This window comes from Mycoplasmopsis edwardii (assembly GCF_900476105.1).
Taxonomy (GTDB): domain Bacteria; phylum Bacillota_I; class Bacilli_A; order Mycoplasmatales; family Metamycoplasmataceae; genus Mycoplasmopsis; species Mycoplasmopsis edwardii.
Map to the genome: position 1 here is coordinate 519,045 of NZ_LS991951.1, position 230,686 is coordinate 749,730.

Annotated in this window: 188 protein-coding genes, 3 tRNA genes, 1 rRNA gene, 1 other RNA gene, 3 pseudogenes and 1 riboswitch (2 of these 197 only partly in view); of the genes and pseudogenes, 60 read left to right on the top strand and 136 right to left on the bottom strand. The window is 28.2% G+C overall.

Going from position 1 to position 230,686, the window contains the following annotated elements; translation table 4 throughout:
• Window positions 1-301, top strand: partial view of a cytidine deaminase gene (gene cdd, locus D2846_RS02225; protein WP_117275423.1) — the 3' portion only. Its footprint begins 92 nt before the window's first position; the window shows 301 of its 393 coding nt (coding positions 93-393); its start codon lies beyond the left edge, outside the window; its stop codon occupies window positions 299-301.
• A pseudogene (gene era, locus D2846_RS02230) lies at window positions 301-1,178 on the top strand (GTPase Era). The gene cdd and the pseudogene era overlap by 1 nt, the downstream one beginning before the upstream one ends.
• A gap of 20 nt (window positions 1,179-1,198) precedes the next feature.
• On the opposite strand, the gene D2846_RS02235 reads toward era, so the two are convergent.
• The 7 genes from D2846_RS02235 to D2846_RS03540 all read right to left on the bottom strand — a co-directional run bounded on the left by D2846_RS02235 (window position 1,199) and on the right by D2846_RS03540 (window position 10,057).
• Window positions 1,199-3,529 carry a DEAD/DEAH box helicase family protein gene (locus D2846_RS02235; protein ID WP_117275424.1) on the bottom strand — a complete coding sequence of 777 codons (2,331 nt, stop codon included), beginning with the start codon at window positions 3,527-3,529 and terminating at the stop codon, window positions 1,199-1,201.
• A complete protein-coding gene (locus tag D2846_RS02240) occupies window positions 3,516-5,177 on the bottom strand; it encodes a site-specific DNA-methyltransferase (RefSeq protein WP_170128431.1) in 1,662 nt (553 codons plus the stop codon). Before D2846_RS02240 ends, D2846_RS02235 begins: the two co-directional genes overlap by 14 nt.
• A gap of 387 nt (window positions 5,178-5,564) precedes the next feature.
• Window positions 5,565-6,083: a hypothetical protein gene (locus tag D2846_RS02245; RefSeq protein WP_117275425.1), complete on the bottom strand. Its 519-nt coding sequence runs from the start codon at window positions 6,081-6,083 to the stop codon at window positions 5,565-5,567.
• 385 nt (window positions 6,084-6,468) lie between these two features.
• A complete protein-coding gene (locus tag D2846_RS02250; protein ID WP_117275426.1) occupies window positions 6,469-6,939 on the bottom strand; it encodes a hypothetical protein in 471 nt (156 codons plus the stop codon).
• Entirely contained in the window at window positions 6,939-8,684 is a 1,746-nt protein-coding gene (gene thrS, locus D2846_RS02255) for a threonine--tRNA ligase (protein ID WP_117275427.1), read from the bottom strand. Before thrS ends, D2846_RS02250 begins: the two co-directional genes overlap by 1 nt.
• Window positions 8,671-9,684: a tryptophan--tRNA ligase gene (gene trpS, locus D2846_RS02260; RefSeq protein WP_117275428.1), complete on the bottom strand. Its 1,014-nt coding sequence runs from the start codon at window positions 9,682-9,684 to the stop codon at window positions 8,671-8,673. Before trpS ends, thrS begins: the two co-directional genes overlap by 14 nt.
• 220 nt (window positions 9,685-9,904) lie before the next feature.
• Window positions 9,905-10,057 carry a hypothetical protein gene (locus D2846_RS03540; protein WP_170128423.1) on the bottom strand — a complete coding sequence of 51 codons (153 nt, stop codon included), beginning with the start codon at window positions 10,055-10,057 and terminating at the stop codon, window positions 9,905-9,907.
• A 223-nt stretch (window positions 10,058-10,280) separates the two neighbouring features.
• On the opposite strand from D2846_RS03540, the gene ffs reads away from it, so the two are divergent.
• Both ffs and D2846_RS02270 read left to right on the top strand, forming a co-directional pair.
• Window positions 10,281-10,377, top strand: an RNA gene (ffs, locus tag D2846_RS02265) — signal recognition particle sRNA small type.
• A 19-nt stretch (window positions 10,378-10,396) separates the two neighbouring features.
• Window positions 10,397-10,867, top strand: coding sequence for an NUDIX hydrolase (locus D2846_RS02270; RefSeq protein ID WP_117275430.1), 471 nt, complete (start codon window positions 10,397-10,399; stop codon window positions 10,865-10,867).
• Between the two features lie 33 nt (window positions 10,868-10,900).
• Here the strand turns inward: D2846_RS02270 and D2846_RS02275 are convergent, their stop codons facing one another.
• Both D2846_RS02275 and rpoB read right to left on the bottom strand, forming a co-directional pair.
• Complete coding sequence (locus D2846_RS02275; RefSeq protein WP_117275431.1) at window positions 10,901-15,334, bottom strand: DNA-directed RNA polymerase subunit beta'; 4,434 nt, start codon at window positions 15,332-15,334, stop codon at window positions 10,901-10,903.
• Complete coding sequence (gene rpoB / locus D2846_RS02280) at window positions 15,327-18,950, bottom strand: DNA-directed RNA polymerase subunit beta (protein ID WP_117275432.1); 3,624 nt, start codon at window positions 18,948-18,950, stop codon at window positions 15,327-15,329. The genes D2846_RS02275 and rpoB overlap by 8 nt, the downstream gene beginning before the upstream one ends.
• Window positions 18,951-19,167: 217 nt before the next feature.
• Here rpoB and D2846_RS02285 point away from each other — a divergent pair, with 217 nt between their 5' ends.
• The 4 genes from D2846_RS02285 (at window position 19,168) to D2846_RS02300 (ending at window position 23,790) form a co-directional block, all read left to right on the top strand.
• Window positions 19,168-20,688, top strand: a complete 1,521-nt coding sequence (locus tag D2846_RS02285) for an LppA-related lipoprotein (protein WP_117275433.1) — start codon at window positions 19,168-19,170, stop codon at window positions 20,686-20,688.
• Window positions 20,681-21,403 (top strand): class I SAM-dependent methyltransferase, encoded by a 723-nt coding sequence (locus tag D2846_RS02290; RefSeq protein ID WP_117275434.1) that lies wholly within the window; start codon window positions 20,681-20,683, stop codon window positions 21,401-21,403. The genes D2846_RS02285 and D2846_RS02290 overlap by 8 nt, the downstream gene beginning before the upstream one ends.
• 120 nt (window positions 21,404-21,523) lie before the next feature.
• Window positions 21,524-23,356 (top strand): tRNA uridine-5-carboxymethylaminomethyl(34) synthesis enzyme MnmG, encoded by a 1,833-nt coding sequence (gene mnmG / locus D2846_RS02295; RefSeq protein ID WP_117275435.1) that lies wholly within the window; start codon window positions 21,524-21,526, stop codon window positions 23,354-23,356.
• Complete coding sequence (locus tag D2846_RS02300) at window positions 23,356-23,790, top strand: 23S rRNA (pseudouridine(1915)-N(3))-methyltransferase RlmH (protein ID WP_117275437.1); 435 nt, start codon at window positions 23,356-23,358, stop codon at window positions 23,788-23,790. The genes mnmG and D2846_RS02300 overlap by 1 nt, the downstream gene beginning before the upstream one ends.
• A 43-nt stretch (window positions 23,791-23,833) precedes the next feature.
• On the opposite strand, the gene D2846_RS02305 is transcribed toward D2846_RS02300, so the two are convergent.
• The 5 genes from D2846_RS02305 to D2846_RS02325 form a co-directional block, all read right to left on the bottom strand.
• The gene (locus D2846_RS02305) at window positions 23,834-25,966 is read right to left on the bottom strand and encodes a helix-hairpin-helix domain-containing protein (protein WP_117275902.1); all 2,133 of its coding nucleotides are present in this window, start codon (window positions 25,964-25,966) and stop codon (window positions 23,834-23,836) included.
• Between the two features lie 12 nt (window positions 25,967-25,978).
• A complete protein-coding gene (locus tag D2846_RS02310; protein WP_117275438.1) occupies window positions 25,979-26,680 on the bottom strand; it encodes a nuclease-related domain-containing protein in 702 nt (233 codons plus the stop codon).
• A gap of 63 nt (window positions 26,681-26,743) precedes the next feature.
• Window positions 26,744-27,778 (bottom strand): aquaporin, encoded by a 1,035-nt coding sequence (locus D2846_RS02315; protein ID WP_117275439.1) that lies wholly within the window; start codon window positions 27,776-27,778, stop codon window positions 26,744-26,746.
• Window positions 27,771-28,808: an NAD(P)-dependent oxidoreductase gene (locus D2846_RS02320; protein ID WP_117275440.1), complete on the bottom strand. Its 1,038-nt coding sequence runs from the start codon at window positions 28,806-28,808 to the stop codon at window positions 27,771-27,773. The genes D2846_RS02315 and D2846_RS02320 overlap by 8 nt, the downstream gene beginning before the upstream one ends.
• 266 nt (window positions 28,809-29,074) lie before the next feature.
• On the bottom strand, window positions 29,075-30,997 hold the full coding sequence (locus tag D2846_RS02325) for a leucine-rich repeat protein (protein WP_170128424.1): 1,923 nt from the start codon (window positions 30,995-30,997) through the stop codon (window positions 29,075-29,077).
• A 272-nt stretch (window positions 30,998-31,269) separates the two neighbouring features.
• Here D2846_RS02325 and dcm_N point away from each other — a divergent pair, with 272 nt between their 5' ends.
• Both dcm_N and D2846_RS02335 read left to right on the top strand, forming a co-directional pair.
• A complete protein-coding gene (gene dcm_N / locus D2846_RS02330; protein WP_117275442.1) occupies window positions 31,270-32,472 on the top strand; it encodes a DNA (cytosine-5-)-methyltransferase N-terminal subunit in 1,203 nt (400 codons plus the stop codon).
• Entirely contained in the window at window positions 32,462-33,631 is a 1,170-nt protein-coding gene (locus tag D2846_RS02335) for an MAG4270 family putative restriction endonuclease (protein ID WP_117275444.1), read from the top strand. Before dcm_N ends, D2846_RS02335 begins: the two co-directional genes overlap by 11 nt.
• A gap of 354 nt (window positions 33,632-33,985) precedes the next feature.
• Here D2846_RS02335 and D2846_RS02340 read toward each other — a convergent pair whose 3' ends face one another.
• The 15 genes from D2846_RS02340 to deoD form a co-directional block, all read right to left on the bottom strand.
• Complete coding sequence (locus tag D2846_RS02340; RefSeq protein ID WP_223211504.1) at window positions 33,986-35,374, bottom strand: ATP-binding cassette domain-containing protein; 1,389 nt, start codon at window positions 35,372-35,374, stop codon at window positions 33,986-33,988.
• Between the two features lie 205 nt (window positions 35,375-35,579).
• On the bottom strand, window positions 35,580-36,923 hold the full coding sequence (locus tag D2846_RS02345) for an ATP-binding cassette domain-containing protein (RefSeq protein WP_223211505.1): 1,344 nt from the start codon (window positions 36,921-36,923) through the stop codon (window positions 35,580-35,582).
• Window positions 36,924-37,517: 594 nt separating this feature from the next.
• Complete coding sequence (locus D2846_RS03505) at window positions 37,518-37,703, bottom strand: hypothetical protein (protein WP_145960843.1); 186 nt, start codon at window positions 37,701-37,703, stop codon at window positions 37,518-37,520.
• Between the two features lie 103 nt (window positions 37,704-37,806).
• Window positions 37,807-40,338: an Ig-specific serine endopeptidase MIP gene (gene mip / locus D2846_RS02350; RefSeq protein WP_117275450.1), complete on the bottom strand. Its 2,532-nt coding sequence runs from the start codon at window positions 40,336-40,338 to the stop codon at window positions 37,807-37,809.
• A 1-nt stretch (window position 40,339) separates the two neighbouring features.
• Window positions 40,340-41,740 carry an MSC_0618 family F1-like ATPase beta subunit gene (locus tag D2846_RS02355; RefSeq protein ID WP_117275452.1) on the bottom strand — a complete coding sequence of 467 codons (1,401 nt, stop codon included), beginning with the start codon at window positions 41,738-41,740 and terminating at the stop codon, window positions 40,340-40,342.
• Window positions 41,740-43,269, bottom strand: coding sequence for an MSC_0619 family F1-like ATPase alpha subunit (locus D2846_RS02360; RefSeq protein WP_117275455.1), 1,530 nt, complete (start codon window positions 43,267-43,269; stop codon window positions 41,740-41,742). Before D2846_RS02360 ends, D2846_RS02355 begins: the two co-directional genes overlap by 1 nt.
• Before the next feature lies 1 nt (window position 43,270).
• Complete coding sequence (locus D2846_RS02365) at window positions 43,271-45,400, bottom strand: MSC_0620 family F1-like ATPase-associated subunit (RefSeq protein ID WP_117275457.1); 2,130 nt, start codon at window positions 45,398-45,400, stop codon at window positions 43,271-43,273.
• On the bottom strand, window positions 45,393-45,848 hold the full coding sequence (locus tag D2846_RS02370; protein WP_117275459.1) for an MSC_0621 family F1-like ATPase epsilon subunit: 456 nt from the start codon (window positions 45,846-45,848) through the stop codon (window positions 45,393-45,395). Before D2846_RS02370 ends, D2846_RS02365 begins: the two co-directional genes overlap by 8 nt.
• A complete protein-coding gene (locus tag D2846_RS02375; RefSeq protein ID WP_117275461.1) occupies window positions 45,848-46,738 on the bottom strand; it encodes an MSC_0622 family F1-like ATPase gamma subunit in 891 nt (296 codons plus the stop codon). Before D2846_RS02375 ends, D2846_RS02370 begins: the two co-directional genes overlap by 1 nt.
• Window positions 46,738-47,253 (bottom strand): MSC_0623 family F1-like ATPase-associated protein, encoded by a 516-nt coding sequence (locus tag D2846_RS02380; protein ID WP_117275463.1) that lies wholly within the window; start codon window positions 47,251-47,253, stop codon window positions 46,738-46,740. The genes D2846_RS02375 and D2846_RS02380 overlap by 1 nt, the downstream gene beginning before the upstream one ends.
• An 8-nt stretch (window positions 47,254-47,261) precedes the next feature.
• Window positions 47,262-48,734 (bottom strand): MSC_0624 family F1-like ATPase-associated membrane protein, encoded by a 1,473-nt coding sequence (locus D2846_RS02385; protein WP_117275465.1) that lies wholly within the window; start codon window positions 48,732-48,734, stop codon window positions 47,262-47,264.
• Window positions 48,735-48,769: 35 nt separating this feature from the next.
• Window positions 48,770-51,133, bottom strand: coding sequence for a putative immunoglobulin-blocking virulence protein (locus D2846_RS02390; RefSeq protein ID WP_117275467.1), 2,364 nt, complete (start codon window positions 51,131-51,133; stop codon window positions 48,770-48,772).
• Window positions 51,134-51,519: 386 nt separating this feature from the next.
• Window positions 51,520-52,113, bottom strand: a complete 594-nt coding sequence (gene deoC, locus D2846_RS02395) for a deoxyribose-phosphate aldolase (RefSeq protein WP_117275469.1) — start codon at window positions 52,111-52,113, stop codon at window positions 51,520-51,522.
• Between the two features lie 19 nt (window positions 52,114-52,132).
• Entirely contained in the window at window positions 52,133-53,428 is a 1,296-nt protein-coding gene (locus D2846_RS02400; RefSeq protein WP_117275471.1) for a pyrimidine-nucleoside phosphorylase, read from the bottom strand.
• A gap of 4 nt (window positions 53,429-53,432) precedes the next feature.
• A complete protein-coding gene (gene deoD / locus D2846_RS02405) occupies window positions 53,433-54,137 on the bottom strand; it encodes a purine-nucleoside phosphorylase (RefSeq protein ID WP_117275473.1) in 705 nt (234 codons plus the stop codon).
• A gap of 171 nt (window positions 54,138-54,308) precedes the next feature.
• On the opposite strand from deoD, the gene mutM reads away from it, so the two are divergent.
• From mutM to D2846_RS02420, 3 genes are read left to right on the top strand one after another with little or no spacing between them, the layout of a single operon-like run.
• The gene (mutM, locus tag D2846_RS02410; protein ID WP_117275475.1) at window positions 54,309-55,160 is read left to right on the top strand and encodes a DNA-formamidopyrimidine glycosylase; all 852 of its coding nucleotides are present in this window, start codon (window positions 54,309-54,311) and stop codon (window positions 55,158-55,160) included.
• Entirely contained in the window at window positions 55,160-55,714 is a 555-nt protein-coding gene (locus tag D2846_RS02415) for a cysteine hydrolase family protein (protein WP_117275477.1), read from the top strand. Before mutM ends, D2846_RS02415 begins: the two co-directional genes overlap by 1 nt.
• Window positions 55,714-56,052, top strand: coding sequence for a Smr/MutS family protein (locus D2846_RS02420; protein ID WP_117275479.1), 339 nt, complete (start codon window positions 55,714-55,716; stop codon window positions 56,050-56,052). Before D2846_RS02415 ends, D2846_RS02420 begins: the two co-directional genes overlap by 1 nt.
• 25 nt (window positions 56,053-56,077) lie before the next feature.
• Here the strand turns inward: D2846_RS02420 and secDF are convergent, their stop codons facing one another.
• The 4 genes from secDF to rpmF form a co-directional block, all read right to left on the bottom strand.
• A complete protein-coding gene (secDF, locus tag D2846_RS02425) occupies window positions 56,078-58,579 on the bottom strand; it encodes a protein translocase subunit SecDF (protein ID WP_223211506.1) in 2,502 nt (833 codons plus the stop codon).
• 113 nt (window positions 58,580-58,692) lie between these two features.
• Window positions 58,693-59,652: a Holliday junction branch migration DNA helicase RuvB gene (gene ruvB, locus D2846_RS02430; protein WP_197712769.1), complete on the bottom strand. Its 960-nt coding sequence runs from the start codon at window positions 59,650-59,652 to the stop codon at window positions 58,693-58,695.
• Window positions 59,633-60,226: a Holliday junction branch migration protein RuvA gene (gene ruvA / locus D2846_RS02435; RefSeq protein WP_117275486.1), complete on the bottom strand. Its 594-nt coding sequence runs from the start codon at window positions 60,224-60,226 to the stop codon at window positions 59,633-59,635. The genes ruvB and ruvA overlap by 20 nt, the downstream gene beginning before the upstream one ends.
• A 98-nt stretch (window positions 60,227-60,324) precedes the next feature.
• On the bottom strand, window positions 60,325-60,531 hold the full coding sequence (gene rpmF, locus D2846_RS02440) for a 50S ribosomal protein L32 (RefSeq protein WP_117275488.1): 207 nt from the start codon (window positions 60,529-60,531) through the stop codon (window positions 60,325-60,327).
• Window positions 60,532-60,689: 158 nt separating this feature from the next.
• On the opposite strand from rpmF, the gene D2846_RS02445 reads away from it, so the two are divergent.
• Window positions 60,690-61,607: a nucleotidyltransferase gene (locus D2846_RS02445; protein ID WP_117275490.1), complete on the top strand. Its 918-nt coding sequence runs from the start codon at window positions 60,690-60,692 to the stop codon at window positions 61,605-61,607.
• 3 nt (window positions 61,608-61,610) lie between these two features.
• Here D2846_RS02445 and D2846_RS02450 read toward each other — a convergent pair whose 3' ends face one another.
• The 17 genes from D2846_RS02450 to D2846_RS02535 all read right to left on the bottom strand — a co-directional run bounded on the left by D2846_RS02450 (window position 61,611) and on the right by D2846_RS02535 (window position 77,866).
• Window positions 61,611-62,837, bottom strand: coding sequence for a hypothetical protein (locus D2846_RS02450; RefSeq protein ID WP_117275492.1), 1,227 nt, complete (start codon window positions 62,835-62,837; stop codon window positions 61,611-61,613).
• On the bottom strand, window positions 62,797-63,732 hold the full coding sequence (gene holA / locus D2846_RS02455; protein WP_117275494.1) for a DNA polymerase III subunit delta: 936 nt from the start codon (window positions 63,730-63,732) through the stop codon (window positions 62,797-62,799). The genes D2846_RS02450 and holA overlap by 41 nt, the downstream gene beginning before the upstream one ends.
• Before the next feature lie 1,204 nt (window positions 63,733-64,936).
• Window positions 64,937-65,434: an MAG0490 family ComEA-like DNA-binding protein gene (locus tag D2846_RS02465; protein ID WP_117275498.1), complete on the bottom strand. Its 498-nt coding sequence runs from the start codon at window positions 65,432-65,434 to the stop codon at window positions 64,937-64,939.
• A 69-nt stretch (window positions 65,435-65,503) separates the two neighbouring features.
• The gene (locus tag D2846_RS02470; protein WP_117275500.1) at window positions 65,504-66,625 is read right to left on the bottom strand and encodes a YhjD/YihY/BrkB family envelope integrity protein; all 1,122 of its coding nucleotides are present in this window, start codon (window positions 66,623-66,625) and stop codon (window positions 65,504-65,506) included.
• Window positions 66,606-68,030, bottom strand: coding sequence for an Asp-tRNA(Asn)/Glu-tRNA(Gln) amidotransferase subunit GatB (gatB, locus tag D2846_RS02475; RefSeq protein ID WP_117275502.1), 1,425 nt, complete (start codon window positions 68,028-68,030; stop codon window positions 66,606-66,608). Before gatB ends, D2846_RS02470 begins: the two co-directional genes overlap by 20 nt.
• Window positions 68,023-69,339, bottom strand: a complete 1,317-nt coding sequence (locus D2846_RS02480) for an amidase family protein (RefSeq protein ID WP_117275504.1) — start codon at window positions 69,337-69,339, stop codon at window positions 68,023-68,025. Before D2846_RS02480 ends, gatB begins: the two co-directional genes overlap by 8 nt.
• Window positions 69,339-69,641 (bottom strand): Asp-tRNA(Asn)/Glu-tRNA(Gln) amidotransferase subunit GatC, encoded by a 303-nt coding sequence (locus D2846_RS02485; protein ID WP_117275506.1) that lies wholly within the window; start codon window positions 69,639-69,641, stop codon window positions 69,339-69,341. The genes D2846_RS02480 and D2846_RS02485 overlap by 1 nt, the downstream gene beginning before the upstream one ends.
• Before the next feature lie 9 nt (window positions 69,642-69,650).
• The gene (locus D2846_RS02490; RefSeq protein WP_117275508.1) at window positions 69,651-70,505 is read right to left on the bottom strand and encodes an RluA family pseudouridine synthase; all 855 of its coding nucleotides are present in this window, start codon (window positions 70,503-70,505) and stop codon (window positions 69,651-69,653) included.
• 198 nt (window positions 70,506-70,703) lie between these two features.
• Window positions 70,704-71,357 carry a LemA family protein gene (locus D2846_RS02495; RefSeq protein WP_117275510.1) on the bottom strand — a complete coding sequence of 218 codons (654 nt, stop codon included), beginning with the start codon at window positions 71,355-71,357 and terminating at the stop codon, window positions 70,704-70,706.
• A gap of 8 nt (window positions 71,358-71,365) precedes the next feature.
• On the bottom strand, window positions 71,366-71,788 hold the full coding sequence (gene atpC, locus D2846_RS02500; protein WP_117275512.1) for an ATP synthase F1 subunit epsilon: 423 nt from the start codon (window positions 71,786-71,788) through the stop codon (window positions 71,366-71,368).
• Window positions 71,789-71,790: 2 nt separating this feature from the next.
• On the bottom strand, window positions 71,791-73,197 hold the full coding sequence (gene atpD / locus D2846_RS02505; protein ID WP_117275514.1) for a F0F1 ATP synthase subunit beta: 1,407 nt from the start codon (window positions 73,195-73,197) through the stop codon (window positions 71,791-71,793).
• Between the two features lie 13 nt (window positions 73,198-73,210).
• The gene (gene atpG, locus D2846_RS02510) at window positions 73,211-74,065 is read right to left on the bottom strand and encodes an ATP synthase F1 subunit gamma (protein ID WP_117275516.1); all 855 of its coding nucleotides are present in this window, start codon (window positions 74,063-74,065) and stop codon (window positions 73,211-73,213) included.
• Window positions 74,058-75,641 (bottom strand): F0F1 ATP synthase subunit alpha, encoded by a 1,584-nt coding sequence (gene atpA, locus D2846_RS02515; RefSeq protein ID WP_117275518.1) that lies wholly within the window; start codon window positions 75,639-75,641, stop codon window positions 74,058-74,060. The genes atpG and atpA overlap by 8 nt, the downstream gene beginning before the upstream one ends.
• On the bottom strand, window positions 75,641-76,189 hold the full coding sequence (atpH, locus tag D2846_RS02520; RefSeq protein WP_117275520.1) for an ATP synthase F1 subunit delta: 549 nt from the start codon (window positions 76,187-76,189) through the stop codon (window positions 75,641-75,643). The genes atpA and atpH overlap by 1 nt, the downstream gene beginning before the upstream one ends.
• Entirely contained in the window at window positions 76,189-76,767 is a 579-nt protein-coding gene (gene atpF / locus D2846_RS02525; protein ID WP_223211507.1) for a F0F1 ATP synthase subunit B, read from the bottom strand. The genes atpH and atpF overlap by 1 nt, the downstream gene beginning before the upstream one ends.
• Before the next feature lie 14 nt (window positions 76,768-76,781).
• Window positions 76,782-77,081 (bottom strand): ATP synthase F0 subunit C, encoded by a 300-nt coding sequence (atpE, locus tag D2846_RS02530; RefSeq protein WP_117275522.1) that lies wholly within the window; start codon window positions 77,079-77,081, stop codon window positions 76,782-76,784.
• Window positions 77,082-77,092: 11 nt separating this feature from the next.
• Entirely contained in the window at window positions 77,093-77,866 is a 774-nt protein-coding gene (locus tag D2846_RS02535; RefSeq protein ID WP_117275524.1) for a F0F1 ATP synthase subunit A, read from the bottom strand.
• A gap of 550 nt (window positions 77,867-78,416) precedes the next feature.
• On the opposite strand from D2846_RS02535, the gene rbfA reads away from it, so the two are divergent.
• Together rbfA and D2846_RS02550 are read left to right on the top strand one after the other, a co-directional pair.
• A complete protein-coding gene (gene rbfA, locus D2846_RS02545) occupies window positions 78,417-78,755 on the top strand; it encodes a 30S ribosome-binding factor RbfA (protein WP_117275528.1) in 339 nt (112 codons plus the stop codon).
• Window positions 78,756-78,832: 77 nt separating this feature from the next.
• Window positions 78,833-79,384 carry an inorganic diphosphatase gene (locus D2846_RS02550; protein WP_117275530.1) on the top strand — a complete coding sequence of 184 codons (552 nt, stop codon included), beginning with the start codon at window positions 78,833-78,835 and terminating at the stop codon, window positions 79,382-79,384.
• Window positions 79,385-79,497: 113 nt separating this feature from the next.
• On the opposite strand, the gene D2846_RS02555 is transcribed toward D2846_RS02550, so the two are convergent.
• The 9 genes from D2846_RS02555 to D2846_RS02595 form a co-directional block, all read right to left on the bottom strand.
• Window positions 79,498-79,692 carry a hypothetical protein gene (locus tag D2846_RS02555; RefSeq protein WP_117275532.1) on the bottom strand — a complete coding sequence of 65 codons (195 nt, stop codon included), beginning with the start codon at window positions 79,690-79,692 and terminating at the stop codon, window positions 79,498-79,500.
• Window positions 79,693-79,830: 138 nt separating this feature from the next.
• Window positions 79,831-80,286 (bottom strand): hypothetical protein, encoded by a 456-nt coding sequence (locus D2846_RS02560; protein ID WP_117275534.1) that lies wholly within the window; start codon window positions 80,284-80,286, stop codon window positions 79,831-79,833.
• The gene (locus D2846_RS02565; protein ID WP_117275536.1) at window positions 80,279-82,717 is read right to left on the bottom strand and encodes an ATP-binding cassette domain-containing protein; all 2,439 of its coding nucleotides are present in this window, start codon (window positions 82,715-82,717) and stop codon (window positions 80,279-80,281) included. Before D2846_RS02565 ends, D2846_RS02560 begins: the two co-directional genes overlap by 8 nt.
• On the bottom strand, window positions 82,710-83,771 hold the full coding sequence (locus D2846_RS02570; RefSeq protein ID WP_117275538.1) for an ABC transporter ATP-binding protein: 1,062 nt from the start codon (window positions 83,769-83,771) through the stop codon (window positions 82,710-82,712). Before D2846_RS02570 ends, D2846_RS02565 begins: the two co-directional genes overlap by 8 nt.
• A gap of 9 nt (window positions 83,772-83,780) precedes the next feature.
• Window positions 83,781-85,088, bottom strand: coding sequence for an ABC transporter permease (locus D2846_RS02575; RefSeq protein ID WP_117275540.1), 1,308 nt, complete (start codon window positions 85,086-85,088; stop codon window positions 83,781-83,783).
• Complete coding sequence (locus tag D2846_RS02580) at window positions 85,069-86,250, bottom strand: ABC transporter permease (RefSeq protein ID WP_117275542.1); 1,182 nt, start codon at window positions 86,248-86,250, stop codon at window positions 85,069-85,071. The genes D2846_RS02575 and D2846_RS02580 overlap by 20 nt, the downstream gene beginning before the upstream one ends.
• Before the next feature lie 63 nt (window positions 86,251-86,313).
• The gene (locus D2846_RS02585; RefSeq protein ID WP_117275544.1) at window positions 86,314-89,088 is read right to left on the bottom strand and encodes an OppA family ABC transporter substrate-binding lipoprotein; all 2,775 of its coding nucleotides are present in this window, start codon (window positions 89,086-89,088) and stop codon (window positions 86,314-86,316) included.
• Window positions 89,089-89,102: 14 nt separating this feature from the next.
• Entirely contained in the window at window positions 89,103-90,944 is a 1,842-nt protein-coding gene (gene pepF, locus D2846_RS02590) for an oligoendopeptidase F (protein WP_117275547.1), read from the bottom strand.
• Between the two features lie 107 nt (window positions 90,945-91,051).
• A riboswitch (Lysine riboswitch) is annotated at window positions 91,052-91,217 on the bottom strand.
• 228 nt (window positions 91,218-91,445) lie between these two features.
• Window positions 91,446-91,694, bottom strand: coding sequence for a restriction endonuclease subunit S (locus tag D2846_RS02595; RefSeq protein ID WP_117275549.1), 249 nt, complete (start codon window positions 91,692-91,694; stop codon window positions 91,446-91,448).
• A 53-nt stretch (window positions 91,695-91,747) separates the two neighbouring features.
• Here D2846_RS02595 and D2846_RS03545 point away from each other — a divergent pair, with 53 nt between their 5' ends.
• The 6 genes from D2846_RS03545 to D2846_RS03655 all read left to right on the top strand — a co-directional run bounded on the left by D2846_RS03545 (window position 91,748) and on the right by D2846_RS03655 (window position 98,027).
• On the top strand, window positions 91,748-91,888 hold the full coding sequence (locus D2846_RS03545; protein WP_170128426.1) for a hypothetical protein: 141 nt from the start codon (window positions 91,748-91,750) through the stop codon (window positions 91,886-91,888).
• Between the two features lie 139 nt (window positions 91,889-92,027).
• A complete protein-coding gene (secA, locus tag D2846_RS02600) occupies window positions 92,028-94,592 on the top strand; it encodes a preprotein translocase subunit SecA (RefSeq protein ID WP_117275551.1) in 2,565 nt (854 codons plus the stop codon).
• A 63-nt stretch (window positions 94,593-94,655) separates the two neighbouring features.
• A complete protein-coding gene (locus tag D2846_RS02605; protein ID WP_117275553.1) occupies window positions 94,656-95,042 on the top strand; it encodes a hypothetical protein in 387 nt (128 codons plus the stop codon).
• An 89-nt stretch (window positions 95,043-95,131) separates the two neighbouring features.
• The gene (locus D2846_RS02610; RefSeq protein WP_117275555.1) at window positions 95,132-96,757 is read left to right on the top strand and encodes an ABC-F family ATP-binding cassette domain-containing protein; all 1,626 of its coding nucleotides are present in this window, start codon (window positions 95,132-95,134) and stop codon (window positions 96,755-96,757) included.
• The gene (locus tag D2846_RS02615) at window positions 96,750-97,427 is read left to right on the top strand and encodes a 16S rRNA (uracil(1498)-N(3))-methyltransferase (protein WP_117275557.1); all 678 of its coding nucleotides are present in this window, start codon (window positions 96,750-96,752) and stop codon (window positions 97,425-97,427) included. Before D2846_RS02610 ends, D2846_RS02615 begins: the two co-directional genes overlap by 8 nt.
• Window positions 97,428-97,892: 465 nt before the next feature.
• The gene (locus D2846_RS03655) at window positions 97,893-98,027 is read left to right on the top strand and encodes a hypothetical protein (RefSeq protein ID WP_268876952.1); all 135 of its coding nucleotides are present in this window, start codon (window positions 97,893-97,895) and stop codon (window positions 98,025-98,027) included.
• Between the two features lie 38 nt (window positions 98,028-98,065).
• On the opposite strand, the gene D2846_RS02620 is transcribed toward D2846_RS03655, so the two are convergent.
• Complete coding sequence (locus D2846_RS02620) at window positions 98,066-99,382, bottom strand: hypothetical protein (RefSeq protein WP_117275559.1); 1,317 nt, start codon at window positions 99,380-99,382, stop codon at window positions 98,066-98,068.
• 112 nt (window positions 99,383-99,494) lie between these two features.
• On the opposite strand from D2846_RS02620, the gene D2846_RS02625 reads away from it, so the two are divergent.
• Together D2846_RS02625 and D2846_RS02630 are read left to right on the top strand one after the other, a co-directional pair.
• On the top strand, window positions 99,495-100,124 hold the full coding sequence (locus D2846_RS02625) for an alpha/beta fold hydrolase (protein WP_117275561.1): 630 nt from the start codon (window positions 99,495-99,497) through the stop codon (window positions 100,122-100,124).
• Window positions 100,125-100,140: 16 nt separating this feature from the next.
• On the top strand, window positions 100,141-100,323 hold the full coding sequence (locus D2846_RS02630) for an alpha/beta fold hydrolase (RefSeq protein ID WP_145960845.1): 183 nt from the start codon (window positions 100,141-100,143) through the stop codon (window positions 100,321-100,323).
• Between the two features lie 32 nt (window positions 100,324-100,355).
• Here the strand turns inward: D2846_RS02630 and D2846_RS02635 are convergent, their stop codons facing one another.
• From D2846_RS02635 to D2846_RS02705, 15 genes are all read right to left on the bottom strand, one after another.
• Complete coding sequence (locus tag D2846_RS02635; RefSeq protein WP_117275565.1) at window positions 100,356-100,955, bottom strand: hypothetical protein; 600 nt, start codon at window positions 100,953-100,955, stop codon at window positions 100,356-100,358.
• A gap of 172 nt (window positions 100,956-101,127) precedes the next feature.
• The gene (locus tag D2846_RS02640) at window positions 101,128-102,504 is read right to left on the bottom strand and encodes a dihydrolipoyl dehydrogenase (RefSeq protein ID WP_117275567.1); all 1,377 of its coding nucleotides are present in this window, start codon (window positions 102,502-102,504) and stop codon (window positions 101,128-101,130) included.
• A gap of 110 nt (window positions 102,505-102,614) precedes the next feature.
• Window positions 102,615-103,706: a zinc-binding metallopeptidase family protein gene (locus D2846_RS02645; protein ID WP_117275569.1), complete on the bottom strand. Its 1,092-nt coding sequence runs from the start codon at window positions 103,704-103,706 to the stop codon at window positions 102,615-102,617.
• A gap of 85 nt (window positions 103,707-103,791) precedes the next feature.
• A tRNA-Leu gene (locus D2846_RS02650) sits at window positions 103,792-103,875 on the bottom strand.
• An 11-nt stretch (window positions 103,876-103,886) separates the two neighbouring features.
• Window positions 103,887-104,387, bottom strand: coding sequence for a dUTP diphosphatase (locus D2846_RS02655; RefSeq protein ID WP_117275571.1), 501 nt, complete (start codon window positions 104,385-104,387; stop codon window positions 103,887-103,889).
• A gap of 78 nt (window positions 104,388-104,465) precedes the next feature.
• The gene (dnaK, locus tag D2846_RS02660) at window positions 104,466-106,265 is read right to left on the bottom strand and encodes a molecular chaperone DnaK (RefSeq protein ID WP_117275573.1); all 1,800 of its coding nucleotides are present in this window, start codon (window positions 106,263-106,265) and stop codon (window positions 104,466-104,468) included.
• 108 nt (window positions 106,266-106,373) lie between these two features.
• The gene (grpE, locus tag D2846_RS02665; RefSeq protein WP_117275575.1) at window positions 106,374-107,195 is read right to left on the bottom strand and encodes a nucleotide exchange factor GrpE; all 822 of its coding nucleotides are present in this window, start codon (window positions 107,193-107,195) and stop codon (window positions 106,374-106,376) included.
• A 7-nt stretch (window positions 107,196-107,202) separates the two neighbouring features.
• Entirely contained in the window at window positions 107,203-108,213 is a 1,011-nt protein-coding gene (locus D2846_RS02670; protein WP_117275577.1) for a heat-inducible transcriptional repressor HrcA, read from the bottom strand.
• A gap of 89 nt (window positions 108,214-108,302) precedes the next feature.
• The gene (locus tag D2846_RS02675) at window positions 108,303-109,985 is read right to left on the bottom strand and encodes a hypothetical protein (protein WP_117275579.1); all 1,683 of its coding nucleotides are present in this window, start codon (window positions 109,983-109,985) and stop codon (window positions 108,303-108,305) included.
• Window positions 109,986-110,007: 22 nt separating this feature from the next.
• The gene (locus D2846_RS02680; RefSeq protein WP_117275581.1) at window positions 110,008-111,345 is read right to left on the bottom strand and encodes an ABC transporter ATP-binding protein; all 1,338 of its coding nucleotides are present in this window, start codon (window positions 111,343-111,345) and stop codon (window positions 110,008-110,010) included.
• Window positions 111,335-112,573: an ABC transporter ATP-binding protein gene (locus tag D2846_RS03710; protein ID WP_197712777.1), complete on the bottom strand. Its 1,239-nt coding sequence runs from the start codon at window positions 112,571-112,573 to the stop codon at window positions 111,335-111,337. The genes D2846_RS02680 and D2846_RS03710 overlap by 11 nt, the downstream gene beginning before the upstream one ends.
• Window positions 112,574-113,297: 724 nt before the next feature.
• Window positions 113,298-114,332, bottom strand: coding sequence for an ABC transporter permease (locus D2846_RS02690; protein WP_117275585.1), 1,035 nt, complete (start codon window positions 114,330-114,332; stop codon window positions 113,298-113,300).
• Window positions 114,332-115,363 carry an ABC transporter permease gene (locus D2846_RS02695; RefSeq protein WP_117275586.1) on the bottom strand — a complete coding sequence of 344 codons (1,032 nt, stop codon included), beginning with the start codon at window positions 115,361-115,363 and terminating at the stop codon, window positions 114,332-114,334. Before D2846_RS02695 ends, D2846_RS02690 begins: the two co-directional genes overlap by 1 nt.
• Entirely contained in the window at window positions 115,363-118,407 is a 3,045-nt protein-coding gene (locus tag D2846_RS02700) for an ABC transporter substrate-binding protein (protein WP_117275587.1), read from the bottom strand. The genes D2846_RS02695 and D2846_RS02700 overlap by 1 nt, the downstream gene beginning before the upstream one ends.
• A gap of 7 nt (window positions 118,408-118,414) precedes the next feature.
• Window positions 118,415-123,790: a PDxFFG protein gene (locus D2846_RS02705; RefSeq protein WP_117275589.1), complete on the bottom strand. Its 5,376-nt coding sequence runs from the start codon at window positions 123,788-123,790 to the stop codon at window positions 118,415-118,417.
• Window positions 123,791-123,945: 155 nt separating this feature from the next.
• Between D2846_RS02705 and D2846_RS02710 the strand changes: the two genes are divergently transcribed.
• The gene (locus D2846_RS02710; RefSeq protein WP_117275590.1) at window positions 123,946-125,130 is read left to right on the top strand and encodes a hypothetical protein; all 1,185 of its coding nucleotides are present in this window, start codon (window positions 123,946-123,948) and stop codon (window positions 125,128-125,130) included.
• Window positions 125,131-125,241: 111 nt separating this feature from the next.
• Entirely contained in the window at window positions 125,242-126,465 is a 1,224-nt protein-coding gene (locus tag D2846_RS02715; protein ID WP_117275591.1) for a coiled-coil domain-containing protein, read from the top strand.
• A gap of 96 nt (window positions 126,466-126,561) precedes the next feature.
• Here the strand turns inward: D2846_RS02715 and D2846_RS02720 are convergent, their stop codons facing one another.
• From D2846_RS02720 to rpsF, 9 genes are all read right to left on the bottom strand, one after another.
• Window positions 126,562-133,314 carry a coiled-coil domain-containing protein gene (locus D2846_RS02720; protein WP_117275592.1) on the bottom strand — a complete coding sequence of 2,251 codons (6,753 nt, stop codon included), beginning with the start codon at window positions 133,312-133,314 and terminating at the stop codon, window positions 126,562-126,564.
• Window positions 133,315-133,576: 262 nt separating this feature from the next.
• Window positions 133,577-135,667: a hypothetical protein gene (locus D2846_RS02725; RefSeq protein WP_117275593.1), complete on the bottom strand. Its 2,091-nt coding sequence runs from the start codon at window positions 135,665-135,667 to the stop codon at window positions 133,577-133,579.
• Window positions 135,667-136,452, bottom strand: a complete 786-nt coding sequence (locus D2846_RS02730; RefSeq protein ID WP_117275594.1) for an ABC transporter permease — start codon at window positions 136,450-136,452, stop codon at window positions 135,667-135,669. Before D2846_RS02730 ends, D2846_RS02725 begins: the two co-directional genes overlap by 1 nt.
• Window positions 136,445-137,278, bottom strand: coding sequence for an ABC transporter permease (locus D2846_RS02735; RefSeq protein WP_117275595.1), 834 nt, complete (start codon window positions 137,276-137,278; stop codon window positions 136,445-136,447). Before D2846_RS02735 ends, D2846_RS02730 begins: the two co-directional genes overlap by 8 nt.
• A complete protein-coding gene (locus D2846_RS02740; RefSeq protein ID WP_117275596.1) occupies window positions 137,262-138,638 on the bottom strand; it encodes an ABC transporter ATP-binding protein in 1,377 nt (458 codons plus the stop codon). The genes D2846_RS02735 and D2846_RS02740 overlap by 17 nt, the downstream gene beginning before the upstream one ends.
• 26 nt (window positions 138,639-138,664) lie before the next feature.
• Window positions 138,665-138,817, bottom strand: a complete 153-nt coding sequence (locus D2846_RS03550) for a hypothetical protein (RefSeq protein ID WP_170128427.1) — start codon at window positions 138,815-138,817, stop codon at window positions 138,665-138,667.
• A gap of 49 nt (window positions 138,818-138,866) precedes the next feature.
• Complete coding sequence (rpsR, locus tag D2846_RS02745) at window positions 138,867-139,127, bottom strand: 30S ribosomal protein S18 (protein ID WP_117275599.1); 261 nt, start codon at window positions 139,125-139,127, stop codon at window positions 138,867-138,869.
• A 60-nt stretch (window positions 139,128-139,187) separates the two neighbouring features.
• Window positions 139,188-139,658: a single-stranded DNA-binding protein gene (locus tag D2846_RS02750; RefSeq protein WP_117275601.1), complete on the bottom strand. Its 471-nt coding sequence runs from the start codon at window positions 139,656-139,658 to the stop codon at window positions 139,188-139,190.
• Between the two features lie 29 nt (window positions 139,659-139,687).
• Window positions 139,688-140,110, bottom strand: a complete 423-nt coding sequence (gene rpsF, locus D2846_RS02755) for a 30S ribosomal protein S6 (RefSeq protein WP_117275603.1) — start codon at window positions 140,108-140,110, stop codon at window positions 139,688-139,690.
• Window positions 140,111-140,342: 232 nt separating this feature from the next.
• On the opposite strand from rpsF, the gene topA reads away from it, so the two are divergent.
• A complete protein-coding gene (topA, locus tag D2846_RS02760) occupies window positions 140,343-142,172 on the top strand; it encodes a type I DNA topoisomerase (RefSeq protein WP_117275605.1) in 1,830 nt (609 codons plus the stop codon).
• Between the two features lie 77 nt (window positions 142,173-142,249).
• Here the strand turns inward: topA and D2846_RS02765 are convergent, their stop codons facing one another.
• A complete protein-coding gene (locus D2846_RS02765) occupies window positions 142,250-144,658 on the bottom strand; it encodes a PTS transporter subunit IIABC (protein ID WP_117275607.1) in 2,409 nt (802 codons plus the stop codon).
• Between the two features lie 220 nt (window positions 144,659-144,878).
• Here D2846_RS02765 and D2846_RS02770 point away from each other — a divergent pair, with 220 nt between their 5' ends.
• From D2846_RS02770 to D2846_RS02790, 5 genes and pseudogenes are all read left to right on the top strand, one after another.
• Window positions 144,879-146,213, top strand: a complete 1,335-nt coding sequence (locus tag D2846_RS02770) for a BMP family lipoprotein (protein WP_117275609.1) — start codon at window positions 144,879-144,881, stop codon at window positions 146,211-146,213.
• Between the two features lie 115 nt (window positions 146,214-146,328).
• Window positions 146,329-147,669: a BMP family ABC transporter substrate-binding protein gene (locus tag D2846_RS02775; RefSeq protein ID WP_117275611.1), complete on the top strand. Its 1,341-nt coding sequence runs from the start codon at window positions 146,329-146,331 to the stop codon at window positions 147,667-147,669.
• A gap of 115 nt (window positions 147,670-147,784) precedes the next feature.
• Window positions 147,785-150,034: pseudogene (locus D2846_RS02780) on the top strand (ATP-binding cassette domain-containing protein).
• On the top strand, window positions 150,034-151,638 hold the full coding sequence (locus tag D2846_RS02785; RefSeq protein ID WP_117275613.1) for an ABC transporter permease: 1,605 nt from the start codon (window positions 150,034-150,036) through the stop codon (window positions 151,636-151,638). The pseudogene D2846_RS02780 and the gene D2846_RS02785 overlap by 1 nt, the downstream one beginning before the upstream one ends.
• 1 nt (window position 151,639) lies before the next feature.
• Window positions 151,640-152,587 (top strand): ABC transporter permease, encoded by a 948-nt coding sequence (locus tag D2846_RS02790; RefSeq protein WP_117275615.1) that lies wholly within the window; start codon window positions 151,640-151,642, stop codon window positions 152,585-152,587.
• A gap of 120 nt (window positions 152,588-152,707) precedes the next feature.
• On the opposite strand, the gene D2846_RS02795 is transcribed toward D2846_RS02790, so the two are convergent.
• Genes D2846_RS02795 through hisS form a run of 3 tightly spaced genes read right to left on the bottom strand, consistent with a single transcriptional unit; the run spans window position 152,708 to window position 156,177 of the window.
• Window positions 152,708-153,124 (bottom strand): Dps family protein, encoded by a 417-nt coding sequence (locus tag D2846_RS02795; RefSeq protein WP_117275617.1) that lies wholly within the window; start codon window positions 153,122-153,124, stop codon window positions 152,708-152,710.
• 1 nt (window position 153,125) lies between these two features.
• Complete coding sequence (gene aspS / locus D2846_RS02800) at window positions 153,126-154,835, bottom strand: aspartate--tRNA ligase (protein WP_117275619.1); 1,710 nt, start codon at window positions 154,833-154,835, stop codon at window positions 153,126-153,128.
• Entirely contained in the window at window positions 154,828-156,177 is a 1,350-nt protein-coding gene (gene hisS, locus D2846_RS02805) for a histidine--tRNA ligase (protein ID WP_117275621.1), read from the bottom strand. Before hisS ends, aspS begins: the two co-directional genes overlap by 8 nt.
• Window positions 156,178-156,541: 364 nt before the next feature.
• Here hisS and infC point away from each other — a divergent pair, with 364 nt between their 5' ends.
• From infC to rplT, 3 genes are read left to right on the top strand one after another with little or no spacing between them, the layout of a single operon-like run.
• The gene (infC, locus tag D2846_RS02810; protein WP_117275623.1) at window positions 156,542-157,168 is read left to right on the top strand and encodes a translation initiation factor IF-3; all 627 of its coding nucleotides are present in this window, start codon (window positions 156,542-156,544) and stop codon (window positions 157,166-157,168) included.
• Between the two features lies 1 nt (window position 157,169).
• The gene (gene rpmI, locus D2846_RS02815) at window positions 157,170-157,358 is read left to right on the top strand and encodes a 50S ribosomal protein L35 (protein ID WP_117275625.1); all 189 of its coding nucleotides are present in this window, start codon (window positions 157,170-157,172) and stop codon (window positions 157,356-157,358) included.
• A 58-nt stretch (window positions 157,359-157,416) separates the two neighbouring features.
• Complete coding sequence (rplT, locus tag D2846_RS02820) at window positions 157,417-157,767, top strand: 50S ribosomal protein L20 (RefSeq protein ID WP_117275627.1); 351 nt, start codon at window positions 157,417-157,419, stop codon at window positions 157,765-157,767.
• Window positions 157,768-157,801: 34 nt separating this feature from the next.
• Here the strand turns inward: rplT and whiA are convergent, their stop codons facing one another.
• The gene (gene whiA / locus D2846_RS02825) at window positions 157,802-158,668 is read right to left on the bottom strand and encodes a DNA-binding protein WhiA (RefSeq protein WP_117275629.1); all 867 of its coding nucleotides are present in this window, start codon (window positions 158,666-158,668) and stop codon (window positions 157,802-157,804) included.
• A 118-nt stretch (window positions 158,669-158,786) separates the two neighbouring features.
• Window positions 158,787-160,220 carry a pyruvate kinase gene (gene pyk, locus D2846_RS02830; protein ID WP_117275631.1) on the bottom strand — a complete coding sequence of 478 codons (1,434 nt, stop codon included), beginning with the start codon at window positions 160,218-160,220 and terminating at the stop codon, window positions 158,787-158,789.
• Between the two features lie 170 nt (window positions 160,221-160,390).
• On the opposite strand from pyk, the gene D2846_RS02835 reads away from it, so the two are divergent.
• The 3 genes from D2846_RS02835 to rplL all read left to right on the top strand — a co-directional run bounded on the left by D2846_RS02835 (window position 160,391) and on the right by rplL (window position 161,902).
• Entirely contained in the window at window positions 160,391-160,750 is a 360-nt protein-coding gene (locus tag D2846_RS02835; protein ID WP_117275633.1) for a hypothetical protein, read from the top strand.
• Window positions 160,751-160,994: 244 nt separating this feature from the next.
• Window positions 160,995-161,492 (top strand): 50S ribosomal protein L10, encoded by a 498-nt coding sequence (gene rplJ / locus D2846_RS02840; protein ID WP_117275635.1) that lies wholly within the window; start codon window positions 160,995-160,997, stop codon window positions 161,490-161,492.
• 38 nt (window positions 161,493-161,530) lie between these two features.
• Window positions 161,531-161,902: a 50S ribosomal protein L7/L12 gene (gene rplL / locus D2846_RS02845; RefSeq protein ID WP_117275637.1), complete on the top strand. Its 372-nt coding sequence runs from the start codon at window positions 161,531-161,533 to the stop codon at window positions 161,900-161,902.
• 99 nt (window positions 161,903-162,001) lie between these two features.
• On the opposite strand, the gene D2846_RS02850 is transcribed toward rplL, so the two are convergent.
• The 5 genes from D2846_RS02850 to efp all read right to left on the bottom strand — a co-directional run bounded on the left by D2846_RS02850 (window position 162,002) and on the right by efp (window position 165,233).
• Window positions 162,002-163,009, bottom strand: coding sequence for a nicotinate phosphoribosyltransferase (locus tag D2846_RS02850; protein ID WP_117275639.1), 1,008 nt, complete (start codon window positions 163,007-163,009; stop codon window positions 162,002-162,004).
• Between the two features lie 12 nt (window positions 163,010-163,021).
• Window positions 163,022-163,933 carry an MAGa3780 family membrane protein gene (locus D2846_RS02855; protein WP_223211510.1) on the bottom strand — a complete coding sequence of 304 codons (912 nt, stop codon included), beginning with the start codon at window positions 163,931-163,933 and terminating at the stop codon, window positions 163,022-163,024.
• A 90-nt stretch (window positions 163,934-164,023) separates the two neighbouring features.
• A complete protein-coding gene (locus D2846_RS02860; protein WP_117275643.1) occupies window positions 164,024-164,353 on the bottom strand; it encodes a hypothetical protein in 330 nt (109 codons plus the stop codon).
• A gap of 5 nt (window positions 164,354-164,358) precedes the next feature.
• Window positions 164,359-164,670 (bottom strand): MMB_0454 family protein, encoded by a 312-nt coding sequence (locus tag D2846_RS02865; RefSeq protein ID WP_117275645.1) that lies wholly within the window; start codon window positions 164,668-164,670, stop codon window positions 164,359-164,361.
• Window positions 164,670-165,233 (bottom strand): elongation factor P, encoded by a 564-nt coding sequence (gene efp / locus D2846_RS02870; RefSeq protein WP_117275647.1) that lies wholly within the window; start codon window positions 165,231-165,233, stop codon window positions 164,670-164,672. Before efp ends, D2846_RS02865 begins: the two co-directional genes overlap by 1 nt.
• A gap of 305 nt (window positions 165,234-165,538) precedes the next feature.
• On the opposite strand from efp, the gene D2846_RS03555 reads away from it, so the two are divergent.
• From D2846_RS03555 to dnaJ, 3 genes are all read left to right on the top strand, one after another.
• On the top strand, window positions 165,539-165,706 hold the full coding sequence (locus D2846_RS03555; RefSeq protein WP_170128428.1) for a hypothetical protein: 168 nt from the start codon (window positions 165,539-165,541) through the stop codon (window positions 165,704-165,706).
• 196 nt (window positions 165,707-165,902) lie between these two features.
• Window positions 165,903-166,008 (top strand): 5S ribosomal RNA (rrf, locus tag D2846_RS02875).
• Window positions 166,009-166,061: 53 nt separating this feature from the next.
• Window positions 166,062-167,183, top strand: coding sequence for a molecular chaperone DnaJ (dnaJ, locus tag D2846_RS02880; protein WP_117275649.1), 1,122 nt, complete (start codon window positions 166,062-166,064; stop codon window positions 167,181-167,183).
• 83 nt (window positions 167,184-167,266) lie between these two features.
• Here dnaJ and D2846_RS02885 read toward each other — a convergent pair whose 3' ends face one another.
• The 10 genes from D2846_RS02885 to D2846_RS02930 all read right to left on the bottom strand — a co-directional run bounded on the left by D2846_RS02885 (window position 167,267) and on the right by D2846_RS02930 (window position 176,818).
• Window positions 167,267-167,686, bottom strand: coding sequence for a large conductance mechanosensitive channel protein MscL (locus D2846_RS02885; RefSeq protein WP_117275651.1), 420 nt, complete (start codon window positions 167,684-167,686; stop codon window positions 167,267-167,269).
• Window positions 167,687-167,902: 216 nt separating this feature from the next.
• Window positions 167,903-168,640, bottom strand: coding sequence for a pseudouridine synthase (locus D2846_RS02890; protein WP_117275653.1), 738 nt, complete (start codon window positions 168,638-168,640; stop codon window positions 167,903-167,905).
• On the bottom strand, window positions 168,640-169,716 hold the full coding sequence (locus tag D2846_RS02895) for a nicotinate-nucleotide adenylyltransferase (protein WP_117275656.1): 1,077 nt from the start codon (window positions 169,714-169,716) through the stop codon (window positions 168,640-168,642). Before D2846_RS02895 ends, D2846_RS02890 begins: the two co-directional genes overlap by 1 nt.
• Before the next feature lie 9 nt (window positions 169,717-169,725).
• Complete coding sequence (locus D2846_RS02900) at window positions 169,726-170,964, bottom strand: Y-family DNA polymerase (RefSeq protein ID WP_117275658.1); 1,239 nt, start codon at window positions 170,962-170,964, stop codon at window positions 169,726-169,728.
• A complete protein-coding gene (locus tag D2846_RS02905; RefSeq protein ID WP_117275660.1) occupies window positions 170,951-171,370 on the bottom strand; it encodes an iron-sulfur cluster assembly scaffold protein in 420 nt (139 codons plus the stop codon). Before D2846_RS02905 ends, D2846_RS02900 begins: the two co-directional genes overlap by 14 nt.
• Window positions 171,360-172,517, bottom strand: a complete 1,158-nt coding sequence (locus D2846_RS02910; RefSeq protein WP_117275662.1) for an aminotransferase class V-fold PLP-dependent enzyme — start codon at window positions 172,515-172,517, stop codon at window positions 171,360-171,362. Before D2846_RS02910 ends, D2846_RS02905 begins: the two co-directional genes overlap by 11 nt.
• Complete coding sequence (locus D2846_RS02915; protein WP_117275664.1) at window positions 172,517-172,942, bottom strand: hypothetical protein; 426 nt, start codon at window positions 172,940-172,942, stop codon at window positions 172,517-172,519. The genes D2846_RS02910 and D2846_RS02915 overlap by 1 nt, the downstream gene beginning before the upstream one ends.
• Window positions 172,942-173,400, bottom strand: coding sequence for a transcription antitermination factor NusB (locus D2846_RS02920; RefSeq protein WP_223211511.1), 459 nt, complete (start codon window positions 173,398-173,400; stop codon window positions 172,942-172,944). The genes D2846_RS02915 and D2846_RS02920 overlap by 1 nt, the downstream gene beginning before the upstream one ends.
• 93 nt (window positions 173,401-173,493) lie before the next feature.
• A complete protein-coding gene (locus D2846_RS02925; RefSeq protein WP_170128429.1) occupies window positions 173,494-176,079 on the bottom strand; it encodes a UU173 family protein in 2,586 nt (861 codons plus the stop codon).
• 274 nt (window positions 176,080-176,353) lie between these two features.
• Window positions 176,354-176,818, bottom strand: coding sequence for an L-threonylcarbamoyladenylate synthase (locus D2846_RS02930; protein WP_117275668.1), 465 nt, complete (start codon window positions 176,816-176,818; stop codon window positions 176,354-176,356).
• Window positions 176,819-176,895: 77 nt separating this feature from the next.
• On the opposite strand from D2846_RS02930, the gene D2846_RS02935 reads away from it, so the two are divergent.
• Genes D2846_RS02935 through D2846_RS02950 form a run of 4 tightly spaced genes read left to right on the top strand, consistent with a single transcriptional unit; the run spans window position 176,896 to window position 181,337 of the window.
• The gene (locus tag D2846_RS02935) at window positions 176,896-179,025 is read left to right on the top strand and encodes an MIP family Ig-specific serine endopeptidase (protein ID WP_117275670.1); all 2,130 of its coding nucleotides are present in this window, start codon (window positions 176,896-176,898) and stop codon (window positions 179,023-179,025) included.
• 6 nt (window positions 179,026-179,031) lie between these two features.
• A complete protein-coding gene (locus D2846_RS02940) occupies window positions 179,032-180,054 on the top strand; it encodes a DUF3137 domain-containing protein (protein ID WP_117275672.1) in 1,023 nt (340 codons plus the stop codon).
• A gap of 49 nt (window positions 180,055-180,103) precedes the next feature.
• Window positions 180,104-180,688: a chromate transporter gene (locus D2846_RS02945; RefSeq protein ID WP_117275674.1), complete on the top strand. Its 585-nt coding sequence runs from the start codon at window positions 180,104-180,106 to the stop codon at window positions 180,686-180,688.
• Window positions 180,681-181,337: a chromate transporter gene (locus tag D2846_RS02950; protein ID WP_117275676.1), complete on the top strand. Its 657-nt coding sequence runs from the start codon at window positions 180,681-180,683 to the stop codon at window positions 181,335-181,337. The genes D2846_RS02945 and D2846_RS02950 overlap by 8 nt, the downstream gene beginning before the upstream one ends.
• Before the next feature lie 29 nt (window positions 181,338-181,366).
• Here D2846_RS02950 and D2846_RS02955 read toward each other — a convergent pair whose 3' ends face one another.
• From D2846_RS02955 to mnmA, 7 genes are all read right to left on the bottom strand, one after another.
• Window positions 181,367-182,866 carry an APC family permease gene (locus tag D2846_RS02955; protein WP_117275678.1) on the bottom strand — a complete coding sequence of 500 codons (1,500 nt, stop codon included), beginning with the start codon at window positions 182,864-182,866 and terminating at the stop codon, window positions 181,367-181,369.
• Window positions 182,867-182,971: 105 nt separating this feature from the next.
• Entirely contained in the window at window positions 182,972-183,517 is a 546-nt protein-coding gene (gene hpt, locus D2846_RS02960) for a hypoxanthine phosphoribosyltransferase (protein ID WP_117275680.1), read from the bottom strand.
• A gap of 51 nt (window positions 183,518-183,568) precedes the next feature.
• A complete protein-coding gene (gene greA / locus D2846_RS02965; RefSeq protein WP_117275682.1) occupies window positions 183,569-184,057 on the bottom strand; it encodes a transcription elongation factor GreA in 489 nt (162 codons plus the stop codon).
• A 39-nt stretch (window positions 184,058-184,096) separates the two neighbouring features.
• Entirely contained in the window at window positions 184,097-184,750 is a 654-nt protein-coding gene (locus D2846_RS02970; RefSeq protein WP_117275684.1) for a BC85_0335 family putative methyltransferase, read from the bottom strand.
• Window positions 184,750-185,181, bottom strand: coding sequence for a Holliday junction resolvase RuvX (ruvX, locus tag D2846_RS02975; RefSeq protein ID WP_117275686.1), 432 nt, complete (start codon window positions 185,179-185,181; stop codon window positions 184,750-184,752). Before ruvX ends, D2846_RS02970 begins: the two co-directional genes overlap by 1 nt.
• Window positions 185,169-187,793 carry an alanine--tRNA ligase gene (alaS, locus tag D2846_RS02980; protein WP_117275688.1) on the bottom strand — a complete coding sequence of 875 codons (2,625 nt, stop codon included), beginning with the start codon at window positions 187,791-187,793 and terminating at the stop codon, window positions 185,169-185,171. Before alaS ends, ruvX begins: the two co-directional genes overlap by 13 nt.
• 7 nt (window positions 187,794-187,800) lie before the next feature.
• Complete coding sequence (mnmA, locus tag D2846_RS02985; RefSeq protein WP_117275690.1) at window positions 187,801-188,922, bottom strand: tRNA 2-thiouridine(34) synthase MnmA; 1,122 nt, start codon at window positions 188,920-188,922, stop codon at window positions 187,801-187,803.
• A 95-nt stretch (window positions 188,923-189,017) separates the two neighbouring features.
• Here mnmA and D2846_RS02990 point away from each other — a divergent pair.
• From D2846_RS02990 to D2846_RS03000, 3 genes are all read left to right on the top strand, one after another.
• A tRNA-Arg gene (locus D2846_RS02990) sits at window positions 189,018-189,094 on the top strand.
• A 154-nt stretch (window positions 189,095-189,248) separates the two neighbouring features.
• Window positions 189,249-191,039: an ABC transporter ATP-binding protein gene (locus D2846_RS02995; RefSeq protein ID WP_117275692.1), complete on the top strand. Its 1,791-nt coding sequence runs from the start codon at window positions 189,249-189,251 to the stop codon at window positions 191,037-191,039.
• Window positions 191,040-191,050: 11 nt separating this feature from the next.
• Complete coding sequence (locus D2846_RS03000; RefSeq protein WP_117275694.1) at window positions 191,051-192,994, top strand: ABC transporter ATP-binding protein; 1,944 nt, start codon at window positions 191,051-191,053, stop codon at window positions 192,992-192,994.
• A gap of 67 nt (window positions 192,995-193,061) precedes the next feature.
• Here D2846_RS03000 and D2846_RS03005 read toward each other — a convergent pair whose 3' ends face one another.
• Complete coding sequence (locus D2846_RS03005) at window positions 193,062-193,286, bottom strand: hypothetical protein (RefSeq protein WP_117275696.1); 225 nt, start codon at window positions 193,284-193,286, stop codon at window positions 193,062-193,064.
• Window positions 193,287-193,788: 502 nt separating this feature from the next.
• On the opposite strand from D2846_RS03005, the gene rpmG reads away from it, so the two are divergent.
• The 3 genes from rpmG to pip all read left to right on the top strand — a co-directional run bounded on the left by rpmG (window position 193,789) and on the right by pip (window position 195,999).
• Window positions 193,789-193,941 carry a 50S ribosomal protein L33 gene (gene rpmG / locus D2846_RS03010; protein WP_117275698.1) on the top strand — a complete coding sequence of 51 codons (153 nt, stop codon included), beginning with the start codon at window positions 193,789-193,791 and terminating at the stop codon, window positions 193,939-193,941.
• 74 nt (window positions 193,942-194,015) lie between these two features.
• Complete coding sequence (locus D2846_RS03015; protein WP_117275700.1) at window positions 194,016-195,074, top strand: aminopeptidase P family protein; 1,059 nt, start codon at window positions 194,016-194,018, stop codon at window positions 195,072-195,074.
• Window positions 195,049-195,999 (top strand): prolyl aminopeptidase, encoded by a 951-nt coding sequence (pip, locus tag D2846_RS03020; protein WP_223211512.1) that lies wholly within the window; start codon window positions 195,049-195,051, stop codon window positions 195,997-195,999. The genes D2846_RS03015 and pip overlap by 26 nt, the downstream gene beginning before the upstream one ends.
• A 31-nt stretch (window positions 196,000-196,030) precedes the next feature.
• Here pip and msrB read toward each other — a convergent pair whose 3' ends face one another.
• Window positions 196,031-196,468 carry a peptide-methionine (R)-S-oxide reductase MsrB gene (gene msrB / locus D2846_RS03025; protein ID WP_117275704.1) on the bottom strand — a complete coding sequence of 146 codons (438 nt, stop codon included), beginning with the start codon at window positions 196,466-196,468 and terminating at the stop codon, window positions 196,031-196,033.
• 59 nt (window positions 196,469-196,527) lie between these two features.
• Here msrB and D2846_RS03030 point away from each other — a divergent pair.
• Window positions 196,528-196,603, top strand: a tRNA-Thr gene (locus tag D2846_RS03030).
• A gap of 60 nt (window positions 196,604-196,663) precedes the next feature.
• Here the strand turns inward: D2846_RS03030 and D2846_RS03035 are convergent.
• The 9 genes from D2846_RS03035 to tuf form a co-directional block, all read right to left on the bottom strand.
• Window positions 196,664-196,978 carry a thioredoxin family protein gene (locus D2846_RS03035; protein ID WP_117275706.1) on the bottom strand — a complete coding sequence of 105 codons (315 nt, stop codon included), beginning with the start codon at window positions 196,976-196,978 and terminating at the stop codon, window positions 196,664-196,666.
• A gap of 100 nt (window positions 196,979-197,078) precedes the next feature.
• A complete protein-coding gene (locus D2846_RS03040) occupies window positions 197,079-198,458 on the bottom strand; it encodes a leucyl aminopeptidase family protein (protein WP_117275708.1) in 1,380 nt (459 codons plus the stop codon).
• 84 nt (window positions 198,459-198,542) lie between these two features.
• Window positions 198,543-199,910 carry a M17 family metallopeptidase gene (locus tag D2846_RS03045; RefSeq protein ID WP_117275710.1) on the bottom strand — a complete coding sequence of 456 codons (1,368 nt, stop codon included), beginning with the start codon at window positions 199,908-199,910 and terminating at the stop codon, window positions 198,543-198,545.
• Between the two features lie 9 nt (window positions 199,911-199,919).
• Complete coding sequence (locus D2846_RS03050; RefSeq protein ID WP_117275712.1) at window positions 199,920-200,291, bottom strand: IMPACT family protein; 372 nt, start codon at window positions 200,289-200,291, stop codon at window positions 199,920-199,922.
• Window positions 200,284-201,141 (bottom strand): ribosome biogenesis GTPase YlqF, encoded by an 858-nt coding sequence (ylqF, locus tag D2846_RS03055; RefSeq protein ID WP_117275714.1) that lies wholly within the window; start codon window positions 201,139-201,141, stop codon window positions 200,284-200,286. The genes D2846_RS03050 and ylqF overlap by 8 nt, the downstream gene beginning before the upstream one ends.
• Window positions 201,125-201,415 (bottom strand): MAG0865 family DivIVA-related protein, encoded by a 291-nt coding sequence (locus tag D2846_RS03060; RefSeq protein ID WP_117275716.1) that lies wholly within the window; start codon window positions 201,413-201,415, stop codon window positions 201,125-201,127. The genes ylqF and D2846_RS03060 overlap by 17 nt, the downstream gene beginning before the upstream one ends.
• 1 nt (window position 201,416) lies before the next feature.
• A complete protein-coding gene (locus D2846_RS03065; protein ID WP_117275718.1) occupies window positions 201,417-202,142 on the bottom strand; it encodes a TrmH family RNA methyltransferase in 726 nt (241 codons plus the stop codon).
• On the bottom strand, window positions 202,126-202,659 hold the full coding sequence (locus tag D2846_RS03070) for a tRNA (cytidine(34)-2'-O)-methyltransferase (RefSeq protein ID WP_117275720.1): 534 nt from the start codon (window positions 202,657-202,659) through the stop codon (window positions 202,126-202,128). Before D2846_RS03070 ends, D2846_RS03065 begins: the two co-directional genes overlap by 17 nt.
• 194 nt (window positions 202,660-202,853) lie before the next feature.
• On the bottom strand, window positions 202,854-204,041 hold the full coding sequence (gene tuf, locus D2846_RS03075; protein ID WP_117275722.1) for an elongation factor Tu: 1,188 nt from the start codon (window positions 204,039-204,041) through the stop codon (window positions 202,854-202,856).
• Window positions 204,042-204,417: 376 nt separating this feature from the next.
• Between tuf and D2846_RS03080 the strand changes: the two are divergent.
• A pseudogene (locus D2846_RS03080) lies at window positions 204,418-206,801 on the top strand (phosphoketolase family protein).
• Window positions 206,802-207,436: 635 nt separating this feature from the next.
• Window positions 207,437-208,576: a trigger factor-related chaperone gene (locus tag D2846_RS03085; RefSeq protein WP_117275724.1), complete on the top strand. Its 1,140-nt coding sequence runs from the start codon at window positions 207,437-207,439 to the stop codon at window positions 208,574-208,576.
• Between the two features lie 76 nt (window positions 208,577-208,652).
• On the opposite strand, the gene rsmI is transcribed toward D2846_RS03085, so the two are convergent.
• From rsmI to dnaX, 6 genes are read right to left on the bottom strand one after another with little or no spacing between them, the layout of a single operon-like run.
• Window positions 208,653-209,402, bottom strand: coding sequence for a 16S rRNA (cytidine(1402)-2'-O)-methyltransferase (rsmI, locus tag D2846_RS03090; protein WP_117275726.1), 750 nt, complete (start codon window positions 209,400-209,402; stop codon window positions 208,653-208,655).
• On the bottom strand, window positions 209,395-210,342 hold the full coding sequence (locus D2846_RS03095) for a DNA polymerase III subunit delta (RefSeq protein WP_117275728.1): 948 nt from the start codon (window positions 210,340-210,342) through the stop codon (window positions 209,395-209,397). The genes rsmI and D2846_RS03095 overlap by 8 nt, the downstream gene beginning before the upstream one ends.
• A complete protein-coding gene (gene tmk / locus D2846_RS03100) occupies window positions 210,342-210,989 on the bottom strand; it encodes a dTMP kinase (protein WP_117275730.1) in 648 nt (215 codons plus the stop codon). Before tmk ends, D2846_RS03095 begins: the two co-directional genes overlap by 1 nt.
• 10 nt (window positions 210,990-210,999) lie before the next feature.
• On the bottom strand, window positions 211,000-211,593 hold the full coding sequence (locus D2846_RS03105; protein WP_117275732.1) for a toprim domain-containing protein: 594 nt from the start codon (window positions 211,591-211,593) through the stop codon (window positions 211,000-211,002).
• 2 nt (window positions 211,594-211,595) lie between these two features.
• Window positions 211,596-211,886 (bottom strand): YbaB/EbfC family nucleoid-associated protein, encoded by a 291-nt coding sequence (locus tag D2846_RS03110; protein WP_117275734.1) that lies wholly within the window; start codon window positions 211,884-211,886, stop codon window positions 211,596-211,598.
• A gap of 12 nt (window positions 211,887-211,898) precedes the next feature.
• Complete coding sequence (dnaX, locus tag D2846_RS03115) at window positions 211,899-213,887, bottom strand: DNA polymerase III subunit gamma/tau (protein WP_117275736.1); 1,989 nt, start codon at window positions 213,885-213,887, stop codon at window positions 211,899-211,901.
• 560 nt (window positions 213,888-214,447) lie between these two features.
• On the opposite strand from dnaX, the gene D2846_RS03120 reads away from it, so the two are divergent.
• Window positions 214,448-216,571, top strand: coding sequence for a 5'-nucleotidase C-terminal domain-containing protein (locus D2846_RS03120; protein WP_117275738.1), 2,124 nt, complete (start codon window positions 214,448-214,450; stop codon window positions 216,569-216,571).
• A gap of 71 nt (window positions 216,572-216,642) precedes the next feature.
• Here D2846_RS03120 and D2846_RS03125 read toward each other — a convergent pair whose 3' ends face one another.
• The 5 genes from D2846_RS03125 to D2846_RS03145 form a co-directional block, all read right to left on the bottom strand.
• Complete coding sequence (locus D2846_RS03125; protein ID WP_117275740.1) at window positions 216,643-216,972, bottom strand: MazG nucleotide pyrophosphohydrolase domain-containing protein; 330 nt, start codon at window positions 216,970-216,972, stop codon at window positions 216,643-216,645.
• A gap of 1 nt (window position 216,973) precedes the next feature.
• Complete coding sequence (der, locus tag D2846_RS03130; protein ID WP_117275742.1) at window positions 216,974-218,281, bottom strand: ribosome biogenesis GTPase Der; 1,308 nt, start codon at window positions 218,279-218,281, stop codon at window positions 216,974-216,976.
• Window positions 218,281-218,946 (bottom strand): (d)CMP kinase, encoded by a 666-nt coding sequence (cmk, locus tag D2846_RS03135; RefSeq protein WP_117275744.1) that lies wholly within the window; start codon window positions 218,944-218,946, stop codon window positions 218,281-218,283. Before cmk ends, der begins: the two co-directional genes overlap by 1 nt.
• A 12-nt stretch (window positions 218,947-218,958) precedes the next feature.
• A complete protein-coding gene (locus D2846_RS03140; RefSeq protein WP_117275746.1) occupies window positions 218,959-219,303 on the bottom strand; it encodes a hypothetical protein in 345 nt (114 codons plus the stop codon).
• Between the two features lie 70 nt (window positions 219,304-219,373).
• Entirely contained in the window at window positions 219,374-220,147 is a 774-nt protein-coding gene (locus D2846_RS03145; RefSeq protein WP_223211513.1) for a hypothetical protein, read from the bottom strand.
• A gap of 159 nt (window positions 220,148-220,306) precedes the next feature.
• Between D2846_RS03145 and uvrA the strand changes: the two genes are divergently transcribed.
• From uvrA to D2846_RS03170, 5 genes are all read left to right on the top strand, one after another.
• Window positions 220,307-223,162 (top strand): excinuclease ABC subunit UvrA, encoded by a 2,856-nt coding sequence (uvrA, locus tag D2846_RS03150; RefSeq protein ID WP_117275748.1) that lies wholly within the window; start codon window positions 220,307-220,309, stop codon window positions 223,160-223,162.
• Between the two features lie 42 nt (window positions 223,163-223,204).
• Window positions 223,205-224,137 carry an HPr(Ser) kinase/phosphatase gene (hprK, locus tag D2846_RS03155; RefSeq protein ID WP_117275750.1) on the top strand — a complete coding sequence of 311 codons (933 nt, stop codon included), beginning with the start codon at window positions 223,205-223,207 and terminating at the stop codon, window positions 224,135-224,137.
• Entirely contained in the window at window positions 224,130-225,116 is a 987-nt protein-coding gene (lgt, locus tag D2846_RS03160; protein ID WP_117275752.1) for a prolipoprotein diacylglyceryl transferase, read from the top strand. The genes hprK and lgt overlap by 8 nt, the downstream gene beginning before the upstream one ends.
• 14 nt (window positions 225,117-225,130) lie before the next feature.
• Window positions 225,131-226,063: an NAD(P)/FAD-dependent oxidoreductase gene (locus tag D2846_RS03165; protein WP_117275754.1), complete on the top strand. Its 933-nt coding sequence runs from the start codon at window positions 225,131-225,133 to the stop codon at window positions 226,061-226,063.
• 130 nt (window positions 226,064-226,193) lie between these two features.
• A complete protein-coding gene (locus D2846_RS03170; RefSeq protein WP_117275755.1) occupies window positions 226,194-227,807 on the top strand; it encodes a hypothetical protein in 1,614 nt (537 codons plus the stop codon).
• Between the two features lie 570 nt (window positions 227,808-228,377).
• On the opposite strand, the gene lysS is transcribed toward D2846_RS03170, so the two are convergent.
• Both lysS and D2846_RS03180 read right to left on the bottom strand, forming a co-directional pair.
• The gene (lysS, locus tag D2846_RS03175; protein ID WP_117275757.1) at window positions 228,378-229,844 is read right to left on the bottom strand and encodes a lysine--tRNA ligase; all 1,467 of its coding nucleotides are present in this window, start codon (window positions 229,842-229,844) and stop codon (window positions 228,378-228,380) included.
• 8 nt (window positions 229,845-229,852) lie between these two features.
• A protein-coding gene (locus D2846_RS03180; RefSeq protein WP_117275759.1) for a DNA topoisomerase IV subunit A crosses the window boundary here: on the bottom strand, window positions 229,853-230,686 show its final stretch. Its footprint extends 1,728 nt past the window's final position; only the last 834 of its 2,562 coding nucleotides appear in the window; its start codon lies beyond the right edge, outside the window — the gene reads right to left on this strand; it ends in the stop codon at window positions 229,853-229,855.

Genomic DNA, 230,686 nt, shown 5'->3' on the forward strand with positions numbered 1-230,686 from the left:
TAAAGAGTACCACGGAGTTAACGTCGAAAACGCAGCTTACCCATCAGGATTATGTGCAGAAAGAAGTGCACTATTCGGTTCTGTAGCATATGGTGGAAAAGTAGGAACATTTAAAGAAATCCACATTATTGCTAAAAAAGAAGACGAAATTAGTCCATGCGCTGGATGTAGACAAGTTATGACTGAATTCATGCCTATGGATGCTTTAGTGTACCAATACTCAAACGATGGTAAAAGAGTAAGAATTAACAAACTTTCTGAACTTGTTCCTTATCCAGTTCACATGAAAGATATTCAATAATGAAAATTTGCTTTGCAAGTATTTTAGGAAGACCAAACGTTGGTAAAAGTAGTTTAGTTAATGCAATCATTGGTTACAATGTTGCGATAGTTACAGACACAGCCCAAACTACCAGAGATCAAATCACCGGAATTTATACCGAAGATGACTTCCAATTAATCTTCACTGATACCCTGGAATTCATAAACCAGAAAACAAACTTGGTGAGTCATTAAACAAGTCAGCTTATGATGCAACTAAAAACGTTGATGTTTTATTATTCTTAAGTCCAGCTGATGAAAAAATAGGACCTGGTGATAAAATGATTTTGGAAAAAATTTCTAATCATCCTCATAAAATTGCTGTTGTATCTAAAGTTTCGAAGATAAAGGGTAATCCTGAAGTAATGACAAGAAAAATACAAGAATTATCTGAATATAATTTTGAACATATTGTTTCAACTGATGTTAATAATTTAAATTCAATTTATTCTTTAATTGATTTAATAAAAGATAATTATTCATATGAAGGTGAAGCACAATATGATGAAGATTATGTAACAGATAAAACTGTTAGATTTTTAGCTAAGGAAATAATTAGAGAATCAGCAATTAACGCTCTTTATGATGAACTGCCACATTCAATTGCTGTAGAAATTTTAGAATTCAACGAAGATGATCCAGACCACACAATAATTGATGGTATTATTTATGTTAAAAAAGACTCTCAAAAAGGAATGGTTATCGGAAAAAATGCTTCTAAAATCAAAGAAATTGGTAAAATCGCAAGAATTAAAATTATGCAACAATTACAAACCAAAGTTACTTTAACACTTAAAGTCAAAGTTGCAAAAAAATGAAATGATGATCCCGAGTCATTATCGAAATTTGGTTATTAAAAAGCACTAAATTGTGCTTTTTATTTATTTCAACTCAATATTTCATTCAATGAAAAATAGTAATCACTTTTAATTTTATCGTGTAATTTTGCAGAAATACTTTTAGTTTCTTGTAACTTTTCATTTAGAGAAGTTATTGTACTTGCGCCTGCAAAATAGAAATTAGCTTCGTCATTTTTTTGTTCAACTAAACAAATACAAAGAGTTAATTTAATATTATTATTCTTGTTTTGTTTTATGTAATTTAAATACTCTTGATAAAGTTTTTTAGTTTTATCTTCGTCTATATCGTTATTATAAGTTTTGATTTCTAGATAGACAAAGTGATCATTACTTTTTATTAAAAAGTCCGGATATGAGTTAGCCACTTCTAGTTCACTAGTTATATATTGGAAATTGACTCCATTATTAACTGGATTTTTTGATCAAACTTTTACATTTTTGTTATTCCTGATGACGGTTTTCAGTTCTTTAACGAATAATTTTTCCGAATTTGAATCTAATCTAAATTCAATTTCTTCTGATAAATTATCTCTGTATGCAAATTCGTTATTTGAGTTTATTTTGCTTTCACTACTTCCATATTCATTCATGTAAGTTGGCAAAAGATTATTTTCATCTAGTTTATAAATAATTGAATTATCTAGTATTTCTTTTTCAAATTGATCATTATATGTTTTTTTCAATAGATCGCCGAATCTTTTAATGAAAATAAACCAAAATATATGTTTGTTGATTTCTTTTTTAAGATTCATTTCATAAAAGTTTCAAACAAATTCTAATATTCTATTAGTTAGGTATTTCTTAAATTGATAAAATAATTTTTTATTGTAAATTTCAAGTTCAAGTAGATTATAAATTTTACTACTTACAAATAAGCTTTTACCATATGCTTTAGATTCGCTTATGATAAATCCATTTTCATTAAATTCATTTTTAATTGAAAGACTTTTTTGAATAAAAACTTCGTTATTAAAATGATTTTTATTTTGGAGTTCTTTTATAATTTCATTACTATAAATTTCTTCGTCAATTAGTTTGTTTTTATATTTTAATTCAATACTTCCTGAAACAAATTCCTCAGAAATAAATTTATCTTTTAGAATAAAAGATTTTGAAGATTCTTCTTTAATATTCACATTGCTATATAAATAATAATTTTTTGCAACAGATGTTTCATGGAAATCAAATCCAGGAAATGGATTTCTTTTAATTCTTCCAATTGTTTGAATGCTTAAATTACTTGATGAAACATGTCTTAGTTGCACTAACATACATGCTCTAGGGATATTTCACCCTGTAGCTGGACCTACTTTAAAAATAATTACATCAACTGGTGATGAATCTTTGGAAATATCTCTTAGTGAATAATTTGCTTTATGTCTTAAATTACTATCTTTGTTACTTTGATCAAAATATTTTACTCATGATAAATTATTTTTTTCTAATGTTTTTATAATTAAATCAATGTTTTGGTCAAAAATTAAACTTTTTTCCTTATCAGAGCTATCATTATCAACTTGAATAAGCATAGCAGGGTTAATTCCAACTAATCCAGGTTCATTAATATTATCATTATATTTTTCTTTTATTATTTTAAATTCTTCACATGCTTTTTGTAAAATAACTTCATTATCTAATAAACTACCGTCTTTAATATTCTTGTTGTAATATTTCTTGTTTTTTAACAACTGAACTCTATCATTAAACAATTCATCTTCAGTTAATTCAATTAAATCATGGTCGGTTTTTGGTGTTGCAGTCATTTTAACAATAAAATGAGCAGAATTTTGCATTTTTTCTTCAAAATTCTTTTCATAATGATTAGTTTTTTTAACTTCGGCACCAATATGTGCTTCATCACGAATGTAAATTAGTTTATATCCGTTTAATCTAATTTCTCCTAAAAAAGATTCTATTGATCCTTGTTCTGATAAAATAGAGTGTTTTCTAAAGGAAGCTCCACCCATTATGTATAAATGATTTTCTTTAGCAAAAAATTGATAATTTTTTTCTATTTTAGAATTTTTGGCTACATTTGATGGACTTTCAATTCTTTCGATTTGAATATCCTTGTTCAAAAGATATTCTTTATAACTTTTAAAACTCTCTTCCATTTGTTTTGGTAATTCAGCACTTGATAAGGTAACTATTACAAAAACAAGTTTTTGGTCACTCTCTAATTTACTTCATTCAATTAATTGGTCAACATAATTAAGCATCATAAAAGTTTTACCAGAACCTGTTGGCGCCTTAAAATATGTTGCATCAGGAATATTTGATTCTATACTATTGAGTGTTTTATTAACCAAAGCATTAATTACACGAGATTGAGAATTAGTTAGATTCATTATTTTCCTTTAATTGTGGTTTTAATGATAATAATGAATTTAATAAATTAGTATAATCTTTTTCACTTTCTTCACTAAGTGAATTAACTCCAAAATCTTTTAATAATTTAATTAATTCTTTTACAATTTCTTTAACATCAATATTATTAAATAAACTAATATCATAATATTTTATGTTATAAACATTTAAATTAGATTTATATGGTTCGTTTTTGTTAGTTCACTCAAAAGTTTCTCCTTTTGATCCTATCCCATGATTTATTCTGTAAAGTCTTTCATAATTTACATCTATACCAATGTTGTTTTCGTTGTTTGTGACTAATGTGAAAGTTCTATTTCCACCATCTTCTTTGTTAAGTTCTAAAACAGCGTGACCCGTTGTTCCAGAACCAGCAAAGAAGTCTAAAACTTTAACGTTTTTATTATCTAACTTAAGTTTGATCAATGTTTTTATAAGTTCGTGAGGTTTAGGGTATGAAAAATTTATTCTAAACTCACTTAGTACTTTTGTTCCATTCACATTAGAAAAAGAATTATTATTAGAAAATTCTAATGTATTCATTATCATATTATAATTGTTGACTTGAATTAAACTATTACTTTTTTCTTCAAAAATATAGTTAAGATAATTTTGTTTTCTAACAGAATTTTTTTCTTTGTTAATTTTTAGTATTCCCAATTTAATTGCAGATTCAAATCTTTCTTTATTTCACAATCATCTTCATCTAGTACCATCTGATAAAATCGGTTTAAAAATATGGTTGTCTATCTTTATATCATAATCTAATGATTCAATATAACCTTGTCCTTTTGAGGCCAGTATAGATGACGTATCATTTTCGAAATATTCTCTACCATTAGAATCTTTAAGAATTTTTTTATTGAGCTCTTTCGAAACGATTTTGTTAAATTTACTTCTATTTTTATTTAAAACAAAAATCAAAATATAATCATGGTTTGTATTAACATATACTTCTTGCGCTGCTCTATGTGGTGTTGTTATTCTTGGAACACTAGCCACAAAATTCTCTTCACCAAAAATTTCATCCATTAAAACTTTTAAATAAGCTTGTTCCGCATCATCAATTGATACAAAAATTACTCCATCATCTTTGAGGAGTTCTTTAGCTAGTTTTAAACGTTCATTCATGAAATTTAATCAACCATTTCGAGAATATTTGTCTCTATAAACAAATTTCGTTGCTTGAACATTTTCTTTATCGTTTGCAATGGAATTTCCATCATTTTTTGTTGCTTCTGTATTGTAAGGAGGATCAATATAGATTAAATCGTACTTAGCTGGCGCGCCAGCTCTCTCTCTCTCTCTCTCTATGAGCAATAAGTTCTTTAGTGCATCATAGTTCTCTCCTATTATTAAAGTATTTTCTTTTGTTTTGTTTTCATCTAAAACAAAACTAAGACTGTCATCTTTTTCTAATAATGCAATAGTTTGAGAATTTGATTCAGGTGCTGAATCAAATCTAAATCCAGTTTTTATTCTTTGTGCTATAAATTGAAAAACATATTCTAAATCTTTATCTTCGAATTTTTCTAAAATTTTTATAGCTAAATCTTTTTGGTCTTGGTTTAATTCTTTTGATGAAATTTCATCAATTAAACCTTTAAACTTATCAAGTAAAGTCACTATTCCCCCTTATTTATTTACTTATTTAAATTGTACCATTTTATACAAATAGTTATTGATGCTAATTACGATTAAAAAATAACTTAATTCTTTATTTGTACTTTAATTACTAGTTTGTATACTTTATTTTTTGTTTCACGAACAAAAAATACGAATAATTATAATGACCTAGATTTTATTCAATACATAAATTGCTACTTTATTTCTTTTCACTGAATTACAAAGTCAAGTGCAGCAGTATAATAGTAAAATAATAATAAAATCCCTCCCATTCGAACCTTAAAAACGGTTAAGTTTTTTTGAATTCGGATCGGGGGATTTTTTAATTATATTGTTGCATTTGATTTTGCAATTCAGCAAAAATATCATGAAACCTTATATTTTTTATAATTATTTTCTTCTTAAGATATTAATAAATTTGAATCAACAATAAAAATATTGAATACCTATGACAATGAAAAATGAAAAATAAACAAAAAAAGCTAGAGGAACAAAATTAAATGAAATACTTAGTGAAATAGCTATAATAGACAAAGAAAAGATAATTAAAATAAGTATTAAATTGTTTCTTTCTTTTACTTTATCTTCATTGTGTAAAATAATATTATTCTTCTTTCAAAACAAGATAGGAAATAAACTTTTTAAAATTCCATTTTTATTTCTTAGAAGAATAAATACTTGTGTTATTCAAACAAGAAATAACGAAACATAAATTAATAAAAAAGAAATTAAATAAGATCAACTTGCACTTATTCTTGATTTTAATGCCTCAGGCGTGTTTTCAGTAAATTGCAAATTATAGTTATGCGCCCAATTAACATATAAAGGTATCATTATTAATAAACTTAACAAAATAGCTAAAAATGCTATATTAAAAAATATAAAAAAATCTTTTTCTTTTATTTTCATTTTCACCTCAAATATAATTATATATTATTTCTTTCGGATTACTTTTATAGATAACAAGCAAAAAAGTAACGACCAAAAAAGGTTGTTATCCCAAAATGCAAAGTCAAGTGCAACACTAATTTTAAATAAAAAAACATCAATCATTAGGTCTGGAAAAATCATTTGGAAGTGTTCGAATGATTTTTCCAGTCTAAAGCGGTTTGTTTTTTAAATGATTAATGTTTTTTATAAGTTTTTCATTTTTTTCTTTATCAATCATGATTCTCCTTTTTTTCTATATATTTAATATTGAATAAATTTAATAAAATCTTATACATTTTTTTACTAAAAATTAGTACTCTCACAGAATTCTGTGAGAGTAAAAAAATTCCGGAAACCACCGGAATTAAGACTTTTTGGAAATAAGTTTTCTTACTTTATTGATATAAATTTCTTTAGAAAAAGCTTTTGTTAGTGCATAAAAAATTAAATAAATAACAAAAACCGGAATAATATCATATTTATACCAAGTCCATTTTAATATTTCTTCATTTGAACTTGAATTTGAATCAATTACATAAGTTGGGATCCAAAAAATAGTAATAACAATAGCAATTATAAAGGCTACAATTTGTAAATAAATTAACCTTAAATTATTTGTTAAAACTAAAAACAAAGCTAATAAACTAAAAATAGTTGTGAATATAAAACTAGATATTATTCTCCATGTAATAGAAAGTTCTCAATTTGTGTCTAAAAAGAATTTTCATTGAATTACTTTATCACTTAACAAAAGCATTCCCAGAGAAGATAAACTAAGTAATATAAAAAAGATTTTTTCTAAAATATTTTTTTGGTAAACAGGTTTATTAAACATTATTCTTTTGATGATTTAAGCTTTGAAATAAAATCAATAAAACTTTCAACACTCAATGTAATAGTTTCTTCTTTACCATATTCACGGTATGAAATAGTTTTTGATAATCTTTCTTTTTCACCTAAAATTAATTGTATTTTTGATTTAGAAATTTGTGCTTCACGTATTTTCTTGCTTAATCTTTCTTCTCTTAAATCAACTTTTGATCTAAACTCTAATTCAAAAAGTTTTTGATTTATTTCCTTAGCATATTCAATATCGTCATCGTTATTTGTTGCAGGGATAACTGTAATTTGCTTTGGTGCTAATCAAAATGGTAAAACACCCTTAGTTTGTTCAATTAAAATAGCAACAAATCTTTCGTATGTTCCTACTAAACCTCTGTGAATTAAAACTGGTCTTTCGTCTTCATTGTTCTTATTAGTGAAAGTCATATTGAACTTTTGAGGTAATAAAAAGTCAAGTTGTAATGTTGAAACTGTTATTTCGTGACCTAAAGCTGTAAAAATTTGAATATCCATTTTAGGCCCGTAAAACGCAGCTTCACCTACTTTTTCTTCGTATTCTACCCCAAGTTCATTAAGAACTTTTCTCAACTCATCTTCGGCTTCATTTCACATTTTGTCATCATTATAGTATTTTTCTTTGTTTTCAGGATCACGCAATGATAATGAAACATAGCTTATTTTAATTTTGAATGCCTCTAGAGTTTCTTTTATAAGTTTATACATTGATTTAAACTCTTGAGCAATTTGGTCTTTTCTAACAAATAAGTGACCTTCTGTTAACAGCATACCTCTAACACGTTCTAAACCAGTTAAAGCACCTGATTTTTCATATCTATAAAGTTGTGATTGCTCTGAGTATCTAATTGGTAAATCACGGTATGAACGTTTTTCTGTGTTATAACATAAAATGTGGTGTGGACAAGTCATTGGGCGAGGGATTAGTCTTTCGTTTTCAACAACAATAGGTTTAAACATATCATCTTGATAGTGTGCTAAGTGTCCTGATGTTCTGTAAAGTTCTTCTTCTCCAAAGTGTGGAGTTAAAACTTCTGTAAACCCGTATTTACGGTCCATTTTTAAAACTAAGTTTTTAATTTCATTGTGAATATACATACCATCTTCTAATCAAAAAGGTAAACCTTGACCACCTAATTTATTGAAGGTAAATAATTTCATTTCTTTACCGATTTTTCTGTGATCTCTTTCTTTACGGTCTTTTAAAATAGCTAAAAATTCATTTAGTTCATCTGTTGTTTCTCAACTTGTTCCATAAATTCTTGTTAATTGGATATTATCTGAGTTTCCTCTTCAATATGCTCCTGCTAAATGTAAAAGTTTGAAGTTTTTAATATTTTTTGTGTCATGTACATGACCACCAGCACAAAGGTCTGTAAAGATAACTTCTTTACTTAATGGATCAATTAATGAATAGAAAGTAATTTCTTTACCTTGAGCTTTTAATTCATCATATAACTCTTTTTTGTATGGTTTGTTTTCAAATGAATATGTGTCTTCAGAAACTTGAGTCATAACTAAATTTCTTGAAGCAAGTTTTTTCATTAATTTTTCAATTTTTGATAATTCAGTATCACTTAACGGACTTTCAAATTCAAAGTCATAGTAAAAACCTTCATCTGTTGCAGGCCCAAATCCTAATTTAACATTTGGATATAATTTTTCAACTGCAGCACCTAAAAGGTGTGAAGTTGTATGATTAAGTAATTTATTTGCTTTCATGTTTTTCTTCTCCATATAATCCCATTTTTATTTGTAAATTATTTAAAATAGGTTTTGCTATTTGATTTGCTTTTTCAACACCAATCTTAACAATCTCGTTAACTTTGGTTAAAGCATCATTATATTTGCTTTGAATATCAATTAATAAGTTTTTAACTTCTAAGGCAACTGCTTCTTTGAATTCTTTATAATTTGCATCTTTAAATTTATCAGCTGCTTCTTCTAAAGTTAAATCAGTTAATGAAGCGTAAATATTTAATAAGTTCAAGATCCCTGGTTTTTCATCAGAAATATAAACTTTATTTTCTGAATCAGTTACTGCTTTTAAAATCTTATTGTATGCTTGTTGTGGGTCTTCTAAAAGGTAAATAGTTGACTTAGAACTTTTTTCGCTTTTAGACATTTTAACAGTTGGGTCAGTTAGCGATTTAATTTTTGAACCAACTTTAGCTACAAGCCCTTGAGGTATCTTAAAGTTTGCTTTATAGTTTTTGTTAAATCTTTCAGCAATGTTCCTTGCTAACTCTAAGTGTTGCGTTTGATCTTCTCCAACCGGTACAACATCTGGGTTATATAACAAGATATCTCCTGCCATTAAAGTAGGGTACATTAAAAGTCCTGTAGGAATTTTTTCTGTTCCATTTGATTGTTTTAATTTTGATGATTTATCTTTGAATTGCGTCATTCTTTTTAATTCACCAAGTGTGGTTTCTGATGTACAAAGTCATTGCATTACAGAGTGTTCAAAGATTTGTGACTGATAAAATATTGCACTTTTAGTATAATCAAGACCACATGATACATATAACGCAACAATTGATTCTCTTTGTTTTTTTAGTTCTTTAGGATCAACTGAACCAGTTGTTAAGGCATGTAAGTCTGCAACAAAAATATATGATTCATAATCATTTTGCATTTTAATAAAGTTTTTTATTGCACCAATATAATTACCAAGAGTTAATTCTCCTGTCGGTTTAATTCCGCTAACAAATCTTTTCATAATGACTCCTAAATATATAATATATTTATATATTATATAATAATTCATAATTTATATTATTCATTTCTTTTGAGTGTTAAAAAAAGGAACAAAAAAATCCTGATTAAAACATAAAGTTTAATAATCAAGATTTTTGTATTACCAAACTAACTTATTAAGAGAGTTTGGTTCAGATATATATATATATATATATATAGTTGTTATCAAAATTATTTAGAGACTATTTTTTATTATTTGGGTTCATTTGCGAACCTCGGTTTCCATGTACGTGTGAATATGCTTTGTTTTGACCGCTTGTGCCTTTGTTTGCATTGCTTTGGTTTGCCTTGTGGTTTGCGTTTGCATTGCCTTTATTTCCACTAGTATGTTTCATTCTGGCTCCTTTCTTTTTTAATAAATAAAAATTATGTTTATGCGTGTATAATAGCCATAAATAATATTAATAATATATATTGCTATAAATCAATTATACACATACATATATCAATATAATTATACAACGAAATGGATGTTTATTTTAGTTTTATGTTTTCTTACGGAAATTTCGTAAAATTAAATTACATAAATACTTTTTAAAATTTTAAAAAATATTATAATAAGAAAGCCATCAGAACAATAACCTACTAACTTGGTCAGGATAGAGATATAGCAGCCATATGAAGAAGTGTTGTGTCAGGTGGTCTTTTTTTATTATTTTAAGGTGGTAATAATAATGGATGTTTTTTTTACAAAGAATAATAATACTTTTAAGATGCGTGTTGGATGCATTATTAAAAATGGTGATAAAATACTAGTCGCTTATGATTCACCTGATTCATATCGCTACTTACCAGGTGGTAAAGTTGAATTCGGTGAATCTGTCTTTGATACGGTGAAAAGGGAAATTAAAGAAGAACTAAATATTGATGTATTAGATGTTAAAGAATTGTTTGTTGATGAAGTATTTTACTTTTCTAATTTTTCTAATACAAATGTTCATGAATTGTGTTTTTATTTTGAAATAAAAATTGCTTTAAGTCAAGAAATAAGTAAAGATAAATTTAGTATTTTTGAAAATAATCGTGAACTTTATTTTGAATGATTAACGCTTGATGAGATTAATAAAATTGACTTTAGACCTCATAGTGTTAAAAATGTTTTAAGCAATTTCCCTAAACAATTTGAAATCTTACGCAAAAAATAAAAAAGCACCATAAGGTGCTTTTTGTTTGAATTATTACATATCTTCTTCAAATTCATAGAAGTCTGAGTAATCATCTGTGTGATCAAATTGATCTTCTGTATATGTTTCTTCTATGATTTCTTCTGCTGAAAAGTCTTCATCATCAAATGAGTTTTCATCTAAAAGTTCTTCTTGACTTGGGTCAAATTTATCTGGGAAGTATGTTTTAAATCCACGAATATCGTATTTTCCTTTTTCTTCAAAATCTGAGTTTGTTCCTGCTGGAATTTTTTGACCTAAAATAATGTTTTCTTTTAACCCTTCTAATTGGTCAACTCTTTGACCAACAGATGAATTTACAAGAATTTTAGCTGTTTCTTGGAATGAAGCAGCAGCAAGGAATGAACTTGAAAGTAAAGGAATTTGTTTAGCTCCTGAGATCTTAACTTTTCCATAAGCTGGTTTTTTACCTGCTGCTAATAATTTAGCATTTTCTGTTTGGTAAACAAATGTATCAACTAAGGCTCCGCTGAAGAATTTAGAATCTCCTGGGTCAATAATTAAGATTTTTGAAAGCATTTGTGAAATAATAATTTCGATATATTTATCAGCGATTGTAATACCTTGTAAACGGTATAATCTTTGAATTTCTTTTAATAAGTAATTTTGTACTGTTCTTGCATCTGTTGCATTTAATAATTGATTTAATACAATTGGACCTTCAAAGATTTTTTGTCCAGGGATAACATTGTCTCCAACTTTAACACGTAATCTTTGTGAAGCTCTACCTGTTACAATTTCAACGACTTCAGCACCAAATTCATCTTTTGTTGCAATTGCTACATCGATAAAGTCTGTGAATTTACCTGTGTCTTTATTTACAACTTGATCGATTGATTTAATGATTCCATGTACTTTTGAAATTTCAGCTGGTTTACCTCAAGGGTTATCATAGGCATCGATAAGTTCGATTAATCTACCAAATCCACCTGTAATATCTTCAACACCAGCAACCCCTCCTGTATGGAATGTACGCATAGTAAGCTGAGTTCCAGGTTCTCCGATTGATTGAGCAGCAACAATACCAACAGCTTCACCGATGTTAACTACACGGTTTGAAGCAAGGTCTTTACCGTAGCAAATCTTACATACTCCATTTTTAGTATGACATGATAATACTGAACGAATTTCTACTTGTTCAAGTTTTAAATCGTTAACAATTTTGTTTGCAATTTCTGGAGTAATTAATTCATTTTCAGCAATAACTAATTCACCATTATTGTCATAAATTGCTTTATTTGTATATCTACCTTCAATTCTTTCGTATAAGGTTTCAATAATTGTATCTGTTTTAGTGTCTTTAATTGCTTTAACAACAAATCCAAAGTCTGATCCACAATCTGCTTCTCTAACAACAATACTTTGTGCAACGTCAACTAATCTACGTGTTAAGTATCCTGACTTAGCAGTGTTAAGAGCAGTATCTGTAAGTCCTTTACGAGCCCCGTGGGTTGATGAATAGAATTCGTATGAACTAAGTCCGCCAAGGAATGATGATTTAACTGGAATTTCAATAGTTGAACGTACCACACGGTCGTTTTCAGCGTCGGCCTTAAGAACCTTTGTGTTGTTACTCATTAATCCACGCATACCAGCTAACTGAGTAAAGTTAGATGCATTACCACGAGCACCTGATGTCATCATCATGAATAATGGGTTATCAAGGTCTGATTTAGTAACTTCTTTAAGTGATTTTTCGATTTTATCTTTAACTTTAGCTCATTTTTCAATTGTTAATTTATAACGTTCATCATCTGTTAAATATCCATATTCGAAGAATTCTTTTAATTGATTGATGTATTGTTCACCTTCTTGAATGTGTTCTTTTGTTGAATCAAGAGTTTTCACATCACTCATTGAGATTGTTGTTCCTGAAACTGTTGAATATTTAAATCCTAAGTCTTTAATTTTATCTAAGATTTCTGAAACATAGTTAGAATATTTGAATCAAACTCTTTCAAGTCCTTTTGTATATTCGTTTATTGTTCAATCTGCTGAATCTTTTTGTGATTCAAGCGGTTTATATGTGAAACTAATTTTTTCAAATTCATCAATAATGAATTGGTTAATTAATTTTGCATGTGAAGAAGGAATTTTATCACCTTTGTAATCAATTAATGCTTCAAGGTTTTCTAATTGTTCTTTATAGTTAAATTTATTTACATTGTTTAAGATGCTTGCAATATCTTCAATTGTGATAACTGCAACATAATCTTCGTAAATTTTTCTAATGATTCTTGCGATATCTTTTTTAGATAAAGCTAAGTTTAAATCAAGTTTTTGAATTTCTTCACGGAAGTTTTCTCCATATCCTAATGTATATCTATCTAAATCATTTCTAGATGTATGGATAACTTCTTTTTCTGTAACTTTTGTTTCTCCATTCGGTTTTTGTGAGTAGTGTTTTTCAACATATTTACCAAACACAAATTCAAACTCTGTTGGTAACATGCTATTTAATAAGAATTTACCAACTGTTGAGAAAATATATGGTTTATTAGTTTGTTCTAATAATTTTGGTTTATTAATTGCTTTAATAGGTAAAACAACTCTACTGTGTAATGAAACTTTTCCTCTTTCATAAGCTAAAAGTAATTCATCTAAGCTTGAGTAGTAGTTTCCTTCGCCAAGTGCTTTTTCACCTGTCTTTTCGATTGTTAAGTAGTAAAGTCCTAAGATAATATCTTGAGATGGGTTGATAATAGGTTCTCCATCTTTAGGACCTAAAATGTTTTTAGAAGCAAGCATTAATTCTTGTGCTTCACGAACTGCTTTTTCTGAAATTGGAACGTGGATAGCCATTTGGTCCCCATCGAAGTCAGCGTTAAATGCTGTTGTTACAAGTGGGTGTAATTTAATAGCTTTAGCACGAATTAAAACCGGTTGGAAAGCTTGAATTGATAAACGGTGTAATGTAGGAGCACGGTTTAATAGAACTGGACGTCCTTCAATAGCTTTTTCTACATACGGTCAGATTCTTGGATCTAAGTTTTCAATGAGCTTTTTAGCTGTTTTAATACTTGTAATACCTTCTTCATTTGCGATTAATTCTTTGATAATTCATGGTTCAAATAATTTAGCTGCAATATCACGAGGTACTCCAACTTCATACATTTTCAATGATGGACCACCAACAATAACACTACGTGCAGAGTAGTCAACACGTTTCCCTAAAAGGTTTTGACGGAAACGTCCTTTTTTACCTGTAAGTCCATCTGAAATACATTTAAGAGGATGATTATCTCTTGAAGAAACTGGTGTTGGTTTTTTTCTTGCATTATCAATTAATGCATCAACAGCTTCTTGAATCATACGATACTCATTTTGCTTAATAAGCATAGGAGCATCTGTTTCGTTTCATTTTGCTAAACGGTTGTTTCTGATAATAATACGACGGTATAACTCGTTAACGTCACTTGTTGAGTGTCTTCCACCATCAAGTTGTACAAGAGGTCTTAAATCAGCAGGAATAACTGGTAAGTCATAGATTAACATATCTGTCGGTTTTTGACCTGAACGAATGAATGATGAAATGATTGTTAAACGTTTGTAAAGTTTTTGCCTTGTTTGAATTTTTGAAGTTGAAACATCACGTTGTTTGTTAATTTCTGAGTTAATTTTATCGATTTGTTCTTGAACATGTTGTTGCTCTTTTTCTAAATCAATATTTTTTAATAAGTATTCAATAGCTTCAGAACCTGTCCCGATTCTAGCATCTGAATATTCTTTAATAATTTCATTGTATTGATAAAAGTCAATACCAAAGTCTTTACCATCTTGTGATTTAGCATATTCTCTTAATTCTCAAAGTGATTCAGAGATGTTTTCTGATGCTTCTTCATCATCAATGTTTAATGCTAGTAATTCTTCTAAGGCAGCTTCATAAATGTTTGCAGCTTCATTAATATCAATAATTGTATTCTTTTTAAGAGATTTTAAGTTACCACTTTCTAGAACTATGTGGGATTTATAGTAAATAAGTTTTTCTAAGTCTGATTTTGTTACTGATTGTTTTTCAGTTCCATCTTCAACTCTTAAACCTAAAAGGTTAGAAATAACTGAGTGATCAATTTTAAAGAACCAAAAGTGTACAACTGGTGTGTGTAATTCAATGTGACCCATTCTGCTTCTTCTTGTGATTTTTGGAAGAATTTCAGGGTTGTATTTTTTACATTGTTGTGTTTTTGAACAAATTGTGTTAACATCACTTTTTTTGTATTTTGTACCACAAATAGGACACTTGTAATCAATTACAGGTCCAAAAATTAATTCATCAAATAAACCATCTTTTTCTGGTTTATATGTTTTATAGTTAATTGTTTCAGGTTTTTTAACTTCACTATGAGATCAGCTTTTAACATCTTCTCTAGTTGCTAATGATAGCGTAATTCTTTTAACTTTATCTTTACGGTTGTTTGAATTATTCACCTTCACCCCCTGATTCAAATTGTAATACTTGATAATCTTCATTATCGTCATAACTTGCTTCTAATTTCATACCAAGTCCTTTTAATTCATAACTTAAAACGTTGAATGATTCTGGAGTACCTGGTGTAGGAATTTCTTTCCCTGACACTAAAGCACTATATAAAGCATTACGCCCAACAATATCATCTGATTTGTAAGTTAAGATTTCTTGTAATACATTTGTTGCTCCATATGATTCTAAAGCTCATGTTTCCATTTCCCCAAATCTTTGACCACCGTTTTGAGATTTACCTCCAAGTGGTTGTTGTGTAATTAATGAGTATGGACCAACTGAACGAGCATGCATCTTATCGTCAACCATGTGGTTAAGCTTAAGCATGTACATAACACCAACTGAAACTGGTTTATCAAACTTTCTACCTGTAATTGGGTCGATAAGAACTTGTTTTCCTGTTTTATCTAATCCAGCTTCCTCTAAAGCTGCTTCAATATCTGGCTTTTTAACACCATCAAATGAAGGAGATACGAATTTAACACCTAATTTTCTTGCAGCCATACCTAAGTGTAACTCAAGAATTTGTCCGATGTTCATACGTGAAGGAACCCCTTGAGGGTTTAACATAATGTCAAGTGGTGTTCCATCTTCTAAGTATGGCATATCTTCTTCTGGTAAAACGATTGAGATAACCCCTTTGTTTCCGTGACGACCAGCCATCTTATCACCAACTTTAATTTTACGCTTTTGAGCAATTGAAACTTTAACAATTTTTTCAATTCCTTCTTCTAAAACATCACCTTTTTCTCTTGAAAGAATTTCAACGTGGATAATTGTTCCACTGTGTCCGTTTTTAACTTTTAATGATGTATCTTTTGTTGAAGGTGATCTTTGTCCTAAAATTGCATAAAGCATTTTTTCTTCTTGTGAAGGGTTTTCTTCACCTTTAGGAGATACACGACCAACTAAAACATCACCTGGATAAACTTCTGAACCAACTTTTACAATACCAAATTCATCTAAGTTTCTTAATGAGTATTTTGAAGCATTTGGAATATCTTTAGTTAATTCGTCATTTCCGGCTCTTGAAGTTCTAAATTGAATTGTTTGTTCTTCGATGTGGATTGATGTATAAACGTCATTTTTAACTAATCTTTCGTTAATAATTACAGCATCCTCGAAGTTATATCCGTTTCATGTTGTGAATCCAACTAAAACGTTTTTACCTAATGATAATTCACCATCTTTGAATGATGAACCATCTGTTAAGATATCACCAACTTCAACTTTATCACCAATTCTTACTAATGGTCTTTGTTGAATTAATGTACCTTGGTTACTTCTTTCGAAGTTTCTTAATGTATATTTGTCTGTAACTGTACTTTCGTTTCTTGTAACATGAATTCTTGAACCATCTACATATGTAACTGTACCAGCATTTTTAGCAACTAAGTTGTATGATGAGTATTTAGCAATATCAGCTTCAATACCTGTTGCGATTAAAGGAGCTTCTGTTTGTAATAGTGGAACTGCTTGACGTTGCATGTTCGCACCCATAAGTGCACGGTTGGCATCATCGTTTTCTAAAAACGGAATACCAGCAGCAGCAACTGAAACAATTTGTTTTGATGAAACTTCAATAAAGTCTACATCTTCACTTCTACCGTTTTCATATGTGTAATTACGTCTAATTGTTAAAAATTCGTCTGTAATTTTGTTGTTTTCATCAACGTGTACTGATGATTGAGCAATTGAGTATCCAAATTCTTCAGAAGCTGTTAAGTATTGTACGTCATTGTAATCTACAACACCGTTATTAACTTTGTAATATGGAGTTTTTAAAAATCCTTTATCATCAACTTTTGCATATGTAGCAAAGTTAAGAATAAGACCGATATTTAATCCCTCTGGAGTTTCGATAGGACAGATTCTTCCATAGTGTGTTGAGTGAACGTCACGAACTTCGAATTGCGCTGTGTCACGGCTAAGACCACCAGGTCCTAAAGATGTAACACGACGTTTATTTGAAACTTCAGCTAATGGGTTAATTTGATCCATAAACTGTGAAAGTTTTGATGTGTTAAAGAATGACTTGAATTGGTTTGTAATTAATTTGTTGTTTGTTACGTTTTTAGCTGTAACTTTATCAGCGTCTTTAGCACCAATACGTTCTTTTGTTGTTTTTTCTAATTTTGTTAATGCTAACTGTAATTGACCTTCGATTAATTCTCCAACAGAAACGATACGTTTGTTAACTAATGAATCTGGGTCATCATCTTGTCCTACACCATCTGTAATGTTGAAGTAGTAACTAATCGCAGCAATAATATCAGAGATTAATAAATGATGTTCAACTGACTTTGGATCATTAGCAATAACGATAACAGGTTCTTTGGTTTCATCATTCATTCATTTTTTGTTTGGATAAACTTTAACTCTAATTACCTTAATTCTTTTTCTTAAATCAGGATTGTTGAATAAGTTTTGAGGGTTATTTTGAGTTAAATCAGCTCTATATAACTTGTAATAAACATGTTCTGGATCAATGTCTTCTAATTTTTCTGTAGCAACTAATCCTAAGTTGTAGCTTTCTTGAATTTTCTTAGCTAATTCAAAATCAATAAAAGTTCCTTTTTCAAAAATAACTTCATTTGATTTGTTTTTAATATCTTGCGCTAGGAAAGTATTTGTAATACGATCAACTAATGAAAGTTTATTGTTAAGCATGTAACGACCTGTTTCAGAAAGGTTGTATCTTCTTCTGTCGAATAACATACCTGGTAATAATGATTTTTTAGCATCAACTGTATCACGATCACCTTTTCTAATACTTCTAAAAATGTCTTCTTGTGCTTCGTTTACTAAATCATCTTTATCTTGATGATTCTTTTCTAAAATTTTATCTTTCTTAAGTGTTTCATCTAATAAAGCGTTTTTACCAAATAATTTTCTAATGTGTTTTTCAGTAAATCCAAATGAAGCTAAGAAAGTACCGAGTTGAATATTTTTGTTTTTGTCAACTTTAACTTTCACTGTATCTAATGTACTTGTTGTAACTTTATGCGAAACTTCAAGTCATGATCCAATTCTAGGTAAGATTTCTAATTTGTTGAAAAGATCGTCTGATTGTTTGTTACGTACACCAATCCCGTAGTATGCACCTGGTGAACGAACAAGCTGACTTACAATAACTTTTTCACTTCCGTTAATAATGAAACTTCCACCTGATGTCATGTATGGAATTTCACCTAATAACACTTTGTCAGTTTTACGTTCCCCTGTTAAAGTGTTTTCTTTTTGAAGTTGAATGTAAATTTTTGAACTAAAGTTAATTCCTTTAGCTTTACATTTATTAATTTCGTCAGTTTCACTTGTAATCTTTTTGAATGGGTATTCAATATCTACTGAGTTTTTAACATAGTCTAACTTTACGCTACCAGTAGAAATTGGGTAAACATCAAGTAAGATTTCTTGAATTCTTTTTTTCATGAAGTTATCAAAACTTTCTTTACTTGTGCTTAAAATATCAGTTAATTCTAATGATTTTTTAGTAACTGAGTAATCACGTCTTTCGGTTTTAGGACCAAATTTACGAATTACATATTTCTTTTTGTCACTCATATAAAACCCTCTTTCATATATCTAAAAAATAAAATAAAACTTTTATAAATATAAAAATACTAATAAAAGTATTTAAATTATAATCCAGAAGTGCTTTTTTCAAAATTAAATATGCATAATTTTGGAAATGTGAAAAAATACTTTTAAGCCTATATATTAGGTGTGTAAGTAATCTTAATTTTGACAAAAATAAAAAAGTGCTAAAATTTCAAACATTATGAAAATTAAATTAAGAAAAATTAACACTTTTTTACTTTTATCAAGTATTACATCAATAACAACTCTTACTGCTTGTTCAAGGCCACAAACAGTTCAAGAAAATGCTAATGATGAAAAAAATAATGGATCAAATGATGCTAACAAACAAGTTGTTCAAAATTCTGAAAATAATAAAAATCAAAAAGAACCAAAAGTTCCAATTCAAGAACAACCTACAAACCCAGACCCAGGTTCATCAAACAGTGAGCCATCAAAAAATCAAGTTTCAAATCAAGAAAATGATTTTGCTGACTTAGAAAACTTTCCGACAAGTTTCAGTTTAAGAAACGACAGTAAATATAAAACATATGATGCTAAAAAGGCATATGATGAATTCAAACAAATTGGTTTTAATAAGATGCTTGAGGAACTTAATATTAGTCAAGAACTTAAAGAAAAATATAATATTTCTATTACAAACTTTTACCACATGAAAATACACATTCAAGATGGCGAGTTATTTGAAGTAGAAGTTCACTTTGTTGATAAACAAACTCAAAAAACTAAATCAAAAATGACTAAATTAGTAGGATTTAGCACAAATAATCAATTACCACATAACGAAAAAGATGATCTTTTAACTAAAAAAGAAAATCTTGGCGAAATGGTTAAGTTATATCCATCATTAGTTGGTGCTATGCTTATGTATAATTCAAATATTACCGAATTTAATCAACTTGAAAGCCGCGAAGCTAATGCGGTTACATTTGAAAAATTAGCAAATACCACAACAGATTATTTCTCAGAATGAATTAATTTAAATCCATCTATTAATGGAGTATTCTTTGGTTTAAATCCTGAACTTGAAAGAAAATATTCATATAAAATAGTTAGAGTTAATCCGAATGATTTACAAGGTAAATTAGGAATTGAAGTTTTAATCAAAGATGCCGATGAAACTTCAGGCAGAAATGAAAGTTATACTAAAAAATTTGAGTTTTTTGGATTTAAAAAATTAAGTCAAGAAAATATTCAAAACACAATTGGTTTAACAATTACACCAGCTACTTTAGCTGATGAAATTAAGAGAAGACCTAACTTCAAAAACAAAATTAAGCAAGCACTTAATGAACATAATTCAAACGAAACTATTAGTATTAAAAATAAATTTAGTGAACTAGAATTAAATAGTTTTAAAAATACATTATTTAGAATTACAATGTTCAACATTTTTGGAGATGGTTTTTACAGAATCACAGCATCTGATTTAACTGTTAAAGACCTTATGGCTACAACCCATAAATTACAAGTTTATCCATTTGTTTCACATCTTTCAGAACAAATGATTAATGATATTGATATATTTATAGAATTTGATGCAACAAGAAATGAGAAAATCGTAAAATTTGTAAATACTTTTGGATTTAGCATTCTTGCTGGTAATTCGTATGTTGATTTTACAGAATCCAATGGATTTGATCAAACATTAAATGTTGTATCAAGACCATATATATTCACTAATAGTTTAAGAGATGAATAACAATAACAAAAAAGTATTTCATAATTGAGCAACCTTACTAAAATATGGTAATGCTACATTAAATATTAAATTATGAGCTTCTGAAAAACATTTATTAAAAAAGTACATTAAGCAATCTGCGACTATTTTAGATTTAGGATGCGGTTCTGGTAGAACAACATTTGCTTTATATGAAAATGGTTATCAAAATATCATAGCTGCCGATATTTCTGAGGCTATGATAGAGCAAGCAAACTGAATTAATCAAAAGTTAAATTATCCAATTGATTTTCAAGTACAAGATGCGACTAATTTAAAGTTTCAAGATAATCAATTTGACTTTGTATTCTTTTCATTTAATGGGTGACCAGGAATTCCTAGTCAAAAGGAAAGAATTAAAGCATTAAGCGAAATTTACAGAGTACTTAAAAAAGGTGGAATATTTATTTTTAGTGCTCATGAACGTGATGAAGAAAAATATTTAGCTAATTACAAAAAAGTTCTTAATGAATGCAATGAATTTAAATTCGAAACTTTTGGTGATTATATTTTCAAAAATGAAGAAAACTTTTGTGACTTTATGCACTTGTATTCACTTGAAGAACTGAAAAATCTAATCTTAAGTAATACTAAATTTAAAATTCTAGAAACATTAAATCGTGATCAAAACTTTAAAGAATCAAATGAAGTTTTAAAATTTTCAGACAATACAACATTTTGAATCTTACAAAAATAATTATTAAAATGCACGAATTCATTTAACTCAATTTCGTGCATTTTATTTTTAAGTACTTTTTTAGTTCCTATTAAAAAATTATGATATACAAAAAATTAAATTTGATAAAATTTAATAACTATGAATACAAATAAAAGAAATTTTGAAGCCATTGTTATTGGTGGTGGTCATGCAGGTGTTGAAGCAACATTTGCATTAGCAAATAAAGGACATAAAGTTGCTTTAATTTCATTTGACTTAAGCAAACTTGCTATGATGCCATGTAACCCATCAATTGGTGGTCCTGCTAAAGGAATTATTACTAGAGAAATTGATGCATTAGGAGGAGTTCAAGGATATTTCTCTGATTTAGCTATGATTCAAATTAAAATGTTAAATGAATCAAAAGGCCCAGCCGTTAGAGCTTTAAGAGCACAAATTGATAAAGAAAAATATTCAAAAATTATTAACGAAGCATTAGCCAAACACGAAAACATTACTTTAATTGAAGCTGTAGTTGAGGAGATTATTACTGATGAAAATAATGTTTTCCAAGGTGTAAAGCTTGAGGGTGGAGAAATTATCAATTCACAGGTTGTAGTTATTACAACAGGTACATACATGAACTCGAGAATTCTTAGAGGTAGTGATATTACAATCAGTGGGCCTGATAATCAAAAAACTACACCTAAATTAAGTGCTTCATTACAAGCTCACGGACTTGAACTTCAAAGACTTAAAACAGGTACTCCTGCTAGAGTTTATGCTGATTCAATTGACTTTTCTAAAGTTGAAAAAGAAGTTTTAGATGATACTGCATTAACATTCTCATCAAGATCTGGTGTAAAACTTGCAGAACAAATTTCTTGTTATTTAACATATACAAATGAAAAGACGCATGAAATAATCGAAAGAAACATTAACAAATCAGCCATGTATTCAGGTTTAATTGAAGGAATAGGTCCAAGATATTGTCCAAGTGTTGAAGATAAGGTTATGCGTTTTAGAGATAAAAATAGACACCAAATCTTCTTTGAACCAGAAACAGCTGATGGAAGCATTATTTATGTAAATGGTATGTCAACTTCTATGCCTACTGAAGTACAAGCAGAAATGCTTAAAACAATTCCTGGTTTAGAAAACGCAAGAATTCAAAAATGAGGATATGCAATTGAATATGACGCATTAAACCCATTACAAATTTCCGATACTTTAGAATCTAAAGTTATTAAAAACTTATTTACTGCTGGTCAAATTAATGGTACAAGTGGATATGAAGAAGCAGCTGCTCAAGGTTTGATTGCTGGTATTAATGCTGGTTTAAAAATTGAAAATAAAGAAGCTTTAGTACTTAAAAGAAGTGATGCATATATTGGTGTTTTAATTGATGACTTAGTAACAAAAGGAACTAAAGAACCTTATAGAATGTTAACATCTAGAGCTGAATATAGACTTTTATTAAGAAATGATAACCCTGATTTAAGACTTTCTAAATACGGTCATGAAGTTGGCTTAATTAGTGATAAAGATCACCAAAAAGTTCTTGATAAATACAAAATGATTCAAGATAAAATTGATGAATTGAACATTACTTATGTTTCTTCAAAAAGTGAACTTGCTAAAAAATATGGAATTGAAAATGGTGTTTCAATGTTAAAAGTTTTAGCACGTCCAGAAGTCGAAGCTAAAGATGTTGTTGGCGATTTTGAATTTAAAAATGAACTTACAACAATTGTACGTTTAGATGGATACATTAGAAAACAAGAAACTATGGCTCAAAAAATGGCTAAACTTGATAATTTCAAAATTCCTGAAGATTTAGATTATAACCTTGTTGCTAATATTGCAACTGAAGCAAAACAAAAACTCGAAAAAATTAGACCTAAAACAATTGGCCAAGCTTCTAGAATTTCAGGTATTAACCCAGCTGATATTCAAATGTTAATGTTCTATATTGCTTCAAATAGAAAATAATGAAGTTAAATATTGTTGCTGTTGGTTCCCTTTCAAAAGAATACAAAGTTCTTTTTGATGATTATGTTAAAAAGATTAATTTCTTTTGTAAAGTGAATGTTATAGAGATTAAAGAACAAAAGATTGATAATATTAATCTTAAAAAAGAAAAAGAGACATTAATGATCTTAGAAAAAATCCCTAAAAACTCAAATGTAATTTATTTATCATTACAAGGTAAACAAATTAGTTCAGAAGAATTTAGTGATAAGATTGTTGATATTGATAATTTAACGTTTGTTATTGGTGGCTCAAACGGTGTTATTGAAGAGTATTTTAAAGATAAAATAAATTTTTCTAAAATGACTTTCCCACACCAATTATTTAGAGTTATGTTAATTGAACAAATTTATCGTGCTTTCACTATTAAGCATGGTATTACATATCATAAGTAGCATTAAGCTACTTTTTTAATTAAAAAATAGCCTAATAGGCTATTTAAATGATTTTACCTGAAACTCTTTTACGATCAATATCAATGTTTGTAATAATCGCTTCGATACTTTGACCTGGATAATATAAATCAAATTGACTTTGATTATCACTTACCTTAAGGTCCTTGGTATGTATAAAAAGATTTTCTTTGATCCCAATGTAAGCAAAGATACCAAAGTCGGTAATATTTTCAATTGTACCAATTACTTTTGAGCCTTCTGCTAAGTCACTAAGCTCAATAACACTGCTTTGAAGTGCAAATCCACTTTTATCTTTTTTAATTCTTTTAACAGGTGAGGATAATGCTTTTAAAATAAGTTTTACATCATAAATATCTGCATTGTATTGCTCAGCAATTTTTTCAGCAGATAAATGTGATACATCAATACCATCCTCACTTGGTGATAAATCATATTCATCAATAATGCTGTTGGCTAACTTATAAGATTCTGGGTGGATATATGTTTTATCAAGGTATTTTGTAGTGTTAAAGATTCTTAAGAAACCAATTGCTTGTTCAAAAGTTTTAGCTCCAAGACCTTTAACTTTTTTGATTTCATTTCTATCTTTAAATTCACCATTTTCTTTTCGATATTGAACAATATTTTCAGCTAGTTTTTCACTTAAACCTGAGATATAAGTTAAGATAGATTTTGTAGCAGAGTTAATATCAACCCCAATTTCGTTAACTACTTTTTGAACTTTGAATGTTAAATAGTTTTCTAATTCTTTTTGGTTAACATCATGTTGGTATTGACCAACCCCAATTGATTTAGGATCAATTTTTACATATTCATTAAGTGGGTCTAAGAATTTTCTACCAATGTTTACCGCACTTCTTTCTTCAACTGAAAGGTCAGGGAATTCTTCAATAGCAATTTTAGATGCTGAGTAAATACTTGCTCCAACTTCAGAAACAATTGTATATTTAAGGTTTGCAAAGTTATATTTTTTAATTAAGTTTGCGACAAATCTTTCTGTTTCTCTTGAAGCTGTTCCATTACCGATAACTACAATATCAGTGTTATATTTAGTAATTAAATCTGCAATAATTTTGTTTGCTTCATCAACTTTCTTGATTGGTTCATGAGGATAAATTTTTTCAACTTTTAATAAATCACCATTTTTGTTTAAAACTGCAACCTTACATCCATTTTTAAAACCAGGGTCAATAGATAAAATATTAACATTATCAATTGCTGGTGCATTTAAAAGTTTTTCAACCGAGTTTGAGAAAATTTCAATTGCAGAAGCTTCTGCTTTAGCAAATAATTCTGCAAAAACTTCTCTTTCCACTGAAGGTAAAATTAGTCTTTTTAATGAGTCTAAAATAGGTTCTTTTAAGTTTTCGGAATTAATTTTTCTTTTGTCTACCATGTATAAAACATAAGAAACAAAATTCTCAATTTTATAATCAAATGATAAGTTTAAGATTCTTAGATTAACCCCTCTATTAATAGCTAAAACATTGTGGTTTTTAATGTATTTAACAGGAATAGAATAGTCATAGTATATTTTAAATTTTTCTTTTTCATCTTCTGCATTTTTCTTAACTTTGGTCTTAATAAGTGCAAAAGTATAAATACGGTTTTTGATTTCTTCTTTAATATTAATGTTTTGTGAGATTCATTGTGCAATAATGTAGTTTGCTTGTGTGATAGCAAATTCAATTGAGATTACTTTATCTGATAAGTATTTTTTAGCTTCTTCTTTGATATTAAATTTAGGATCCTTGTTTTCAAAAATACGTTTAGCAAGTGGCTCTAGTCCTAATTTAATAGCTTCTGAAGCTTTTGTGATTTTACCAACTTTGAATGGTTCATAAATTGATTCAAGTTCGCTTTTTGTTTTACTTGAATTAATTTTGTTTAATAATTCATCTGTTAATAATGATTTTTCTTTTAAGATTTCAATGATAGCTTCTTTTCTTTTGTTAAGTGCTTCATAGTATTTGAATAATTTATCAATTTGATAAATTTGTTCTTCATTTAGTCCACCTGTAGCACTTTGACGATATCTAGAAATAAAAGGAACTGTATCACCAGCACTAAGCATTTCAAGTACGATTGAAACTTGTTTGGTAGAGATGTTTAATTCTTTACTTGTTGTTAAAATTGCGTGTTTTTCAATGTTTAAGTTTTCCATAAATTATTTATTACCTTGTTTGCTTTTTATTTTGTTTCTGAATCTGATTTTTTCAGCTAATGTTCTGATTTTGAAAATCTCTATAATATTTAAAACTTCTTTAACATTAACTAACTCAGGATATCTTTTTGATTGAATAGAAAGTTCATTAATTAATGTTTCAAGTTCTTGCACTTTGAAGAATTTAACATGATCCGGAATGTTTGAAATTTGTACATCAAGTTCATTTGGAACTACGATAATTGAAACGTACATAATGTCTTTATTTAAAACCTTGTTAATGTTACTTATATGGTTTTCATTTTGTGAAATAGGGTTTTTGATTCTAAAAAGTTTTTTAGCAACTTTTTTGTCTTTACTACTACTTAATTGAATGTCTTTTGCGTTGGCATCACCTGACATAGTTCCACTTAAGTATTTGTATTCTAAAACAACAAGCATTGAAGGAGATACTAAAAGTGAATCGATTTCAAATTGTCTATTATTGTATGAGTAAACTCCACCTTCGATGAATTTTAGGCCAGTTCCTTTTATGTATTTTTTAATTTCGGCATTAACTTTTTCTTCAAAAAGAAAGCCGCTTTTTCTCTTTTTATATCCGTAAATGTAGTATCAAAGTAAGTATCTTACAATGATTGCTGCTAAGATTAAAAGAATTAGAACAATCATTGTAATTGTTACTGAAAAAAATATATCTTTGTTCATTTTTATCCTTTATGAATGTTTTATTTATTATATTAATAATTAAAAAAATCACAAAGTGATTTTTTATTTTTTATCATTATTATATGGTTTTTGCATGTTTTGTGATTTGAAGTTTTTAAATGCAATAACTTTTGTAACAAAAGGATTGAATACTTTTTCTGTAAATCCTTGAATGAATAAGTATACAAATGGAGCCATGAATCCTCCAAGTAGCATTGAAATTGTTCCTGAAACAACTCCGTTTCATACTTGAGAAACATTTGAAGCATCATTTGTAACTAATTGTGTGTAAGCTAAAAATCCTTCTGAAGATTTTGAACTTTCAAAAATTAAGATTGGTAATTGTTGAGCTAATCCACGAGCTGGGTTAATAGCTGCTGTACCACTTAAAACACCCATTCATACTGAGAAAGAAATAATAGCCATAATGAATGTATCACGGTATTTTCCTTCAATTCTTGGCGAGAAGATTGGCATTAATAAAATAACTGTCATTGAAATCTCAACAAAAACGATTCAGATTGAACCTGAAACAAATTTTGAATCAAATGTAGCTTGTTTGAAAGGTGGAAACACTTTATCTGCGGCTGAAATTGAGTTAATTGGTAAATTAGAAACAAATTCACCATTTGTTGCACCATTACCAACTGCATAAATAATTAAACCTGCAATTAAAGCTCCGATAAATTGAATTAAGATTTTGTATGATGTATATCAACCATCATTTGTACCGTTAAGGTATCTTGTTAAACTGACAGCTGGGTTCAAATCACAACTTCATCTTAAGAAAATGAATAATACTAAACCAACCGCAATAAATCCTGCATAAAGACCTACTAAAGATGGGTGAATTAGGTAATGTTCAATAATAATTGCTTTTCCGCCTTTTGCGCTAATAACTGTACTTAAACCAGCTAATAATAATGAAATTAAGATTGTACCAATTAATTCTGAAATTCCGTGAGCAACTCAAGTCATTAAGTTTTTAGGTTTTTCAGCATTAACTCTTGTTGATTTCTTTAAATTGAAGTAACTGAATAATGATTTAAAGAAATCAAGTCCATTTTTTAAATTATTTTTTTTCTGTTTATTAACCATTTTTAATCATTCCGTTTTCCATAATTGTTAAGGCATTGTCGAAGTTACCTTTTTGAGCATCATCGGCATGTCCAAGTATTACTTTAGCTATTTGTGTTAAAGCTAAATCTGTTAAAAAGGCTTGGTGTGATGTAATTAAAACATTTGGCATTTCAATTAATTCTTTTCATTGTGGATCCATCTCTTGAATATCAGCGATTCTAGCAGAAATATCTTCATAGAATCTTCCTTCTTCACGTTCAAGAACATCTGTTGATAAACCTTTAATTTTTCCTGATTTAAGTCCATTAATAACAGCATTAAGTTCTAATATTTCACCACGTGCTGTATTGACGATAATTACACCATCTTTCATTTTATTAACTGCTGCTTCATCAATTAAGTATTTAGTAGCAGGGAATAAAGGACAGTGAATTGAAATAAAGTCTGATTCTTCAAGTAATTTTGATAATGAAACAAACTCAATTCCAAGTTGATCAGCTAAGTCAGGGAAGTTTTCTTGAGCAAAAGCATCAAATACTAATACTCTCGCTCCTGTTGCTTTAGCAATTTTAATAAATGTTTGACCAATTTTTCCAGATCCAAGAACTCCAATAACTGAGTTACCAATACATTTTCCATCAAGCCCATTTAGTGAAAAGTTATATTTCTCAACTCTCCTATTTGCTTCTAAAAGATTTCTATTTAAAGCAGAAAGTCCTGCGAATGCGAATTCACCAATACTTTCGGCTGAATAGTTAAAAATTCTAAAAACTTGAATTCCTAATTCATTAGCAGCTGCAATATCAACTTTATTGTAACCCATTGATCTTTGAAATCAGTATTTAACACCTAAATTTGCTAATACACTTAAAATAACTCTATCTCCATATGTATTAACAAAACCACAAACAGCATCATAACCTTTAGCTAATTTAGCTGTGTTTAAGTTTAAATTTTCTTTGAAATATGTAATTTCGTGTCTTCCTTCATTATATTTTTCAAAGTATTTAATATCATAATCTTTTGCATCAAAAAATGCTATTTTCATTATAATCTCCTAAATTTTAAGAACGATTTTTAATATCTTTTAAAATCATTGTATATTATATTAGAAAATTTTTTTTTCAATAATTCGATTACAAAAATTAACTATGTGTATTCTAGAGTTAAAAATACTTTTGTTCTAAAATATTAAAATCAAGAATTTAAAAAAGTGCAAATTCTTCTCATTTACACTTTTTTAAATATAAGTTATAATTAATGTGAGCCGACATCGAGATTTTATCTTATGTCAAACTACCTTCATAATGAAGGTTATTTTTTATATCTTGATTTAATAGTATTTAATGTTTCGATAACTTTTGCATCTTTAATTTTTGATGTATCGAATTTTACTTTACTTAAGTTAATTTGGTTAAATGCATTATTTGAAACTGTTTTTAATGTAGATGGGAAAGTTATTTCTTTTAAGTTATCTAATTTATTAAAAGTAAACTCAGGGATATCTTTAGCGCCTTCTGAAATAATAATTGAATTAATATTTGGATTATGAGCAAAGTCATGTGAATCTAAAATAGCATTTTCTGGTGTGATAATTGTCTGCGCTAATTTAGGAATAACAACAATTTTTCTTAAACCATTGTTATATAAAACTCCTCCATAACTTGCAAATCAGAAGTTACCTGGTTCTACTTTAATTTTTCTTAAGTTATCAACATTGATTGAGAATTTGCTGTCTTCTATTTCTCTAACAGTGTTTGGTAATACTAATGTATCATTTTGATATTTTTCAGGAACAATTAAAAGTTTAGTGAAATCTTTGTTATATAAAACACCATCTTTTGAAGCATAGTATTGGTTATCTTTGTCAACTACAATTTCTTGAATGTCAAATGTTCCGCCTTCATATTCAATTCTGTCAATGTTAGCACCTACATATAAGGTTTTTGAATTTTTAAGAGCACTTTCAGAAATAGAAACAATGCTTAAATTATTTTCGATGTGTTCTGGATATTTATTTTCATTATTTGAACTAACTAATGAGACACCGAAATTATATTCATAACTAAATCCATTTGTTGAATAAACTGAATCAATAATTTTGTATGCTCTATGATCTCTAGCAAAATCTTCTACTGGTTTGTTTAAGTATCCTCATGTTGGATCTGAATGGTAATATGTATTTGTTTTTGAATCAAAAACTAAGTTTCATTGATGATCACCACCTCTTGATCAACCAATAACAATAGAGTTTTTAATATCTAATGAATCGAGCATTGCCTTATAAAGATTACTATATCCACCACATACAGCAACTTTTCTTAATAAAACATCATATGGTTCAATTGCTGGACGATCTTTCTCGCTGAATGCATATCTTAAGTTTCTTCTAATTCAATTAAACACTGTTTGCACTTTATCAAACTCATCATCTAAGTGTTTAACAAGTTCTCTTGTGAATTCACCGATTCTTTCCTTATTAGCTTCTGTATAACCTTGGTATTCAATATCTTTGACAAGGTTTTTATCAATTAAGTTCATAAAAGTGTTAGCATCTCTATTTGATTTAACATTCATGTTGTAATCATTATTTTTATGAATGCTTGAAAAGTTTTCTTTTAAATCTCTTTTATCTACTTCTTGAAGATCTTCTTCAGTTACAGAAACTTCTTCAGCATTTTTATATGATGCTTTTACATTATTATAAATTGCTTTTAATTCATTGATTTTTTGAGAATACTCATCATTTGATAAAGCTTTTTTAATAATGTTTTCATAACTAACTTCATTTATAAAGCTTCTTAAAAGGTCTCTATTAACTTCTTGTTTAAGTTCTTTAAGTTCACTTCCAATAAATTCATTAACTTCAGTTACTAATGAAGCATACTCACTACTATAATCTCTTTTTTGATCGTTTGAAACAGGTGCTGTTGGTTTTTGTTTTTCATCGCCAGCAGATGTTGTAGATTCTGATTGGTTTGATGATGAAGACTCAGTTTCATTTGTTTTATTGTTTGATTCGCCTTGCGTGTGTTTTGGTGATTCAGGTGTTTTTTCGTTAGATTTTGATGAAGAAGTACCACTATTAGTTTGAGAACCTTCGATAGGAGTTAAAATAATTGGTTTTTCTTCTCTGATTTCAACTTGTCTTTCTTCAGGTTTAGAACACGCAACAATTGGTAACAATATTGTTGACATTGATAAACCAATAATTAATTTTTTTGCTCTTTTAATCATAGTAAATAAATTATACATTATTTTTTATATAAATTTGGGTCCATTTTATTAAAAAAATTGGTTTTTTGAGTAAAAATGATTGAATAAACAACTTTTTAAATGTTTTGCATAAAAAACAAAAATCATAAATTAAAAAATTAGACCGGGAAAAATCACCTGGAAGTGTCCAAATGATTTTTCCCGGTCTATTTTTGCAAAATACTTCATTTTTTTTTTTTTTTTGTAAAATGAATTCAAAATAGAGTATTTACACAGTAATATTAGGAGCAAAAATGAAAGAAATAAAAATATTTGAATTTTTCTCAGGTATTTGGTCACAAATGAAAGCATTAAAAAATTTAGAAAAATCTTTAAATTTTACAACAAAGTCAGTTGGTGCATGTGATTTTTATATTGATGCAATTGTATCTTATATGTGTATTCATCATGGTAATCTAGAACCAGAAAATGATTTTACAAAGGAAGAAATGATTTCTATATTAGATAAATTTAAGTTTTCTAATAACTCTAAAGATATAGTTAGTGAAAATTATTTTAAAAAAATAAATGAGCAAAAACTAAGACAATTATTTCCATACTTGTTTGCTTTCATTAATAATGATTACTTTAATAAAAAATATGACAAAAATATTTTGCAATATGAAAGATTAAATGCGACCGATATTCGCGACTTTGACACATTACCAGATAACATTGATATTTTAACGTACTCATTTCCTTGCCAAGACTTAAGTCAACAAGGAAAACAAAAGGGAATAGAAAAAAATACAAGGTCGGGGCTTCTTTATGAAATTGAAAGAATTTTAAAATTAAACCTAAATAATTTACCTAAGGTTTTAATTTTAGAAAATGTAAAAGCTCTAGTATCAAAAAAGTTTATCAATCAATTCAATGCATGAATTAATGTTTTATCAGAATTAGGTTATAAATCTTCTTGAAAAATTATGAATGCTTCTGATTTTGGTAGTGCTCAAAACAGGGAAAGAGTTTTCATGGTGTCTGTACTTTCGGATGAAAATTTTGAATTCCCTAAAATTAATGAAAATAATAGTAAAAATGTTAGCAATATTTGAGAATATGATGGAGAACATAAAATAATCCAATTAGATTCAAATCAAAAAATGAATGATTTTAAAATAACAAAGAATAAAATACAAAAAGCATTTATTAATAACTATTCTAATTTTAATAGTGAAAATTATATTTACTCTATTAATTCTAAGGGAGCAACTTTAACTGCAAGCGGAGCTAATTCTAGATTAAAATTTTGAGTAAATAATGAAATTCAAATAATGAATTCCTTGGAAGCGCTTTTATATATGGGGTTCGAAAGGGATGACTATGAAAAAATAAAAAGTAGCAATCTTTTAAATGAAAACAAAATTATATTTACTGCAGGGAATTCCATTTCGGTAGAGGTTTTAGAGACCTTATTTAAAAAAATAATCAAAGAGGTGATTACTGATGAACAATAGTGAACAAATATTTAAATTTGTTTTTAAATTATCTTCAAAAGAGACTGCTAAAATGAAAATTAATGCTTCTCTTGATTGTTATTTTGATGAAAATGGTATTTTAATACATAATGAGATAAAACTATTAGAAGGCACTATGTTTGACTTCTTTGCTACAAAATCTTGATTTAGCAAAAAGAGTCACAAAACGTTTGAATTTAGAGAAAGAATAATAAAACTACTATGATGGAATGAACGAAAACAACAAAGTAGGCCAGATAAAAATTCTAAATTATTACACATTTTGACATCAAATGAACTCAAAAACCTTAACTCTTACTTAGAAAAAAGATATGATGGAACAATAAATAATATTATTGGTGTATTAAAAGGTAATAATCCTGCTGGATCCTATGAAAATCCAAATAGATCTGAATTAAAATCAGATTCAATATTTTTTGAAAATAATCTTGTTATGCTTCTTGATATGTTAAAAATAAAAAAGAAAAACATTGACAATAAATCATCCTGAAAAGTAACAGAAATGCAAAATAATGATTTTTTAGCCTTTATCAAGCAAAGCAATATTTGGCCATTGATCTCTGATTTTGTAAATGAATTAGAAAAATACAAAAAAAATAACCTAAATTCAAGCATTGAAAGAGAGAAAATAAATAATATTAAAAAACAGATTTGAAAATATAAAGAAAAATATTTTCGATTAACAAAGGAAATTAATAATATAGTTAAAAACAAAAGACAAAAAGTGTATAAATTAAAAGAAAAAATAAATTACTTTGAAGTGAATGCACTAACCAAAACTGAAATAGCTCATATTTATCCTGTAAAAGAAATACAAAAAGAAATACAAGAATTAGTTTTAAAGGAAAAAATTTTTGATATTCGGAATTTAGAAAAAAATAAATCTTATAAAGAACTAATTAATCAAGTCATTGATTATAACAATCTTTTAGTACTTCAACCTACAATCCATACTGAATATGATGCTCATAAATTTTACTGAGACCCTGAATCAGGTAGTGTAGTTATTGTTAAAGAAAGTAAAATGGACAAAGATATTATAGATAAAATCAAAGAATATAATATAGATTTAAATGGTAATAATAATATAAGAATTTATTTAGAGAAATATAAAAAATACTTTTTCAAAAAACTTTAAATAATTTTGGCTGTGAATTTGAAATAGTCATATGCGTGTTTAACTGGCGTATGACACCAAAATGCAAAGTCGAGTGCAACACTGATTTTGCATAAAAAACAACAATCATAAATTAAAAAATTAGACTGGTAAAAATCACCTAGAAGTGTCCGAATGATTTTTCCCAGTCTATTAATCTTATATTTTATTAAGAAAATAATAATAAAATCGCTCCCATCTGAACCTTAAAAACAGTTAAGTTTTTTTGAGTTTGGATAAGGGGATTTTTAATTATACTGATGCACTTGACTTTGCAATTCAGTAAATCTAGGTTAAATTAACCTGGATTTTTTTATTACTATTTGGCAAAAATAATTAATGCAATTTAATTCCTTTATCAGTAAATTCGAGCACTCTATCAAATTTCTTTACAAAGTCACTTTCTATATGATGAGAAATATAAATAATAGTTTTTTCTGTTTTTAGTAGTTTATCAAGAATTTTGTTAGCTGTTGTAGAATCTAAATTAGATAAAGATTCATCCAGTATTAAAATGTCTTTATTAGAAAACAATGTTCTTGCTAATGAAATTCTTTGTTTTTGACCCAAAGATAATTGGCTATCAGCATCAAAATCGCTATTATTTAGTTCATTTTCTACATCATTAAATAATTCAACAAATTTTAATAGTTCATTTACTTTCTTCATATTTACGTTTAATAAATTTATATTTTCATTAATGTTTTTACTAAAAATGAAAATGTCTGGTTCTAAGTAGTTAACTTTCTTAATAATTTCTCTAGAAGAAAGAGAAAAAGTTGAATCTGAATCTAAGAAGATCTCTCCAGATGAAATTAGTTTAGGATTTATAATACTTTTTACAAAGGAAGACTTACCAGAACCTGATCCTCCTACTATTAAGTACTTTTTTCCCTTTAAGAATTTAAATGAAAAATTTTGAATTAATGTTTTATTATCAATAGAAATAGATACATTTTTAAATTCAAGTTCATTAATATTGGTTAATAATTTATTATTTTTTTCGTTTTCAAGGTTTAAATTTAATAAATTATATAAATTGAGTGAAGCTAAAAATTTTTGCATATCCGTTACAAGAGAACTGAATTCAGATTTTAATTCTGATAATAATTTGATAAATAAATATATTAATCCTAGCGATATTGAAAACATGTTATTCAAATAAAATAACGAGAGCAATATTAATCCTAAGATTTTGAATATCTCCAAAATAGACGATGAAAGTTCTGAGTCATAAATATTGATATTAATTTGTTTATAATTTACTTGGCAATATTTATTGACAGCTTCTTCCAATAAAACTAATAAGTGTTTTTGTTTATTTGCAAAATACAAAACTGAATATCTATCTAATATGTAAGCGACTTCTTTTGTGAGCTTATTAAAACTTTTTTGGTTTTCTTCAGTATAAAATTTAACTTTTCTAAAAAATAATATTTTCGAAAAAGAACTTAAAATTAGAATACCAAGAATAATTAATCCGAGTGCTCAATTTCTATAGCTAAAGTAACTAAATATAAACACAAAATTAATAGCCGTTGATATTACGCTCACTAAAGGAACTAAAGACATTTCATAAATATTACTAGCGTTATTGATTATATTATTAAAGGAAGTTTCTGGATTGTAGTTTTCAATATTTTTATATGTAGCATTAAAATATTGTTGAAAAAAATTATTAGCAACTGATTTACTTGTATAAAGAATAAATTTATTATATAGCATGTAGTAAAAATAATTAATAACTAACGTTATGAGATATGAAATAAAAATGAAAATAACCAATATTGAAAAAGATAAAAAATAATTCTTATCGATTATAGAAAATGTTTGACTTACAGAATCTATTGCAATAGATTCTGTAATTGATATTAATGAATTAAATATTGATATCAAAGTAGATAATACTATAAATCAAATAAACTTACTTTTAATTTTCTTTAGAATTTTTAGCATAATTTTTTCTTTCTGATAAATTTATAATTTCATCATAGTAATTTAAATCATTTAAATGATGCGTAATATTGATAAATAGAATATTATCATTTAAGGCAATGTTATTAAAGATTTTTTTAACACTGTCTGAGTCAATATTAGAAAATGCTTCATCACATATCAAAACATTATTATTTCTATAAAAATGTCTAGCAATATTTATTTTTTGTCTTTGACCTGTCGACAATGAATTATTATCATTTATTATAAATTCTGGTTTTAAATTTTCTAAATCAGCTTTTTTTAAACAATTTTTAATAATCGATTTATTAACATCTTCTCATAAACTAATATTATTTGCTACTGTATCATTAAACAAATTTTCACTATTATCTAAAAAAGTTATTGAATTAAATAAAACATAATTTTCGATTTTATTTAAGTTTTCATGATTTATTAAAATAGTCCCTCCATAATCGGTTATTTGTTTCATTAATATTTTAGCAAAGGTTGATTTACCAAATCCAGATGGTGCTACTATTGCATATTTTTTACCTTTTATAAATTTGAAATTAAAATTACTAAAAATTTCAACATCATCATATTTAAAAGATAAGTTTTTAACTGTAATTTCATTTATAACAATGGAATTTGAATTAACTTCAAATTTATCATTTTTAAAAAATTCCTTAATATATTCTTTATATGAAACTAAATTTTGAATTAAAAAAATCATTTCTCTTAAGTTAGTACCAAACCCAATAAATAATCCTGGTATTACAAATATAATACCAATTGGCTCATTATAATAAAAGATGAAAATACCTATAATAAAGAAAAATATTACATTAGCGAATAATTGAAATGAACTACTTATTATTTCTAAAATAATAACTTTTGACTTTGTTTGATTTATTTTTCTAATTCAATCATCAATTTCTCTATCTATAAAGTTTATTATTTTTTCTTCTTCACTCAAGTAATATAACATTCTAAAACTTTTAAAAACATTAAATAATGATGACATAATCTTTTCTTGATTATAATTATATTTTTGATTTATCTTTCCTGCTAATATACTTAAAAATAAAGGTGTTAGAAAACTTATTACAAATATAAATAATCCTATTAAAGTAATTTTTCAACTTATAAATAATAGTGCAATAACTGTAAATATATTTATAAGGAAATTTAGAGATATCGAAAATAAAGAATTAAATATAAGTTGTCTAATTTCCGGAAGTCTATACTTAATTCAAGATAAATATTTACCTTCTTTATTTAATTTAATATCTAAAGCACTTTCTGTGGATATTTTATTAAAAATATCACTACTCAACTGTTTATTAATATAATAATTTCATTTATTCTTTAATAATTGACTTAATAATGTGGATAATAAAAAGGTTATCGTCAATAATGAGACTATAATGAAATAAATATTTATATTTGTTTTTTGGTTTTCGATTTTTGTTATTAATTCAGTTGTAAAAAAAACTAAAAATGTAGATGATAAGACTGAAACAATATAAAAAAACGAAATTCAAATAAGTAAAAATTTTTTAGAAAAGTATTTTTTCATTAATTACCCCTTTCTTTTCGTCGTTATTTATTTTAAATAATATAGATAGTCCCAAGGAACCATTTATCAAATCATCAAATAATTCTTTACCTTTGAAATCATAAAATTTATTCTTGTTAAAGCCTAATAAAAAATATAAAGTTTTTCATCATTTATTGAATTTAAACCATAAAATAATTTATAGTAAAATACTCTACTAAATAAATTCCTGACATCCCTAATCCAATAGTATTTTTCATGTATAAACATCTTTAATATGATTGAAATATTTATCTAAAAAATATTTAAATTTATTTGAAGCAAATCTCATGCTAAATAAAATTACTATATATAATATTCCAATTGTACCGTTTAATAAATAATATGAATAATTTTGTCCATTAAAATACGCCCATTTATATCTATTTTTTTATCATGAATATTTAATAATTCACGAATTAACTCTTCGCCGATACTCAAATCATTACATTTTAAAATCAATTCTAAAGTGTCGAAAAATAAAAAATTATTTTTATTTAAATCTTTTGATCAGATCATTTTGTGTATTTAAATTTTGAAGACATTTTAACTAATTTTGAATTCAAGTATTCAAAATTAGTAATCAGCTTAATTTTGTCTAATTTTATTTTTTTATCATTGTTTATTTATTAAACTTAAACTTATCCGGAATTTCATTCAATCCATTAGGGAATAAGTTTGTTTGAATATTTGGATATTTTGCTTTTAAAGCTTCGCGATATGAGTTCTTTTGGTTTTCTCCCCCACCATAAATTAAATCATATTCTGGTAGTTTATATTTATCACCAAATAACCCGTGGTAATCATGTCCTTCGGATCTGAATGCAGCCATTAGTCCTGTTCTTGCTGCGCCATTACCTGCATAAAATACGCCTACTATTTCATTGTTTTGGTTTCTAAATGATGAGCCTGATGAACCACCATATGGTACATAACCTTTAACTGAATAACTTAACCCATAACCAATTAATTTGTCATTTCCTGAAAGATAGTAATTATCACCTGTGTGAGTTGCTGTTAAAAACGAGTCAACAATACCTGGTTTATTTGTAAATGTTCGATATCCAATTTGATTTGATAAGTAGTTTCCTAAGTTTTTGTGAGCTTGAGAAAATTCATTTTTATGTCAATAAAATTCAGGATCAGAGTTAGTTCATAGTGAGTTAGTTTCTCTTCTGTTTGATCATCTATTATCACCTTGTTTACTTGAACCATCTTCATTTAATAAGAAGTAATCTTCAAATGAAGCAGGATATCCTACTGCATAAAGTTGATCACCTTTGTATGGTTTAGTTTCTTCAATTTTAATATTTCTATTATCGATTTCATCATAATTTTTTAAATATGAATTAGCTTTGAATTTAATGTGATCTTGAAGTTTGTTTGCATAATTATTTGTAATCAATTTAGCAAAGTTTTCAGGTTGATTCATAATTACATCATATTCATTATCAATATTATTTGTTGTATCTGCTGAATAAGCTCAAATGTCTTCTGAATTAATTTTACTGAAGTCAAATTCTAAAACTGCAAAATCTGAATATTCTTCATGATCTTTTAATTCTTCTTTTTGTTTGTCAAATAAATAATCTGCTGGTTTAGAGTTTAAGAAGTCTTTAGCTTCAAAGACTTTTGTGATAACACCATTATCGATAAGTTTTTTGTTAAAGTAAAATCTTTCAAAATCTGCATCATCATTAACTGTTGAGAACTCTTTATCTAAGTTTGCAGAGTTTTTAATTTTAGTTAAGATAACATTTGAAGTGTTATTTTTTAATGCATCTGCAACGTGTAAATTAGTTCCAAAATATCACTTAGTTGGATATTTTGTTGAATCACTTGGTTTTTGAAAGTCTAAAATTCAAATAGTTCCTGATGTCCCAAATGATTGTTTATCACCTACTGGGTTAGTAAACTCAATGCTATATGTTTGCATTGCAGCTCTTTTGTAGTGATCATTTACTAAACTTCTTGCTAATCCACTAAAACGTCATTGGTTTCTTCCGATTCAATCACTTCTTAATGGAGCTTTATCTACTTCTTTCCCTGTTGCTAAAGCTAGACCTAAAAAATTACCCTGTGCATCATACTTTGGTAAAGTAAATCCCTTTAAATATGAAGATTCATATGAGTCGATTCCTTGCTCTTTAGCCTTTTGGTCAAAATCAAATATTGCTTTTTTAGCATTAAAATCAATGTTCGGATGATAATCACTTGGATTAATACCATTAAAGTTTAAATATGACTTTAAAGCTTTTAAATAAGAAACATTTTCTCTTACAAACCTTTGATCATATGTTAGTTTTTCGTAAATTGTGTAATCTTGATCAAGCACTTCGTAAGGAGTCGGAATTACTATTTCTTGTATTGAGCCATCAAATGGGTTAAATTTAAATCCTTGGAAGATAACTTTTCTTGTTATTTTTTCTTTTTCATTAGTTTTGTTAGTAAATTCTATTTCTAATACCAAGGCACCTAATCAGTTTGAAACAACTTGATTTTTCTGGTTTGTATAATGTATGATATTTTTAATTTTGTGTGAATATGAATCTGAATTACCGCCTGTTACAAAGATTTCTAAATCCGCAATGTTGACTTCTGTCGGATAAACTTCATGTATTTGTTTATTTGTATTTGAAACCTTAGTTAAGGTTACTTCAATATCTCCAAGTTTATCACTTGTAATTTCGAAGTTTTTCGGTGATAATGGTGATTCAAGTTTTTCTGACCCATCATTATAAATAACTCTTGCATTTAATAATTGTGTGATGTTGCTAGGAGGTAAAAATAAACCTGTGTAAATACCGCTTTGTTCTTTTAGAGTCTTAATTGGGTATTCATTATCATTAATTAAAATGCTAAATTTAGTTAAATCATTTGTAGGGAGATCTTTTTTAGTCGAAAATCAAAAAGTTAAGTGACGATCATTTTCAACTAGTTGTGTGATTTCAAAGTTTTGGATTACGTAATCTTTTAAATATTCATTTTCAGGGATTATTGGCTGTGATATTACTAGGTTATTAGTTTCTGGTTCTTGTTTTGTAGGATTTTGTGTTTTTGCATCTTCATAATTACATGAAGATAATGCGCCTAATGAAAAAATAGCAGATGTTAAACTGCATATTTTTATTAAGTTGAAAATTTTCTTTTTCATATTATTCTGCTGAAGAATTGTTTAATTCAAGTTCTTCATCAGTTGGGATATTTAAGTTAGAACCAACATATTGGAAAATCTCAGGGCTTTGTTTTAAGTATTTACCTTCTAAGATTCTGATAACACTATCAACTGTGTCTTCCATTGAAACGAATACTCCTGGTGATTTTGTAAAGTGTTCTGTCATGAAGAAGTTTTGTGTGAAGAAGTTTTCAAGTTGTAAAGCTTTTTTAACTGTGTTCTTACTTTCTTCATCAAGTTCGTCAAATCCAAGGATTAAGATAACGTCTTCAAGGTCTTTATAAGCTTTTAAAACTCTTTTAGCTTCAATAATTGCCTCAAAGTGTTTTCTACCTAGGTATTCTTCGCTAACTGAGTTTGATTGACTAGCTAATGGATCAAAAGCAGGGAAAATATTTTTAGCTGATTGTGCTCTTGAAAGAACTAAACTTCCATCTAAGTGATTAAATACTGCAACGGCTGATGGATCTGATAAGTCATCCATTGGTAAGAACATTGTTTGGAATGATGTAATTGAACCATTGTCATTTTTGTATAAACGGTCTTCAATGTTAGCAACGTCACTTTCAAGTGTTGATTGGTAACCACCAACTGATGGTCTTTTTCCTAATGAAGCACTTGTTTCGTTTTCTGCTTGTAAGAAACGGTAAATGTTATCAATGAATAATAAAACATCTTGGTTTTCTTTGTCTCTTAAGTATTCGGCAGCTGTGACACCAATTGGAACAATCGACATACGAGCTCCAGGTGATTCGTTCATTTTTGAGATGTACATTGCTGATTTATTCATTAGATTTGATGAATTAAGCTCATTGTAAAGTTCAATTGCTTCTCTTGAACGTTCTCCTGACCCAATGAAAATGTTTGAAGTGTTTTCGCTTTGTTTGTTAATGTTGAAAATCATTTCTTTCATTAACACTGTTTTACCAACTCCAGCTCCCCCAAAGATACCTAATTTGTATCCTTTGATAATTGGGATAAAGAAGTCGATTGCTTTAATACCTGTTTCGATGAATTCAACTCTGTTTGATAAGAATCTTTCTTCATTGACTGTTGAGTTCATTTCAACTTTTTCTGTTCCATAGTAAGCATTTTCTGGTAATAATGCTTCACCTTTGAATGAGTAAATGTTGTTTAGTGAGTTTTTACCAACTGGAACCATGAAACTGTGCCCTAAGTTTGTTACTTCATCATTAATTGAGATTTCTTGTGAGTTGTAAATGATAATAGCTCTAACAGTAGTATCATTTAAAATTCTTTTTACAAGTAAGTAAGTTTTACCGTTGTGTAATGTTAATAAATAGTTAACTTTAGGTAAGTTATTCTTTGGAAATTCTATTTCAATAACATCTGATCATAAATTTATAATTTTACCGTTCATTATCTATCTCCTAACTTTGTAGCAACATCTAATAAGTATGATTCATCAAATTTTGCAAATTCGTGATCCACTTCGATTTCTCAGTTAAGACCAACAAATTCTGAGTATTGTTTAAGTGCTGAAGCAAAGAATGAACGTAATAAGTTGTCATCGTAGTTCTCTTCATCACTTGTTAATTTTTCAAATGCTAATTCAGCATCTTGGTGTGAATAAATAATTTCATCTAAGAATTGTAATGCTTTTTCTTGATCCTTAATTCCTTTTAATAAACCTCATGAAATTAATTTAGAAGTTAATAATACTGTTTGACTTGAGTAAATTGAGAAACCTTTTTGATTAAATAATTTTTCGATCATTTTACCTTTGTGTAATAAAGCTGTAGTTTCTTTGTTAAAGTCATAATCAAGCATCGCTAATTTTAAGTGACGTTTGTATTTTCTGAAGATTTTACCAATTTCGGCAGCAACTTTTGTTACTGATCTACTTTGTACACTTGAACCTGTACGTGAAACTGATAAGTTAATGTTAATAGCTGGCAAGATACCTTGTGAGAATAAATCTGCGCTTGTTACAATTTGACCATCAGTAATTGAAATAATGTTTGATGAAATTAATGATGTAATATCTCCGTCAACTGTTTGTAAAATAGGTAAAGCTGTAATTGTTTTTCTGTTAACAAATGAACCTGAACGTTCTAAAAGTTGTGAATGTGAGAAGAATGTATCTCCAGGCATGGCTTCTTTACCAACTGGTCTATCAGTTAAAAGAGCAATTTCACGAATAATGTTTGCGTGTTTTGTTAAATCATCAAATACAATTAAAGCATCATCTGTTTGTGAAATGTTTTCCGCATGTGCCATACCGATGTAAGGAGCTAAATATTGTTCAAAAGCACTTGTTGAAGGAGCATCAATAATAATTACATTGTGAATTACTCCATAGTCTTTAAGTGTGTTGTAAATTCTTGAGATCGCTTCACGTTTTTGACCAATGGCTACATAGATACATTTTGTACCTTCTTTAGCTTGGTTGATAATTGTGTTTAAAGCAATATGTGTTTTACCTGTTTGACGGTCACCAATAATTAATTCACGTTGCCCTTTTCCGATTGGAATTAATAAGTCAACTGCAACTAGACCTGTAAATAATTGAGTGTCTAATCTTTGCACTGACATAAGGTCATGAGCTAATTCAAATACTTTACTTCCAGTAGGTTCATGTGTTGCATCATTTTTTTCTTGGTAAGGTAAAATGATGTTTCCGAAAATGTCGATAACATTACCAAATAATTTGTATGGTGTATCAACTCTTGCATCATCGTTTTCTAAAATAATTTCTGAACCAATTTGAAGTTGGTTTTCTTTTGTGTTCGCAATTAAGAAAGCTTTGTTTTCTGTTGCATTAATTAACATTAATTTAACATCTTTGTTTTTTGCTAAATGATAGAATTGTTTTTGTTTATAAGGAAAAACACCTGAAACTTCAACAATGTAATCAAATATAGATGTAATTTTTGGATTTTTATACATATTAAATTCCTTTCACTCCTAGTATTAATAAGACTAGTCCAATAACTAAAATAGTTCCAAATACAATTGAAAGTAAGATTGTTAGTTTTTTGTATTGTTTTGATTTTTTCAACATAAATGAAGCAACTAATGAAACTGCATTTACGATAGAACCAATTGTTCCAATTACAAATAATCCAATTCCTAAGTTTCTATTAATATTGCTGTTTTGTTGTCTTGTTTGTCTATTAATCTCTTTTAATGAGTTGTATTTTTCTGCTTGATTTTGTTTTTTAGACTCTTCGGTATTTGGTTCATCTGGGTTTTCTTGAATGTTTTGATCTTCAATAACTTCCTGTAATAATAGAAGTTCATCTGATGATGTTTTTAAGTCATTAATAAACTTATCATATCATTTTGAAACATTGAAGGTTGATAAGTCTGTTGTTTTTCTTAACTTATAAATTTTTGTTTCTAGGTTTTGGTAAAATTCATCAATTTCTTTTGGATCAATTTCTCTTTCAGATAATTTACCTGGTAGTTTTTCATCTCTTTTCATTCTAATTCAAAGTTTTGACTTTTTACTGTTAATTCCATTAACTAATGAAAAGAAGTATGGTAAGTTGTTGATTGATGATGTTTTTAAAGCTGTTAGAAGAAGTTCTCTCATGTTAGCTTTAAAATCATTAATTAATTTAACGTTTGCAATGCTTCCGTTATTAATGTGAACATCTGGTTTATAAACATCAATTGCTTTATTAAATTCATTAACTATTTTTTCAGTATTGATTAATTTAACACCACTATCGATAATATGGAATAAAGCGTCTGAGACACTTTGGCTTGCTAATTTTTCATAATCAATTCTTGAATCAATGCCTAAGGCGCTATATAATGAACCATAAACGCTTTGAATTGATTCATATAAACTTTCTTTTAATAATGCTGTTTCAGGTGTATCTTTAACAACATTAATTTCGAAAGATCTTTTTGATTCTGTGTTAATTGAATCTTTTAATTCAACAGTTGCAACTAGGTTGTTTCCTTGTAATTCAGTTTTTGTAACTGTATAAATGTATCTTGTGTTGATTGGGTTTTTGAAGAAGAACACTTCACTACTATGTGTTCCTGATGAAATTAATTTTGAAATTTGATCGAGAGTTTTATCAGCATATTGGAATTTAACCTCTGGTGATAATGGTGGAATACCTTGAAATACTTCATCTTTTTTGGTTGGATCAAGCACTTTGTCTTCTGGGTTTTGATCTTCTGCTGGTAAATCTTCTTCCTCTTCTACTTTTTTTTCTTTTTCTTCTTCCTCATCTTGAGTCAATTTAATATTCATTTCTAAATCAAAATCAAGAACTCTTGGTTTAATTTTAGAAATAATGTAATCATCTCATGAGTTAAAGTTTTTAGGCGGATTAATAATATATCCGTTTTTATCGTTTAATTTTTCAAAGTTTAAGAAAACATCTTTATCAAGTTCAGGAACATCGGCATCATCATAAAATAATGAACCTGATTTTTCTGATAACTCTTTTCCATATTGTTCTAATGATTTTTTGAATCTTTCTTCATTAAAATCATTAACTCTGTTTCCTTCGATAACTTTGAACTCAGCTCCTTGACCTGCAGCTGTAACATAATCAGTTGGTGAACTTAATCCTGTTCAAACATTTGAATATGTTTTTTCACCAATTTTAATTTCGGAAACATTAACATTTCTGTTTGTTGAAATCATTTTAGGGAACAAGAAGTTAAGTCCTTTTCCAATTGGGTTTTCTTGAATTTCTTGTTTATGTTTTTTAATGTATGAATCAACAATTTTTAAATAAGTAATCTTACTTAATTGCTTTTTGTAATCATCTTCGAATTTTTCTGCTTTTCCTATTTCATCATTTACATAACTTTCGAACGCATTTAATGCGCCTGAAACCATTTCTTTTAATTTATCTGAGGCTTCAGAACTAAATGTATTGAAGTTTGGATCATTTGTAGGTTCTTTTGGTGCTTCAGGTTTAGTTGGTTTTTCAGGGTTAGTATTGTTTGATGCTGAAGCATTATTTTCAGCAGATAAAACTACTAATGGTAAAGATAAAGGAGTTGCTAACGATAATGTTCTGAAAATTCTTTTTCATTTTTTACTCATAGTTTTCAACCTCCTCTATGCTTAAAATTTTCTTCATTTTAGTTTTGAAGTATAAGTTATTTAAATCTTCAAGTTCTAAAACTTCTTCAATTGTTCAACCCAAGTATTGTTTTGAGTTAAGCTCATAAATTTTTCTTTTAATTTCAGCTAACTCCTTTTTAGAAGTTGTAGATTTTTTAGTTGTTTTATAAAAGTTAATGTTTGAGAATGTTTTGATTTCAATTGATTCTGTTCTAGCAATGAAGTTTGAACTTTCTAAGAAAGAATAAAATTCATTTTTAGTATTTGAATTTACAAATTTTAATAAAACATTTGAATATGAACCAATTGATTTTTTATCAATTAATACTCAATCATTTTCATCATTGTGATTTATGTAAACCGAATAGTCAGAAAGACTAATTTTCTTTCCATTTAAGAAGGTAATGTTGATATTTTTAAAATTCATTAGTTACCTCCATCAAAGATTGTTTTTTTCTTTTTGGTTAATAAGATAATTTCTTCAATTTGTTTTTCTTGTTTTGCTCTATTGACTCTCTTATTAACAATTAAAAGTTCTTCATCAATTTGCTTAATTTTTTTGTCGATTGTAACAAGGTTGTTTTTTGCATTATAGAATGAAGATTCAGTGATAAGTGAGTTAATAACATTTTCTAAGAAAACAAAGATTTGTGATTCAATAAAGTTTTCAATGTTAGGATAAATTTTGTATTCTTTTAATGAGTCAGTTTCACCAACATTTTCTTCAATTTGTAATAACTTGTGAACGTCGAAGTTTTCAAGCGGCAAGATTGTGAATGGATCTTTATAGTTTTTGTTTGAGTTGATAACAAAGTTTACTTTTGAATAGTTTGTTTCAACGAAAAGAATCTTAATAATCTTTGTAAGAATTTTTATTAAATTTTTGTATGAAGAATTTTCGAAATCTTTAATTAATTCTAATTTATTTGAAGTAACAAAGTTTTTCGCTCTTTCACCGATTGTAATGAAATCAATGTTAACTTTTTTACTTCTTTTTAAAATTTCTCTTTCATATCTTGAATATGAGTCAGTTCCGTATTTTTGTTCTTCTGTTAAGTAGATGTATAACTCTTTTGGTTTTTTAATTTTTTGTTTGAGTAATTCTATTTTGTTTGTCTGAATAAAATTATTTTTAATGTTATATTTTTCTTTTAACCCATCAAGCATTTGAGAGTTTAAAAGCGCATTGTCTACATAGAAAGATAATCTTCTTGTTAAGTTAAGAATATTGATTAACAAAATGTTTTTATCATTGTTAACTTTAATTTTAATATTCTCTAAATTATTTTTCTTTTGAATGAGATCTTTAATGTGCATTAGTTAACTTTAACTGTTAAGTCTTTTGAGAAAAATAATTTTAATGAGTCAGATTCGTAAAATAGAATGGTATTTGGAATTATTTCTAAGAAGTATCCCTTGTGTAAGAAGTTTCCTATTTCATCATTTAATCCACGTAGAAGTTTGTGAACTTCATAATCATCTGATGAACTAAAGTTTATTGAGTAATTATCAGATAATGATAATTCGTTTGCAATCATTGGGATCATAACGCTTTGGCTATATTTTAAATTTAAGTTAAATGTAATTGTGAATTCATCAAAAATTAAATTGTACTTATTATCAATAGCTTCACTTATTCTATTTTTTATTATGTTAAATTCATTAGAAGAAAATCCTAAGTTATTAACTAATAAAGGTTTACTCATTAATGTTTCAAATGAAATTAATTTATCTTTGTTTTCATTAATTAAGTTATTGTAATTTTTGTATAAGTCAAAAATTGGTTCTTTGTTTTCATTTTTTCTTTTAAAGAATGTAATTTTATCGATCATAATTTCTCCTAACTAGCTTTCTTTTTACCAAACATTTTAATACCTAATGTTACTTGTAAGCTTACTGATAAATATGCAAAGAATACAAGAATAACTGATACATATGTGATTGTAATAATTTTTACAATTGAAATTGGTGTTGGTACTGAAACAAGTACATGGTTTAAGTGTGTTAATAAAACGTGGTTTAATCCGAAGATCATCAATAATGCAATTTTTAATCCAAACATTAATACTAAGAAGAAAACACTTGCTTTTGTTAATGATTTGTTGCTAATTAAATAATGAATAAATGTCGCAAACGAGAACAGTGAAATAACAAATAAATTGATTAAGTTAATGTTTGAATTTTCAAGTGTAATGATTGAGAATAAAAATGGTGTTCAAAGAAGTAATTGAATAATTGTAAATCTGATTCCTAAGCCAATTGGGTTTTTAGTTGAAACAACTTTTGTATATGCTAAAACAAAGTATAAAGCTGTAAATATTGCACCTAAGATAATAATAACTGCATTTTTTACAGAGTAACTTACTTCACTTCCTAAAACAGCATATTTAACTTTTGAGCCAAATAATAAGATACATAATCAAATTAAGATCACAAAGATAAATACTAGTCCTAATAAGAATTTATCTTTTTCTTGAACTTGGTAAACTGTTTTTTCTGAAATCTTGTGTAGTTTCATTGCATTTGAACCGATGATTAAGAAAACAATTAATGTGAATACTAAGATAATCATAAAGAGGTTTTTAACACTTTTTTCATTAAATAATAATTCAACAAATGCTCAGTATTTTTGATCTGATCCTTTGAATAAATTATTTCTTGTTGCATAACTGATTCACACAAATACATTTATTAGCACAAATGCTAAAAGTAATAATTGTGATACTGTTTGTATAATGATTGGTACTAATGATTTATATACAACAGGGTCAGATTTTCTTTTTAAAATAAATTTGTAAATTTCAAAAGCTACGTTGATAACAACTAATGGAACTAATAATAATGATAGTTTTAAGTATTCTACTGCATTATATGGTAGTCCGTTTGGTTGTTTAATAAATGTGATAAATAAAATAAATGATGTTAAAGATAAAACTAAGTATAATCCGTAAAATACTGAATATTGTTTTATCCTTTCTTTTTGGTCATTAATATTGCTAAAGTTTTTAAATACACTAAATAAAAACACGAAATACAATATGCTGAACCTAATTAAAATAATTGCATTACTTTGTTGTTTGCCATATGTTTCAAAAGCTAAAAAGTTAAGTAGTAAGGGGCTTTTTTGCCCGCTTATTAATTCACCAGGGAATAATCATGAATCCATTTTAATGAATAAAATTAATGAACCAATTGCAAATAGTAAAACTAATGCAAGTTTATAACCAAGGATTCATTCATTACCTAACTTAGAACTTATTTGTGAATTATAGTTAACATAAATTCTTTTCTTTTCGAATAAGTCTTTGTTCATATTCTTCCTTTCTTATTAAGTTTAATATTACATAACTAAGGTATGTAAATATCATCTTCATCTTCTTGAGAAGGATTTATTTCTTGAACTCTATATCCAAGATTTCTTAATTGATTGATCAATTCAATATCTTGATATGGAACTTTAAAAGTTGTATTGCTATTAAATCTTCCATTTGAATAATTAATTAAAATACTTAAATTTGATAAACCACTTGAATTTAATTTTGATACTCCATTTTTTGAAGTTATCTTAAGATCTTTTGTTACAGATCCATTACTAAATGTAATGTAGCTTTTTGGGATAGACATCGGGTTTCTATCAAGAACTTCAAAATTTGCGTTGTTTAATTCATCTGTGTCTATTTCAAAACTTGATTTACTGTTGTGTAGAACCAAGCGCCTTAATTTTCTTGGCTTATTGCTTGGTTTTTCTATATCATGAAATTGGAGGTTTCTTAATGATTTCATTTTTGTTACCCTACTTAGATCTAGTCCAACTGGATAACTATTTTCGCCTTCATTTCTGTCTGGCTTAAGACCTGGTCCAAAACCGCCTTGGAAAACTCTTTCATTGTTTCTGACTCAATAAACCATTCTTATACCATTATTAATTCTTGAATAATCACTTCCATCAAAGTCAGTATCATCAAATGCAATGTCATCAAATGATAATCTTGTCGGAACTTTAAGTCCTGGTTTATAATCAAAACTGACGTTATAATCAATTGAATTTACTCAAGCAACATTTTTTAGGGCTCAAGGATTTATTGATCATCCTGCAGCATTTGAATTACCTGAAGTAAATAATGAAAGTTCATCAATTTCTATGTCTTCTAAGTTTAAAAGTGATTCTGTATTATGTGTTTCAAAGAAAAGTTCGAGTTGGGGAATTTTTCTTGGTAACTCTTTAAATATTTTCCCAAATTCTTGTGTGGCACTATGGACACCCATGTTTGTAATCCTAATGCTTGTAATCTCTTTATTATCTTCTTTAAGAGCCCTTAAGAAATTAATTGTTTTATTATATCCCTTAATGTTTGCGGCATCAATTGTGATGATTGTTCCTTCGTTTCGTTTTCCTTCTTCTCTTTTATCTCTTGTAATTTTTTCAATTTTAATTCCGTCAGAATTTCCTACATTATATTTTGCATATTCTTCTGAATTAGTAACATTCGTTTTTGTTCATCCTGGGTAAGTTCCGTCTTCGATACTTTTACCAGTTCTTCCGTAATATGAGTTATATCCAAAAGTTCTTAATGAACTATTATCTTTTATTAATCTATCTGCAGCAACATTTATTAATGGGCTTTCAGAATATGAATCTAATTTTCCATCAGCCGTAATATATATGTTGTCATTATCTTCTTTGAGAACATAACCTTTTTCAAGATTTTTGTTTATTCTATCAGAAGTTAAAACAAATTTAGAAGTATCGATATAAGAAATAATTCTAAGTTTTCTAACCTTTTCATGCTTTATTTTTTTTAATTCAGGATAAAGCTTTTTACCTTCATCTGTTAAATATTCATAAACTGCATCACCATTTTCTAAAAGTCTATCAAACTTATCAATTATCTTATTGAAGTAAAGTAAGTTAGATGGGCTTGATTCATAGTATCTTACAAAGTTATCTTCTTCTCAATGTGCTGGCGGTTTGAAGAAACCTTCAAATGCTGAAGCTCATACAGAATTTCTTAAAGCTTTGCCGGCTTGTTTTCTGTTTTCTCTCCTTAATTCTTCAGTCACTTCAACATATTTCAAATCAGATGAAACTTCGCTTATGTAAGGTTTTCTATTTGCGATACCTTTATTAATATCATTTTTGTTATATTCTCTTCTTGGAATTGGTTCAACATGAACTCTAACATTTATATCTCCAAACCTTATGATTGCTACATCAGTTTCTGGTAGAGAAGGAGGCGAAGAAGGTTGTGGTTCAGGTTCTGGCTCTGGAACAGGTTCGGGTTGAGGCTCAGGTTGAGGGATTGGCTCTGGTTCAACAATAATAGGATCTGGTTCAGGTTGAGGTTGAGGCTCTGGAATTGGTTCGGGTTTAGGAGGCTCGGGTATTGGCTCAGGTTTGGGTTCTACTACTATTGGATCTGGTGTTGGTTGTATTGTAATTTTTGGAGGTTCAGTGGTAGGGTCAGGAATAGGTAATGGCGTAGGTTTTTCCTTTACCTTAAGATTAATATCTGTTATGGTTGGTTGAATGTCTGTGAGATCTAAATTATCATTTGAAATAAAATTTGGTTTACTTAAGTTAGCGATAGTAAACCTTTGTGACTGAGATTTATCATTCACTAACTTGTAAGTTAAGGTTGAGGCTACCGCACTAACAATAATTCCCCCACTTAGAACTATTATTGCGCTCTTAGCCTTTCTATTTAAAAGCATATATTACCACCAATTCTAATAATATATATTTATTACATATATATATTTTACCACTTTAGAACTTCTAAATTTCCCATTCCAGTTTTTTTTTTTTTTTTAGAAGGCACTAAATTGTGAAATATAACTTTTTTGAGTTAATACTAGAGTTAAATGACTCATTTGACTATTTCTTATCGTTTGCATATGTTCATTTTTATTAGACAAAGTAGAATTAAATCATAAATTTTTTGTAAAAAATAAAGTTAAAATGGAATAAATTACTGTACTTTAATATAAACATTTTACATTGTTGAATTAGTCTTAAATTAATTCAACTTCGATTTTAAAAAAAAGTAAAAAACAAAATTGAACAAAGTCAATTTTGCTTATCTTTTTATGCTAGATAATTAGTATCCACCCTTAGCTTCTTGTCCTTCGACAATAGCAACTGAACGGCTTGTTCCAAATCTTGTTGCACCTGCCTCATACATAGCTTTAAGGTCATCCATGTTACTAATTCCACCAGCTGCTTTAATTAATAATGTGTCTCCACATACGCTTTTCATTGTTTTAACATCTTCTAAGTTTGCTCCTCTAAAGCTAAATCCTGTTGATGTTTTAATGAATTCTGCACCAGATTTCATAACAATTTCTGTTGCTTTTTTAACTTTTTTAATGTCATTAAGAACATATTCGTAATCACCTTGTTTGAAACGACCAATGTTAATAACCATATCGATTTCGTTTGCACCATGATCAATTGCAAGTTTTGTTTCATGTGCTTTAGCTTGAGTGATCATTGATCCTAAAGGAAATCCTACAACACTTGTGATTTCTACATCACTTCCTTTTAATTTCTCTGAAACGTATTTTACTCATGATGAGTTTACACATACAGTTTTAAAACCATATTTTTTAGCTTCATCAATTAATTTATTAATTTCTTTTTCTGTAGCTTCTGGTTTTAAGTATGTATGGTCAATCATTTTATTGTAATTCATTTTTCCTCAATTCCTTAATTTATTTTAATTTATCAATAATAATTTTATTTTCAACTTCTTTTGAATTAAATTTGTAAGCTTGTTCTAACTCTTTAACTAATTCTTCATTAATTGGGTTAGATGAATATAATGTGAATAATACATCACCTTTTTTAACATATTCATTTGTTTTCTTGTTTAATGTAATACCTGCTTCGAAGTCTAAAGAATCTTCTTTAGTTTGTCTTCCCGCACCTAATTTCATTGATACAAGTCCAAAAGTTAAACTATCAAAGATTTCTAAGAAACCTTCTTGTGTTGATTTAACTTCTAATTTGTGTTTTGGATTTCAGAAGTTATTTCCTTTAAGAATTTCGGCATCTCCACCTTGTAATGTAACAAATTCATAGAATTTTTCTAACGCTTTACCATTCTTAATAACTTCACTTACCATTTTTTCAGCTTCTTCATGTGTTTTAGCAATTTTAGCTTGTTCTAAAATTGTTGCACATGATGAGTATACAAGTTCATTGAAATCACTAGGACCTTCACCTTTTAAAGTCTTAATAGCTTCAATAACTTCGTTTTTGTTACCGATTTCTCTACCAATTGGTCTATTCATGTTTGTGATTTCTGCACGAACATCAACATTAAGTTCTTTACCAATGTTAATCATTGTTCTTGCTAAGTTTGTAGCACTTTCAACATCTTTCATGAAAGCACCATTTCCACATTTAACATCTAATAAAATAGCATTTGAACCTGTTGCTAATTTTTTAGACATAATTGATGAAGCAATAAGAGGGATTGAATCTACAGTAGCCGTAACATCTCTTAATGCATATAATTTTTTGTCAGCTGGTACTAATTGACCACTTTGTCCAATAACTGAAATACCATGCTTTTTAACTTGATCAATAAATTGTCTTTCTGTTAATTCAACATTAAATCCTGGGATTGATTCAAGTTTGTCAATTGTTCCACCAGTTTGAGCTAATCCACGTCCACTCATTTTCGCAACTGGTGCACCGCAAGCTGCTACAATAGGAGCAACTGCTAATGTTGTTTTATCTCCAACTCCACCTGTTGAGTGTTTATCAACTTTAATTCCAGGTATTTCTGAAAGATCAATTACATCTCCTGAATGCATCATGTATTTTGTCATTAAAGCAATTTCTTTTGATGTCATTGAGTTGAATAAAACTGTCATTAAGAATGCACTCATTTGGTAATCTGGAGTTTTTCCTTCAACATAAGAATTAATTAAGAATTTAATTTCTTGTTCTGTTAATTCTTGTTTATTTTTTTTCTTTTCAATAATATCGACTACACGCATAGTATTATTTTGCTAAGTTTAAAGCAATCTCCATCATTTTTGTAAATGCTGTTTGACGTTCTTCAGCTGTTGTTTCTTCTTGAGTAATTAAATTATCACTAATTGTTAATAAACAAGCTGCTTCTTTTCCTGTTGCTTCAGCGTTTGTGAATAAAGCATATGATTCCATTTCAACACAAACTGCACCTGTAGCAGCAATTCTTTCTTCTTTAGGCATTACTGAGTAGAATACATCTGAAGAGTGAACTCTACCAACTGTAAGTTTGTGACCTAAATCTTTTGCAATATCTTGGATTTCTTTGTTTAATTTAGCTGATGGAGAAGCAACATTTCCTTCTTTTCCTAAAGCTAATCTTCTGAATGCATCACTATCTGCAACTGCTTCAGAAGCTAAAACAACTTCATATAATCCTAACTCTTTTAAGTATGAACCTGCAGATCCAATTCTAATAATTCTATCTACATCATAGAATTTGAAAAGTTCGTATGAGTAAATACCGATTGATGGACATCCCATACCGCTCCCTGCAACTGTAACAGGTTTTCCTTTGTATGTACCTGTGAACATAAACATATTTCTAACTGAGTTTACTTGTTTATAACCAGGGTCTAAAAATGTTTCAGCAATATATTTTGCTCTAAGTGGGTCTCCTGGCATAATAACTGTTTTAGCGATTTCACCTTTTTTCGCATTAATGTGTGGTGTCATAATTTCCTCCGAATTTATAATTATTTTTTCTAATTAAAATGAGGTCATTTGTCTTGTAATAATTAAAAGCAAAAATAACCTATAAAAATTTTACCACTATTATTTTTTTATAGTTATTTTTTCACTATTTTCCACAATAAAAATATAATCAAATAAAGTATAATTAATTTTATGCCAGAATATCCAGAAGTTACCGTTGTACAACAATCATTAAATAACTTTGTGCAACAAAAAGAAATCACAAAAATTGAAGTAAAGGGAGCCAAATTGATCAAAAACACTGATGAAGATGGCTTTAAAAAATTTTTACTAAACAAAACGATTATCAATGTTGAAAACTTTGGTAAGTTTTTAGTCTTTAACCTAAGTGATGGTTCAAGATTAATTTCACACTTAAGAATGACTGGGAAATACTTTATTAGGGACCAAAAAGATAAAAACCTGTATGCTTACAAACATGACTATATTTACTTTTGACTAAATAATGGGAATGTTATGGTTTATAACGATTCAAGAATCTTTGGTTCTTTTGAAATAGTTGAAGCTAGTGATACTAGAACATTATATGAAATTAAAAATCTTGCCCAATTACCTGGTGATGTTGATAAAGAAGCATTATTCAAAAAGGTAAGTAAGAAAAATATTAGCATCAAGAAGATCTTGTTAGATCAATCGCTTGTTTTAGGAATTGGCAATATTTATGCTGATGAATCGCTTTTTGCAGCCAAAATTAATCCTATGACTAAAGCAAAAGATGTTTCATTTGAAAAATTTAGCGAGATCTTAGAACATGCTCAAAGAATAATGGATAATAGCATTAAACTTGGTGGAAGCAGTGTCCAAAGCTATAGTTCAGTGAATGGTATTACAGGTAAGTTTCAAAATAACTTAAAAGTCTATGGTCGTGATGGTCAAAAGTGTGAAGATTGTAATATTGGTTTTGTTAAAAAAGTGAAACTTGATTATACCGAAAATGGTAGAGGAACTTCATTTTGTGATTATTGTCAAAAGGAAAACTTATAATGAAAAAAAGTGTTATTTTTGTTATTGATTTAATTAATGGTTTTGCTAAAAGTGGTGCGTTATATGATAAGAGGATTAAAGATATTATTCCTGATGTAAAAGATATAATTGATAAATCTGATAGTGAAGTTCATTTTGTTTGTGATGCACACTCTAAGGATGATATTGAAATGGAGCAATATCCTCCACATTGCATTAAAGGCACTGAAGAATCAGAAGTAGTTGATGAGTTAAAGTTTCACATTAAAAGTGATGGGTCAAATGTTACTTTTAAGACTACTACAAATGGTTTTTTTGTTGTTAAGAAATCATATTTAAGACAATTTGATGAATTTATTTTAACTGGTTGTTGTACAGATATTTGTATTATGCAATTTGGTTTGTCTTTAAAAACTTGATTAAACAAAAATAGGCTAAATAAAGATGTAATTATTTATGAAGAAGGTGTACAGACATTTGATTCAAAAGATCATAATGGTGATTTAATGCATAAATTCGCTCTTGATGTTATGAAAAATGCAGGAATAAAAATTAGATCGTGAAAAGACAAGTAATGAGTTATGATGTAAAAGTTGACTTACATGGTTTAGAAACTCAAGATGCCTTAATTACTATTCAAAAATATGTATTCCAGATTCTAGATGGTAGTTTATTTGATGTAATCTTTATTACAGGAAACGGGTCTGGATACTTAAAAACAACACTTGAAAATTTTATTAAAGATCATAATGATCATAATAATGTTAAATTGTTTTATAAGTCAATTAATAGTGGTTCTTACTTAGTTTATGCAAGTGATAATGTTTTTAATTATTATGATGTTAATTTTGAAGATGAACCAACACTTAGTGATGATGAAATAGCTAAAATATTTGAAGAAGCAAAAAAATAAGCAGTCCAATTGGCTGCTTGTTTTTTTATAGATAATCATTGATTCCGTTAAATGTTTGTTCTTCAACTTTGTTAATGTTTCAGAATCCTGAATCAATTCTTTTTTGTTTGTTTCTTTGTGAAATAGCAAATACTTTTGCTCATAATCATGTGATTAAGTATGTTGTAACAAAAGTAGATAATGCTAATGATACAAACACTAAAATACTTGATAATTTATCTGGTGTAGGTGTCGCAAGAATTAATCCAATTGTAACAAAGATAAACCCAACTGAAATAATTATGTTACGTTTAATTTTCTTAGATATCGATGTGTTTGCAACAACCATAATTTCTTCTTTGTTTAAGATAACTTTATGGAACTTAAATTGAATATTTTCTCTAAGTTCACTAAAGATTGAAATTTTTTCATTAATTGATCAAACAAACAACACTGCAATAATAATTAAAATGTGACTTGTTGAATAGATTCTTGTTAATGCTACTGAAATGAATAAAATTGCTAAATCAACTAATATACCAACTCATAATGATAATGAGAATGTTCATCCAAATCTGAATAAAACATAAATTGATGCAACTAGCACTGAAATAGCTATACCAAGCAATGTTCATCATAAACTTGAAACTGATGTTGAGTTTGAAAGTTCATAATGATTAAATGATAAATTGTTATTAAATTCTTTAACTATTTCTGAAAGTTTATTAAATGTTGCTTCATCATAGTTTTTAACGTAAATTGAAAGTCCTTTGTAAGAATCAATTCCATTTATTGAATAAATTGATGAAGAAGAAACTAACTCTTTTAAGTTTGAATCTTTTTGAGAAATAAAATTAATTAAGTTTTGCGCCTTAGTTTCATCAAATAAATATTCTGAATTATTTAATGAGGCAATATTGATATTATATCCGCCAACAAAATCTCTCGATGAATTAAATGCACTTCAAAAACTCTTGTTAATTGCTCCTAGTGTGGCTACAACTATTGAAGCAACTAATAATAACGCTAAAAGGATTATTCAACCAAATTTTCCAAACTTTAAGTAGTCTTTTTGATTAGTGTTAATATAATTGTAGAATTTTTTGTCAACTTTTGTTAACCCGAAGAATCATTCTTTGTTTTCAATTAAACTTCATTTTGTTAATGAAATGGTTATTCATCTTAATAATACTTGTGAAACTATTAAAACAACGATAATTGCAAACACAGTGAATGAGGCGAATGATTTAACTTCATTTAATCCTAAATAAAATAAGATAAGCATCGAAACAAACATAATTAAATTTGAATCAAAAACTCTTCTTGTATTGTATCTTAAGGTGTTCATAAATGCTTTATTTATTGAATCACCTGTGGACATTCTTTCTTTGAATTTTTCAAACCATACTACGTTTGCATCAAATTGTACAAGCATACCAATGATAAGTGCACTAATTGTTGCTGGAGAATATTCTCCTCTTACTGATGTAAAGATAACAAATGTTAAGAATATATATAGTGCCATTAAGATTGTTGTTGCTATACCGATAACACCATAGTTAATAATTTGAATTAATGATAAGATCGCAAAAACAACAATTGTTCCTATCATTGCATATAAGAAAGCATAATTACTTCCGCCATTTGGATTTGAATAAGTTTCTGTAGATAATAACTCAAGTGAATAATCGCTTAGAGCATAATTAATTTTTGAAACTAAAGAAATGGCTTGTGAATTTGTTAATCCTTCACTACCAATGTAGATATCTTTTGAATCATTTACATATGAGATTTGTCTTCTGAAAATTAAGAAGTCTCTTTGAATTCCTAATTGATGATCTTTATAAGCATTTTCTGTTGCTCTTCCATCTTGTCCAGTTGTATATGCTTGGTTACCTACGTGAACAAAGTTTCAAAGATTTCTTCCTGAAGCTTCTCAATCTTCTGAATATTCATTAATTGCTTTTTCATAAAGCGAATCAATGTTTAATCAAAATAGAATTTCTTTATTATTTTGTTGATTATATAAATACTCAGTTGCTTTTGCATATTCTGTTTCGCCATCTAAACCATTAAGAGAAACTTTAATATTGTTATATCCATTTCTTTCAATGTGTTCAGCGCCATTCTTTTTAAATGGTATTTGGTAATCTTTTAATTTACTATAATCAATTTGATCACTTACGCTAAATTTTGATAAATTGAATAATGGTTTTAAATCTACTGTTGTAGCAATTAAAGTAGGTTTTTTAACTATTTCATTAACAAAGCTATTTAGTTCTTTTGGTGAAAGTTCTCCACTTTTAGAAACTAATAATTTGCCATCTGCTTGAGTTGTAACTTTAATACCACTTAAACCAGAACCATCTCTTAATCTACTTAAAAGTGATTCATTAACTTCTTTTGTAAATTGTGAGTCAATTTTTTGATCACTTTTAACTTGAACTAAAACTCTTGAACCACCGGCATAATCAATTGATTTGTTTGTATTATTACCTAAATAAAAGGCACTACCAAATGCAATAGATAAGATAGCGGCTATAATCATAAAAAAGCTAATTATTAACCTTTTTCATGAAGTGAGTTTAAATAATCTATTTAATAACTTCATATAATAAAATATACCACAAAAATGTGTTTTTTTTAGTGGTATATAAGATATTATTTAACGGTCACTTTTTGCCTAATTAAATAGTCAATTCCTTTTGAAGAAATCCTTCTTCCTCTTGAAGTTTTTTCAATTAAACCATAGTAAATAAGTATTGGTTCAATTTCCAAAAGTATAGTCTCTTTCGAAAAACTCACAAGCCCTGTAATCGTTAATAATGAAGCATACTTTTCATAAAAACTCTCTTTAAGAATATATAGATATTCAATGTGATCTTTAGTTAATCCAAATTCATATAAATCCATATACTTAAAAGTTTTTTTAATGATTTGCGGACTAATAATTCCGTGATTTAAACTAATAGCAAAGTCATTAACTCTTTGCAATAAATGGTTTGCTATTCTAGGAGTTTTTCTAGAATAACTAACAATTTGCCTTATACATGAATCATCTAATACAATTTTTAACCTTTTAGCTGTATTTGTTAGTATTTTTGCGATTTCATCTTCATTATAACCAATCAATCTAGCAATATATCCAAAACGATCTTTTAGTGGTTGTGCAATTTCATTTAACTTTGTTGTTGCACCAATTAAAGTAAACTCTTTAATTTTCATTCTCATAGCTCTAGAATTACCTTCTACACCTATAATTAAGTCAAAAACAAAATCTTCCATTGCTCCATAAAGGAATTCTATAACTCCTTTATTAATACTATGAATCTCGTCAATAAAAACAATATCGCCTTGATTGATAACTGATAAAACATTAATTAAATCACTCTTCTTTTCAATATTTGCACCTTGAATAAAATGTACTTTTTTGCCTAATTCATTTCCTATTAATGTTACTAAAGTTGTTTTTCCCATTCCAGGTGATCCATAAAATAATAAATGTGATAATGTTTTATTTTGTTGTGATGAACTTTGCATCATTGCTTTTAAGGTTTTGATTAAATTTTTTTGCCCTATAAAATCATTAAAATTAGAGGGTCTAAGTTCTGAATGTTGCATCTTTATTGTTTGCAATTAATGTAATACTTTCTTCAATCATTTTATCTAGGTCTTTTTGCTCTTTAATATTTTTAATAGCAAATTCAATTTGATTCTTTTTGAAGCCTAAAGTATCTAATGTAGATGAAAGCTCATTAATATTTTGAATTTCTTTAGTATCTTTTTTAATGCTTGGATCAAGTAATTTGCTTCACTTATTCTTAAGTTCAACGCAAATAAATTTTGCTGTTTTTTCTGAGACAAAATTTATTTTAGATAATTCTTGTCAATTATCATTTACGATTAAGTTTGCCACAAATTCTCATCCTTTTTCTAAAATATTCATCGCAACTTTTGGTCCAATTTTTTCAACTGTAATTAAGTCAGTGAATAATAATCTTTCCTTAAAGTCTTTGAATCCATAAATATTTCTATAAAACTCTGTGATATATTCATAAAGGTAAATTTTACATTTTGACCCGACTTCAAACCTATCAATATTGGCAACATTAACAATATATCCATCACCCTTATTTTCAAATATTAAGTTTGTTTTATTTTTATAAACTATTTCTCCAATTTTATATAAAATCATTTTTTTCTTCCTCCAATAAGTAAATAAGAGTTACTGAAGAATGAACAAAAAAAGGAATAAAAAAACAAAATGATAACTCATTTTGTTATTATTAATGATTAAGCATTTTTAATACGGTCGTTTAAAGCAACGAAGTTTTTAACTTTTGCGCCTTTATAAAAACCACATCACATACATGTAACGTGTTGTTCAATCATTTTTGAACAATTTGAACATTTAACTAAATTAGGTGTTTCTAAAGCGCTGTGAGTTTGTCTTTTATGTTTACGTTGTTTAGATGTTTTACGTTTTGGAACAATAGCCATGGTACCTCCTTGTGGTCTTATAAATCTAAAAGTTATTCTAACTATTTAATAGCATAAACAATTATAATACAAAAAGTGTTTTTGATAAATGTTTTTTTTATAACTTTTTAAAAAGTTTTTTTGTATTTATTTTGTGCTCTTATTTTATAATATTTTTAATGAAAAATAAAGAAAAAAAAGTAAGAGTTGGTGTTGTTGTTGAGTATAACCCATTTCATAATGGGCACATTCACCAGCTTAACCTAATAAAACAAAAGTTTCCAAACTCAAAAATAATTGTCGCTATGAGTCATAAGTTTTCTCAAAGAGGAGAATTCATTTGTGCTTCATGATGAAAAAGAAAAATGGTAGCTAGAAAATATGGTGTAAATAAGTTTGTAAAGCTTAAACACAATATCTCAGCACAAGCAGCTCATATTTTCGCAAATGAAGCAGTTAAATTATTAAATAAAGAAAAAATTGATTACCTAGTTTTTGGATCAGAAACTGGAGATATAAGCATATTTTTAAAAATTGCTTATATACTTAAGCAAAGAAAAACTGAGTATGATCAACTTGTTAAAAAGTACCTTAAAACAGGTGGTAATAGTTTTCCTAGAGCATCTAATTTAGCTTTGAATGAACTCACAAATGAAGATATTAGTACTCCAAATGATATTTTAGGTATTGAATATGTTAAAAGTATAGTAAACAACAATTTTAATATCAGGCCTATATGTTTTCAAAGAACTGTTGGATTTCATTCAAATGAAACTGTCAATAACTTTGCTTCGGCAACTAAAATTCGTCAAATGATAAAAAATGGTGAAGACATTTCAAGTTATTCGCCAATGAAAATTTCCAAATTAAAAGATATTTCTTCCACATACAAAAAGTTTCAAAGGTTTGTTAAAAAAACACCAGCTGAAAAACTTAAGAAATACAAAATGATGGATGAAGGCATGGAGAATCTATTTAAAAAACAAATAGATAAACCTACATATGAAGAATTCATTGAGGCTTGCATTAGTAAAAGATACACTCGTAATAGAATTAAAAGAGCATATTTATCATTATTATTAAAAGAAAGAAAGTAGTAATTACCTTCTTTCTTTTAATTCATAACTAAATGGTGAAAGTTTAGTTTCATCTAAGATAACTTCGTTTGAAATATTGATTTGTTCAACATATTCGAATGAGTCCAATTTAATAGTTTTAACTAAAATATTTTTAAAGTATTTGTAAAACTTATATTTTATTATTATGCTTTTTGCAAAAGGAAGTTTGAGTGTATTTCTTTTCTTGTTTAGCACAGAAATCAGCTCTTCATTAAGCATTTTTAGATAATCAAATTCATATAATGAGTCAACATTTTGCTCACATTTTAAAATAGTTAAAAAGTTAAAGGCAAATAAATCATTATTTAAAATAATTTCATTGATTAAAGTTTTAATTTGTTCTAGCTTAAAAATATGTTCATCACTTCTTAATATAAAGTAGTCTGCGAAATCATAGTACTTAATATAACCATCTTGTTTCATTGTATCTAAAACATTATTAATAAATGTATTATTGAAGTGAACTTTAATTATTCTTGAAGTAATTGCTTCAAATTTAGGTAGCTTAATTGTTTGTTTATATGAATCAAAATATGAATAAAGTTCAATTCTTGTTTCTTGTTTAAGAATTTTAAACACATTATCAATAAAGTTAACTTTTGAATTTAAGTCATGTCTATTGATTGTTTTGATGTATGAATCAATGTTATAGAAAACAAATCCATTAACATTGTATTTTGTAGAAAAGAATCAATGTAAGGTTTTTAAGTCTTTATAAAGTTCTGATTCTTTTTCGTTTTCATTTTCATTAATCTCAATATTTTGAGTGTAAATGAAATTATTTAATTCAAAGTTAAATGTAGTTGAAGTTGTGTGTCCTTGTTCACTTAGTTGAATCTTTTTATTAATGTCAAACGAAATTGATTTCACATTTTTGAAATCAACTAATTGAAAAATACTAGCTAACTCAAATTCTTTTACTTTTGTTGTAAATTTTTTAAGTGATGATCTTCTTTTTTCAATTTTATTAAAGTGTTCATCAGTTGAATTAATAGTAAATGAAAATGTATTTGGTAAAACTACTTTGAATCTTATGTATTTATCATTTAAATACTTAAAATAAGTATACATTGTGTGAAGATAATTATTGAACTCACTATCTGAATAAAGTTCAACTACTTTTTCATCAATGAAAAATATTAATTCTTCACTTCTATGCCCTTGAAACTTATGAGAAGTTTTTGATAAGAAACATTTCAAAAATTTCATTGATTTCTCCTCCCTTTGTTTTAAATTCAACATCCATATCAGCTAACTCTAAAATCATTTTCTTAAGTTTAGCAAATCCAAAACTTCTTAAAACTGAATTAATCTTTTTGATTTTTCATTCAGGCATTTTCATTTTTTTACTTATTTCTAATGTGTTCAATCCGATTTTGTTTAAGTGGTGAACATTGAGGCAATCACTAAATAATGAATTCATTTGACCAAGTAATAATGGCAATTCATCACCTTCCTCAATTCTTTCAAGGTATTTAGAATAAATAGCTCTAAGATTATTTGATTCTAATGAACTTAAAAATGCAAATACTTGATTTTTAGCGTATTTAGAAACTGTTGATTCGATAATATCGAAGGTAACTTCTTTATAATTTGAAATCAATAGCTCAAATTCATTCATAATAATTTCTAAATTATCAGGCATTTTTTCTAAGAAAACATTAATATTTGTGAACGAGAACTTAACACCTCTTTTTTGTGCAATTGAAGATAGTTGTTCAATTAAATCTTTTCTTTCGACTTTATTACATTGAACTAAGCCAGCATTATCTTTTAGATACTTCACTAAATCATTTTCTGCAAGTTTTGCTGAATTTACAACAAAGATAATTTCATCTTCAATTCCATTGGCAAATAATCTTAAAAGTTCGTGCACAAATTTAGTTTGTTCTTTAGTAAATTTAGAAGTAGTTAAAAAACTAAAATCATTAACTATAATAAGTTTCTTAGTGTCTATTAAACTTTTGTTTGCGACTAATGAAATAAGATCATAAATAGTGATGTTTTCATCTAAAACAATAATATCTTCTTCATTAAATTTTGCCCTTTCCTGAGCAATATTTTTATTTACAAAAAACTTCTCTACACCATATATTAATTTCATGTTATTTATTATATTTTATTTTGATTTTTCTTAAAGAAATGGGCAAAAAATATTAATGAACTTGTGATGCCTGTTGTACTCTGGATGAAATAATTATTTTGAATTATTATGCTAAAAGATGTAAACAAACTCAATATTAATTGATATAAATTAATAATTGCTTTAACTACAGCTGGAATAATTAATAAAAATGTTAATCCCAAATAGAAAAACTCAATTATAGGGCTTAAAACCATTGATATAATTCAACTTGAAACATAAATTTTGTCTTGCCATATTAATTGCAGCGAGACTGAAATTATCCATAAATTAAAATATTGCATTAGATAATAAATTCATTTTTTATCACTCTTTCAAAGCTTTAAATAAAAACTTAAGAGAAAACTTAATCAGAACCCTGAACTTAAAATTTTTAAATTTAGTGTAAATATAATTGTTAAATAAAATGTAATTAAAAAGTCGTTCGATATATTAAGTTTCTTTTTAACTAATTTGTTAATTATTAAGCTAATAAATGCTCTATTGACAGATATTGATTTGTAGCAAATTAACCAATAAATTATTACTAATAAATATGCAATTCAAGTAAATTTCTTTCTAAATACAAATACTAAAAAGGCAAACAAGATATTAAAATGCATACCACTAATAATTAAAAAATGAATAATGCCTAGATCTTTTGAAGTTTCAATAATTCCATAATTATAATTAACTCCAAATCCATATAAAATACTAATTACTGATTGTTTATAAACCCTATCAAATGATCATAAAAACTTAAAGTAGTAATAGCGAAAATCATATGAATTAAGTATTTTATAATCATATACTTTAACTATATGATTTTCATGAATTTCATGTTGGATTCACATCTTTGTTAATAAGTGATTATTCTCTAACTTAAAAACATTATTAGGTAAATAATATGAATTATTATTAATATCAATTAAAGTTGTTTTATATTCATCATTTGAGTAGATTCAAAAGACATTATGAAAGCTATGACTTAAGATATTTTGTATTCGAAACTTAAGTAAAATGACTCCTAAAACTAAAACTAAACATAAAGCTTGCTTTATAAAGTCAGTTTTAAATATAACTAAACTTAAGATAACTAAAACAGTAGGAAGAACTAAAAACAAGATTTGATTATTAAAATAAAAAACAGTTAAAAATGAACATATTAAAAATCAAAATAATTCATTTAATCTAATATCAAAATATTTTTCAGTTTTTCAATTGTTTTTTCACCAATCCCGGAAATATCTTGAATATTTGCTCATGTTGTTCTAATGTTTTCCCTTCTATGTTTTAATAAATTATTAAGGATATATTTCGAAATATTTAAGTGTGATAATTGTTTAATATTTTCAAATTCAATTCACTTAAGTTTAAACATTTTATAAGGTACAAATATCTCTTTGTTTTCTTGCGGATAAGTGTTCAATTTAAACCCTGATAAATCTGAACTATCTTTAACTTTGACGATGAAAAATAATTCTCTATATGTGAGCTTTTTTAGTGATTTATGAATCCCTGTATGTAAAACAGCGCCAGAAACTCTATATGAGTGAATTTCTTTTTCTTTTTTGGTTTCTATTCGTTTGTTTGTTGTCTTAAATTTGTCAATTAAAAGAATTGAGCCTATTACACCTGAAACAAAGACTAAAAATAAAACTATTTGCACAAATCTTCTTTTCACATTTTTAAGATAATTTTTATGACAAAATAAACTAAAAAAGGAAAAAATAAAGCGCCATAAAGGCGCTTATTAGACTCATGCATAAACTTTTTTAGGTATGGTTCTTGAACTAACATAATTTTTATAATATGCATTGTTAAAGATGATACCTAAAAACATAAAGTAAATATATCAGTTAATAAAGAAACCAACTGAGAAAAAGAATCCTACAGCTGAACCAAATTTATCATATGAAATAAGTTTATATAAATATGTATAAATAACAACTAAGATAAATGTTGGAATGCTTGAGATTAATGATCCTCTAAATGAGTCTTTAAATTTGATTTTAAATGATGGTGTAATTTTGAATAAAACTAAGAATAATACAAAGATAAACATGAATACAAATAATAAGTAAACTAAGTCTGAAAGTCATTTTACTGATTCTTTGTATTTTAATCATATACTTGTTTGTAAAAAGATATTAAGTGTACTAAATAATCACAATAGTAATGAAACTGTTATAACTATTCCTAATCCTTTTACTTTGTTACCTCAATATGATCCTGTTTTATTATGCGAGAAAATGTAATTGTAAGCTGAAATCAATTTACCATATCCCCCACTTGAAATATATAGTGAAGGAAGTGCAATAAATGAACCTGGAATTAATGCATATATTTTAAAAAATGAATTAATTGGTTGCTTATTTTCAGCAGCAAAGTATAAATTACCACCTGGAATAAATTTATCAAAAATGATAGTGTTAAAAAGTGTTTGGAAAATGTTGCTTGAAATATTTGGAACTTTTTCTTTTGCATAAGGCATTACATAATCTGTAAACTTTGGAATTGAATCGTTAATTGTAATGTTTAAAAAGCTTACAATGTAAATAACCGGTACAAATGAAATTAAGATGTAAAAAATTGTTGAAAGTCAAATAAAGTTAAATTCTTTTGAATCATAACTTCTATACACTTGATGTACAACTTTGTTTCTTTTAATTTTATCTGCAGGTGTAATTGCAAATATTAAAATTGAAGCAAAGAATGAAATGATTGACTTCATTAAATTTTCATAAATTTTAGTTATGAAAATAAACTTTTCAGGATAGATAATATTTGAATAATATTCTCTTAAGTATCCTTTTTTATTTTTTAATCTAACAAGTTTTTTGTAATTTCTTTTTCTAGTTTTTAAACTTATCATTTAAAACCTTAATTAAAATATCATTTGATAAAATTGGGTTTACTTGTCCGCCAGTTTCTTTCATTAATGAACCAAGAATGAACTTCATAACTTTTTCTTGTCTTTCAGGGTATTCAGCTACTAAGGCTTCGTTGTTTTTGATAATTGTTAAAACGTGTTCTTCAATTAATTTTGGATCTGAAATTTGTTTTAAGTTGTGTTCTTCTAGTAATGAATGAATATCTCCTTTAAATCCAATTAATAAAGGAATTAGTTTCTTTAGTGACTTACCTGAAATAATACCTTTATCAAGTAATTCAAGAGATTCTTGAATATATTTTGCATCAATATTTAATTCATAAGCTTTTTTAGATTGTAAGTTAGCTAATGAAACAACTTCAGCAAAGAATACCTTTGATAATTTATCTTTATCTTCATAATTAATTGAATCAAAATATTTTGAAAGATAAATATCATCAATCAAGCTTTGTACATAGATATTTTGAATATTTGCATCAATATATCTTTGCTCTTTTTCTAAAGGTAATTCTGCAACTTCAACTGAATCAATAAAACTTTTTGATAACTTAATAAACGGAATATTTGCTTCTGGGAAGTATTTATAATCAACAGTTCCTGTTTTTACCCTCATTGTAATGTTTTCGTTTTTTTGGTCATCAAATCTTTTTGTTTCTTGTAAGATTGCTTCACCTTTTAATATTTTCTTAGTTTGGATTTTAATCTCATTATCAATTGCTTTTTCAATGTTTGAAAGTGAGTTTAAGTTTTTGATTTCAACTTTTGTACCAAACCCATTGTAACCATATGGTCTTAATGAAATGTTGATATCAGCTCTTAAGCTACCTTGTTCTAATTTACCTTCTGAGATCTCTAAAGCTAAAACTGTTTTCTTGATCATATCAACATATGCAGATGCTTCTTTAGCAGATCTAATAACTGGATCAGTAACTATTTCTATTAATGGGATTCCTGCTCTATTGTAGTCTAACTTTGTAAATTCAGAATCATGATGTTGTCTTGCAGTATCTTCTTCTAAATGAATTCTTTCAATCGAAATTTCTTTTAAACCATTTGATGTTTTGATTTGCACTTTTCCATTTTTACCAATTGGTCTATAAAATTGAGTAATTTGGTAACCTTTAGGTAAATCTGGATAGAAGTAATTTTTTCTATCGAAGTGTAATTCATCATCAATTTCCATTTTTAATGCTTTAGCAAGCGCAATACCAAATTTAACAGCTTGTTTATTGACTAATGGTAAAGTTCCTGGATATGCTAAATCAATTTGGTTTGCTTTTGTATTAGGTTCTGCTGAATAATCAATTTCTGCAGATGAAAACATTTTGGTTTTTGTTTTTAATTCAACGTGAATTTCAATACCAATAATAACTTCAAAATTATTCATTAATGTCTCCTATAAGTTCTTCAATGTATTCACTAAAACCTAATAATTCTTTATCTTCATAAAGTCTTGCGTCAATTGCAATACTAAATGGCATATTATCTTTTTTGCCCATCGGGATAGTAATTGATGGATTACCAACTAAGTTTGAACCTGTTAAAACAAAATCAATAACACCGTTATCTTTATTTTCAGTAAATAATGGTGCAATTCCATGACTTGCTGGATAAATAGCCACATCATAACCTTCCATTATTTTATTAAAGTAGTTTTTAATTAATCTTCTTCCTTTTTGAGCTTTAATTAAAAGTTCTTTTTGATTTTCTTCATATAAGAAGTAACTTCCTAAAGCGAGTCTCTCTTGAACCATCTTCCCAAATTTCTCTGATCTAGTGTTTTTGATAATTTCTTGTCATGAATCACCTTCACTCCTTGATCCAAAAGCAACACCGTTTAAATTTGAAAGGTTTGAACTTGCTTCTGAGAATGAAATAATTCTATAAATAGGTTGAATTAATCTTAAAACCTTCAAATCAGGTTTAATTAAGTCAACTCGAATGCCGTCTGCTTGCATTTTTTTAATAATTGATTCATATTTAGTTTGTGAATATGAATCAACTTGGTCTGAAAAGTCAAAAGCAACTACCTTGCGCGGTTTTGCTTTTTGCACATCTTTAATATCAACTTCAACTGAAGTCATATCAAATTGATCTTTACCAAATAAAACTTGTGAAGCAATAATAATATCATTAACATTATGCGCAAAGTAAGCAACTGTGTCTAATGAAGATGCATAAGCATATAATCCATATCTACTAATTGCTCCGTATGATGGTTTAAAACCTACAACACCAACAAATGAAGCTGGTAGCCTAACACTATCTCCTGTATCACTTCCAATAGCAATAGAAATGTTTTTGTTTAATGTGGCAGCTGAGCCAGAAGATGAACCTCCTGCATATCTTTCTGGATCAATTGGGTTTTTAACTATTCCATATGCGCTATGTGTTCCAGTCCCACCTAACGCTAATTCATCAAGGTGAACTTTAGCAACAATATCAGCACCTGCATTAATTAATTTCTTTACAACTGTTGCATCATATCCTGGTGTAAATCCTTCTAAGATTCTACTTGATCCTTTTGTTTCGAATGATTTAGTTGCATAGTTATCTTTTAATGTAATAACTGCATTACTTAAAACACCTTTGTTTTGATTTTGAAAATCAGTCAGCATTGCAACTGCATTATTTTTATCACTTTTTAATTCATTGATAGCTAATTCTTTATTTCCTAAATTTTTTAAGTTTCTCATTATTTAACCACCTTACTTAAAATAACAAAGTTTTGATCTTTTTTAGGTGCATTTTTTAAAATTACAGCTTTATCAATCATGTCGTATGAACTTACTTCATCGTCTCTTAAAAAGTCTTCTTTGTATCTTTCGTCAATATGAGTCATTGGTGCTAAGTTTTCTAAATCAACTTCGTTAAAGTATTCTAAACTTTGTTGTAATTTATTTCAGTTTTCTAAAATATTATCTAATACTTGATCTGTTGGAGTCATCATTAATGAACTAACAATATCTTTTAATTTTTGTTTATCTACTACTTTCATATGAATCTCCTATCATTTTGGTTTTTTAGTTCAAAATTCTTTTTTGTTTAAATATTTTAAGTGCCCTTTAAGATTGTTAAATTGCAAGTAAAACGAATGAAGCATTAAACGTTCTGCTTTTTTACCGCCATATTTTCTATCACCATAAATTGGTTTTTGTAAATGTCTTAAAGTAACTCTAATTTGATGTTTTCTTCCTGTAACTAATTCAGCAACTTTATCATTTCCGTCTAAAAAGAAAATTGTGTGTGCTTCTTTAAAGTTTTCTTGCTCGCTTAAAGATGATCTCATTTTTTGGTTTTTCTCATCTTTACCTATATATAACTTCATATTAAATTTGGTATCTGGCTTTAAATCAATATCACTTTTAAAAATATATCTTTTTACAAAATTGTTGTTTGCTTCATTAAGCTCTACTAATGTTTGGTAGTTTTTTGCATAAACAATTAAACCACTTGTTTCTTTATCTAAACGACCGACATGACTAGGTTTAAAGCTATCAACCTTTTTGTGTTTTAAATATGATAAAACTTGATTATCTAATGAATTATCTTCACCATGAACAACTACACCATGCTTTTTATCGATTAATAAGATATTTTCATCCTCATAAATCACACTTATGTTATGTTGCACTTTAGGTAAATCTTCTTGTTTTTGTGCATCAAATATGCCATAAACAACAATCTTATCACCTTCAACAATCTTAAGCGATTTATCATTGGTTCTTTTATCATTTACTTTGACATCTTTTTTTCTGAAGATTTTTTCAATTCTTGATTTAGAAATATTGTTTAAGTATTTCTCGATAAGCTTGTATAAAGTTCTTCCTTCATCATTTTTTGTAGCTAAAATTTCAAACATATAACCTCTTTTTATTAATTATTTAATTATACAATATATTTTAAATATATTGTGGGTATTGATTTAGAGAGTCTTTAGTAAAAATAAAGTCAAATATAAGTAATAAATAATATTTCTTCATTGCAATTTATTGATAAGTTTTTTGAATATGTAAACTAAAAAGAAACAAAAAACTAGCCATAAGGCTAGTATTTTGGATTATAAACCTTTCATTGAAACATCTTCTCTTTGTTTGTTTGAAGCAGCAAATAATGGGTATGTTGCTAAAGACATTGATGAAGCAACAACGCTTGCTGGGAATAAGAAAATGTCTGAGTTAAATTCTGTAACTTTTGAGTTGTATAATCTACGAGCGGCACCAATTTCTCTTTCTAAGTAAACAACTTGTTCCATAAGTTGTGAGTATGATTGGTTAGCTTTTAATTCTGGGTAATTTTCTGAAACGGCGATTAATCTACCTAAAACATGATTGTTTAATGATTGTAATTCACTTCTTTCTTCGTTTGTAAATGATCCACTCATTTGCATGTTTCTTAATTTAGCAATTTCTGCAAATGTTTCTTTTTCAAATTCTTTGTGTGATTTAACAATGTCAAATAATTTGATTAATGTTTCTGATCTTTTTGTTAATTGAACATCGATTGTTGATGATGCTTCATTGATTTCGTTTTGTTTTTGTAAGTATTTGTTTCTTTTAACTACAAAGTAAATTGCTGAAAAGATAATTAATCCTAAAACTCAGAATAAAATAACTATAACAATATTGCTTTGAGGTTTTTTAACTGAGTTATCAACAAATGGATTAAAACCATTTTCATTGTGGTTTTCTCTGTTATTAAATAAATTTGCCATTTTATCTCCTATTTATTGTTCATAAAATTATATGATTCAATTCTATATAATGTCTTTTTGAGTTTTGTTTCTAGTTTTGTGATATCCACATTATCTTTGTTAGATTGTGAAATAATTTTTTCTAATTCTTCTTTTTCTTTTTGTGCTCTTAAAATATCAATTTCAGAAACTTTGATAATATCATCTGTAATGATATTGATTTTTTTATTTTCTGCGTATACTAAACCACCACCAATATAGTACTTTTCAGAATTATCTGAGTTGTTTCAACCTATTGTTAAGGTCCCGATTTCGATGCTTGAGAAAATTGGTGAAATGTTAGGTTGAATTCCCATATAACCAGTAGCAGTTTTTAAGGTAACAATTTCTACATCACCTTCATAGTAAATTCCGCTAGGAACAGTAATAATTAAATGAGTTGTATTTTTCATTATTAGTTTTTCTCTGCTTGAATTTTGTTATATCTTTCAATAACATCTTCAATACTTCCTGCGTATCTGAAAATTTCTTCTGGATACTCGTCAAAGTCACCTGATAAAATCATTTTAAAACTACGTATTGTATCTGAAAGTGGTACATAAGCACCTTTAATTCCAGAAAACTTTTCTGCAACTGTGAATGGTTGTGATAAAAAGTTTCTTATTCTACGTGCTCTTGCAACAATATGTTTGTCTTCTTCACTTAATTCACCCATACCTAAAATTGCAATAATATCTTGAAGTTCTTTAAATCTTTGTAAGATTGAAACAACTTGTTGTGCAACATCATAATGCTCATTTCCAACTACAAGTGGGTCAAGTAATCTAGAAGATGAGTTTAATGGGTCAATAGCAGGATAAATTCCTAATGAAGCAATTCCACGATCTAGAACTGTTTTAGCGTCTAAGTGTGTGAATGTTGTTGCTGGAGCTGGGTCTGTTAAGTCATCTGCAGGCACATAAACTGCTTGTACAGATGTAATTGAACCACGACGTGTTGAAGTAATTCTTTCTTGTAACGCACCCATCTCTGTTGCTAGTGTGGGTTGGTACCCTACAGCTGAAGGCATACGCCCTAATAAAGCAGAAACTTCTGATCCTGCTTGTGTGAAACGGAAGATGTTATCGATAAATAATAAAACATCTTGATTTTGTTTATCACGGAAATATTCAGCCATTGTTAAACCACTTAAAGCAACACGCATACGTGCACCAGGTGATTCATTCATTTGACCAAATACAAGTGCTGTTTTATCTAAAACACCTGCTGATTTCATCTCGTGATATAAGTCATTTCCTTCTCTTGTTCTTTCACCAACTCCGGCGAAAACAGAAAGACCATTATGTTGAGTAGCAATATTGTTGATTAATTCTTGAACAAGAACTGTTTTACCAACTCCAGCTCCTCCAAAAAGACCAATTTTCCCACCTTTTGCATATGGGATTAAAAGATCGATAACTTTAATACCTGTTTCAAGGATTTCTGATGATGTTTTTTGTTCTTCATATGATGGAGATGGTGCATGGATTGATGATCTTACAACATCTTTCGGAAGTGGCATTTCATCAATTGGGTTACCTAGAACATCAAACATTCTACCTAAAACAACTTCCCCAACCGGAACTGAAATTGGTGCTCCTGTATCTAATACTGTAAGTCCTCTTTCTAATCCATTAACATCACCCATTGCGATCGTTCTAGCTGTATCATCTCCAATGTGTTGAGCAACTTCAAAAGTATAAACTCTTCCGTTAACTTCAACTTTTAAGGCGTTTAATAATTTTGGTAATTTACCTTCTTGAAAACGCACATCAACAACAGGTCCTAAAATTTGAACTATTGTACCTTCGTTTTTTACCATAAGTTACTCCTTTTTATGTTGCATCAGCACCTGAAACAATTTCTGTAATTTCTTGTGTAATAATTCCTTGACGTTCTCTATTGAATTCTAGTTTAAGTTCTTTAATTAAATCTGATGCATTGTTGGTTGCATTTTCCATGGCATTTCTTCTTGAAGCCATTTCTGAGATTTTTGAACTAAAACTTAATGAATATAGTGTACTAGTCAAAAATAAAGGAACTGAATTTAATAAAATAGTTTCAGCATCTGGGTCAAATTCTAAAATTTGACTTGCTTTTCTTTTGTTATTTTTTGGTTTGATTTCAAAAGGGAAAATTTTATTACAAATTGCCTCTTGAGTTAAGTTATTAATAAATTCTGTGTAAATTAAATTAAATTCACAAATTTTGTTTTCTAAATATAAATTTAAAGCTGTTTTGATAATAATTGAACTTAAATCATATGATAACTTATCACCAATGTTTGAATAAGATTTGATAATTTGATCTTTGAACTTACTTGCTCTAATTTGACCAATTCCTTTTGTACCAATAACAATAATTTTGTCTTCTTTTTCAATTTTTGATTCTAATAATTTAAAGATATTGTGATTATATGAACCACACAAACCTAAATCACTTGTAATAACAATAAATAATTTACTTTTAGCGCTGTTTTTTGGAAATATTGAGTTAAACTTACTTACCTCAATATTTTGCATTAAATTATCAAAAATTTCAGATAATGAATCTTGATAAGAAACAATGCTTAAGTATTCGTTTCTTAATCTTCTTAATTTAGAAGTAGAAACAAGTTCCATTGCGTTAGTGATTTTTTCAGTGTTTGAAACAACATTAATTCTGTTTTTCAAACTGTTTAAATTAGGCATCTTGGTTTCCTAAGTATTTTTTAGGTAATGGTTTGTATAATCTTGCATCGTAATTTGGAATAATAGCAATAATACCTTTAACAAAATCAACTAAATGGTTTTCAATTGTTTGATAATCTTCTGGAGAGATATTTCCATTAGCTTTGATTCTGTTAACAATATTAACACCAATATCATCACGAGTAGCTCACTCAATAATTTGATCTCTAAATGTAATAATTTTGTCAATTGGTAAAGGATTAATAATTCTTTCCTTAACACCAATTAAAATAATAGCTTGTATTGCTTGTGCGATTGGGAAGTATTGCTCTTGTTTTAAAAGTCTGTAAACTTTTGAACCATGGTCCAAAATTGATTTTGTTGAATCATCAAGATCAGAACCGAATTGAGCAAATGCTTGCATTTCATTGTATTGTGCAAGTTCTAATTTTAATGAACCTACAACTTGTTTCATTGCTTTAGTTTGTGCAGCTGATCCAACACGAGAAACTGAGAAACCTATATCAACAGCAGGTCTTTGACCTGAGTTGAATAAACTTTCTTTTGTAAAGATTTGTCCATCTGTAATTGAAATAACATTTGTTGGAATGTAGGCACTAATATCACCTTGTTGAGTTTCAATGATTGGTAAAGCTGTAATTGAACCTCCACCATATTGCTCATTCATTCTTGCGGCACGCTCTAAAAGTTGTGAGTGTAAGTAAAATACATCTCCAGGGTAAGCTTCACGACCAGGTGGTCTACGTAATAACAATGAAAGTGTTCTATAAGCAATAGCATGTTTTGATAGGTCATCATAAATAACTAAAACATCTTGCCCTTTTTTCATTCATTCTTCAGCAATTGTAACACCTGTATATGGAGCAATATATTGTTGAGGAGCTAATTCACTAGCACCAGCAACTACAACTGTTGTATATTCTAAAGCTTGTGTGTCTGAAAGTTTTTTAACAATTTGAGCAACTGTTGAATTTTTTTGTCCAATTGCTACATAAACACATTTAACATTTTTACCTTTTTGGTTAATAATAGTATCTATAGCGATAGCTGTTTTACCAGTTTGTCTATCACCAATAATTAATTCACGTTGACCTTTTCCGATTGGAATCATTGTGTCGATTGCTAAAATACCAGTTTCAAGTGGTTGATTAACTTCTTTTCTAGACATAACACCTGAAGCTGTTTTGAAGATTTCAGAATGTGTTTTTGTTTTAATTGGTCCTTTACCATCTATCGCAACACCTAAAGCATCAACAACACGTCCAAGCATTTCGTCACCAACTGGTACTGAGATAACTTGTCCTGTTCTTGAAACAGTATCACCTTCAGAAACTGAGAAAGCATCACCTAATAAAGCAATACCAACTGTCTCTTCTTCAAGGTTAAGTGCAATACCAAAAACATCTGTTCCAAAACTAACAACTTCACTATATTTAACTTTTTCGAGTCCTGAAACAATAGCGATACCATCACCTACTGAAACAACACGACCAATTTCTGAACGATCTACTTTTGAACCAATGTTTTTAATACGTTCTTTGATAATTTCAGAAATATCATCTAGTTTAATAGACATTAGACCTCCTCTTTTTTATAAATAATTTGATTTTTGATTTTTTCTAATTCTTTATCGTAATTAAGTTCTAAAACTTCTGTTCTTGAAACAATTTTGAATCCACTGATAAGTTTTTTATCAATGTGGTTTGTTATTTTAATTGTTCTTCTTGTTGTTCTTTGAAGTTTATCTTTAATTTGTTCTAATTGCTCTTCACTTAATGGGAAGGCCGAAACAACATCAATATAACGAATCTTTAATTCTCTATTTGATAGTTTTAAATATTCAATGATGATTTTCTTTAAAAAAGTAACTGCTTTTCTTTGTACAATAACTTTTAAGGTATTAATGATAATTCAATCAAAATCTTTAAAAGCTAAATCAATAGTTTCTAAACGATCACTTTCTAAAATGGTGTCGTTTTTTAAATAATCAATAAACTCTGGATTTGTATTGATTAATTCTTTAAGTAACTCAAACTCTGCTTGTAGTTTTTCAAATTTTTGTTCTTCTTGAACTAAATCGAAAATAGCAACAGCATATGCAGAAGCATGACTTTTTTGATACATTATAATTCCTCTACTGATTTTTCACTATTTAGATATTCTAAAATTAGTTCATCTTGAGTTTCTTTGCTAATTTCTCTTTTTAAGATTTTCTTAGCCATTTCAGTAGCAATTTCTACAACATATTTTTTAGATTTAAAATCAAATTGTGTTTGTTGATTTTTAATATCAAGTGCAGTTTCTTCTAAAAGACGTTTAGATTCAGTTTTAGCGTTTTGAACATAAACTTCTGATACTTTTTCAGCTTTAATTTTAGCTTGAGTAATAATTTGATCTGCTTGAGAATGTGCATTTTTTAAACTTGCATTTGCATCATTCAATCTTAAAATACTTTCTTCTTTGTTTTTTATTGAGTCATCAATGTTACTTTGAACAAAATCATGACGCTCTTTCATCATCTTTTTAATTGGCTTATACACAAAGTAAAATAAAAGTGTAAAAACAATTATAAAAGCGATAACTGTAGCAATCATTAAAGGAATACTTGGGAAAAGTCCTTTAAAAAGCTCTTCGAATCTTCCTCCAAATTGTTCGCTAATTCCCGAAGAACTTGAAGTGTTTTCATTTAAATAAGTAATCATAAGAAAACTTCCAACTATTTAACGAATAAGATTAAGAAAGCAATAAGTAATGCGTAGATCGCTGTAGTTTCAGCAATACCAGCACCAACAATAAGCATTGTACGAATTTTTGATTCTGCTTCTGGGTTTCTTCCTACAGCTTCACAAGCTTTACCAGCAGCATAACCTTGACCAACACCGGCTCCTAAAACACCAATTGCAGCAATACCAGCACCAATTGCTAATAAACCTGCTTTAGTATCAGTTGAATTTGTACTTGCAGCTGTTGTACTTGTAGTTGTCTCTTGTAATAAATTTGTAATTTCTGTAAACATATTTTTCTCCTTTAGTAAATTGATTCTACTTTTTTCTTTGTTCAATTTTTAAATGAAATTTTCTTGGTTGTTGAATTTGTTTTCTTAGTTTCTTCAACATCAGCTTCTGATACTCAGTATACCGATGTTAATAATGCAAATATAAATGCTTGTAATACTGAACCAAATACATCAAAATAAAAGTGTAAAAATGGGGTTAGTATTAAGGCAAAGAAGTATCAAGTTTGATCTGCAGATACAGAAAATGCTAATTGTCAAGCAAATCCTGACGCAACATAAGTAGCAGCTAAAATTGCTGATCCACCTATAATATTTCCATAAATCCTAAAACTTAATGAAATAATAATTGAAAGCTTACCAATTAATTCTGTTGGAATTAAAAGTTTTGCATAAAATCTTCATTTTGAATAAATACTTCCGATAAGCATAACTCCAAATCAAGTAAATATTGCAATAGTAAATGGGACTGAATAAGATGTAACTATAGGTTCAAAACCTAATAGAACTACTGAATTACCGATTAATAAAAAAGTTCCTAAAGCTAAGATATAAAACTTTGTTACCTTAAGTTTTTCTGGCCCAGCTACACTTTCGAAGTTTTTTTCAAAAGAACCTACATAAGCTTCAGCAATCTGGACGATTCCTTTTGGTGCTTTATCAGCTTTGGTTTTCTTAACTTTAAAGTAAATCACAAGCGAAAGAATAAAGACAATTAAAACCGTTATGATTAATGAAACTAATTGTGGTTGTCTTCAATCTCAAAGTGATTCTTTTAACTTATCCATAAACCCTCCTAAAAATATTTAATCTTTTGAACTTGTTTACCAAATTATGTAGCAATAATGCTAGGGCACTTAATGATAATGAAAATGAAAAAACAATAATATTAATTCTTCCATAAACTCAAGAAGTGTTTTTATCTACTAAATGTGTAATGTTAATTGCTCTAATTACAAAAAGTAAACTTATTAGTAAAATAAAAAAAAGCATCATCTTAAGCATCACAAAAATGAAGTAAAGCTTCTTTTTTGTATGCAATAACTTAAAGTAACTGAGTGCAGTTATTTTAAATAGTACATAAGATGTTAGTGATCCAATCGCAAATCCAAGAAAGAGGTTTAAGTTTATAAAACTTAAAAAAGCAAAGATAATTCCTATTACTAGAAAAAGTGTTCAAAAAGTTATTTCAAATGATTTTAATCACTTTGACATAAACTTAACTCCTTATCATTAATTTGCTATTATTATTTTATTACTTTTTTAGCCTTATAATAAAAAATATTTTTATTATTTGACCTAAAAAGTTATTGCCTTAAAATACTGTATAATATAGGTATGAATCAAATTACTTTAAGAAAAAAAGAAACTCAAATTCAACAATTAATTGCAAGCATTCTTAGTTATGATTTAACTAATGTTAATGTGGTTGATCCTGTTATTATGGATGTTAAATTATCTTCTGATTTAGGAGTTGTGAAAGTATATGTAACACTTGGCGGAAATGAACAAAAAGGGATTATTGCTTTAAATAATTCTGCTTCATATGTGAGAAAAGTATTGGCTAAATCATTAGACTGAAGAAAAGTTCCAGAAGTGAGATTTTACATTGATACAGTTAGCGAAACTGGATCAAAAATTGACCAGATTCTACGTCAATTAAGTGAAGAAAAATAATATGATAAGAAATAAGATAAGGTAGACATTTGCTTTATCTTATTTTTATTAAGAACCTTTTATAATATAATTAGATTATGAAAAAAATAGATGTAAAAATTGAAATTCAAAAGAATTCAAGAATTAAATATGAGTACAACAGAAAAACTAAAGAAATTGAAGTTGACAGAATTTTAAGAGGTGACTTTGTTTACCCATGTAACTATGGATTTATTCCTGAAGCATTAGATTGAGATGGTGATGAATTAGATGTTTTATTATATTCAGAAGAAACATTCCACCCTGGTGTTAAATTAAGCGCTAGAATTATTGGTGCTATGAAAATGATTGATGATGGTGAAACTGATACTAAATTAATCGCAGTTCATGCTGATGATTACAGATTAGATCACATTCAAAAATTAGAAGATTTACCAGCTCCATTTTTAGATACAGTTAAAACATTCTTTAGCACATACAAAAACTGAAAACGTCCTGGAATTACAGTAGTTTCTGGTTTTGAAGGTGTTGAGTACGCTAAAAAAGAATACGAAGAATGTGTTCATTTAATGCAAGAATACGGACACATGGATAAAAAAGACTTTATTGCAAAAATGCAAAAAGAACACCCTGAAAAATATACAGCTTAAGCTTTAATTTATACTCATTAATTATTATAAAACCTACTTACAAGAACTTTTAAGACTTGTACAAGTAGGTTTTGTTTTTAATTAAAAAATTCAGAATGAATCTGAATCTTTTTTTACTGTAATTCAATTGGTTTATCTACTAATTTTTTAGCTCTATCATCTTTGATGTTAGAGTTTCTTACGTTGTTGATTTCATCGTAGTATTTTTTCATTAAAGCTTCAATTTGAGCTGGATCGTCAATACCTTTAGCAGCTAATTCATTTTTAGCTAAACGATAAAATGTTTCTTTTAAAAGTGTTTCATTCATGGATAACTCCTTGAATAAATTATATTTCATTTCCCAAAAAATAAAATGATTCACAAATAAAAACTATGAAAATATTGCTAGACAAATTTAACAAAAAACAAGCATATTAAATATGCTTGTTAGAAATAATTTTTAATACTATAAAGCAATGTAAATAATTATGAATAAAATGAATAAACTTCCAAAAATAAAGGAATTTAAATGAAATACTCAATTACTCATTCTTGGTTTTTTTAGTCTTTCTTCATTTCTTCTTTTTAAATCTTTACGATATACTCTCCGCTCAGCCTCAGTCATCTTAAGCATTTTTCTCTCTTCGCGATATGAACCAACTGATGTTTTTGATTCTTTATATGATTTTGAAATTGAATTTCAAAATCCATATTTAAGTAAGAAGATAATTGTAAAAAGTAATGCTGTTGCTATTGAAGCAACTGATAAAAGACTAAAAGCTTCTTTTGTACTTGCGTTTGGATACTTTATGAAGTATGCAATTATAATTGTTAAAAATATAATTATTCCTAGTAAAAGGAAAAGGTAAAAATGTTTGTTTTTTAATTCAATGCTAATTTGTGAAATTAACTTTTTAATCATTTTGTTTTTTTACTCATTTATCAAATTGTGCTTTTGTTCCATAGATAAAATGATTGTTTTCTTCTGAAACTGCTTGAGTAAATGGAATGTTTGGATAATTTTGTTCTTGCATGTAAGCTAATTCAAATTTAACATCTTTGAATTTCTCATTTGCATTAGAAATTTTAGGAATAGCTTTGAATAAGTTAATTGTATATGGATGTAATGGGTTTTTGTAAATTTGAGTTGTATCACCAGATTCAACAATTTTACCAAGGTGCATAATTTGCACTCTATCAGCAATATATTCAATCATTGAAAGGTCATGAGCAATAAACACCATACCAATATTTTTTTGTAAACATAAGTCTTTAAGCAAGTTAACAACTTGAGCTTGGATTGAAATATCAAGTGATGCAATTGGTTCATCGGCTACAATAACTTTAGGTTGTGTAATTAAAGCTCTAGCAATAACAATTCTTTGACGTTGCCCACCTGAGAATTCATGTGGATAACGGTAGGCAAATTGTTTTAATAAACCAACATCTTCAAGACTCTTGTAAATTGTTGTTTTAATAAATAAGTTTTTAAGTCTTCATAACTTAATTGGTTTGTATGCGAACTCTAAAATAGTTTTTAGGTATTTATTTTGCTTTCTTGCTCATAAATCAAATTTAGATGTACCTAATAAAATATATGTGTTGTTTAAGTCTTTATTTAAGTATTTAAGTTCAATATCAAATGATGCAATACCTGTTAATTTATCATTAATATTTGTGTTGTAAACTTTTAAATCAACTTTTGCTTGTTTAAGCTCTTGTTGAAGTTTTGCAACTTGAGCAGCATTTTCATTTTTAGATTTAAGTTCTTTAATTTTCTTTTCTAAAACATTAAGATATGTTGTTTTGTAGTATTCATTGAATTTTTTATTTGTAATACTAAATAATTCATTGTTTGACTTTGAAAGTGTTCTAAGTTTTTTTCAATTTTCTATTTCTTTTTCAATTTCTTTATTTAATAACTTAATTCTTTCAGTGTATGAAGCAACATATTTAGCAATTTCTTGATCATTAACTTCTTTAGTTTTAAGAAGTTTTTCTTTCGCAATAGCCAATTCAGCTTTATTATCAATTGGTTTTTGGAAAAATTCTTTAACTTCTTGTTTGAAAGTGGTAAATAAGTTTTTAAAGTTATTAAATGCAAGTGTTTTAAAGTTTGTTTCTTTTTGATCTGAAATTTGTTCATATGAACTAAAATCAAATTGGTATTTTTCGTCTACAATTTTACTTAAGGCTTTTTTGTAAGTTCCTAAACTTGGAAACTCATTTACATCAACACTTAAATCGTTTTCAAAAATCGGAATTGATAAAATTTCTAATTCTTTAATTAAAGATTGTAATTCTTCAAATGAAAGATAGTTAATTTTTCTTTTATTTGATTTAAAGATTTTTTCAACTTTCTTGTTTAATAAATACAGTTTTAGCTTAAAACAATATACATCAATGTCATAGCTATTGAATGCTTCGTTTCTGTTTAATTTAGATTCATTTTTAAGTTCAATAATTAAGTTTTTAATTGAGTTTCTTGAAATCATATATTCTTCAAATCAATCCATTAAACTGTGTTTTAAGTTTCTAAATGCTTCTTTTCTTTGTGTTTTTAACTCATAGTATTTAGCAGTTTTCTTACTTAACCTTTTTTGTTTTAAGTATTCTGCTTTTGCGTTATCATAGTCAATCTCATCAAAATCAATATCACCTTTTTCAAGTCTTAATTTATGATCTTCATATAGGTTAATTAATTTATCTGTATTTGAATATAAGTCATTAATAATTGTTGAATTGTTTTTATTTTTTTCTTCTAAAAATGAGAAATATGAATTGAACTTATCATCATATGATGTTTCTTCATCTTCAAATGAAATATTTGAAAGAATGTTTCTTCATTTATCGCTAAAAGGTTTTGATAAAGAATTAGCTATTTTTAAGTTTTGCAATTTAAATTTTAAAACTGTTTCTAAGAATGTGTAGTGGAAGTGATCTTGCACTGATTCTCAGTTTTTATTAATTTCTTTAACTTTATTTTTAATAATTTTATTAACAATAAGTGGTTCTTTTAAGATTGAGAAAATTGTGTTTTGACCATTTAAAGCAGCCATTGGATCTTGGAAAATCATCTGAATATTTTTTCTCATGAATTTTCTTGTTTTTCTTGATATTTTTTTACCAGAGATTAATTTTCCATCCAATCTAACAAACCCATTAAAGTCATCATATAACCTTAAAAGAGAACGCCCAATTGTTGTTTTACCTGAACCTGATTCTCCAATTAAACCTACAATTTCACCTTCTTTAACATCAAATGTAACATCATCTACAGCTTTATTAACATGTCCTTTGTTAACAAAGAACTTTTTTAAGTTAGTAATTTCTAAAATTGTTTTTTTACTCATTGTCTTTAAAAACCTTTCTGAAGCTTTCTAATCTTGCTTCTAATTCTAGAGATAATGTTGCTTTTGGTGAATCTGGGTGTAATAATCATGATGCAGCTGCATGTGTTTTAGACACTTCAAATAATGGGGCTTCTTTTACAAAGTCAATTTCAAGTGCATAATCATTTCTCGGAGCAAAAGCATCACCTAATGGTAAGTTATTCATATCTGGTGGAGTACCTTTAATTGAATATAATCTATCTTCTTTATTTTCAGGAATAGCTGAAATTAAAGCCCATGTATAAGGGTGTTTTGGTTCTGTAAAAATGTCTTTTTTTGTTCCTCTTTCAACTATTTTACCTGCATACATTACGTAAATGTAATCACAGAACTTAGCAACAACTGAAATGTTGTGGCTGATTAAGATAATTGAAATATTCATTGTTTCTCTAATTTCGTCAAATAAAGCTAAAACTGATGCTTGAACTGTTGGGTCAAGTGCTGTTGTTGGTTCATCAGCAATAATTAAGCTTGGTTTTAAAGCTACAACCATTGTAATAACTACACGTTGTTTCATACCACCACTTAATGTGTGCGGGTACATATCAAATACTGCTTCTGAATTTCTGATTCCAAATTTGTCTAATAAACCTACTAAGTATTTTCTTTTTTCTGAGTATGGTTTTTTCTTTCAATCTTCGTTTTTGTTTAATGCATCTAAAAGTTGTTTTCCAATTTTTCTTGTTGGGTTTAATGATGTAAGTGGATCTTGAGGAATGTATCCAATTTTGTGTCCACGTACTTTTTGTCAAAATGATTCTTTTTTAGATTTTAATAAATCAATGTCTTCAATTTGCATTCTATCAGCTGTGATTAAAGAGTTTTCATTAATGTTTAAAAATGATTTCGAGGTAACTGATTTTCCTGAACCAGATTCACCTACGATACCTACAATTTGACCTTTACCAATTTTTAAGTCTACACCTCTAACAATATTTATGTACTTATTTCTTTTGATTTTAAAGCTTACTTTAAGATTTTTGACATCTAGTAATAGATCTTGGTTTTTTTCCATAAATATCTCCTATCTTGTTTTAATAACTTTTGGATCAAGTGCATCATGCACACCTAATGCAATAAAGTGAAGTGAAACTGAAATTGAAAGTAAAATTAATGATGGTAATAATAAGATTCAAACATTAGATATTGCTTCAGCAGGAGCTGAAGAAATAATTTTTCCTAAGTTCGCATTGTCTGATTTGAAGAAACCTAAGAAGGCAAGTGATGAAACTGAAAGAATGATTGATGGGATTGAAGCAACATAACTTGTTGCGATTTTTCCAATAATTGATGGTAAAGCATGTTTGTAAATTAACCTTGCTTTTGAAGCACCAATTGATTGTGATGCTGTGATGAATTCTGAGTCTTTAACTGTAATGATAAATAATCTTGTTCTACCTACTGAACCAACTCAACCAACAAAGATTAAAGCAAATCCTAAAGTTAAGTCTGTTGTTCCGAATAATGTAGCAAATAATAATAATCAAATTAATGTTGGTGGAGCTGAGAAAATATCAATTAAACGCATGATAACAGTATCAATTGTTGTACCGACATGGAAACCTAAATATGATCCAATTGCAACACCTATAATTGTTTGAATTGTGGCAACGATTAATGCTAATCTAATAGCTCTTCATGTTCCAATTCAACTTTGTGTTCAAACATCAATTCCTGTTTGTGTTGTACCTAAGAATGTTCTTAAATTAATTTGTGGGTTAGCTTTGATAGCTTCAGCATAGTATTTAGATGCTTCTGAAGCTGATATTGTTTCAGGAATTCCTGAGCTTCTTAAAATAATATTAACACTGTCTACTTCATGTCATTTATAAAAATCAATATATCTTTCACCATCAACAAATTCAATATATTCTGGTTTATTGAATTCGACTCATAAATATCCGCCATAGTAATTTCTATCACTTCATTTTGTGGCGTTACTTACAAAGTCATTATCATTTAAAACTAATTTTAAGTTAATTTTACCAGCTCATTTAGTTGGTAAAGACTTGACAAATGATGAACCTGATTCAGTTGTGTGACCTGCTTTATCACCAATTAAATTAAATTGGATTGTTTGGTCAACTCCTTTATCAGCACTATATGGTGAGTATGTTGTAACAACAATTGATGTTATGAAAACAATTAAGAATACAATTAAGAATAAAACTGATGGTCAACTCATAAAGAATCTTTTAAAGATTTCGATTACAAGTTTTTTTGGTTTACCAGCAACGTTAGCAAAGTTGTTTGTTTTAGGAGCAAAATTAAATGGATTTTCGATACTATCAATATTGATTTTGTATTTTTTGTTAAATTCCTTTGATGTCATTTTGTCCTCCTTTTGCTTTTCTTAATTTAAATTCTTGATTTCTTTTATATGATCTAACGAACATATTGAAGTAACTAAATCCTGATTTAGATGAATATTTAATTCTAGGATCTAAGATCGTATATGATACGTCAACTACAATTGTAGTCATGATTCCTAAGAATGTGAAGAACACAGTATTGAACATAATAATGTTAATTTCACCTTTAGGGAATGATTGCGCAATAATTTGTGAAGTACCTGGGATTGATCAATATGTTTCAATAACAATTCCCCCTGTTAATAATCCAATGTATGAAGGGATCAATAAAGCAGCTAATGGAATTGAAATATTTCTTAAAACATATTTGAAGAAAATTTCTGATGTACTTAATCCTTTTGATTTAGCAATAAGTACATAATTTGATGTAAGAACTGTAATAACTTGGTTACGTGTATATGTGATGTATGAAGATAATGATCCTAATACAACGATTAAAATTGGTGGTAATCAAGATAGTACAATTTGCCCTGTTGAATAAACTTGTGAACTTTGTGAACTAAATGGGTTAATAAAACTTGGAATTACATTTAGTTTAAGTAAGATTGAGATTAAAATAGGTGCAATAATGAATGATGGAAGTGCAATAAAGATAAGTGAGAACATATTGATACCTGCATCAAATAATGTTCCTCTTTTGTATCCTGCAATAATTCCTAATGTAATTCCTAGTGCCGCACTGATAAAGAAGGCAGGCACTGTGATGATAACTGAGAATTTAAGATATTTGAAGAATAATTCTGAAATTGATTTAGTTTGTGTTATTGTGAAGATATTTGAGTCATAAGGAATACCAAATGGGTTTTCTTTATTTGTGAATATATCAGATAATCAATATCAAAATCTAACAAATGGACTTATTTTGTATGTTGTTCATACATCTTTGTATTGATCATATTTACCTTCTCAATTTGATGGTAAAAAGTGATACTTAACAGAGTCATCAAAAAGTTTTCTTAATAATTCTTTTGTAGATTGTGAATTACCTTCTTGTGCAGCACCATGCGCTTTTTCAACGAATGGATTAATTGAAAATTGTGCTGTTAAAACATAAACAACAAAAATAATAATTAATAGCGTTAAAATAGCAAAACCGATACGCTGTAGAATATATTTAAGCATCTTTTTCCTTTCCTTTATTAAAACAAGAAACAATTAACCCTAAAGTTAATTGTATTTGTTATATTATTTTTTCACTAAGAATGATGAGTAATCATCAAATGGTAAATCTGTTTCTGGAACGATGTAGTTAGGGTTAACTAATCTGTTTGAAATAGCTTCTTGTAATACACCTAAGTGTGGGTTCACAAGTAATCCAACTAAGTTTGTTGCTTCTGAAGTTAATTTGATTAAATCTTCTTTTGAAAGCGCATTTTGTGCGTTTGTGTTTAATCATAATAAGAATTGTGAAGATAAATCACCTGCTGATATGTAGTTTGTTGAATCTGAATTTGAATCAATTTCTACTAATTCAATTTGTCCATTTTCTGTACCTTCTTTAACTTTATAATTACCTAAGTAATCTGAAAAGTCATATAAGTATTTATTAGCTAATTTTCCTCATACATCAAGTGGGATAGATAATTTTAAGTTGTTTTCTGTGATGTATTGTTGTAATTTTTCAGCAGCTTTAACCAATGTAGGGTAAGCTAAAGCTAATTTTGCTTTGTAAGCTTCATCTGTTGCAATTGTAGCTAAAACTGGAAGTAATTGGAAGTTTCATGATTTCCCATCTAATGAAGCGTTAATTAATTCATAGTCGGCTGATCATCCAACAATTTTTGTTGGAGCTGGGTTATTAATGTAGTAACTTAATAATTGTTCTCTATCTTTAATAATTGAATATTTTACTTCAAATTTTTCTGGGTAAAGTGAGTTTAATACTGCTACTTGTTGTTCGGCTGCTAAAGCAACTTTTGCATTTAAGTTAATGAATCTTGATAAAACTGTGATAACAATTTTTGAGTTTTTTGGATCACTTGCTAAATCTGAGTTATTTTCATAGAATTCATCAACAAGTTTTTTGAAACGAGCTTTTAAGACATCGTAAGCTGCAGATTTATATTTATCTTTAGCTTGTTTTCCAACTGTATCATTTTCACTTTGTCATAATTCTGATCCTAAGTTTCCACCTAAGTCAAGTCTTTGATTTGTTTCTTTAGCAACGACGAATAATTCATTCATTGCATCAACATTTTGTCTTGGTGTGTTTCCTTGGATTGTTGGAGAGTTTTCGATTTTAAGATCTGGAGCAGCACCTGATAATCATGCATAAACTTGTTCTGGTGAAGAAGCTTCTTTAGCTGAATGATCTCAGTTAATAACTGCTGTTAAAATGTTTCTAAATTCAGCAGCTGCACCTGTTGTTGCATGTTTTAATGTGTTTTGAGCTCTACCTGCTTTAACATCAGCTAATGAGGCACCTCAAACTAATCTTGTATATGCATCATTTACGTATTCTGCTGTATCTTTTGGATTATGTGCACTATTTGGAACTAATGAACCAAAGAAGTATCCTACTGTATTTTTTGTTTGTCTTGATTGGGTTTTAGTTAAACCAAAAACATCTTTTTTACTTTTAATTAATGATTGTGTTTTTGGATCAAGTTGAGAGAATGAAATTGCTGCTGTTGTTCCGGCTTTGAATGAGTTAAAGTCTTCAACTTTAAATGCACCTGCTTCAACTGTTTGAGTTTTGTAAACTGATTCAATAACTTTAATTCTTGCTGGATTATTAGCATATTCCTGATCAATGTAATTTTCATTTAATAATCATTTTTCTGATAATTCATTAGCATTATATCCTTTGTAGTAGTATCTACCAGCATATAATGTAGCATTGTTTGTTAATCCATATCAGTAAATTCCTGTTTGTTTTGTTAAACCATTTGCAGCACTAATTTTTTCTTTAACACTTGCTTCTTCAGATTCGTTTGCTAAAGCAAATCCCTTTAATGAAGCAAGGTCATTATTTTTCTCGTCAATGTATTGACTTGGTGCAGGAACAAATTCATAGTTTCCGTATAAAATTCCTTTAAAGAATTCTGAGAATGAGACGTCTTTCGAAGCATCTTTTTTGTTAAATACTAAGTAGTTTTTACCATCTTCATTTTTAATAAATTCATCTTCTTTAATTAATTTATCAAAATCAATGTTGTAAAGGTTGTATAAGTATTTATTTGTATATGTTGCTTCTTTTTTATACATTGATTCACTATTAGGAATAATTGATTTTGCAGCTGTATCAAGTTCAGCATTTCCTCCATTATTTCAACGGTAAGCTGTGTCATTTGATAAGTATGTTCTTAAAATTCCATAGTAGAAGTCTCTAGCGACAACATTGTATTTTGTTTTTTTTCCGTTAGCATCAATTCAGTGTGAAGATTCATCAACTTCAATTTTGACTGATGAAGCTTTATCTAAGTTTTTAAAGAATTCTGGGTGGTTGATTGATTTTACATCACTACTTGTTAACGGAACAACTGATGATGGATAGTATTTTCCATCGATTGTTGGACCACCTAATGGATCAACTTTATCATTGTCATAAACAATTTCTTGTCCATTTACTACTATTTTAATAGCTTTTGCATATTCTAATTTTCATTTACTTGTTGATGGTTTTGTTACATATGTTTTTGTAACTTGATCAATTTTATTTTCAGCAAGTTCCACTTGTTCATGGAATTCTGCTTTTCCTTCTGGTTCATATCTGAATAATAATCCTAATGTTGTGATTTCTGGTCCAGCAGTTCATGAACCTGATGAGAATGATGTGTCTGTTTGTCCTCTTCTTAATTGGAAGATTGAGTTATATCTAATTGGGTAGATACCTTCTTTAGCATAGCTTCCAAATGTACTTGTTACTTCGCTTTGTTGACTTGGTGAACAAGATAAAACTGCTAAAGGTAATGCAGCAGAAGCTAAAAAGCTTCCTAATAATAAAAATTTTCTTTTCATGTTTTGTCCTTTATTTATTTTTGTTTTTTGTCTTTAAATATTTGTTTTCCTAATTTAATTCATTCTTTAATTAAATCATCAAGGTATTTGAAACCTTCATCATAAAAGTTATCGTTTTCTAAATCAACTCCAACTTTTTTAAGTATTTCAATTGGGTAATCATTACCACCGGCACTCAAGAAGTTTTTGATGTAATTATCTAATGCTTCTTTTCCATATTTTTTATATTGCTTAAAGAAGTAGATGGCAACTAATTGACCTATTGCATATTTATATACATAAAATCCATAGTAATAATGTGGTACATAAATTGCTTGGATTGTATCTTTTACTGAGTATTTAATATTATTTTTTAAAGTATATTTTTTAGCATTTTCAAAGTATAACTTACTAATTGAGTCATAACTTGAATTTGCACTTCCATCTTGGATTGCTTTATATAAATCATATTCATAATTTGATCACATAACTTGTTTTAAAACAGTTCCGTTAAATCCACTTATGATACTATCTAAGATGTTAAATTTAAGTTTGTTATTATTTGAGTTTTTAAGTAGGTAGTCAAATAACATTAATTCATTGAAGATTGAAGCAATTTCAGCTAAGAAAATTGGGTAACTTGCATTATTGATATCATTATGTTTATCTGAATAATACGAGTGCATTGAGTGACCTAATTCATGTGCTAATGTTTCTACACTTCTTAAACTTCCGTCAAAATTCATCAAGATGTACTTTTTATCAATTCCGTAAGTTCCACCGATACTATAAGCACCTCCACGCTTAGTTTTAGTACTCATATAATCGACTCAATTTTCTGTTAATGCTTTGTTAATTTGGTTTGAGTATTCTTCTCCAAATGGTTTTAAAGCTTCTCGTACTAAGTCATTCATTTCTTCAACACTGTAAGTACTTTTAACTTTAACAAGTTCTCTAGATGAATCTCATTCTTGCATTTTGCTTCCAAAACGCATATTGTAAAACTTCTTGTAAGTATCAACATATTTCTTAACAATTGATTTTGAACTCGCCACTTTATTAAATAACTTTTGTAAGATTTCATCAGTTACTTTATCATCAAATGTTAACATATGAACAGCTGAATCATATTTTCTGACTTTAGCAGTTGTTACAATTTGATTAAAATGTTGATATAGTAATTCAGCAAATGAATCTTTATGTTTAATATATCCATCTCAGAAATTCTTATAAGCTTGCTTTCTGACACTTTCGTCTTCTGATTTTAATAACTTAGTTCTATTTACTTTATTTAGTTTAATTTTTTTACCATTTTTAAGCGTTACATAACCAAAATCTAGTTCGCTATTACTTAAAATACTAAAAATTGTATGTGGATCTGGGTTACCAATAGAAGTTTCTAATAAATAGTTTTCAACTTTATCATCAAGCTTATGTTCTCAACTAGCAATTAAGTCTTCAATATCTCTTTTATATAACTTAAGTCTTGGATCTTCTTTTCAAAGTTTCATTTTTTCAATATTTGCAAAGAATCTATTTGTTTCTGAACCAAATTCTGTGCTTAAGTTATGAGCAATTAATTCAAAATCCTTATTTAGTTTAATGAATTCAGCATTAACTAAATCTGTATTTTGGTTATTAGAAATATAATTATCAATTTTATTACCAATTAATTCTTGTTCTTCAGATAATTTAATATCAACTAAATATTCTTCAATTGAATTGAACTTAGAATCTTTGATTTGAATTCTTTGTTTCATAACATTTTGATAGTCATTAATTCAATCTTGGATGCTCTTTCCTTTTAATATGTCATTAAGATCTCATTTATATTGAGATGGTACATCTTTATGATTTTTATATTGTTTAATATCCATATTCCTCCTAAAAAATAAAAAAGTTCTGTAGACTACAAATCTACAAAACTTTTATAACTATATTTATAATAATTTATAATAATAAATATTTAATTATTAAAGAGATGTAAATCTATAGCACCAATGGTTTTAACCAAAGAGTAGAAATCTTTTATGTTTTTCTACCAATACTTAAAATCGCCATTTTAAGTATTTCGGCTCTTATGCCCTTTCAATATTCTACGCATGCCTGCTAAAATATTTACTATTGCTAAAAGCTCCTCTATAGAACTATTCATAACAGATTTCTAATTAATCTGTTATGAATAACTTTAGAACAGATTAATATTAAAAGAAACGAATGTTGGTAATAAACATCGCACGAATAATATTAATAAAAATCATGTTCTTTCTGTTTTTCATGGACAAATTATAACATAAACATTAGATGTAAAAAATATTTTTTATTTTAATCAAGTCGATAATTCAAAAACCATGCAACTAATTTGCATGGTTTTTGAATTACTTTTTAAAATCTAATAATTGTTCTCTATAGTATTCATATTGTTTTGTAATTAATACAATTTCTTTTGGTAAACCATCTTTAATACTTGTAGCTAAAGTTGAGAATTTATCTAGTACAGAAACAATATATTCTTGAGTTTTAATTGGTGGGACTAAAATATTCATATGTAAAACTTCATACATATTAGGGTGTTGAATGGTTGCACCATGGAAAAATGACTTAATTAAATTAATTTTATTTAACATAAAATATTAAAGAAATTTTTGTTCAAGTTTTAGTGGATGTGTGCTGAAATTTTATGGAAGCAGATGAACCAAGAATTTTTATAAATGATAATGGTGAAGAAGCTTATGACAACCATGATAATGAGTGTTATGAAGAAATGTTAAGTGAAACATTTCGCAAAGCACATGACATTATAAAAGAAAAAAACCAATAATTAATAGACAAAAAGAATATTTGAGCTAGAAAGTATTCTTTTTTATATCTTGGGTAATATGTTAATAAATATTATTAACAATTTATACCTACTTTGAGAGTCATTTTATAAATGTCTTTTTTAATATATAATATAAATTATGAAAAAAATAACTAGTTTTTTTGACTTTAAAACAACTGAGATGAGGATTGCAGAAAAATCTTTAAAAAAGATTAATAAGCTTGAAAAATTCGTTGTTCAATTATCAGATGAAGATTTAAAATCTAAAACTAAATTCTTTAAAGATCTTTTGAAAGAAGGTTACACTTTAGAAGATATTAGAGAAGATGTTTTTGCAGTAGCTCGTGAAGCAACAAAAAGAGTTTTAGGCAAAAGACCATACGATGTACAAATGCTAGGCGGTTTATTACTTGACCTTGGTTCAGTTGCTGAAATGAAAACTGGAGAAGGTAAAACTATTACTTCTATTGCTCCTGTTTATCTTAACGCTTTATTAGGTAAAGGTGCTATTGTTTCTACAGTTAATGAATACTTAACTGAACGTGATGCAAAAGAAATGGGGGAAGTATTTAACTTCCTCGGTTTAAGTGTAGGTGTTAATAAAGCTCAAATGGATCCAAACAACAAAAGAGCCGCATATGCTTGTGATATTACTTATTCGGTTCACTCTGAACTTGGTTTTGACTACCTTAGAGATAACATGGTTAAAACTAAAGAAGAAAAAGTACAACGTGGTTTACAATTCTGTTTAATTGATGAGGTTGACTCAATTTTAATTGATGAAGCCAAAACACCTTTAATCATCTCTGGTGGTGAGCAAGAAGACAGCAATGCATATTTTACTGCTGATCAGTTTGTTAGAACTTTATCACACACTGATTATATTATTGATGAAGAAACTAAAGCAATTGCATTAACTCACTCAGGTATTCAAAAAGGTAATCACTGATTCAATACACACAATATTTACAATATCGAAAATAGTGAATGAATTCATTTAGTTCAAAACTCTTTAAGAGCACACAAAATCATGAAAATCGATGTTGAATATATTGTTCGTGATGGAAAAATAGAACTTGTTGATACTTTCACAGGTCGTATAATGGATGGTCGTAGTTATTCTGAAGGATTACAACAAGCTATCCAAGCTAAGGAAAGTATTGAAATCGAACCTGAAACAAAAACATTAGCAACAATTACATACCAAAACTTCTTTAGGATGTTTAAAAAACTTTGTGGTATGACCGGAACAGGTAAAACTGAAGAGCAAGAGTTCGTTGATATTTACAATATGAGGGTTAATGTAGTCCCTACTAATAAACCAATTGCCAGAGTTGATGAACCAGATGCAATTTTTGTTAATGCTGAAGATAAATGAAACGCAGTTGCAGATAAAGTTGCAGAACTTTATGCTAAAGGGCAGCCAGTTTTATTAGGAACTTCACAAATTGAAGATTCGGAAATTGCTCACAAATTATTGCTTAAAAGAGGAATTCCACATACAGTTTTAAATGCTAAACAAAATGCTTCAGAAGCTGAAATTATTTCGAAAGCAGGTTTAGTAAAAGCGGTTACTATTGCTACAAACATGGCTGGGCGTGGAACAGACATTAAACCAACACCAGAAGCAATTGCTTTGGGCGGTTTATATGTTTTAGGAACAGATAAGGCTGAATCTCGTCGTATTGATAATCAGCTTCGTGGTCGTTCAGGTCGTCAAGGTGATGTTGGGACAAGTAAATTCTTTGTTTCACTAGATGACCAACTAATGAAACGTTTTGGTGGTCAATCACATGAACAATTTAAAGAAGCTTATGCTGATGAAGCAGGTAAAGAAATTGCTGGTAAAACAATTAGACTTCAATTCAATCATGCACAGAGAAAAATTGAAGGATTTAACTATGACTCTAGAAAATCAGTTTTAAGTTATGATGATGTTATTAGACAACAACGTGATTTAATTTATGCACAACGTGATTTAATTTTAAGTTCAAAAAATGTTGACTTTATCTTAAGAAGAATGTTCATGTCTGCAGCTAGATCAATAGTTAGAAATGGTGAGTACATTTTACATAACAATTACAACTATGATGCATTAGTTGAATTCTTAAACAAAAATATCGGTTCATTAGTTTCTTATAAATTTGATATTAATGAAATTGCCAAGGTCCATGAAAGTGATTTACCAGAATATGTAGCTCACATTATTCTTTCACTATATGTAGAATGAACTAAAAACGTACAAGAAAACAATCAATATATTTCGGAAACTGAATTAGTTTCATTCAAAAAAAATATTATTTTAGATGTTTTAGACAGAAAATGACAAATCCAAATCAATAGAATGGATAAATTACGTTCAAATGTTAACTTAGTACAATATTCACAAAAAAATCCTTACCAAGTTTATACAGAAGAAGGAACAAAATTATTTGAATCAATGTTAGATGACATTGCCTATGAAGTTATGATCTCTATTTTCAAAGATAGAAGAGGAAGAAAATCATTGATCACAAAAGAAATGAAAAATGATCCTTTATTCCAAAACATTGTTAATACAAATGTTATTGATAACACAATGCAAATTGATGAAATTGAAAAGCTTTTAGTTGAAAAATACCAAAATATTAAAAGAAGAGTTCAAGAAATCATGAAAGAAGAAGAGGAAAAGAAAAAAAATAATATTAATGAAAATAGTTTATAATTTTGGAATATTCTTAAAAATAAATTATAATTATTACACTTAGAAAACCTTCAAGGAGTTTTAATGAGACAAAATAAAAATAACTCAAGAATTTTAAGACGTCATGACGTTAGCATTAAACCAGAAGAAGAGGGTTTAAGATACAAAAGATTTATGGGAGATAAATTAAATATGGAACACGTATATCAACCAATTGGTGGAGCTTGCTGTGGTGGAAAATGTGCAGCAAACAAAAACGCAAACTTATTATTAGCGAAAAAAAATGCTTCAGTTAAACAAACAGTGCAAGTTGAAAAAACAGTTGCTAAAGAAACAGTAGTTGTTAAAAACAACGTTGCTCAAAAAGTTGAAAGTAAACAAGTTAAACAAGAAATTAAAGCACCAGTTTACTTAGAATTAAAAGAACTTTCAAATGAATTCTGAAGTTTCTTTAGAAACTTAATTAAATAATTTTAAAGAACCTTTTTGGTTCTTTATTTTTAATAAAATATTTTTTTAATATAATGTAATTAAATTTATATAAATATAAAGGAGTAAATATGTTAGAAGTCCAAAATTTAAGCAAAATATTTAGTGATAAAAAACTTTTTGAAAATGTTAACTTAAAATTTACTGAAGGTAACACATATGGTGTTATCGGTGCTAATGGTGCTGGTAAATCAACATTTTTAAAAATTATTTCAGGTCAAATTGAAGCAACTAGTGGTCAAGTAATTAAAGAAAAAAATAAACGTATTTCTGTTTTAAGCCAGGATCATAATGCATATGATAACTTCAATGTAACTGATGTTGTTATTATGGGTAACACAGACTTGTATGAAGTTATGCAAGAAAAAGATGCTATTTATGCAAACCCTGAAGCAACAATGGATGATTACACAAGAGCAGGTGAATTAGAAGAAAAATTTGGTGACCTTGGTGGTTGAACAGCCGAAAATGATGCACAAGAATTATTAAGTAATCTTTCAATCCCAAAAGATAAATGAAATGTTCCTATGAGTGAATTAACAGCTAACCAGAAAATTAAAGTTTTATTAGCCAAAGCTTTATTTGGTAATCCAGATATCTTAATCATGGACGAGCCAACTAACCACTTAGATCTTCGTTCAATTAGATGATTAGAAAACTTCTTAATTGACTATGAAAACGTTGTTATTGTAGTCAGCCACGACAGCGACTTCTTAGACGCAATTTGTACACACATCGTTGATATCGATTACAATGAAGCAAAAATTTACACAGGGAACTACTCATTCTGAAAACAATCATCAGAGTTAGCGCGTGAAATGATGAAACAAAGTAATGTTAAAAAAGAAGCTCAAATGGAAAAACTTAAAGAGTTCATTGCTCGTTTCAGTGCCAATGCTTCTAAATCAAAACAAGCCACAAGTAGAAAGAAAGCTTTAGAGAAAATTACTTTAGACGAAATTAAACCTTCAAACAGAAAATATCCTTTTGTACGTTGAGAAATGAACCGTGACCACGGGAAACAAATTTTAAATGTTGAAAACTTAACATTCAAAAATGAAAATGGTGATACATTATTTGAAAATGTTTCTTTCTCATTAAAACCAGGTGAAAAAATGGTTATTGTTGGTGATGACGATATTGCAAAAACAAGATTATTAGAATGTATTTTCGGAGTTAGAAAACCAACATCAGGAACAGTTGAATGAGGGCAAACAATTACACCGAGTTATTTCCCTAACGATAACTCTAAGTTTTTTGAAACAGATGAAACTATTTTAGAATGAATTTCAAAATGACCGCTTGAAAATAAAGAAAAAGAAAATCAAGAAAATGATGATGCAAGAATGCGTGGTTTCTTAGGTAGAATGCTTTTCAGTAATGATACAGTATTTAAAAAAGTTAAAGTAACTAGTGGGGGAGAGAAAGCTCGTTTAATGTTTTCAAGAATGATGCTTTTAGAATCTAACTTCTTAATCTTAGATCAACCATTAGACCACCTTGATACAGAAAGTATTGACTCAGTTATCGAAGGTGTTAACGGATACCGTGGAGGTGTTATCTTCACAACATATAACAGAGCCTTCGTTAACCAATGTGCTGATGTTATTTTAGAACTTCAATCTCCACAAAAAAGCTTTATCTTCAGAGGAACACTTGAAGAATACGAACAAATCATGCAGGATGCAAATGAATAGATTCTTTGTTTTTGAAAAACAAGATAATTACTTTATTTTAAATAAAGAAACTTTAAAACACTTAAATGTAATAAGGATTAGCAATAATCCTTTTATTTGTGTTTTTCAAGGTAAATTCTATGAATGTGTCTTAGAATTTGATAAAGCTAAAATCATTAAAGAAATTAATCAAAATCATGAATTTGATCATGAAGTAACAGTTGCTCTATCACTCATTAAATACGAACGTTTCGAGTGAGCGTTGCAAAAACTTGTTGAACTAGGAGCAACTAAAATCATTCCAGTTATCACAGATTATACAAATGGCGAATTATACAAGTTTAATAAATTCGAAAAGAAGCTTGAACGTTTTAACACCATTATTCAAAATGCTGCTGAACAATCATTTCGTAACATAATCCCAGAACTTGCTCCTTTAACAAAATTTAAAGATGTAATAAAACTTCCTATTACAAATAAAATAATTGCACACGAAAAACAAGATCTTTCACAACCAATAGAAAAAGATATAAATCAAGAAACATTATTTTTAATTGGTCCTGAAGGCGGTTTCTCAGATAATGAGATTAATTTAGCTATCGAAAATAATGTTAAATGTGTTTCACTAGGAAAAAGAATCCTAAGAGCAGAAACAGCAGCTATTTATATGATGTCAAAAATTAAAATTTAACCAAAAACTATTAATAGAAGTGTTTTTTGGTTTTTTATTATATTTAAATACAATTAAATTAAACATTTCTGAATTAAATGAATTTTGTATGAATATAAAAAATTGTCACGTTTACACTTAAATGAACAAAATAACTTGAAATTATATATAAATTTGATTTGGATTTTTGACCAAAATTAGTATTTAGTGAAGGTTTGTTTTCATCTACTAATTCACATATATCTAATTGATCATATTTGGACACAAATAATGATCTAGGGATACTTTCAATTCCTGAAAAACAAAAAATATTTACACAAGTAAGGAATTTGTTAATAATGAATATTTAGGCAAAAAGCTTGCACTAAAACAAAGAATGGAAAACTTTAAATGAAATAGAGAAGATATTCAAGAAGGGGTTAATATTTATAACGAAATCGATGATCTTGAATCATTAATGCATGAAAGATATTTAATTTACAACAAATGATCTATAATGAAGTTTCTAATAAAGAACAATTACAAACATTAATTACATCAACTTTAGAAAGAACAGAATCTCTTATTTTATCACCGAATGAGCTAAATGATATTTATGATTCACTTATAAATACAAATTAAGTTTGAAAAAACCACTTTCATAAGTGGTTTTTGTAATATTATTCTTCGCCATGAATAGCTGTAACGTTTAAAGTTGGTTTATCAACTGTTGATGTAATTACTTTGGAATTATATAAAATTCTGTCAATGTTATATGTTTGCCCTTCTTCTAGTCCATAAATATAGAATAAAACAACTTTTTTATCTTGTCTTGCTCTATTATTTCAATTTGGCTCAGGTTTATAAAAACCTTCAAGATCAGCAGCATCTTCTGGTGTAGGATTTAAATATAGTTGGAAATTATTTAAATCATCATTTTCAAACTCTTTTGAAAATGTTACATATAAATTAGCATATTCTCTACGAGAACCTTTTTGAATTTCAAAATTAGTAATTGTAATATCTTCACTTGTTCGATTTGTGCTTGGGTTTGATTGAGGAGTCTCTTCAGCATTAGAAGAATTTGAGTTTTGATTATTATTTAAATCATTGTTTGCATCATTTGAAGCAGCATTATTATTATCTGTTGTGTTTTTAGGTTCACTATTTTCTTCAGATTCATTATTATTTTCATCATTATTATTTGATGTTGAATCAGTAGAATTAATTCTAATATGTGTTTTACCATTAACTAGCTCTAAGATTTCATCGCCATATTGCACTTTAACAATATTGTAGTCAGTATTCTCTTCTAATCCATATACATCAAAGTAAATTGTATTTTTTGGATATCCAAATCTATTATTTCAAGTTGTTTGTGGATTATAATAACCTGGTTCTTCTGCTTCTTCTGGTGTTGGATTTAAGAATAATTTAAACTTAAATCTTTCTGCTTCATCATTAATATCTTTAGATAACACTAAAGTTAAAATAAAATTATCAACAGTATTTTCAGGCTTTTGAATAATATCGGTTATTCTTACTTTTTCTTCACTTGGTGCATTATCTGAATTATTATTTTCGTTTGTGTCTGAAGGTGAAGAAGGTTGCTCTTGAGAATCATTATTTCCTTGTTCATTAGAAGGTGTTGAAGGCACTTCAGTAGTTGGTTCACTAGAAGGGCTAGATGGTGTTTCATTAACAGGTTCACCGGAAGGAGTTGAAGGAGTCTCTGTTGTTGGTTTATTTGTTGTTTTAGAAGGTTTTGAGCTAGAGCTTGATTCATTATTTTTTGATCCTTCATTAACATCTTTATCAGGTTCTGCAACTGGTTTTGCAGGAGCTGGGTTAACTTCAACAATTGGATCTCTTAAAACAACATTTGGTTTTTCAGGCTCATCAGAAACTTCCTTGCTTACTCCGCAAGAAACAGCTGTAACAAGCATTGATGATGCACTTAATAACGTAAATGTACTTAATAATTTTTTAATTTTCATATTAACCTTTCTAATATATTACTATACAGTAATATTAATTATACACTACAATTTATATTTTGTATAAAAAATTAAATATATTAAAATATTTATATAACAACCTGGAGATTATATGAATGATAAATATAAAGGTATATTAGATAATAAAACAATTGATTGACAAAAACATCATAGAATTATTAAAATAGTTGATAAAGATGCAGATAATATTTTATTTTTACATGGTTTTACATCACATTATAAAGGTAAATTAAGAGTAATTGACGATCTTAAAAAATATAATTTTTATTCTTTCTTAATGCCCGGGCATTTTGTGAATAAAGAACCTTTTGAGGATCACGAAATCTTTATTGCATATTTTTATGAATTAGCTGTTAAATTTATTTTAGATCATGATTTAAAGAATTTAATTTTATTTGGACACTCAATGGGTGGTGGATTAAGTTTATTGCTTTCAAGTGACCAAAGAGTTAAAGATAGGATTAAAAAAGTTGTTTTAGAAGCACCTTTTAACCCTGCTGCACAAACTACTTGAGACTTCACTAAAACATTAATACCTAAAACAATCGAGGAAACTAAGGCAATGATAGATGGTTTATTGTATGATCCATTAAAAGTTTTTGGTTCTCAAGAAAATTATCAAAATGCAATTTTAGAAGAGTTTAAAACTTCACAAGAATTAATTGTTTTAGACAAAATGTTAAACCTTAAAAAACACTGAATTATTTATGCAATGCATTAACAATAATTTACATTTAATGCAAAAACCAACACTGTTTATATTAGGGAAATATGACAAAATAGTACCTGCGGAAAAAACCAAAGAAATCTTTAATACAAGTAACTTTGAAATAAAAATAATTGATAAATGTGGACATTCACCTTTTAATGAAGCATACCCAATTGCACTAGATTATTTAAAACAATTTTTAGATAAATAAAATCACATATTTTTGCAAATATGTGATTTCTTTTATGCATTTGGAATTGTAATAGTTTGTGTGTAACTTTGATTATTTGCTTTATATTGAATTGTTAAAACTCTTGTTTGTTCATCAAAAGAAGCAATAAATGTGTTTTTTAATTCACCTGTTTTTTCAATTGCTCTATGATTTAAAGATTCTTTAACTTTTAAAACAGCAAGTTCAGAAATATCTTTGTTTTTATTATATGATCCAGAAGGTGCTAAGTAGATTCTTGATCTTACATCATCAGCAGGATTTGTTCTAACACCATAAATTTGCATATAACTAAGTTCATTTGATTTTGTTCTCTTTTTATGCACTTCTAATAAATCATTAAATATTTGGCCAATGTTTTCTGTAGCAATTAATTCAAAAGCATTTGCATAGTCAGCTTGTTCTTGATTTTTGTCAGAATCGTTTTCATTGTTTTGAGGTGTTTTTGTAACAACATTTGTGTCGTTAGATGATGCAGTATTGCTTTCTGTAGCATTGTTTGTTTCTTTTGAAGTTTCCGCTGTAGTTGTTTTAGCAGGTTCTTGTGTTTGGCAAGAAACAACTGGTAAAACTACAAGTGAACTTGCTAATAAAAATATATTTTTTAATTTCATAATTATCTCCTTTAAAAAGTGGGTAATGTTTATTATAGTATATAGAGTCAAAAACACAAATTAAAAATAAAAAAGTTGGATAATATAAATTCCAATAGTGATGCGCAAACAATCTTTTCAACTTATTTAAATGTAAAAAACAAACACTATAAAAGTGTTTGTAATTTTTTAATTACTTCTTAGAAAATACATACCCTCTTGCTGCGTAGTAAATAGCTTCTGCAATTGTTGGGTGTGTAAATGGGTGTTCTTGCAATTCACTAAAACTAATGCTTTTATCCATTGCTAAAGCAATTTCGTTAATAATTAAGTGGGCACCTTCAATAAACATAAATGCACCTAAGATTTCATCATTGTGTTTATTAACTAAGAATTTAATGAAACCATATTTTTTATCTAAATTATCTGCGTGTGCTCTTGGTAATGACATAGCTGGAACTTTAACAACTTGATAATCAATTTTTTGGTTTTTTAATTCTTGCTCAGTGTATCCAATACCAGCAAATTCTGGGTTTAAGTAAACTGATCATGGAATTAATTTTGCATCAACTGATTCAATAAATGGTTCATTTCATAAGATTTGCTTTGCGATAATATCACCTGATTTGTATGCAAATGTTGAGAGCATCATAATACCTGTTACATCACCTAAAGCATAAACATCATCAACACTTGTTTTCATAAATTTATTAACTTTAACTGTGTTGTTTGGATTTAATTCTAAGTTTAATGCACTAAATGATTCAATGTTTGCAACCCTACCGGCTGCTAATAAAACTTTTTCTGAGTTAATTGTTCTTTGAGAACCTTCAACTTCAATAATTAAATCATTTTTGTTTAATTCTAAAATTTTAGCACCTTCAATTATTTCAATATTTCTGTCTAATAAATAATTTTTAACATTTTCTTGTAAGTCTTGGTCAAAATTACCCATGAATTTATTTGCTTCAACAATAGTAATTTTTGTACCTAATACTGAATAAAAGTAAGCAAATTCGAGTGCAACTGGACCTGAACCGATAATTGTTAATGATTTAGGAACTTCATTTAAATATAAAGCGTCTGTTGAGTTAAGTAATACATTATTTGCTTTAGCTTCTTCAAATCCTTTAATATTTAATTCTCTACTTCTAGCTCCAGTTGCTAAAATTAAAATATCTGTTTTAATTTCTTGTCCATTAACTGTTATTGTCTTATTATCAATTACAGTTCCTTCGCCAAAGAAGATTTGTACACCTGAACTTTCTAATGAACCTTTAATAGCTCCGTTTAAAATATCTTTATTATCTTGTCTTCTTTTTTGGATAGCTTTTAAATCAAATGAAACATTGTTTGAGTTAACTCCGTATTCTAATGAGTTTTTAACTGTTTCATATACTTTAGCACTTTTAATTAATGTTTTTGTTGAGATACATCCTTCATTAACACATGTACCACCAAAGTGTTTTTTCTCAATAATCGCAACTTTTTTACCATTTGAAGATAAAATGTTTGCTAAACTATATCCACCAGGACCAGCACCTAAAATAACAATATCAAATTTATTCATAATTTCTCCTTATATATCGGTATTATAACACTAAAAAATAATAAAAGTTAGAAAAAACAATAAATTTGATTAAAAAACTAACTTTTTTTTGTAAAAGTTAGTTAATTTTATTATTTGTAAGCTAATTTTTTATCGTAAGTTTCGGGTGAAAGGTCTTTTAAAAACTCAGTCATTAAATTAATTGTTGCTTGAATATCTACTAATGAAGCAACTCCAATTGGGCTGTGTAAGTATCTTTGTGGAATTGAAATAGTCATAACAGCAGCTCCACCTGGAGCATATTGTAATTCCGCAGCATCTGTTCCACCACCAGCAGCAACATATTTGTAAGCAGGGATTTTGTTTTGAGATGAAATTTCAAATAAGTATTTAATTAATTTTGGATCAGGTAATGTTCCACCATCTTTAACTAAAATACTTACTCCTTTACCTAATACTGGTGTTCCTTCAACAGCGCCTGTTGTATCGTGTGCTGCACCTGTATCAACTGCAAAAGCAATATCAGGGTTAATTACTTGAACTGATGTTCTTGCACCTCTTGTCCCAACTTCTTCTTGAACTGTTCCTACTAAGTAAACATCACAATCTAAATCTAAGTCGGCAATGTTGTTTGCTATGAACTCAAGTGAAGTAACTCCTGCACGGTTATCCATTGCTTTACCACCAATTAAATTATTTCTTAAAACAACTGTTTCTCCACTCATGAAGATTTTATCCCCAATAGCAATTTGGTGTTCTTCAACTTCTTTTTTGTCTTTAAATCCTAAATCAACATAAAGTTCATCATTTTTCATTGCAGCTTTGTACTTTTCATCAGTAATAATGTGAATACTTGTGTGCCCAAATACTCCTGTGAATCTTTCATTTGTAGCTGATGAAACAACTGTTGCTTTTGTTCCGATAACTGTTGAAGGTCAAATTCCTCCAATTGGTGTAACAAGTAAGTTACCGTTATCTTTAATCATTCTAACCATGTAACCAACTTCATCCATGTGAGCGGCGATCATAACTTTTGGCGCATTAGCTTTTTTAGATTTTTTATAAAAGATTACTGAACCCATTTTATCTCTTGAAACTTCAAAAGCACCTTGTTTAATTCCTTGTTTAAGGCTTTCTACAACTGGTTCTTCAAATCTTGACATAGCTTCGATTTTCATGTAGTGATCTAATCTAGAAGCTAATTTTTCATATTTTTTATCCATTAATAACTCCTTTATTTAAGTTAATAATATTTTAATATTTTTATTCAAAAAATGAATAAAAAAATACACTAATGTGCATTATAATTGGTGCCCTAGACAGGACTTGAACCTGCACGGATTTCTCCAGTGGATTTTGAGTCCACAGCGTCTACCATTCCACCACTAGGGCATAAAAGAAAACTAATAGTTTGTATATAGTCTTTTGTAATTTAATTGGTTTTTAAAAAAGTAAGCTTGAAACATTTCTTCATATGTGTAACCTAAAAGTAAAAAGCTACCTAAAGCAATTTCGAATGCCTTTCGAATGTTAATTGCATTGATATCTTTCATCATTTCTGCAATGCTTATAAATAATTCTTTAAATTGGATGTTAATATCATGATATTCATTGATATATGGGGTAAATTCCGGTTTAATTCCATACTCATATGAAATAGTGATAAAGAAGTGTAATAAGTCTGCGAATTCTTCATGGATTTTATTACATACTAAATTCTTGTTTTGTTTTCAATATTTAAATGATTGTACTTCATTAATATATTCACCCGCTTCAACCATCAAAGCAATCATTCTTTGCAAAGTTATTTCTTTCTTGGTAAACTGAGGATTGATGTTGTTTCTTTTTTTATCAATTTCTCTATCAAGTCTTCTTTGCATTTCAAATAACTCAGTTAAATTCATTATGAAATAATTATAATATTTTTATTTTAATTTTATAAATAAACATAAAAAAAGATGCCTCAAGGCACCTCCTTTATATTATTCTTCAACTACTGTTGCAGTTTCTTCTTCATTTGATGAAGCTTGATTGTTTCCTTGTGTTGCATTTTGTTGTGCAGCATAGTTAGCAAAGTTACGCATCATGTTTTCTACTTCATCAAGTTTTGTTTTTAATGCAGCAATATCCTTTTTATCAACTAAGTCTTGAAGTTCTTTAATTAATTTTTCTGATTCTTCTTTAGATTTAGCATCTAATTTATCACCTTGTTCTGCATTAGCTTTTTTAATTTGGTCAATTAATGATTCTGCTCTAACGATTGTTTCTGCTTCTTCTTTACGTTTTGAGTCAGCTTCTTTGTTAGCTTCTGCTTCTTTAATCATTCTTTGAATTTCTTCTTCAGATAATTTAGATGAGTTTGAAATTGTAATTGTAGCGTCTTTGTTTGTTTTTAAATCTTTAGCTGTAACAGTTGTAATACCGTTAACATCGATTGAGAAACTAACTTCGATTTGAGGAACACCTCTAGGAGCTGCTTCAATTCCACCAAGGTTGAATTGTCCTAATAATTTGTTATCAGCAGCCATTTGTCTTTCACCTTGCACAACTCTAATTGTAACTTCTGTTTGGTTATCAGCAGCTGTTGAGAATACTTGACTCTTTGTAGCAGGAATTGTTGTGTTTCTTGCAATTAACGGAGTAGCAATTCCACCCATTGTTTCAATACCTAATGTTAATGGTGTAACATCTAATAATAAGATATCATCAATATCACCAGCTAAAACAGCACCTTGAATTGCAGCCCCGATTGAAACAACTTCATCTGGGTTAATTGAACGGTTAGGTTCTTTTCCTAAAGTTCTTTTAACCATATCTTGCACAGCAGGCATTCTTGTTGATCCACCAACTAATAATACTTCATGTAATTCATTTGCTGAAATTCCAGCTTCTTTTAAAGCATCTTCAATTGGTTTTCTAGTTCTATCTAATAAGTGAGCTGTCATTGCTTCAAATTCACTACGTTTTAATTCTAATTCAACGTTTAATGGTCCATTTGATGTAACTGCTAAGAATGGTAAGTTAATTGTAGCAACCGCTTGACTTGAAAGATCGATTTTAGCTTTTTCAGCTGCTTCTTTCAATCTAGCTTTAGCCATTTTATCGTTTGTAACGTCATATGAGTGTTCTTGTTTGATTTTTTCTGAAATTCATTTAACGATTTCATTATCTCAATCATCTCCACCTAAGTGGTTATCTCCACTTGTTGATAATACTTCAAATGTTCCATCTTCAAGTTCAAGAACTGAAACGTCGAATGTACCTCCACCAAGGTCATATACTAAAACTTTCATTGATTTATCTGTTTTTTCTAAACCGAATGCTAATGCTGCAGCAGTTGGTTCGTTAATAATTCTTAAAACATCTAAACCAGCAATTTTACCAGCAATTTTTGTTGCTTCACGTTCTGCGTTGTCAAAATAAGCTGGAACTGTAATAACTGCTTTAGTAACTTTTTTACCTAATTTAGCTTCAGCATATTCTTTCATATATGAAAGGATCATTGCTGATATTTCTTCTGGTTTGTAATCTTTGTTGTTTGCGTGAACTGTTTTATCTGTTCCCATTAATCTTTTAATAGAAGTAATTGTGTTTGGATTTGTTTCAACTTGACGTTTAGCAACATCTCCAACAATAACTTCTCCATTTTTAAATCCCACAACTGATGGTGTAGTTCTTTTCCCGTTAGGGTTTTCTAATACTATTGGGTTTTTTCCTTCAATAATTGATACAACTGAGTTTGTTGTACCTAAGTCAATACCTAAAATAATTTCTTTTGCCATATTTGATTTCTCCTTGAAATATTTTATTTTAATAAATCTATTCAAAGTCACTTATCTGTAACTTAATAATATTATAACACAATTTTTAGCAGTCAACAAGTTTAATTGCTAAATTTTTTTAGAAAGGACTACGGAAGCTGGTGAGATAACTCTGCCATTTAATGAGAATCCTAATCTAACTATTTTTAAAATTTTATTATTTGAATCTTGATCTTCTTTAAAATCAACAACTTCTTGAGTTTCTGGATTAAATTCTGAATTAAGTTCAGGATTAATTAATTCAATACCATTTTCGTTTAATAAAGTTTCAAATTGTTTACTTACTATATTGAATCCAAAGCAATAATTTTGTACTTCTTGATTAGATGAGTTTTGACCTACGTTAATTGCGCTTAAAAAGTTGTTAAATGGAATTGCAAAACCTTCTGCAAATGATTGTAAAGCATATTTTTTAATGTTTGCTTTTTCATTATCTAATTTTTCTTTATATTCATTTGATATCTGATCGATTTTTTCTTGTGTTTTAGACGCAAACTCATTCGCTTTCTGTTTGAATGCTTCAGACATTTGATGAATTTCAAGTTCTTTAAGTGATAACTTGCTTTCAAGCATTAAAACTTTGTTTTTAAGTTCTTCTAATTCTTTTGAATTATTTAGTTCTTGTGAACTAACTTGAATGTTATCAATTTTAACAATTGCTTTTTTACCTGCAAAAGATTCTAGTTCATAGTTTTTAGGGAAAAAGAATTTTACTTCAAAATCTTCTTTTACTTTTCTACCTAATAAATAATCATCAAATCCTGGTAAGTATTCATTATTACCAATTGTAATTTGCATTTCTTTAGAATATTCTTCAATAACTTGATTATCAACTGATAATTGAAAATTACCTTTTAGTTGATCTAAATTTTTTAATTTAATTTTATCCATAATGCTCCTATTTTTGATTGTTTATTTCTTTTAGAATTTTATCAAGTGCATTAATTGCTGTCCTCATTGTATCAAAGTTTGAATTCATTGCACCTACAACAGAAATTTCTGTTATTTTTGAATCACTTTCGATTCTCTTAGCCATATATGTACCAGAATTATCAACTGCAATTCTAATATTTTCATTTTCGTCTGCTTGTTGCTCTATTTTTTCTCATACAGAATGTTTTTCAACAAGTTGAATTAATTCATTAAGATCTTCTCTTTGAATTTGATTACTTAAGATAATATTATTTTTACCATAGATTTTTTTGTTCACTCTTTGTTGATTAATATAAGTATTAAATACTTGGTTAACAATAGAATCTAAAATAGATTGGTAACTGTTAATTGATTTAGCTAATTCATCTTTTAATAGCAGAACTCTTTCTGACAATTCTTTGAGCGGTGAATCGATTAATCTTTCTTTAAAGATTCTTACGGCTACTTTTAAGTCTTTAACCTCAATTTCAGAATTAAAAGTAATTATTTTTGAAAATACTTCACCTGTTGAAATAACTAATACAACAGTAGCTTGTTTTGCTTGAATAGGCACTATATCAATACTTTTTAGTAATGAACCTTTGTTAATCACATTAGTAACAAGAGTTAGCCCTGTGATTTCTGAAATAATATTTGCCGCTTCTTCTATTGTATTATCAATACCAACATGTTTTTGTTTAAGAACTTCATCAATTTTTTTACGCATTTTATCTTCTCAAGTTTGAGAAAGATATTTAGCATAATAATTTAATCCTTTTAATGTTGGAGTTCTACCACTTGAGTTATGTGACTTTTGTAAATATCCCAGTTGTTCAAGTTCATTCATAAGATATCTAATTTTGGCACTTGAACATCCTAATTCTTTATCATATTTTAAAATTAAGTTCGAACTACTGATTGGTAATCCATCTTCAATATATGAAGAGACTGTTCATCTTAAAATAGGTTCTAGTTTTTTGTTCAATCTTTGTTGCATATGAAAATTATAACACAAAAATTAAGTTTTTAGCAAATAACTTATTTTATTGCTAAAAATAAAAAGCCACTAGTGTGACTTTTAATTTATTAAGCTGTTTGTGCACTTGAAGCAGAACCTTCAGCAAGTTTTTTAAGTGAGTGATATGTGTGGTTTGTTGAGAACCCTTTTGCATTTGGGTCTCCTAATAAGAAATTATAAATTTCATTATAGTAGTAACCCTCAATTAATGCTTTATCAACTGTTCAAAGTAATCTTGAAATTTCAAATTTAGTTGAAGCTTGTCCGTTTGAAACTTTTTGAATGAATACATATCCAGTTCTACCTTGAATTGTGCTTTGTTCAAAGAATGTTTTAAGAATTAATCCTCTTAATTCGACTAATTTATCTTTAATTTCAATATCTTCTCTAGATAAATCAAATGTTCTAAGTGAAGATGGTGTATTAGCCTTAACTGGTGTTGGAACATTTCTTCCACCACGAACTGTATAAATTACATTGCCTGATTCTGTATCTTCATCTGTTGGTTTTGTACCACCATAGTAATTACTTGATTTGAAAGAAGGTAAATCACTTGGTAAGCTTGGTTTATATTTTCTAATTTCAGCAAGCATTTCGTTGCTAATTGCGTTTAAATCTTCTTTTGAAGTGGCATCATTAACTCTTCTTTGGAAATCATTTGCTAATGTTTCGTTTTTTGTTCTAATAGATGCAATTCTATTTGTGATTGTTTTTCCTTCTTTAGTTTTGTTTAATTCTTCAGCATATTTTTCTGAAGTTTCAGTTAATAAGTTTTTAAGTTCTTCAAATGTAATATTATCATTTTTAGCTTTTTTAGTTAAAGCTTCTTTGTTAGTTTTATCTAATGTATTAATTTGATCTTGAGTTGGACTTGCAACTTTGCCTTCAATTTTAGTAATAAAGCTGTCTAATTCGTTTTCGTTAGAGATTTCATTAAGTTCAGCTTCTAAAGCTGTTTTTTCATCACCTGTTGGTAACATAGCTAAGAAACCTTTAGCTTTAAGGTATTTAGGTCTTAATCTTTTTTGAGCTTCTAAAATTTCTGCTTTTCTTTGTTCTAAAAGAGCAGCATCAACTTCTTTTTCTAATTCTTTTAATTCTAAGTATGAATTAGTATTAACATTTCTTGCTTTGAAACCATTTTTAGCTTCTTCAGCATTAATTGAGTTAATTTTTGTTGTTAACTCATTAACTAACTCTTGTACCTTACCCGCATTTTCTTCATTGTAAAGCGCATCGATTTTTGTTTTAATTGTAGCTTTTTCATCAAGTGATGAAGCTTGAATAATTAATTCATTAATTTGAGCTTTGCTTCCTTCAGATAATAATACATAAATGTTATCTGATTTTAATTGTGAAATTGTTGTTTGAATTTCAACTTGAATTTCAATTTCAATAGCTTGAACTGCTTCTGTAGTTTTTGCTAAACGAATTTTTCCTACTCAAATTGTTTTGTCATCTTCTTCAAAACCAGATTTTTGTAATGTAGCAATTGCGCTTTCTTTAGCCAAGATTAAGTTAACTTCTTTTTCAACTTCACTTAATTCGCTTTCGTTTTTTGCTTCATCAGCTTTTGTTGTTAATCTTGTTTTATCAGATTCTTTTTTGATGTTTGCAATTTTAGCCATTACCGCATCTTTGTTAATAGTTTTTTGTTCTGAACCAGATTGTGATGGTGAACAAGCTGCAGTAACTGGAACTATCGTTAATGCAAACGAACTTCATAAAATTCCTTTTGTAATTTTTTTCATATTGTCTCCTGGGAAAATAAAATTAGTATTTTCCTTCTTTTCAGTTTTTAACTTCTTCTTGTGTTCCTAAAACATAATGGTCATCATTTATTTTAACTCATTCTGGTTGGTTTTCAGGTGTATAGTTATGCATTTGAATATTATACACATATCCTATTAAGCTACCTTTTTTACCTTTAATTGATGGAATGGCATCTAAAAGACTTTTTGTATATGGGTGTAATGAATTATTCATAATTTCTTCAGTTTTACCAACTTCTAATAAACGTCCTTTATTCATAACCGCAATACGGTCTGAAATATATTCAACCATACGTAAGTCATGAGCGATAAATAATATTGTTAAATTATATTTTTCTTTAAGTTCATTAAAGATGTTAACAACTTGTGCTTGGATTGAAACATCAAGTGCGGAAATAGGTTCATCAGCAACTAAAAGTTGTGGACGTAGTACAACAGCACGAGAAATACCAATACGTTGTTGTTGACCTCCTGAAAACTCAAGTGGGTATCTTCTTAAAACTGACTCCTCTAAACCAACTGAAATTAGGATATCACGAACTAAAACTTTACGTGCATCTTTTTCTGATAGTTTGTTTAATTCTTTACGTTCATTAAGTTTTGTTTCTAAAACTGATATTGCTTCTAGTAAGTTAAAATCTTTTAATTTGTTGTATAAGTTTTCATAAATTGATTTATATGCAATATTTTCATTTTGGTAAACATCATTATTAATTGAGTTTAAATATTCACCATAAAATTCATTTTGATATTTGTTTTGATCAATTTTTTCATAAATAGCATTTAAAGCATTTTGATCAAAATTGTATATTAAGATTTCTTTTGAATTCTTAGTGTTAACTAACCCTTCTGAAACAACTGTTTCAACGTTTGCATGTGGGTTTAATGAGTTAGCAGGATCTTGAAAGATCATTTGCACTTTGTTAACTAAGAAGTTTTCAATTTGTTTGTATTCTTTTAATTTTTTACCGAACTTAAATCCTCTTGTAAGTTTCTTTGGTAAAACTTTATCCAAAAGTTTAATTTCACCAAAACTATATGGCACAAGTCCAACAAGAGTTTTTCCAATAGTACTTTTTCCTGAACCTGATTCTCCTACAAGTCCTAAAACTTCACCTTCATAAATATTTAAGTTTAAGTCAGTTACAGCTCTAAATGATTTTGTACCAGCACCGTATGTTATATCAACGTTTCTTAATGTTGCCAAAATCTTTTCGTTGTGCTTAGGTTTAAGCATATCTTCAACACCAAGTGTTTGTTGTCTTGTATGTGTTATTTTTCTGAAAGGAAATTTCTTTTCTACATAGCTTATAGTAGTTCTATTTGGTTTATTTTCCATGTTTTTTTAAATATTCCTTTCAAATTTCTTGAATTAATAATGGCGCATAATATTTTTGAGCTTTTTCATCTAATAATGCAGATTTAACTCTATGAGTTTCTGAAATTCAATAAAAATCTGGTTCTTTTTCAAATTCAATACCTAATGCATAATCATTTCTAACTGCAAAGGCATCTCCTTTAATGTTATTTAAGTTTGATGGAACACTTCCACGAATTGTTGATAATCTATTTCCTTTATTAACATCAGGCATACTTGAGATTAAACCTCATGTATATGGATGTTGTGGATAGCTTAAAATTTCTTCTGATATACCTTCTTCAATAATTTGACCAGCATACATAATAGAAATATAATCTGCTATAGATGCAACAACTCCTAAGTCGTGAGTAATGAATACAATTGAAAGTTTTAATTTTTCTTGTAATTCTTTAATAATATCTAATACAAGAGCTTGAACTGTTGGGTCAAGTGCTGTTGTAGGTTCATCCATAACTAAAATTTTGGGTTCTAAAGCAACAATAGCTGCTATAACAACACGTTGGATCATACCACCAGACATTTCATGGGGATAAAGCTTCATAACAGCTTCTGGATCATTAATCTTAGTAAGTTTTAAGAACTCTACCGCTCTTTCGTATGCTTCTTTTTTGTTTTTAACAACTTTGTTTAAAAGCATACCTTCCATAATTTGTGCTCCAACTTTCATTGTTGGATTTAATGTAGACATTGGGTTTTGGAATACAGCTGAAACAATTCTTCCTCTATAGTGTGATTTTTCTCAGTCATTGAAATTAAAGTTTTCAACATTGTTGTTATAAAGTTTAATTTCACCTGAATCAATAACAGCGTTATCTCCTGTTAGTCCATATAATAATGATGTGATAACTGATTTTCCTGAACCTGATTCACCAATAATGGCATGAACTTTACCTTCATAAATTTCAATAGAAGGACCTCTAAGAACTTTATTTTTTTCACCAGGTCTTGCTGGGTTTAAGAATGATAAATGAATATCATTGATTTCAGCAGCAATTTTTAATTTACTTCCATCACTAAATTCTTTGTATTTTACATTTGAATAAAAGTTATCTCAATCAAAAAGGTTTTTTGATTTTTTAGAACTAAAAATTCTTTTAATGACTTTTCATATTGTTTCTTTATTTGTGTGTTGACGTTTACAGTGGCATTCATAAAATCTTCCAAAGTATTTTTCAACTTTACACATTTTTACAATTTCTTTTGTTTCTTTTTTAACAAAAGGAATTGCTTTTTGAACTCTGATAACTTTTGGTTTGTGGTAAAACCCTTTTGGTCCATAATATTCACTAATTTCACTTCTAAGTGCAATTTCGTCTGTTTCTATGTTAATTGGACCTGTGTAGATGTCATCTTCCTCAATAATTTGTTTCGAAGATTTTTCTGTTATTTTTACTTTTTTAACTTGTTTTACTTCATCTTCAGTTTCAATGTTAATTGGGCCTGTATAGATGTCATCTTCAGTCACAGATGATTTAACAACTTCTTTAACTTTTACTACTTGTTTGATAAGTTTAATATCATCTTCTGTTTCAATGTTAATTGGGCCTATATAAATATCATCTTCAATAACAGTTTTTTTAACCACAGCAGTTTTTTCTGTTTTTGGTTTTCTTGTTGTTTTTTTAGTAGCTTTTTTTATTGGTTTTACTTCATCTTCAGTTTCAATGTTAATTGGTCCTGTGTAGATGTCATCTTCAATGATTGGTTTAATTGTTTTTTTAGCTCTAGGTTTTCTAGGTTTAATTTCTTTTACAATTGAAGCTTTTTCAACTTTTGGTTCTTGTGTTGGTGCTTTAGGTTCTTTTGCAATTGGTAAAACTTTTTCTTCTTTTTGTGCTTCTACAATCTTTTTAAGCTTTTTAGGTTTTTGGAATTTGTATTTTTTAGAATATTTTTTCATAAGCTACCTTCTATCTTTGTCTTCTTAAAGCGTCTTGCACACTAGCACCAATTAATTGCACACTTGTTGTAATTAAAATTAAGATTGTTGATGGAACAAAAACGTATCTTAAGTATGTTGGGAATTGTTTTTGACCTTCTGAAATTAAGTTTCCAAGTGTAGATGTATCATCAATCGCTAAACCAATGAAAGCTAATGATGTTTCTGATAAAACAACACCTGGAATTGTGAACACTAATTGTGTAATTAAAATAGGTAAAATAACTGGTACATAATTTAATAACACTTTATATGTTGGAGTTCCTAAAACTTTTGAAGCAGAAACTCATTCAAAATGTTTTGCTCTTTTAACTTGAGCTCTAATTTGGTTAGCCATTCCTGTTCATGAAGTTAATGATAATGAAAATGCAATAACTCAAAAACTTGGACTAACAACAATTGTCATTAAAATAAGAATTAAAATTGTAGGAACAACTGAAATAATTTTAATAATGAAAGTGAAGAATCTATCGACACGATCGAATTGTCCCATCATAATACCGATAGTTAAACCGATGATGACTTCGATAATTGTAACTACGATAGCTAAAGATAATGAATATCTTAAACCATGTCAAAGTCTTGCTCAAAGGTCTCTACCTAAATGATCTGTCCCTAAAATGTGGTGTACACCATTTGAGTCAGTAATATTAAATGTTAAATAACGATTGTTAACATCTGTAACTTCAGGATCAAGTGTTGTAAATGGGATTATTAATGCTAATAAGATTAATACTACTAATAAAATAAATCCAAAAACACCCGCGAAGTTTTTTGAATATCTGTAAACAAATTCCTTAAACGGTTTGGCTTCAGCATTCATATGTGAATTTGTTGAAAAGTCAATTGTTTTACCAATGATTTTTCAAGCTTGATATTGAAAAGGTGAAATTAAAGGGTTTGGAGCTGTTTCTAAAATCGCTGTGTTAGTTTCGCCTAATTCATGTCTTTCTTTAAGTCTTTTAACATAAGAATTAAATTTTTCTTTAACAGTTTTCTTAGCCATTATGCTCCTTTCCTTCTAACTCTTGGGTCAATAATTTCGTATAAGATATCACGTGTTGCATATGAAAGAATTGTTAATAATGCAAACATTATGATTAAGAATAAAATGATGTTGTAATCTTTTGTTTGGATTGCTTGAAGCAATGTTGCTCCAGATCCTGGAATAAAGAAGATTTGTTCAATGAAAATACTTCCGATAAATGAACCAAAGATAACAGCAGGGAAGAATGTTGCAATTGGAAATAAAGCAGGTTTAAGCGCATGTTTTCATACGAATCTATTTTTTGTTAAACCTTTTAAGTATGCAAATTTAGCATGTACTGAATTTAGTTCTCTGTTTAACTCTGTTCTAATGTATTTAATGTAAACAATAATGCTTCCTAAAGAAAGGGCTAAGCCAGGTAAAATATAAGTTAATAAATTGTTTGCATCAAAAATATATGGAAGTCTTATTAGTCTTCCTAAGAAAACTAATATTAAAGCAAAGATAATTGATGGAACTGATGAAAAGATACTTACAATAACTGTTGAAACGTTGTCTACTAATCCACCAGGGTTTTTACCGACTCAAATACCTATCGAAATACCTACAGTAACTGTTAATAAAACAGCAAAGATTCCAACTAAGAATGATTTATAAAACCTTACTCAAATAAAATCTTGAATTTCGCGTCCAGGGAAAAGAGAAATTGAGATACCAAATTCTCCTTTAAATAATCCTGCCAAGTAGTTAAAGTAACGTTGTATGATCGGTAAATTTAATCCATATTTTGCTTCAATTGATTTTCTAGCCGCTTCATCAAGACCTGCAGTTAAGGAGTTTGAACCTGGTACTGCATTAATTAAGAAGAAGGTAATTGTAATAACAATAAGTCCAATAATGAAAAATTCTAAAATAATTTTTCCAAAACGGATTAATGTTTTTGATAATGCTGAATCAAAAGAAAATAACTTTTCAAATAATGTGAAATCTTTATTTCTTTTGTTTACAAAATAAATTTCATTTAAATCGATTTTTTCTTTTTTAAACATTAATTCTCCTTCCCTCTTGGTAATCCTGGTCTTGGTGGTTTTGTGTAATCATAAGCATATTGTAAGGCAAATCTATATAATGAGTCTGTTCCACCTACTCTTGTAATTTCTCAGTTTGTATCAACTTCCATTAAAGGCACTAAGAATGAAGCATCTCTAATGATTTTTTCTAATTCACCAATAAATACATAAATGTATTCTTGAGTTCAACCTTGTTTAACTTCTTTTGTACTAAAGTTTGAAGAGAAAAATGCACTTAATCTATCACTATATTCTGTTAATGATTCGTCTGATTTGATGAATGCTAATTCAATAATTTTCTCTCAGAAGTCAAAAGTTACTTTTGAGTCTTTAATTGTTTTTTGAATGTTTAATCTTTGTTTTGTATCTAATGTTTCATTTGCAATTTCAGCAACTGTTTTTGTTGATGAAATATAGTTTTTAAATGCTTTTTTCATTCTTGAGAACTTAATGTTATTTTTATTTGTCATTAAGTATTCTAAGATACTTGCAACAAAGTTTTTGTTGTAAATGTTTTTATTTAAATCTGAAACTATCTCATCAAGATATTTTTTAACAAAGTCATTAATTTCAGCAGAATTTGATGTTTCTTGGAATCCATCTTTTTGATTTGCTAAATTTTTAACTTCATTAATTTGCTCTTTTAGTAATTCTTCAAAGCTACTTAAGTTATTTTTAATACCTTGTTTTTCTAATAATAAGTCAATGAAGTAATCTGAATATGTAAATGAACCTACTGGGTTATTTTTAAATCCAATTGCTTTTTGTGATAATGAATCAATACCGTCATTTTTAAAGAATGTTGAAACATAATCTTCTGCACCATTACCACCTAGTTTATCGTAGTTTTGATAGATGATATCGTATTTACCTTCTTCAATAAATGAAGCAAAGGTATTTTCAGGTAAGCTTTTAAGTTCAAGTTCAATAAAGTTACCAAATGCTTTTCTTAATGATTCCCTTAAGAATAAACCTGCATTTTTTTGCTCATCACTAGAGTTATTTAAGAATCTTAAAGAAACTTTATCAAGATTTGGATATTTTGCTTTAAATCTATCCATGTAGAATTTTGCTGTTTCTAAATCATATGCAAAGTCTTTACGTGTTGTTTTTTCAAATGTGAATGATTTTGCTAAGTGTACAACAAAGTCATAGTTTTGAAGTGGATACTCTTTTTCTTTTGCATCTGTGCTATTTTTTGTTTTAGATGTTAAATCACTAAAGTATGTTTCTATGTTTCTTCCGTTTTGAGTTCTATATTGCCCATATGAAGTAAATGTATTAACAGGGAATGAGAAATCTCAACCAACAAACTTAATAATATCTTCACGGTTGATCGCAAAGTAAATTGCATTTCTTAAGTCTTGGTCTTGTAAGTAACTATCGCCATTTGTTTCATTGTCTAAGTTGAATCCATAAGCAATAGTTCCATAACCAAAGTTTTTGTTTAAGTAGTTTTTGTAATTTTTATTTGATCAGTATTTGTTGATTTTTGTAGCTGGGATGTATGTTTGTGAAATATATCCATCTTCAAAGAAAGTTGTATTGATGTTTCTGTCTGATGAGAAGTAAATTTTAATTTTGTTTGAAATTGTGTTTTGAGCATCAAAGTATTCATTGTTTTTAGTTAAAACAATTTGACCTTGTGGACCTAAAACAACATCAGAAGGATTCATTAAGAATGGCCCTGAAGTTAAGAATGTTTTAGGATCTGATCCATATTTATCAATTCCACCTGCTACTGTTTCTACATACTTACGATTTATTGGATATAAGTTTGTAATAATGTGGCTTACTAAGAAACTTAAGTTAGGTGTTTTATTTGCATCAAAAATCATTGAGAATGAGTTTTCTGAATTTGAAATTTGGTTATATCTTGTTAATAATGTTTCACCCTCTTTTGAAAATACTTGGTAAGGATTTACAAATGGGTTTAATACAAGTTTGATTGTTTTTGTTTGTTTGTTTTCATCAAGAACATTGAAGTCTTGCACTTCTTTTGTAAGTGAGAATGAGGGGTTTAAACTTAAGTTGGCTTGAATAAATTCATTATCATAATCCAAGGATAATTGACCTGTGTAAAATCCAAATGATAAAGCTGCTTCTTTAATTTTCTTAACATCTTCTAAATCAACGAATTCACCTTGAGCATTTTTGATTTGCCCTTGTCAAACTTTTTGTTCAGGATCTTGAACGTAATTACCTAATGCATTTTTAATATATCTTCTTCTACCTCATGGGTTTAAGTAGTTTCTGTTGTATTTTGCTAGGTATTCTTTTTGTGCATTAATAAATTTATCAGCACCTCTTATTCCATATTTTAAGATTTCATCAAGTTTTTGTGAACCTGTGTTTAAATCTAAAATGTATTCAAAGTAATCTCTTAAATCTTGAGCATTTACATAGTCACCATTACTTCAACGGTTTAATTTATTGTTTAAGAAACCTGAGATAGCCATATAGTTACCTGAGTTTTTAGGATTTCTAAATGCATAAATTGTTGAGCTTTTTACTACATCTGATGAAGAACTTGATTTTCCAAGTCCACCAACTAAGTTAAAGTTTGTAATGTCATAGTATGAACTTGTAACTTCTCCAAATCCATCTTTTTCAGCAAAAAGTGAATTGTTTTTTCATAAGTCATCAAAAACAGGTGAAAGTTCATTGTTTTCATTTACTGACTTACTTGTGTTTACCATTATCATTGTGAATGGGTTGGTTTTGATTGTTCTTTTTAAAGTGTTGTCTGGTCCATTTTTTATGAAACTATCAACTAATGAAGGTAAGATTTTGTCAACTGATTTATATCTTACATAGTTTAAGTTGTTAATTGGTTCTGTTGCTAAACCTAAATCATAATCGATTGATAAAGTTCTATTAAAGTTTGCTCCTGAGTTATCATTTGTGTTATTGCTTGAGCTATTTGTTGGTGAACAAGAAACAACGCCAGCAGCAATTGCTGTGGCAGAAAGTGAAGTTATTAATAATGAAAATATTGATTTTTTAAATTTTATTCTATTCATCTTTCTCCTAACCTGTAATGTTAAATTGGAAGTCTACCAAGATAACTGATTTACCTTTTTCTTCTTTTTTGTTTTCATCACCTTTTACAACTTTAATAGATGCTTGTGAGTTTGTTTTACCATTTTCAGAAATATAATCTAAGTTTCCTAATTTTACATCCGCAACAAATTGTTTTTCTGCATTAACAAATTCAACAAGATAACTGTGTCTTGGTTTTAATAATGCGTCACGATATTTACCCATAACTGCGAAGTCTGATACTCATGATGTGTAACCTAAATCTTCTACTGTTTTCTTAGATGATAAATCACCTTGTTTTTCTAAGTAAAATACGTTATTTGTCTTTGCGATATTTACTGGTAAGTATTTTTCTTCTTTTGTTTTTAGATCTGTGAACTTAATTCATTTAACATCTTTTGCTTCTTCATTTGAAATATAACCATACATTGCAACTGCATCTTTATTTTTGTTTCTGAAGATTCCTGAAATACTTCTTGAACCAACACCATAGTTTAATAATTGTGATACAAAGAAAGCTTTAGGGCGTGATGTAATTGCTTCTCCATTGAAATCTTTTAACCTAATTGAATCATCAATAATTTGATCTGCATTTTCATCATAAAGTTCCATTCCAATTTTTTCTTTTTGGAATCTATCTTTGAAGTAACCGTTGTTTCTTGTGATTAAATTTGCAAAGTATGAAGAGTTTCTCATTTCTGATGAAGCCATTGTTCTTCTTTGTGTGTTTAAGAAATCACCATAAACTCTTGATCTAATTTTTCCAGTTTTTTCATTTCTATCTGATGTTTGTTGAACGCTTAATTCTAAAAATGAATTGTATCTTGTTTGATATTTAGCAAGTTCTTCAGATGTAAGTTTTCTTGTGGATGTAGTTCCATCAGCATTTTTTGACTTAATTTCACCTGAAGTAACAATTTGTCTTAATGTTCTAAGTTGAACATCTAAAACTTTTTTATCTTGGATGAATTCAAAGAAAATGTCTTTTACTAATGGTAAGTATTTATCATATTTAGCAGCTCTAATAGCTTGGTAAACTGATCTGTTAATGTTGTTTTGATTGTTAATTCTATCGTTTCAGAATTTTAATCCAGTTGCATCAACAATGTAATCAAGACCCGTTTGAGCTTCAGTTACACCTGAAATAAAGTTTGGTAATCCTTCAAAATCTTTTCAATTTGGAACATATGTTGTTTGGACATAATCTCTAGTTAGAGTTTCTGCGATGTTGTAAATGTAATCTGTGAATTTGTCATTAAGTAACGGTTCAACTCTTGTTAAGTTGTAGTTCAATACATCACTTGATGGTTGTCCATCAGAGAATGAAGGAATTAAAATGTCAAATTGACCATCACTTGTATCTCCATGATTATCAAATCACATTAAGTTACCTGTTAATCTGTATAAGTCTTGTGTGTTAAGTGAATCAACAATATCATTGATTTTGTCTGGTGCATCATCTTTGAATAATCTTGTTACGTATTTTGCGAATTCTTCTTGTAATTTTTCTGCATCAAATTTTGTTCTTTGCTCTTGAGCGTCTGTAATTTTTGAAAAATCAAATACAAATGAGTTTCTAAATCCATGATCATTAAAATGGATTCCGTATTCTTTTGAAAAAATTGCTAAGTTTGCTTTTAATTCTTTAGCAGGATTAAAGTCTTTAACAAATAACATGTGGTTTGAGTTTCTAAAACGTAAAATTGCTTCATTTGCAAGTTTTTGTTCATCATTTGCAATTTCCTGAATTCTTGCATCTTTATTTTTAAGTAATTCTGCTTTTAATTTATCTAAGTTAAATTTAGTTTTTACATAGTCTATGTCTCAATTAAATGTAGCACTTTGTGTTCCGTTATCTTTTACCTCAACTGAAACTAATTTAGCTTTTGAATAATCTAATGATGCAAATTCAAATAAGTTTTGCATGTTTGTGAAAACAGGCATAATGTTTGTCGAATTACCTGTTCTAATTTCTAAACCAACGCCATCTGCATAAGCGCTATAAAGTGAATCATTACCATTTAGACGGTTGTTAACATTGTTAAGTGCAATTTTTTTAACGTTTTCACGTAAGTATTCATTTTGAGATTCAGAAGATACAAATCTTGTTTGATCAATTTTAAGGTTTTCATCATTTAAGAAAATAATGTCGTTTGCTTGGTTTTGTGAAGCTGAACCTACAATACCCGCAATTGATCTTCAAAATTCAGTATGGAAGCTTGTTTGGAATGCTGCATTAAGATCAAAACCTAAACCTCTAATATTTTCTAAAATTCTATCGTTAGGTCTTGTCAACCTTGCTAATGTTCCATTGTTTTGAATTCATGGAACTGTATAGCTCGCAACTTTTGTTCTTGATCCTTGCTCACCTGAAACAAATACAAATGTGTTGTTTGTTTGTGATAAAGCATAGTTTCCATATGTATGTGGATTTTCTTGACTATTGAATGAAGCGTATCCAGAACTTAAGATTGATGCCGTTTGGTTTAATAAAGTACCTGTTGAAGCGATTGCTGTATATTCAAATGCTTTTCTTTGATTATTATCATCTAACACATTGTTTGATGATGGGTCAATTTCAACATCATCGTTTCTGAACAATAAATTATTTTTGATTGTTTCACCATTTGAAGCATTTAAGATACCTGTTGCTCCAACTTTAACTTCTCCACCAAATGATGTTGAAATATCATTTCATCCTGATTCAGAAACAAAACGTGAAATAACATTATTAAAGCTGCTTCTGATAATTTGAATTTGTGAATCAATGTAAGCTAAGTCATTTGCTGTTAATGGTGTATTTAATGGAACTGAAATTACTGGTGAACCATCTTTGTTAAACATATTAATTGATGTTACTTGTCTTTCTTCACCTTGCCCTGAGAATGTTACAGGATTAATTTCGAACCTATTTGAATTATTGTTGTCAAATACTAAAGCTTCAGCGTTTCATTCTGTCCCCATTCCATCACGAACGATTTTCAGAATTTCTTTAGCTTGAACCTCTGTAAATTTGTAATTGTTTTCTCCAGTTTTTGTAAACACTTTTGCAATACCAGAAATGAATGGGTTTAATGTTCCTGATTCTTCGTCAAATGAGTTTGCAATAAATAAGTCACCTAAATGAACATTTCTTAATTCAGCAGCTTTTACTAAACCATCAAAGTCTTGAAGGAATCTTCTTTTCTTGTTGTCAATAATTTCATAAACATTATCTCTTTTAGATGATGTTGAACCTCAGATGTCTTCTTTAGTTTCTTTTTCTGTTGATCCATCTTTTTTCTTAAAGATAAAGTTTACAAAACTACCTGTTTCTGATTCATTTCCTAACGAGTTAACTCTAGTAATGTCTAAGTTTGTTCTTGCATATAAGTAATTTTTTAAAGCATCAATTGAATAGTATGATGATTCATTTAAACCACCTCTTGTTGATAAACCACCAACAATAACAGCCCTTTGGTTTTCATTAAGTGCCTGACTTTGGTCAAGTGTATAGTGGTGACCGTATTCATGAGCACCTACGTATTTTAAGAAGTCTGTTGATAAACCTTTGAATCCAGGTAAGCTAGCAGCCATTAAAAGTGGCAGACCAATTCTGTCTGTATCATTAAGGCCATAGTAATCACCATCTTCAATTGAATATTCATAAACAAATTTACTGTTAAGTTTTTTAACAATGTGTGGTCCTGTTCTTTTAACTCTTAAGTGTGGATATTTATTAAGGATCTTATCAACAAGTCCATCATATGTTTCAACAAACACTTGATAGTTTCTACTATCTAATCCTTTAAGTTGGTTTCCGTCTGCATCTTTAGCTTTAACGTCTTCTGGTCCCGCTTGTAAGGCAATCGGAGTAATAGCACCCGTATATCCTAAAGCAAATTTAACTTCATTAAATATTTCGATATCTTTGTTATCCATTTTGTTTGCATCAAAGTTAATTTGCATTCCATCAAGTTTAATTTCTAAAATGTTTTCTTTAACATTTAATGATTCAACAACATATTCTCTAAGTTTTGTTTTCTCACTTACAGGTAAATCGTTGTAGTTCTTCAATTCATCAATTGAGTTAATTGCTTCAACTTGACTTCTGAAGAATTTATATCCTTCGTTTGTTTTATAAGCTCATAGGCTATTTGAGTCAGTTCCGTTCGAATTCTTCTCATATGCTTTAATATCGTAAAAATCAAGAAAACTTACAATTTGATTATCTAATGACTTTTTGTATGACTGATATGTTGCATATCATAGTGGATCAACTTCACCTTCGAACATTCTATATCTATGACTACTTGCATCGTGGTCAAAATTAAATGTTACTTCTAAATATGGGTTACCATCATTTGAAGATGAGTCAACTGCAGTAACAGTTGCTAATTCGAAATTATTAAATGAATATTTTGAACTATCTAAATTATTATCATCAAGGTATTTTGAAAATTCTGATTCAGTAGCGTTTGCTGATAAAACAATAGAACCTTTTCCTCTTTGTTTTTCTCTTTTTACTTCATGAAAATCATCATCTTTAATTGGATCATTTTTAAGAACTAAAAACTTTTTACCAACTAATCTTTCCGGCATTACTAATGATAAAAAAACTGAAGCATTATTTCTTGCTATCGCGTTTTTAACAGCAGATGCAACTTCGATACTTTCAAAAAAGGCATCTATGTTAGCTTTTGAAGTTCTATCTGAAAATAATGAGTATGTTAAAGCATCACTTGCATTTCCTGAACCTGAAGCACCTGAATAAATAGGCATAGATCCAAAAAAGGCATCTGGGAAGAATTTTATTTCGCTTGATTCTTTGTGAACTGTTGAGTGTGAACCTAAAGTAATAGCATTACCGTTTTGTTCAACACCAGGTACAATTCTGAAACTTTCTAATGTTAAAAGATCTGGACCTCAAGCCACATTATTAAAGAATCATTTTGTAAAATCAATAAACTGTAAAGGTTTAACAGCTGTAACATATTCGTTGTAAAAACTAAATGAACCATACTTAACTTCTAAAATAAAACTCTCTTGATAAATTTCAAAATACTTATTGAAAAACTCATCGAAGTCATATTGTTTACTTTCATCATTAGCAAACATAAACTTTGTGTATGTTTCATCTAAGAAAGCTACAATGTTCTTTTTAGAAGGATCAAGAATGCTAATTTCCGGTTTTAAGTTTCCTTCTTCATCTCTAATTGCTGAGAAGTCATTTCTAAGTTCTTCTGGTTTTAAGTTTGAATATGCACCGTTAACTTCATCTGAGTGTTTAGCAAAAGCAAACATCGATGCAATTGTAGCACCTGATAAAAGTCCTATTAAACCTAATGATATTAAAACTTTAGCTTTAAGACTTAATTTATTCATAAATACCTCTATTCTTATAGTCAAAATTAATATTTAATATTAATTAAATATACATATTGATATATTCTACCATAAAATACTAATTTTGGTTTCATATAATTAGTTCATTTTTAATCCTTCTATGACTTATTTTTATCTTAAAAATGGGAGGTAAAATGAATAAAAAAGCAAAAAATGTATTTAAATTTGCTATTCCTTTTGTGTTGTTAAGTACTGCGGCTAGCATTCCGGTTATAACAACTTTATTAACAAGAAGTAAGCAAATTGGAAATCAATATACTAAAAAAGAACTTGACAAAAATCAAGTCCGAAAAAGTTTAAAAAATATATCAAAAAGCATTAATGCTAGTGCTAAACAATTAAATTCATTAAATTTTGACTATTCTGAAATGGTGAAATTTTATACTAATAAGTTATCAGAAAATGAACTTGAAATTAGTAATTTTAAAATTAAAAAGGAAGTTTATTTAAAACATGATGAATTAGTAAATGAAGTTTATAATAATCTTAATTTTTTAACAAGTGAAGGAATTAATAAAATTAATAATGATCAAATATTTATTAAGTTTAAAAATAATTTTTTATTAAGTAATAGTGATATAAACGATCTTAAACATAAACTTAATCATTGAAAAAATGAGGTTAATCCGTTTATTGAAAATCTAAGCAAGAAACTCGATGAATTACTTTTACTTTATCAAAATAATGAAACATTAATTAATAGTTTGAAAAACAAAGAAAACATTAATCTGATTTTATCAAGTATTAAAAATTGAAATGAGTTTGTTTTAAAATCAGTTGAAAATGATGATGAAGTTGAGGCTCATTTAAATGAGTTTATCATTAATTTAGAAACGTTTAATACTACTATTAATAACTTTAAGTTAACTAATAGTTATGATTCAGAATTTATAATTAATGAATTAAATATTCTTGAGGTTACAAAAGATAATCTTAATAAGTCAATTGAAATAATTAAATCGAATCAAAATATCATTGATCAAACTATTCTTAATGCAAATAAAAACATTAAATTTTATAAATCAGAAATCAATAAAATTATTGACTTGCTAAGTAAAGATATTAATAATTTTGATGATAAATATTTTAATTTTAATTCGTATTTTAATCAGTATTATAAGAAAATGTATAACTCATACATCGAAACCTTAATGAACATATATAAAAATAAGAGTGTTGCAGTTGAAGTAAGCACTTACATAAATGAAATAAAAAGTCAGTTGCAAAAAGATTACGCTGCAAATATAAACACATTAAATGTAACTAAGGATGAAGAAAAACTCGAAAAAACCTTAAGTTTTATTTTAAACTTAAATTAATATATAGCTAAACAAACTGATGCAATAAACAATAAAGTAATAAAGCAATATATAAAAGATTTTAATAGTAAAATCGATAGCTATAAGATTAATAATAACTTGTTAATTAAGTTGAAAGATTATAAACAAGAAATATTTGATATCTCAAATAGCATCATTGCTAAAAATTTAAAAATTGCTTCATTAAGTACAAAAAAAGAGATATTAAAAAAGGAAGTTAACATAGGTGATTTAGATAAAAACAATAAGGAATTAAAAGAATTAAGAATCAACGAAATAGAACAAGAGATTATTTTAATTGAAAACGATATTAATGAACTAAAAAGAAGTAAGGATAAAATAAGTTCTAAAATAACACAAATTGAAAGAAAATTAAAAGAAGTTTATGAAAAAGTTTATATATTAAATAAACTTCAGAACGAAACATTTGCAGCATCTAAATTCATATTTAATTTAATTGAATATAAGAATGTTAAAATAAATATGTTAGAGACAGAAATAAGTTTATTGTTATTACAAAACAATTTAAGCAAGAAACAAATAGATCAACTCAATAACAACATGGTTGAACTTAAAAAAGAAAATAATAATCTTAAAGAAGAAAATCAAAGATTGCAAAATGAATTAAATAAAAAGCAAGAAACAATTGATTGGTTAAATAATGAGATAAATATTTTAAGTGATGTAATTTTAAAAAAAGATAAAGAAATTGAAAGACTTAATCTTTTATTACAAGAAAAAGAGAATAAAGTTAGAGAATTAGAGACAGAAGCACTAACGTTAAATAATAGGATTAATAATTTAGAGATTATAATTAATGAAAAAGATCAAACTATTGCAAGAATGGAAAATTCAATTAATAACTTAAATAATCAAATTAACAATCAAAATAACGAGATTAATAATCTTAATAATCAAAACTCAAATAACAATAATACAATTAACTATCTTACTGAAAAGTTAAGAAAAAAATCAGAAGAAAATAATAGATTGTTAGCAAATAAATTGACATTTGATGAAAATATATTACAACTTAATAATAGAATCAATATTATTAATCAGGAGTTAAATAAACTTAGACAAACATCAAACGAAAAAGACCAGACAATAAACTCATTACAGACAAAAATTATAATGATTAAAAATCAAATCAAAAGCTTAAAAACAATGCTAGATAATTTTAGCCCTATTACAGAAGTTGATATTAGTAATTCATATACCAATTATAATAATGCACCGAGAGTAACAAATTACAAAAAATCATATGATAAATTAAAGAAAATAACTGATCAAATATTAAATCAATTTATTCAAATGATCAGTATTCAAATTTAGGTATTTTAACCATAGTATAGTATTTCTATACTATGGTTTTGTAATTAAAAATCACACCAAAAAACGGTATGATTTTTAGTTTATTAAATTATTTTTTTAGAATTCAGGTGGTTGGTATACTGCATTTCTTGCTTGTTCTCTTATTTCATTTAATCTATCTTCATCTCAAGTTCGGTCGAACTCAGCTTTTAACCTCGCATATGTGTGCCTATGTGTTGTTGAAATTCCACTTAAGGTTCCACTTGTTACATTACGTGGAAAAGACTCAAGGTATGATCTAATTTGACCTATTATTTGTTCTAATTGGCTTTGTGTTGTTGCTCTTTCAATTGATTGTAAATATTGTGCTCTAGAAACAGTAGAAGAAGTTGCAGTTGCAGAAATATAATTTGCTCATCTTTGTGCTTCACTCTTATCAAGAATTTTTGGAGTTTGCATTCTTCTAATTATTTCATCAAGCTCATCAATATTTCTTGCGCTATTAATTTCATTTTGATAATCTTCTTTTTCAGTTAAACCATCTAATATATTTTGAGCTTCAATTCTCTTTGCTTCTAGATTTTGTTTTTCTGTTCTTGCTTGCCTAGCTAATTCATCTAGTTTTGAAACTTCATTTGTTTCATTTGTATTTGGCGCGTTTAATAATTTATTTTTTAAAGAACGCTTAAGATTATTTCCTTCTGGAAGTGAATTAACAGCTGTGTTGGCTGCGTTTTTTGCATTATCAATATTTGCTTTTTCTGTTTGTGCTTGGCTTGTTGCGTTTGTTAATAATGATTCTGAAAGTTGATTGTTACTTTCTGCATTATTAATTGAATTAGTTAATTCAGTTTTTTTAGTATTACCTTGTGGCAATTGTCCAATAGCATCTCTTGCAATTTGTAGATCTCTTGCTTTTTTGGCATTCTTTTCTTGAATTGCACTATCAATTCTTGATTTTAATTCATCAAGTGTTGTTTTGTTTGAAGCAGAGTTTAACTCTCTTTCAAATGTTTGAATTTCTTCTTGTGTTGCACCATATGTTGTTTTAAATGTATTTAATGAATTTTGTGTTCCTGGGTATGCTTGATTAAATTCAGTAGCTTTTAATTTGAACGCATCGATTTTAATTGTTACATCAAGGTCATTATTTGAAGTTGCGATATTATTAAATTCTTCTGTAAACAATGATTTATTTGGCTCTACAATAGAATCATAAGCTGCTTTAGCAGATTTATAGATACCTGCATCAGCGCTTTGGTTACCAAAGTATTTTTTGATATCTCTAATTTGTTTAATTTCAGCGTTTTTAATTTGTTCATTAGTTGCGTTTGTAGGTAAATTAAGATTATATGGTGTTTGTAACGCTTTATATAATAATGATTGTTTAACATTTTCAGGAATATTTGAACTGTGTGATTCTTTTGAATATTCATTTAATGAAATCATTTCTTTGTATCTTTCAACATCAACATCAACTGCTTTTTTAAGAGCTGCTGCAGATTCTTTTGTTCTTATTTCACGAACTAATTCATTATATGAAACGAATTTTGGTGGATTTGATGGTCAGTTGTTCCCTCAACTTTTTGATCTTAAAATATTACCTTTGTTTGTTGTTCAGAATTTTGCCAATTCATTTTTAAATGGTTGAACTGTATTTATGACATTTGTTACATCTGCAACTGTTGATTTATCTTTAGCTGATGTTAAGAAGTTTTTAGCTGCTAAAATATCTCCTTGGAAAGTTCTTCTAAGTTTATCAACTAATTTTTTATTTTCATCTATTAATGGAGATAAATCATTTTGAGCTTGAACAGTAGTTGCATTAGCGAGTTTTTTAGTTAATTCATTTCTTAATTCAGCTAATGCTCCATTAGATTCTCTTTCATCTCCGCCTTCATTTGCAAAATCTGTCATTGCTAGAATTTTAGCTTCTAGTTTTTTGTAATTCACTACTTTTTCTTTGAGTGTATTTAAATCTTGAACAGTTCTTGCTGCTAAGAATTGTTTGTTAAATTCGTTTCTTGCTACTTCGTTTTGAACACCTCGAATATTAGTTTCAGTGTCTCCTAAAATTTCTTTACTTAATGCTGAAGCTGCGTTTTTAATATTTGTAAGTTCTATGTCTAAGTTTGTAAAATTTGATTTTGATGTAAGGTTATCAATGTTATTGGTGATGAAAAAACTTCTTGTATCATTAGTTCATGATGATGCATTTTCTCCATCTTTTGGATATGCAAAAGAATCAATTAAACTTGTAAAGTTTGCTTTGTATGCATCTAAAAGCTTATTATTAACTTCATCGATTCCGTTAGCTTGAATATCGTTATTTTCTTCAGTTAATGCCACATTAGTAATATTACTATTGTGTACTGTTTTATCAGATAAGTATTGCATGTCAGCAACTTTTGCTTTAGCATTCTCTTTAACTTTATCTAAAATAGCTGTATTTAAGTCTAATTCTTTATTATTACTATCTGTAAACGAATTTGGTACAGTGTTTTTTAATTGTGTAAGTAATGCTGTTTCGTCTGCACCATCAAAGTTATCCTTGATAACCTTTTTCAATTTAGCGACTTTTGTATTTCAATCATCACCTAATAATGATGTAACATCAGCAGTTTCTGTTAATGAATCTATTTTAGCTTTAATTGTATTTAGAGCTGGAACCTCATCTGTTGATCCTTCATCATTATATGGGATATTAGGTAATGCTTTTACAGCATTATCTACTGCAGTTTTAAGTCCATTAAGTTTGTTCTTTTCATTTTCAAAATTTGCATTTTCATCCAATGCTTCAACTGCATCTTTAAGGTGTTTTATTGATCTATTATATGCAGTCATATCTTGTTTCGGATATGGTATAGCATCAATAATAGCATTTAATTCATTTTTTTTACCTTTAAGGTCATTTTTGTTTTGAGCTTGTTGTTTTATATTTTCACGAAGTGTTTCATCATCTTGTTTAGCTAACTTGTCTTTAAACTCATTCTTTTCATCTTGTGTTAAATTACTTAATGTGTCAATAAAGTCTTTATCAAGAGCCTTTGCAATTGGTGTGTCTAATGAATTGAAACTATCTTTATCTTGAATTTTGTCTGCAGCCGCTAATAAAGCTGCCTTTTCATTTTGGTCTTTAATTTCATTAATTTCTATTTGTTTAGCAATAAGATTTTTCTCGTACTGTTCAATATATTCTTTTTGAGTTTTATATGTTTGAGGACTATTAATTGAATTAACTAATCCTTCCAATGCGCTTGAAGCATTTGGACTAACATTTTCACCTTCAGTATTTTCACCTGCTGCTACATCATTATTGTTTCTTTTGTTTGTGAATGGAATTTTTGCAATTTTAGCAATTAAATCTTCTTTTTGAGCTTCTAATAATTTTGCAGAAAGTTGATCCACTTTATTTTTAAAATCTTCAAATGAGCTTGTTTTATCTTGTTCTTCAAAACTTGCTAATTCAGATATTAGCTGTTGTTTTCTTTCATCAGATAAATTACTTAATCCATTAATTTTTGTTTTAACGGCATTTCTTTTTTCTTTAAAAATTTCTTTACGTAATGCGCTTTCAGCACCATTTTTAGGTAATTTATCAAGGTCACTAATTAAATCACTTTTTTGAGTTGGGCTTAATGGGTTGTTAACATCATTAATAATTTCTTTATAAACAGATAATTTATTATTAATTTCTGATGGATTTACTAATGAACTAACATCTGCAGATGTAGTTAAATTGTTCAATCTTTCATTTAGATCATTTTTACCTTCAGCATCGTCAGAAGAGTAATTGATTTGGTCAATTTCAGTTTTTTCATTTTCTATTGCTGTTTTAAGAGCTTCTAATTCTGTTAACTTACTATCTAATTCATTTTTAGGTGTTGTTTCAACTGCACCTCTTAGTGATGTTCTAGCTGGAGCAGGTAGAGTTTCAGAATCATTGTAACCAAGTTTATTTACTAATCCTAATAAGTTATCTCTCTTAGCTCTTTCTAAAACATCTTCCATTTCAGAATATGTTTTATTATCTAATTTAGCTTTAGCTGCATCTTTTTGTTCTGGTGTTAAATGTGCTAATGCATCAATCTTAGCCGCAATTGCTGCTTTTTCATCATTAATTGCTTTAGTAATTTCAGCATCTATAGCTGCTAATTCTTCTGGTGTAGAAGCATTATTTAATTTTTCATTTAACTTAGTAATATTTTCTGGACTACGTTTTGCAATTTCTTCTTTTAACTCATTTATTTTGTTAAGCATTGAAGGAATTGTTTCATTTTGTAATTTTTCAAGTTCAGCAATATCAGTTTCTGCTTCAATTCTTCTTTCTAATGCAGTTTTTGCTGCTGCATTAGTAGAAGGATATGGTAAACGAGCTGCTTGTTCTTTTAAACGTTCTTTTAATTTATTTGAATATTCTTCATCACCTTGTGCTTTGTATTTTTCTATATTTTTAAATAAAGCATCAAATTCTTCATCAGTATCAGCTTCATCTAACTGTCTATTTAAATCTTGTTTACGTGTTGTAGTTTCGCTATCTCTAACTTCTGCTATTTTAGCTTTAGCTTGTGCTATTTTGTTAGGTAAAACATTTTTAATTCTATCATCTAATTGATTAAGTTGTTCTTGTGTTGTAACTGCTTCGATTTGTGCTTGTAATTCTTTAATTGCTGCATTATTTGGTTTACCAGGATAATCTAAATCAGAAGCAACTTTTTTAAGTTTAGCTTTAGCAATTTCTAAATCAAGGTTAGGGAATTGATCTTTGTTAGAAATTTTTGCTAATTCTTTTGCTAAATCAACTTTTGTTTCAGTAGGATTATTAACTTCATTATCTGTTAAAGCTTCGATTTGATTTTTGTATTCTTTAAGTTTTTTGTTTAATTCATCTAATTCAGCTTTCTTAGTTGCCACTTGATCATCTGTTAAACCTTCAATTTGGTTTTTCAATGATTTAATTGTTTCATCAATAATAGCTTTTACTTCTGGGTTTTCGTCTAATGCATAACTTTCAGGAGTAATTATAGATTTTGCTTCTTCAATCTTATCTAGTAATTGTGCTCTATCTACTATTTTCTTGACGTCAGCAAAGTCTGTTGCCTTATCAATTTGGTTTTTAAGAGCTTCTTTTTGTTCAAGGCTTAAGTGGGTTAATTCATCAATAACTGATTTTTGAGCTTCTTTAGAATTATTGAATGCTTCATTGATTTTAGCTAATAATGCATCCAGTTTTTCTTCAGAACCAGCATTTTTAAATTCTGCATTCAATTTTTCTTGATCTTCTGTTGATAATTTAGCAATTTTATTTTTGGCTTCTCTAACTTTTGGATCGATTGTTTCTTTAAAATATTTTTCTTTTTCAACTAAATCACTCATTTCAAGAGAATCAGCTTCATAAAGTTTTTTAAGGTCATCTTTAGCTTTTGTTGATCCATCTGGATATGGTAAACTATCGATGTATGAATCAAGTTCAGCACGTTTTGCTGCTCTTTCTTCTTTAAGTCTTTCGTCTTCAATAGCAACTAATAAAGCTTTTAATTTCGCTTCATCATTTGCTTCATTAAATTTATTGTTTAATTCGGTTTTATCACCTTTAATTGATTTAAGGTTTTCTTTTGCAGTGTCAACAAGTTTATTTAACTCTTTCAATCTGTCAAGTTCATTTTTGTAAGCAATTTCGTCAACATACTTATCATCAGTTAAACCGCTAATTAAATTATTTTGTGCTTGAGAATCTGGTTTACCTGGGTAATCCATATTCTTAATAAAGTTTTCTAAATCTTTTTTATATGCTTCTTTTAATTTATTTTTAATATCTTCAACACTTGAAGTTTCATTTAAAGAATTTTTAAATGTTTCTTTTTCAGCGTCTGTTAAATTTTTTAAAGCTTCAATTTGAGCCTTGAAATCATCATATTGTCTAATTTGTTCTTCTTGAATTTTCTTAAGAATGTCATCAAATTCAAGCACTTTTTCTTCATTATCATATAAGTAGTTTGCATTATCTAATAATGAATTGAATTGTTTGTGTTTTGAAGCATCAAGCTTTTTGATTGCTTCTTTAACTTCTTTGATTTTCTCGTTGTGAGCATCGAATGTATCTTTAATTTTTTGTGCTTCTTCAAGTTTTTTAGCATTTGAAAAATCAGAATCTTTAATTTTGTTTAGTTTATTTTGAATAGCTAAAACAGCAGGAGCAGTAACTCCACCTGGATATTCAAGAGCTAACATATCAGCTGCTATTTGGTCAATTTCATCACCAGTTTCTTTAGCTACTTGTTTTTTTGCTTCAATAGCAATTTTGTCCATTTCTTGTAATGACTCTAGCGAATGTTTTGTTTGTTTTGCTAATTTTTCTAAAAGTTCTTGCTTTTTAGCTTCGTCTTTAATATCCGCGATAATCGATTGCACATAATCGCGTTTTTTAGCAAGTCTATCTTCTCATTCTTTAGCAATTTGAAGATCCGCATCTTTTTCAATTTGTTCACGCTGAACATGTGTTGTTGAATCTTTTAATCTTTTGTGTAAATCATTACGAACTGATTCATCAAGAATCTCGTTGATTTTTTCAAAAATTCTTTTGTGTTCTTTTCTTTCTTTATCAGCCAACTTTTTGATTTCATCTTGAATTTTCTTCAAGTTTTCATAAGATGGTTTTGATTTAAGTAATTTTTTAAATTGAGCTCTTTCGTCTTCTGTTCTATCAATAACAAGCTCATTTAATCTTTTTGCAAGTTCTACTGACTTGTCATAGTTTTTTAAACTATGGTCACCTGATTTTCATAAAACTCAAGCTGCAAGCCCGGTTGTTGCAGCCAATGTTGTAGCAGCAAAACCTAATAAAACTTTACCCTTTGTTTGGGAAGCCATATTCCCCCTCCTTTTATATATCTTAATATTCTGGGAAATTTTAACAAAATTTTGTTAATTTTTATCACACCCTATATATAACCAATTTAAATACTTATATGATTATGAGAAATACTTATAAGTTAATTTTTTCATAGACATTTTCAAACATTATTTTTTTTTTTTTTTTGCAAAAAATTATAAATATTCTAAAAAATATAAAAAAGAACTGGCATAACATAGCCAGTTCTAGTAAGTTTAATAAGACATAAATTCAAATAAATTATGACTTAGTTTTATTAAAATAATATGTTGTTAATTTACTTTGCAACTCATCTGAAACAGGTTGAATATTTTCGTGAACAACTCCGTTTGCATTTGAAATTTCGTATAAGTAAATTGCATTTTTATCATGTCCTTCAAAAACATCAAGGAAATAATTTTGTAAGATTTGTTCATAGTCTGATATTACTGTTGGAACATAGTTAACAAAGTTAAAATTATTAAAGTTATATCTATCACCTATGTTAATATCATCTGATAAATCGATAAAGGCAAGTTTTCTGCTTAAATATAAAGTTATGAATTCTTTTACTTCACTTTGCTCTAATTCTCCTAAATGTTCGTTAAGAGATTCTTTATCTTCTATAAACATGTATACAAAAACATTTTGTTCAAAGTTTTCACTTAATAATGACTCAATGTTAAAATCTTCTTTTTTGATGTTTGAAGCAATGTTTGATAAGAAATCATCAAAGTTAGCTTCTAAATATTCTTTAAAGAAGTATGGAATTAAACTTATTTCTTGATCAGTATCATATTCTAAGTTTTGAGCTTTTTTATTTTTTAACTCATAATATCTACTGAATTTTTCACTATTTGAGGACAAGCTAAGATTAATTAAGTTTGTGTATTTTGATGATAATGCTTCGGTTTTTTGCTTGTAGTCTTCAATTTCTTTTTCTTCTAATAAAGTGTTTAATTGATTTTCTTTCATTATGTTTCAGTTTTTAGCAATTCTCTCTTGTGAAACTTTAGTTTGAATATAATTGAATTTATCAGTATTTTCATTAACATTTGAAATATCTTCAATCAAATGTGCTTCTAAAAGTTCATTGTAACTTTCAATTACATCTCTTGAACCTGAAAAAATTGTTTCAGAAACTGCTGCGGTGTATTTTTTAGCATTATCTTTTGAAGCATCTGATGATACAACAAAACCATCAAGTAATAAAATGTTATTTTTTGGTTTAATAGCTCTAATTTCACCGTCTTCAACAGTTCCTTCAAAGTTATCTGAACCATAGTATGAGTCAATAGCATCACCATTATACATAATAGCTATTGTAACATCGGGACGAGATGGGTTAATTAAGTCATTAACGATTTCCAATCCATCACCTTTAAATGAAATGTGTTTGTTGTTTTTAATATCAAATCCTGTCCCATCTTTAATTAAATCTGAGAAGGCATCAATTAAAATCTTGTAATTTTGGTTTCCATTATCATTACTATCTAAAACTTTACCTGTAAATCTTTGGTCAGTTCTTCCTTCAGGCAATGGTCAATATGAAGAACCATAAAGCATGTTATCTCTAACTGCATCAGTAATGTATCACTGATTGTAGTTATTTTCTGTCATAATTTTTAAGATGTTGATTAATGAATATGGATCTTTAATATCATCATTTTTAAATTTATCTTTGTAACTAGCAAAGTTAATTCCCCCAGTTGTAGGATCAATTACTTCACTGTTTAATGGAACTTTCTTGATATTGTATCCAATAACCATATCTTGAGAGAAGTATGGATAAAAGTATTCTCAAAGTTCGCTTCCATTTTTAAGTTCATATTTGCTTAAATGATTTCAAATTTCTTCCCTTAAAGTTAATTTAACAAATTTTCTTGCTAAATCTCTTTTTTGTGAAGCTTCATTAAATTGTCTTTGTAATGAAGATTTAATTTCATTTGAATAATCTTTATATTCATCTGAGTTAATTATGTTTTTTAATTTGTCATATTCAAGCATTCCATCTAAAGCAGGAATATTTAACAAGCTTGAATAATCAATTTTTCCAATTAGTTTTTTTCTAACTAATTCTGTTGCTAAAAATTCTGAGCCAATTCCAGCAACTGCTTTATTATTGATTAAAGCATTGCTGAATTGGTTAATTTCATCAAATTCTTTGTAGTCGAATGTTTCATTAAGTTTTTCAACATTAATTTCCGACATGTATGATTTATAGTTATAAAAGCTTGGTTTAAATTTAGAAGTTACTTTAACACTAACTAATCATGTTAATAAACTTAAACCAGATAAAATACCTACACTTAATAAAATTTTATTTTTAAAATTTTTAAAAAGTTTTTTCATTATCTTTTTGATTTGTATATTGCATATGCAATATTAGAAATCAATACTATAAATAGCACAATTGAACCAAGAACTAATCCTCAAGGTTCAAATGCTCCTTCATATAATTTTGTACCAAGTGTAGATGTGTTTGAAACGGTTCTTGTGATAATAAAATCATCAAAACTGAATACTGAACTAACAACTAGAACAGTGATTATAGATGGGATCATGTAAACTAAGTAAGTTCTTACTCATGATCTGAATTTTGAGTAACCTAAGTCTTGAGAAGCCTCATATAAGTTGTTATTGAATTTTTCACTTCTAGGGAGCATTAATAAAATACCATATGGAAGTGTCATAATTGTGTGACCTACTATAACACGCCCAAACCCTTCGTCATCAACTGAAACAATTCCGAAAAATGCACTGAATACCAATACTAAACCAATAGCTGTAATGTTATCTGGGTTAATTAATGGAATGTTTGAAGTTGTTGATAATGTTGTTTTTAATAATTTGTTTTTTTGTCTATAAACAGCATAAACTGTAATTAAACTCAAAATAATAACTAAAGTACTTACAATTAAAGCAAGTAATAATGTGTTAACCAAACTTAAATCTCTACCAGCATTAAGAAAAGTTTTTCAGTTTAATAATGTACCGCCTGTTCAAGTTGAGTTAGCTTCACCTTTTGGTGTGGGTTTGTTAAAACTGAAAACAACACCAAATACAAGTGGGACATAAACGAAACCTAAAATTAGGTAAATATAACTTTTTCTTAAGAAATTAGTGAACTTACTCATAGTGAGCTCCTTTCTTAAGTTTGAAAATAATTTTTGGAACAATTAATAATAATGAGTAAATACCAATGAAGATTGCTGAAACAACAATAACAAGCATTGAACCACTACTTAAGTCATATTTGTTTCCTGGGTTGATTTTTGAGTTAATTACAATACCAATTAATTGATTTTGTGAACCATCTGGAAGTAACTTAGCACTAACAATAAAGGTTGTAGCACTTGATAAGAAGATAATTCCTAACCCACTTAAAATCGCTTTTGTTCCATATGGAATAACAACTTTGAAGATTGTTTCAACATTTCCAAATCCAAGGTCATGGCTAGCTTCAATGATGTTTTTAGGCATATCTTTAAACACTGTGTATAAAGGCATAACCATTAACGGAATGTTTAAGTATGTTAAACCGAAAATGATGAATAATTCGTTGTTTAATGATTTAGGATTAGTAGCAAAAATAGCTAATGCAAGTCCTTTGATTGAGTAAATACGCGCAACTGTAAAAATTGCTAAAGGACTAATCATTAAACTTAAGGCAAATATTTTAAATAATTTTGATTTTGATGTTGAAACAAAATATGCATATGGGAAACCAATTATTAAACAAAGTAAAGCAGAAACAATACCTATTCATAATGATCTACCGATGATATTTCAAGTGTTTGAATCTTTCACTAATACATATGCGTCAAAATCTTTTGTCGAAAACGCACTAATAACAATCATTAATATTGGTAAGATAATAAGAAATATTGCTAAGAATAAATACGGGATAAAAAGATAAGCCTTTTTATCAAATGTTAACATTGATTTAATTTTGGAATTCATTTTGTGAATAATCTCACTTTGTATCTTTTTTCATTAAGTGAATTGAGTCAATTGTTCAACTTAAGTAAACAACTTCATCAAGGTCAAATTTCTTAGCAGTTTCTACGTGAAAAATATTTCCTTCATCTGATTCAATTGTTAAATAGTAGTAACTTCCACGGTATGAAATTTCTTTAACATTACCAACGATTTTACCTTCTCTCATTGTGTTTGTACTTGTGATATCAATATCTTCAGGTCTAATTAAAACGTCAACTTCAGTTCCAATTTCGAATTCTTCTTCTTCATGAACTGTTTTGTATTCTCTACCAAATAATTTAACGTTTCCATCTTCTACAATTTTACCGTTGAAAATGTTTGAGTCTCCAATGAATTTAGCTACTCAGATATTAACTGGGTAGTCATAAATATTTTTAGGTGTGTCATATTGTTCAATAATACCATCACGCATGATAGCAATTCTATCTGAAAGTTCAAGAGCTTCATCTTGGTCATGTGTAACAAAAATGAATGTTAAACCAAGTTCTTGTTGAACTGATCTTAAAAGAACTTGCATTTTTTGTCTAATTTTAGCATCTAAAGCACTAAGTGGTTCATCTAATAATAATATTTCTGGTTCGATAACTAAGCTTCTAGCTAATGCAACACGTTGTTTCATACCACCTGAAAGCTCACTAATTGCTTTAGTTTCATTTCCTGAAAGTCCAACAATGTCAATAATTCTTTTAACTTTTTCCTTTAACTCATCTTTAGTCATTTTACGTTTGAAGTATTTATTTTCAAAGTCTTGTGTTTTTAATTCAACGAAGTTTTCTCAGTATGAGTATTTAAAGTCTGAATCATCAAGTCATCTTTGACGTTTGTTGTATTGGTATGTTCCTGGTTTTAATGTTTCAAGTTCTTTAATGTATTTATCTTGAATGTCATCAAGTTTTTTCATTTCTTGTTTTGCTTTTAATTCTCATCTTGCCTTTTTATTTTCTAATAATGAAACATATTTTTGGTTAATTTCTTCACGTGGAACTCTTTTTATTTTTAAACCATATAAAATGTTTCCTTCAACATTTAAATGAGGGAATAAAGCATAATCTTGGAAAATAGTTGAAACATTTCTTTTGTGTGGAGATAAGTCTTTGATATCTCTACCATTAAATTTAATTTCACCACGAGTAGCTCATTCAAAACCACCAATTAATCTTAAAATTGTTGTTTTTCCTGAACCTGATGGTCCTAATAAGGTAACAAATTCACCTCTATTAATTTTTAAATCAATATCGTTTAAAACTGTTTTATTATCAAAAGTTTTAACGATGTTTTTAAGTTCAATAATATGTTTTAAATTCTTTTTATTTGAATTCATAAATAATTTCTCCTCTCTATTGTTTTCTAATTAGCAAAAGCATAAGGGGAGACTGTATCAAAAAGATTCTCACAGTATTCTTCAACACTGTAAGGAACTGTCGGATATTCTAAATCTGTAAAAATATTTAATATATTTTTAATAAACAAAATTTGAATAAATAATAGCTTCTTTTTCATTAGTGTAAATTATATAAAAAAATAAAAAAATCGCTAACGCGACTTTTTATTATTTTGACATTGTACGTGTACGAACGATTGTGAAAGGCATTAAAGCAATGAATCTTGCTCTTTTTACAGCTGTTGCAACTTTTCTTTGGTGTTTTGCACATGTTCCTGAAACACTTTTAGCTTTAATTTGCCCTGTTGCTGAAATGTATTTGTTTAATAATTCTGTGTTTTTGTAATCAATGTATTGAATGTTTTCTTCACAGAAGTAGCAAACTTTTTTTCTTCCTGTAAAAGCTTTTTTACGTTTAATGTATGACATTTTATCTCCTTAATTATCGTCGGTTTCAAATAATCCAGAATTATCTTCAGAATATGATAATTAATCAATTTCATGCAATTGAGATGTTTGACTATTTGATTGACGATTTTGTAATTGTGCTTGAGAATTGTTTTGTTGTTGTGGAAAATATGAGCTTCTTGGTTGCTCAGGCGCTCTAAACACTGCGTCTGAATCAACTCTTTGGGTTGTTGAAGACTTAGGAGTTAAAAGCTTAATTTCCATAACAGTAACTTCAGTAGATTTTATAACTTGATTATCTCTATTAGTAAATTGGTTGATATGTAATTCACCTTCAACATAAATTAAGTGACCTTTTTTAATATAGTTTTTCATGAATTCAGCTGTGCCTCTTCAAAAAACAAGTTGAATAAAGTCTGTTTGTCTTGGTGCATTAGCACTTCTTTTTCTATCTACTGCTAAAGATACTCTTCCATATGCGATACCTTGACTTGTATAAGCTAATTCAATATCTTGAGTTGTTCTACCGATTAAAATCACTTTGTTTAACATAACTAATTCTCCTTAAAATCTTTAATTAACTATTTAGCTTCTTCAGATTTTTTAGCTCTTGGAGCTCTTGCTCTAACAGGTTTTTCTGATGAAGTTTCAGCAGCATTTTCTTTAGCTTTTCTTTCGAAAACTCTTTTTGGTTTTACAGCTTTCTTAGATGCTTTTTTAGACGATAATCCTTTTTCTGTATCTAAGTTAATAACTAAAGCTCTTCAAATTTCTTTGATAATGTTTGTACGACGTGTGAATTCAGCAATGTTTGAACCATTTGTTTCAACGTTTGCTAAAACATATTGTCCAAATTCTGATTTGTTAATTTCGTATGCAAGACGATTGTTTTCTAATTTTTCAGCTTTTGAAACACCTTTTCCAAAAACTTCAGATAATAAGTCAAAAGCAACTTTAACATCAGCTTTTGGGCTAACAATCATCATAATTTCGTATTTGTTCATTTTTCTCCTTATGGTCTACTGAGCTATTTGACGGAATTTTTATTTAAATAGCTAAGGAGTATTTAATATATATACTCATGATTAATTATAATACCTAAACCTAAAAAACCAAATGCGAAATTGCAGACTTTTTTTCCTAGTATTTGTGAAAAAATAATAAATATTAATAATATTTATATAGAATTTTGAAAATTTCTACTCAAATCCCATAAAATAATGTATATTTATCAACATGAAAAACTTAGTAATAGTCGAGTCTCCAAACAAGGTTTCTACAATTAAAAAATATTTAGGTGATGACTTCAATGTTATCGCCTCAGTTGGTCACTTCTTAAAGATGAAAACTGATGGAGAATATGGTTTAGGAATAGATTTACAAGAATGAGAACCAAAGTATTCTTTAGATTCAACAAAAAGAAAAGTTGTTAATGATATTAAGGAAGCTTTAAAAGACGTTGACAATGTTTATATTGCAACTGACCCTGACCGTGAAGGTGAAGGAATCGGTCAACATTTAGTATCTTACTTTAAATTAAAAAACTATTATAGAATTAAGTACAACGAGATTACAAAAGATGCTATTTTAAGAGCTATAAGTAATCCAGGGGATTTAAATGAAGGTTTAGTTAACGCTCAAAAATCACGTAGAATGCTTGATAGAATTATTGGTTTTAGATTAAGTAACTTAATGAAATTAAAATTCAAAAATGCTCCAGGTATTCCAACAGCAGGTAGAGTGCAATCAATTGCTTTAAAACTAGTGGTTGATAGAGAAAGAGAAATTCAAGCCTTTGTTCCTGAAAAATACTTTAAATTAAATGCAAAACTTGTAAATAATGAAACTTTAGCATACTACTTCAATCCAAATGTAACTGATAGAAAAGATTGAATTTTAAGCGAAGAAGTTGATAAGGTTAAAAAATACTTTGAGACAGCTAAAAAAGAATTAAAAGTTACTGATGTAACTGTTTCAAGAAGAAAAGTTTCAGCAATCACACCTTTTAAACAATCTGTATTATATAAAAAGAGTCCATTTAGTTCATCTTCTACTCAAGTTATCTTACAAAAACTTTACGAAGGTTTTGGAGATGGCGGTTTAATTAGTTACCCAAGAACTGATAGTACAAGATTATCTCAAGATTTTATTAATCAAGCACATAAATATATTAATAATAAATGAGGCCAAGAATATATAGCTTCTGAAATTAAAGGATTTAGTGGTGATCAAGATGCCCATGAAGCTATTAGACCTACAGATGTTTACTTAACACCAGAAAAAGCAGCTCAAAAATACCCAGAAATGAGTGAGCAAGATCTTAAAGTATATAAATTAATTTATGAAAACACTTTAATGGCTTTAATAACTCAACCAGTAAGAGAAAGTAAAGCTTATGAATTTCAAACAGGTGAGTACTTATTTAAACAATCTTTCTCAAAAGTTGTTTTTGACGGGTACTATGTTGTAACTGGATATGAATCAGAGAAAATTGATCCAAATTATCAAAAGGATCAATTAGTTAATGTAGAAAGTTTTAACTTTGAAGATCATGAAACAAAGCCTGTGCCAAGATATAATGAAGGTTCATTAATTGAAATGCTTGATAATATTAAAGTTGGTAGACCTTCTACATTCGCTACAACAGTTAAAATTATTAAAGATAGAAAATTCGTTGTTAATGAATCATCGCAATTAATTCCAACTGAATTTGGTATTGCTTTATGTGATTCATTAATTGCAGGATTCCCGAATATTATTAATGAATCATACACAGCTAAAGTTGAAGAAGAATTAGATAAAATTGCTGATAATGAATTATCAAAAAATGTGGTTTTAGAAGACTTTTGAAATAGATTTCAAGAAGAAGTTAAAGACGCATTAGGTAAAATTAATGTTTATCAATTCTCAGCTCCTGAACTTGAAAGAGCTTGCCCTGCATGTAATGGTGTTTTATTAATTAGAAATAATAAAAAAGGTCAAAAATTCATTGGATGTAAAAACTTCCCTAAATGTAAACATACTGAAAATTATGTCGAAGAAGGACAAGAAGAAATTCAAGAATAAACAAAATCCCATTAACTTAAAGCTAGTGGGATTTTATATTAAAGTTAAAAAACAAAGGCGTGATGCCTTTGCTAAAATTATCTAATTTTTCCGATTAGTTCTGATTTTGTGTAAGCTTTGTTTTTACCTTCCTCAAGTGTAAATTGGTTTTTTGAACCTTCGTTTAAAATAATTACAACAACATCAGATTTGATTTTATTTTTCTTAAGAAGTCCTAAGTCAACTGAAGCTAATTTATCACCAGCTTTAACTCTTGTTCCTTCTTGAACATAACTCTTGAATCCTTTACCATCAAGTTTAACTGTATCAATACCAATGTGAACTAAAACTTTAGCACCTTCTTTTGTTTCGATACCGTAAGCGTGTTTTGATGGATAAACCATTGTAATTTCACCTGAAACAGGTGCATAAACATTACCAACTTTTTCAGATTGGAATTTGATTGCAAAACCATCCCCCATTAATCTAGCTGAAAAAACATCATCTTTAAGTTCTTCTAAGTTAATAATATCACCTATAGCAACAGTTTGGACTTTTACAACTCTTTTATCAATTATTGTATCTTCACTTTTTTGTTCTTGAGTTTCATTTTTGATTTCTGCTTCGACAAGTGGTTTTTCTTCAACAACAGGTTTTGTTGAAGTTTTATTTGCTTCTTCTCATTTAGCAATTAAGTCTCTTTGTGACTTAATTTTCGCATTAACTTGTTCAGCTGAAGGACCTAAGATTGCTTGTGCATGAGTATTTCCTTCGAATTTAACTGCTACTGCACCTGCATTTTTTAGCGCTTCTTGATCAACTTTAGAAGCATCCTTAATGTCGTATCTTAATCTTGAAGCACAGTTGTTAAATGCAACGATATTATCAATACCACCGTATCCTTGAACAATTGCTAATGCTTGTTTGTCTAAGTCTTTAAATTCATCTTCAGTACTTGCTTCATAATTATTTTTATTAATAAAGTCTGCTTTACTAAATAACTTAACATTTCCACCTCTACCTGGAGTAGCTAAATCTTTTCATTTAATTACAAAGTAGAAAACAAAGAAGTAAATTGGAGCATATCCAAGACCAATAACTAATGTTCAGTAGAAGTTTGTCCCTTTAGCAAAAGGAATAATTCCGTAAAGTAATAAATCTAATAATCCACCTGAGAACGCTTGTGGAACATGCACACTTAATAAGTTTGCAAACATAAATGAGAAAGCACACATAATAGCGTGGAATCCTCAGAATAAGTATGGCGCCAAGAATAAGAATGTAAATTCAATTGGTTCTGTAACACCTGTTGTTAATGAAGTAATTGCCGCTGGTAAAACTGTACCAAAAGCAATTTTACGTGTTTCTTTCGGAGCAGCCATAACCATAGCAAGTCCTGCTGCTGGTAATCCAAAGATCATAAATGAGAATTTACCGTCTGTGAATCTACCTAATTTAACACCAACATTTTGAATGAATTCAAATAATGGAGCTGAATGTTTTACACCATCTCCATCTGTTCATTCAATTGTGTTAGCGAATTTCAATAATGATAATGCTGCAGTTGAATCTCCAACAAATTTGTTTCCTTCAAGTTTAATAGCTTCAACTAAAGCATTTAATGAATCTCCAGCCTTAATACCTGGTTGATTAACAAATTCTAAAACAGCAACACCAACATTTCCTCCAGCATTAGAATATCATAATGGTGCATAAAACGCATGGTGCAATCCAAATGGAATTAATGATCTTTCAATAAATCCAAATACAAATGATTCTAATCCATATGGAGCTTTATTTAATGCATTACCAAATGCGTTTAATCCAACTCCGATTCATGGTCAGAATAATAAGAATACAAAAGCTAATGCAGCCATTGTTGGGATGGTAATAATAGATACGAATCTTTTACCACCAAAGAATGAAATCACTTGAGGTAATTTAATTGTGTGGAATTTTTTGTATAAGTATTGAACGATTAAACCAACTGAAATACCACCAAAAACAGAAGTTTGTAAAGTTCTAATTCCTAATGTCAGTCCAACTGTACTTTTAAGTGAAGCGTGATTTCTTCCGCCTTCTTCAAATAAAATAGTATAACCTGATAAATTAGTTTTTTCTGTATCTGAATATACTGGTTGTATAAAGACAGATTGAATAGCTGAAAAGACTAAGTAACCAATAACTGTAGCAAAAACGGCAATTCCTGCTTCATCAGTAAATGCTATAACAAAAGCAATAGCAAATAATAATGGTAATGCAGCAAATACAGGATCACCTAATGCTTTAATGAAATGTCCAAATGTTACTAAAGCTGTATTTGTAGAATCAATTCCTGCAACAGCAGCACCAACACCTAGAAATAACCCAGCTATTGACATAACAGAAATCGGTAACATAAAAGCACCAGAAATTTTAGATAAAACTCTTCTAAGTCTTCCTGAATTACTATTATTTAACTTTTTCTCTTTTTTCTCAATAGAGTGTTTTTTACTAATAGAAAACATACTCTCCTTTCAAATTTAATTTAATAAACATTTATAATGTTCAATTAAATTATATTAGAATAATCACTTTTAAACCTTTTATAAAGGTCTAAAAGTAATAAAAACAATGGAAATAATTACACAAATGTGGCAAAAATTATGGTAATAAACCCATATGTTAATGTTTTCATATAAAAAAGAGTACAATATAGTTATATAAATATATTGATGAGGAGAAAATATGAAATTCAACAAAAAACTAATATCTTTATTTATGGGTACTACACTGACTTCACTACCAATGGTTATTGTTTCTTGCGGAAAACAAGAAAGGCAAGAAATCAATAATTTCGTTCCATTGAATGAAAGAATTACAGAAGTTGTAAAAAACCCAAATTTAAGCTACGAGGCTTTAAAAGAAAATGCTGGAATCAAAATTGCTTTAATTAATGGTTCGGGCGGTACATTAGATAAATCATTTAACCAATCATCATGAGAAGCTTTAATTAAATTAGTTGAAGATACAAGAAAAGATGACAAAAACCAAATCGAAATTACTGACATTAACCCAGGAACAACCGAGTTAACAGAAGTTTACAACAACGCTTTAGAAAGTGGACAAAAAGTATGAATCTTATCTGGTTGAAACCACGGTTCAAAAATTAATGCATACTTAGAAAACCCAAGTAATGTTGATAAATTAATCAAAAATAATGTAACAATTATTGCACTTGATTTTACAGTTGGACTAAAAAATAAAACAAAATTTAAAAACCTATTTGAAGTTAACTTTAAAATTCAAGAAGCTGCATACATTGTTGGGAATGCCTTAGCAAATGCTTTTGGTAATGTATATCCAGGAAATAACAATACAGATAACAGAAAATTTGGAGCATATGGTGGAGGAAATGGACCTGATGTTGTAAGTTTCATTACAGGATACTTAAAAGGTGTTCAAAAATACAACTCAAGAAGTGAAACAACAAACAAAATTAATCATATTCCAAATGTCGCGTTAAATGCAGGATATTCTGTTGAAGACACAAATATGAGTGGGGTAACACTTTCATTAGTATCAAAATCACCTAAATTTGTCTATCCAGTTGTTGCAGGTGGAGTTTCATTAATGTTAGATGAAATTAGAAAAAGAAATATGGATACTTATGTAGTTGGAGTTGATGTAGATCAATCTAAATCATATCCTGCTCATGCAGGTAGATTTGCTACATCAGTACAAAAAAATATTGCTCAAGCAATCTATGATGTAATTAATGAATTTGTATTCGGAATCAAAAACAAAAACTTGCAAAGTCGAATTGTTGAATCAACTACGGGAGCTAAATCACTATTGGGAGGATTTGCTGAAGGTTGAGTAGGATATGCAAAATCAACGGTATCAAACGAAAAACTTAAAGATGCAATTAATAGGGAATTAGAAAAATCAAAAAATAAATTTATTGCGTTAAGTGAAGATGAAAAAAGATTTATAAATGCATTTACAGATTATGACAATGTTGAATACAATGAAAACCTTGATGAATTAGTAAATAAACTTGTAGAAAAAATTAATTCATAAAAATGTGGAAAATGTGGAAATAAATATTTACAAACAAATTTGCTTGTATAATATTTAACGGTTTTAAGTACCAAAAAATTATTTTTACTTAAAATTTATAAAATTAGGAGAAATTATGAAATTAAAAAAATACTTACTTTCATTCGCAGGGATTGCTTCATTAGCATTACCAGCAGTTGCTATTTCATGTGGAACTAAAGCGACATCAAATATCGATGACTACATCGAAAAGCAAGATAGAGTTGCAGAAATTGATATTAAAGCAAATGTTAACTCAGAATTTGTAAAAAGCGACAAAATTAAAGCTAAAAACATTAAATTTGCTTTAATTACAGATACAGGAAAAGTTTCTGATAAATCATTCAACCAATCAGCTTGAGAAGCATTATTACAAATCGCTGATCAAACAGCTGAAACAATTAATGGTAAGAGAAAAGAAGCTTTTGAATTCACAGCCGTAGAACCAAAAGGAAACTCATACGAACAATCATACAACACAGCAGTTGATGAAGGTGCTAATGTTATTGTTCTTCCAGGATTCTCACACGGAGAACACATTAAACCATGAATTGAAAAAAATAAAGCAAAATTAGAAGAGAAAAAAGTTATTATTATTGGTATTGACTTTGATTTAGATGTTGATTACCAAAACTTCTATGCTTTAAACTTCGATGTTAACCAAGCATCATGACAATTAGGACATGCAATTGGTAAATTTTTAGCTACTGTTTACCCAGAACAAGCAGATAAAAGAAAATCTTCTGCATTTGGTGGAGGTCCATTCTTTGGAGTTACAGACTTCATTACAGGTTACTTAAAAGGATTACACTACTTCAACCAAAACAATACAATCAAAACAACACATGCTCCTAGCTTACCACTTGATTCAGGGTTCCAACCAGATGAAAAACAAAAATCAGTTATTACAGGTGTTTTAGACCAAGGTGCAACATTTGTTTATCCAGTTGCTGGACCAGCTACATCAGTTACAATTGAAGAAATTAGAAAAAATGCTAAATTTGCTGACAAATTAGTTATTGGGGTTGACGTTGACCAATCTAAAGCATTCCAAAACGGAAAAGAATACTTAGCTACTTCAGTTCTTAAAAACATTGGACAAGCTGTTTATGATGTTATTTTAGCTGCTGTATTTGAAGATGAAGCTTCACAAGCAAAAATTGCAAAATACAAAAATACAAGTAAACAAACAACACAATCATACTTCGCTGGATTTGACGCTCACTGAGTAGGTCTTGCGCCTTCAACAATGAAAAATGAAGCACACAGAAAAGTAATGAACGATGCTATTGAAGAAGCTAAAAGAATCTTTGCAGCTCTTCCGCAAGATGAAAAAGCATTCATTTCAAAACACAACTCTGAAAAAGATGGCGCAGAAGTTGAACAAGCTAACATCGCGACAGTTGTTAATAAATTAGTTGAAATCGTTAACAGTTAATAATTAAAAAAATATTTAAAAAAACCGTTTTTTACGGTTTTTTAAATCTATAAATTTGAGTATAATTACAAATATTTATTAAAATAACTATTTACAACAATCGAAAGGGAGCGTTATGAAAAAAATTAATGCAATAGAATTTAATAATATTTCTAAATCTTTCGGTTCAATTAAAGCTAATCAAAATATTAGTTTTGAGGTTCAAAAAGGATCAATCCACGCGCTTATTGGAGAAAATGGTGCTGGTAAGAGTACACTTATGTCAATCCTTTTTGGTTTATATGAACCAGATAAAGGAACCATCAAAGTTAATGATAAGGAAGTTTTAATTAAAGGCCCTAATGATGCTAACGCTTTAGGTATTGGTATGGTGCACCAACACTTTAAACTTGTTGATGTATATACAAACCTTGAAAACATTGTTTTAGGAGCAGAGAACTTTAATAAAACAACTCGGATTATTGACTATGGTCCTGCAATTAGAAAAATTAAAACAATTCAAAACAAATTTAATTTACACTTTGATTTAAACAAACAAACAGGTAAAGAAACAGTTGCAACTCAACAAAAAGTTGAGATTATGAAAATGTTATACCGTGATTCAGAAATCTTAATTTTCGATGAGCCTACTGCTGTTCTTACAGATCAAGAAATTAAAGGTTTATTAAACACATTCAAACTTTTTAGAGAACAAGGAAAAACAATTCTTTTCATTTCTCACAAATTGGGTGAGATTAAAGAAGTTGCTGATAATGCAACTGTTCTAAGACACGGTCAAGTTACAGGTAACTTTGCTGTTAAAGACGTTTCTATTGAAGAAATGGCTAACAGAATGGTTGGTGGTGAAGTAGAAAATGCAAGAAACACATATTCAGATACTTCAAAAAACCAAGTTATTCTTGATATTCAAAATGTTTCTACTACTGGTGAAAAACCACTTAAAAATATTTCATTACAAGTTAAAAGTGGTGAGATTGTTGCTATTGCCGGAGTTGAAGGTAATGGTCAAACAGACTTAGAGTATGTAGTTAGTGGTATGAAAAAACCTTCTAGTGGTTCAATTAGATTAACAAGAACAAACTTAATTGAACATAAACTTAAGGCAATTAAGAAAGAAAATAAAAATAAAATGATATTTAACTTTGTTGCTTTTACTCTACTATTCGCAATTGCAACATTGTTAATGATTTTAAACCCGGAACACAAAGATATTAATTCAACATATAAAATCTTAGCTGGATTCTTATACTTTGGTTCTGCAATCTTCGTATTTACAATCGCACAAAAAATATTTAAAAATATGCATATGTCAGACAATCTTGTGTTTGATAAAGCTACTGTTAGAACTAAGAAAATTGCATTATGAACAAAAATTGGATTTGTTTCAATTTCATTTGTAATCTTTATCTTACTTTTAATTGGTGTATTTAGTTTAAATATTTCAGCTCTTGCGGGATTCATTTCAATAATCATGATTGTTAATGCTGTATTAGCAGGATGATTCTTAGCATTTATTTATGTTGGTTGAAACAAATACTACGGTTTAACAAAATGAAGATTAATTAAGCATTACTTAGTTTCAATATTAGTTAGTTTTGCTTTTGCTGCTTCATTTATCTTAATTGGTCTTTTACCATTAGGATACTACTTCTCAATTTAATATAAATTTGATACATTAATTCACTATGCAATTGCATTTGTTTTAATGATCATTGCTGTAGTTGCTGCTTTATGCTACTTCTACTTATTTGAAAAAGAAATTTCAAAACATTTAAAAAACCAAGACAAATTTGTGGAATTAGAAAACTTAAATGTTTACGAAATTTCAAAACTTGGGCTTTCATTTATCCCAAGTGATAGACATAAACATGGTTTAGTACTTGATTACAACATCAAATACAACACAATTTTACGTAGACTCTGAGATCCTGAATATGTAAAATTCGGAATCTTCAGAGAATCAAAAATTAAAAAAGAAACAGAAAACATTATTAAGAAATTCGACGTTAGAGGTGCAAGAAATGGTTTATCTCAATCACGTCAACTTTCTGGTGGTAACCAACAAAAATTCATCGTTGGTCGTGAAATGAATTCACCACATGATTTCATTTTAATTGTTCAACCTACACGTGGTTTAGATGTTGGTGCTATTAAAAACATTCACGAACAAATTTTAGAAGAAAAGAAAAATGGTAAGGCTATCTTATTAATTTCATATGAACTTGATGAAGTTTTAGCATTAGCGGATAAAATTGCTGTTATTAACACAGGTGAAATTCTTGCTGTTAAAAATGCTAAAGATTTAACAAGAACAGAAATTGGTATTTATATGGCTCACAAAAATGATGAGAAAGGAGATAAATAATGGAAACAGCTTACTCAAAAAATAAAGCAGTTAACTTCATGGAAAAATCAAGAAGATTCTTCATGTTTGAAGATAAGCAACAAGGCAGAAGAAAAATCTTTGCTTCTGTTTGAGTAGTTTTCTTCGGTATTTTAGCTGCCTCTGTTATTTATTGAATAATGGGGTCATCTGGATCTAATCCACAAGATACTACAATCTTCTCATTCGTTCAATATATTTTTGATTTCTCAACAAGAGAGTCAAACCAATCAACATTCCTTTTATTCTTCTTATTCTTTGCTTTCTCAGGTTTAGCAATCTCAATAGGATTTAAATCTGGTTTATTTAACATCGGGGTGTCAGGTCAAATGACTTTCCCAGCAGTAATTTTCTTTGTTATTATTATTGCTTTAAGAATGGATATTAAAAATATTTCATTTGAATTTTTATTAGGAATGTTCTTTGTATTCATTATGATGGGTATGTTAGTTGGATTGATTTCAGGTGTGCTTAAAGCTTTCTTTAACGTGCATGAAGTTATTTCAACAATCTTCTTAAACTGAATTATTACTTATATTGCTAAGTTCTTATTCACTGAAGCAAACAAAGTATTCTCAAACGAAGCATATTCATACTTTGATCCACTTGGTGGAACTCAAAAAATCACCATTGAATCAGGTCACCAAATGACATTTATTTACTTCGGAATTGGGTTATTGGTTCTTTTGGTATTAGCAACATGATTCATTTACAGTAAAACAGCTATCGGTTACAAAATCAAAATGGTTGGATTAAACAAAACAAATGCAAAATATGTTGGGGTAAATGAAAAACTTTTAACAGTTGTTATCTTAGGTATTTCAGGTGCTCTTTCAGGTATTGCTGGATTCTTCTATATTGTTCTTAAAAACAATAGAATCGAAGCAGCTTCAGCTCCTATAGCAATTGGTTTTGAATCTATTGCTATTGCTCTTATTGCTTTAAATAGCCCAATTGGAGTTGTATTTACATCAATTATCTATTCATTAATTAATACTTCAAAAATTGGATTTAGCTTCTTAAAAGGTGGAGAAAAAGTTACAGACGACTTCTTCCAAATCATTACAGGTATTATTATCTTTATGTCTGCTCTAGCTGTAATCTTCTATAAGTTTAGGGTGATGCGTTCGCTCGTCAAGTATGGATATTTATTCTCAACAAAGGCATATTGATTCAACTTCCGTGCATATCACGTAAGTAAATTCAAATACATAATCCCAGAAAGATTTAAATTAATCGGATTGTTCTTTAAAAACATTAAAATTAAAAATAAATTTAGAAGCGTTGAAAATGCTTATGAAAAAACAATCTACAATAAGATTGCCGCTTCTAAAAAATATAACGAAGAACAATTATTAGATTTCTATTCAGAAATTTCAAAACTTAAATTTGAACACCTTGACAAAAGAAATAAATTTGGTGTAAATACATATAGCGATGAAAAAGGTAAATTCAAAAACCAAGTCAAAAATAGAAGACAAACATTTAAACTTGTTAAAGAAAGTTTATTTATTGAGTTTTGTGGAAAAGTTAAAGAATCATACATGAAATTCTTTAAAATTAACTCATCAGTAGGAGAAATTTAATATGGAATTAATTATTGGATATACATTTTTCTTCTTCTCAATTTTATTACTTGGTACAATTTCTGGTATTTTCTCAGAAAGAGCCGGAATTGTTAACATCGCTATCAACGGGTTCATGGTATTTGGTGCAGCAATGTATTCAATCTTCAGTGTTATCTTCACAGATACTTTTGAAATTACAAATATATGAACACAAATTCCATTAACATTACTTGCTGCAGTTTCAACATTATTATTTGGTCTTTTATTTGGTCTTGCTACAATTAAGTTCAAATCAGATCAAACAATTTCAGGGTTTGCTATTAATATTTTAGCAACAGGTATTGCAGCTATTGTTGTTTTATTCTTAACAACACGTATTCAAAAAGTTGGAACAATTATTGAGTTAAGAAATAGACCAGAATTAGCTATGTCATCAGCTACTGGTACATGAGAAAACTTAGTTTCACTTAAATTAGTTATTGTTATTGTTGTTGCAGCAGTTTCTTGATTCGCATTAAGAAAAACAAGATGAGGATTAAGATTTAGATCAGTTGGGGAGAACCCCCAAGCAGCTGATGTTGCTGGAATTAACGTTAACAAAATTAAATGACAAGCTTTAGCTATCGCAGGATTTATCGCAGGTATGGCTGGTTCTATATTTGCTCAAAGTCAAATCAGTTTCTTCTCTTTAACAAAAGACGTACAAGGATTCGGGTTCATTGCTTTAGCTATTATGATTACAGGTAGATGAAGAATTTCTTTCTCAATCCTTATCTCATTATTCTTCTCATTCTTACTTGCGTTCTCATTCTACGGAGTTAACGTATTAGGTGAATCATTATCTAGATATAGAGATATGTTCGCTATTATTCCTTACGCTATTACTCTTATTATTATGATCGCATCAAGTAAAAATACATATGGACCTGCAGCAGCCGGTATACCATATGATAAAACCAAGAGATAACAAAAGAAATCATTTAAACAAAATCACGAGCAACATACGCCCGTGATTTTTTATTTCAATTGAATATCTATATAGTTAAATTAAAAAAACCTTTACCACTAAGATAAAGGCCTTAAAAAACTATTTAACTAATTTACTAAATTGTCATAATCATTTATCAAATGACATTGTGATTTCATCAATTAAGGGTTGAACTCTTTTACTTCAATCTAAATCAACAATTTTGGTTAAGATAAAGTTTAAATCTTCCACAATAACTTTTGCTGCTTCTTCGTATCTAAATTCTCTGCTTTCAATTTCTTTAATTGTGCTTAATTTAATCATTTCCGCATAACTTCCTAAAGCAACATCTCCAAGCATAACAACTTTTTCGGCAACTTCATCAACAAAGTTAAGAACATCCCCTCTTAATTTATCAACTTCTTCATGCATTTCGAAGAATTCAACTCCTGCAATGTTTCAGTGAATGTTACTTAATTTTTGATACATCACTTGTAAATTCGCGTGTAAATATTTTAAATCTTTTGCTTCTTTCATTTTATTTATCCTTACTTTCTACTTTTAAATATAGATCATCTAATTGATCTTGACCTACATTTGAAGGTGCTCCTGTGAAGATATCTTCATTTCTTGAATTCTTAGGAAATGCAATTACATCCCTAATTGTAGAATGCCCAGCTAAAAGCATAACAATCCTATCAATCCCTAATCCAATTCCACAATGTGGTGGAACACCATATTCAAATGCTTTTAGGAAGAAACCAAATTTATTTTTCTGTGCTTCTTGATCTAATCCAATTAAATCAAAAACTGTTTTTTGTGTTTCTTGATCAAAAATTCTTGCTGATCCTGAACCTAGTTCAAAACCATTCATAACTAAGTCATAACTCTTAGCCTTAATTTTTGATTTATCTAACTTTTTAACTTCTTCTAATGTATGATCAAATTGAGTGAATGGATGGTGAGCAGCTGCTCAAGTATCTGTCTCTTCATCATACTCAAACATTGGGAATTTTGTAATTCATTTAAAGTTAAATTCATCTTTAGCTCATTTGTATCATGAGTTCAATTCAACTCTTAATGCACCTAAAGCTTGTGAAGCTTTTTCATATTTATTTGCTGTAATTAAATATGTCCCATCTTTTTCTATTTGTGAGTCAATTAACTCTCTAACAGCCTCCCCTACTTTAGAAGCAAAGTTTGAATGAACAACTTCATTATTTTCGACTACAAAATAAAATAGTGCATTAACTCCATTTTTCTTAGCAATTTCTTCAAGCACTTTAAATTCTTTTTTAGAAATCTTTTCACCAATTTTAAGCATTCTTTTGCTTGGAGCATCTTTAATAATATTAAAGTTAGTATTATTGCAAAAGCTATTAATATCAACTATTTCTTTATCATATCTAAAGTCTGGTTTATCGCTACCATATTTAGCAATAGCTGTATCATATTCAACTCTTTCAAAAGGTATTTTAATATCAACATTCATCACCTTTTTCATAACATGTTGAAACATTCTTTCTATAAAACTTTGGAATGATTCAACATCATTAAAACTAACTTCAACATCTAATTGAGTGAACTCAGGTTGTCTATCTTTACGTGAGTCTTCATCTCTGAAACATCTAGCAATTTGGAAATATCTTTCAAATCCAGAAATCATTAATAATTGTTTAAATAATTGTGGACTTTGTGGAAGAGCATAAAATGCATTTTCCTTTCTAGTAGGAACCAGGAAGTCTCTAGCGCCTTCAGGTGTTGCTTTAGAAAGAATCGGAGTTTCAATTTCCAAGAAATCTTGACTTTGGAAGAACTCTCTCATTGCGAAAATAACTTTATTACGTAACGCAATAGTTTTTTGCATTACTGGTCTTCTTAAGTCTAAGAATCTATTTTGTAATCTTAATTCTTCTTTAACTTCAATATCATCTCTAATTTGGAAAGGAAGTTCATTTGCTGCTAAAGATAAAACTTTATATTCTTTAACAATTATTTCAATTTCACCAGTAGGAAGTTCTTTATTAACATCTTTACGAGCTACAACTTCACCAGTTACTTCTAGAACTGATTCCTTTGTAAAACTAATTGGTTGATTGAAAACAATTTGAGTAATTCCGAATTTATCTCTTAAGTCAACAAAGTTAATTTCACCAAATTTTCTTTTGTTTGAAACTCAACCATATAATGTAACTGTTTGACCAATATTTTCTTTTCTTAATTCATTATTATTTATATTTTTATTCATCATATTCACCTTCTATAAGTTCATATAAATCTTCTTCATTTAATTCCTCGAAAAGATTACTTTCGATTATGAAGTTACCTAATGCTCTTAATCCTTCTTCATCTTTAGATAAATTGATTCTATCATTTGAAACTAAGTTTTTAGCCACAAATAAATTAGGGTTTTTAAAATCGTCACTAACAATAACTTTAGCATTGTACTTTTTAGCTCTTTCAAAAGCTTTTTTACTTTTAACTAAATCATGTTCAAAGTATAAGTTTAATCCGTCTATTTCTGTTAATGGTAAGTAAATTTCTTGGAATAATTTTGCGATATTTTCTTCTTGTTCACTTGCTACAATGTAAACGCCAATTTCTTGTGTTTTTTCTTCGAAATACCTTCTGTCAAAAATGTTTTCTGATAGTAATAAATCTATCAATCTATCAATTCCAAATCCAAAACCAACACTCGAAACTTCAGGTCCCCCTAATTCCTTAATTAGTTTAGAATATCTTCCTCCACCAATAATTGTTGATTGTGAATTTTCGCTTCTTGATTTTGAAACAAATTCAAAAACTGTTTCATCATAGTAATCAAGACCTCTAACTAAATCGTCAGAAACCTCAAATTCAACACCATTATTTTCTAAAAACTTGCAGATATTATTAAAGTAAGTTTTTGATTCTTCTGTTAAGTAATCTTTTATTTTTGGAGACTTTTTAATAAAATCAAGTTTTGAATCAACTTTATCATCAAGAATTCTTAGGATGTTTCCACCCTCAAGTCTTTCTTGTGATGTTTGTGAAAGTTGATCTTTATAAGGCAATAAGTAATTTTTTAGTGCATCTTGATAATTCTTTCTTGTTTCTGCATCACCAATTGAATTAATTTTTAATACATAAGGAACATTAAATATATCTAACATTTTTGCACCAAGTAAAATAACTTCAACATCTTTTAAATAATTTTTATCACCGACAAATTCAACTGCTGCTTGATAAAATTGACGATATCTACCTTTTTGCGGTTGCTCATATCTAAACATTGGGCCAGCATAGTAGAACTTTTGATTAAATAATGTATTTCACTTGTTTTCAATATATGCTCTAACGAACGGAGCTGTACCTTCAGCTTTTAAAGCAATGTTTCTGTCACCTTTATCTTTGAATGCAAACATTTCTTTTTTAACAATGTCTGAACTTTCAGAACTTCTTTTAAATAGTTCTAATGATTCTAAAATTGGAGTTTCAATTGGTCTAAAACCTGCATTTGAAACTGTTTCTTTAAACATTGTCATAACTAAATCAAGCATTGAAATGTCTACTGAAGAATAGTCTTTTGTACCTTTAATTTTATTAAACATAAAAGCTCCTTTTCAATAATATAAATATGTTTAAATTTTATCACATTTTTGTTTATTTTTTTAGATACTAAGAAGATATAAAAATTGATATTTTCGGCATAGTTTTTTTGCTTGAAAAATATCATAAATTCTGTTTATCACTATATATAATGCATTTAACTACAAAAAAGTATTATTGTAAAAATATCACATTGTGGTAAAATAAATAAGCAATATAGATTTAATTGCAGAAAGTAGAATCAATTCTCACCTGATGGTCATAGCCTTGGGTTTAGCTACAATTAAATGCATCAAAATTTGATGCCTTTTTTGGTAGGTAGAGTTGCGAGAAACTTTTTTAAAGTTATTTTAAGGAGAAATTATTATTCAATCAGATAAAAGAAAAAAACCTGCTTCAGAACATTATGTAAATAATGATATCCCTTACTCAAAAGTATTCTTAATTGATGCTAATGGGGAAAAAGTAGGAGTTAAAACTAAGGCAGAAGCTTTAGAACTAGCAATAAGTCAAAAAATGGATCTTGTTTTAATTAGCGTTGATCCAAAACCTATCGCAAGAATTCTTGATTATGGAAAGTTTAAATACGATAGAAAGAAAAAACAAAAAGAGATCAAAGAAAAACAAACTAATGTTCAAAACCGTGAAATTCGTTTAACACCAATGATCGGTGAAAATGATCTTCTTACAAAAAGTAAAAAATCACGTGAATTTTTACTTAAAGGTGATCGTATTAAAGTTTCAGTTAAATTAAGAGGTCGTGAGCTAGGTAGAAAAGACTTAGGGTTAACTGTTTTAGATCGTTTTTATGCAACGCTTGAAAACATTGCAGACAAAACAACAGAACCTAAATTAGTTAATGACCGTTTCTTGAATATGAATCTCCAACCAAATAAGAATAAAATCGCGAAATACTTAAAAGAAATGAATCTTTCAAAAGAAGAAACTTCATCTAAAGAAGTTGAAACTGAAGATTCATCAAAAGGAGAATAAAATGCCAAAAATGAAAACAAAAAGTGCTTTAAAGAAACGTATTAAAGTTACTGGAACAGGAAAAATCTTAAGAGAACAAGCTTTCCGTTCACACTTAGCACAAAACAAAACAACAAAACAAAAACGTCATGCACGTAAAGCTGCTTTAATGTCAAGAAGCGACCTTAAAAGATTTAAAGCTTTAATTTAATCTTGCTACTTTTAGTTTCAAGATAAATAAAATTAGAATTTAGAAAGGAAATTTAAATATGGCAAGAGTTAAAGGTGGAACAGTTACAAGAGCAAGACGTAAAAAATGATTAAAATTAGCTAAAGGATACTTTGGACACAAATCAATTGGTTACAAAGTAGCTAAACAAGCAGTTGTTAAATCATGAACATACGCTTTCAGAGATCGTAAACAAGTTAAAAGAAACTTCCGTAAATTATGAATCGCTCGTATCAATGCAGCTACTAGAGCTGAAGGATTAAGCTACTCAAAATTTATTAATGGTCTTAAAAAAGCAAATGTTACAGTAAACCGTAAAATGCTTTCAGAATTAGCTATTCAAGAACCAAAAACATTCTCAATGTTAGTTGAATTAGCTAAAAAAGCTTAATTATAAAATTTAAAAAACAGGCATTTGCCTGTTTTTATTTTTCCTTGTGATTTTTAACAATTTTGTCTAATTTTCTCAATCAATGGTTAACTCCACTTTTTGAAACTAAATTATCGCTTTCATTATTTTGCATTAACACAAGTTCATTTAATGATAATCATGGGTTCTCAATTTTTAACCTAAAAAGCATAAGTTGATCTTCACTAAACAAGGATGTCAAATCATGTTCAAAAACATAATTAATGTTCTCAATATGTTTTACTGAACTATCTGCAATCTTTTGTAAGTTTGAAAAGTCTATATTATTTATACGGTTTAATACATTATCTTTATCTCTATGTATTTTGAGATTTTGTAATTCAAATCAAGCTTTTTTGGCTCCAATAGCCGATAAAAAGTCTAAAAGTTCATCAACTTTTTTGATATACAAAATGTGTCTTTTTTGTTTTTTAAGGATGTGGAAATTAAATTCGTATGAATTTAATTTTTCTTTAATCAATTGAGACTTTTCTTCTGATAATGTAGATATCTCTAAATGATAAGAAGTTGATTCTTTATTTGAAATGCTTCCACTACCAACAAAAACACCCGAAAAGAAAAAAGTTAAATATTCTTTATAATCTAAATCATCATCAAAATTAAAAGCATTTTTGTCCACAAGAACCTTATATTTTCATTCATCTTTTGTGACGTATTTTATATTGCTTTTATCTAGTTTTGAAATGATTTTACCTTTAATATAATCATTTTTAATATTTAAAGTATATCAGTCATCTTCAAGGTATGCATTAGAAAAAATAACCCCTTTTAGGAAGTGGTAGTTTTCTTGCTCTTTTTTTGCATTAATAATTACTTCTTTTTTAATTTTAGAAGAAAATGATAAACCTTTTTGACTTGACATAGCGATAATAATTTTATATAAAAAACTTAAAAACGCAAAAACTTAGGGAAAATATTTAGAATGTTGACAAGTTTGATATTTATTGATTAAAAAAACTAGCATAAGCTAGTTCTTTTATTTATTTTACAACTTGTTCTGTTAATTTATCGTTTTCAACAACTAAGTATTTGTCACCTTTTTGAATTCCATATGGTTTTAAAGCTTCTTCAGCAACTGATGAGTCAGCTTTAATTAATGGGAATAATCTTTTTGAATCTACTGATACAAACACACCTGAGTAAGCACCAAATCCACCTAATAATTTTTCATCATCTAAAATACCAATTGTTAATGAGTTTGGACGGAATTTAGCAACACGTTTTAATAATTCACCTGTTCTTGATAATACAACGATGTACTTGTAATCACCGTCTTTTGCTTTTTTAGCAATTTCGTAAGCGATTTTTGAACGTTTATTTCTTTTATCTTCGTTTTCTCAAACTTTTTCTAATTGTCTTTCGTAGTAATTTCTTGAGTAGAATTCTTTTTCAGCACGTTTAGAAATAGCTGTCATTGTTTTAACTGCTTCAACAGGGAATGAACCGTTTGCACTTTCTCCTGATAACATTGTTGAGTCAGCTCCTAATTCAACAGCGTAGTAAACGTCTGTAACTTCAGCACGTGTAGGGTGTGGTGAGTTTTCCATTGAGTCTAACATTTGTGTAGCAACGATAACTAATTTACCAGCTTCACGTGATTTTCTGATCATTTTCTTTTGGAAGTATGGAACATCGTAGTAAGGAATTTCTAATCCTAAGTCTCCACGAGCAACCATAATACCGTCTGATTCAGCAATAATTTCATCGATGTTCATGCATCCTAAGTGTGATTCAATCTTAGAAATAATTTGAACATGTTTTCCACCATTTTCGTCAAGTAATTTTCTTAATTCTTTAACATTTTTAGCTGAGTTAACAAATGATGCAGCTACATAGTTAATTCCTTCTGAAATACCAAAGATAACATCATTGATATCTTTTTCAGCTAAGAATGGTAATGAGAAGTCAACACCAGGTAAGTTAACACGTTTGTTTGTTTTAAGTTTGTGTGTGTTTTCTGCTTTAACTTTAACATATCCTTCACCAACTTCAATAACAACTGTTGATAATTTACCATCATCGATTAATACTTGATTTCCAACTTCTAAGTCTTTAGCCATATCGTATGCTACAGTAATTTCTTGTGATGTACCTTCTAAGTTTTGGTATTTATCTGCTGTTGTGTGGATTAAAACTTCTGTACCAGCTGAAACAACTTGTGCTCCATCTTTCATTTTTCCGATACGAATTTCTGGTCCTTTAGTATCTAACATTAAAGAAACAGGAATGTTTAAGTCTTTGCTAATTTGTTTAGCAATTCTAAATTTGTTTGCTTGTTCTTCGTGTGAACCGTGACTAAAGTTTGCACGAATTGTTGTAACACCATTTTCAACTAACTTACGTAATGTTTCGTAGTTATCACTTGATGGCCCGATTGTTGCAACAAGTTTTGTTCTTTTATCAGTAATTTTCATTATAAATACTCCTAATATTTTCTTATATTTATTAATATGCCTAAATTTTAGCAAAGTTTTTATAATTTGTAAAAAATTAAATAAATTTGCATACATGTTAGTTTGATCAAGCAAGAAAAATTGCACTTTAATTGTGTTTATATTATTTTTAATTTAGTAAAATTGTTCACATGAATAAAGAAACAATCGTTTTATATAGTAACAGTCCTTTTTATACACAGTCAGTAGCACAAATTAACGGACCTAGAATTGCTTTAATTGTTTTAGGTATAGCATTTATATTAATGGGTATTCTTTCATTTTTTTATTATTTTAAATATAGTAAAAATCAAATTAAGGAATTTAAAGAAAGACAAATGCAAGAATACTATAAAGACAATCCAAAAAGAGTTAATTTAAGTTATGATCAAACAGGTATGTATATACCCGCCTGAGAGAGAGTTAAATTTAATTTTCCATTATTTTTTGGTGTTTTAATAATTTTTATCGGAATTGCCTTTTTAGCCGGAAACTCTTTATCAACATTATAGTAGTTTGAAAAATTGAAAAAACTAACCTTAATCTTTAAACACTATATACATGCATTATATGTTCGAAATAAAATTAATTTTAAATTGAAAAAAGTCAGAAAATATTCATTTATATTTTTTGATTTTTTTATTATAATAATGAAGCAATACGTAAAGACAGTAACTGCTTAGGCTTAAATATGTTACCGAATGTATGTCTTATCCATTAAAGTATTGCGATCAAATAATTTTGAAAGGGGGCTTAATGGCAGAATCAAAATTCAAAAAAGCTAAAAAAGAAGTTGTTTTAGAAATTTCACAGAAAATTAAAAACTCACAAGCTATTGCTTTTGCAGAATACCGTGGGTTAACTGTTGCTGAGTTAGAAGAATTCAGATTAGAGGCAGCTAAAGTTGGTGTAGATGTTAAAGTTTACAAAAACCGTTTATTCAAAATCGCTGCTGCTAACAATGGATTAGCTGACTTATCAGAACATTTAGTAGGACCAAACATTTTCTTATTCTCAGAAAAAGATGGTATGGCTGCTGCTAAATTATTAGTTGCATTTGTGAAAAAACACAAAATTATGGTTATTAAAGCTGGTACATTTGAAGGTAAAGTACTTGATGCCCAAGGTGTTAAGGATGTTGCAACACTTCCAACATATGAAGAATCACTTGCAATACTTGCTCGTTCAATGATGGCACCTTTACAACAATTAGGTTTATCACTTAAAATGTATAGTGAAGGAAAATCAGAATAATACTTAAATAAATATTTAATTAAGAAAGGAAATATATTATGGCTAAATTAACAAAAGAAACATTTATCGAATCATTAAAAGAAATGTCAATTAAAGAAGTTATGGAACTTGTAGAAGCAATGAAAGAAGAATTTGGAATCGACCCAATGGCTGCTATGGCTGTTGCTGCTGCTCCAGCAGAAGGTGGATCAGAAGAAAAAACAAGCGTTAAAGTTGTTTTAAAAGCTGACAACGGGAAAAAAATTCCAGTTATCAAGGCAGTTCAAACAGTTCTTGGTCTTTCATTAATGGAAGCAAAGAAAATCGTTGATGCATTACCTGCTACAATTAAAGAAAACATTAAACCAGAAGAAGCTGAATCAATTCGTGCTGCTTTAGTTGAAGCTGGTGCTGACGTTTCAGTTGAATAATTATTACGATAAAAACATTACAAAAATCTAGAGTCTTATCTCTAGATTTTTGTATGCCCTTTTGGACATGTGTTAAGGGTAACAAAAAATAGCATGAAGCTATTTTTTATATGTAATTAAGTTGGGATTGTTTCTATATCCTCTTCCTTCTTTAGCTTGTTTTTGCCCATTTAAAATAGTTGCATCAGCTGAGAAAGAATTTTTTAATTTGAAAATACTTTGACCAACGCCGTAGTAATCAACTGGTACATTTAGCTCTTCAAACAATTTGATTTTTTCTTCATCAAAACCTGAAGAAACAACTATTTTATAGTTTTTAGCACCGGCTTGATCAAGTGCTTTTCTTAATCTAAATACTTGTTCTGGATTAACTCCGTATTGCGGTTCTTCACCATCAAACATATGGTCTACCATGTTTTTTGAAGTATCGATTCTAACACCTCAAACTTTATCTCCTAAAGCTTCTCAGATTCTTAATGAATCTTTAATAACATTATTATTGTAATCAACTAAAGCGATGAGTTTATGATTAGGGAAGTTTTTGTGAAATGCTTTTGTAGCAGCAACTACATTACCGCCAAATCCTTGAATTAAGATATGAGGCATACTTCCAAAAACATTTTCATCAGGTTGACTTTGTTCTTTAACTTTCTGAGCTAAGGTTGAAACAAGTTTAATGCCTCCGATAGCAACAGCTTTACCATCAATTTCTTGGTTAACATAATGATCTGCACGATCACCCATAAAGATTACTTCTTTGTTTTTGGCTGCTAAAACACAGTTTCTAGCATTTGTTGCAATAGATGTGTTTCTTGCCAAAATACCATCAATCATACCTTCTCAAATTCCAAAATCTTGATAATGACCTTCAAGTTCAAGAACGATATCAAGGTTGTTAATTAATGTTCCATCTGGAAGATATCTAATTTGATATTTTGATGTATCTGTAACTTCTTCTAAAAGTCTTAATACTTCAGACATACCCGCTAAAATTGAGTTATCTTTTCTTTGAAAGAATTGTAATGTAATAACATTATCTGGTAACTCATTTTGCAAAATTGTTTGTGTCTTTTTGAAGTATGATGCTATGTATCTTTCTTTTTCCATATTTATCATCCATTAAGCATGTTTGCTTTTTTGTTTTTTCTTTTTATTAAATCATTTTTGGAATTTTGAGTTTTCGCCAAAAATTACTAACTTTGGTAATTGCCTTTGGTGTGGTTGTTTAATTCTTCAAAATCTTCTTACAATAAATCCAATTGTTGGGCACATTAATACCATGAATACAAACATGATTATTAATAAAACGATTCTTACATAGTTACTTTCTCCTGAGTAACCAAATGGTTTAAGGATTGAAATAACTGAATAAAAGACAATTCCCCGGTCAATTTCTCTATTGTATTCAGCTGGTATTGGATTATTTGATGTTGCTGTTTTATCAAAGAATTCTGGTCAAAATGTTTCACTATGAAGGTTCATAAATTTGTAACCAAATAAGTAAATAGCGACCATAAAAATTGAATATAAAATTGGGTAAATCATTAAGCTTCAAATGAGTTTGTTGCTAATTTTAATTTCTGTTCTTTCTCAAAATAAAGTTAATAAACCTAGACCTGGAGCAATCGCATGTCAAACTAAAGTTCTTGGAAAATCATTTTTAGACATTTTTCCTAAAAGATTTGGATCAACTAAAACTCCTGCCCAGAACCCTAGTACAACACTAATAATAAAAACTAAACTTGAGAAATATAATCTTTGCCCTAATTTAGAAGTTCTAAAGAATGGGAAAAACATTACAGATGCCCCCATTAACATATTGCTTATAAATGTGTAGAAGTATGAAGTTCCACCTCATAAGCTTTCAGTAGCATTAGGTAATAACGCTAAATAAATTTGTTCTCTTTCATCTTCAGAAGCATTTCTTGCAGCTTCATTAATCTTGTTAATGATATCCGGATTCTTATTATATGTACTTCAAATTGCGATTGATTCATCATGTCAGTTTCAAAATATGATACAAATATACATAAGAATTAATAATAAACCTACAGTAAAAGTCAGTCAGTCTCTTTTTTTAAAGTTCTTAAATTTTTTAAAAAAGTTTTTAAACATAATATTCTAACCTACAAAAACCTTCAATAAAATAGTAACTAGAACCGCGATAAAAAAAACGATAAGCCCAGCAATAAATCATCATTTAAGACTTTTAATTTTTTCGTCTCTTCTGATTCTTTCAAAAGCCATGAAATTAATTTTCAAATCTTCATTCTTGATTTCAAAATTTCTTAATTGTTGATGTAATCCAAGAATCATTTTTTTATACTTTTGGGTCGATTTGCTTATCTTATTTTTTTTATTAATTTTATTCAAGTCTTTTTCTATTTCTAAAATAAAACGTGATCTTAGAATAGAAAAATTTTCATTGAAATTTTTATATTGTTTACTCATTATTATTAATAAAAACCAATTAGAGCAACTTGCACATTTTTAGGTTTTTTATCAATTAGCTTTTTAACTGCTTCTTCAACACTTGCAACAATGTTTCTAATAATACTCATTGAATCTTGTTCAACTGTTTTTTTAACTTTTATGTCTAAAAAAATATTTAAGTTTTGGTGTTTTTCATCAATCATAATTCTTGAGCTACTTGATAATTTAACTCTTTTATCTTGTAAAAAGCACGACTTAATAACATCTTTAATAGCACTTTCTCTTACCACATAAACTTGATTTGAGTGATAAGGTACATTAATTCAGTTTGACATTATTTATTATTCTTTCCAACGTATTTACCTGTTTCAGTAGAAACGGTAATTACATCACCTTCTTTAATGAACATAGGAGTTTCTAATTCAAATCCTGTCTCAAGAACAACTTTCTTTTGAGGATTTGTTGTAGTATTACCTTTAACAGCATCTGGCGCTGATGTAACTTGAAGTGAAACGTTAGGGTTAAGTTCAATATCTAAAACTTCGTTTTCGAATTTTCTAATTTGAACTTCACTTCCTTCTTTTAAAAAGTTTAATTCTCATTCAACACGATTTAAAGCAATTTCGATTTGTTCATATGTTTCTCTATCCATTAAAATAATGTTTTCACCATCTGAATATAAGAAGTCCATTTTTCTTTTATCAATATGAGCTGGTTTAACTTTATCACCACCTGTATATGATTTAATTGTTGTAGACCCTGATCTTAAGTTTTTAACTTTTGCTTTAACGTTCGCTTGTCCACGACCTTGTTTTGAGTGTTGAGCTTCTAAAACTACATAAATTTCACCTTCATCTTGGAAAGTAATACCTGGTTTAAATTCATTAACATTAATCATAATTTCCTCGCTTTGTAAATTTTTTTAAAATATATTTATATATTTCTTAATTATACTATAAAAAGTTGTTTTTGAGTTAGTCAAACAAATTGCATAATTACAAAAACATTTATCTTTATTATTCATTATAATTTAGCTTTATGTTATATTTTTAAGGTTTAAACTTTATTAGTTTAATTTGATTTATAGTAATTTATATTTAATAATAAAACTCCAATTTCACAAAGAAATGAGGATATTAACAAAAGAAAAGAATGTTGTCATTATGAACTTGATACAGTAAATGGAAGCAAAAGGGATAAATATTGCTTATTAACTGTGTTTGAAAGAAAAACAAGAACGGCTTACACGATGAAGTTAAACTTGGTGGATTCACTAATAAAAAATCACCTGTTAAATTAATTAAAATTTATAAACTTGATATCAAAACTTTGACTATTGATATCGTCACAGAAAACACACAAATTCTATAAAGTTAATTAAAAAACAATCAAGTTCCTAGTTTTTGTAATAACTTTTTCAAAAAACATATAAAATTTTTAATAATTAATATAGCTACTTTACAGGTTATAAAATTTTTGCATTTATTTGTGCTTCAGTATTGCAATTTATAAAAAATAAAAATTTTATAAATTTTTTTTGACTTTTTAATTTTTGTACTATAATTATTTTAGTCGTCATAGCAAGAGGGATCACCTGATACCATTCCGAACTCATTAGTTAAGCCTCTTTACGCCGAAAATAGCCGAAAGGTGAAAATAGGAAGCGGCTGTTTTTTTATACTTTTTTTATTAGCAAATAAACGCATATTGTGCTAAAATTATATTTATGAGTAAAAAAAGAGATTACTATGAAGTTTTAGGAATAAACAAAAATGCTTCAGAACAAGAAATAAAAACAGCTTATAGAAGCCTTGCGAAAAAATATCACCCAGATAAATTGAAAGATGGTACAAGTGATCAAAAAATGCAAGAATTAAACGAAGCATATGAGATTCTTTCTAACCCTGAAAAAAGAAGTGTTTATGACCAATATGGACATGATGCAGCAAACGGTAAAGCAGGAGCTGGTGGCTTTGGGCAAGGATTTGAAGGTTTCGGTGGTTTTGGTGGATTTGAAGATATTTTTGAAAACATTTTTGGTGGATTCGGAGGGTCTAGAAGATCTAATCCAAATAGAGCAATGAAGGGTGATGATATTAGAATCATTAAAAAAATTTCTTTCATGCAAAGCATTAATGGTGACACCTTAAAAGAAACTATGAGTAAATATGAAACATGTTTACATTGTGGTGGAACAGGCGCAGAATCTAAAGCCGACATTAAAAGATGTGATACATGTAATGGAAGTGGTCATGTAACAAAAAGAGTGAGAAGTATTTTTGGTATGACACAACAAAATGTTGTTTGTGAGACTTGTTCTGGTACAGGTCAACAAGTTACTAAAAAATGTTCAGTTTGTCGTGGTACAAAACATGTTAAAAATTCTAAAAATGTTAATATTCCAATTGAACCAGGAATTAAAGACGGAACTATGTTAAGACTTTCAGGTTACGGTGAACCAGGAATTAATGGTGGTCCGGCAGGTGATTTATTCATTCAAATTAGCATTGCTGAACATAAATTCTTCAAAAGAAATGGAAATGACTTATATTTAGACTTTCCCGTTTCATTTATAGATATTGCATTAGAAAACGTTGTAGAAGTCCCTACACCTTATGGTAATGTAAAAATTTCTATGAAAAAATCTTATGAGTCAGGTCAAATCATAAGAGTGCCTAAAAAAGGAATTAACACCAAACATGGTGCAGGTGATTTAAAACTTGTTCTACAAATCACTTACCCAGATATTTCTAAATCTGATAATAAAGAGATGCTTAAAGTGTTTGAAAACATTAAAGATTCTTCGAACCAAAAATTCACAAAGAGCGTTGAACAAACATTGAGATAATAAAATTAGGTTATGTACCTAATTTTATTATGCTAAAAATGAAATAAAAAAATCTTAAGCATTACACTTAAGACTTTTTTAAACTATTTTTGTGATAATTTATCGTTAATAGCTTTAAGTTGTTCTAAAATTAACTCTTCAACAGATGGTTTTGCTGGAGCAGCTTCAACAACTGGTGCATTTTTTTCTTTTCTAGCTTTAATTGCGTTTTTAATTAAGAAGTATGAGAATAATAATACAAATAATAATGATGTAACAATTACAAAGTTGATTACTGTTCCAATGAATTTACCAACTAACATTCCATGTACTTTTCAATCTTCTAATCCGCTTTTTCCTAGAGCATTTGAGATGGCAGCCATAATAATATCGTTTGCTAAAGATGCAACAACAGCATTAAATACAACTCCAGCTAAAAATGCGATAGCTAATAATAATATGTTACCTTTTTTAAAAAAGTTAACAGCTTCTTTTAAAGAAGTTCTTGTTAAATTGCTTTTCATTTTTTCTCCTAATATTTTTTTGGTTTTAATGTGAAAATATTATAACCAAATAATTAAAAAGTAAACTCTAAAATAAAAAAATATTTTCTTACAAAAAATGCATAATTTAGGCAAAAACTAGCCAAATTATGCATTTTTGTTTATTTAATAAAAAGGCAAGAGCCAAATTTAACAAAATTTTTTGAAGAAAATATTTTTTAATTTAGCTATTTTTTATTATTTTTTGCCTTTTTGTAAATTAGTTTCTTGTAATCTAACTAGGTTTTTTAAGTCTTTAACTTCTTTTAAAGTTAATTTTCTATATGAGCCAACAGGCATTTTATCCACTGTTATACCAGCATATTCGATTCTTTTAAGGTTAATAACCTCTTTATTTACTACTTTAAATAATTCTTTAACATGGTGATATGTACCTAAAGTTAAAGCTACTAAATAACTTTTTGGACTATCTTCACCAGCAGTTGTAACGTATTGGTTACTTTCTTTATTATTAACAATCACAGTTCCATTTAATGTTTTTAATTCGGCTTTACTTAGAGCTTCATTTAAACGTGCTCGGTAAACTCTATATATTTGATATTTAGGGTGTAAAAGTTTGTTTGCTAGATCTCCATCATTTGTTAAAAGTAAAACACCGGTTGTGTCATAATCTAGTCTTCCTACTGGAAAAATTTTATAAGGAGTATCAATTAAGTCAGTAACTAAAGTTCTACCAAAATTATCTTTTAAAGTACAAATAGTTTTAGCAGGTTTATTTAAAACAAAATAAACTTTGTTTTCTTCAGCAATTGGTAAATTATCAAATAAGATTTCATCATCAAAACTTGCTTTATCACCTAGTTTTGCTACTTGTCCATTAACTTTAACTCTACCTTGTAAAATGTATGATTCAGATTCTCTTCTTGATGCAACACCAGCCATTGATAAGATTTTTTGAAGTCTTTGTTTTTCCATTATTTCTCCATATATTTATTATAAATTTTTAATGATGTTTCATCAAATACTACTTTTTTATCATTTACATTTCAATCATAAGTTACTTTAACAACCTTAGCAAAACCTTTATCTAGGTCATTAAAGCAAAGTTCTCTCACTTTTTGAATTCCTGGGAATTTTCTACCTTCGCAAATTTTATCTGCAATAAATAAAATCTTATCAAGTTTGCTCATTTCCATTCTCATTGATGTATGGCACGCAAGGGCATCAAGAATTTCTTGGTTATTGATTTTATAACCGTGTTTAGCTCATAATGAACCACAATGTTGGTGTAAAAAGTGTTTTGGTGTATTTTTAAGTTCTGGTGCATATTCAGCTAAAAATTCATAAGAAGCTTCTTCTGACCATTCTTTAGCAATATCATGAATTAAACCGGTGATATAAGCAGTTTTAGCAGGATAATTATGCTTTTTAGCTAGTTCAGCTGCAAATTGTGCACAAGCTACACTGTGCTTTGCTCTAAGGGCGCTTAATGAGTTATGAACAATAGTTTCTAGATATAATCCTTTGCTTTGGATATAATTCATAACTTTAGGATCAACTGCATCTAAGAAACCTTTTTTAAAGTCAGTTGAAGAGTAATCGAAAAGATCATTTTTTAAAAGTTTAACATTATACTTTTTAGCGTTTACTTTATTAATGTTTTTTGATCTTCTAATAGAAACCATTTGAGTTAATTGTGCAATTTCATCAATATCTTTTCATTTATGTAATTTTGGTAAATTATCTGAACCAATAACTAAGAATAATTCATCATTTGGATATTGTCTTTTTAAGTACTTAACTGTTTCAATTGTGTAACTTACATTATTTCTTTTAGCCTCAAATAAACATAATTCCATTTTGTCTTCTAAAACCAAATTAATCATGTTGATTTTATCTTCAACCGAAATACCTTTCTTTTTAAAAGGCGAAACATAAGTTGGGACAATTAATAACTTATCTAAATTTAATTCATTAATAACATATTTTGCAACTTCAATATGTCCTTTGTGAATCGGATCAAATGAACCACCATATATACCAATTTTCATATTTACTCCTTATTTATTGAATAATCCTGTTTTAATTTTTTTACCAAAACGACTTTCTCGCTCTTGAATTTTAGCTAAGTCTTTTAATGTATAGACGTTATTTGTTTTTGCACGTTGTTTGATTGTTGAGAGGATTCTATTAATTTTTGAATTATCTTTTTCATTATGTTCTTCGAATAAAGATATTTTCTCATAACTGTTATAACTTTCAATTAAACCTGAAACCCTTACTCCAACACCTTTAATTTCTTGATCACAAAAGTTATCTTCAAACAATCTATAAATAATTCTTTTGATCTCTAACTCATCATTAGTATAACTATGAATAATCTTTTGTTTTGTAACTCAATTTTTACTTGGTTTTCTTATTGCCAGTGTAATAATGTTCCCTTTTTTCTCATAGAGATTTAATCTTTCCGATACCTTTTGAATTAAACTGTTTAATTCCGTAAAAATTATTCTTTCATCATACGTTGGTGTTTTAAATGAAGTTTCGTTACCAACACCTTTAAGATCATCTGATGTGTTAGCAAATTCCTTAATGTCTATATTAAGGGCATCTAAGTATTTGTATATTGTTGTTCCAAATACTGTTTTTAATTGGAAATCATGTGTTTTGCGTTCGCTTAAGTCTTTAATTGTGTTAATTCCAATTGCTCTAAGTTTATTTGCTGTTTTTTCACCAATACCATGGAATCTTTCTATATCTAAATCAAAGAATCTTTCTTTATAGTTATCTTTATTAGTTAATCCAATTCCAAATGGTTTTGAAATATTAGTTGTCATTTTTGAGTAAAATTTAGTTAGTGAAACTCCAATTGAAACTGGTATTTTAAATTTCTTTAAAATATTGTTTTGAATTTCTTTAGCAACCTTAAGAGCTTGATCATCATCACTAATTTGTGACTCTTTAAAAAATAAAAAACATTCATCAATTGAAGCAACTTCAATTTCTGAAGAATATGTTTTTTCTAAGTATCTAAAGATTTCATTTGAAATTGTGTTATATAAATCAAACCTTGATTCAGTTACAATAGTTTTAGGCTCAATTTTCAAGATTTCATAAATCTTCATGCCTGCATGAGCGCCTTTAGCTCTAAGTTCATAACTTACAGAAACAGCAACTGCATGAGCTGTATTTTTAGCTATAGCAACTGGTTTATTATTTAGCTCTGGTCTTATTGATCTAACTGCGCTTACAAAGTAACTATCAAAGTCGATGTGAAAAATATATTTATTTAATTTCATTAATAATTGTTTTTGAAGTTAATAATGCACAAGCCATTCTACTTAAATGTTTTTTAACATTAAAAAAGACTCATAATTCACCAAGTGAATTTATTTCCTCGTCACTTAATTGTTCTTCATTTAAAAATCTTTCATATAAAACTAAAAGTTCATTAATTTCTGATTTTGATTTACCTTTTAAGATGTTTAATAAAATGTCTGTTGAAGCAAGAAATACAGAACATCCGTGACCATTAAATTTAGCATCTTTTAAAACATCATTATCAAAACTTAACGCAAGATCTAATTTATCAGAACATGTATTGCTAAAACTTGTTATAAAATCATCTTTAAGTGCTTCTTTGTTATCGGGTTTCATATAGTGATTCATAATAATTTCTCTAGCTTCGTTAGGGTTAAAACGCATAAAAATCACCTCCATTCTTAAGTTCTTCTACAAGTTTGTCAATATCACTAAAATTATTATAAATACCTAGCGAGATTCTTAAATATGATTGTTCTGAATATAGGTTTCTTAAGTATTGTGCACAAAAGATTCCTGAAATTGTATAAATGTTTTTTGATCCTAAATAAGTGGCTACATCTTGAGGATGAATTCCTTTTACATTAATTAAACAAATAAAATCGCCAGGTTTTGAAAATACTTCTACATTGTCTAATTTCGAAAGTTTTTCATGTAAGTAAATTGATAATTTTGTTAAGATATCTTGAGTTTTTTTATAACCAATAGCTTCAAAGAACTCGAGCGATTTATCAAACATATAAATGCCAGCAAGATCAGGAGTTCCTGGTTCAAATGCTCTAATATCACTTTTAGATACTCATGAAAGTTCTGAATCAATTTGGTTGACTGTTCCTCCACCAAATTTAACAGGTCAAAGTTTACTTAAAATATTTTCATGAATAATTAAGGCGCCTAATCCAGTAGGACCATAAAATTTGTTTGTGCTAAAGGCAATTGCATCACTATTAGTTATTGAAACTTTATGATGTGAAATAGCTTGGGCAGCATCATTGAAAACAATTGCGCCTTTAGCAGATGCTAATTCATGAATTTTGTTCAAATCGAATTCTTGAGCAAAATTATTTGTTTCTTGGCTTAAGGCAACAACTTTTAAATTGTCATATTTTGATATATCTTCAATAATGTTTTCTGAAATTTTAACAAAAGCTTTAGTTGTTTTTGCTATTTCAATTCAAGGAATCATATTTGAAGAATGATTGTAAGCATTTAATAAAATAATATCGTTAGGTTGAAGTAATCTTTCAAACATTTTTGCAAACAAATTTATTGATTCAGTTGTTCCACTTGTGAAAATTACTTCATTTGGTTTGGCGTCAACTAATTTTGCAATTTTTGATCTAACTTGTTCAATTTTTTGATTTATTAAATTTCCTAATGGAGTATCTGCCGTTCTTGATGAAATTGATTTTGATGAATAAAACTCACTAATTGCATCTACCGCCATTTTTGGCTTTAAAACTAGAGCAGCGCTATCAAAGTAAGTTATATTATCTAAAATCGGGAATTCTTTTCTAATTTCTTTGTCCATTATAGTACCACCAATAAGATTTTTCTTAATGTGAAATTGTAATTAGGTATGAACTTAAATTCATCTAAAAAGTCATAGTAAAATGATCTTTTTTTATTATTAAAAGGTATTGAGTGAATTTTGCTTTTTAAATTTAAGTTATTGTCTTTTGCTGTTCAATAAAACTTTCGCTTATTAATTTCGCTATAAAAGAAAAAGAAAAAGAAATTCTTCAACATATTTTGGTGATTAGGTTCACTAACCACAACTGCATTATCAAAGAACTCATCAATAAAGTCATCAATATAGTGCATAGATCTCATATTGTGTGCTATGTTATATTCTTCTTTTATAGTTATCTTGATATTTACTTTATTAAATTCTGATACTACATAATTAATTTTTTTAAATATATTTTTGAAGTAAATTTTGTCAAAAAGATTCATTAGTTAATACTTGCCTCAAGTTTTAATAAAGTTTTATAGAAGTTTTGTAAAATCGCATTTACATATTTGTAAATAACGTTATCAAGTGTTTCAACACCGTTATCATCTTGCGGTGATCCAAAATACATTTTTGCTATTTCTACAGCCTCATTAATAACGATTTTTGGATCTAGACTTCAAAACTCATTAGCTGCATTAATCAAGATCGCTCTAACTAATGGAGAGTTTCTTTCTCAAGGCCTATCAGGGTTAACTAGCTTGGCAAAAACTTTACGAATAAAATCTTGTCTTTGTTCAATTTCGTTGAGTTTAATAATTTGCTCTGGTTTTAATGTTGGGTTGTTTTCAACAATTGCTTTGTAATTTACTGACTGATTTAAAAGTTCCGCTGTATAAATTTCTGAAATTACTTCAATTCTTTGCTTACGCATTTTGCCTATTCTAATATTATTTTCCATTTTGCTCCTAATATATATTTTAATATTATATATTAAAAATCGTTTTTAAGGATAAATAAAAGCCGCACCACTAAAGGCGCGGCAAATTTTATATTATTCAAATATTAATTTGTTATTAACTATTTTATATTTATTATTATTTACAAAATTATCACTATTTTCTAATTTATATTCAAAGTCATCAATATTATCAAAAATGCCCCTTGCTGCTAGCATAATTAAGTCGTAAACCATAATCATTGCTCTAACATCATTTTCGCAATATCTTTTAAGTTCTGGGACAATGTTGTTAAATCAAACTCCATCATTTGTAGCCCCTAAATATCTGTTAGAAGCCTCAAACATAGCCATTGTTCCTTTTTGTATTTTTAACTCTGCATAAGGTGTAATTAAGTTTTTAAGTTGGAATTTATTTTCAGTAATAAAATGTTCTATTTTTTTAATTGAATAAAAGTATTTTAAGTACCCAATATGGAAATTAGCAATGCTATCAGGTAATGATTCTAAGCTTTCTAATTTTTCAAATTTTAATTTGTTATCAACAATTTCGAATTTGAAAAGATTATCAATTTCAACTTCAGAATTATCTTTCACTTTTCTTGGCTTGAAAACTTCTAATAAATCCACTGTATGTTTATTAATATGATCTATTCTATTAATAATTTCATTTTTCGCATCTTCAACATTTATTGTTTTGTAATGGTTAACTAATCAGTTTTTAAACTCTTCACTTGATTCCCCTATATCATTTAAAGAGTCAATCACTATTTTGCGTATTTCCTTATTTCTTGAATTTTCATATGTTTTATTATAGACAACAAAGAAATCAGCTTTGTCTGCATATATAGCATCAATTATTTGTACAAAGTCTTTTAAGTTTAAACTCTTTGGATCAACAACAATATTTTCTTTTGAAATATCATGCCCATTTTGTGTGACAATTACAGAAACCTGGCTAACAACTTGTTGATAGCTACCAACACCATTAAAAGGCGAGATTATGTCTGCGAACCCTTCATAATCGTATCATGAGATTCTTGCATCTTTAATATGTAATTGTTTAATTTTATTTAATGATTCAACATTAAATATATCACTTACTTTTGTTAAACTCTCAATTCTGTTTTTTAAATCATCAATATTATTATATGAATCCATTCTGGCTACTGTTCCCGAAAGTTGAACATAATCGTATCCACGATCTTTAAAGCATATTTCTCTCAAGGCATTTGTAATTTCTTTTCTATTGCTTATGAAAACTTTATCAATTACAAAGCTATCAATATTAATTTTATAATTAAAGTTCTCTGTGTTTTTTAGTCAATAATCAAGCACACTAAATGCATTTTTATTTTTTTCGATATCTCCAACCTTTGAAGCAAAATATAAAATTGCATCAATGTTAACAGATTCGCCAAATGTAATAAATGCTTGCATAATGATTTCTTGATATCATCTAAATGCTTCAAATTTAGCTATTTCTGGATTTTTTAATTTAACATGTTTTAAAGGTAATATTGCTAAGTTCTTTCCTAACAAGTTTCCATGTTCGTATTCTGTGAACATATTTTTCCATCTATCATCACCATCATATTTTTTCTCATTAAATAAATCAATATTCTGGTCATAAAATGAGTTTAGATATTCTAAATTATCCATCGCGAATACAGAACCATCTGTTCTATATTTAGAACTTAAAATTCTAGATTCTCTTGCTGTTTCTAAAAATGTGTGTTCATTTTCATAATGTTTAATTACTCTCGGAAGATTGTAATTGGTGTTTTCAACAACATATTTATCACTATATAACAATAAACCCATTCCTGTTTTATTCATAAACCTATGAATATTTATTGCATAGTCCATTGCTAGTTTTTCGAGAGCCATTGCGCCTTCAGATGCATATGCTGATTTAGTAATAAAGAAATTGATTTCGCCTTTTTTAGATCTCTTAAAAAGATTGTCCCTTGGATCAATAATTATGTTACTGATGTCTGATAATTTGATGTTTAAACGTTCAAATATTTTGTACATATAGAAAGCTAAATAGTTGGTTTCATTTTTTGCTCTCGAAGTATATGAAAGTATATATAAATTAACCTTTCCGCCTTCTATATGTATTGCAAACGGATTTGCAGTAAATTTAAATTTTTGTTCTTTATAAATTTCATCAATACCAATAACTGGATTAATTATTAATGAATTTGTGTCTTTCACTACAAGTTCATTAATTAATTTGATTGTTGATGAAATCTTGTTTTCCATATCTAGTGTTTGAGATATGACTTGGATATTTTCTTGTTCTACATTTAATTCGGTAATAAGAAAATCTTGTGCTCTGTTTTTAAAATTATAATAATTTGAAGCAATGATTTCGATGTAATTTTTTTCTTCCTCTTCTTTCACTTCTAAACCAATTTCGTGTAATCTAGATGAAATATATCCAGTACCCTCTTCATCGATTTTAGCGAAATCAAATGTTGCTTTCATATCGCTATCCAAACCATCGCCATCGTCTTCATTATTTTCGCTGTCTTTATTTTGGTAGTCTGTTTTATTTAAAATGTTTTGTAAATCCTGTAATATGTTTTTCTTATTAAAAATTAAAGCGGGATTCATTCCAAATACTCTGCTGAATGTAGATCAATTAACTAAAACAAAATCATTTTTATTTTTCATAATTTCCCTTCTCATCATATTTAATTTTTTTAAACTTCTAACATTTTAAAATTTTGTATTTAGACTCCCTAAGAACCTTTTCCACTCTTTTTTGTTAAAAAAATCCTGAAAACCACAAAAAGTAGACAAAATCCATTTTTATAATTTTCTTGAAAATTATACTAAATAAAAAATCTATATATATGTGTAAAATATAAAATTTTTTCAAAAATACCTTTAGCACTATATATAATGCTTAAACGTATTTTTTAAGTATAAAAAAGAACGCTAAAAATTAACGTTCTATGATCTCATTTTTATCTAAATTGTAAATTTTGCTCGGTTTTCCTGATGGCTTACCAAAGTTAAAAACTTGCTTAATTTCGGGAAAAGTTTCACTTGCTTTTTCTATATCAATCACTGGTTGACCAGAGATATTTGCGCTAGACATATATATTGGACCAAGCTTATCAATTAAGTCCAAGAGACCTTTTTGATTCGGCATTCTAAACCCTTGATTATTAATTATTATCGATACATTTCCAGGTCAATATTTCTTAGCAATTTCTTCTGCTTCAGAAGTTCATTCTTTGAATTGTTTAAGTTGTTCGTATGAACTAACTAGTATAATAATTTTCTTATCAAGAGGTCTTTTTTTGATCTCATAAATTTCTTTAAGTGTTTGGTTTGAAACTTTGCCCCCAATACCTACAACAGTGTCTGTTGTCGATACAAATAGGTTGCTATATTTTTCTTCCATAAAATAATTATAAGACTTTTTAGCTTTGAAGTAATTATTTTTAAAAACTATATGGATAAAAGTTTATAATTATAAATATGAAAAAGTTATTTAATTTATTATTGTTATTTGCACCTATTACGCTAGCAAGTGTAACCTCTTGTCAAGCGCCAGATACAACTAAAACTGAAAGTACAAAAAACAAAATTGAAAACAAAGGAACTGGTTCATCTACAAATTCAACCACAAGTGGCCAAGGTTCTAAAAAAGAAGATCCTGTTACAAAACCAGGTAATAGTTCAAGTTCAACAGGAACTCAAGATAGTTCAGATACTAATGTAAGTCAACCTACTAAAAAAGTAGCTAAGAAAGTGGTTGCTTTATCCACTAATCAAGAAAATAATAGTTCGCCAGTTGTTATTAGTATGTTTTTAGAAACATCATTTGAAGAAACTGACTTAACTAAATTTAAACTGAAATTAATGAATAATGCAAAAATCTTTAATCCAACAAGTTTTTCAGGTAACAAACTTGTTTTTGTTCTTGGAGGATTAAAGGGTAATACAGAGTTTACAATTGAATATGTTAAGCATGATGAAAATGATTTTGAATTTAACCAAAGAGTTAATAAATCATTTAGAACATTAGAGAATAATGAGTCAAATAATGAGCCAGGTGAAGCAAAACCAGGAGAAGATCCATTTGGGGGGTCAAACACTCCTAATTTCCCATGATTGAACAGGGATTATAGTGCAGAAAATTCATACCCAAGCAACGCAACTGGATTTACAGTTGTTGATCCTCAAGTTATTTATAAAGAAATTTATGACAGAACATTCTCAGTTAAATTTGGAGTAAACTTAGAACCAGATGCTACAAAACCTGTTTCATTCATGTCAACAGCTTCAGGTACAACTTGATTACTTGACTATCACAAAGTTGATGAAAATAAATACAAATTATTCTTTGCAACAAACTTACACGTTATGGCAGAATTCTCTAACTCATTAACAGATCAATTAAATAGACAATTAAATTACGAAGACTTTAGAGGGATAAAAGTTAACTCTATTTCTTTAGGTAAATCTAAGGTAGATCAAACATCATTCCCTGATAGAGAAAATCGTTATCCATATTCAAGAGAAGATAATTTCACAGCGAAATACTATGCTTCAGATAGTAAGTTTACAAATATAGGCGAAAGTGATAGAGCATCAGATAAAACTTTATTTACACCAGGTATTACTTCACAACCTAAAATTGTTTTTGCAGGATATGATTTTATAGATAGACAATATATGCAAGATTATCAAGAAGATCTTAAACAACAAGCAAGAAAAAGATTAGAAGAACTTGATTCAAGCGATGACGAATATAAAAACCTAAAAAGAACTTTAGACAATAATGAGTTTATTCCTTCATACACAGACTTTGGTATTTTTGAAATTGATATTGATTTATCATTAATGGATGAAACATTCAGATCATGAGTTTCTAAAGCTATTAATGGTCTTAACAGTTATTTAACAAGACTTAAAAACACAACAAAACTTCCTAACCAGGATAAAAGTATTTCGTCATACATGCAAACAATGGATTATGTAACAGCAAATAACACAAACGACACATCTGGTAATAACCTTAAAAATGCCAGAGACTTATTTATTGGTGGTTACTCCGGAAAAGGTGGTGGTAATGCTTTCTGATCAAGAAATAATCCAATTGAAAGACAATCAGAATCTGAATCTTCATACAATAGATTAAATAAAAACAATAAGAACTCATTTGCATATGCTTCAGGTCATCATGAAGAAAAAATGGGATTCAATGGTCCATCAATTTATACATCTGTTTTTGGTAGAACGTTAGCACACTACTATGGTTACAATTTAACTGTTAGATATTCATCATTAACATATGGTTCATCAGGTTCTGTTGTGTATAATGAATTTGGACAAATAGTTGGTGTTTATAACCAAGTTAGTGCAGATGTTGATACCGATGACTTATTAAGGGAAGCGAGATTCTTATCATTATTATTAGCTAAAGATCAAACAATTAACAATAAAACAATCAAAGCTTATAACTTAATTGATGGTACAGATAAATCCAAATATCCAGCTCAAACAGCTTCATTTAGACAAAACTTAATGAAAATTTATCCAAACGGGTTTGCTGATGGAAGATTTAATACAGCACTGTTCCCTGAAGGATTTAAGAAGGATTAGAAAACAATGAGAAATGTAAAAGATTTTAAAAAGTTTAATGACTATAAAAACGAAATTGCTTCAACTGTATTAGAAGAAGTTAAAACAAAAGTTAAAGCAGCAGTTGATATTGATGAAGTAAGAAGTGCAAAAACCAAAAGTAAAATAGCAATAGGATTGTTTATGTTGGGTACACTTTTTGTGATTATAAGTATTGTTCTTATTTTGAAAAAAGTGGAAGTTGGGGCAATAGGATATATTTCATTACTTGTTATAACATTTATTATTTTTATAATTGCTATAGTTATTTTTGCTATGGTTAAAAAGACAAAAAAAGCAGTTAGAGAAAAAATATTAAGGTCTTTAAACATTAATGAACTATATAGAAAAGCCTTCGAAACACTTGACAAAGGGATTTCATATGATCCAAAACAATATAAAGGAGATATGATAAATTACAATGAACTTCAATTATTTAAATCACATGTGCCATTAGGAGCAGATCTTCATACGGCATCATCAGAAGTTCAATGAAAAATTGATGATACTTATGATGTTGCGTTAATTAACGCAATTTGAAAATATGAAACCAGAGATAGAAAAGGTAACAAAGAAACAACATTTCATAACTCATCATTAATCAAAATTGATACAAGACCGTTAAAAGAAAAAAGTTTTAAATTCTCTTTATTCACCTCAAGTAACCATAAAAAAATTGATTTAGAAAATAAACAATTCTCAAAAGTATTTAAAGTTCGCTCTGATGATGAATTAAAAATTAGGCAAATGTACACACCATTATCAATGGAATTATCATTAGAAAGATATAGAGATAATAACGAAACAAAAGTTAAAAATTTTGAAGTTCTTTCAACAGGTGATGCAATTTATATTTGATTTGTTGCAGATCTTAATTTTATGTTTATAGATATTCCAACAAGTCTTGAAGAAAGAGTTCTTGTAAAATCAATTTATGAAGATTTCATGATTGATACATATACATTTTATTACTTGTTATCAATTCTTTATATCCCGATATACTTACAATAAAATTAAAAAACTATTAGTGTTATACTAATAGTTTTTGTAAGGAGAAAAAATGAAAGATAAAAACGAAATAAGTTTCTGAAAATTATTTTGATTTATTATCAAAATAACCTTTATCGGTTTTGGTGGCGGAAACGCATTAATGCCGGTTATTAAGAAAGAAATTGTTGATAAAAATAATTGAATGACATTAGAAGAATTTGATGAAATTGTAATTGTCACAAATATGTTGCCAGGTGCTTCAGTGATACAAACAATTTCATATATATCAATCAAATTATTAGGCAAATGAAAAGGCATTATAGTTACTTTATTTGCTATTTTACCACATGTGCTTTTTGCGTTTGGTCTGTTATTACTTTTTAACAAAATACCATCACATTATATTAAGATAGTTTCTGTTGGTGTTTTAGTATCAATCATCGCTTTCTTAATTGAGTTTGGTGTTAGATATTTAAAACAATCAGCAAAATCACTAAGAGCGCCACTTTGAATTATTGTATTCATCTTCTCTCTTTCTTTTTGTTTATTTGTACCAAGCCCATACAATATCCCTATAATAGCCATATTAACTGTTTTAGCTATCTATAGTATTTGTTATCTAATTACTAAGAAAAGAGGTAAAAAAAATGTTTAGTGCTCTTTTATTAGCATTACCTCTCTTAATACTAATCTCACTATCAGTTTTTGGTGGTGGGCAAGTATTTATGCCTGTATTTCAATGATTTTGAACATTTCTTAATAAGTTATTTAACATAAATATAAATGATGAAATTATTAATAATGTCTTCACTGTATCAAACTCAACACCAGGAGTTGTTTCTACTAAGTTCGCATTCTTCACTGGTTATTTAGTTTCAAATGCACAATGATGAGGTTTTTTAGCTGTATTTTTAACTTATTTAATATTTTGTCTACCAGCTATATTTATTATGCTTTTGACTATGAAATACATTCAAAAGTTTAAGACAAATACTTACATTAAGAATGCATTAATAATAATCAAACCTATTGTTGCAGGAATTATGATTTCATTAGCTTTACAACTATTTATCTCGATTTTTGCCCCAGAAATATTCTTTAATCAATCAAATAAATCGAGTTATGCGGGCTTGAGCACTTCACTTAATTACTTTGTCGGTTACAGAAATATCATACTTAAAATCTATATTCTTACAGGAATACCAGCTTCATATTTCTTAGTTAAAAAGAAATTTTCACTATTTTTAATAATCTTGATTAATGTAGTTATTTCGCTTATTTTATTTGCTATTCCATATGCATAAAAAACAATGCCAAATAAGCATTGTTTTTTTTAGTACTCAACTTGATTTTCGGTTTGTTCATTTAATTCTCTCAAAATATCTCTTTTAAAAAATATCTTTTCTAATAAAAGGTTTAACACCGGGATAGTAAAGAAGAATAAGACTGAAACTGAATATAAAAGAATTGGAACTCAGTTTGAAATTAATTTATTTGCTTTTCCGGCTCAGAAAACTCCTCAACTTGAAGGATTGATATTATCGGTAAATAAGTTTTGGATTTGGAAGAATAAGTATGCTAATTCCATAAATAAAATCCCTGTCACAGAAATAGCTGCGGCAACATAAAATAAAATACCATTAATTTTCTTAGTTTCATGAATTTGATTTCTTTTGATTGTATACATAAAGATTGTTCCTCCATAGATCATGAAGAAGATAACTGTTGGATAATTTGAAACTGCATCAAATAAGATATCTGTTTCAAGAACAATACCCGGAACAATAAGTACTAAGAAGTAGAAAATTTCAATAATACTTAAGTAGAAAATGAATACTGAATTTTCCTTAAATCTTTTAAGTAAATAAGCACTACCAAATAACATTTTATTTTTAACTAAAACTAAAACTTCGTTTGTAAATGCTGATGAAATTCCATTTGTTACACCAAGCGCTGATATGAAAATAAAGAACATTACTATAGCTACAATTTTTGATGAAAACTCTTTTGGTAAAACATCAATAATTAACTCAAAGATTTCGCCTTTTGAATGTAAGATTGATGAAACAGCAATAAGTGAGTATAAAACAACAATTAAGATCATTCCGAATAAAATAGCTTTGGGTAATGTCTTTGTTGGATTTTTAGTTTTTTCAGAAACTGAACCTGATACTAAGAATGCATCATATGCAAATAATACAGCTGGTAAAGCAACTATAATACCTTTAATTGTAAAAGCATTCTTTAAGAATCCGTTTGATCCGCCATTATTGAATGTATTTGTGAAAAGAATACCTAGAAATAATGCAACAATTAATGGGACGAATTTAATAATTGTTATCATGAATTGGAAGTGCCCTGACATTCTTGCAGATAAAATGTTAAGCATCATAAAGAACACTGTAAATGATAGTCCCACAATTACATGCATTCAGATTTTTATTGAATCCTTGTCAACTACATGAATTGATACAAAGAAATAAAATAAAGCCTCTGAAGCAAAAATACCAATTACCGTATTTAATATTCCTCAATAGAAAATTGCATACGATATTGAAACATGGTATCCTAATTCTTTTTTTCTTGTGACTTTATAAACTCAGTTACTTAGTCCGATAAATTTTGAATTTGAAAATGATCCAATTTCAGCGAAGTTAATAGCTGCTGCAATAGAAATTAATCCACCAAGAACTCAAGCTAATAGTCATGAAATACCATCGCCATCAACGGCTTTAGAAACTGAACCGTTCTTAAAGAAAATTCCAATTCCAACAACAGAACCAATAATCATCATCATAGATAACAATAGTCCGATTTTTTTATGATTTTTCATATTCCTCCTTTTTTAATATTTACTAATATTACCACATACTTGATATATCAAGAGTAAAAAAGTTAACTTCCTGTTATTTTTGGATAAAAAAATAACTTTTCCAAGTTATTTTAAGAATTTTTCATCAAAAACCCCAATGTAAGGTAGGTTTCTTAACTTTTCTTTATAGTCTAAACCAAATCCGACAAGGAATTTGTCTTCTACTAAAAATCCTGAATAATCTGCTTTAAGAGCTGTTTTTCTATTATGTGGTTTATCCATTAAAGTTAAAATTTTAAATGATTTTGGCTTACGGCTTAATAGCATATTTTTAATTTTGTCTAGGGTAATTCCGCTATCAATAATATCTTCAACGATTAAAACATCTTTGCCTTCTATGTCTTGCGCTAAATCCATAATGATTTTAACACTACCTGATGTGGCATGTGAACCTGCATAACTACTAGCTGTAATAAAGTCAATTGAGTGGTCTACTTCAACTGTTTTAATTAATTGTGCTAAAAATGGAATTGAACCTTTTAATAAAGCAACTATTATTAAATCTTTTGAATCTTTATAAGTTTCATTTACTCAGTTTGAGCACTCTAAGATTTTTTCTTCAATAAATTCTTGTGAATATAAAATTTCTTTAATCATTGGGTGTTTTTTCATATTAATCCTTTCTTTATAAAAAAGACCGCAAGAAAATACGGTCTTATATTATTATAAGTGTTCTACTTTTAAAATTTTAATCATGAATTTCTTTTGAGCTTCAACTTCCACTTCTTCACCAGCAACTTTACCTAACATAGCAATAGCTAATGGGCTTTGTGTAGAGATTTTACCTTCAAATGGATCTGAATCGTGTGATCCTGTAATTTGAATTGTTTCAATTGTATTTCTTTCAAGGTTGTGGAATTCAACACGTGAGTTAATACTGATTGTTTCATCTGTTTTATTTGCATTTGAAGAAATAATATCAGCTTGGTCTAAAATTGCTTCAAGTTCTCTAATACGTCCTTCAACAATACCTTGTTTTTCTCTAGCTGCATCATACTCAGCATTTTCTGAAAGGTCACCTTGTGCACGTGCTTCCTTTAAAGCTTCTTGAACAGCCGGACGTTCAAAGTTAATTAAACGGTCGTATTCTTTTTTGTATTCATTGAATTTTTCTTGAGATAAAATTATTCTTTTGTTATTTGTATCGCTCATAATTACTCCATAAATTGTATATGCTTTATTTTACTATATTTATTGTTTTTTATTAGTAATAAAAAGAAATCTAGTTGAAATATAAGAAATTTCATGTTGAATCTTTTTATGTTTTAATGTCTCAAGTAAATTTGACAAGTCTTTTCTAGAATATTTTTTTAGAGAAATAGCTAACATTCCATTTTCATTTAACTTATCAAAATAATTATTGAACAAGTCATCTAATGATTGTTTTGATTCGAATACACCTAAAAAATCAATATTTTGACCTTGGTACATTGATATTTGATTTGGAAATAACTCAGGTTTTTCTAATCTTGCTTTGTTATATTTTTCTAAATCAAATTCATCTACTTCATAATATGTTTCACCATTAGTTTTTAAACTTACACAAGCAAAACTGAATTCTTCATTATTGGCAATAATTAACTTAGAGTTATATTTGTTTAAGAAAACTGTGTTGATAATACCTTCGATATCATATGCATTAACTTTATTTTTAAAATAGTTTTCTAATTCAAAAGGTAAAATACCAATTTCATTTCTTAATGACCTAATTTGTTCAATTGCTTCACGTTGCGCTTTTTCAACATATTTTTTAGTATATCTTTTAGTTCAAATGATGATTCCAAAATAAATACCAAAACCAATTACAAACGCAACAATTGCACTAATACCTAACCATAGTTTCATTATTTACCTCATTTGTATCTGTAATATTCTAAGTAATCTTGCAAAATAATTTGTGCAGCTAATTTATCTTTCTTTTGCTTTCTTTTTTGTCTAGATAAACCAGCATCAATCATAATATCATGTGCTTTTTTAGTTGAATATTGTTCATTAATAAACATCATTGGTAACCCAAATTTTTCTTTAATTTGGCTTGCAACTTCTTCAACCATTAAAGTTGTGCTACTTTTTTGTCCATCAATTTTTAAGGGATAACCTATTACAAAACCATCAATTTTGTATTCTTTAAGATATTGCTCAATTTGTTTATAAATTTGCTCAAAATCGCGTTCATTAAATTTTAAATTGACTAATGATGTTGCAATAATTTCTGATTCATCAGTGATCGCAAAACCACATGATGCTGACCCAATATCAAGCCCTAGTTTTCTCATTTTAACTCGTTTAGAACAAATTCTTTGATGTCTGGATTTGCAATTTTACCCATTGATAAAATCGCGTTTCCTCCACCACGTCCATTGAATTTCTTGAATATTTCTTGTGCAACTAAGTTTGAGTTCAATGATTTTGAAGCGACTACTAACATTGCATCCTGTGCGTCATTACTTACCAAAATAAAGATTGCATCATTGTATTTTTCTCTAAGTGTTGAAGCAACAGTTTTTAAGTTCTCTTTTGATAATGAATTAGAGAAGTAAACTTGTTTTCCATTTACGACTTCAAAAGCAATATTTTCATAATCAAATTCAAATGAGCTTTCTTTTTCTTTGTTGAGTGCAATAAAGTCTTTTCTAACTGTTTCAATTGCATTTTTAATATATTCAATTGCTTCTTCCTTATCTTTAGGAATGTTTAAATCAAATGAATATGATGCTTTTAAATCAATATTTCTGTCGATTAATTTTTCAACTTCTAAAATCAATTTATCAAGTTCTTCTGAAAGGTATTCATTAACTAAGTCATTTGATGAAATTGCTCTAATTCTAAATACTCCAGCAGCTTTTTTCTCGACGTTTGTAATTTTGAAGTTTTCTAATTTTGATGAATTTGCTAAGTGTGTACCACCACATAAATCAGCTGTAATATTATCAAATTTAACGATTCTAACCGCTTTAGGATCCATGTATTCCGCTTCTTCTAAAGTCATAATTGCACCAATTTCTTTAGCTTCATCAGTTGTCATTATTAAGTAGTGTCTATCAGAATGCATTTTAATGTAGCTTCTAACTAAATTTTCGATTTCTTTAATTTCTGTTTCAGTTGGTTTTTGATCAGCAGGAAAGTCAAATGTTAAACGTTCTTCATTATTATCACTACCAAGTTGCTTAATTTGTGTACCTAAAACATTTCTTAAAGCACTAAATAAGAAGTGTGTACCAGAGTGGTTTCTCTCAAGCCCTAATCTAATGTCTTTATCAACAAAACATTTAACAGGGTCTTGTGAATTAATATTTCCTTCTACTTTATGAATGTGGTTTCCGTATTTATCTTTAAACACATCTAAAATAACAAGTTTATTGTTGTTTTGAAGAATGTATCCTCTATCGTGTTTTTGACCCCCACTTGTTGCATAAAATGGTGTTTTATCTAATACTAAATATGAAATACCTTTAGATTCTTTAATTTTATTTTCTGTATCTAATAAATATAAAATTTTAGATTCGGATGTTTGGTGTTCATAACCAATAAATTGATCAACTTTTTCTTTTAAGATAGTTAATGAGTTAATTACTTTATCCATTCCAGATACTTGTTTTCCTCTACTTGCATCTGCATGTTTTTCTTTAGCTTGATTGAATGATTTATAATCAATTTCGATGTTTCTTTTTTGTAAGATTTCTGCAGTTAATTCAATAGGGAAACCATATGTTTCAAATAATTTGAATGCTAAAGCACCATCAAAAACTTTTTGACCTTCTTGAATATGGTCATTTAAAAGTTGTTTACCATTTTCAACTGTTCTTGAAAATGCTTCTTCTTCATCAATAATAATTTTGATGATATTTTCTGTTTCATATTCATAAGGCAATGTTGATTTAACAACTTCTACAAGTTTGTGCAAGATTGGTTCATTAATATCTAAAAGCATAGCAACATATAAACTTCTTCTAATAAGTCTTCTAATAATATACCCACGACCTACATTTGATGGTTTAGCCCCATCAGAAATAGCATTCACTACAGTTCTCATGTGGTCTGCGATAATTTTAAAATATGTATTAATTTCTTCCTGTGCTTTATCTTTAATAAAGTAGTTTTCTGTTTGATATCTAAATTTAGTATATTTTTCAATTTCTTTAATAATTGGCAAGAATAAATCTGTATCAAAGTTTGTTGGGGCGTCTTGTAAAATAGAAACAATACGCTCAAAACCAGCCCCTGTATCAATGTTTTTTTGCTTTAATTCTATATAGTTACCTTCTCCATCTGAGTTAAATGTTGAGAAAACAATATTTCAAATTTCAATATATCTATCATTTTCAATATCATTTTTAAGTAACTCAATTCCTCTAGTATCGTATTTTTCACCACGGTCATAAAATATTTCTGTGTTTGGTCCACAAGGTCCTGAACCAACTTCTCAGAAGTTGGTGCTTTTATCACCTGGAATCATGTGTGATTCATCAAATCCTTGAGCTATTCAAAGGTTTTTTGTTTCTAAGTCATCAAAGTAGTATGTAAAGTAAAGTTTATCTTTTTCTAACTTAAGTTCTTTAAGCAAGAATTCAGCAGCAAATTCAATTGATTCTTTTTTGAAGTAATCACCAATTGAGAAGTTTCCTAACATTTCAAAAAATGTGTGGTGTCTTGCTGTTACTCCGACATTTTCAATATCATTTGTTCTAATAACTTTTTGTGAGTTTGTTAACCTTCTTGCAGGTGGTACTTTTTTTCCTGAAAAGTAATCTTTTAAAGTAGCAACTCCACTGTTAATTCATAATAATGAAGGGTCATTTTGTGGAACTAAACTTTTTGAAGGAACAATAAAGTGCTCTTTACCTTCAAAAAACTTTAATCATTTTTCTCTAATTAATTTTGAATTCATAATTCTCCTATAAGTATGTTATTTTTCTATCATTTATAAATAATTCATCAATGGTTGCACCACCAATACATTTATCACCATCATAAAATACAATTTGTTGCCCTGGTGTAACTGCCGATGATTTTGAAGGATAAGAAACTTTAATTTGTTGATCATTTAAAATTTCAATTGAAACTGGAATATCTTTTTGGCGATATCTAAATTTAGCAGTTAAATTATTTTTATCAAATTCATTATTATTAAATGTGTAACCTGAAGCAATTAAACTATCTGAGTATAAGTACTCTGGTCTTGAGCTTGGTGCAACATAAACAATGTTTTCTTTAATATTATGTCCACAAACATAATATGGCTCACTCATACCACCAAGGTTCAATCCTTTTCTTTGTCCAATTGTGTAGTAAAATGACCCAACATGTTTGCCAACTTTTTTATTAGTTGTAATATCAACAATATCTCCTTCTTGTGCTGGGATATAGTTTTGTAAGAATTGTCCAAAGTTTCTTTCTCCAATAAAACAAATTCCTGTTGAATCTTTTTTGCTTGCTGTTGCTAATCCAAGCTCAGCTGCGATTTGACGAATTTCGGGTTTTTCTAAATTTGCAAGAGGCATTATAACTTTTTTAAGTTGTTCATTAGTTAATTGAGCAAGGAAATAAGTTTGATCTTTATTTTCATCTTTAGCTCTAAATAAGTGACCTTCTTCAACTTTAGCATAATGTCCCATTGCTATATAATCAGCTTTAAGTTCGTTAAAAGCGTGATCTGCAAATGAGTTGAACTTAATATACTTGTTACATAAAATATCCGGGTTGGGAGTTCTTCCTTTTTTATATTCATCAATAAAGTTTTGGAAGACATTTGTTCAATACTCATGAACAAAATCAACTCTATAAAGCGGGATGCCTAATTTATCAGCTACTAATTTGGCATCATTATAATCAATTTCTTGAGTACAGATATTTGAATCTAATGTGTTGTTACCTAAAATGTCATTGTTCGCTAAACTATCTCAATTACGCATAAATAAACCAACAACTTCATAACCTTGCTGTTTTAATAAATATGCTGCTACAGATGAATCGACTCCACCACTCATTCCTATTACAACTCTTTTGGCTTTTTCCATACTTACCTCTTTGTTTTTAGTTATTAATATAATTAATAAAAATTATAAATAATTTTTTCTAAACTTATATTAAATATGCTAAAATATATTAGCGTGGTCGCGTAGCTCAGCTGGACAGAGCACGAGCCTTCTAAGCTTGTGGTCAGAGGTTCGAATCCTCTCGTGATCGCCATTTTTTTATACACTTTTTTAGTATTTCTTCACACTAATAATTAAATGAAATTTCCACTGCAAGTGGACTTTTTTAAAACTTTTTGTCTATTTTGAAAATAGCTAGAAATTAGTAAAATTGTAAATATATTTGATTTATTAGAAAGGGGTTAATGATGATAAAAATGTTCAAAATTTTACCAAGAAAAACAAAGTTTCAATTTTTCTTGGGAATATTTGTTTTATTGATTAATGTTGGTTTGACAATGATGACACCAATCTTCATTTCGCAATTCTTGCCATTATTAATTAATAAGGACTCTGAATTTTCAATTCACTTATTTAAACATGTTATATTTGCAACAAATACATTTCAAAAGGCACTAACATTTTTAATTTCCATTACAGTTACTTTAATTGTTTTAGGCGCTATTACTTCATTTGTGAGTTTATGAATAATTATTTGAGCAGGTGAAAATGCGTCCAATTTTTACCGTGATAGCTTATATAAAAAATATCAAAAACTTAGTCTTAAAGATATTTCGCACTTCACTGTTGAAAGTTTAATTACAAGAGTTGATGATGATGTTGCAATCTTTTGAGACTTCTTGATTGGTGCTACATCGGCCTTAATTAAAGCACCATTATTTATTGCTTTTGGTCTTACATTTGCTTTAGTTACTGATTTAACATTAACTTTAACTATTGTTGCAATTGTGCCTTTATTAGTTGGTTCAATTATTTATATTTTAATTAAAGTTATGCCTTTAATCAAAAAAGGAAGAGCAACATTAGAAGCAAATACCAAAGCTGTTAATGAAACAATCTTAGGTGCTAGATTTATCAAAGCTTATAATTTACAAGAATACCAATTTAATAAATTTAATGATGCAAATACTAAATGACTAGGTAACAATACTAAAATCTTTAATATATTTGCGATCAGTATGCCTTTTTTCTTTTTCTCAGTTAACTTAATTGTTGTTTTAATCTTTATTGGATCATATAAATTATTTATTGATAACCCGAATCAAGATATTCCACAATTAATTGCTAAAATTAATACTTTTATTGAGTATGAATTTATGATGGCTTTAGGAGTTTCGATGTTTGGACAATTCTTAGGAACTTTCTTTAGAGCTAAAGTTTCTTCAAAAAGAATTATCGAAATTCTTGATGCTAAATATGATAACCTTAAAGTATTAGAAGGTAAAATTTTAGATCCAAATAAATCAAATTACTCGATTGAATTCAAAAACTTTTCATTTAAATATTTTGATACAGCTGAACATTATGCATTAGAAAATATTAACTTCAAAATTAACGAAGGTGAAACATTAGGTATTATAGGACCTACAGGTTCTGGTAAATCAACAATTGCTAACTTACTTATTAATAATATGAAATATTCGCAAGGAAACATTTTGATAGATGGCCAAGAAGTTTCGCAAATTAATTCTAGAAGTTTACACAATAGTGTTGGGGTTGTTTATCAAGAAGCATTATTATATTCAGGAACAGTTAAAACTAACTTATTATTTGCAAAAGAAGATGCTTCACAAGAAGAATTAAATTATGCAACAAATGCTGCTTGCGCTTCAGAGTTTATTAATAGTTTCTCAGATACATTTGATCATAAAATAGAACAAAGAGGTAAAAACCTTTCTGGTGGTCAAAAACAAAGGTTATCAATCGCTAGAACTTTACTAACTAAGCCAAAAGTTCTTATTTTAGATGATACAACTAGCGCCCTTGATAATATAACAACAAAAAAAGTTATTAACAATATTAATGAAAGTTATAACTGTACTACAGTTATAATCTCTCAAAAAATTAACTCAATTAAACATGCAGATAAAATCATTGTGCTTGATAATGGAAAAATCATTGCAAGTGGTACACATGAAGAATTAGTAGCTTCATGTCCATGATATGAAGATGTATATAAAAATCAATTAAATCAGTAAGAAAGGAAGTTATGGAACATAAAGAAAAAGTATCAACTTGAAAAACATTAAAACTTCTTTTTTCATTTGCATCTGATTTTAAAAAGTTAATTTGGCTTGGAACATTATTTTCATTAATTAATGCCATTTCATATATCACAGGAAGTTTTCTAATTGGTTCAATTGTTTCACAATTCTTTGAACCATTAGCAAAAAACGGAGTTCAAGCAAGTGATTTTGAAACTACAAGATTCTTTTGAACATTAGGTGCTTTATTAGTTTGTTTTATTTTATATGGAATATTCAGGTATATAGAATCAATAGTTTTTGTAAAAGTAAGTTTTAATTCAGCCGCTAAAATAAGAACAAGATTAGTAAGGAAAATGTTAAAACTTAATATTAACTTTTATGATAAAAACAAAGCCGGAGATTTAATTTCAACATTGATTGTAGACATCACTAACGTAGCATTTTCACTAAACCAAGTTTTTTCTGCAGTTATTAATGCTGCAATTAATATTTTTATCTCAATAATAATGATGTTTATTGTATCAACTAAATTAACATTAATTGTTATCCCAATTACTTTAATAATGTTTGCAGCTATAGGGTTTTTAATTAAAAAGGCACAGCCACACTTTATTTATGTGAGAAATGCTTTTGGTAAACTTAATGCATTTGTTGAAGAAACCTTGGCAAATACTAAAATCACTAACTCATTTGATAAACAAAGTGAATTGTTATCTCAATTTCAAAAAATTACAAAAGAAATTAGAGATACAGCATTCAAAAGTGACATGATAGCAAGAAGTTTTGAAACTATTTACAATATCATGTCTAACTCGATTATCTTAATAATCACTGCTTTAGCTGCGATCTTTTATTTAAAAGGTGAAGAAGTTTGAGGGATACCTGGAATTATTGGTGAAAACACAATGATTTTTACCCCTGGACTAATTGTTACATTTATCTCACTTAATTGAAACTTTTTAGGTCCATTTCAAAATGCACTTGGAACAATCTTCAATGCACAGGTAGGGGTTGCTTCTACAACAAGAATCCACAAGTTATTACAAGAAAAAGAACCTCTTGTAGAAAACCAAAAAATCAAAATTGTTAAAGTTTCATTTAACAATGAAAACTCTCTTTTACAAGAAACATCACATGATGATCCGTACGGATTTTACTCATGAAAATTCTTTAATGATAAAACCAATCAATTTGAATATAAATCAGTTAAAGGTGAAGTAGAATTTTCAAATGTATATTTCAAATACCTTGAGGAATCAAATAAATACCAATTAAATGATGCCTCTTTCAAAGCTCATAGGGGTCAAAAAATCGCTATTGTAGGACCTACAGGCGCTGGTAAAACAACAATTATTAACTTACTATCAAAATACTATGATTATAATGATGGAAGCATCAAAATCGATGGCTTTGAGCTTAAAGAAATTGATACAAACAATCTTAGAGAAATCCTAACAATTGTTTTACAAGATTCATTCTTATTCAATGAAACAATTATTGATAACCTTAAAATTTCTAACCCTAATGTAACAGAAGAAGAAATTATTAATGCTGCTAAATTGACTAAAGCACATGACTTTATATTAGGTATGGAAAATGGATATCATACAATGATTGAAAATAATGGAGCAAACATCTCACAAGGTCAAAAACAACTTATTTCATTGACAAGAGCAATTTTGTCTAACAGAAACATTTTGATTTTAGATGAAGCTACTTCTAACATTGATTCAAGTACTGAAAGATTAGTTCAAGATTCAATGTTGCACTTAATGGAATATAAAACTTCATTTATTATTGCTCATAGATTAAGCACTATTAAAAACGCAGATAAAATAATTGTTATTGACCAAGGTAAAATAATTGAACAAGGTACACATGACGAACTACTAGAACAAAAAGGCTTTTACTATAATTTATACAAATCACAATTTGATGAAAAATAAGATATACCAGCAATCTATATTCATTATAGATTGCTTTTTCTATGCAATTTAAAGTAAATAAAAAACGTTAAGCATTATGTTTAATGAAAAAAGTATTTTCATTATATATTTCATTTATTTGTAACAAATCACGAGGAACAATGTATACGTCATGTGGTTCATCGTTAATTCTTTTTAATATTTCTGTATGATCTTGTTCTTTAAATCTATTTAATAAGATTTTTATTGCATTAATATCGTCAACTGTTAAAGCAATATCATTTACTCACTTATATTTAGCCTTAATATCCATGTTAGAATCAACAATAATTCCAATTCATCAATCCGAAAGTTCTATGCGGAAACTTTTATCAATTCATTCTTTAACTCTATCTCCTTCTCTTAAACCACCTCTTTCTTCTAAATTAGCTCTTAAAAGTGCATTATATGCTTGTTTTTGGTAGCTAATTTATAATCAATAGCTTCTCTTTTAACAGAATTTACAGCAAGTGTAGTGAACTTTTGTTTAACTTATTTTTTAATTCATTTTTCTCGTTATTGTCACTAATATTTTCAAGCTACTTTTAAAAAATTAAAATGAATCAAAAAGTCTGTAAAAATAATAACTTATATTTATATTATGATTAAAAAATAAATATGTTCATCTTAAAATTCATGAACAGAAACAAATAAAAATTTGAATCAATAATTTTAAGTGACATTAGAAATTTTTAATTTTTGAAAAATGTTTTTTAATATATAATTTAAATTATTCATTTCAAATGTTTTAAACAAAATAATATAAAGGAGCAAAAATGGCAAGAGAAGGATACACATTAGCATGTCAAAATTGCAAAATGGAAAACTACATTTCTAAAAAGAACAAGAAAAACCATCCTGAAAAAGTTGAATTAATTAAATATTGTTCAAAATGTAATGCTCACACAAATCATAAAGAAAAAAAATAGAACTTTTCGTTCTTTTTTTATTAACTTTAATTGGTAAATTTAATAAAATTTAAATATACTTGAAAGGACAAAATATGGACAGAAGAAGATTAGAAAAAATGTTTTTAGAACATGGTGTTGATGCTTTAATTTCAGAAGCACCACAAACAAGATTATGATATTCAGGAATTGAAACAACTGATGGATTTATAGTTATTGAAAAAGATAAGGCAACTTTATTTGTAGATGGTAGATACATTGAGTATGCTACAAAATTTGCAAAAAACGTTGATATTGTTTTGATTCAAGGTAATTTAATGAAAAAATGATTTGAAGAAAGAAAATTCTCTAAAATAGCTTTAGAAGAAGATTACTTAATCAAACAAGTTCAAGATCGTATTATTAGTTTAGTTAAACCTAAAGAAATTGTATGAGTAAATGCACAAGAATTACGTATTGTTAAATCAAAAGAAGAATTAAAAATAATGCAAAAAGTAGTTGATATTTCACTTTCAGCATTAGAAGAGTTCAAGCAATGAGTAAAACCAGGTGTTAGTGAAAAAGATGCCGCTGCAATGTTAAACTTTTTACTTAAAAAGCATGGTGGAGATAAAGAAGGATTTGATGAAATCATTGCATCAGCTGCTTCTTCAGCTGAACCACATCATCACCCAACAGATAAGTTAATTGAAGATAATAATTTATTAAAAGTGGACTTTGGGGCTAAATATAAAGGTTATACAGCTGATATCACAAGAACATTCTTTATTGGTGATGAAGCTAAAGCAAATCCAAAAGCAAAAGAAATTTTACAAATTGTAAAAGAAGCCGCTGCATTAGGTAGAAAAGCTGTTCGTCCTGGTGTTAAAACAAGTGATATTGACAGAATTTGTAGAGACTATATAGCTTCAAAAGGTTATGCAGAATACTTTACACACTCAACAGGGCATGGGCTTGGTATTGATGTACATGAACTACCTTCAGTGTCTTCAAGAGCTGAAACAGTTTTAGAACCAGGTATGATTATTACAGTTGAACCTGGAATTTATATTGAAGGGCTTGGCGGAGCTAGAATTGAAGATGATGTTTTAGTAACTGAAAATGGTTACTACGTATTTTCAAGACCAGATGAAACAAATGAAAAACCTTTATAATAATTCATTAATAGAATCTAATTACATAAGAGTTTCTAACATTCATAAGGTTTATTATGAAATACATGGAAGCAAAGAAGGGATACCTGTTTTCATAATACATGGTGGGCCAGGTGGTGGAAGTACTTATATACTTAAAGAACTCTTTGACCTTAACAAATTTAAATTAATATTCATGGATCAAAGAGGTGTTGGTAAAAGCTTACCTTTCCTTGAATTACAAGAAAATAATACTCATACTTTAGTTGATGATATTGAAATTTTAAGGAAACATCTTAAGTTAAATAAAATTCATTTATTTGGTGGTAGTTGAGGTACTACACTTGCTTTAATGTATGCATTAAAATATCCTCAAAATGTGTCTAAAATATTGCTTCGTGCATTGTTTTTGGGTCGCCAAGAAGATATTGATTATCTATATGAAGCAAATGGCGCAAGTGATTTTTACCCAGATATTTTTGAAGAATACAAAAACTTTGTTAATAAATACCCTGGTAAGTCTGTACTTGAAAAATATCATTATTTATTTAAAAATGGTACCAAACACGAACAAGAAGAAGGTGCTAGAATCTTTTCTAATTGAGAACGCAGTCTTGTTTCAATTAGATCTTTTAAGCCTAAAAAAAGACTTAGTAAGTCAGATATCGATGATAATTTAGCAGTTGCTAAAATGGAAGTTTATTATTTTATAAATAAGTGCTTCTTTGAAACAGATAATTATATTTTAGAGAACGCTAAGATTTTAAAAGATATTGAAATTGATATTGTTCATGGTAGACAAGACATTGATTGTAGACCAATTGGTGCTTATTTATTGCATAAGCAATTACCTAAATCAAAACTTCATTTAGTAGATAAAGCAGGGCATACTTCACTTGATAAAAACTTATGAAACACACTTAAAAAAGTTATTAAAACTTGATAAAACAAATACCTCCCTGGGTGGGAGGTATCTTTTATTCTTCATCAAATAAAGTTATTAGATCTTGATATCCTTCTTGTTCTAGTTGATCAAATGGAATAAATCTTAAAGAACCTGAGTTAATACAATATCTTAAGCCACCTTTATCTCTAGGTCCATCGTTAAATACATGTCCTAGGTGAGAATCAGCATTTTTACTTTTAACTTCAACTCTTTTCATATTGTGTGAGTAATCCATGAACTCGTTAATAACGCTATCATTAATCGGTCTACTGAAAGCAGGTCATCCACATCCTGAATTGTATTTATCAGTTGACTTGAATAGTGGTGTTCCATCAACTATATCTACATAAATACCTTTTTCAAAATGATTATCAAATTCATTTGTAAAAGGTCTTTCTGTGTAACCCTCTTGAGTGATTTTATATTGTAATTCTGTAAGCTCTTTTAATCTTTTTTCTTTATTAAACATTTTACTCCTTTAATTTAATTAAACCATAAATATATTTTGATATAATAACAAAGAAAGTTGCCGTCATAGCTCAGCAGGCAGAGCACTTCCATGGTAAGGAAGGGGTCGCTGGTTCAAGTCCAGTTGTCGGCACCATATCTCACTAAGTGAGTTTTTTTATTCAAAAATTCAAGCCATAAGACTTGAATTTTTGTTTTATTTTTTGTTAACAAAATCTGAAAGTTCTGAAACTAAATCATCATATGTTCTAAAACCAAGTAAGTCTTTTGTCATTTTTCCATCTTCGTAAACTTGTGAGTAAGGAATTGAACGAACACCAGCTTGTGTTGCAAATTCTCTGTTTTCTTCGATGTTAACTCTTAAAACTTCAACACCATTTTTCTCAGCAAGTTCTTCTAATGTAGATTTGTACATTCTACATGGACCACATCATAATGCGTGGAAAACTAATAATTTTTTACCGCTTTTAATTGATTCTAAAGCTTCTTGTGCGTTTACTTCACGTAACATAAGTACCTCTTTCTTTATGTAATTATTATACACAAAAAATAAATAAAGTTAAATTTTTAAACAAAAAGAGTCAAAAATTTAACTTTTTATAATTATTTTATTATTTTTTACTATTTAAAGCTAATTGAACTAATGTTTTAACCATAACACCTGTAGGTCTTCCACCTTGCTCTGCTGTACCAGCAACATCTAAGTGAATATATTCAACATCTTCTGTAAATTCTTTTAAGAACATAGCAGCTGATGAGCTACCTCCACCTGCTCCACTTAAGTCTGTGTTTTTAAGATCAGCAACTGGTGTGTTTTTGATTTCTTTAGCAAAAGCTTCATCTAAAGGCATTCTTCATACAAGTTCATGCTGTTGATCAGCGGCTTGTTTTAATTCTTCTCAAGCTTGTTCTGTTGTTGCTCATACACCTGTATATGTGCTTCCTAAAGCTACTAAGATAGCCCCTGTTAATGTAGCAACATCAACAATCCTTGTTGCTTTTAAGTTTCTTACTGCGTATGTAATACCATCAGCCATAACTAAACGACCTTCAGCATCAGTGTTGTTAATTTCAACTGTTTTACCATTCATACTTGTTCATACTGAATCAGGTAATGAAGCATCTCCATTAACTCTGTTGTCTGTAATACACATAATTGCTGCAACGTTTGTTTGAGGTTTTAATTGCGCAATAGCTTTCATAGCACTAGCTACAAATACTGAACCTGACATGTCAAATTTCATACCAAGCATTGAACGACCTGGTTTTAATGAGTAACCACCAGAGTCAAATGTAATACCTTTACCTACATAAACTGTTTTATCATTTGATTCCTTGTTTCCGTTGTATTCAATAACAACCACTCTAGGTTCATACACACTTCCACGATTAACTGAAAGTAATAATCCCATTTTAAGTTCTTCAATTTGTTTTTTGTTTAATACTGTAACTTTTAAGTTATCGTATTGTTTTAATTCATTTAAAACTTCATCTGCTAATTTTTCTGAGTTTAAAATGTTTGGAGGTGTGATTTGTAAGTTTCTTGCATAATTAACAGCTTCTGAAAGAATGCTTGCTTTGTTTAATGCATCTTTGTATTCTGATTCATTAGCTTGTGAGAATAAGCTTATATTAAATACTTCTGGTTTTTTAGAAGTTTTAGCTGAGTAAATATCAGCGTTTACATAGTTATATGCATTTACAAATGCTGCTACAACATGTGATAAGTTTAATTCACCTTTAACAAATGAATCTAAATCGATTTGGTAATCTCTTGCTTGTGAGGCAAAGAATGATTTAGCAAACCCAAATAATGATTCATATTTGTAGTTTTTCTCTTCACCTAAGAAAACAAGTGATTCGTTTTTATCGAAAAAGTCACTTACTACATTATTTTTCTCAAGTAAGTTTTTAGGTAATTCTTGACCTTTGAAAACCGCTTTAAGTAACATTGAAGCGTTCCTTGTGTTATCAACTTTATTAAGTTTCATAATATTCCTTTCAAATACATTTTTTGTATGTTTATATTTTATATTATTTTAATTATTAAGTTAATTTAAGTTGTGTTTTATAAATTATTTTTGTAGGTCTAAAACAAATTCTACTAATGTAGCAACTAATGCACCTTGTGGTTCACCATTTTTATCAGCTGTACCAGCAACGTCACAGTGAATGAAATCAACATCTTTAGTAAATTCTTTTAAGAACATAGCAGCTTGTGAAGAATCTTGTCTAACAGTTTTTGATCAGCTTGCTAAATCAGCAACTTTTGATCCTGTATTGCCTTTGTGGAAGTCTTTGTGTAAGGGCATTCTTCATACTTTTTCTTGTGCTTTTTTAGCTGATTTTTCAAATATTGCTCATTTATCTTCGTTTGTTGATCAAATACCAGTGTAAACATTTGATAATGAAGTAATGATTGTTCCTGTTAATGTAGCAACATCTAAAATAGTTGTAGCTTTCAATTTGTCAGCAGCATAATAAATACCATCAGCAAGTACTAAACGACCTTCAGCATCAGTATCAACTACCTCAACTCATTTTCCACTCATTGATTGATAAACATTTTCTGGTAATGAAGCATCAGCATTAATCCTGTTATCAGTAATACACATAACAGCCGATACATTAACTTTAGCTTTTAATTGAGCAAGTGTTTTAACAGCATATGCTGCAATTACTGAACCTGACATATCATATTTCATACCATCCATGTGGTAACCTTTTGTGTTAACTCCACCTGTATCAAATGTAATACCCTTACCTACGATAGATGTATGTTCTTTGCTTCTTTTGTCTCCGTTATATGAAATGACAACAACTCTTGGTTCGTGTGTACTTCCTTTGTTAACTGAAAGTAATAATCCCATGTTTAAGTCTTGAATTTCCTTTTTAGTTAAGACTTCAACTTTTAAACCTTCAATACCTGAGAAATCATTAACGATCTCAGAAGCAAGGATTTCTGAGTTTAAGAAGTTTTCAGGCATGATTTGTAAGTTTCTTGTTTTTGTTACAGCTGAAGCAATTAATTTTACTTTTTTAACTAATTCTTTAATTTCTTTTGTTTCATCCTTAACTAAAAGTTCTAAAACATTTTCTTTTTCAGTTTCATTAATATTTGTTTTTTTGAATAATTTAGCTTTTGCAAATTCAATTTTTGAAATAAACATTCTTAATAATTCATTGTATTCAAAATATTTTGCAAATGCTTCCACATCAACTAAGTAATCTCTTTGGTGTGAAGCAGCAAATGCACTAAATCAATTGTTGAATTCATATCATGTTTGGTGTTCTTTGTCTAAATAAACATATGAAACTTCGCTTTCTAAATTGTCAGTAACTTTTGCGTTTTTTCTACCTACAAATGAAGGAAATTCATGTCCTTCAAATGCTGGTTTTAATAATTGCATTTTATTTGATTCATCTTTTAAATTTCTAATCATATTAACTCCTTATTGTTTTATGTAATCTTCAATGGCTATTTTAGCACTTTCACGATATGCTCTAGTTAATCCGCCTGCGCCAAGCATAATTCCGCCAAAATATCTAATCACCACGACTAGCACATTGTCTAACTCTTTAATTCTTAAAATATCATATATAGGTTTCCCTGCTGTGTGTTTAGGTTCACCATCATCATTAAATCCTGCATTTTCAACACCGTCTATAATCAAACGGTATGCATAACATACGTGCCTTGCTTTTTTATTTTCTTTTGCAAGTTCTGCAATAATTGGTTTTATTTCATTTTTGTCTTTAATCGGAAAGACATATGAAATAAAACGAGATTTTTTAATAATTATTTCAAAACTTTTATTAGTCAAAGGTTACACCTTTCATATTTTTAACTCATTGTATAAAGTGTTTTTGTGCTTTATCAACATCTAATTTACCTTGTTCTTTAAAGAACTTGAATTTATTTGCATAGTCTCTAAATAATCCATAAATTTCTATTTCATCATCTGAAGGTTTCATTTCTAACGCCTGAATTTTTTCTGGATAATACTTAGACATTAATTTTCAAATTTGAATTGCTACAAACTCAGTTGGAAAGTTTTCTACTTTAATAGCACCAATTGCTAATAATTTGATAGCTGGCTCTTGGTCAGTGAACTTAGGTAATAAAATACCAGGGGTATCTAAAAATAAGAATTCACCGTTAACAACCCATTTTTTCTCACGAGTAACACCAGGGAAATTAGCAACTTTTAAACTTGCTTTTTCAGAGACTAAATTAATAAGTGTGCTTTTTCCACAGTTTGGAACCCCAACAACAAATGACTTAATTTTAGTTTGAATCATTCCTTTGGCTTGATTTCTTTTAATACGTTCTTTGCTCATTTCCTTGATTTTATTAAGAATAATCTTTTTGGAAGAGCCATTTCTTAAATCAAGTCAAAGCACATGTTCATTTTTAAACCTTGCTGTAATAATACTTTTTTTCTTAGGGTCCATTAAGTCACTTTTTGTAATAATGAAGAGCCTCGGTTTTTGTGGTGCGATTTGATCAAAATCTTCATTATATGAACTAATTGGCGCTCTTGCATCTAGAACAACAATAAAAATATCTGCTAATGTTGCTGTATCTTTGATTTCTCTAAAACCCTTAGCCATATGTCCAGGGTACCATTGAATTAGGTTGTTGTATTTTGTTTCATTATTTTCTTGATTCATTGACTTTCTCCAATTGTTTAATTATTGTTTTATATCTTTGGATTTCAAATTCATTTTTAGCATTTTGCATATTCTTATTTGTTATTTCTTGTTCGAGCTCTAAAATTCTTTTCTTAAGATCCATGTTATTGCTTTCTAACATTCTGACTCATGAAACTAAATGGTTCATAAAGTTATCTATTTCATTAACATCATACCCCTCAAGAGATAAACTAAAATCTTGTTTTTCAATTCAGGAAATTAATTCTTCTGTTTTTTTTAAATCATTATTCATTTTACCTCCTGTTGTAGACTTTGTCTAAAACTATACCAGTTGCAACCGCAACATTTAAGCTTTCAAATTCAATTGGAATATAAATATTTAAGTCGGAGAGTTTTTTAATTTCATCATTAATTCCATTTCCTTCATTGCCAACTACAATTACTAGTTTTTCATTTGGAAACTGAACATCATTTAATTTACTTGCATTTTTATCTAATAAGGTTTCAAATACTTTAAAACCATCATTTTTAAGTTTGATTAAGTTTTGTTTTAAATCTTTTGTTTCAATTACATTCAACTTAAAGATTGCACCTTGGGAAGATCTAATAACCTTATCATTATATGGGTCAAGGTTTTCAACAATCACAGTGTCAAAAGCAAATGCCTTTGCCAATCTAATAATTGTTCCAACATTGCCTGGGTCTTGCAAATTATTGAGTGCAATCACTTTATTAATTTTTGAAGATTTAACTTTTGTTTTATCACATACAGCAATGACTTTTTGAGGAGTTTCAGTTTCTGAAAGATATTTAATTAAGTTATAACTAACTTTTGTTGCATTAGGATATTTATTTGAATCATCTGATTCAAATATTTCGCTTACAATACCATTTTCTAATGCTTCATTAACTAAATGAAAGCCAGAAACTAAGAATTTTTGTTCAAGATTACGATATTTTTTATCTTGTAATTTCTTAAGATTTTTAATAATTGGATTTTGTTTACTTGTTATTATCATTTAGTAAAAAATCTTTTCCTTTTTCAACTTCATAAATTGATAAATTTTGTCAATTTAATTGTCTCATAACTTCAAAACCAATAACACAAACAGAGTTAGCTAGGTTAATTGAACGCATAGCAGACACCATAGGAATTCTTAAACAATTATCTAAATTGTTTTTAAGAATTTCTTTATCAATACCTGTTGATTCACGACCAAACATTAATCAAACTTCTTTATTTTGCTCTAATTCTGCTTTGTAATCTTGTTGTTCATATGTTTTTAAACCATAACGCGTAATATAAAATATATTTTTATCCTTATACTTTTCATAAAACGCTTGGTATGACTCATGAACTTCATGTCTAATGTCTGAAAGCATTCTTCCAGCCCCAGCTCTTTTTAAATATTTTGGATGTAAGTCAAAACTAATTGGTTTAATAATGTGTAATTTTGCCCCTAAAGCAAAGCAAGTTCTAATAATATTTCCTGTATTTGGCGAAATTTCAGGTTGGAATAATACAATGTTAAGCATCTTTCTCCTTTATAAATATTTATATTTATAATTATAGCTATTTTAATGCTGTTTGTAATTTTTTTTATTAGTGGATAGCACACCAAAATGGTATTCACAATTATCTAATTTGTTAAAAATCAATAAAAAAATAAGCAACGAAAATATTGCTTATTTTTTTATTAATTATAAGTTTGTGTAGTTTGTAATTTAAATTATTTAATAATTTTTGTTACTGATCCAGCACCAACTGTACGTCCACCTTCACGGATAGAGAATTTTGTTCCTTCTTCTACAGCGATAGGAGCGATTAATTTAACTTTTAAGTTAACGTTTTCACCTGGAATAACCATTTCACGTCCACCATCAAACTCAACTCCACCTGTTACGTCTGTTGTACGGAAGTAGAATTGTGGTTTATAGTTTTTGAAGAATGGAGTGTGACGTCCACCTTCTTCTTTTTTAAGAACGTAAATTGCAGCTTCGAATTCTGTGTGAGGAACGATTGAACCTGGTTTAGCTAAAACTTGTCCACGTTCTACGTCTTCACGGTTTACACCACGAAGTAATAATCCAGCGTTATCCCCTGCAAGAGCTTCTTTAAGGTTTTTACGGAACATTTCGATTCCTGTAACAACTGTTTTTTTAGTAGGTTTTAATCCAACGATTTCAACTTCGTCGTTTAATTTTAATGTTCCACGTTCTACACGACCTGTAGCAACTGTACCACGTCCTGTAATTGTGAATACGTCTTCAACAGCCATTAAGAATGGTTTGTCAAATTCTTTAACTGGAGTTTCAATGTATGAGTCAACTGCATCCATTAATTCCATAACTTTTTCTTCGTATTTTGCATCACCTTCTAATGCTTTTAAAGCTGATCCACGGATAATTGGAGCGTTATCTCCGTCAAATCCATATTCTGAAAGAAGTCCACGAATTTCCATTTCAACTAATTCGATCATTTCTTCTTCACCTTCTAACATATCAACTTTGTTTAAGAAAACAACGATACGAGGAACACCAACTTGTTTAGATAAAAGAATGTGTTCACGTGTTTGAGGCATAGGTCCATCTGTTGCAGCAACAACTAAGATAGCACCATCCATTTGAGCAGCACCAGTAATCATGTTTTTAACGTAGTCAGCGTGACCAGGACAGTCAACGTGAGCATAGTGACGTTTTTCTGTTTGATATTCGATGTGTGATGTATTAATTGTAATCCCACGTGCTCTTTCTTCTGGTGCGTTATCGATAGAAGCATAATCACGAGCTTCTGATAATCCTTTTTTAGCTAAAACTGTAGCAATAGCAGCAGTTAATGTTGTTTTACCGTGGTCAACGTGTCCAATTGTACCAACATTAACGTGTTCTTTACTACGGTCAAAATCTAATTTTGCCATAATTTCCTTTCGTAAATAAATATTTATATTTTTTATATATATGTTTGTTTTAGCGCTAAAACCAACCTAAGTCTAGCCTTTCATCTAGATCCTGTCCATTTTAAACTTAATCTTCTTGTTTAGCATGTAAATTTTACCAAAAAAGAGATTTTTTAAAAGCGCATAAAACCAAAGATTTATTAAGTTTGAAATATTTTAACATAAAAAAAATAAAAAAAAATTTTATATAAAAATGGGTATTTGTGGAAATTATGAAAAACCTAAAATAAAAATTTTAATTATGAAAAATTTTATTAAAATATAAATACATATTTGAATTCATATTTTATTTAAGTATGTCACCTAAAAAATAGTTGAAAAACTCAAGGAGAAATTAATGAACAAGTCAAAATTTGATGACAAAAAATTCCTAGATAAATTACATGCTTGATGAAGAGCTGCTAATTACTTATCAGTAGGACAAATGTACTTAAGAAGCAATCCTCTTTTATTAGAAGAATTAAAAGCTGAGGATGTTAAAATGTATCCAATCGGACACTGAGGAACAATTCCAGGACAAAACTTAATTTACGCACACTTAAACCGTTTAATTAATAAATATGATCTTGAAATGTTCTACATTGAAGGTCAGGACACGGTGGACAAGTTATGATTTCTAACTCATATTTAGATGGAAGTTATACAGAACTTTTCCCAGAAATTACAAAAGACATTAATGGTCTTACAAAAATGTTTAAGAGATTCTCATTCCCTGGCGGAACAGCATCACATGCTGCACCTGAAACTCCAGGTTCAATTCACGAAGGTGGAGAATTAGGATACGCACTTTCACATGCAACAGGAGCAATTTTAGATAATCCAAAAATTATTGCTGCTACAGTTATTGGTGATGGTGAAGCTGAAACAGGTCCTTTAGCTGCTGGATGATTTGCAACATCATTCATTAACCCAGTTAACGATGGTGCTGTGTTACCAATCGTTCATGTTAACGGTGGAAAAATTTCTAACCCAACAATTTTCGCAAGAAAATCAAACAAAGAAATTTCAGATATGTTAGCAGGATTTGGTTGAGAAGCTATCTTTGTTGAAGCTGATGTTAATGATCAAGTAGGAATTCACGAAGTTATGGCTAGAAAATTTGATTTAGCTATTGAAAAAATTCTTAAAATTCAAACAGAAGCTAGAAAAAAACCAGCTGATCAAGCTACAAGACCGATTTGACCAGCTCTTATTGTTAGAACACCAAAAGGTTGAACACAACCAAACAAAATTAATGGATTAACATACGAAGGAAGCTTCAGAGCTCACCAAGTTCCTCTTCCTGTTACATCAGAAAATCCAAAAATGTTAGACGACTTAAAAGCATGATTAATGTCATACCGTCCACATGAATTATTTAACAAAGATGGTTCATTTAAAGCTGAATTAGCTGAAATTGCACCAAAAGGATTTAAGAGAATGGGAATGCACCCTATTACAAATGGTGGTGTAGATCCAAAACCATTAAACTTTGGTAAATGAGAAGATTTTGCGTTAAAATTCTCAAAACCAGGTGAAATTAAAGGTCAAGATATGGTTACTGCAGGAACATGATTTGCAGACATCATTAAAAGAAACCCAACAAACTTCCGTGCATTTGGACCAGATGAAACTAAATCAAACAGATTATTTGATTTATTCAAAGTTACAAACAGACAATGAATGGAAAAAATTGATCCAGAATTAGATGAATTCTTAAGCCCAGCAGGAAGAATTATTGACTCTCAATTATCAGAACACCAAGCAGAAGGATTCTTAGAAGGTTATGTATTAACAGGGCGTCACGGATTCTTCGCTTCATACGAATCATTCTTAAGAGTTGTTGACTCAATGTTAACACAACACATGAAATGAGTTGTTAAAGCTCGTAAATTAAAATGAAGAAAAGATTACCCATCACTTAACGTTATTGCTACATCTACAGCATTCCAACAAGATCACAACGGATATACACACCAAGATCCAGGTATCTTAGGACACTTAGCTGATAAACGTCCAGAATTAATTCGTGAATACTTACCAGCTGACTCAAACACATTATTAGCTGTTTTAGATAAAGCATTCAGAGAAAGAGATGTTATTAACTTAATCGTTGCTTCAAAACAACCAAGAGAACAATTCTACTCAGTTGAAGAAGCTAGAGAATTAGTAGAAAAAGGTTACAAAGTTATTGACTGAGCATCAACAGTTAAAAAAGGTGAAGAACCAGATCTTGTTGTTGTTGCATCAGGTACAGAACCAAACTTAGAAGCATTAGCTACAATTTCAATCTTAAACAAACATTTCCCAGAAATGAAAATCAGATTCGTTAACGTTGTTGACTTATTAAGATTAAGACACCAAAGCATTGACCCACGTGGTCTTTCAGATGAAGAATTCAACAATGTATTTACAACAAACAAACCAATTGTATTTGCATTCCATGGATTTGAAGGTTTAATTAGAGATATCTTCTTCTCACGCCAAAACCACAACTTATTTATCCACGGATACAGAGAACACGGTGATATTACAACATCATTTGATATTCGTTTAATGTCAGAAATGGATAGATTCCACATTTCAAAAACAGCTGCTAGAGCAGTTTATGGTGAAAAAGCAAAAGACTTCTTAGCATTAATGGACTCAAAAATTGAATACCACAACAAATACATTAAAGAAGTTGGTATCGATATTGATGAAGTTAGATACTGAAAATGAGAAGGTCTTAACAAAAAATAATTCTCGTAAAGCAAAACCTTTTATAGGTTTTGTTTTTTAATACCTACATATAGGGATATAAGTCCATATAAAAATACTTTTACTGTAGACATTTTAGTAAAAAGTTTTATATAACTATTAAAATAAAATAATTAAAGAAAAAAATAATGAAATCAAATTTAAATAAATTAAAAGCTTATTTAATAGTTAATTTAACATTGATATTCTTTTCAATTTAGTTTAGAAAGTTTACCTTATGATTTAGCTCTTGTAACATCAAAATCTATTTCTACCACGATTACATTTTTTTATACAAACATTCTTTTTAATGCTTTTTTTCTTGTTTCGTACAAAGCAATAAGAGTTGAACAATTACACAATAACCGGCAGAACAGTTTAATAATAAAATAAAGTGACATTAAAAGTAGACTGTGAAAAATCATTCGGAAGTCTCCGAATGATTTTTCACAGTCTAACTTATAGGTTTGTTTTTAATTTGTTTTTAATAACTATTAGTAAAAAGTGCAGTTTTTGACCAAATTTATAGAAAATATGAAAACAAATTTAATAGACATAATAATTGAATAATTTTTAATATAATTTAAGTATATAGAAAAAATATTTTGAATTTATTATAAATTCAAGTAAGGAAAAATATGAAACACTTAATGAGAGAATTTAAAGTTGAAGGGACAGATTGAATTCAAATTCAAAATGATGCCTTAAAATTCTTACAAACAAATAACAAAAAGGTTAACCAAGCAATGATTTTAGAATATGCAGCTAATGGTTACATCGAGGCTTATTTAGGACAAAAATTCAGGGAAGATTCACACAAAGTTAAAGAAGACCAATTCTTCTTTAGACCTATCTTAACCAAAAAAGAATTTGATATTAATAAATTATATTTTGAATATAAAACATATTATTTAGATAATGATGATCTTAGTGATATTAAATTAGACACATATAGAGATGTTCATTTTGAATTTGATCCAAATTATAAAGAACAAATTTCTTTCTTTATTCAAGCATACATTAGCAACTTTAAATTTAGAGAGAAAAAAGAAGGTAAAGCTGAAATTCTTGACAAAGACCTTGTTTGACTTGAAGCTTTACACAAACCTACAAACAATCTTCAAAAATTTGAATTACTTGCAGATGCTTCATTAGATAATTGATCATTAGAAAAGTTTGTTGTTGGTAAGCATGTTGGAGATGTTGTGGACTTCCAAGCTGAACCAGGACTAACACTTGAAATTAGAATTTTAGATTGCTTTAAGATAACACCAGAAGCGGTTACTGATGAAAATGCACACAAAATAGGAATTGAAAATCTTAAAACTGTTGAAGATGTCAAAAAATATATTTTTGATTCACTCATGGAACAAATGGTTGGTGAAGCATTATTTAATTATGGATTAAAAGTAATTGACTCTATTAGAGATAATAATGTTGCAATTGAACTTCCACAAGATTTAGTTGCAAATGATGTTAAGGACTTTAACTTTGCACCTGATTTTGAAGGTAATAAAGAAGAAACTGTTGAAAGTTCTGTAGTAAATTACTTCTGATTTAATTTTGTAGCAAAAAACTTTGACATTTCGATTACACAAGAAGAATTAAACTATGAAATTAAGAGAGTAAAAACATTCTTAAATATGAACAATCCAAATGATGTAAATATTAAGAAAGTCGCTGATGCGATTTTGCTTAAAAAACTTGCTAAAAAAATCCTTGATGAGAGTGAGCCTCTTACTGTTAAAGAATTTGGTCAATACATGATCTTTAAATAAGGTATTAAATACTTAGAAGGCAGCTTCTAGGTATTTTTAATAAAATACAATGGTAAGTGCTACTCACCATTGTATTTTAACTTGCTTCAATCATTTCTTTGATCTTACTAAATTTTTCGTATTTATTGATTTTTTCACGTTTAACTTTAGGGATCATTAAGCACATTGTAAATTCACCTTTAATACTTTGTTTGCTTTTGAATTGCTCAATTAATTTTGATGGAGAATCAAATAATCATTCTTCATGAATTTTTGTTAATTCTTTAGCTAAACAAACTTTTATTTCATCGCCAAAAACTTCATGAATGTCTTCTAATGTTCCCAATAATTTGTGTGGCGAAACAAAGTAAATGTAAGTATGATTTTGTAAAACAATACTTTGTTTTAAATCATTTTTTCTTTGTTCTGTTTTATCTTTAATAAATCCTAAAAAAGTAAATTGACTACTGAAATTAGCTCCAGTAAAAGCAGTAATTGAGGCACTTACACCCGGAATGATTTCGACTTCAATACCTCTTTCTCTTGCAAGATTAATAATTCCAAATCCAGGATCTGAAACTACAGGCATTCCTGCATCAGAAACAACTGCCACTTTAAGTTTTAAATCTTCGACAATATCAACTAATTCTTTAGCTGTATAAAGCTCTGTGAATGCATTATATGTAATAAGTCTTTTGTCTTTAATTTGATATTTGTCTAATAATTTTTTAGTTACTCTTGTGTCTTCACAAGCAATAATGTCCGCTGTTCTTAAAGTTTCTAAAGCTCTAAGTGTAATGTCATGTAAATTACCAATCGGTGTTCCTACGATGTATATTTTACTCATAAAATTCCCCCATTAATAAAAGCATTTTTTCTTTCTGGATTCTAAAGTTGCCATTCAATGATGTGTTGTATAAAAATTCGTTAATATATGTTACTCAGTTATATAAGTGTTTGTTACCTTCCATTAAAGCTTGATTTGTTTTTTTTAACTCATCTAGGAAAGGGTTTTTAATGTATGTCGAGTTTTTGTTATCTAAACCTAAAATTGTTCATTTGATTAAATTTAAAGTAAATATTGTGGTATGCCATTCATCTTTAATGATATCCTCATTTAAAGAAATGTATAATTGAGAAAAAGGGTTTCCTTTTTTATGATTAAGGTTTTTTAAAAGTTTTAAATACTTATTAAAAAGTTTCTGATAATCACTTTTATTAAATTCTTTAGCCAACGTAAGTGATGTGTTAGCTAATTTTAAAGCAACTGGCGTAAATTGATTTGTTTCATTAATATCAAAGTTTTTAACAATTGAAGAATATTCATCTTCAGGTAAATTAATGATCTGTGATCTAGATAAAATTGTAGGTAAAACTTGTTTAATATTTTTAGTAATAAATAAAATGCAAAGGTTTTCAATTGGTTCCTCAATCTCTTTTAATATTGCATTTAATGATTGAGTTGTTGCATTTTCAATGTTATTAATAATTACAATTTTATATTTAAAATCATTATTGCTTGAAGTATTTACTTTATCAAAAAAGTTTAATAAATCTTCTTTTTTGATGCTCTGACCAGATGTATCAAAATAATAAATATTAGAATAAAGATTATTAAAATCAATTTCATTATGAATGAATGAATTTTCCTTAATGTTGTTGATTGCAAGTATTAAATTATGGATGACACTTCTTACATCAGTTACTTTTTGAGCATTTAATAAATATAAATGTGAAAGCTTGTTCTGTTGAACAAGCTTATTGAATTTTTCATAAATTTCTTTCATTATAATGATTTAATAAATTTTTGAAACTTATCGTTTTTATTTAATTGCTCAATAATTCTTTCACATACTTCTGAAGGGCTTAACATAGCATCAACTACAATAAAACGTTCTTTATCTTCGTCAATTAATTGTTTATAACCATTGTAAACTTTTTCATGAAACTCATAAGTTTCATTTTCAAGTCTATCTTCAAATAACCTTGATTCTTGTCTTCTTTTCTTAGAATCATCTGGTGTGGCATCAAGAAAAATTGTTATATCTGGAATAGCATTATCAATAATTAATGTTGTTAAATTTTTAACAAAGTCATATCCAAGCCCTCTTGCAAATCCTTGATAAGCATAAAAACTATCGATATATCTATCACATAAAACAAGTTTATGTTCTTTTAAAGCTGGTCAAATAATTTTTTCTAAATGAATTCTTCTACTTGTTGAATATAACATAGCTTCAGCAACTGGAGATAAATCACTCTTTGTATCTAAAATAATTTCTCTAATTCTTTCGGCTTCTTTTAAATCTTTTCCACCTGGTTCTCTTGTTTCAATTAGGTCAAGGTTTTTATAGATTTCTTTTAATTTTTTAGCTAATTCTTTCATAACGGTTGTTTTACCACTGCCGTCTAATCCTTCAAATGTTATAAACATATTAACCCCTTTATTTGTTTTGTGTTCTGTTTTCAAGTGATAATTTAAGTGTTATTTCATCAATATAGTCAACAGAAGAACCTATTGGCAAACCAATAGCGAGTTCTGAAGTCTTAATTGATTCATCATTTAAGTATTTCTTTAATACAAACTTAGTAACTTCTCCATCAATGTTTGGAGAAATACCTAAAATTACTTCATCAAATTCTTTAGCATAGTTAACTAATTTGATAATTAAGTCTTTTTCTTTTTCGATAATGTATTCACTTTTAAGTTGTTTTCTAAAAACAAAGTATTTACCTTTGTAAAACCCTGCCTTTTCGATCTTATTTAAGATTTGCAGTGATTCAATTATTAAAAGTTTCTTTTCTCTTGAAGAATCTGAACAAATTTCGCATTCTTCACCATCAAAAATTGGATTAGTACACATTTCGCAAAATCTTGTTCCTTGTTTAATTGCTTTAAAAGCATTTGCAAGTAACCCTACTTCTGATTCTTCTGAGTCAAAAATTCAATACACTATCTTCTCGGCGTTTTTCTTTGTTATTCCTGGTAACTTAGTTAACCTAGAAATAAATTCACTAATTTTTTCTGAATTAAACATTATTAAAATGGAAATCCACCAGGTAAATTTGTTGGCGCTAAGTCATTGTGAGCTTCTTGAATTTGCTCAAATAATTCATTTAAAGCAACAACTAATAGGTCTTGTAATAATTCTTTGTCATCTGGATCAATTAAAGCTTCATCTAATTCGATATTTTGAATTTCTCTGCTACCTAGAGCTGTAATTTTAATCCCTTGTTTTTCAACAACAAATTCTTTTTCTTCTAATTCTGCTTGTTTGTTTTCAAGTTCTTTTTGCATGTTTTTAAGTCTTTTGATAAATTCTGGATTCATAAATTCCTCTTTCTATTTTTCGTCTATTATTTTAAGTAATTCATTATACATTTCATTTGTGCTTTTATTTCTTGATACTGTTTCAAGCGGCATTGGCTTGTAAGCTTTGGGAAGTGCTTCACTATTATTTGTTTTTAAGAAAGCAACGTATTTTGCTTCTATTTCATTTTTATCTTTTTCAGATAAAAAGTATAAATGTTTATAACCATTATTGAAAATGTAGTCTATATAACTTTGGAAGTTAGCTTCATTGGCAATTTCTCTTAATTTTTTAAGTTTTTCATTTTCAGTTACAAGTAGAACAATTGCATGTTCAGTGGCCCCAATTATTTTAGCACTTTTGAACATCTCTCTTTCTCTTGGAAATTCATCATGATCGATGAGTTCAACACTGGCTTTTAATGTTCTATATTTCTTAAAAAAATCTTTTTCATTTATGTTTTCTTTTTGATATCTAAGAACATTTAAGGCTTTGTATAAATATTCTTCTGAAGTTGATATAGGTTGGCTTTGATCTGAGAAAATTTGAAATTCACGAGTATCAAGAACTTCATTATTATAGTTGTATTCGTTCTGTGTTTCTATTTCCGCGGTTAAATCAACTCTCTCACCTGCTATTTCATTTGCTTCGAAAATGAATTCTTGAGTGCTTTGAGTAACTTCTCTTGCATGTTTAAATACTTCTTCAGGTGTGCTATTTTCAAATTTTACTTGCGGTTCTTGCGGAAGCACGTTTTTTAAATATGGATCGTTTTTAGCATTAGCAAAAAAGTCATCACTCTCTTCTGGATTTTGTGGTTCTAAAACAGGTTTTACTTCAATAGGTTTTGTTGTAGTAATTTGTGGTTTAGGTTGTCTAAAAATAGGCTCTTGCACAATGTTTTGTTTTGGTATTGGTTGTTGAACTTCATTGCTTGAAAATATGTTTGAATTATCTAGTTTTTCAACAATTGAAATTAATCCAATTTGTAAGAATTCGAATGGCATTTCATGCCTTGAAACCTTTGAAGAAATTTCATAAAGTTCATTATAAATAATTAAGCTACTTTTTTGTGTCAATTTAACTTGAAGAAATTCTTCGTATGTAAGTCAATTAAGAAAGTTCTTTTCCTTAGTCTTTTGAAATAAAAGTCATTCTTTATTAATGTTAATTAAACCATTTATTAATCTTGAAGCATCAGCTCCACTTTCATTGAATGAATTTGTTAAGTTAATTATTTCACTTACATTTCCGCTTGCAATACTATTTAACAGTTTAATATAGTTTGCAATTGAAACAAGACCAAAGTTTGTTTCTAAACTTTCTTGTGAAATTTTATTGTCGTAAAATGATCCTGCTTGATCCGCTATAGATAAAGCATCACGCATTCCACCAGTAGACAATAATGCAATTGTTTTTAATGCTTCTTCATCATAAAGGATGTTTTCATTATCTAAAACTTCTTTTAAGTGTGAAATAATGTGGGCATCACTAATTCTCTTGAAATTATATCTTTGAACCCTTGATAAAATGGTTAAAGGTATTTTTTGTGGGTCAGTTGTTGCTAAAATAAAAACAGAATGTTTAGGTGGTTCTTCAAGTGTTTTTAATAAAGCATTAAAGGCACTTTTACTTAACATATGAACCTCATCAATTATGTAAATTTTAAACTTACCATTAATTGGTGCTTGTTCAACTTTTTCTTTAAGTAATCTAATTTCATCTACACCATTATTTGATGCAGCATCCATCTCGATAATATCAAGATTTGATTCAACATTACTTAAACAAAAATCACAAGCCTTTGTAGGTTCATTACTATGCAAGCAACTTAATACAGTTGCAAATATCTTTGCTATAGATGTTTTTCCGGTCCCTTTAGGGCCAGAAAATAAATAAGCATGTCCAACTTTCCTGTTTGTCAAGATGTTTTTTAAAGTTTGAATAACATGTTCTTGGCCAACAACTTGGTCAAAACTTCTTGGTCTATACTTACGATAAAGTGTTTTATATTCGCTCAATTCTACCCCCTTTTTATGTATTTATTAATTATATAAAAATATAGCTATATTTGGTTTTTGATTTTGAATTTTTTTACATTATACATGTAGAAACTTTTGAAAAAATTTTACCTTTGTGCTTTTTTTAAATTATCAAATTTAGAAAATAAAAAACCGCGATGTGCGGCAAATTATTGTGTGAATATTAAGCAGCTGCAGCTCTTTCTTGTCTTCTAACTTCTCTTGCGTGTTCTCTTGAAAGTTTTTTAGCTCTTTTTTCAGCACGTAATTTATTTTTTAATCTTACTACTTTACGCATGATATTTCCTTTTATAAATTAAATTTGTGTCTATATTTTACAATAAATTTTAAAAACTAAAACAAAAAATAAATAGAAGGCAAATTCAAAAATGTCTAATTAACCTAATCAAATAATGACTCTAGTCCTTAATATCACTTTTTGAAAAATTCAAAATAAAAAATCAAAAATCTTGCAAGCATGTTTTTTGTAAAAATTCCTTTACTAATCATAATTATTCTAGAATTAGATTAATAACTTAAAGTTATTTTGGAGGATATATATGAAAAATAAAAAGTTTTTATCTAAATTCTTATTAGGATTTTCTGTTTCAACTCTTGCAATCCCTATGGTTGCAATAAGTTGTGCAAAACAAGAAGATAAAACTAATGAAAAACAACAATTAGCAGAATCATTGAGAAAAGAATATAGAGAAAATAATGCTCTTTATAACCAAAAACTTGATGAATTTTCTAAAAAACTTAAAACCTTAAAAGATAAGTTAGCAAAAGAAAAAACTGAAACCAAAAAAACAGAAATTGAAAACGAAATTTTTGATTTATTTTTTGAAGCTAACCAAACACTTAATCCATTAGTGCAAAAATACAATTTATTATTTACACAACTAAGAGAAGCTGAAAAAGCTGCAAACTCAAAACTTAGAACAGTTAAAATTTACCATTCAAATGACGAACATGGACGTTTAGAGTTTGATGATTACAAATATAATAGGTATGCAGGTATGATCGAAACTTCTAAATACCTTAAAGATAAGAAAAGGGATCTTTTATTATCAGCAGGTGACTTAATTCAAGGTTTACCGCTATCAGATTCAGACAAAGGTAAAACAATTACCGATATTGCTCACTACATGGGATACGACTCAGTTGCGATTGGTAACCATGAATTTGACTATGGACTTGAACACATTTTATCTTTAAACACAACTTCATCAACTGAAAAATTCGGAGTTAAAACACCATTTATTTCAGCGAATATTTACTACAAAGATTTAAGTTCATTAACAGAAAAACCAACAGGTTATGACCAAAGCAAAGTTGGAAAAAGAGTTTTCGAACCTTACATTATCAAAGAACTTGAAAGCGGACTTAAAGTAGCGATCTTTGCAATTACAACTCCTGATACAGTTTATACATCACACCCAAGAAACTCAGCATTGGTTGAATTTAGAGATCCAGTTGAATCATCAAATGAAGTTCTTAAGGAAATTAAACAAAAACATCCTGATATTTCATTTGTTATCGCTACTACACACTTAGGAACTGGTAGAAATGATGCAAAATGAACATCAGAATACCTTGCACAAAATGTGGAAGGTGAACTTGATTTAATTTTAGATGGACACAGTCATACATATGTTGAAATTAACAAAAAACACGCAGAAGCAAAAAACATTTACATTACTCAAACCGAAGCATATACAAAATACTTAGGTGATATTGATGTAACATTCGATACTGAAACAGGTAAAATTCATGAAGTACACCAAGTGTTAAGAAATGTTGATCAAATTGAAGTTTATAATGCAAACTTAAGTGAAAGACTTGTAAAAAGACTTAAAAAAGCCTTTGATAAAGAAAACTCTGTAGTTGCCTTTACTTCTCCGGGCGTATTTGAACATACTACAACAAAAGAAGTTGATAGAGTTCCTTACTGAGTGGGTAGAATTTTACCTACATCACTTGGGGTATTTGCAGCAGATTCTATTGCTTGAGGATTTATGAAAGAAAGACCATGACAGTCACACAATGGTTGAGAAGAAGCAACACTTGATAACTCAATTGGTTTAGTAAATGGTGGTGGTCTACGTGCTAACTTTGCAGAAGGTGAAATTACAAAAGGAGCTGCTTTATCTGTTAGTCCATTTGGAAACAGAATTGCTACTGTTAGAGTAAAAGGAACTGTTTTAACAGAAGTTCTTAAACACGGACTTTCAAGAGGTAGATCAGGTGCTTTCTCACAACTTTCATCTAACGTTGCTTATGAAGTTAATGCAGTAAGAAAAACAAATGAAAAAACCGGAAAAGAAGAATATGTATGAACACCAACAGTTGAATCATTCAAAATTAATGATAAAGCAATTAATCCAGAAAAATACTACTACATTACAACTAATGACTTCATTTTAGCTGGTGGTGATGGATATAAAATGATTAACACAAATGAAGTTAAAACAATTGATTTAGCTTACGAAGGTGATAAATATATTGATACATTAATTGATTTTGCTAAATTAACAACAGATAGTTCTTCAACATTAGAATCAAGCAGATTTGAAAGATCAATGAGTTCATACTTAGACAAACAAACATATAGTAAGCAAGTTGTAAACATTCCAAATGAAGCTTACACAAACACTTTAACAGAACCGAACAATAAACCTTAATTAAAAAGTTCACAATAAAAAATATTTGGATTATTACGTCCAAATATTTTTTATTGTAATTATATTATTAACTATTTGTTATCAATAAATTCTTCAAGATTAATAGGGTGGTTGTATCTTTTAGAAGCTTCTTTATCTTTTCTAAAAATAACTTCTGTTAAATCAATGTTATTAATACTTGCTAGTGCAATTGTGTAGTGGATAACATCAGCTAGTTCCTCTTCAAATGAAATACCATCTTTTGGTTTTTTTCATCCTTGTGCAATATTAACTGCTTCTGCTACTTCACCAACTTCTTCAACAAGTTTCATTGCTAAACGAAGATTATTTCTTCTGTCTGGAGTTGAATATCTTTGGTTAAGATATTCTTGCATTTGTTTGATTGTAATTTCTTTTTTCATTTTACTCTAATCCGTTTTTATTTTTGAAGTTTAATTTTAAAGGACATCCTTCGAAATTAAATGTTGATCTTAATTGATTTTCTAAAAATCTTTCATATGAGAAGTGAACAAACTTTTTGTTATTAACAAAAAAAGTGAAAGTAGGTATTTTGGCAAGTTCTTTTCTAGCATAATAAATGTTTAATCTTCCACCATTAAATGGTTGGGCAGGTTGGATTAATTGAGTTTCTAAAATTAAAGATGATAGTAATGAAGGCTTAATATCTCTTTCAAGGTTTTCTCTAACTTCATTTAATTTATCAACTAACTTATTAAGTCTTTGATTGTATTTAGCTGAAATAAACACAAAAGGAACTCATGGTACAAAGTGGAATTTGTTTCTTAATCTTTTCTCAAATTCTGCCATTGTGTTAGTTTCTTTTTCTACTAAGTCTCACTTATTAATAACAATAATTAAAGGCTTATTGTTATCAAGTGCATATCCAATGATTCTTGAGTCAAAGTGTGAGATTTCAGGTTGAGTAGCATCAATCACAACTAATGATAAATCAGCTTCAGCTAATGAATTCATAACCCTCATTAAAGCATAATGATCAACGCTTTCAACTAATTTCGATTTTCTAGTAATACCTGCTGTATCAACAATATTATATTTTTTACCTGAGATTTCGACAACTGACTTAACACTATCTCTAGTTGTTCCAGCAATTTCAGAAACAATTGAACGATTTTCTTTAGCTAAGTTATTTAATAATGAACTTTTACCTGCGTTTGGTTTCCCAATAATAGCAAGGTTAAATAATTCTTCTTCCTCATTTTTTGTAAAATCAAGATATTTCATACATGCATCAAGAACTTCTCCAACACCTTCACCATGTAAAGCAGAAATTGGATAAATTTCATCTACACCCAATCTATATCAACCATAGTCAAAACTTTGGTTAGATTCTAACTTATTAGCAGCAGCAATAATTGGTTTATTACTTTTTCTTAATAAGTTCATTATAAATAATTCGTCATTTGAAATTTCATTAGTTCCATCAAATATAAAGACAATTACATCAGCTTCCTCAATGGCAATTTTCGCTTGAATTTGAATTTGTTCTTGAAAAGGTCTATTTTCAATTTCGATTCCACCGGTATCAATTAAACGAATTTCTTCTCCTGATCAATTAATTGTTTCATATAATCTATCCCTAGTTACACCAGGTTGATCATAAACAATAGAAACTTTTTTACCAATAATTCTATTGAAAAGTGTGCTCTTACCTACATTTGGTTTACCTATAATAGCAACTGTGTTTTTCATTATTTTCCTTTTTTCTCTTCAACAAGTCCAATGATTCTTTCAATAACTTCTTCAATGGTTAACTCTGTACAATCAATGAACACTGAATCTTCTGTTTTATGAAGTGGATCAACTTCACGATTCATGTCTTGTTCATCACGTTTTTTAACTTCATATAAAACTTCATTAAATCCTGTATTGAAACCTAATTCAAGGTTTTGAATCATTCTTCTTCTTGCTCTTTCTTCTGCTTCTGCTCATAAAAAGACTTTAACTTCTGCATGAGGCATAATTTTAAAAGTTGTGTCTCTTCCATCAATAATATAACCTTTTCCTTTTTTAGTCATATATTGAATGTGTTCAACTACGAATTCTCTTACCTCAGGGATTTTAGCAATAGTTGGTGTGATTTGTGAGATATAATCTGCTCTAATTTGATGAGAAACATCTTCCCCATAAAGTTCAATTTTGTCATCTTTTAAAAGTTTGATCATACCTACTTCAAGTGTTTTAATAACATTTTCGACATCTCTTGTATCGACTTGTTTATCAACCACATTTTTAGCTATAGCACGATAAACGCTACCACTGTTAATAAATGTATATCCAAGGCGTTTAGCAATTTCTTTTGAAACTGTTGATTTACCTACTCCACTAGGTCCGTCAATTGCAATATTTACTTTCATAAATGCTCCTTATTATTTCTTGATATCCTTGATAAATCAATTTTCATCATCACTTAAAAAATCATAATCTTTCATTCAAAACTCGCCAACATCATTAACTTTTCTACTTAGCTCTCTAAAATCTTTAAACATTGACTTAATTTCCTTACATTCATCAAGTTTTCTTGATTTTGAAATATCAATTTTTCTTGTAAGTATATTTTTAGGAGTTTTTTTACTTGATTTTCCTAAAAGTTTATTAAGTCATTTTTGATCTTTTTCAAGCTCAGGATTGTTGTTAATTGATAAAAATTTGAGTCTTTCATAATAATCAAAATCATTATAATTTAACTTTATTTCAGAAGTTACTCTTTTCATTATTTCTATATTTTACATTTAAATTAATTACCTAAAAATAAATAATTAAAAAGTCAATAAAAATTGACTTTTAAAAAGTTAAGCCCTTCATGTATGAAACCATTTTTTCAAATGAAATCTTTTTGTTTGAACTCTTATTGATGATTTTGATTGATGCAATTAAATACATCATAATTAAGTTTTCTGTGGTTTTTTCAAAATCCACACTTGGTGTTGAAATAGGTCCTTGTAGAATAAAGGATACTGTTTTTTTAATAATACTTTTATATAGTAGTTTTTCACTTATCTTCGAAAAGATAAGGCTTGTGTTAAGTACATTTTCAAAAACTACTTGTTTTTCATTCTTTTGACTTTTTTTAGAGAACGAAGATTTTAAAACAAAATAACTTTTTTCAACATCTTCAATTTTGAATGAATGATTTTTTTCGAATTCAATAATTTCTGAATCTGTGATTTTTGAATTCACTGAAGAATTAAAAAGATAATATAACATTAACCCAACTGGTATCATGCTACTAATAATGTAAATAAATGATAATAAACCTTCAACACTTGTGATTACATTATATGGTTTTTTGTCTAGATCAATCCTTTCACCATTTTCGCCAACTAGATATTCACCAATATAAACTGTTTCAGTTAAAATTAGCGAAGTAATAATAATTGAAATAACCAATGATACTATATAGAATACGAAAAAGGTTATTAAACTCTTTTTAGTGGTTTTGAAAATTTGCCCTCTAAGGACTCAAATTCTAAACTTAAAGATTGATAAATATGTAAATCAAAGTGTTAATAATAAGATCATTGAAATAGCATAAAATAACGTTCTGTGAATTACCATATTTCTCCTTTTTAACTCTAATATCAATTATAACAAAAAGCCAATTTAAAACTCAAAATTAACTAAATAAATTTTAAAATTCTACATACTTAAGCATATTGTTATTTTAAGTTTTGACCAAATAAAGTAAAATATATTTAATTATTTAAAGGAGTTAAAATGAAAGCAAAAAATGACAAAATTATCGTAACAGGAGCTAAAGAAAATAACTTACAAAATGTCTCTTTAGAAATCCCAAAAAACAAGCTCGTTGTCTTTACAGGATTAAGTGGAAGTGGTAAAAGTTCCCTTGCTTTTAATACAATTTATGAAGAAGGTAGAAGAAGATATGTAGACTCATTAAGTTCTTATTCAAGAACATTTTTAGGAGGAACTAAAAAACCAAATGTTGAGAAAATCGAAGGTCTTAGTCCATCTATTTCTATTGAACAAAAAACCATTCACAATAACCCTAGATCAACAGTTGGTACTGTTACTGAAATTTATGATTATTTAAGACTCCTTTATGCAAGAATAGGTAAGTCATTTTGCCCTAATCATAATATTGAAATTACTTCCCAAACTACAAAGGATATTTTAAAAGCAATTTACAAATATCCTGAAGATACAAGATTAGTAATTTATGCACCAGTTGTTGATAATGAAAAAGGTACACATGCTAACTTATTAGAAAGACTTAAAGTAGAAGGTTATGTAAGGGCCAAAATTGATGGTAAGGTATACCAATTACAAGATGAAATTAATCTTGATAAAAACCAAAGACATGATATTCATTTAATTATTGATCGTGTAAAACTTAATGAAGAAAATTATAATAGAATCTCTGAAGCAATTAATATTGCAACAGAGAAAGCTGGTGGTGTGGTTAAGATTGAAAACTTTGAAACTAATGAAGTTTATACATTTTCAAAGCTACATGCATGTATTTATAAAGATTTTTCAATCCCTAAAATTGAAACTAGAATGTTTTCATTTAATGCACCTTATGGTATGTGTGAAAACTGCAAAGGTTTAGGAATTGAATTTAAAGCTGACTTTGATGCAGTTGTTCCCGAATCATGAAAAACAATCGAAAACGGTGCAATTAAATATTTTGAAAATACAGTTAATACAACTAACCTTGAATGACAAGAATTTAATGCTCTTTTAAATCATTATGAAATTCCTTTAGATCTTCCTATTGATGAAATTCCAGACCAAAAACTTAAATACATGTTATATGGTTCTGGAGATGAAGAAATTGAATATGTTTTAGTTTCTTCTTCAAATAATAAATATCGTAAAAAACAAAGTATTGAAGGTATTTTAACTAAAATTGAAAGATTATATTTTGAAACTTCCTCAGACATGCGTCGTGATTACCTTAAAAAATACATGAGTTCAGTTGCTTGTCATGTATGTAAAGGTGCAAGACTTAATCAAAATGCTTTAAGTGTCAAAATTGATGATAAAAATATTTATCAAATGACTCAATTATCAATTTCAGATATGATCACAACATTTGAAAGATTTATTGAAAAACTTGATGAATATAGTAAAACTGTTTCTAATGTTATTACAACTGAAATTATTGATCGTTTAACATTCTTGAATGATGTTGGTTTAGATTACTTAACACTAGATAGAAGTGCTGAAACTCTTTCAGGAGGTGAAGCACAACGTATTAGACTAGCTACTCAAATTGGTTCAAATTTAAGTGGTGTTTTATATGTACTTGATGAACCCTCAATTGGTTTACACCAAAAAGATAACTTAAGATTAATTAATACAATGCGTAAAATGGTTGACTTAGGTAATACCTTAATTGTAGTAGAGCATGATGAAGACACAATGTACGCAGCTGATCACATTGTTGATATTGGACCTGAAGCTGGTGAGTATGGTGGTAAGGTGGTTGCTCAAGGTTCTTTAGAAGATATCGCAAAAGAAAAAGAATCTATTACAGGTAAATATATTTCAGGTGAATGAAAAATTGAAGTACCTAAATTTAGAAGAAGTGGTAATGGTAAGAAAATTATCATTAAAGGTGCAAAAGAAAATAACCTTAAAAATATTGACGTAACTATTCCTCTTGGTAAATTTGTCTGCATTACAGGGGTTTCAGGTAGTGGTAAAAGTACTTTAATTAATGATATTTTAGTTAATGGATACCAACAAATGCAAGGACTAACCGAAGCATTACAACACAAGAAAGCTAAATTTAGTGGTATCGATGGACTTATTAATGTAGACAAAATTGTTTCAATTAGCCAAAGCCCAATTGGACGAACACCTAGAAGTAACCCAGCTACATATACTGGTGTGTTTGATGATATTAGAGAAATTTATGCTAATGTTGAAGAATCAAGAATAAGGGGATACACAAAAGGAAGATTTAGTTTTAACACACCTGGAGGAAGATGCGAAAAATGTACTGGAGATGGTTACTTAATCATCGAAATGCATTTCTTACCTAATGTTTATATTCCATGTGATCAATGTGATGGTAAAAGATATGATAAAGAAACTTTAGAAATCAAATATCAAGAAAAAAATATAAGTGCTGTACTTGAAATGAGCGTTGATCAAGCATTAGTATTCTTTACAAATAAAGTAAAAATTGTTGAGAAATTAGCATTCTTAAAAGATGTTGGTTTAGGCTATATTAAACTTGGGCAAATTTCCACAACATTATCTGGGGGTGAAGCTCAAAGAGTTAAATTAGCTACCTACTTACAGAAAAAACCAACTGGAAAAACTATTTATGTATTAGATGAACCAACAACTGGTTTACATGTTCATGATGTTAAAAAGTTAATCCAAATTTTAAATAGAATTGTTGATAATGGTGATACAGTAGTTGTTATTGAACATAACTTAGATGTTATTAAATCTTGTGATCATATTATTGATTTAGGTCCTGGCGGAGGTATTCATGGAGGTAGAGTGGTCGCTTCTGGTACACCTGAACAAGTAGCCACAAATAAAAACAGTTATACAGCAGAATTCTTAGATAAAATTCTAGTAAATAAGTAAATAGGAATTTTAATATATAATTAATATATTAAAGAGGTACAAATGAAAAAAAAGAAAGTTAGCGTCAAAGAACTACTTGATTTCTTTGGGTGAAGAATTTTAAACAATGATAAAGAAAACATTAATTATAGTTATATTTATCAACCAGCTATTAAAAGAGTTGGTTTAGAGCTTTCTGAATTAATTAGTCATGATAGATTGAATAATAATGTAATTTCTTGAGGAACAAGTGAGTCGCTTTGATTTCAAAAAATTGGAAAAACAAGAGCAACAATTGCTATTGAACACATCTTCAAACAAAAGCCACCTTTAGTGATTTTATCTAAAAGTGTTGCTAAACCTGCCTTAAATTGAATTGTTGCAGCTGGGGATAAATACGGAGTTCCTATTTGCCTTTCAGAAGTTAATACATCATTAATTTCAACAAACGTTGGTTCATACTTAAACAACTACTTCTTAGATGAAACTCAAGTTCATGCTTGTTTAGTTCTAATAGGAGGAACGGGAGTTCTAATTATTGGACAAAGTGGTGTTGGTAAATCTGAAGCTGCATTAGAATTAGTTCAAAGAGGTCATGTTTTAATTAGTGATGACTCTGTTTTAATCCGCGATGGTGGAAACATCTTTATTGGTAGATCACCAAAAATTACGCAAAACATGCTTGAGGTTCGTGGTATTGGTATGATTGATGTTAAATACATGTATGGAGTCAAATCGGTAGCCACTTCATCCGTTATTGATTTAGTAGTAGAACTTGTAAAAACTGAGCGTCAAAATGAACTTGATAGATTAGGACTTGATTTTCTAAAATATCCAATTTTTGGTAGATCAATAAACAAAATTCAGATCCCGATTAAAGAAGGTGGTTCAGCTGCTTCTTTAATAGAAACTGCAGTCGGATTCTACTTATCAAAAAGAGACGGATTAAATGTTATTGCAGAAATGGAAAAAAGGAGGTTAGAGGAAGATGAATAATTTATCAGGACCAAGCTATATTCCTGATATAGCTTTTAGAGAAGGTACGCCAAGTATTTTATTTAGTATTGGATCATTTAGCTTTTATACATACTCATTAATGATTATGACAGGTTATTTAGCTTCAATCTTAACAATCTTTTTCTTTTGAAGAAGAGAAAAAATGAATATGGATGTACTTTATGGTTTAATCTTAATTACAATCCCTATGGGTATTATAGGTTCGCGTTTAGGTTTCGTATTTGAAGAATTGATTTATAGTCCAGAACCATTTAAGGGATCGGCTTGATATGCTTTATGAGACGGGGGATTAAGTATCCAAGGAGGTGTCTTCTTCACCATCATAGCAGACTTAATCTATGCTTATACTAAGAGACATATTATCGATGTTAGAAAAGCAGCATCAATTATCATACCAACAATTCTAGTTGGGCAATTTATTGGTAGATTTGGAAACTATGGAAACCATGAGGTTTATGGAAAAATCGATTGAACAGGAGCTAGTGTAATTCCATTAGGAAGATCATTCGCAAATAATATGTATATCTCTGATGCATACACAGATCAATTAAATCTTGAAGGTGCTTATAGATATCCTTTATTCTTATATGAAGGATTAGCAAACTTAGTCGGATACTTAATAATAGTTTGAGTATTTAACTTATTATGATCATTTAGACCAGGAGCCACTTCTGGACTATACTTAGTGTGATACGGTGTTTTAAGACTTGCTCTTGAACCACTTAGACAAGAATCATACTTATACTACTCAATCATTGCTTTAGGATTTGCTCTTGCAGGTACAATAATCTTTATTTACTACCAATTCTGAGCGAAAATTAAATACACAACAACTATTAAACACAAAATTTTTAAACATTATGAATATCAAAATGAAGCACAGTATCTTGCATATGTAAACAGAACTTCATTCTCACACTTATTTAAATTAACTTTATCATACACATGATTTAAGTAATCAAGGAGATTAATATGGAAAACAGAAAAATATATGACCTAGCCATTATTGGAGGAGGTCCAGCAGGATTAAATGCTGCTTTATATGCTTCAAGAGCTAATTTAAATGTAGTTTTCATTGAAAAATCAGCTCCTGGTGGAAAATTATCTTCGACAAGTAAAATTGAAAACTGATTAGGAACTGAAAACATTGAAGGTTGAGAATTAGCTACAGAATTTTTTGATCATGCTAAAAAATATGGTGCTGAGTACAAATATGGTGATGTAGTTGAATTAAAAAATCATGGTGATTTTGATAAAGAATTAGTTTTATCAAATGGAAGTTCTATTTTTAGTAAAACAGTTTTAATTGCCTCAGGAATGAAAAATAGAGTACCTTCATTTATCGAAAATATAGAAAGTTTTTTTCATAATGGAGTTAGCTTCTGCGCAATTTGTGATGGACCATTATTCAAAAATGCTCCTTCATTAGTTTTAGGTGGTGGTAACTCTGCTGTTGAGGAAGGAACATACTTAACAAAAATTGCTTCACATGTATATTTTGTTATTAGAGAAAAAGAATTCACTGCTGAAAAAAGATTAGTGGATGACTTAATGAAAGCTAAAAATATTACAATTTTTAGAGAAAGTCAAATTGTCAGTCTTGGTGGAACAGGATTGTTACAAAATGCATTAATCAAAAACAATATAACAAATAAGGAAACCAATATTGAAATTGCTTCATTTTTCCCTTACATCGGAATGGAAGCAACAACTACATTCATTAAAGATCTCGATATTATAGATGATAAGGGATTTATCATAACAGATGACTTTATGCAAACCAAAATCAAAGGAATTTTTGCAGCAGGTGATATTAGAAAAAAAGATATTCGCCAAATTGTTACAGCAGCAAGTGATGGTGCTATAGCTGCTAAAAAGATCTCTGATTTACTTAATTCAATCTAAAATAATCAAACATAAAAATTGACTCCCAAAAGTCAGTTTTTTTATTGGTTTTAATCAAATTAAAAAGTACTTTTAATACAGAAATAATTCTATATAATATGAAAAACATAAAAATATGAGAGGAAATTTTATGCAAAAAAAACATAAATTATTAATCGTTGCAATTTCATCATTATTATTTGTTACATCCGTTACTGCTACAGCAGTTTTAATTGGTAAACTAGGAAATAAAAAAGTAAAAGCAACTACAAAAGAAGATTTAAATGCTTTAGTTGATGCATTAGAATACCCATCAACAAATGCACAAGCTAAACAAGAAATTAAAGATAGCTACAAAGATGTTGAAAAATCAAATGATTTAAACAGATTCAAAGAAGATATTATGAAAATTGCTGAAAAAGTTAGATCAGCAAAAGCAAAAATTGCTGAATTATCAGAAGCAAAAAGAACTGAATTAAATGCTGAATTAGATAAAACTAATACAGATGAAGAATTCAATGCATTAAATGAAAAAATCAAACAAGCTACTTTTGAAGACAAAAAAGCTGAAGTATTGGCATCTATAGCTGCTTTAGCATATCCTTCAACTGCGGCTCAAGCTAAAGAAGATCTTAAAGTAAGAGTTAATGTTTTAACAACAATTGAAGAATTAGATGCCTTTGGAATCACTGTTGCAAATGATATTTCTAAAAAAGTAAGTGATTTAAAAGACAGAATTGCTAAGTTAACAGAAGAAAAAAGAGCAGAACTTAACAGTGACTTAGATAGTGCTGATACAGATGCAGAATTTAAAGCTATCGAAGACAAATTAAACCCAATTGAAGTCGCAAACAAAAAAGCTGAATTAGATGCATTGGTAGATGCAATTGCTTACCCATCTCAAAGTGCTCAAGCTAAACAAGATATCAAAGATAGATACAAAGATTTTACAGATGTTAAAGAATTAGAAAAATTCAAAGATACAATTAAAAGTATTTCTGAAAAAGTAAGTGCTGCTAATGAAAAAATTGCTAAAGTTATTGAAGAAAAAAGAGTAGAACTTAACAACGAATTAGATAGAGCTGACACAGATGCAGAGTTCAACGCATTAAACGATAAACTTGCATTTGAAACAAGAAGAGCAGAACTTATTACAGTAGTTAAAGAATTATCATACCCTGGTTATGATTCAACAAAATCAGATAAATCTAAACTAGATTTTGAAGCAGAAGTGAAAGCTTTAACAGAACAAACATTTGATGCAAAAGAAAAAGAAATCAAAAGTTTTAGTGAAAAACTTAAAGCTAAAAAAGCTATTTTAGATGCTGTTCCATATACAATTCAAAATGCTGAAGGACGTGTGGAAGTTGGTAAATTAGTTGATGAAGCTAGAACAGAAGCATTATTAGATAGATATGTACCTGATACATGAGTAGCTCAATTCCAAATGTTTAGAGATTCAATTGAACAAAACTTTGAAGGCACAACAAAAGATAATTTATTTAGAAGATTTAACATCACAAGTGCACACTCAATTTTCGAAGGATACGAAGTTAAAGATTTAGAATTTAACATTTACGAAACATATAGAAAAATTGCTAAAGATTGAATTAAAGCTAATGTTTCTGATCAAACTAAACAAATGGAAGAATTAGCTAAAATTGATGCATTAACAAGAAATACAAGTAATTTCAAATCTTCATTTGATGAATTAGTAACTAAATTCAAAGAAATTAAAAATGCAAACACTACACAAGCTGCTTAATTAAAACAAAGAGTTAGCCATTTTGGCTAATTCTTTTTTTATTAAAAAATGGAATTATCAACTTAATTTACAAAAAAGTAAAACAAAAAAATATACTTTTAAGCGTTGTATATAGTCTTATTAGTATATTTTTGAATTAATTTGTATTAAACGAACTCAAAAAATGCGAATTCGTTAAAATATCAATATACATTATAAAAATATATTAAAAGACACAACCCAATAGAACACTTTAATACACTAGCTCGAGAAAGAAAACTTGATTAAATCGTAACAACAATTTCAAATTCAAGCATGCATATTGATGAAAAATATAAATGAATTGATAAATTTGCAGTTAATTTTGATGATTTAGACTCATTAGTACAAATGAAAGATGACTTTATTAATGCAGAATAGAGAAATGTATTAAATAATGCTCAACAAAGTCCAAACAGTTCAATCAATGACTTCCCAGAACGATATTAATAAGAAAAACAAAAAGAGTAGCTTATCATGGTTACTATTTTTTTACTAGACAAACAAAGTCATTGAAAAAACACATAGTTAAAACTATGTGTTTTTTCAATATTAACGTGTTTTTCTTTTCATTGTTGGAAATAAAAGTACATCACGAATTGATTCTTTTTCAGTTAATAACATTGTTAGCCTATCAATTCCGATACCACATCCACCTGTTGGCGGCATTCCGTATTCTAATGAGTCCACAAAATCTCAATCGATGTCACTTGCTTCATCATTCCCGTTGTTTTTTTCTTCTAGTTGTGCTTCGAATCTTTCTAACTGATCAATAGGATCAGAGAGCTCAGTATACATATTAGCGTATTCTTTTGTATTAATAAATAATTCAGCTCTTTCAGTGAATCTTGGATCTTTTCCTTTTGCTGTTAAAGGAGAAATTTCAATTGGATGACCATAAACAAATGTTGGTTGAATTAATGTTTTTTCAATTAACTCTTCAAATAACTCGTTGATAATGTGCCCTAATTGGAAGAATTTTTGAATTTTGATTCCATGTGATTGAGCAACTTCAACAGCCTTTTCGAATGAGATTTCTCTAAAATTGTGACCAGTTGCATTTGAAACAGCATCAACCATATCAATTCTGTTGAATGGTTTTTCTAAATCAATTTCAACACCTTTATTCATTACTTTTGTTTTGTTAAGTTTTTTAGCTAATCTTTTGAATAATGTTTCTGTACGATTCATCATTCCTTCAAGATTTGAGTATGCTTCATAAAATTCTATTGATGTGAATTCAGGGTTATGTGTTGTATCAATACCCTCATTTCTAAAGATACGACCAATTTCATATACTCTATCAATCCCACCCACTAAAAGCTTTTTAAGAGGGATTTCAGTCGCAATTCTTAATACGAATTCTTGATCAAGTGCATTATGATGTGTTTTAAATGGTCTAGCAGAAGCCCCTGATAAATAATCATGTAAAAATGGTGTCTCTACTTCCATGTATTCTAATTCATCAAAGTATTTTCTGATTTCTGAAATAATTCTTGTTCTACTTCAAAATACTTTTCTTGATTCTTCATTCATGATTAAATCAAGATATCTATGTCTGTATATTTCTTCAATATCTACAAGTCCATGAAATTTGTCTGGTAATGGTTTTAATGCCTTAGTTAAAAGTTTGATGTTTTTAACTTTAACACTAACTGCACCAGTATTAGTTTTCATTACATAACCTTCAGCATAAATAATGTCTCCAAGATCAAACGAATCAACCAATTTTACTAAGTTTTCATGTTCTTTTTTATTAAAGTAGAGTTGAATTTTTGAATGATAATCTTGAATTAAGATAAAAGGTCCTCTCATAGTCATGATTCTACCAGTTAAAGCAACTTCAAAGTTTTTATCATGTAATTCTTCTTTTGAATAACTTCCATATTCTTTTTCAATTTCATCAGAATATTTAAGTTCTTTTAAATTATCTGCTTTTGCAAATGCTTCAATACCTAATTCTTTATATAAATTAAGTTTATTACGTCTAACTAATTCTTGTTCTGTGTATTTTTCCATAATATGTCCTATTGTCTAAGTTTTTTTAATAATTCTTCTAGTCTCTTAGAACTTTCTTCTAAAGTTGTTTCACTTAGTGAAAATAGTTCTTCCTCTTGTTTTCTTACTTCTGCAGAAAACATATTTTTAAATTCAACTTCATCCTCAATTCATGTTTTTTGAAATTGTAAGCTAGTAAGTTGTGGAATATCTAAATAAAAAGTTTCATTTGTAATTTTTCCACCATTATAATCTTCAATTTTTTCAATCAAGGTTTGTGAGTTACCATTTTGTGCTATCACAATTCCTTGCTTATTAATATGTACATCAATTGTGTTAAAGTCAGCTTTTGGTTCTACAACTTTTTTACCTTTAATATTTTTAGGTACAGGAGTCATTTTTGAAGCTTTTAATTGTTTTACTTGCCCATCTGAAGAAAGTATATTAACAACATCATTTGAATCAACCATTGTGAATCCTGCCACTTTATCATTAAGCGATAAGTACACACCTTTATTCCCTTTTGCCTTAGGTGAATATACAGTAATATCTGTCTCGGTATACATTGAGGCTAACCCATTTTTAGTGATGATTACAATGTTTTTTAACCCATTACTTAATGTAACATTAACTACTTCATCATCAGGTGAAATATTCATGGCTGTATAGCTCTTATTTAATCTTTGAACTTTAAACTCATTAAGTTTAACTTTTTTGAATAAACCATTTTTTGTTCCAGTTACAACAAATAGATTTTCATTTCAATTAGAAACTTCGATAACAGATACAACTGTTTCATTAAGTTTAAATTCAGCTATATCACTTAATTTGCTACCAAGTTCTCTTCATTTTGAATCATTTAC